The sequence below is a fragment of the Chryseobacterium sp. 'Rf worker isolate 10' genome (assembly GCF_050753305.1).
Lineage (GTDB): Bacteria > Bacteroidota > Bacteroidia > Flavobacteriales > Weeksellaceae > Chryseobacterium.
Window position 1 is genome coordinate 288,357 of the sequence record NZ_JBOZOF010000003.1, and the last position, 230,686, is coordinate 519,042.

At 36.7% G+C, this 230,686-nt stretch carries 199 protein-coding genes (2 of these 199 only partly in view); 82 read left to right on the forward strand and 117 right to left on the reverse strand.

The genetic code is table 11. The features are described 5' to 3' along the window. The 3 genes from LKL37_RS15720 to LKL37_RS15730 form a co-directional block, all read left to right on the forward strand. On the forward strand, positions 1–700 hold the 3' portion of the coding sequence (locus LKL37_RS15720; RefSeq protein ID WP_431611457.1) for a hypothetical protein. 542 nt of this gene lie to the left of the window's left edge; 700 of the gene's 1,242 nt are visible here — the last part of the coding sequence; its start codon lies off the left edge, out of view; it ends in the stop codon at positions 698–700. A 29-nt stretch (positions 701–729) separates the two neighbouring features. Further along, a complete protein-coding gene (locus tag LKL37_RS15725) occupies positions 730–1,068 on the forward strand; it encodes a DUF6122 family protein (protein ID WP_047376129.1) in 339 nt (112 codons plus the stop codon). 65 nt (positions 1,069–1,133) lie between these two features. Then, positions 1,134–2,204, forward strand: coding sequence for a calcium:proton antiporter (locus tag LKL37_RS15730; protein ID WP_105700413.1), 1,071 nt, complete (start codon positions 1,134–1,136; stop codon positions 2,202–2,204). 74 nt (positions 2,205–2,278) lie between these two features. Here the strand turns inward: LKL37_RS15730 and LKL37_RS15735 are convergent, their stop codons facing one another. Continuing rightward, positions 2,279–2,659 carry a group III truncated hemoglobin gene (locus LKL37_RS15735; protein ID WP_431611458.1) on the reverse strand — a complete coding sequence of 127 codons (381 nt, stop codon included), beginning with the start codon at positions 2,657–2,659 and terminating at the stop codon, positions 2,279–2,281. A gap of 200 nt (positions 2,660–2,859) precedes the next feature. On the opposite strand from LKL37_RS15735, the gene LKL37_RS15740 reads away from it, so the two are divergent. The 4 genes from LKL37_RS15740 to LKL37_RS15755 all read left to right on the forward strand — a co-directional run bounded on the left by LKL37_RS15740 (position 2,860) and on the right by LKL37_RS15755 (position 6,108). After that, positions 2,860–3,849 (forward strand): hypothetical protein, encoded by a 990-nt coding sequence (locus tag LKL37_RS15740; RefSeq protein WP_431611459.1) that lies wholly within the window; start codon positions 2,860–2,862, stop codon positions 3,847–3,849. A 261-nt stretch (positions 3,850–4,110) separates the two neighbouring features. After that, complete coding sequence (locus tag LKL37_RS15745) at positions 4,111–5,082, forward strand: ion channel (protein ID WP_431611460.1); 972 nt, start codon at positions 4,111–4,113, stop codon at positions 5,080–5,082. After that, positions 5,083–5,571 (forward strand): YkgJ family cysteine cluster protein, encoded by a 489-nt coding sequence (locus LKL37_RS15750; RefSeq protein WP_431611461.1) that lies wholly within the window; start codon positions 5,083–5,085, stop codon positions 5,569–5,571. A gap of 237 nt (positions 5,572–5,808) precedes the next feature. Further along, a complete protein-coding gene (locus tag LKL37_RS15755; RefSeq protein ID WP_431611462.1) occupies positions 5,809–6,108 on the forward strand; it encodes a hypothetical protein in 300 nt (99 codons plus the stop codon). Positions 6,109–6,150: 42 nt separating this feature from the next. Here the strand turns inward: LKL37_RS15755 and LKL37_RS15760 are convergent, their stop codons facing one another. The 4 genes from LKL37_RS15760 to LKL37_RS15775 all read right to left on the reverse strand — a co-directional run bounded on the left by LKL37_RS15760 (position 6,151) and on the right by LKL37_RS15775 (position 10,110). After that, complete coding sequence (locus tag LKL37_RS15760) at positions 6,151–6,519, reverse strand: iron chaperone (protein ID WP_431611463.1); 369 nt, start codon at positions 6,517–6,519, stop codon at positions 6,151–6,153. A 131-nt stretch (positions 6,520–6,650) separates the two neighbouring features. Then, positions 6,651–8,009 (reverse strand): NADP-specific glutamate dehydrogenase, encoded by a 1,359-nt coding sequence (gdhA, locus tag LKL37_RS15765; RefSeq protein WP_431611464.1) that lies wholly within the window; start codon positions 8,007–8,009, stop codon positions 6,651–6,653. Positions 8,010–8,199: 190 nt separating this feature from the next. After that, on the reverse strand, positions 8,200–9,309 hold the full coding sequence (gene dprA, locus LKL37_RS15770) for a DNA-processing protein DprA (protein ID WP_431611465.1): 1,110 nt from the start codon (positions 9,307–9,309) through the stop codon (positions 8,200–8,202). A 33-nt stretch (positions 9,310–9,342) separates the two neighbouring features. Further along, positions 9,343–10,110, reverse strand: a complete 768-nt coding sequence (locus LKL37_RS15775; RefSeq protein ID WP_431611466.1) for a rhomboid family intramembrane serine protease — start codon at positions 10,108–10,110, stop codon at positions 9,343–9,345. A gap of 248 nt (positions 10,111–10,358) precedes the next feature. On the opposite strand from LKL37_RS15775, the gene LKL37_RS15780 reads away from it, so the two are divergent. Both LKL37_RS15780 and LKL37_RS15785 read left to right on the forward strand, forming a co-directional pair. After that, positions 10,359–11,285: a DUF3078 domain-containing protein gene (locus LKL37_RS15780; protein WP_431611467.1), complete on the forward strand. Its 927-nt coding sequence runs from the start codon at positions 10,359–10,361 to the stop codon at positions 11,283–11,285. Positions 11,286–11,513: 228 nt separating this feature from the next. Beyond that, positions 11,514–12,437, forward strand: coding sequence for a DUF3078 domain-containing protein (locus LKL37_RS15785; protein WP_431611468.1), 924 nt, complete (start codon positions 11,514–11,516; stop codon positions 12,435–12,437). A 75-nt stretch (positions 12,438–12,512) separates the two neighbouring features. On the opposite strand, the gene sufD is transcribed toward LKL37_RS15785, so the two are convergent. The 4 genes from sufD to LKL37_RS15805 all read right to left on the reverse strand — a co-directional run bounded on the left by sufD (position 12,513) and on the right by LKL37_RS15805 (position 16,831). Continuing rightward, positions 12,513–13,820, reverse strand: a complete 1,308-nt coding sequence (gene sufD, locus LKL37_RS15790) for a Fe-S cluster assembly protein SufD (RefSeq protein ID WP_431611817.1) — start codon at positions 13,818–13,820, stop codon at positions 12,513–12,515. Positions 13,821–13,981: 161 nt separating this feature from the next. Further along, positions 13,982–14,725 carry a Fe-S cluster assembly ATPase SufC gene (gene sufC, locus LKL37_RS15795; protein ID WP_431611469.1) on the reverse strand — a complete coding sequence of 248 codons (744 nt, stop codon included), beginning with the start codon at positions 14,723–14,725 and terminating at the stop codon, positions 13,982–13,984. A gap of 245 nt (positions 14,726–14,970) precedes the next feature. Beyond that, positions 14,971–16,419, reverse strand: coding sequence for a Fe-S cluster assembly protein SufB (gene sufB / locus LKL37_RS15800; protein WP_431611470.1), 1,449 nt, complete (start codon positions 16,417–16,419; stop codon positions 14,971–14,973). An 82-nt stretch (positions 16,420–16,501) separates the two neighbouring features. Next, positions 16,502–16,831 carry a HesB/IscA family protein gene (locus tag LKL37_RS15805; RefSeq protein WP_027372006.1) on the reverse strand — a complete coding sequence of 110 codons (330 nt, stop codon included), beginning with the start codon at positions 16,829–16,831 and terminating at the stop codon, positions 16,502–16,504. Positions 16,832–17,044: 213 nt separating this feature from the next. On the opposite strand from LKL37_RS15805, the gene LKL37_RS15810 reads away from it, so the two are divergent. Both LKL37_RS15810 and LKL37_RS15815 read left to right on the forward strand, forming a co-directional pair. After that, positions 17,045–18,013 carry a GLPGLI family protein gene (locus tag LKL37_RS15810; protein ID WP_431611471.1) on the forward strand — a complete coding sequence of 323 codons (969 nt, stop codon included), beginning with the start codon at positions 17,045–17,047 and terminating at the stop codon, positions 18,011–18,013. A gap of 12 nt (positions 18,014–18,025) precedes the next feature. Then, on the forward strand, positions 18,026–18,892 hold the full coding sequence (locus LKL37_RS15815; protein ID WP_431611472.1) for a GLPGLI family protein: 867 nt from the start codon (positions 18,026–18,028) through the stop codon (positions 18,890–18,892). 65 nt (positions 18,893–18,957) lie between these two features. Here LKL37_RS15815 and ypfJ read toward each other — a convergent pair whose 3' ends face one another. The 15 genes from ypfJ to LKL37_RS15890 all read right to left on the reverse strand — a co-directional run bounded on the left by ypfJ (position 18,958) and on the right by LKL37_RS15890 (position 36,801). Continuing rightward, complete coding sequence (gene ypfJ / locus LKL37_RS15820; protein WP_431611473.1) at positions 18,958–19,821, reverse strand: KPN_02809 family neutral zinc metallopeptidase; 864 nt, start codon at positions 19,819–19,821, stop codon at positions 18,958–18,960. Between the two features lie 66 nt (positions 19,822–19,887). Beyond that, positions 19,888–21,966, reverse strand: a complete 2,079-nt coding sequence (locus LKL37_RS15825; protein WP_431611818.1) for an LTA synthase family protein — start codon at positions 21,964–21,966, stop codon at positions 19,888–19,890. A 175-nt stretch (positions 21,967–22,141) separates the two neighbouring features. Next, positions 22,142–22,660: a 6,7-dimethyl-8-ribityllumazine synthase gene (gene ribH / locus LKL37_RS15830; protein ID WP_034734563.1), complete on the reverse strand. Its 519-nt coding sequence runs from the start codon at positions 22,658–22,660 to the stop codon at positions 22,142–22,144. A 3-nt stretch (positions 22,661–22,663) separates the two neighbouring features. Continuing rightward, the gene (locus tag LKL37_RS15835; protein WP_431611474.1) at positions 22,664–23,371 is read right to left on the reverse strand and encodes a tetratricopeptide repeat protein; all 708 of its coding nucleotides are present in this window, start codon (positions 23,369–23,371) and stop codon (positions 22,664–22,666) included. Between the two features lie 215 nt (positions 23,372–23,586). Then, the gene (locus LKL37_RS15840; RefSeq protein WP_431611475.1) at positions 23,587–24,123 is read right to left on the reverse strand and encodes an adenine phosphoribosyltransferase; all 537 of its coding nucleotides are present in this window, start codon (positions 24,121–24,123) and stop codon (positions 23,587–23,589) included. 3 nt (positions 24,124–24,126) lie between these two features. After that, complete coding sequence (locus LKL37_RS15845) at positions 24,127–25,326, reverse strand: hypothetical protein (RefSeq protein ID WP_431611476.1); 1,200 nt, start codon at positions 25,324–25,326, stop codon at positions 24,127–24,129. A gap of 240 nt (positions 25,327–25,566) precedes the next feature. After that, on the reverse strand, positions 25,567–26,376 hold the full coding sequence (locus LKL37_RS15850) for an N-acyl homoserine lactonase family protein (protein ID WP_431611477.1): 810 nt from the start codon (positions 26,374–26,376) through the stop codon (positions 25,567–25,569). 71 nt (positions 26,377–26,447) lie between these two features. Next, positions 26,448–27,008, reverse strand: a complete 561-nt coding sequence (locus LKL37_RS15855; protein WP_257201204.1) for a Crp/Fnr family transcriptional regulator — start codon at positions 27,006–27,008, stop codon at positions 26,448–26,450. 230 nt (positions 27,009–27,238) lie between these two features. Next, entirely contained in the window at positions 27,239–28,255 is a 1,017-nt protein-coding gene (locus LKL37_RS15860) for a hypothetical protein (RefSeq protein ID WP_431611478.1), read from the reverse strand. Positions 28,256–28,394: 139 nt separating this feature from the next. Further along, the gene (locus LKL37_RS15865) at positions 28,395–29,726 is read right to left on the reverse strand and encodes a quinol:cytochrome C oxidoreductase (RefSeq protein ID WP_431611479.1); all 1,332 of its coding nucleotides are present in this window, start codon (positions 29,724–29,726) and stop codon (positions 28,395–28,397) included. A gap of 8 nt (positions 29,727–29,734) precedes the next feature. Then, complete coding sequence (locus LKL37_RS15870) at positions 29,735–30,421, reverse strand: c-type cytochrome (protein ID WP_129038798.1); 687 nt, start codon at positions 30,419–30,421, stop codon at positions 29,735–29,737. A 1-nt stretch (position 30,422) separates the two neighbouring features. Continuing rightward, positions 30,423–30,944, reverse strand: a complete 522-nt coding sequence (locus LKL37_RS15875; RefSeq protein WP_047376185.1) for a DUF3341 domain-containing protein — start codon at positions 30,942–30,944, stop codon at positions 30,423–30,425. Then, positions 30,931–32,328, reverse strand: coding sequence for an NrfD/PsrC family molybdoenzyme membrane anchor subunit (gene nrfD / locus LKL37_RS15880; protein WP_431611480.1), 1,398 nt, complete (start codon positions 32,326–32,328; stop codon positions 30,931–30,933). The genes LKL37_RS15875 and nrfD overlap by 14 nt, the downstream gene beginning before the upstream one ends. Positions 32,329–32,353: 25 nt before the next feature. After that, positions 32,354–35,419, reverse strand: coding sequence for a TAT-variant-translocated molybdopterin oxidoreductase (locus LKL37_RS15885; protein WP_431611481.1), 3,066 nt, complete (start codon positions 35,417–35,419; stop codon positions 32,354–32,356). A 23-nt stretch (positions 35,420–35,442) separates the two neighbouring features. Beyond that, entirely contained in the window at positions 35,443–36,801 is a 1,359-nt protein-coding gene (locus LKL37_RS15890) for a c-type cytochrome (protein ID WP_431611482.1), read from the reverse strand. 184 nt (positions 36,802–36,985) lie between these two features. Between LKL37_RS15890 and LKL37_RS15895 the strand changes: the two genes are divergently transcribed. Further along, positions 36,986–37,543: an SPOR domain-containing protein gene (locus LKL37_RS15895; RefSeq protein ID WP_431611483.1), complete on the forward strand. Its 558-nt coding sequence runs from the start codon at positions 36,986–36,988 to the stop codon at positions 37,541–37,543. Positions 37,544–37,598: 55 nt separating this feature from the next. On the opposite strand, the gene LKL37_RS15900 is transcribed toward LKL37_RS15895, so the two are convergent. The 6 genes from LKL37_RS15900 to LKL37_RS15925 form a co-directional block, all read right to left on the reverse strand. Further along, positions 37,599–38,876, reverse strand: coding sequence for a DUF6080 domain-containing protein (locus LKL37_RS15900; RefSeq protein WP_431611484.1), 1,278 nt, complete (start codon positions 38,874–38,876; stop codon positions 37,599–37,601). A 77-nt stretch (positions 38,877–38,953) separates the two neighbouring features. Further along, the gene (locus tag LKL37_RS15905; RefSeq protein ID WP_431611485.1) at positions 38,954–39,817 is read right to left on the reverse strand and encodes a T9SS type A sorting domain-containing protein; all 864 of its coding nucleotides are present in this window, start codon (positions 39,815–39,817) and stop codon (positions 38,954–38,956) included. Between the two features lie 82 nt (positions 39,818–39,899). Further along, positions 39,900–41,441: a protein adenylyltransferase SelO gene (locus LKL37_RS15910; RefSeq protein WP_431611486.1), complete on the reverse strand. Its 1,542-nt coding sequence runs from the start codon at positions 41,439–41,441 to the stop codon at positions 39,900–39,902. Positions 41,442–41,516: 75 nt separating this feature from the next. Next, positions 41,517–43,895, reverse strand: a complete 2,379-nt coding sequence (locus LKL37_RS15915) for a transglycosylase domain-containing protein (RefSeq protein WP_431611487.1) — start codon at positions 43,893–43,895, stop codon at positions 41,517–41,519. A 6-nt stretch (positions 43,896–43,901) separates the two neighbouring features. Continuing rightward, positions 43,902–44,366: a gliding motility lipoprotein GldH gene (locus LKL37_RS15920; RefSeq protein ID WP_431611488.1), complete on the reverse strand. Its 465-nt coding sequence runs from the start codon at positions 44,364–44,366 to the stop codon at positions 43,902–43,904. Then, positions 44,359–45,765 carry a PSP1 domain-containing protein gene (locus LKL37_RS15925; RefSeq protein WP_431611819.1) on the reverse strand — a complete coding sequence of 469 codons (1,407 nt, stop codon included), beginning with the start codon at positions 45,763–45,765 and terminating at the stop codon, positions 44,359–44,361. Before LKL37_RS15925 ends, LKL37_RS15920 begins: the two co-directional genes overlap by 8 nt. 466 nt (positions 45,766–46,231) lie before the next feature. Here LKL37_RS15925 and LKL37_RS15930 point away from each other — a divergent pair, with 466 nt between their 5' ends. The 3 genes from LKL37_RS15930 (at position 46,232) to LKL37_RS15940 (ending at position 50,069) form a co-directional block, all read left to right on the forward strand. Continuing rightward, on the forward strand, positions 46,232–47,470 hold the full coding sequence (locus LKL37_RS15930; RefSeq protein WP_431611489.1) for an OmpP1/FadL family transporter: 1,239 nt from the start codon (positions 46,232–46,234) through the stop codon (positions 47,468–47,470). 12 nt (positions 47,471–47,482) lie between these two features. After that, positions 47,483–49,045: a G-D-S-L family lipolytic protein gene (locus LKL37_RS15935; RefSeq protein WP_431611490.1), complete on the forward strand. Its 1,563-nt coding sequence runs from the start codon at positions 47,483–47,485 to the stop codon at positions 49,043–49,045. Positions 49,046–49,130: 85 nt separating this feature from the next. Then, the gene (locus tag LKL37_RS15940; RefSeq protein WP_431611491.1) at positions 49,131–50,069 is read left to right on the forward strand and encodes a ribose-phosphate pyrophosphokinase; all 939 of its coding nucleotides are present in this window, start codon (positions 49,131–49,133) and stop codon (positions 50,067–50,069) included. Positions 50,070–50,096: 27 nt separating this feature from the next. On the opposite strand, the gene LKL37_RS15945 is transcribed toward LKL37_RS15940, so the two are convergent. Next, positions 50,097–51,041: an acyltransferase family protein gene (locus tag LKL37_RS15945; protein ID WP_431611492.1), complete on the reverse strand. Its 945-nt coding sequence runs from the start codon at positions 51,039–51,041 to the stop codon at positions 50,097–50,099. 139 nt (positions 51,042–51,180) lie between these two features. Between LKL37_RS15945 and LKL37_RS15950 the strand changes: the two genes are divergently transcribed. Next, positions 51,181–51,825, forward strand: coding sequence for a 50S ribosomal protein L25/general stress protein Ctc (locus tag LKL37_RS15950; RefSeq protein WP_431611493.1), 645 nt, complete (start codon positions 51,181–51,183; stop codon positions 51,823–51,825). Positions 51,826–52,032: 207 nt separating this feature from the next. Then, positions 52,033–53,253, forward strand: a complete 1,221-nt coding sequence (locus tag LKL37_RS15955; protein ID WP_431611494.1) for an aminotransferase class V-fold PLP-dependent enzyme — start codon at positions 52,033–52,035, stop codon at positions 53,251–53,253. A 52-nt stretch (positions 53,254–53,305) separates the two neighbouring features. Here LKL37_RS15955 and LKL37_RS15960 read toward each other — a convergent pair whose 3' ends face one another. From LKL37_RS15960 to hemA, 5 genes are all read right to left on the reverse strand, one after another. Then, positions 53,306–53,431 carry a GNAT family acetyltransferase gene (locus tag LKL37_RS15960; protein ID WP_089692987.1) on the reverse strand — a complete coding sequence of 42 codons (126 nt, stop codon included), beginning with the start codon at positions 53,429–53,431 and terminating at the stop codon, positions 53,306–53,308. A 130-nt stretch (positions 53,432–53,561) separates the two neighbouring features. Then, positions 53,562–54,593: a uroporphyrinogen decarboxylase gene (hemE, locus tag LKL37_RS15965; protein WP_431611495.1), complete on the reverse strand. Its 1,032-nt coding sequence runs from the start codon at positions 54,591–54,593 to the stop codon at positions 53,562–53,564. A 47-nt stretch (positions 54,594–54,640) separates the two neighbouring features. Continuing rightward, positions 54,641–55,324 carry a uroporphyrinogen-III synthase gene (locus LKL37_RS15970; RefSeq protein ID WP_431611496.1) on the reverse strand — a complete coding sequence of 228 codons (684 nt, stop codon included), beginning with the start codon at positions 55,322–55,324 and terminating at the stop codon, positions 54,641–54,643. A 41-nt stretch (positions 55,325–55,365) separates the two neighbouring features. Next, entirely contained in the window at positions 55,366–56,274 is a 909-nt protein-coding gene (hemC, locus tag LKL37_RS15975) for a hydroxymethylbilane synthase (protein ID WP_431611497.1), read from the reverse strand. Beyond that, positions 56,261–57,535 carry a glutamyl-tRNA reductase gene (gene hemA / locus LKL37_RS15980; RefSeq protein WP_431611498.1) on the reverse strand — a complete coding sequence of 425 codons (1,275 nt, stop codon included), beginning with the start codon at positions 57,533–57,535 and terminating at the stop codon, positions 56,261–56,263. Before hemA ends, hemC begins: the two co-directional genes overlap by 14 nt. Positions 57,536–57,920: 385 nt before the next feature. Here hemA and LKL37_RS15985 point away from each other — a divergent pair, with 385 nt between their 5' ends. From LKL37_RS15985 to LKL37_RS16010, 6 genes are all read left to right on the forward strand, one after another. Beyond that, positions 57,921–58,946: a rod shape-determining protein gene (locus tag LKL37_RS15985; protein WP_045491741.1), complete on the forward strand. Its 1,026-nt coding sequence runs from the start codon at positions 57,921–57,923 to the stop codon at positions 58,944–58,946. A gap of 28 nt (positions 58,947–58,974) precedes the next feature. Beyond that, positions 58,975–59,829 carry a rod shape-determining protein MreC gene (gene mreC, locus LKL37_RS15990; RefSeq protein ID WP_431611499.1) on the forward strand — a complete coding sequence of 285 codons (855 nt, stop codon included), beginning with the start codon at positions 58,975–58,977 and terminating at the stop codon, positions 59,827–59,829. After that, positions 59,822–60,328: a hypothetical protein gene (locus tag LKL37_RS15995; RefSeq protein ID WP_002982456.1), complete on the forward strand. Its 507-nt coding sequence runs from the start codon at positions 59,822–59,824 to the stop codon at positions 60,326–60,328. Before mreC ends, LKL37_RS15995 begins: the two co-directional genes overlap by 8 nt. Further along, positions 60,325–62,370 carry a peptidoglycan D,D-transpeptidase FtsI family protein gene (locus LKL37_RS16000; protein WP_431611500.1) on the forward strand — a complete coding sequence of 682 codons (2,046 nt, stop codon included), beginning with the start codon at positions 60,325–60,327 and terminating at the stop codon, positions 62,368–62,370. The genes LKL37_RS15995 and LKL37_RS16000 overlap by 4 nt, the downstream gene beginning before the upstream one ends. Continuing rightward, entirely contained in the window at positions 62,367–63,596 is a 1,230-nt protein-coding gene (gene rodA / locus LKL37_RS16005; RefSeq protein ID WP_431611501.1) for a rod shape-determining protein RodA, read from the forward strand. The genes LKL37_RS16000 and rodA overlap by 4 nt, the downstream gene beginning before the upstream one ends. Before the next feature lie 118 nt (positions 63,597–63,714). After that, on the forward strand, positions 63,715–64,296 hold the full coding sequence (locus tag LKL37_RS16010; protein WP_431611502.1) for a pentapeptide repeat-containing protein: 582 nt from the start codon (positions 63,715–63,717) through the stop codon (positions 64,294–64,296). Between the two features lie 181 nt (positions 64,297–64,477). On the opposite strand, the gene LKL37_RS16015 is transcribed toward LKL37_RS16010, so the two are convergent. The 7 genes from LKL37_RS16015 to LKL37_RS16045 all read right to left on the reverse strand — a co-directional run bounded on the left by LKL37_RS16015 (position 64,478) and on the right by LKL37_RS16045 (position 75,775). Next, positions 64,478–65,188: a C40 family peptidase gene (locus tag LKL37_RS16015; protein ID WP_431611503.1), complete on the reverse strand. Its 711-nt coding sequence runs from the start codon at positions 65,186–65,188 to the stop codon at positions 64,478–64,480. A gap of 306 nt (positions 65,189–65,494) precedes the next feature. Continuing rightward, positions 65,495–66,601 carry an efflux RND transporter periplasmic adaptor subunit gene (locus tag LKL37_RS16020; RefSeq protein WP_431611504.1) on the reverse strand — a complete coding sequence of 369 codons (1,107 nt, stop codon included), beginning with the start codon at positions 66,599–66,601 and terminating at the stop codon, positions 65,495–65,497. Between the two features lie 27 nt (positions 66,602–66,628). After that, the gene (locus LKL37_RS16025; RefSeq protein ID WP_431611505.1) at positions 66,629–69,898 is read right to left on the reverse strand and encodes an efflux RND transporter permease subunit; all 3,270 of its coding nucleotides are present in this window, start codon (positions 69,896–69,898) and stop codon (positions 66,629–66,631) included. Between the two features lie 33 nt (positions 69,899–69,931). Then, entirely contained in the window at positions 69,932–71,323 is a 1,392-nt protein-coding gene (locus tag LKL37_RS16030; protein ID WP_431611506.1) for a TolC family protein, read from the reverse strand. A gap of 80 nt (positions 71,324–71,403) precedes the next feature. Continuing rightward, a complete protein-coding gene (locus tag LKL37_RS16035) occupies positions 71,404–72,756 on the reverse strand; it encodes a sensor histidine kinase (protein ID WP_431611507.1) in 1,353 nt (450 codons plus the stop codon). Continuing rightward, positions 72,753–73,445, reverse strand: a complete 693-nt coding sequence (locus tag LKL37_RS16040; protein WP_431611508.1) for a response regulator transcription factor — start codon at positions 73,443–73,445, stop codon at positions 72,753–72,755. The genes LKL37_RS16035 and LKL37_RS16040 overlap by 4 nt, the downstream gene beginning before the upstream one ends. 134 nt (positions 73,446–73,579) lie before the next feature. Next, positions 73,580–75,775, reverse strand: a complete 2,196-nt coding sequence (locus tag LKL37_RS16045) for a glutamine synthetase III (protein ID WP_431611509.1) — start codon at positions 75,773–75,775, stop codon at positions 73,580–73,582. Positions 75,776–76,080: 305 nt separating this feature from the next. On the opposite strand from LKL37_RS16045, the gene LKL37_RS16050 reads away from it, so the two are divergent. Beyond that, positions 76,081–77,772 (forward strand): DUF6909 family protein, encoded by a 1,692-nt coding sequence (locus tag LKL37_RS16050; RefSeq protein WP_431611510.1) that lies wholly within the window; start codon positions 76,081–76,083, stop codon positions 77,770–77,772. A gap of 85 nt (positions 77,773–77,857) precedes the next feature. Here LKL37_RS16050 and LKL37_RS16055 read toward each other — a convergent pair whose 3' ends face one another. After that, on the reverse strand, positions 77,858–79,105 hold the full coding sequence (locus tag LKL37_RS16055) for a tyrosine-type recombinase/integrase (protein ID WP_431611511.1): 1,248 nt from the start codon (positions 79,103–79,105) through the stop codon (positions 77,858–77,860). Between the two features lie 282 nt (positions 79,106–79,387). On the opposite strand from LKL37_RS16055, the gene LKL37_RS16060 reads away from it, so the two are divergent. From LKL37_RS16060 to LKL37_RS16085, 6 genes are all read left to right on the forward strand, one after another. Further along, entirely contained in the window at positions 79,388–80,050 is a 663-nt protein-coding gene (locus tag LKL37_RS16060; RefSeq protein ID WP_431611512.1) for a hypothetical protein, read from the forward strand. A 116-nt stretch (positions 80,051–80,166) separates the two neighbouring features. Continuing rightward, positions 80,167–81,444, forward strand: a complete 1,278-nt coding sequence (locus tag LKL37_RS16065; protein WP_431611513.1) for a hypothetical protein — start codon at positions 80,167–80,169, stop codon at positions 81,442–81,444. A 110-nt stretch (positions 81,445–81,554) separates the two neighbouring features. Further along, positions 81,555–81,995: a transposase gene (locus LKL37_RS16070; RefSeq protein WP_431611514.1), complete on the forward strand. Its 441-nt coding sequence runs from the start codon at positions 81,555–81,557 to the stop codon at positions 81,993–81,995. A 46-nt stretch (positions 81,996–82,041) separates the two neighbouring features. Then, complete coding sequence (locus LKL37_RS16075; protein ID WP_431611515.1) at positions 82,042–82,374, forward strand: helix-turn-helix domain-containing protein; 333 nt, start codon at positions 82,042–82,044, stop codon at positions 82,372–82,374. 162 nt (positions 82,375–82,536) lie between these two features. After that, entirely contained in the window at positions 82,537–83,007 is a 471-nt protein-coding gene (locus LKL37_RS16080) for a DinB family protein (protein ID WP_431611516.1), read from the forward strand. Between the two features lie 149 nt (positions 83,008–83,156). Beyond that, a complete protein-coding gene (locus LKL37_RS16085) occupies positions 83,157–84,995 on the forward strand; it encodes a M1 family metallopeptidase (protein ID WP_431611517.1) in 1,839 nt (612 codons plus the stop codon). Positions 84,996–85,041: 46 nt separating this feature from the next. Here LKL37_RS16085 and LKL37_RS16090 read toward each other — a convergent pair whose 3' ends face one another. Further along, on the reverse strand, positions 85,042–85,644 hold the full coding sequence (locus LKL37_RS16090; protein ID WP_431611518.1) for a hypothetical protein: 603 nt from the start codon (positions 85,642–85,644) through the stop codon (positions 85,042–85,044). 188 nt (positions 85,645–85,832) lie between these two features. On the opposite strand from LKL37_RS16090, the gene LKL37_RS16095 reads away from it, so the two are divergent. Next, positions 85,833–86,591, forward strand: coding sequence for a type III pantothenate kinase (locus LKL37_RS16095; protein ID WP_105700646.1), 759 nt, complete (start codon positions 85,833–85,835; stop codon positions 86,589–86,591). 72 nt (positions 86,592–86,663) lie between these two features. Continuing rightward, positions 86,664–87,191, forward strand: coding sequence for a GNAT family N-acetyltransferase (locus LKL37_RS16100; RefSeq protein ID WP_431611519.1), 528 nt, complete (start codon positions 86,664–86,666; stop codon positions 87,189–87,191). Between the two features lie 113 nt (positions 87,192–87,304). Here LKL37_RS16100 and LKL37_RS16105 read toward each other — a convergent pair whose 3' ends face one another. From LKL37_RS16105 to LKL37_RS16170, 14 genes are all read right to left on the reverse strand, one after another. Further along, entirely contained in the window at positions 87,305–87,736 is a 432-nt protein-coding gene (locus LKL37_RS16105; RefSeq protein WP_431611520.1) for a nucleoside deaminase, read from the reverse strand. Beyond that, positions 87,737–88,354 carry an energy transducer TonB gene (locus LKL37_RS16110; protein WP_431611521.1) on the reverse strand — a complete coding sequence of 206 codons (618 nt, stop codon included), beginning with the start codon at positions 88,352–88,354 and terminating at the stop codon, positions 87,737–87,739. It lies immediately after the preceding gene. 53 nt (positions 88,355–88,407) lie between these two features. Further along, complete coding sequence (locus LKL37_RS16115) at positions 88,408–89,328, reverse strand: helix-turn-helix transcriptional regulator (RefSeq protein WP_431611522.1); 921 nt, start codon at positions 89,326–89,328, stop codon at positions 88,408–88,410. Between the two features lie 141 nt (positions 89,329–89,469). After that, positions 89,470–89,760: a hypothetical protein gene (locus tag LKL37_RS16120; RefSeq protein ID WP_353147466.1), complete on the reverse strand. Its 291-nt coding sequence runs from the start codon at positions 89,758–89,760 to the stop codon at positions 89,470–89,472. A 1-nt stretch (position 89,761) separates the two neighbouring features. Continuing rightward, entirely contained in the window at positions 89,762–91,936 is a 2,175-nt protein-coding gene (locus tag LKL37_RS16125) for a zincin-like metallopeptidase toxin domain-containing protein (protein ID WP_431611523.1), read from the reverse strand. Positions 91,937–92,008: 72 nt separating this feature from the next. Continuing rightward, positions 92,009–95,794: a hypothetical protein gene (locus tag LKL37_RS16130; protein WP_431611524.1), complete on the reverse strand. Its 3,786-nt coding sequence runs from the start codon at positions 95,792–95,794 to the stop codon at positions 92,009–92,011. A 57-nt stretch (positions 95,795–95,851) separates the two neighbouring features. Continuing rightward, positions 95,852–97,894: a hypothetical protein gene (locus LKL37_RS16135; protein ID WP_431611525.1), complete on the reverse strand. Its 2,043-nt coding sequence runs from the start codon at positions 97,892–97,894 to the stop codon at positions 95,852–95,854. A gap of 13 nt (positions 97,895–97,907) precedes the next feature. Next, the gene (locus tag LKL37_RS16140) at positions 97,908–98,666 is read right to left on the reverse strand and encodes a leucine-rich repeat protein (protein ID WP_431611526.1); all 759 of its coding nucleotides are present in this window, start codon (positions 98,664–98,666) and stop codon (positions 97,908–97,910) included. Between the two features lie 12 nt (positions 98,667–98,678). After that, positions 98,679–99,320 (reverse strand): leucine-rich repeat domain-containing protein, encoded by a 642-nt coding sequence (locus LKL37_RS16145; protein ID WP_431611527.1) that lies wholly within the window; start codon positions 99,318–99,320, stop codon positions 98,679–98,681. A 10-nt stretch (positions 99,321–99,330) separates the two neighbouring features. Then, complete coding sequence (locus tag LKL37_RS16150; protein WP_431611528.1) at positions 99,331–99,966, reverse strand: leucine-rich repeat domain-containing protein; 636 nt, start codon at positions 99,964–99,966, stop codon at positions 99,331–99,333. An 11-nt stretch (positions 99,967–99,977) separates the two neighbouring features. Further along, complete coding sequence (locus tag LKL37_RS16155; RefSeq protein WP_431611529.1) at positions 99,978–100,628, reverse strand: leucine-rich repeat domain-containing protein; 651 nt, start codon at positions 100,626–100,628, stop codon at positions 99,978–99,980. 227 nt (positions 100,629–100,855) lie between these two features. Continuing rightward, the gene (locus tag LKL37_RS16160; RefSeq protein WP_431611530.1) at positions 100,856–101,026 is read right to left on the reverse strand and encodes a hypothetical protein; all 171 of its coding nucleotides are present in this window, start codon (positions 101,024–101,026) and stop codon (positions 100,856–100,858) included. 232 nt (positions 101,027–101,258) lie between these two features. Further along, positions 101,259–102,296, reverse strand: coding sequence for a patatin-like phospholipase family protein (locus LKL37_RS16165; protein WP_431611531.1), 1,038 nt, complete (start codon positions 102,294–102,296; stop codon positions 101,259–101,261). A 190-nt stretch (positions 102,297–102,486) separates the two neighbouring features. Then, positions 102,487–102,987, reverse strand: coding sequence for a M15 family metallopeptidase (locus tag LKL37_RS16170; RefSeq protein WP_431611532.1), 501 nt, complete (start codon positions 102,985–102,987; stop codon positions 102,487–102,489). Positions 102,988–103,212: 225 nt separating this feature from the next. Between LKL37_RS16170 and LKL37_RS16175 the strand changes: the two genes are divergently transcribed. From LKL37_RS16175 to LKL37_RS16195, 5 genes are all read left to right on the forward strand, one after another. Further along, the gene (locus LKL37_RS16175) at positions 103,213–104,796 is read left to right on the forward strand and encodes a Na+/H+ antiporter (protein ID WP_431611533.1); all 1,584 of its coding nucleotides are present in this window, start codon (positions 103,213–103,215) and stop codon (positions 104,794–104,796) included. Positions 104,797–104,978: 182 nt separating this feature from the next. Continuing rightward, positions 104,979–106,250, forward strand: a complete 1,272-nt coding sequence (locus LKL37_RS16180) for a DUF4113 domain-containing protein (protein WP_431611534.1) — start codon at positions 104,979–104,981, stop codon at positions 106,248–106,250. Positions 106,251–106,483: 233 nt separating this feature from the next. Further along, positions 106,484–107,344, forward strand: coding sequence for a hypothetical protein (locus LKL37_RS16185; protein WP_431611535.1), 861 nt, complete (start codon positions 106,484–106,486; stop codon positions 107,342–107,344). A gap of 11 nt (positions 107,345–107,355) precedes the next feature. Then, positions 107,356–108,168: a hypothetical protein gene (locus LKL37_RS16190; RefSeq protein ID WP_431611536.1), complete on the forward strand. Its 813-nt coding sequence runs from the start codon at positions 107,356–107,358 to the stop codon at positions 108,166–108,168. Between the two features lie 11 nt (positions 108,169–108,179). Beyond that, entirely contained in the window at positions 108,180–109,091 is a 912-nt protein-coding gene (locus tag LKL37_RS16195; RefSeq protein ID WP_431611537.1) for a hypothetical protein, read from the forward strand. Here LKL37_RS16195 and LKL37_RS16200 read toward each other — a convergent pair whose 3' ends face one another. Genes LKL37_RS16200 through LKL37_RS16210 form a run of 3 tightly spaced genes read right to left on the reverse strand, consistent with a single transcriptional unit; the run spans position 109,092 to position 112,415 of the window. Continuing rightward, on the reverse strand, positions 109,092–110,651 hold the full coding sequence (locus LKL37_RS16200) for a helix-turn-helix domain-containing protein (protein WP_431611538.1): 1,560 nt from the start codon (positions 110,649–110,651) through the stop codon (positions 109,092–109,094). 13 nt (positions 110,652–110,664) lie between these two features. Further along, positions 110,665–111,276, reverse strand: a complete 612-nt coding sequence (locus LKL37_RS16205; RefSeq protein WP_431611539.1) for a YdeI/OmpD-associated family protein — start codon at positions 111,274–111,276, stop codon at positions 110,665–110,667. A 5-nt stretch (positions 111,277–111,281) separates the two neighbouring features. Beyond that, positions 111,282–112,415, reverse strand: a complete 1,134-nt coding sequence (locus tag LKL37_RS16210) for a serine hydrolase domain-containing protein (protein WP_431611540.1) — start codon at positions 112,413–112,415, stop codon at positions 111,282–111,284. Positions 112,416–112,516: 101 nt separating this feature from the next. Between LKL37_RS16210 and LKL37_RS16215 the strand changes: the two genes are divergently transcribed. Next, a complete protein-coding gene (locus tag LKL37_RS16215) occupies positions 112,517–113,845 on the forward strand; it encodes a M48 family metalloprotease (RefSeq protein WP_431611541.1) in 1,329 nt (442 codons plus the stop codon). Between the two features lie 150 nt (positions 113,846–113,995). Here LKL37_RS16215 and LKL37_RS16220 read toward each other — a convergent pair whose 3' ends face one another. From LKL37_RS16220 to LKL37_RS16235, 4 genes are all read right to left on the reverse strand, one after another. Then, complete coding sequence (locus LKL37_RS16220) at positions 113,996–115,525, reverse strand: hypothetical protein (RefSeq protein WP_431611542.1); 1,530 nt, start codon at positions 115,523–115,525, stop codon at positions 113,996–113,998. 46 nt (positions 115,526–115,571) lie between these two features. Then, complete coding sequence (locus LKL37_RS16225; protein WP_431611543.1) at positions 115,572–117,059, reverse strand: hypothetical protein; 1,488 nt, start codon at positions 117,057–117,059, stop codon at positions 115,572–115,574. 82 nt (positions 117,060–117,141) lie between these two features. Next, positions 117,142–118,683, reverse strand: a complete 1,542-nt coding sequence (locus LKL37_RS16230) for a glycine--tRNA ligase (RefSeq protein ID WP_431611544.1) — start codon at positions 118,681–118,683, stop codon at positions 117,142–117,144. A 49-nt stretch (positions 118,684–118,732) separates the two neighbouring features. Then, entirely contained in the window at positions 118,733–118,933 is a 201-nt protein-coding gene (locus tag LKL37_RS16235; protein ID WP_431611545.1) for a hypothetical protein, read from the reverse strand. A gap of 199 nt (positions 118,934–119,132) precedes the next feature. Between LKL37_RS16235 and LKL37_RS16240 the strand changes: the two genes are divergently transcribed. Together LKL37_RS16240 and LKL37_RS16245 are read left to right on the forward strand one after the other, a co-directional pair. Then, positions 119,133–119,828: a pseudouridine synthase gene (locus tag LKL37_RS16240; RefSeq protein ID WP_431611546.1), complete on the forward strand. Its 696-nt coding sequence runs from the start codon at positions 119,133–119,135 to the stop codon at positions 119,826–119,828. Positions 119,829–119,970: 142 nt separating this feature from the next. Then, entirely contained in the window at positions 119,971–121,008 is a 1,038-nt protein-coding gene (locus LKL37_RS16245) for a quinone-dependent dihydroorotate dehydrogenase (RefSeq protein WP_431611547.1), read from the forward strand. Between the two features lie 32 nt (positions 121,009–121,040). Here the strand turns inward: LKL37_RS16245 and LKL37_RS16250 are convergent, their stop codons facing one another. Both LKL37_RS16250 and LKL37_RS16255 read right to left on the reverse strand, forming a co-directional pair. Beyond that, the gene (locus tag LKL37_RS16250; RefSeq protein ID WP_431611548.1) at positions 121,041–121,931 is read right to left on the reverse strand and encodes a hypothetical protein; all 891 of its coding nucleotides are present in this window, start codon (positions 121,929–121,931) and stop codon (positions 121,041–121,043) included. A gap of 27 nt (positions 121,932–121,958) precedes the next feature. Beyond that, positions 121,959–123,203 (reverse strand): DUF445 domain-containing protein, encoded by a 1,245-nt coding sequence (locus LKL37_RS16255; protein ID WP_431611549.1) that lies wholly within the window; start codon positions 123,201–123,203, stop codon positions 121,959–121,961. Between the two features lie 176 nt (positions 123,204–123,379). On the opposite strand from LKL37_RS16255, the gene msrB reads away from it, so the two are divergent. From msrB to LKL37_RS16270, 3 genes are all read left to right on the forward strand, one after another. After that, positions 123,380–123,826, forward strand: a complete 447-nt coding sequence (gene msrB, locus LKL37_RS16260; protein ID WP_431611550.1) for a peptide-methionine (R)-S-oxide reductase MsrB — start codon at positions 123,380–123,382, stop codon at positions 123,824–123,826. Positions 123,827–123,953: 127 nt separating this feature from the next. Then, a complete protein-coding gene (locus LKL37_RS16265) occupies positions 123,954–124,709 on the forward strand; it encodes a murein L,D-transpeptidase catalytic domain family protein (RefSeq protein ID WP_431611551.1) in 756 nt (251 codons plus the stop codon). Positions 124,710–124,820: 111 nt separating this feature from the next. Next, positions 124,821–125,252, forward strand: a complete 432-nt coding sequence (locus LKL37_RS16270) for a hypothetical protein (protein ID WP_431611552.1) — start codon at positions 124,821–124,823, stop codon at positions 125,250–125,252. Positions 125,253–125,324: 72 nt separating this feature from the next. Here LKL37_RS16270 and fabF read toward each other — a convergent pair whose 3' ends face one another. The 6 genes from fabF to LKL37_RS16300 form a co-directional block, all read right to left on the reverse strand. After that, positions 125,325–126,566 (reverse strand): beta-ketoacyl-ACP synthase II, encoded by a 1,242-nt coding sequence (gene fabF, locus LKL37_RS16275; RefSeq protein WP_121486484.1) that lies wholly within the window; start codon positions 126,564–126,566, stop codon positions 125,325–125,327. Between the two features lie 2 nt (positions 126,567–126,568). After that, positions 126,569–126,994, reverse strand: coding sequence for a PaaI family thioesterase (locus LKL37_RS16280; RefSeq protein ID WP_431611553.1), 426 nt, complete (start codon positions 126,992–126,994; stop codon positions 126,569–126,571). A gap of 11 nt (positions 126,995–127,005) precedes the next feature. Next, positions 127,006–128,274: an acetyl-CoA C-acetyltransferase gene (locus tag LKL37_RS16285; RefSeq protein WP_431611554.1), complete on the reverse strand. Its 1,269-nt coding sequence runs from the start codon at positions 128,272–128,274 to the stop codon at positions 127,006–127,008. Between the two features lie 10 nt (positions 128,275–128,284). Continuing rightward, complete coding sequence (locus tag LKL37_RS16290; RefSeq protein ID WP_431611555.1) at positions 128,285–128,890, reverse strand: TetR/AcrR family transcriptional regulator; 606 nt, start codon at positions 128,888–128,890, stop codon at positions 128,285–128,287. Between the two features lie 176 nt (positions 128,891–129,066). Further along, on the reverse strand, positions 129,067–129,486 hold the full coding sequence (locus tag LKL37_RS16295; RefSeq protein ID WP_002982623.1) for an OsmC family protein: 420 nt from the start codon (positions 129,484–129,486) through the stop codon (positions 129,067–129,069). An 86-nt stretch (positions 129,487–129,572) separates the two neighbouring features. Then, positions 129,573–130,439 carry a helix-turn-helix domain-containing protein gene (locus LKL37_RS16300; RefSeq protein WP_431611556.1) on the reverse strand — a complete coding sequence of 289 codons (867 nt, stop codon included), beginning with the start codon at positions 130,437–130,439 and terminating at the stop codon, positions 129,573–129,575. Positions 130,440–130,639: 200 nt separating this feature from the next. Here LKL37_RS16300 and LKL37_RS16305 point away from each other — a divergent pair, with 200 nt between their 5' ends. From LKL37_RS16305 to LKL37_RS16360, 12 genes are all read left to right on the forward strand, one after another. Next, on the forward strand, positions 130,640–131,518 hold the full coding sequence (locus LKL37_RS16305) for an AraC family transcriptional regulator (protein ID WP_105700508.1): 879 nt from the start codon (positions 130,640–130,642) through the stop codon (positions 131,516–131,518). A gap of 375 nt (positions 131,519–131,893) precedes the next feature. Then, the gene (locus LKL37_RS16310) at positions 131,894–134,851 is read left to right on the forward strand and encodes a SusC/RagA family TonB-linked outer membrane protein (RefSeq protein WP_431611557.1); all 2,958 of its coding nucleotides are present in this window, start codon (positions 131,894–131,896) and stop codon (positions 134,849–134,851) included. Between the two features lie 10 nt (positions 134,852–134,861). After that, complete coding sequence (locus LKL37_RS16315) at positions 134,862–136,484, forward strand: SusD/RagB family nutrient-binding outer membrane lipoprotein (protein ID WP_431611558.1); 1,623 nt, start codon at positions 134,862–134,864, stop codon at positions 136,482–136,484. Between the two features lie 174 nt (positions 136,485–136,658). Continuing rightward, a complete protein-coding gene (locus tag LKL37_RS16320) occupies positions 136,659–137,960 on the forward strand; it encodes an MFS transporter (protein WP_431611559.1) in 1,302 nt (433 codons plus the stop codon). A 29-nt stretch (positions 137,961–137,989) separates the two neighbouring features. Then, the gene (locus LKL37_RS16325; RefSeq protein ID WP_034691616.1) at positions 137,990–138,961 is read left to right on the forward strand and encodes a glycoside hydrolase family 130 protein; all 972 of its coding nucleotides are present in this window, start codon (positions 137,990–137,992) and stop codon (positions 138,959–138,961) included. A gap of 128 nt (positions 138,962–139,089) precedes the next feature. Then, positions 139,090–141,321 carry a GH92 family glycosyl hydrolase gene (locus LKL37_RS16330; protein WP_431611560.1) on the forward strand — a complete coding sequence of 744 codons (2,232 nt, stop codon included), beginning with the start codon at positions 139,090–139,092 and terminating at the stop codon, positions 141,319–141,321. Positions 141,322–141,353: 32 nt separating this feature from the next. Continuing rightward, on the forward strand, positions 141,354–142,781 hold the full coding sequence (locus LKL37_RS16335) for a glycoside hydrolase family 125 protein (RefSeq protein ID WP_431611561.1): 1,428 nt from the start codon (positions 141,354–141,356) through the stop codon (positions 142,779–142,781). Positions 142,782–142,891: 110 nt separating this feature from the next. Beyond that, on the forward strand, positions 142,892–145,042 hold the full coding sequence (locus LKL37_RS16340; protein WP_431611562.1) for an endo-beta-N-acetylglucosaminidase H: 2,151 nt from the start codon (positions 142,892–142,894) through the stop codon (positions 145,040–145,042). 57 nt (positions 145,043–145,099) lie between these two features. Continuing rightward, on the forward strand, positions 145,100–147,508 hold the full coding sequence (locus LKL37_RS16345; protein ID WP_431611563.1) for an endo-beta-N-acetylglucosaminidase H: 2,409 nt from the start codon (positions 145,100–145,102) through the stop codon (positions 147,506–147,508). A gap of 131 nt (positions 147,509–147,639) precedes the next feature. Next, on the forward strand, positions 147,640–148,506 hold the full coding sequence (locus tag LKL37_RS16350) for an ROK family protein (RefSeq protein ID WP_431611564.1): 867 nt from the start codon (positions 147,640–147,642) through the stop codon (positions 148,504–148,506). A gap of 16 nt (positions 148,507–148,522) precedes the next feature. Next, the gene (locus LKL37_RS16355) at positions 148,523–150,805 is read left to right on the forward strand and encodes a GH92 family glycosyl hydrolase (RefSeq protein WP_431611565.1); all 2,283 of its coding nucleotides are present in this window, start codon (positions 148,523–148,525) and stop codon (positions 150,803–150,805) included. A 24-nt stretch (positions 150,806–150,829) separates the two neighbouring features. After that, positions 150,830–151,327, forward strand: coding sequence for a phosphoheptose isomerase (locus LKL37_RS16360; RefSeq protein WP_431611566.1), 498 nt, complete (start codon positions 150,830–150,832; stop codon positions 151,325–151,327). Positions 151,328–151,443: 116 nt separating this feature from the next. Here the strand turns inward: LKL37_RS16360 and LKL37_RS16365 are convergent, their stop codons facing one another. The 5 genes from LKL37_RS16365 to LKL37_RS16385 form a co-directional block, all read right to left on the reverse strand. Further along, complete coding sequence (locus LKL37_RS16365) at positions 151,444–154,146, reverse strand: TonB-dependent receptor domain-containing protein (protein WP_431611567.1); 2,703 nt, start codon at positions 154,144–154,146, stop codon at positions 151,444–151,446. Between the two features lie 69 nt (positions 154,147–154,215). Continuing rightward, a complete protein-coding gene (locus LKL37_RS16370; RefSeq protein WP_431611568.1) occupies positions 154,216–154,578 on the reverse strand; it encodes a hypothetical protein in 363 nt (120 codons plus the stop codon). A 19-nt stretch (positions 154,579–154,597) separates the two neighbouring features. Further along, positions 154,598–155,236: a hypothetical protein gene (locus tag LKL37_RS16375; RefSeq protein WP_431611569.1), complete on the reverse strand. Its 639-nt coding sequence runs from the start codon at positions 155,234–155,236 to the stop codon at positions 154,598–154,600. A gap of 72 nt (positions 155,237–155,308) precedes the next feature. Beyond that, a complete protein-coding gene (locus tag LKL37_RS16380; RefSeq protein WP_002982671.1) occupies positions 155,309–155,995 on the reverse strand; it encodes a response regulator transcription factor in 687 nt (228 codons plus the stop codon). Positions 155,996–156,157: 162 nt separating this feature from the next. Then, entirely contained in the window at positions 156,158–157,702 is a 1,545-nt protein-coding gene (locus tag LKL37_RS16385) for a sensor histidine kinase (RefSeq protein WP_431611570.1), read from the reverse strand. Positions 157,703–157,904: 202 nt separating this feature from the next. Between LKL37_RS16385 and LKL37_RS16390 the strand changes: the two genes are divergently transcribed. Continuing rightward, a complete protein-coding gene (locus tag LKL37_RS16390; protein WP_431611571.1) occupies positions 157,905–158,390 on the forward strand; it encodes an SRPBCC family protein in 486 nt (161 codons plus the stop codon). Positions 158,391–158,522: 132 nt separating this feature from the next. Here LKL37_RS16390 and LKL37_RS16395 read toward each other — a convergent pair whose 3' ends face one another. From LKL37_RS16395 to LKL37_RS16410, 4 genes are all read right to left on the reverse strand, one after another. Beyond that, positions 158,523–158,864, reverse strand: coding sequence for a hypothetical protein (locus LKL37_RS16395; RefSeq protein WP_105700523.1), 342 nt, complete (start codon positions 158,862–158,864; stop codon positions 158,523–158,525). Beyond that, positions 158,861–160,909: a S9 family peptidase gene (locus LKL37_RS16400; protein ID WP_431611572.1), complete on the reverse strand. Its 2,049-nt coding sequence runs from the start codon at positions 160,907–160,909 to the stop codon at positions 158,861–158,863. Before LKL37_RS16400 ends, LKL37_RS16395 begins: the two co-directional genes overlap by 4 nt. Before the next feature lie 170 nt (positions 160,910–161,079). After that, entirely contained in the window at positions 161,080–161,820 is a 741-nt protein-coding gene (locus LKL37_RS16405; RefSeq protein ID WP_431611820.1) for a uroporphyrinogen-III synthase, read from the reverse strand. Positions 161,821–161,832: 12 nt separating this feature from the next. Beyond that, positions 161,833–162,501 (reverse strand): DUF4271 domain-containing protein, encoded by a 669-nt coding sequence (locus LKL37_RS16410; RefSeq protein ID WP_431611573.1) that lies wholly within the window; start codon positions 162,499–162,501, stop codon positions 161,833–161,835. A gap of 242 nt (positions 162,502–162,743) precedes the next feature. Between LKL37_RS16410 and LKL37_RS16415 the strand changes: the two genes are divergently transcribed. From LKL37_RS16415 to LKL37_RS16430, 4 genes are all read left to right on the forward strand, one after another. Further along, positions 162,744–163,460: a polyprenol monophosphomannose synthase gene (locus LKL37_RS16415; RefSeq protein WP_431611574.1), complete on the forward strand. Its 717-nt coding sequence runs from the start codon at positions 162,744–162,746 to the stop codon at positions 163,458–163,460. 5 nt (positions 163,461–163,465) lie between these two features. Continuing rightward, on the forward strand, positions 163,466–163,834 hold the full coding sequence (locus LKL37_RS16420) for a DUF4296 domain-containing protein (protein WP_431611575.1): 369 nt from the start codon (positions 163,466–163,468) through the stop codon (positions 163,832–163,834). A gap of 66 nt (positions 163,835–163,900) precedes the next feature. Next, positions 163,901–165,031: a tRNA guanosine(34) transglycosylase Tgt gene (gene tgt, locus LKL37_RS16425; RefSeq protein WP_047376354.1), complete on the forward strand. Its 1,131-nt coding sequence runs from the start codon at positions 163,901–163,903 to the stop codon at positions 165,029–165,031. 6 nt (positions 165,032–165,037) lie between these two features. Then, the gene (locus tag LKL37_RS16430; protein WP_089692849.1) at positions 165,038–166,150 is read left to right on the forward strand and encodes an LptF/LptG family permease; all 1,113 of its coding nucleotides are present in this window, start codon (positions 165,038–165,040) and stop codon (positions 166,148–166,150) included. On the opposite strand, the gene LKL37_RS16435 is transcribed toward LKL37_RS16430, so the two are convergent. Further along, positions 166,144–166,857, reverse strand: a complete 714-nt coding sequence (locus LKL37_RS16435; protein ID WP_431611576.1) for a biotin--[acetyl-CoA-carboxylase] ligase — start codon at positions 166,855–166,857, stop codon at positions 166,144–166,146. The two genes, LKL37_RS16430 and LKL37_RS16435, sit on opposite strands and share 7 nt — an antisense overlap. Positions 166,858–166,944: 87 nt before the next feature. Here LKL37_RS16435 and rsfS point away from each other — a divergent pair, with 87 nt between their 5' ends. From rsfS to LKL37_RS16480, 9 genes are all read left to right on the forward strand, one after another. Further along, positions 166,945–167,310, forward strand: coding sequence for a ribosome silencing factor (rsfS, locus tag LKL37_RS16440; protein WP_047376360.1), 366 nt, complete (start codon positions 166,945–166,947; stop codon positions 167,308–167,310). Positions 167,311–167,330: 20 nt separating this feature from the next. Beyond that, positions 167,331–169,352 carry an ATP-dependent zinc metalloprotease FtsH gene (gene ftsH, locus LKL37_RS16445; RefSeq protein ID WP_431611577.1) on the forward strand — a complete coding sequence of 674 codons (2,022 nt, stop codon included), beginning with the start codon at positions 167,331–167,333 and terminating at the stop codon, positions 169,350–169,352. Positions 169,353–169,488: 136 nt separating this feature from the next. After that, a complete protein-coding gene (locus tag LKL37_RS16450; RefSeq protein WP_431611578.1) occupies positions 169,489–170,070 on the forward strand; it encodes an LUD domain-containing protein in 582 nt (193 codons plus the stop codon). A 24-nt stretch (positions 170,071–170,094) separates the two neighbouring features. After that, positions 170,095–170,967 carry a phosphatidate cytidylyltransferase gene (locus LKL37_RS16455; RefSeq protein WP_431611579.1) on the forward strand — a complete coding sequence of 291 codons (873 nt, stop codon included), beginning with the start codon at positions 170,095–170,097 and terminating at the stop codon, positions 170,965–170,967. Between the two features lie 4 nt (positions 170,968–170,971). Beyond that, the gene (locus LKL37_RS16460) at positions 170,972–171,628 is read left to right on the forward strand and encodes a phosphatidylserine decarboxylase family protein (protein WP_431611580.1); all 657 of its coding nucleotides are present in this window, start codon (positions 170,972–170,974) and stop codon (positions 171,626–171,628) included. Positions 171,629–172,063: 435 nt separating this feature from the next. Next, positions 172,064–173,056 carry a helix-turn-helix transcriptional regulator gene (locus LKL37_RS16465; protein WP_431611581.1) on the forward strand — a complete coding sequence of 331 codons (993 nt, stop codon included), beginning with the start codon at positions 172,064–172,066 and terminating at the stop codon, positions 173,054–173,056. A gap of 97 nt (positions 173,057–173,153) precedes the next feature. After that, the gene (locus LKL37_RS16470; protein ID WP_431611582.1) at positions 173,154–173,567 is read left to right on the forward strand and encodes a transposase; all 414 of its coding nucleotides are present in this window, start codon (positions 173,154–173,156) and stop codon (positions 173,565–173,567) included. Between the two features lies 1 nt (position 173,568). Beyond that, positions 173,569–173,889: a helix-turn-helix domain-containing protein gene (locus LKL37_RS16475; protein ID WP_431611583.1), complete on the forward strand. Its 321-nt coding sequence runs from the start codon at positions 173,569–173,571 to the stop codon at positions 173,887–173,889. A gap of 330 nt (positions 173,890–174,219) precedes the next feature. After that, the gene (locus tag LKL37_RS16480; protein ID WP_431611584.1) at positions 174,220–176,001 is read left to right on the forward strand and encodes a hypothetical protein; all 1,782 of its coding nucleotides are present in this window, start codon (positions 174,220–174,222) and stop codon (positions 175,999–176,001) included. A 50-nt stretch (positions 176,002–176,051) separates the two neighbouring features. Here the strand turns inward: LKL37_RS16480 and LKL37_RS16485 are convergent, their stop codons facing one another. The 4 genes from LKL37_RS16485 to LKL37_RS16500 form a co-directional block, all read right to left on the reverse strand. Continuing rightward, positions 176,052–176,399, reverse strand: coding sequence for a DUF1801 domain-containing protein (locus LKL37_RS16485; RefSeq protein WP_431611585.1), 348 nt, complete (start codon positions 176,397–176,399; stop codon positions 176,052–176,054). Positions 176,400–176,417: 18 nt separating this feature from the next. Beyond that, positions 176,418–178,256, reverse strand: a complete 1,839-nt coding sequence (locus LKL37_RS16490) for an ABC transporter ATP-binding protein (protein ID WP_431611586.1) — start codon at positions 178,254–178,256, stop codon at positions 176,418–176,420. A 223-nt stretch (positions 178,257–178,479) separates the two neighbouring features. Further along, positions 178,480–179,400, reverse strand: a complete 921-nt coding sequence (locus LKL37_RS16495) for a M28 family peptidase (RefSeq protein WP_431611587.1) — start codon at positions 179,398–179,400, stop codon at positions 178,480–178,482. Between the two features lie 168 nt (positions 179,401–179,568). After that, on the reverse strand, positions 179,569–179,958 hold the full coding sequence (locus tag LKL37_RS16500) for a DUF4293 family protein (RefSeq protein WP_431611588.1): 390 nt from the start codon (positions 179,956–179,958) through the stop codon (positions 179,569–179,571). 143 nt (positions 179,959–180,101) lie between these two features. Here LKL37_RS16500 and rho point away from each other — a divergent pair, with 143 nt between their 5' ends. Together rho and LKL37_RS16510 are read left to right on the forward strand one after the other, a co-directional pair. Continuing rightward, entirely contained in the window at positions 180,102–181,931 is a 1,830-nt protein-coding gene (gene rho, locus LKL37_RS16505) for a transcription termination factor Rho (protein ID WP_431611589.1), read from the forward strand. A gap of 269 nt (positions 181,932–182,200) precedes the next feature. Continuing rightward, positions 182,201–182,797 carry a superoxide dismutase gene (locus LKL37_RS16510; RefSeq protein ID WP_149387627.1) on the forward strand — a complete coding sequence of 199 codons (597 nt, stop codon included), beginning with the start codon at positions 182,201–182,203 and terminating at the stop codon, positions 182,795–182,797. A 72-nt stretch (positions 182,798–182,869) separates the two neighbouring features. Here the strand turns inward: LKL37_RS16510 and LKL37_RS16515 are convergent, their stop codons facing one another. Both LKL37_RS16515 and LKL37_RS16520 read right to left on the reverse strand, forming a co-directional pair. Then, complete coding sequence (locus LKL37_RS16515; RefSeq protein ID WP_431611590.1) at positions 182,870–183,289, reverse strand: DUF6146 family protein; 420 nt, start codon at positions 183,287–183,289, stop codon at positions 182,870–182,872. A 51-nt stretch (positions 183,290–183,340) separates the two neighbouring features. Then, positions 183,341–184,528: an endonuclease gene (locus LKL37_RS16520; RefSeq protein WP_431611591.1), complete on the reverse strand. Its 1,188-nt coding sequence runs from the start codon at positions 184,526–184,528 to the stop codon at positions 183,341–183,343. 250 nt (positions 184,529–184,778) lie between these two features. On the opposite strand from LKL37_RS16520, the gene LKL37_RS16525 reads away from it, so the two are divergent. Both LKL37_RS16525 and LKL37_RS16530 read left to right on the forward strand, forming a co-directional pair. Further along, positions 184,779–187,655: a carboxypeptidase regulatory-like domain-containing protein gene (locus LKL37_RS16525; protein ID WP_431611592.1), complete on the forward strand. Its 2,877-nt coding sequence runs from the start codon at positions 184,779–184,781 to the stop codon at positions 187,653–187,655. Positions 187,656–187,681: 26 nt separating this feature from the next. Next, entirely contained in the window at positions 187,682–189,088 is a 1,407-nt protein-coding gene (locus tag LKL37_RS16530) for a DUF5689 domain-containing protein (RefSeq protein WP_431611593.1), read from the forward strand. 112 nt (positions 189,089–189,200) lie between these two features. On the opposite strand, the gene LKL37_RS16535 is transcribed toward LKL37_RS16530, so the two are convergent. The 7 genes from LKL37_RS16535 to LKL37_RS16565 all read right to left on the reverse strand — a co-directional run bounded on the left by LKL37_RS16535 (position 189,201) and on the right by LKL37_RS16565 (position 194,547). Beyond that, positions 189,201–189,659 carry a hypothetical protein gene (locus LKL37_RS16535; RefSeq protein WP_431611594.1) on the reverse strand — a complete coding sequence of 153 codons (459 nt, stop codon included), beginning with the start codon at positions 189,657–189,659 and terminating at the stop codon, positions 189,201–189,203. Positions 189,660–190,092: 433 nt separating this feature from the next. Next, positions 190,093–190,644, reverse strand: coding sequence for an inclusion body family protein (locus LKL37_RS16540; RefSeq protein ID WP_431611595.1), 552 nt, complete (start codon positions 190,642–190,644; stop codon positions 190,093–190,095). Positions 190,645–190,921: 277 nt separating this feature from the next. After that, positions 190,922–191,392 carry a DUF6702 family protein gene (locus LKL37_RS16545; RefSeq protein WP_027371877.1) on the reverse strand — a complete coding sequence of 157 codons (471 nt, stop codon included), beginning with the start codon at positions 191,390–191,392 and terminating at the stop codon, positions 190,922–190,924. A 58-nt stretch (positions 191,393–191,450) separates the two neighbouring features. Then, a complete protein-coding gene (locus LKL37_RS16550; protein WP_105700551.1) occupies positions 191,451–192,203 on the reverse strand; it encodes a TIGR00730 family Rossman fold protein in 753 nt (250 codons plus the stop codon). An 8-nt stretch (positions 192,204–192,211) separates the two neighbouring features. Beyond that, complete coding sequence (locus LKL37_RS16555) at positions 192,212–192,925, reverse strand: nucleotidyltransferase family protein (protein ID WP_431611597.1); 714 nt, start codon at positions 192,923–192,925, stop codon at positions 192,212–192,214. 93 nt (positions 192,926–193,018) lie between these two features. Further along, on the reverse strand, positions 193,019–193,426 hold the full coding sequence (locus tag LKL37_RS16560) for a RapZ C-terminal domain-containing protein (protein ID WP_431611598.1): 408 nt from the start codon (positions 193,424–193,426) through the stop codon (positions 193,019–193,021). Positions 193,427–193,527: 101 nt separating this feature from the next. Further along, entirely contained in the window at positions 193,528–194,547 is a 1,020-nt protein-coding gene (locus LKL37_RS16565; RefSeq protein ID WP_431611599.1) for an aminoglycoside phosphotransferase family protein, read from the reverse strand. 227 nt (positions 194,548–194,774) lie between these two features. Between LKL37_RS16565 and xrtF the strand changes: the two genes are divergently transcribed. Both xrtF and LKL37_RS16575 read left to right on the forward strand, forming a co-directional pair. Then, positions 194,775–195,305 carry an exosortase family protein XrtF gene (xrtF, locus tag LKL37_RS16570; RefSeq protein WP_431611600.1) on the forward strand — a complete coding sequence of 177 codons (531 nt, stop codon included), beginning with the start codon at positions 194,775–194,777 and terminating at the stop codon, positions 195,303–195,305. Next, positions 195,292–195,738: an exosortase F system-associated membrane protein gene (locus LKL37_RS16575; RefSeq protein WP_431611601.1), complete on the forward strand. Its 447-nt coding sequence runs from the start codon at positions 195,292–195,294 to the stop codon at positions 195,736–195,738. Before xrtF ends, LKL37_RS16575 begins: the two co-directional genes overlap by 14 nt. A 21-nt stretch (positions 195,739–195,759) precedes the next feature. Here the strand turns inward: LKL37_RS16575 and LKL37_RS16580 are convergent, their stop codons facing one another. The 19 genes from LKL37_RS16580 to LKL37_RS16670 form a co-directional block, all read right to left on the reverse strand. Then, positions 195,760–196,758 (reverse strand): cation diffusion facilitator family transporter, encoded by a 999-nt coding sequence (locus tag LKL37_RS16580; protein WP_431611602.1) that lies wholly within the window; start codon positions 196,756–196,758, stop codon positions 195,760–195,762. A gap of 59 nt (positions 196,759–196,817) precedes the next feature. After that, complete coding sequence (locus tag LKL37_RS16585; RefSeq protein WP_047427247.1) at positions 196,818–197,810, reverse strand: aspartate-semialdehyde dehydrogenase; 993 nt, start codon at positions 197,808–197,810, stop codon at positions 196,818–196,820. A 68-nt stretch (positions 197,811–197,878) separates the two neighbouring features. After that, positions 197,879–198,319, reverse strand: coding sequence for a hypothetical protein (locus LKL37_RS16590; RefSeq protein ID WP_431611603.1), 441 nt, complete (start codon positions 198,317–198,319; stop codon positions 197,879–197,881). A gap of 86 nt (positions 198,320–198,405) precedes the next feature. Further along, complete coding sequence (locus LKL37_RS16595; protein WP_431611604.1) at positions 198,406–201,000, reverse strand: TonB-dependent receptor; 2,595 nt, start codon at positions 200,998–201,000, stop codon at positions 198,406–198,408. Positions 201,001–201,208: 208 nt separating this feature from the next. Beyond that, positions 201,209–202,069 carry a carboxylating nicotinate-nucleotide diphosphorylase gene (gene nadC, locus LKL37_RS16600; protein ID WP_431611605.1) on the reverse strand — a complete coding sequence of 287 codons (861 nt, stop codon included), beginning with the start codon at positions 202,067–202,069 and terminating at the stop codon, positions 201,209–201,211. Between the two features lie 12 nt (positions 202,070–202,081). Beyond that, positions 202,082–203,653, reverse strand: a complete 1,572-nt coding sequence (nadB, locus tag LKL37_RS16605) for an L-aspartate oxidase (protein ID WP_431611606.1) — start codon at positions 203,651–203,653, stop codon at positions 202,082–202,084. 31 nt (positions 203,654–203,684) lie between these two features. Next, complete coding sequence (locus tag LKL37_RS16610; RefSeq protein WP_431611607.1) at positions 203,685–204,311, reverse strand: NAD(P)H-dependent oxidoreductase; 627 nt, start codon at positions 204,309–204,311, stop codon at positions 203,685–203,687. 121 nt (positions 204,312–204,432) lie between these two features. Next, on the reverse strand, positions 204,433–206,691 hold the full coding sequence (locus LKL37_RS16615; protein WP_431611608.1) for a T9SS type B sorting domain-containing protein: 2,259 nt from the start codon (positions 206,689–206,691) through the stop codon (positions 204,433–204,435). A 159-nt stretch (positions 206,692–206,850) separates the two neighbouring features. Further along, positions 206,851–209,109: a lectin-like domain-containing protein gene (locus tag LKL37_RS16620; protein WP_431611609.1), complete on the reverse strand. Its 2,259-nt coding sequence runs from the start codon at positions 209,107–209,109 to the stop codon at positions 206,851–206,853. A gap of 164 nt (positions 209,110–209,273) precedes the next feature. Then, complete coding sequence (rnhA, locus tag LKL37_RS16625; RefSeq protein WP_407294812.1) at positions 209,274–209,750, reverse strand: ribonuclease HI; 477 nt, start codon at positions 209,748–209,750, stop codon at positions 209,274–209,276. 71 nt (positions 209,751–209,821) lie between these two features. Continuing rightward, entirely contained in the window at positions 209,822–211,408 is a 1,587-nt protein-coding gene (dnaB, locus tag LKL37_RS16630; RefSeq protein ID WP_431611610.1) for a replicative DNA helicase, read from the reverse strand. 156 nt (positions 211,409–211,564) lie between these two features. Further along, entirely contained in the window at positions 211,565–213,712 is a 2,148-nt protein-coding gene (locus LKL37_RS16635) for a T9SS type B sorting domain-containing protein (protein ID WP_431611611.1), read from the reverse strand. Positions 213,713–213,807: 95 nt separating this feature from the next. Further along, positions 213,808–215,904, reverse strand: a complete 2,097-nt coding sequence (locus LKL37_RS16640; RefSeq protein WP_431611612.1) for a T9SS type B sorting domain-containing protein — start codon at positions 215,902–215,904, stop codon at positions 213,808–213,810. Between the two features lie 29 nt (positions 215,905–215,933). Further along, on the reverse strand, positions 215,934–216,545 hold the full coding sequence (locus tag LKL37_RS16645) for a hypothetical protein (RefSeq protein WP_431611613.1): 612 nt from the start codon (positions 216,543–216,545) through the stop codon (positions 215,934–215,936). 302 nt (positions 216,546–216,847) lie between these two features. Then, positions 216,848–218,083 (reverse strand): MFS transporter, encoded by a 1,236-nt coding sequence (locus LKL37_RS16650; protein WP_431611614.1) that lies wholly within the window; start codon positions 218,081–218,083, stop codon positions 216,848–216,850. A 92-nt stretch (positions 218,084–218,175) separates the two neighbouring features. Further along, positions 218,176–218,538, reverse strand: a complete 363-nt coding sequence (locus tag LKL37_RS16655; RefSeq protein WP_047380343.1) for a hypothetical protein — start codon at positions 218,536–218,538, stop codon at positions 218,176–218,178. Positions 218,539–218,607: 69 nt separating this feature from the next. Further along, a complete protein-coding gene (locus LKL37_RS16660) occupies positions 218,608–220,107 on the reverse strand; it encodes a GH3 auxin-responsive promoter family protein (RefSeq protein WP_431611616.1) in 1,500 nt (499 codons plus the stop codon). Between the two features lie 136 nt (positions 220,108–220,243). Beyond that, positions 220,244–220,537 carry a hypothetical protein gene (locus LKL37_RS16665; protein WP_431611617.1) on the reverse strand — a complete coding sequence of 98 codons (294 nt, stop codon included), beginning with the start codon at positions 220,535–220,537 and terminating at the stop codon, positions 220,244–220,246. 181 nt (positions 220,538–220,718) lie between these two features. Continuing rightward, positions 220,719–221,114, reverse strand: a complete 396-nt coding sequence (locus tag LKL37_RS16670) for a hypothetical protein (protein ID WP_431611618.1) — start codon at positions 221,112–221,114, stop codon at positions 220,719–220,721. A gap of 250 nt (positions 221,115–221,364) precedes the next feature. On the opposite strand from LKL37_RS16670, the gene mfd reads away from it, so the two are divergent. From mfd to pth, 7 genes are all read left to right on the forward strand, one after another. Beyond that, positions 221,365–224,733 (forward strand): transcription-repair coupling factor, encoded by a 3,369-nt coding sequence (mfd, locus tag LKL37_RS16675; protein WP_431611619.1) that lies wholly within the window; start codon positions 221,365–221,367, stop codon positions 224,731–224,733. Positions 224,734–225,105: 372 nt separating this feature from the next. Further along, positions 225,106–225,927, forward strand: a complete 822-nt coding sequence (locus tag LKL37_RS16680) for a hypothetical protein (protein WP_431611620.1) — start codon at positions 225,106–225,108, stop codon at positions 225,925–225,927. Between the two features lie 2 nt (positions 225,928–225,929). Continuing rightward, positions 225,930–226,751, forward strand: coding sequence for a hypothetical protein (locus LKL37_RS16685; RefSeq protein ID WP_431611621.1), 822 nt, complete (start codon positions 225,930–225,932; stop codon positions 226,749–226,751). A 7-nt stretch (positions 226,752–226,758) separates the two neighbouring features. Further along, positions 226,759–227,496: a hypothetical protein gene (locus LKL37_RS16690; RefSeq protein WP_431611622.1), complete on the forward strand. Its 738-nt coding sequence runs from the start codon at positions 226,759–226,761 to the stop codon at positions 227,494–227,496. 152 nt (positions 227,497–227,648) lie between these two features. After that, entirely contained in the window at positions 227,649–228,524 is an 876-nt protein-coding gene (locus LKL37_RS16695; RefSeq protein ID WP_431611624.1) for a hypothetical protein, read from the forward strand. Between the two features lie 99 nt (positions 228,525–228,623). Next, the gene (locus LKL37_RS16700; RefSeq protein WP_431611625.1) at positions 228,624–229,562 is read left to right on the forward strand and encodes a hypothetical protein; all 939 of its coding nucleotides are present in this window, start codon (positions 228,624–228,626) and stop codon (positions 229,560–229,562) included. A gap of 86 nt (positions 229,563–229,648) precedes the next feature. After that, positions 229,649–230,212, forward strand: coding sequence for an aminoacyl-tRNA hydrolase (pth, locus tag LKL37_RS16705; RefSeq protein ID WP_431611626.1), 564 nt, complete (start codon positions 229,649–229,651; stop codon positions 230,210–230,212). 146 nt (positions 230,213–230,358) lie between these two features. On the opposite strand, the gene LKL37_RS16710 is transcribed toward pth, so the two are convergent. Then, on the reverse strand, positions 230,359–230,686 hold the 3' portion of the coding sequence (locus tag LKL37_RS16710) for a carbonic anhydrase (RefSeq protein ID WP_431611627.1). Its footprint extends 308 nt past the window's final position; the window shows 328 of its 636 coding nt (coding positions 309–636); its start codon lies off the right edge, out of view; its stop codon occupies positions 230,359–230,361.

Sequence of the window (230,686 nt, forward strand, 5' to 3'; positions counted from 1 at the left end):
CCTTATTTCAGGAAAGAAGATTCAAAACTTTTCTATTGAACTAAATGATGATGAAATTGAAATCAAAAACAATTCAAATCCCAAAAATTTTAATTCCATCGCCTCCAAACTTCAGACAGGAAAGCACTTTCTGGATCTCGAATTAGACAAAGAAAATATCCAAAATTTCAGCCGTTTTTTCAGTAAAAGTATAGCTGATTCTTCACAAATAAATTATTTTAAGGTAACAGCAGATCTTGAACAGGTTAACGATACCATCATCAGCTATGAATATGATGATAATTTCAATGAAGTGGAAAAAAAGACCTTTCAAAAAATTATCCAACCTAATTATTTCATCGATATTAAAAGTAGTGATCCCGAAAAAACCTGGGCATATTTCCAGTCTAAAAAGTGGATCAACAACGAAAATCAATTTACGGCAATTCCTTTTCAGCCGAATCAAATCAGCCGGAATAATGAAGGTATTGCCATCAAATCAACCCAAAAATCAACAGCATTATTATCTCCTCAACTAAAAGAAAATTATATTCTGATCAGAAACAATGCTTTGCTCTATTCTTCCTTAAAAACGCTGGGTATCAATGAAAAAAGAATCATTTCCGACATAGATTATGTGCTTTACGGGAACAAATCACAGGATTATTGGATAAAAATAAAAGCAAAAAACGGAGAATTACCCTTAATTTTACGCTGGTAAGCATAGAAACCGAATAAAATTATCTATTAATGGCTCCATCAGACATTGCATTGCTCAAAACCTTTACCCATTATTTTTTGCATCTCGTTTTTCCGGTCTTTATTGCATTGATTTTTTACCGTAAAAACTGGAAGAAAGCGTATTTCATTCTCCTGGCTACTATGCTCGTAGATCTGGACCACCTTTTTGCCAATCCGATTTTTGATCCGTCACGAGGAAGTATAGGATTTCATTTTTTACATTCCTATTATGCCATTGCGGTGTATTTTTTGCTGCTGTTTTTTAAAGGAAATATCAGAATTATTGGAATTGGGCTTCTGTTTCATATGTTCACAGATTATCAGGACTTTAACTTTTGGCCTCATTAAAATATTATTAATATTTTCTTTTGATATTTAAAATTTCATAGATTTTTTGTATTTTGTAGTCACTTATGAAACCTAAAGAATTCTTACATTATACTTATATTTTTCCTCTCCTTGCGGTAGGGTACTACTTTTCCGGACTGATGGGATCGGGAGTTCTTTATGATATTCTTGCCGGGATCTTACTGATCGGGAGTGTTTTATCAGCAGTGCACCATGCCGAAGTAGTCGCTCATAAAGTAGGAGAGCCTTTCGGAACTATTATCCTGGCCCTTTGTATCACTATTATTGAAGTCGCGCTGATCATCTCGCTGATGGTTGCCGGCGGAGATCAGGCGATCACGCTGGCCAGAGATACAGTTTTTGCCGCTGTCATGCTTATTCTTAACGGAATTCTGGGAATATGTATTCTTGTAGGCGGTGTTAAATATCATGAGCAGTTCTTCGCAAGAACCTCAGCAACTACTTATCTGGTAAGTATTGTTTCCATTCTCGTACTTACCCTTGTTCTTCCTAATTTTACTTCAAGTGTCAACGGACCTTTCTATAACGAAGCACAGCTTATTTTTATATCCATTGCATGTCTTGTCATTTACGGAATTTTCCTGATGGTACAGACTGTGCGCCACAGAAGCTATTTTATTGTTCCTGATGAACATCCGGAAGAACATTACATTCCTTCACTCACAAAAACGCTTATCAGTTTTGCTTTTTTGGTAGTGTGTCTTGTTATTGTTGTGCTTATGGCAAAAGGATTATCTGATACTATAGAAGGGATGGTACAAAGTGTTGGAGCTCCTAAGTCCCTTGTTGGGGTTATTATTGCCGCAGTGGTTCTTCTCCCTGAAGGAGTGGCTGCCATCCGTGCAGCGAGAGCCAATCAGATACAATCCAGCTTAAATCTAGCATTGGGTTCGGCACTGGCAAGTATCGGGCTGACGATTCCGGCAGTTTCAGCGGTATGTATCATGTACGATATTCCATTAGTGTTGGGGTTGGATAAAAAGGACATTATCCTGCTTTCTTTATCCGTCTTTATCGTTATGCTTTCCTTAAGCCGTGGAAAAACAAATATCCTGTATGGAACTGTTCTACTGGTGAATCTGGCAGCGTATATCTTTACGGTAATTGTTCCTTAAAAGAGAAAATTTACTGTTTGAAATAAATCCCGGGTTTTATACGCTACATTATGGAACACGCATTCCGAACCTCATCATAATCTCCTTGCTAAATCCATCTTGAAAGCCATTAGCTTTGCTATGTTTTCGGATTTGTAGATGGCCATATCTGCGTTTTCTCCTACGAAGTTTTCTTCAATAGTGGTACGCCAAAGCAAAAGCCATCTGTCAAAATGCATCTGCTCCATTGCCTGTCTCTCATTGATCGGGAAGTGTACACCCATTGGATTTCCTTTATAGGTCATTTGCCCAAAAAGGATAGATTCCCAGAAAGAATACATCTTGGGAAGATGTTTGTCCCAATCTACTTTAGCGATATCATTAAAGAAGAAACCTATGGTTTCATCTTTAACGACTTTGTTGTAAAATGCATTGACTAGGTCTTCAATATCTTCTCGTGATTCAAGCTTTTTCATAGTTCAAAGTTAGTGTAAATCATATAAAAAATTCCAGTCTCTAAATTGATAAATTTCATATAAACAGCATTTTATAACAAAATACGGGATAATCAGATAGGAAATTGGGAAAAATTAAAATTTGATTAATTCGCAAAAAAACAGCTTAAAATAGTTCGTTTTTTGTAAATTTAATTATTAAACACTAAAAAATTATTAAAATGATTAAAAAAATCAATTCTTTTTGGTTTCTCTTATTGATGTTTTCAGTGTCATGTTCAAGAGATGAAGTGAGTACAATGAATGATGATTCAGCAAAGGTAAATACTGCTGATGTAAAGAAAGTACAGCTGACAGAGGCTGAGATGCTGCAGAAAGGCTGGAAAATTGTAGATGAGTTTAAATTGTCAGATAATAATAATCTGAGTGTAAAAAGTTCTACCAATGAAGAGCATGAAATCCCTTTCAAGCCCAACCATTTGAAAGATATGGGATATGATATCAGTTATTCCGGAGAAAGAACAAGGTTGAAAAATGTTTTTGCATACAATGGCCAGATCCCGGATGGAATTATCTTTAATCCTGATCTTTCTGTAGATGGAGATGCCCGAAATACAGCTCCTAATCCCAATGTTTCCATTGTTTTAGGAACGCCTCAGGTAACGATAAAAACCGACGGAATAGATTTGCCGGATAATGCTTATACTACGGAAGCTATTAATAATGGAGATAGGGAAAGCGAAATTACTGTATCCTATTCTTACAAAAAAGGATATTCTACCTCGTGGAAACGTACTGTTTCAGGATCATTTGAAGTAGCAGCATCAGTATCCGTTGATATTCCGCTGGTTGCAAAAGCATCGGCAAGCACTAAGGTTGTTGTTGGAGGAGATACAACGGAGGGGACAGAAAATTCCGAGGAAATTACAGAAACCAGTACTTATAAAACTATTGTTCCGGCGCACTCTAAAAAGACCATTTCTATTCTGACGAAATTAAAAGGATCTTCTGTGGAATACTTTGTTCCTATGAAATTGAATGGAAGGTTGCAGGCCAACTTTCCTTCTCCGGTCAATGGCCATTATTATTGGGCTTTTCCTATTGAAGACTTCCCTAATTTTCTTTCTGATATACATGGAGAATCAGGGACTGTGAAATCTGTCAGCAATGTAAGTGTTACTGTGATGGAATCACCTGCGCAAAGTATATAAATTACTTTGACAAATAAGATATAAACAGCAGGAAACTTTGAATTTCTGCTGTTTTTTGTATGTATTGTTTTAAATAAAATCTTAATAAAGATCTACGAGGAAACAATCTTTTATCGGAATGACGAATGTGTAAGAAATGATGACTAAAAAACATAACTTTGCTTTTTTAAATATTTATAAAACAGAAGGGAAGAGCTGATGATCAATTGGCTTATTGGCAGAGAGGAAATCATTATATAACACAATCAAAATGATTAAAAAATGACAGGAGGATTCAGAAAAAAGATCCGTCAGAAAAATGCGGAGAACAGTGGTTTTGGAACCAATGCATCCGGAAGATTTATCAACAAAGACGGCCTCCCGAATGTTCAAAGGAGAGGTGTGAATGTCTTCAACAGGCTAAGCTGGTATCATACCATGCTGAATCTTTCATCATTCCGCTTTATTTCTTATTTGGTGATTGCTTATATTCTTATCAATCTTCTTTTTGCAATGATCTATTACCTGATTGGGGTGGAACATCTCACAGGAATTGATAAAAGTGATCCGCTCAATGAATTTATCGACGTTTTTTTCTTCAGCTCTCAAACATTTACAACCGTGGGATATGGAAGAATAGCTCCGGTGGGTTTTTTGGCGAGTCTTGTAGCTACTTTTGAAGCTTTTCTGGGATTGCTTACCTTTGCCATTGCAACGGGACTTTTTTATGGGAGATTTTCAAGGCCACGAGCATATCTTAGATTCTCGGATATATCTGTTATTGCTCCCTTTCAGGAATCTTCGGCACTGATGTTCAGGCTTGCACCTTATAAAAATAATGCACTGACAGATGCTGATGTGATTCTTTCGGCAGCTATTGAAGTCATAGAAAATGGTGTTGCTAAAAGTAATTTTTACAGACTTGATACCCATCTAAATAAGATCAATACTTTAGCTCTCAACTGGACTGTTGTACATAAAATTGATGAAAATTCTCCGTTTTACGGCTTTTCTGAAGAAGATTTTAAAAATACTGATATTGAGCTCATCGTACAGGTGCGTGCATTTGATGAAGTATTTTCAAACACTGTAGTACAAAGATCTTCATATACTACCGGAGAAATTGTTTATGGGGCTAAATTTGTCCCGATGTATTATCCAAGCAAAGAAAATATTACTACTATTCTGGATCTGGATAAAATCAATGAATACAAGAAAGAAGAACTTCCGGAGTTTGTGAGAAATAATGAATAAATGAATTTAGATTTTTATAAAAAACAAGCGATACAAAAGCAGAAAGAGCATAAGAAATTTCTGGACGGATTAAAGAAAAAACCGCCCAAGAATCTTGATTATATTGTTCAGGAAACCCACGAGGAAGTTTTTGATGAAATAGACTGTTTACAGTGCGCCAATTGCTGCAAAACAACCGGTCCTTTGTACACCGAAAAGGATATAGAACGTATTTCCAAGCATCTTCGTATGAAGTCTGCCGATTTTGAAGCTAAATTCTTAAGAGTAGATGAAGATAATGATAAGGTATTGCAGAATCTTCCATGCTTTTTTCTGAATAATGATAATACTTGTTCTATTTATGAAGTAAGACCTAAAGCATGTCGTGAATATCCACATACAGACCGTAAGAAGATCTACCAGATTAATAACTTAATGCTGAAAAATACAGTAATCTGCCCGGCTGCTTTTGAATTCGTGGAAAAAATGATGAAGAATATTGCGAAGTAAGTCTAAGGCGGGAAGCGGGATGATGGAGGCGGGAAGTTCTTATAGTATAACAGTTGAATTAAGGTTTTTTACTGAAATAAACTTCCAGCTTCCAGCCTCAATCTTCCAGCCCAATTAACCTAACTTATTTTTGCAAAATCCTCTTAAATAATTATAAAGTACGTTAAATAAGCTATTTACATATAATTTTATAAATGATGTCTCGTTTAAGTTAAACAATCATTTAAATATTACATTATGAAAAAGTTATTTTTAACGGCAGCGTTTACATTAGTTGGAGTAATCGCAGTATCGGCACAATCAACAACACAAAAGCCAGCTGATACCTCCACTCATAAACCAGCAACAACTCAAACTCAAACGAATACACAGACTACAAGTCCTTCGGATTCAAAAACTCAACAGGAAAAAACACCTGCTACTACAATGGAGAATTCACCTGCAACAGACCCAGCAGTAAGTACAACACCTACTGATGCCACTAAGCCTGCAGATACTCCTAAAGAAGAGAAGAAAGACAAAAAGAAGAAAAAGTAAGTACTTTAGCAAACACTAGTCGGAATCCTGGAATCTTGTATTTCAGGATTTTTTTTGCTCAATCTCTTCAATTTTAAACCTGACCATTTTATGAATTAAATCCAATGGAAGATCTTTGTTGATCGGAAATTGTACGGCTCCTTTAGAAAACTTATATTTTCTTTCTTTAAAATCTGTCTCAAAATTTCGGATACCTTCAGCTCCCGGATACAACCCAATATGTTTTTTGTACCCGGCAAAATAGATCAGAGGCTTTTTTTTATATCTGAAAGCCGGCATTTGGTACCCAATATATTCTTCTAGTTCAGATGTCTGAGAATGAATTGCTTTTCTCAGTGCAAGCAGTTTTTCCTGCACTTCTGCCGGAAACAGAAGAATGTATTCATCAATGTTTTTAAAGGTGCTTTCCATGACATAAAAATAAAAAAAGCGCTGCATATAGCAGCGCTTTCTCCTTTCACTTTTTACTTTTTTCCCATTATCCCGGGAACAGGCTATATCAAAAAAGGTCGGGAACTTCTCCCAACCTTTGTTTTTTTATGTTACACAACTCCTTGAGCCAACATTGCTTCTGCTACTTTTACGAAGCCGGCAATATTTGCACCTTTTACGTAGTTTACATAACCGTCTTCGTCTTTTCCGTAGTCTCTACAAGCTTTATGGATACCGATCATGATTTCCTTTAATCTTGCGTCTACTTCTTCAGAAGTCCAGTTAAGACGGATAGAGTTCTGAGTCATTTCTAATCCTGATGTAGCAACACCTCCAGCGTTGGAAGCCTTCCCAGGAGAGAATAATACTTTATTATCTAAGAAATAGTTGATAGCATCTAATGTTGAAGGCATGTTAGCCGCTTCAGTTACACAGATACATCCGTTTTCAACTAGTTTTCTTGCATCATCTAAATCTAATTCGTTTTGAGTTGCAGATGGGAATGCTACGTCACACTTCACATCCCAAGGACGTTTTCCAGCGTGGAACTCAGCAGATGGATATTTCTTAGCATAATCTTCAGCTCTGTTGTTTCCTGAAGATCTCAATTCTAATAAATAATCAATCTTATCTCCGCTGATACCATCTTTATCGTAGATATATCCGTCTGGACCAGAGATTGTCACTACTTTAGCACCAAGCTCAGTAGCCTTTTTGATAACTCCCCAAGCTACGTTTCCGAAACCTGATACTGTTACAATTTTACCCTGGAAATTCTGTCCGATACTCTTAAGCATTTGCTCTGCAAAGTATACAACACCATATCCTGTAGCTTCAGGACGGATCAATGATCCACCGTAAGCAAGACCTTTTCCTGTAAGAACTCCGGTAAACTCGTTTCTGATTTTCTTGTACTGCCCGAATAAATATCCGATTTCTCTTGCTCCAACACCAATGTCTCCTGCAGGTACGTCTGTTTCAGGACCAATGTGCTTGCACAATTCTGTCATGAAAGCCTGGCAGAAACGCATTACTTCCATATCAGATTTTCCTTGTGGATCAAAATCTGAACCTCCTTTACCACCTCCCATTGGAAGAGTTGTTAAAGAGTTTTTGAATACTTGTTCAAAAGCTAAAAACTTAAGAACTGATAAGTTTACAGTAGGGTGGAAACGGATTCCTCCTTTGTATGGCCCAATAGCAGAGTTCATCTGAATTCTGAAACCTCTGTTAACCTGAATTTCTCCTTTGTCATCAACCCATGGAACTCTGAAAATAATAATTCTTTCAGCTTCAGCCATTCTTTCAAGCAGCTTCATTCCGGTGTATTCTTTTTTAGTAGCAATGAATGGAATTACAGTTACGGCAACTTCTTTTACAGCCTGTAAGAACTCCGGTTCGTTAGGATTTTTTGCTTCAATTTTTGCAATAAACTCTTGGATTTTCTGGTCAATATTATATTGTTCCATATATTAAGGTTGAATATTATTGTCAACAAATTTAATTTTTTTTTCAAGATTCACAACACTATATTTTAACATTGTTAAAAATTAAATAATAATGTTCCGTAATATTATTAAATTGATAATTTATGTTCAAATTTTATTAAAAATGAAATGTTATGTGTGAAATAATGCAATATTAAGAAATCGTTAAATATTAAATTGCGATAAATTGCCTCCCGGAAAATGATTTTACTTTCCCTAAAAGTTCCAATTCCAAAATTATTGGTAAAATTTTGTGTGTAGAAACCTCAATTTTCTGTGACAGATCATCCAAAGAAATCTGTGGCTGGTCTTTGATAGACTGATATATTAAATATTGATTTTCAGATAATTGTATCTGTGTCTCACTGTAAGGAAATAACTCTTCCATTTTTTCTTTTGGATCATTAAATCCAAGTATATTGACAAGATCTTTTATCGTAGAAATAGCAGTTGCTTTATTATGGAAAATCAGCTGATTACATCCCTGGCTGCTCGTATCTGTAATTTTTCCGGGTAGGGCAAAGACTTCACGGTTGTAGTCATTGGCAAATGCTGCCGTATTTACAGATCCTCCTCCAAAACCGGTTTCCACTACGATGGTTGCAGGAGACATTCCCGCTACAATTCTGTTTCTCTGAATAAAATTTTCTCTGTCTGGTTTTCTCGAAGAACTGAACTCTGTGATTAATGCTCCTTTTTCCTCAAGAATTTTCTCAGAAAGGCGTCTGTTTTTTGCGGGATATAAAAATTGAAAACCATGGGCCAGAACTCCTATAGTAGGTTTTCCGGTACGGATAGACTGCTCGTGGACCTCTTTGTCAACTCCTAAAGCAAGTCCGCTTACTGATGTATATTGTGAAGATTGTGAAGCTTCAAAGAACTCTACAATAAATTGCTGACCGTAGGATGTCATATTCCTGGTTCCTACAATACTTACTTTGGGAAATGAATCATTAATTTCTCCTTTCTGATAAAGAATCGCAGGAGCATCATTACATTCACGAAGGAGGAATGGGGTTTCGTTAAGGTGCCTCAGCCTAATTTGGATATTATTTTTTTCGCAAAAATTTAATTCTTCTTCTGCGAATTTCAAATGTTCCTCATTACCTATATCCGAAACTGTTTTCTGTCCTATTCCTTCCAGCCTTTTGTACTCTTTCTTGGCTCTTTTCCATGCTTCCTGAGCACTTCCAAAAGTACGGACAAGTTTATGAAAATGAATGTCACCAATCTGGCTGCATTCGCGGAGAGCGATGGCGTAAAAGTATTCTTCAGAGATCATGTGTGTTTTTTTCCAAATGTAATGAAATAAGTTTTATCTCTTTCTTAATTCCTCCAAATGATCCCAGATATCGTCTCTTTTTTTATAAGGAAGTTCCATAAAGTCTTCAGGGTGGTTTTCTTTGTATTCCTGCCAGAGTTTGTCATCCTTTTCACTATAATAATTTGGAAATTCCCAAATGAATTTTTTCTTTTTTTCACCCACATTTCTAAAAGAAAATGCAATAATACTTCCTACTACGGCTCCGGAAAGATGGGCCTGCCAGGAGATTTTACTCGGCTCCTGCATATTATAAAACAGCTCTTCAGGAAGCATTCCCCAGACTAAACTTCCATAATACAGTACTACAAGCATGGAGATGGTCAGAAGTTTTGTATTCCACTTGAATACCCCGCTGAAAAAAAGGAAGAAGGCCAGAACATAAACTACACCACTGGCGCCGATGGTACAGGTATACATATAGTCGCCCGTGAGAATGTCAATAGGCGGAAGAAGCCATACCAAAAGCCCGGTTGCCAGCCAGCCAATAATAAAAACTTTGTTCGCAACGACAGGATAAAACTGATACAGCAAAAACATCAATGCTCCTATGGGGATAGAATTTCCTATAATATGATCAATATTTCCGTGTAAAAGGGGAGATGTAACCACACCCAGCAATCCTTCAGGTAAAAGAGGAATGATGGCTCCAAAACAACTTTGAAAAAAGCCCTGCGTTTGTAAAAAATACCCGAACCACATCGCAGAAAGCATCAGCAATGGGTATATAACCGCTCTTTTGGAAATTACATTTTTAAACATGAGTGTTTTACGTCAAATCAAAAGCCAATGATAAATTTCGGAAAATTTGTCGATGAATCTATTCCTACCGAGCTGATTTTAAGACAAAAAGTTTCAAATTTTTGTTCCAAACTTATTATTTTGGCACTGATTTTATATAAATATTTTGTTGTGATGATTAAAATTTGATAAAATTAGGTGCTTTAAAGCCGAATTTACCTTTAAAAAAAAATATATTAATATTTTTGCAATGAAAATTATTTAGAGTAATGAAGAAGTTTTTACTAATTCTTTCCTTTTTTGTAGGAATATATGCAAGTGCACAAGAAGAATTGAAAAAAGATTCTGTAGTGGTAGACACAGTAAAATACTGGTCAGTTTTAGGAAAAAATACATTAATGATTAATCAGGCTGCCTTTTCAAATTGGGTAGGAGGTGGAGCCAATAACGTGGGATGGCTTGCCGGTATCAATTATAACATAACTTATGAAAAAGACAAGGATCTTTGGGAGAATATCATTATCCTGGGTTATGGACAAAATGATACGAAGGGGCTTGGAATAAGAAAGACTCAGGATGTTATCAACGTTTCTACGAATTACGGGAGAAAATTTTCAAAAAGCTGGTATTTCTCTTTAGGTGCTGGATTGCAATCACAGTTTGCCGCAGGGTATGAAGACGGGAACAATCCTGAAGCAAAGAAAATTTCAAACTTTATGGCTCCAGGTTACCTGAACGTCGGGATGGGTATCACGTACAGACCGAATGATGATCTTACGGTAACTTTACGCCCTACCAACGCGAGATGGACTTTTGTGAGGGATAAAGATCTTCAGACGGCAGGAAGTTATGGTTTGAAAAGCGATGGAGACTCTTCTTTATTACAGTTTGGTTTCCTGGGAACGGCAATATATAAGCTGAAAATAATGGAAGATATTTACTTAACGAATACAGCTTCAGTCTTTTCAAATTATCTTGATCACCCGGAAAGGCTTGCTCTTGCATATGGAGCACTATTGAACCTGAAAGTAAATAAGTATATTTCATCCAATGTCACGGTAGATTTACTATATGATCATAACCAGATAGAAAAAACACAGCTGAAACAAACTTTAGGAATCGGCTTCGCGTATACCCTGAATAACGGGGTAAAACGGTCTGATCGTAAAGACAGCCAGTGGTGGATAAAGAAATAAGATAAAATACCTATATTTTAATATAAAAACACTTCAGAAATGAGGTGTTTTTTGTTTTTAAAATTCTGTAATTTTAAGTTGACTTAAGTTTGATTGACTTGAAGATGTTGGTTAAATGATTTGTTTTCATAGGGTTATAAGCATTAATTTAGTTGTGTTAAATTCCTTTTAAGGTGAATTTTATTCCAACAAAGATTATTATTTATACATTTGTAATAAATCGATATTATGAAAAAACTTTTATTGATCAGTTCGATCTCTTTAGGGGCTGCAGCAATGGCTCAGGAGGTTAAAACGGAGGCTCCGGCAACTGATACTGTTAAAGCCTGGTCTATTCAGGGTCAAAATACACTAATGCTTAATCAGGCTGCCTTTTCAAACTGGGTAGGAGGTGGAGCCAACAACGTTGGATGGCTTGCCGGTGTCAATTACAACCTTACCTATGAAAAAGGGAAAGATCTTTGGGAAAACATTATTATCCTTGGGTATGGGCAAAATAATACACAGGGAACTGGCGTAAGAAAAACTCAGGACGTTATCAATCTTTCTACGAACTATGGTAGAGAATTTGCCAAGCATTGGTATTTCTCGGCAGGTGCAGGTCTTCAGACTCAGTTTGCTCCGGGATATGAAGACGGGAACAATCCTGATGCTAAAAAGATTTCCAATTTCATGGCACCAGGATACCTGAATGTAGGTGCAGGTGTTACATACCGTCCCAATGATAATCTTTCGGTCACTTTGCGTCCCGCGAATGCAAGATGGACTTTTGTTTTAGACAAAGATCTTCAGAAAGCAGGCACATATGGTCTTAAAAATGAAGGAGATTCTTCTCTTTTCCAATTCGGTTTCCTTGGTACAGCAATGTATAAGCTGAAAATTATGGAGAATATTAGCTTGCTGAATACCGCTTCCGTATTCTCAAATTATCTTGATCATCCTGAAAGACTGGTTCTTGGGTATAGCGGAGTTTTAAGCATGAAAATCAACAAATATATCTCTACCAATGTAACCCTTGATCTGTTGTATGACCATAATCAGATATGGAAAACGCAGTTGAAGCAGACATTAGGCGTAGGTTTAGCCTATAATTTTGATAATGGGAAGAAGCGTTCAGATAATAAAGATAACCAAGGCTGGTTAAAGAAATAAAACAGACATACCATCTGTTACAAAAATAAAAGCACTTCAAAAAGAAGTGCTTTTGTTTATCAATATATATAAGTCTTAGAATTCTATATCAACTCCTAATTTCTCTGCCAACAGCTTTGAAACTTTTTCTTTTAGAGGCTCTATATCAATGTTTTGCATTGCATCATTAGCAAAAGCATATAAAAGTAATGCCTGTGCTTCTTTTTTAGAAATTCCTCTCGCTCTCAGGTAGAATAAAGCATCTTCATTCAGCTGGCCTACAGTACAACCGTGAGAACATTTTACATCATCAGCAAAGATCTCTAACTGAGGTTTTGTATCAATACTTGCACCTTCACTTAGCAATACGTTATTATTCTGCTGATAAGCATTTGTTTTTTGAGCAATTTTGTCAACAAAAACTTTTCCATTGAAAACTCCGTGTGCATTACCGTCAAAGATTCCTTTGTAGTTTTGGTAGCTTTCACAGTTCGGGAAGTTATGGTGAACTGCCGTATGGTGGTCTACCAATTGGTCTTTCCCAATAATGGTGATTCCATTCATGAATGAATTGATATTAGATCCATTATGAATAAAATCCAGGTTGTTTCTTACCAGTTTACCTCCGAACGAGAATGTATTTACAGTCGTTAAGCTGTCTTTCTCCTGTCTTGCGAAGGTGCTGTCGATAAGATATGTTGTGTTATTGTCATTCTGAAGTTTATGCCAGTCTGCCTTTGCATTAGGATGTGTAAAGATCTCTGTTACAGAGTTTGTCAATACATAAGTGCTGTCAAAATTATGATGGCTTTCAATCACTTCTACTTTTGCTCCTTCTTCTACGATCAAAAGATTTCTTGTATTGTAGAATGTATTTTCCTCCTGATTCTGAGAAATATAAAAAACGTGGATCGGCTTTTCAATCACTACATTTTTAGGAACCTTCAAAAAGAAACCATACTTGCAATAAGCAAGGTTTAAGTTCGTAAATGCTTGTTCTTTAGAAGCAATAGTATTGAAATATTGTTCAAAAACCTCTTTGTGCTTCTCATCATTCAATGCATAATTGAATGAAAGGAACTCTACATTTTCAATAGAAACCTTAGAAAGTTCTTTGTGAAGTTTACCGTTTACAAAAACAATCCAATCAAAATTTTCTTCTCCAAGGTGCAGTTCATCAAACTGTTCTTTAGTGATATTGTGGCTCTCTTTCGGGAAGAAGTTGTAGCTTTTTTCCGTGATTTCCTTTAGATTGGTATATTTATATTCTTCGTCTTTTTTTGTTGGAAAACCAAGGTTTGCAAATCTTTGAAGAGCTGCTTTTCTACTGTCATCCAGAAATCTGTGACGAAGACTCTCCAAAAATTCATTATGGTTCTCTATAATTTGTTCTTTTAATGCCATTACTGGTATATCTGTGGTTTGCACCATTTTTTCTTTTTTTATTAACTAAAATATTGTTATTCCGAGGAATAGGGAACCCAATTTTAATACTAGAGATTCTGCATTTTGCTGCATTTTATGAACGCGAAAAATGGTAATCTCTGAAATAATATATTTTCTTCTTAGTTAAGAAGCCAGTCGTAACCTTTTTCTTCAAGTTCTAATGCTAAAGATTTATCACCTGTTTTGATGATTTTTCCATCTGCTAAAACGTGAACGAAGTCAGGCTGAATATAATTAAGCAATCTCTGATAGTGTGTAATCAAAAGAACTGCATTTCCTTCATTTTTAAAATGATTTACTCCATCTGCCACGATTCTTAAAGCATCGATATCTAAACCTGAATCAGTTTCATCCAGAATAGCCAGTTTAGGGTTAAGCATCATCATCTGGAAGATCTCATTTCTTTTCTTCTCACCTCCGGAGAATCCCTCGTTCAATGATCTGGAAAGGAAATCTTTTTTGATCCCTAGTTTTTCAGATTTTTCACGGATTAATGCAAGCATTTCTTTTGCCGGCATTTCTTCCAGTCCGTTTGCTTTTCTTGTTTCGTTCAAAGCTGCTTTGATAAAGTTCGTTACAGAAACTCCCGGAATTTCCACTGGATACTGGAAAGAAAGGAAAATTCCTTTGTGAGCTCTATCTTCAGGAGCATCTTCATTGATATTTTCTCCCTGGAAAAGAATCTCTCCACCAGTTACTTCATAATCTTCTTTTCCGGCGATTACAGAAGAAAGGGTAGATTTCCCAGCTCCATTCGGTCCCATAATAGCGTGAACTTCGCCCGGCTTTATTTCAAGATTAATACCTTTTAATATTTCTGCGCCATCTTCAATTTTGGCGTGAAGGTCTTTAATTTGTAACATTCTTGCTAACTTTTGCTTTTTATAATTGTATGAGCTTCTTGTCTGTAGATACACATCATCTTTATCTGAAATATTTCGTCAGAAGACAGAAAGAAACTTTTTATATTTTGTTTTTGTAATCATCTTCACAATGAAGATGATCACTTATATTTCCGTATATACCGGATTTTTGATCTGATAAAAACACTGAAAACCTTGCCATTAAATCAGTTAATTTTTATCTGATAGATCTTTTTTGGAATAAATTATCCTACTGAACCTTCTAATGAAATCTCAAGTAATTTCTGAGCTTCAATAGCAAATTCCATTGGAAGCTTATTCAAAACTTCTTTACTGAATCCATTCACAATCAGAGCAATTGCTCTTTCAGTATCAATACCTCTCTGGTTACAGTAGAAAATCTGATCTTCCCCGATTTTTGAAGTCGTTGCCTCGTGCTCTAACTGTGCCGTAGGATCTTTGATTTCAATATAAGGGAAAGTATGAGCTCCACATTCATTACCCATCAATAAAGAGTCACATTGGGAGAAGTTTCTAGCTCCTTTTGCAGAAGGCATTACTTTTACCAATCCTCTGTATGAGTTTTGAGATTTTCCGGCAGAAATACCTTTAGAGATAATCGTTGATTTGGTATTCTTTCCGATGTGAATCATTTTTGTTCCTGTATCTGCATACTGGTGGTTGTTTGTTACCGCTATAGAGTAGAACTCTCCGATAGAATTGTCTCCTTTAAGGATACAAGACGGATATTTCCATGTCACTGCTGAACCTGTTTCCACCTGTGTCCAGGAGATTTTTGCATTTCTTTCGCAAAGTCCTCTTTTCGTTACAAAGTTGAATACCCCTCCTTTTCCTTCTTCATTACCAGGATACCAGTTCTGAACTGTTGAATATTTGATTTCAGCATTATCCAAAGCGATCAATTCTACAACAGCCGCGTGAAGCTGGTTTTCATCTCTTGATGGTGCTGTACAGCCTTCAAGATAAGAAACATAACTTCCTTCATCAGCTACAAGAAGCGTTCTTTCAAACTGTCCTGTTCCTGCCTGGTTGATACGGAAATAAGTGGAAAGCTCCATAGGACATTTTACACCCTTAGGAATATAACAGAAACTTCCGTCAGAGAATACTGCGGAGTTCAGTGCTGCGTAGAAATTATCCCCTCTCGGAACTACTTTTCCAAGATATTTTCTTACTAAATCCGGGTGGTTTTTAATAGCCTCAGAAATTGAACAGAAAATAATTCCTTTTTCTGCCAATGTATCCTGGAAAGTGGTTTTCACAGAAATTGAGTCCATTACGATATCTACGGCAACTCCAGAAAGTCTTTTTTGCTCTTCGATATTAATCCCTAGCTTTGCGAATGTCTTCAACAATTCAGGATCTACTTCGTCAAGACTTGCCAGTTCAGGCTTTACTTTAGGAGCAGCATAGTAACGGATTGCCTGGAAATCTGGTTTTTCATACTTGATATTGGCCCAGTCAGGCTCTACCATTTTCAACCAGATTTTAAAAGACTCCAAACGCCATTCAGTCATCCATTCCGGCTCTTCTTTTTTAGCAGAGATGGCACGGATGATGTCCTCATTTAAACCGATCGGGAAATCTTCATAATCAATCTTCGTTTCCCAACCGAATTCATATTTTTTATTTTCTAGATCGACTCTTAAATCGTCTTCTGTATATTTACTCATTATTTTTTTTTAGATTTCAGATTTTAGATTTCAGAATTCAGAATGGCTCTGAGGTCTGAAATCTAGGATCTAAGGTCTTTTTCTAAAGACTAAATGATTCTCCACATCCACATGTTCTGGATGCATTCGGGTTGTTAAAAACAAACCCTTTTCCGTTTAATCCTCCTGAATACTCAAGAGTTGTTCCTGCTAAATAAAGGATGGATTTTTTATCTATAATAATTTTGATATTATTATCTTCAAATATCTGATCTGTGTCTGTTTTTTGGTTATCAAACTTTAAAACATACTCTAAACCAGAGCATCCGCCGCTTTTCACCCCTACTCTTATATAATCTTCAGCAGGGTTAAAACCATCTTCCGTCATCAACTGGATGGCTTTCTCCTTTGCATAGTCTGATACTTTTATCATTGTATTTATTTAGAATGATTTAATGATGCAAAAATACGAACTAATTTCCGCAATCTCAAATCGAAGATATCTATTTTAATGATTCTGATATTAATAGCGAGATTGAAAGGGGTTATTTATGTTAAAATTAGATAAATTTGTTATGCTTATGTGAAGATTTCATTTCTCATTTTAACCTTGAAACGTATTTCATATCTATAAATAAAATTGGTAATGAAACAAAAAATAACTGCTTTTTTTGTGTTGCTTTTCACCGCAGTGTCTTACGGACAGACAACAAGATTTGTGTACGAAACACTGGTAAACCCGGATTCCATCAATCTGGTAAGTATGAAAAGTGAAAGAACATTTCTGGATATTAAAGGAGACCGCTCCTTATTTATCAGCGAAAATAAATTGAAAAGAGACTCTCTTTTTACTTCTCTAAGATCAGAAGCAAAAGAAAATGATAAAAAAGAAGAAAAAGATTTTTCAAAGCTGGAAGGAAAGAAACATTTTGAACCCACTTTCTTTGAATATTTTATTTCTAAAAGCATTCCGGATCAGAAAGTATATTATTATGAAAGAGCAGCCGGGAAACAAATTTATTACCAGGAAGACAGACCCATAAAATGGGAAGTGACCAATGTTGTTGAGAAACAAAATGGTTATTCTGCCCAGAAAGCAGTAACGGAATTTGGGGGAAGAGTCTGGACAGCATGGTTTACAAAAGAAATTCCAGTTTCTGACGGCCCATACAAATTCTCAGGATTGCCGGGATTGATTGTAAAGCTGGAAGATGATAAAGGAGATTATAAATTTGATCTTGTTAAGAAAATGTCCATTAAAAATGCTTTTGAAGGACAGATCAACTCTGATGCTAAACAAAGTACAAGAGTTAACTTCCATGGTGATAAAGCTGCTCTGGAACTGGAGTTTGGTAAAAACAGAAAGGCAATGGCCGGAAATGGCGGCGGAGAAAATATGAATATGGGAGGAGGAAGACATAGTGGCAGCATGGGCGGCGGAATGAATGGAGGAGGTATGAACGGCGGTGGAATGAGAGGCGGTGGCCATGGCGGTGGCGGAATGCACAGAGGTGGAATGGGTGGTGACAATCAAGGAGTGCCGATGTCACAAGGTTCATCTGTAGAAACCCCTTCTTTTACCAATACAGCGCAAAATCCAATTGAATTAAAATAAACAAAAATATAAATGAAAAAATTAGGTATTATCGCATTGGCACTCTTTATACAGAATGTTTCTGCACAGACAAACAGGTTTGTGTATCAGGTGACTATGAAACCTGATGCTGAAAATAAAACAGATATCAAGACGGAAAACGCTTACCTGGATATTTCTCCCGAAAAATCTGTATTCTATTCTGAAAACCGAATCAAAAGAGATTCTATCATGCAGAAAGCTTTTCAAGGCGGCGGTGGAAGAGGAAGCATCAACAGAGATCAGATGGAAGGGCTGAGAACGAATATCAATTATTCCGTAGAAAAAGATAAAACAAACCAAAAGACCTATTTCAAAGACAGAATTGGAAGAGATCTATATTCTTATGAAGAAGACAGACCTCTGAACTGGAAAATCGGATCAGAAACAAGAAAAATAGGCGAATACAAAGTTCAGAAAGCTGAAACTGATTTTGGAGGAAGAAAGTGGACAGCATGGTTTACAACAGATCTTCCTTATCAGGATGGGCCATATAAGTTCGGAGGACTTCCGGGACTTATCGTAAAAGTGGAAGATGATAAAGGAGAGTATTCTTTTGATTTGATGAAGAACTATAAGATTGCTGAGTTCCCGACTTTGAATCAGTTTGGAAATACTTTAAAAGTGAAAAGAACTGATTATTTAAAGCAGCAACAAAAGTTTAAAACGGATCCAATGTCATTTATGAACCAAAGTGGTGGCGGGCAAGGTGGATTTTCAACGACTGTGAGAGCGGGCGGAGGAGGAAGGGGTTCTGGAGGCGGTGGTGGAAACCAAAATCCTGCCGATATGAGAAAGAGAATGGAAGAAAGGGTAAAAGAAGAAGCTAAGAAAAATTCTAATCCAATCGAATTGCAATAAATAAAAAAGCGGTCTCAATTTGAGACCGCTTTTTATTTTGCATGCTATTTAAAACATTAATAAAATTATTTCAAAAGCTGGTTGAAGGTATCACCTTGTCTGATGTCTCCAGTATTGTAACCTTTCATAAACCATTCTTTACGCTGTGCAGAAGATCCGTGGGTAAAGCTTTCCTGGTTTACATATCCCTGTGCTCTTTTCTGAATGTTGTCATCACCAACGGCCTCGGCAGCATCTATGGCAGATTCAATATCTCCGGGTTCCAGGATATGTTTGCTGTCATTGGTTCTTTTTGCCCAGACTCCGGCATAGAAATCTGCCTGTAATTCTGTAGCAACAGATACTCTGTTCAATTGTTCTTCAGAATATCTTCCGCTTCTTCTTAATGCATCTACTTTTTGAGTGGTTCCCAAAAGTGTCTGAACATGGTGTCCTACTTCATGGGCAAGAACATAAGCTACCGTAAATTCTGTTACTTTAGCCCCGAATTGCTGCTGAAGTTCATTGAAGAAACTCATATCCATATAAACTTTCTGATCGGCCGGACAATAGAATGGTCCCATGGCAGATTGTGCAGTTCCGCAGCCAGATTGTGTAGTGTTTTCAAAAAGAACAATCCCCGGATCGCTATATTTCATGCCGTTTTCTGTGAAAATCTGATTCCAGGTCTGGCTATTCCATGCATCCATCATTTTGACCATTTCCCCGATCTGTTTTTCACCGGAAGTAAGATCTCTTTGCTCGGTAGAATTTCCTGAAGACTGTATGCTGCCGGAATTCAGAATACCGGACGGATCTCCTCCCAAAAAGAATACGATTGCTGCTATAATTAAAGTTCCGAGTCCGCCTCCTACAATCATTCCTCCACTGCCACCTCCGGAACCACGGCGGTCATCAACGTTTCCGCCTCTGTCGTCTGTCCATTTCATGATAATAAATTTATGTGTTAATTTAAATATTTTACACCAAAGTATAAGCGAAAAATATCTAGATCTTTATCTGTTAAGTTGTTTTGTTTTTAGCCAGTAAGAAGTAGACTGATATACTGATACGGCATCATCTACCAGTTTCTGATCTGTATTTTTTAATAATTTCTCATCATAATACAGCTTAAATTCGGGTTTCAAATCACTTTTTTCCAGTTCCAAAGAATACTGTTTCACTTTTTTTACCGGAGAAATAATGGTCAGACGCCCATCTTTCACAAAGCCTAAATCCTGATATGTCGCAATATAAGCCTTAGGCTGGAATTCTTTTTTGAAAACATCTTGTCCCAGGAATTTAGATTGATAATTGAAATTCAATAGTCCAAAAACGGTAGGCATCACATCTATCTGAGACATTAGGCCATCAAATTTTTGAGGCTGAACGAATCCTTCTGAAAAGACCAGCGCAGGAATTCTGTATTTATCCATCGGAAGTTCTGTTTTTCCGGCACTTGATGCACAGTGATCTGCAATGATAACAAAAACCGTGTTTTTATACCAGTCCTGTTTTTTAGCCATTTCAAAGAACAGTTTAAGAGAATAATCTGTATATTTCACACCTCCTTCACGTGATTTTGCTGTTCCCGGAATATCTATTCTTCCATCAGGATAAGTAAATGGTCTGTGGTTGGAAACGGTCATCCAGTGATTGAAAAACGGTTTCCCTGATTTTGCTTCCGCATTCATTACTTTAATGGCTTTTCTGGCCATATCTTCATCAGCAACACCCCAAACATTAGCAAAAGTAATTTCTTCAGGTTTAAAGTTGTTTCTGTCTACAATACCATAGCCGTTTCCAGCGAAGAAGTCCTGCATATTGTCAAAATAGCTGTATCCGCCGTATAGAAACTTGACATCATATCCTTTGGATTTGAAAACACTTCCGGTTGTAAATTTATTTTTATTATCATCTCTTTTGATGATACTTTCTCCAGCTGTAGGAGGAATACACAATGTTAAAGCTTCCAGACCGCGTACCGTTCTGTTTCCGGTTGCATACAAATTGGTAAACATCAATGATTTTTCTGCAAGGCTGTCAAGGAAAGGAGTAATTTTCTGTGTATTACCATAATGTTCCATGAAATCTGCGGAAAGGCTTTCAATAGAAATCAAGACAACATTTTTCTTTGCTTCCGGCTGTTCTGAAACTACGGTTCTTGACAGCGTTTGTTGTGGATACTGGCTTAGGAAGTTCTTTTCGGCCTGTTGCTGGTTAATTTGTGAATAAAACTGGAAATAGTCCAATTCATTATGAGTAAATGCCCAGTAGAATTTAGGAAGCCCGTTGGCTTCAATTTCATCCGCAAAAACATTATCTGACCTGATTTGCATTAAAGAGGGTATCGCAAGAGCACTAAGGGCACAAAGCACCATAAAACTCCCCAGAAGCACCATTTTTTGTTTAAAATCAGGAAGTTCCAGCAGCTCATCTTTTGTTTTTTTATAAATGAACCATGTGATAGTGAGCGTAACGATCATTATTCCGGAAAATAATGGAACTACAGGATAACTTTCCATAATATTCCCGATCACTTCATTCGTATAGATAAGATAATCTACTGCAATGAAATTATAACGAACCCCAAATTCATTGTAAAAGAAGTATTCACTTACTCCATTGAAAATAATCAGTAGAACGTATAATAATAATGTGATGAAATATAAGATGTTACGAACCTTAGTTCTTTGAGTAGGAAGGAAAAGCATCAGCCCGAAGAAAAGAGTCTTTATTCCTACGAAAACAAGCGCAATCTCCATGATAGAACCTCCATATTGCTTGAAAATATTATTCGGAACAAGCCAGATATAAAGGAAGAATAGAACCAGTGCGCTCAAAATAATATATCCGTAAGGTTTTTTATATTTTGAATTGGAGAGGAAGAGGAAGTAAAGCGCAAGAATAGAACTGGCCAGTATGAAAACAAAAATGTCATTCACCAGACCTATCAACAGAACTTTTACAACTTCGAAAAATCCAAAACTAGCTGTAGTAATAGGATGAAAAAAGAATACTGTTCTTATTATCAACGAAATAATAAGATAAAAAACTCCTAAATATAGGAACGGTTTTATTTTGCTTAAAAACATGTATGTACTGTTTTTATTAGTTTTCACAAAGATAGTTTTTGTATATAACTTTTGACGGAAAAAAACAAAAACATCCCGTTTATTAATAAGATTTATGATTTAGTAATGACCCCAATAAAAAGGGACTATTAAAAAATAGTCCCGATATATTATGAAGGAGAAGGTTGATCTGTGGTTAAGAATGTCCGAAACCGATATTTCCCTTTTTATCAGATAATTTCTTTTTGAAATCAATCATTCTTAAAGCGGTAACGGCTGCTTCTACACCTTTGTTTCCAAGATCACCACCGCTTCTTGCAATAGACTGCTCTTTGGTATCATCTGTTAATACACAGAAAATAGTAGGAGTGTCTGTCATGATATTACAATCTTTGATTCCCTGTGCTACTGCAGAGCAAACGTAGTCAAAATGAGGCGTTTCTCCACGGATTACACATCCGATAGAAATTACTGCGTCATATTTTCTTTCTTTGCAAAGCTGCATGCTTGCATAGTTGAGTTCAAAAGCTCCGGGAACAGGGAAAAGTTTGATGTTTTCAGGTTTTACCCCTTCTTTTTCAAGTATTTCCAAAGCTGCATCACGAAGATTGTACGTTACAAAATCATTCCACTCAGAAAAAACAATGCCGATAGAAAAATCTTCGGCATTCGTTATATGAAGTGGCTTGTAATCGGAAAGATTAACTGTTGCCATTTTTTAGTAATATTTAGTCATTTCAATATAAGAATCAGACATTCCGTTGTCGTAGTCCTGATATTTCTCGTCAATTGTAGCGAAGTATTTTTTAGCTTCAGCATTTTTCTTTAATCCCAGAGCAACGATACCTGCTTTTCTTGTGAAGTAATATGTTGTATAAGGATCATCAGAAGCCGTAGCTGCTTTATCTAATAAAGCCAAAGCCTCATCATTTTTGTTAAGACCTGATTTTGCATCTGCCATAGCTCCGTATTTCATTGCTACTAACGTTTTGTTATCAGATGAAAACTGGTCTAAAAGATCGTAAGCTTCCTGGAATTTTCCTTCTTTGAACTTCAGTAAACCTGCATTGTAAGAAGACAGTTTACCGATTTTAGTGGAAGAATATTCGTTATATGTACCTACAAAACCTGGGTTAGCTGCAGATTTTCCACCCAAAGCATCTTTATCTTTACCTTCAGTAAGACTTTTTTGAGCAGAAAGGAAACTTTTTACAGCTTCAACGTTCTTTGGAGCCACTACAAATTGCTTGTAAGCAAAGAATCCTAAAACCCCTAAAATTAATGCTCCAAATACAAAACCTAGAGGCTTTGAATATTTTTCAACAAATCTTTCAGTGTTTAAAGCTTCTCTGTCAAGGTCTTTAAAGAACTCAACCGTTTCTTTACCTTCTTGCTCGTTCTGAGCACTCTTTCCCAATTTTGCCATAAGTTTTTAAAAATTGAAATGCAAATTTAATTGTTTCTGAATGATTTACAAAATACTTTGTGAGTATTATTGATGAAATTTTGTGAATTGTTAATCGTGAATGACGAATTTATTTAAAAAAAGATGCTTCGACAAGCTCGGCATGACACTTCTAATCTTACAGTAAATTATTAGTGTTGTCATGCAGAGGCTGTCGAAGCCTATATGTTTTGAATTTAATATCCTAAAATATGGTAGACTTCTGCCCCAAATTTTTTCAGTTTTTCATCACCATTCAAGTCTTTTAAACCAATAAGGAAACTGAATTGTGAAACTGTTGCTCCCTGTTTTTCAACCAATTTTGCAGCAGCTTCTGTGGTTCCTCCTGTTGCTAAAAGATCATCATGAATTAAAACTCTTTGTCCGGGTTTTATCTGTCCTTCGCGGGTTTCGATAACAGCACTTCCATATTCCAGGTCATATTTTTCTGAAATGACAGGTGGTGGAAGTTTTCCGGCTTTTCTGATTAAAATGAATGGAACTTCCAATGCTACTGCAATAGCGATTCCAAATAAATAACCACGGCTTTCTATTCCGCAGACTGCATCTACTTTTCCTTTACTGAAGGCTGCAAGGTCTGCAATAACGTCTTCATAAAGTTTAGGATTTAAAAAGATGGGTGAAATATCCTTAAACTGTATTCCCGGAATCGGAAAATCAGGAATATTTTCAATTGTTTCTTCTAATTTTTTGATCAGTTCTGCTGAAGCCATTTATTAATTGATTTTATAGCTGGAAATTTTCCAGTCTCCATTTACATTTTTAAGCCCGAAAGTTACTTTTAAAGAAGTAGTTTTACCGCTTTTATCCGTTACGTCATAGGTGGCATTTACGCTTGCACTGTTGGCTGTAGCACCACTCGTAGTAATATTCTTTACGCTTACATTTTTCACAGCACCAAAACCTGAATTAGGATTAGAGAAAGACTCATAGCTTCCCCAGCTTGGATTGCTTGCTGTTTCGTAAGCTGCTTTTAAATTCTGAGAACTTACACTGTTCAAAAACTTGCTTACTGTATTTTTAGGATCTGTAGTTGGCTGTTTTGGAGCAGCTGGTGCTGCAGGAGCAGCAGTTGCAGGATCTGTAGTAGTTCCTGTAGTTGCTGATGGATTGTTTGGATCAATTACTGCGCTTGGCTGTTCCGGTACAACAGTTGTATCGGTTTTAGGAATAGCAGGCACTTTCAGGGCTGCTGCATTTACATCAAGTCCGATTTTTGACATTTTGAAAGTCTTGGCAGTTGTTTTTACAGAAACTGTGATATCAATTTTGTTATCTACCACTTTTGCAGCGGGAATAGAGGAGAACTTCAGGTTGAACCCTTTGAAGTTATTATCCTGCATCAGGTTTTTAGCAGTCGCCAATTTTACTCCATTGCTGAATACTTCAAGAGTCGCTTCCAAACCAGCTCCTGTGAATGATACCGGGTTTCCTGCTGTATCTACAAGTCTTGGAACAATCTGAATAGCAGTAGGTGCTCCAGAACCATCATCTCCTGTAGGTCTTGTAACAATGCTTAATGATCCGGCTTTTACATCATTAGGATCACTTTCTTTAGCTTTATCATCCCCGAAGATATTCATTTCTCCAAGTGATGGAGGGGCAGTACTTGCCCATTCTATTCCGTTTTTCTGTGCAACTTCATCTGCAAGAGACATGATTTCGGGAACTTTTTTCCCATTAATCAGTTTTCCAAGGGCTTTTAGTTCGTTAATATCACCATCTGCTTCTACACCAAATGTTTTAAGGATATAAAGAGCCTCATTAAACTTAATCTGCTTAATGGTTGGTAAACTGGAAGTCATATCATTGATACTTGACTGCAGTGTTTTAGTATTCGTAGCATCTACATGATCTTTCTTACATGCTGTAAAAAGCAACAGACTGAAAACAAGTAGAAAAGAAAACTTTTTCATTTTATTTTGTTTGTTGCAAATTTAGTAAAACCTGTTAATAATAGCTTGTTTTTATTTTGTGGATTCTGAAAATAATTTGAGTGAGAAAAATAGGGAAATCATCTGCAGCTGACTTTACGTAGTTGTAGATGGTTTCCAAGACTAAGTCTACGGCCAAGTTAATTAACCTGAATGATATTTAGAACATTTCAGTAGTCCACTGACTCTTTCGCTTTGATACAGTGTTGTTGGCGGAAATATCTAAAGTTCTATAACATGAGGTTTCATTTCGGAATCATGATTGGCAATTGCTTCTATGCAATTTGGTTTTTCGCTTTCGCTTTTAACCCATTCCAGTGAGGTTACCACTTTATGTTTATCTACCTGAACACCAGGTAAAATCATTTGTTCCCATGATTTTTTTGCATACCCTACATCGCTGGCTAAAAGCACAAAATTCTCGTTGTTTTTTATTATGGTTGCAGCAAGTCCCATTGTATGACCTGGTGTAGAGACAAATACTACTGTTCCGTCATTAAACAAATCGTAAGACAAGCCTTCCGGGCCTATTCCTGTTTTGCTGAAACTAAATAACTCAAAATCAATATTCTCCCACATGCTTGTTACATATCGTGTTGCTCTATCCTTGGTTTCTTTCCATTCTAAATCACTTACCAGGATCTTTTTAGCATCTTTTACCAGCTTTATACCGCTTACATGGTCGGCATGCAAATGGCTCAGTACTAAATAATCAATATCGGAAGTTTTATATCCTAACTTTGCTAATTGCTCGTCTATAGCATCGCCATCTGGTAATAAAGCTCTGCTTACAGAGTATTGTAGAAGTCCTAGATGCTTTTTTTGTTGTGTTCGAACATCAGAATGCCATCCTGTATCTATCAGAACAAGACCCTTAGGGTGTTCGATTAAATAAGCAGAAACAGGAAGCCAAATCTGGTGATTTTTGTTTCTAAATAATCCGGTATAAGCTAGCGGGTTAATGGTGTTTTCGTGAAAGGGGAGAGAACTGTCTACTCTTACCGTTCCGCAATGTAATATATGTACTTTCATCATTATGAATTTAATTGTGGCAAATTTATAATGATTTTTAGATAATATTTTTGATTTCAATCAAAAATAGGTTATTTTTTGTTTTTTAATCTACTTAATGTTTCTTGTGTTATTCCCAAATAAGAGGCAATATTTCCCGATGGTACATTTGAAACAATATCAGGGATTTCGATAAGCAAAGTTTCATATCTTTCTTTTGGAGTTTGAAATTTAAGGTTGTAAACCCTATCATTTGATTTTTTTATATAGTCAATCATTCCGCTAAAAATAAATTCCTGCATCAGAGCGTTATTGTTGATGATGTTTGTCCACTGTTCAAAGTCAACCATGACAACGCTTGTTTCTGATAACGCCTCAATTCCGAATTTACAGGTCTTATGATAAAAAATGCTCTCGATAGGAATGCCTATCATATTTTCCTGCAAGAAATACAAAGTTACATCCTTCTCCTTTTTATTATAAAACACCCGTGCTATTCCTTTTTCAATGAAATAGATTTGCTTAGAAGTATTTTCAATCGTTAAAATTAATTCTTTCTTGGAAAATTTTTTTCTACGAATACATTTTGCCAGTTCTTCTGCTGCTATGTCATTCAATAATTTCTTTGTTTTAAAAAAATCTAAAATGTTCATTATTGTTAAAATCTAATTTGTGAAATTTTTGCTAACCTCCCGGCGGCTTGCGAAGTAGCGCAATAGAAGTCGAAGCTTTCAATTATTTGCTACCGTAAGTAAAACAGCGAAGGTTTACTAAATTACAAAAACAAAAGCATAAACTAAGTTATTTTCGAAAGACTTAACCAGCACTTTTACTGAACTGTTTGATGATAGCTATGTTTTTGTGTATCATGCTTTTTTATTACCTATTTCTTATTCTGCTGTTCTTTCAAATCATCTTTGAAAAAAGTGTTGAAAATGGTCTGCATATTTGGGAATGAAGAATCTTGCCAGTAAGATGTTTTGTAGTTACTGTTGTCTTCATTAAATTTTACCTTTTCAATATCATTGTCATTATTGAAACTCAATTCTGTAGGGTAGAAATTAGTGTAAACCGCTATCTGATTATAATTGGGTTCGCTTTTATGTTTAAGCTTTACAAAAACAAGTTCATTGTATTCCAGGAAATCTTTCAGAGTCTTTTCTGACCCTTTTTCAAAAGACATATTCAGAATGGTTCTTATATCATAAAATCGATATCCAAAGAATGAAAACTCTTTTTCCTGAAGGATACCCTCCGTCACTTCGATCTGATCTTTTCGGTCTCCTTTTAATTCTTTGATCGTATTTCTTTTGTTTTTATATTCTTCCGGATTCCCTACATTTTTAAGCTTTGGAAGCTGGAGAGATTTGCCATAATCCCATGATGAAGTTTCTTTTTTTTCGTTTTTAGCTTCTGTCAATCTGAAAACCCTGTATTGCTCAACATTGGTACTTTTCAGTTTTTTGGTTTTATTATCAAAAATGTAGGTGACAATTCCGTCGGCATAACTATTTAGTTTGTTATTTACCGTTACATAGGCATTGAAGTTTCCTTTAATAAAAATATACTTTGCTGGTTTATTATTTTTAATAACAACTGTTTCAATTTCCTTCACCTGATCATTAAGCTTAATAACTGGCTGGTCAAAGTCAGAATAAGATAGTGTGGCAACCGGAAAATTATTATAAACCAGCTGAAACTTTTCCTGTGCCGGAGATAAAGCTTGCTTATCAATTTTCCCATCAATATCAGAGAAGGCGAGAATGTTTCCATCTTTTCCAAACACTGAAACCCTTGGAAGCGGCTGATTGTTTTTTTCAGATACAAACGTGATGGTCTGAGCCTGAATAAAATTAAACAGAAATATAAATAATGAGTAAAGGACAAATTTTGTTTTCATAATAAGAATTTGTTTTAGTTGGTGGTCTCATTATAGAGACGCATAAAGTTCAGAATGGTTGCCTGCTGACTCATATGCATAAAAAAAGACTGATCGTTTTAACAATCAGTCTTTTATAATTTTATTTTGTTACAAGTCCTTAGAAAGGATACTCATAAATTTCAGATTCGTGTAAGAATGGGTTTCCTGTAGGAATCAACTTCAGTTTAGATAAAGCTGAAAGTACAGTAAACATAAATAATCCGATTACGAATAACAATGCTCCCAAGATTAGGATGAATACTTCCGGAGTGTTCCAGTAAGGTCCTACCGTTCCCGGCATTACCATATTGAAATAATCCAAAATGTGTCCTAAGATAACTACTACTGCCATTGTTGTAACAACTTTGTAGTTTCTCTTGATGCTGCTGCTTACTAATACCAATAAAGGTAATAAGAAGTTTACGATCAGCATTGGTAAGAATGTTGTACCATAGTGCTGGAATCTTCCAAAGAAGTAGTTAACTTCTTCCGGAACGTTCGCATACCAATAAAGCATGAACTGAGCGAACCATGTATATGTCCAAAGCATACTTGTAGCGAAAAGGAAAACTCCTAAATCGTGTAAGTGATTGTCATTGAACTGAGGAAGGAATCCGTTTTTCTTAAGATATACACTTAGTAAAATGATTACAGCAATACCACTTGAAAGGCAGCTAACCATAGAATACCAGATATACATTGTAGAGTACCAGTGAGGGTCAATAGACATCAACCAGTCCCACGCCCAAGCTGCAGAAGCAAATCCGAAGAATGCGATATATCCTACTGCCCATCTGTAAAGGAATTGATATTCTACTTTTGATTTTGTCTCGTCTACTTTTTTAGACTGAGCTTTCAGTTTCCAAGCGAAGAAAGAAGCACCTAATACATAGATGAACGTTCTGATTGCATAGAAAGGAATATTCAGGAATCTTTTCTTTTCGAATAAGATCACATCGAAATGAGCAGAGTTAGGATCTGTCAAATCCGGATCCATCCAGTGGAAAAGGTGTCCTTGGTGGAAGATATTTAAAAGCATTAAAATGATCAAAATAGCTCCTCCGTATGGAATATAAGAAGCAATAGCTTCCATTACTCTTGTAATAATAATTGGCCAACCTGCATGTGCAGCGTGTTGAATACAATAGAAGAATAATACAGCACAACTTACTCCGAAGAAAAATACAGCTACAAAATGTATTGCCGCTAAAGGCTGGTTGTGGATCTGTAGAGTAGCGTGCTCCAGGTGAGCAGCATGGTCTTGAGGTCCTACCATTTCACTTGAGTGAGTAGGTGCATTATGACCGGAAGCATGAACAGCCTCCATCATTTGTTCAATCTTCTCAGTAGAAATTCCTTTGTTCATAAAGAAACCAATACCAAATAGCACTAAACCTGCAACAAGAAGTATTAAAGAAGTTGATTTTAATTTTGGTGAAAAACTATACATTTCTTTTCTTATTTTTTAGTTTCAGTAGTAGTTTCAGGTTTTGCTTCAGTTGTAGCTGCCGCCGCTGGTGCTGCTGCTCCTTTTTTGAAAGCACTCATCACATACATTGCAACTCTCCATCTGTCTCCAGCGTTTAGTTGTCCTGCATAAGATCCCATCGCGTTTCTACCGTTTGTTAATACATAATGAACAGATCCTACAGTAATTTCTCTATCAGCATAGTTGGGCACTCCGGAGAATGCTCCACTTTGTACGATAGGTCCTTGTCCATCTCCTCCTGTTCCGTGACATGCAGCACAAGTGTGATCAAACAATACTTTACCTCTTTCAAGATCCTTAGCTGCATTAGCTGGGTTCAGAGGAGATACTGTAAGTTTTTTAGAAGCATCATACCCTGCGTTGTACTCGTCAACATTTTTAGGTAATAAGCTTTCTTCAAAAACACCGTCTTTATTCTGAGGAACTGATCCTTCTACTGGAGAAAGACCTGTTGCACCATTATTTTTAACAAAAGCAGGAATTTCATTTTCATGATCTGAATAAGCGTCTTGAGCTTTCATCAATGGATCATAAGCTACCGGAAAATACATATCCGGGAAATATACCAGCGGAGTGTTCTCCTTTGGTCCGCAAGAGTTAAGTAAAACTGTTGTTAAACCTAAAACTGCTGTAATTTTTAATACATTCTTTTTCATTTTAAGCGTCTTTAACAGTTATTTCTTCAACTCCAGTTTCAATAAGCAACTGTTTTACAGATTCTACATCTTCAGTTACAAATTCCATCATGAATTTATCGTCAGTAGTTCTTGGATCTGGGTTCTGAGCTGGAGCTCCCGGATACATTTTGTTTCTAACCAAGAAAGTTAAAGACATCATGTGAGCTGCACAGAATACCATTAATTCGAACATTGGAACTACGAATGCAGGCATGTTGTGTGCCCAGTCAAAAGCTGGTTTACCACCAATATTCTGCGGCCAGTCATGATTCATTACATACCAAGTTACAGTAGCACCAATAGTAACACCATAAAGAGCATATAAGAATGCAGCATCAGAAATTCTGGTTTTCTTTAACCCTAAAGCTTTGTCTAGTCCGTGAACCGGAAACGGAGTGTAAACCTCGTTTATTGCGATTCCTTTATCGTTGAATGCTTTAACGCCGTTCATTAAATCGTCGTCGTCAGCATAAAGTCCGTATACAATTTTAGTGGTGCTCATCTCCTTCTTTTGCTTTATAAGTTTCACCTGAGATTTTCAAAATCGATTTTAATTCAGCCTGTGCAATTACAGGGAATGTTCTTGCGTATAATAAGAATAATACAGAGAAGAATCCGATTGTTCCTAAATATACACCCACATCAATGATCGTTGGCTTAAACATTGTCCATGATCCTGGTAAGTAGTCTCTTGAAAGGTTGATAACGATGATATCGAAACGCTCAAACCACATACCGATGTTGATGATTAATGCAACAATGAATGTCCAGATAATGTTCGTTCTAAGTCTTTTGAACCAGAATGAAGCAGGAACAACAAGGTTACAGATGATCAATGACCAGAATGCCCACCAGTAAGGTCCTACAGCGGCACCTGGAGAAAGATATGTGAAATCTTCAAATCTAGATCCTGAGTACCATCCGATGAAATATTCAGTTGCATAAGCTACAGTTACCATACCACCTGTAAGAACGATTACGATGTTCATAATTTCGATATGATACATTGTGATGTATTCTTCTAAGTGACACACTTTTCTAGCGATCAACAATAGTGTTTGTACCATTGCAAATCCTGAGAAGATTGCTCCTGCAACGAAGTAAGGAGGATAGATCGTAGAGTGCCATCCTTTAATTACTGAAGTCGCGAAGTCAAAAGATACGGTAGTGTGTACTGAGAATACAAGTGGAGTAGCCAAACCTGCAAGAACCAAAGAAAGTTCTTCGAATCTTTGCCAGTGTTTTGCTTTACCACCCCAACCGAATGCAAGGAATGTATAAATTTTTCTAGTCCAAGGCGTTTTCGCTCTATCTCTGATCATTGCAAAGTCAGGGATTAGTCCCATGAACCAGAATACAGTTGATACTGAGAAATACGTAGAGATTGCAAATACGTCCCAAAGTAGAGGAGAGTTGAAGTTCCCCCAAAGAGAACCGAATTGGTTTGGTAAAGGGAATACCCAGTATCCAACCCAAACTCTACCCATGTGAATTACAGGGAAGATTGCTGCCTGTACAACCGCAAAGATCGTCATCGCCTCTGCAGATCTGTTTACAGACATTCTCCATCTCTGTCTAAATAATAATAATACTGCTGAGATTAGGGTTCCGGCGTGACCGATACCTACCCACCATACGAAGTTGGTAATATCCCAACCCCAGTTAATAGTTCTGTTAAGCCCCCATGCTCCAATACCTGTCCCGATAGTGTAAGCGATACAGCCGAATCCATAGAGGAATAGAATTAGTGCAGCATATAATGAGATCCACCATAATTTACCTGCTCTTTCTTCGATAGGTCGTGCAATATCTTCTGTGATATCGTGATAAGTTTTGTGACCAATAATTAGAGGTTCCCTTATCGGAGCTTCGTAATGTCCTGACATTTTTTACCTATTTATTATTTAAACTTTATTTTTCTACTCTGTTTCTTACTTTAGTATGATAGAACACATTTGGTTTTGTTCCGATCTCCTCTAGTAAATAATATCTTCTGTTGCTAGAATACAATTCTCTAACTTCAGACTCTTTATCATTCATGTCTCCGAAAGTCATTGCTCCAGTAGAACAAGCAGCAGCACAAGCACAAGAGTTCTTGAACTCATTATCTGTTACTTTTCTGTTCTCTCTCTTAGCTGCTAAAATAGTAGCCTGAGTTTCCTGAATACACATTGAACATTTCTCCATTACCCCTCTAGTTCTTACAACTACGTCTGGGTTAAGTACCATTCTTCCTAAATCGTTGTTCATGTTGAAATCGAACTTGTCATTTAGGTTATACGTAAACCAGTTGAAACGTCTTACTTTGTACGGACAGTTGTTTGCACAATATCTTGTACCGATACATCTGTTGTAAGCCATATGGTTTTGACCTTGCTTACCGTGTGAAGTAGCCGCTACCGGACATACAGTTTCACAAGGAGCGTGGTTACAGTGCTGACACATTACTGGTTGGAAGATTACATCCGGATTGTCTGCAGGGTGGTTTAATGCACCTCCGTCTCCGAAAGCAGTACCATACAATTCAGGTACAGCCATTCCTTCTTTCAATCCTTCGTATACTTCTACTTTCTGTCTTGAAGAATAGTAACGGTCAATTCTTAACCAATACATATCTCTGGACATTCTTACTTCTTCTTTACCTACTACAGGAACGTTGTTTTCTGCCTGACAAGCAATTACACAAGCTCCACAACCTGTACATGAGTTCAAGTCGATAGATAAGTTGAAATGAGGTCCATCTGTATCATCGAAAGCATCCCAAAGGTCAATTTTTCTTGCCGGAAGAGCTCCACTGATAGTGTGGTATTCCAAAGGCTTGTTCCATCCTTTGTGCTCATCATCGAAAGGAACATTGATGAACTCAGCTAAAGGAACTTCTTTAGCGATTTCATAACGACCCATTAATGTATTTTGAAGCTGGATACCTGCAAATTCGTGGTCTTCTCCTGTTTTTTCAATTTTAACTCCTGAAACAGCAAGGTTAGAACCGTCAAATAAAGGATAAGCGTTTACCCCAGTATCTGCAGTTGCTCCTGAGTTTTTCTTACCATAACCAAGTGCAAGACCTACAGATCCTTCTGCCTGACCAGGTTGAATAAATACAGGAACATCTTTTATTGTTACTCCGTTTACAGTAAGGTTTACAATAGAACCATCTAACTGCATTCTTGCGTTAAGATCGTTATCAATGGCAAACTTCTCTGCATCTTTAGGAGAAATTGTCAAGTAGTTATCCCAAGACATTCTTGTCAATGGATCTGGTAATTCCTGCAACCAAGGGTTGTTTGCCTGAGTACCGTCCCCCATAGAAGTCTTAGTGTATAATACCAATTCTAATTCAGAAGCTTTGAAGTTTCCTAGTTCTGCAACAGCCTGAGCAGCGTTTCCGCCTGCGTAAGCCAATGTTGTTGCATTATTAGAAGTAGTAATACCGTTATACAATGCTTTGTTGAAAGATGTAGCACCTAAGATTGAAGCTGAGCTGGCTTTTAAATAATCGTAGTAGTTATTCGCAGCATTGTTTTTACCGTTTTTCCAAACCAATAGAGATTCTTCAATCTGTCTTGATTTGTAGATCTTCTGAATTGTAGGCTGCATTAATGAATATACGCCAGTCTGTGGTTCGATATCTCCCCAAGACTCTAGCCAGTTTGCAACCGGAATTACAGCTTTCGCTGCTTTGTACATTTCATTTTTCTTATCAGCGACAGCAATTACATAAGAAACTTTAGATAAAGATTTTTTGAAATCTTCTCCTTTTGGATGAGAGTAGATAGGGTCTACGTTGTTGGTAATTAATACTCCAACCTGACCTGCATTTACCCATCCTAAGAATTCCTGGTATCTTGCTTTATCAAATTCTTTAAGGAAGTTTGCTTTACCTGTGAAAGCTACTGATCCTAATTTTTGGTTGATTAAGTGTGCTAAAACCTGTGCTCCTTTAGAACCGTCAGCAAAAACAACAGCTTTGCTTCCTTTTGCTTTCAATTCGTTAGCAATTTCAGTAGCAGTCTTATCAGTAGTACCACCACCTACAATTGCGTTGTAAACTTCAACTAAAGTTTTGTTTACAGCACTTGGCTTTAATCTGTATCTTGAGTCAGCGTTCGCTCCAGTTAATGACATGTTAGATTCCACCTGAATGTGTCTCAACATGGTTTGACCTGGCTTTCTTGCTGCGGCATAAGAAGTTTCTAAGCTTGAAGCGTTATAATCTCCTAAGAAATCAGCCTGGAAAGAAACTACCAATTCTGAACCTTTAAGGTCATAAACAGGTAATGCTCTCTGTCCGAATACTTCCTGAGCTGCATCTAATGCTGCAGAGTAAGGGAAAGCATCATAAGTTACTAATTCTGCTGTAGGGTATTTCGCTTTGAATTCACCGAATAACTTTTTGAAAGTTGGCGAAGCAAAAGAGTGTGACAAAAGCACAATCTTTTTACCTGACGCTTTAGCTTCTTCCAAACCTTTAAGAACGAAACTGTCTACTTTATCGAAAGTTTCGTCTTTACCGTCTAGTTTAGGTTGTTTTACTTTATCATTATCATAAAGAGAAAGTACACTTGCCTGAGCTCTTGCGTTAGTTTTACCTAAATCACCGGCAGCTGGGTTTGGATCAATTTTGATGGGTCTACCTTCACGGGTTTTTACTAAAACACTAGCGAAATCGAAACCGTCAAAATATGTTGATGCATAATAATTAGGAACCCCTGGAATAATATCGTGTGGTTTTACCACGTAAGGGATTGTTTTGATTACCGGAGCTTCGCAGGCAGCTAAAGTAACTGCTGCTGTGGAGAATCCTAATAATTTAAGGAAATCTCTTCTTGAAGTACTTGATCCGTTTTGTTCAGCATCTCCAAGGAAATCTTCTACCGGAATTTCTTCCTGAAACTCTTTAAGAGCCAGCTTACCATTTAAAGCTGGGTCTTTAAGTTCATGAATACTTCTGAATTGTATTTTGTTTGAAGCCATTTATACTTCTAATTTTTTAGTTATTAATAATGACATTTACCACACTCAAGACCTCCAATTGCATCTACAGTGATCTTACCTCCATCTTGTGGATACTGTTTTTTCAACTTGTCATGTAGATTTTTGAAGTACTCTTTATTATAACCGTTGTTCATATCAACTTCAGTCGTTCTGTGGCACTCGATACACCATCCCATAGTAAAGTCGTTAGCCATCTGAACAACATTCATTGTATCAATTTTACCGTGACAAGCCTTACATACAACATCAATTTTGTTGTTAGGATTCTTTTTGTTGAAAGAATTGATGATCGCCTGCTCACCTGCTACTACGTGCTGAGAGTGGTTGAAGTAAACGAAGTCTGGCATGTTGTGGATTCTTGTCCATTCAACCGGCTGTGTTTTCCCTGTGTACTGTTGTTTTGCAGGATCCCAACCTGTTGCAGCATAGATCTTCTGGATTTCTCCGTCATAGAATGCCTTGTCTTTTCCTGGCTCCATGTAGTGATCTGCGTTGTATTCAGAAATTGTTCTGTGACAGTTCATACAAACGTTCATAGAAGGAATTTCAGATACTTTTCCGTATTTAGCACTAGAGTGACACAATTGACAGTCAATTTTTTGTTCTCCAGCGTGGATTTTGTGAGAGAAGTAGATAGGCTGCTCAGGTTTGTACCCTTTGTAAACCCCGATCCACATCAGCCAGTTCCATACTCCGTAAGCTGCCAAAATAGCCAGAATAGCTAATAGCCCCTTACCGATAAAGTGGAACTTCTCATACATTTCACTGAACGAACGAACTCTTGTTTCATTCAATCCTGCTAATTCTTCAGACTGACCTAATGTTACCAGTTGTCTTAGTTTAACCAAGATCCAAACCAGTAAACCTGCGATCGCTAAAAGTGAAATGATGACAACGTTTGTAGTCGTTTTGTCTGCTGGTGCTGCCGCAGTGGCGTCAGCTGCAGGAGTTGCTGCCGGCTTTTTCTCTTCCGGAGCAGGAGGATTAGTCGTGAAAGCTAAAATGTCGTCAATATCCTTATCTGTAAGATTTGGAAAGACCTGCATTTCAGTCTTATTAAACTTTTCAAAAATCTCATTGGCGTATTTATCCCCAGAAGCTCTAAGAGCTTTATTGTCTTTGATCCACTTGTGAAGCCAATCTTTGTCTACACCACCTTCTGTCTTTACTCGTTCTACAACCCCCTTTAATGGTGGTCCAACAACTTGTTTGTCCAGCGCGTGACATGCAGTACAATTCGCTTTGAAAAGTTTCTCTCCGTTTTTAGGATCGCCGTCTTGCCCGTAAAATGAAGCACTGGTTGATAGCAATAAGCCTATTGCGATCAACGTTTTTTTATAATGCTTTCTCCAACTAATCATTTAAATTATCTTATGTTAGTAAATTATTGAACATTCAATCAATTCCGCAAAAATAATATTTTTAACAGGAATTTAACGGTATATCGAAAAGGGAAAATATCATTTACGTTTAATTTGTATTGATTCTAAATAACTAGTTTGGTATAGTTTTTTAATTTGTATAAATTTGCGCAAACAAGTTTAAATGAGAAATTTGATTAAAATATTTTCGATATTATCACTATTTGGTTTTTATAGTGTTGGAGCCCAGCAAGTTGTTAAAAAGGACACCCTTTCCGGGACAGAGCTTGTTATGACTATGGATTCCAAAATAAATGCAGCTTTGGAAGGAATTGAAGGGAAATGTGCTAAAACTGTTCCTACAAATTCCACTAAAGATTTTAATTCTGGTGATAATGGAATTTCTACAGGGATAAGTACAAAACCTCCCAAAATCTATGTTCCGAACAGAGAACTTACGAATGCTGAAATTTGTAAAAAAAATCCTAGAATTTTAGGGTTCAAAATTCAAATTACTACCGTGAAAAGTAATGAGGAAGCTAATGAGGTAAAGTCTTATTTCAGAAAAAGATTCCCTAATCTGAAAGTGGAAACGGATGCTTCTTTAAGACCTAATTATAAGATTTTAGCAGGAAGTTATTTTACCAAGCAAAGTGCGGCGAGTGATCTTTCGAAAATCAGGGAATATTTTAAATCTGCAGTTGCTGTACAGTATAGAATTTTCTGTGCTGAAGCCAAATAGAAGTGATTCATTTCAATATAAAATAAAAAGCTGAGAAATTTTTTCTCAGCTTTTTTTATTGGTAATACGTTTCCATAAACGAGAAAAATTCTGCCATTCGGAACAAATTATTGATCAGTAGATAAACAAATAGCATAGCCAGAGTCAACGTTAAAAATGACATTATCTTCGATGAAGATCTGTAGGCAAAAAAGAGCCATCCCAAAAGAAGTGGATATACAAAAACAAAGTGTCCTCCGTAAATATAAGAGGTATGAAGTCCGAACCTCATCACACAATGGATGACAATATCGACGAAAAATGAAATAGCAATAATCTGAACCCACTTGTTTTTGAAATTTTTAAAATAACTCCAAATTATCAGTATCAATACTATAGCTATAAAAAAGTATGGAAAAGATGATGAATAAAGGTCCATATACAGTCCTTTAAAATGAAATCCCTTCATATTATGCTTATCCGATATGATGAATCCCGGGAAAAGAATATTGCCTCCGAAAAAGAATGAGAGAATCATATCCCAAGTGGGCATGGATTCTACATTAGAGAATTTTTCGTACTGTTGATTGGTTTTGGAAAAGATATTCTGATATTTAAAATCAATTCTGTTCAAATAGAGAAGTACAAAACAAATCGTGGCAATTGCTACTCTTAATACAGCATTCCCAAACTTTTTCCAGTCTCTGAAAAGATTTTTTTCAAAAAGAAGGGGGATAAAAACTTTTATAAAATTAGTAATGGTAAGACCACCGATTGTGATTCCGGCCAGTGAAAGTACTGCTGCAGGTGTTTTTTCTTCCTTCCTTAATTTTATTGCTGCATAATAATTGTACAAGGAGAGTAGAAACAGGGTGTATGTAAAGTTTTCAGGAGTAAATGATAATATAATATTAGTTGAAAAAGCCCCAAAAAACAAGATAATTAAAATACTTAGCCACAAGGGAAGGCAAATGATGTTCTTTAGATATTTGAAAACCTGAACAATATTTAAGGTGATAATGATATTGCTGAGCCAGGCTAGTGTAAGTCTGAAGTTGGCATCCATTTTTCCGCCTGAAATAAATAATGAAAATTCTCTTACCCAGTTGAAAAAATAATAGGATAGGGGATGTCTTTCAAAACTACCTCCTGTCATCAGAATAGATTTATTATCAAAACTGAAATAGGCATCCCATGGGATTCTGCTGTCGAAAATAATTCTGTAATGAATCGCAATATATGAACCTAAAATTCCATAGCAGATAATAAAAAACAGAAAAACTGCCATTTCAGTATAAGTGGAAGGGAAAATCAGTTTGAAAAAATTGATAATTTTTGTTTTGATAAAAGACACGTGCCGGATTTTTTTGCAAAAGTAAAATAAAAAAACCACCAAAAGTTGGTGGCTGTGTAAAGATTGTATAAACGTGATTATTGTTTGATTACTTTTTCTGTGGTAGACGTTCCGTCTGCGAAGTCTACTTTTAACAGGTAAGTTCCCTTTGAAAGTGAAGAAATATCTGCATTTCCGGAGTCGTTTGTCTTAAGGGTTTTTCCTGACATGTCGATAACGGATGTTGATTTGATCTTTTTATCGGTTTTAATACTAATTTCTCCTTTTGAAGGATTAGGATAAACGGAAAGAGTATTGGTCTTTGTTTTTGAAATTTCATTGGTGGCAAGGGTTCCGTTGGCAACAACCAGCACATCATCAATTGAAATAGCATCAGCATCATTGGCAACGTACTGGAATCTTACTTTTACGTTGGCCTGTCCAATATATGTGGTAAGGCTTTTTTGTACGTTAACAGTATTATAAAGATCGGTATCTATATTGCCGTCACCATCATCGGTAAAGGCAGGTTCGCTGTCCTCATTCCAGAGAGTGGTCCAGTTGGTTCCTCCGTCTGTTGAGATTTGTGCCAGGAGATTACCTTTGTTCAGGCTTATCATATAACCCCAGCCCACCTTTACTTTGAAGCTGAAGACTGGACTTGTGGCTCCCACTAAGCTAAAAGCTGGACTCATAAGATTTGCGGTATTTGCTCCCGAGATCCAGTCAATTGTAGCGGAATTAGTTCCGGCAATAGTAAACCTTGTTTTTAGTTCAATATTAGATGCTGCAGTTCCGGAAAAAACGGTCCCGGTTAAATCCCATGCTTTTGAAGCATTTGTATTAGATTTTGTCCATCCTGTTGGAGGAAATGTTGTCCCTTCGAAGCTTTCCGAAAGTAGCGTTTGGGCATGGCTGTAGAAGCATGATGCCAATGCTAAAGAAAATACAATTTTTTTCATATTAAAGATTTTTCTAAATGTAGTGAAAATATTTAATATGCTAAAAATATGCTAGTTAATGAGCGTTTTTGTTGTTAATTTACTAAGAACTGCATGAAAGTGTAGAACATCCTGCAGTGTCGTCATAGCCGGATGGTCTTTTGACAGAAAACTCAGCGTATACTTCCTGATAAGGAGATTCTATTGCTTTGGTTAGTTTTTCCAGCATTTCTTTTTTACCATTATTGATCTCTTCAATACATTCGTAAAGGAGATAGTTTCTGAGGATAAATTTTGGATTTGTTTTTTTCATTATCGCTAGCGAATCTTCTTTTGAAATAGCATTTAATTCTAATCTTGCTTCATAGGTTATGATGAAATGGCTAAGCTTTTCCAGCATTTCTTCATTTAAAGTGATATACGAAACTTCTTTAAAGTGCTCTTTAAGATCAGTGTCTGGATTTGTTTTTTCCAGTTGGCTGAAAAACAAGGTGTAGTCTAGCTGAAGTTCCTGCATTAAGCCCTGCCAATTTGTGAAGAAATCTTCATCTTCTTTTCGAAGCTGATCAAACCCGAATTTCTTACAAAGCATTTGATCATGAGCTTCCCAGAAATATGTTCCGAAATGATTTAAAGTATCTTCTAAAAATTTTTCATCTTTAATTAATGGATGAAGAGCATTAGCTAGCTGCCAAAGATTCCATTGGGCAATTTGTCCCTGCTTTCCGAATGCATATCTTCTTCCGGGAAGGTCTGTTGTATTGGGAGTGAAATTCAAATCATATTCATCCATCATAGAATAAGGTCCGTAATCAATAGTTAATCCCAGAACAGACATGTTGTCGGTATTCATTACTCCATGCACAAAACCGACTCTGAACCATTCAACCATTAAGTTTGCAGTACGGGTACAAATATTTTCAAAGAAGTCTTTGTATTTCTGAATGTCTGATGATGTGATTTCCGGATAATAATTTTCAATAGTAAAATCGGCTAATTCCTGTAGTGTGTTGTATTCTCTTTGGGCTGACATCAGTTCAAAATGTCCGAAACGTAGAAAACTTTCGGCAGTTCTGATGACCACTGCTCCTTTTTCAAGCTGTGGATTTCCGCTGTACATAATATCACGCATTACGTCTTCACCGGTAAAAGCGAGGCTAAGCGCTCTTGTTGTAGGCACTCCTAAATGATACATTGCTTCGCTCATCAGATATTCCCTTACGGAAGATCTTAAAACGGCTCTTCCATCAGCATGTCTGGAATATGGAGTAGCTCCGGCTCCTTTCCATTGAATTTCTGTTTTTTTACCAGAATCATCTGTGATCTCGCCTGCAAGAATCGCTCTTCCGTCTCCCAGCTGTCCTGCCCAGTTTCCGAACTGATGTCCTGCATATGCCGTAGCATATGTTTGAACGTTTTCCGGAAGGTTGTTTCCCACCAGAAAGTCCAGATCCTTATCTTCAAACTTTCCTAATCCTATTTCCTCTGATAATGCTTCATTAAAGGAAATCAGTTGGAGCTTATCAAAGCCGGCAGGTTGGGTGGTAGCAAATAAAACCTTCGGAGTATTTCTCTGCATAAGGTTATTGGAAAAATCACCGGGAAAGGTCTCGATAAAAGGCTGTCTGATACGTTCGATATTCATCCTTCAAAGGTATTAATTATAAAAGAAAAGACCTTCCAAATTATTGAAAGGTCTTATGTATTTCTAAAAGAGAATTTATTTATTGAAATCTACTTCATCATTGGAATGAAGGTTCTCATTGATGTTGTCCTCTTTCTTTTCTGTTGGTTTTTTAGGAGTTGGATCTGCCGGTCTAGGATTTTTGATCTCATCAATAGTCTGAAGGCTTCCATCGTCTCCATATCCTCCGCTTAAACCTTTAAGGTTTGAGCAGCCGTCTTTCCAGTCTGAAGGTTTGATAAATTTATCATCAGGCGTAATACCTAAACTTTTATCAGCCCATACTTTCTTCATGAAGATCGCCCAGATTGGCAATGCCATTTTCGCACCCTGACCTTCACCTGTTCCATAGAAGTGGGTTGCTCTGTCTTCCCATCCAACCCATGCTCCGGTAGCTAGTTTTGGTGTAATTCCCATAAACCATCCGTCGGAGTTATTCTGAGTTGTTCCCGTTTTAGCTGCAATTTCTACTGCTTTTGAGATTCCTCTTCTTCCTAGTTCTCCGGAAGCGGTTCCGTATTGTGCAACACCTTTCATCAGTTCGATCATAGTGTATGCATACATTGGGTTCATTACTTCCTTCGGTTCTACGTTTACTTCTTTAATTACTCTACCGTTGGCGTCTTCAATTCTCCAGATCATTTCCGGTTTGTTGTGGTTACCATAGTTAGCAAAAGTACTGTAAGCACCTAACATTTCATAAATTGTAATGTCTGATGAACCTAAAGCAATTGTATTGTTTCTTGGAATATCTTCTGTTACTCCCAGATCTCTTGCTGTCTGGATTACAGCGTCTACTCCTGTCATTTCAATAAGTCTTGCAGCAACAGGGTTTTGAGAGTGTGCCAATGCATCTTTTAAAGTTAGCATTCCTCCTCTTCCCGGTACATGCCATCCGTTATGATCATAAGTTCCGTTAGAAACAGCCGAACAAGGAGTCATTCCCAGCTTCATAATAGCAGTTGCATATACGAAAGGTTTGAATGTAGATCCTACCTGTCTCTTACCTTGTTTGATGTGGTCATATTGGAAATGTTGCCAGTCGATACCTCCTACCCAGGCTTTGATTTCTCCGGTTCCCGGAACCATAGACATCAAGCCTGCCTGTGCAATTTGTTTGTGATATCTGATAGAGTCCCAGGGAGACATTTCTACCTCTTCTTCTCCGTTCCATGTGAATCGTGAAGTTTTGATAGGTTTCTTGAATTCCATCATGATAGAATCGTCAGGCATTCCGTCAGCTTTCAACAGTTTGTATCGGCCGGTTCTTTTCATTGCCTGAACCATTACACTGTTGATTTGTTTGTCGTTCAGATAATAGAACGGTCTGTTCTTTCTTCCTCTCTGCTCTGCGTCAAATCTTTTCTGAAGATCTGTTAAGTGTTCCTTGATTGACTCTTCTGCATATTTCTGCATTTTAGAATCAAGGGTAACATATATTTTTAAACCGTCTTTGTAAAGGTTTAGCTTTTTACCGGTTTCTTTTTCGTGAGTTTCAAGATATTTATCAATTTCTTTTCTCAGATAAAACTTGTAATAGGCCGAATAATCATCGTTAATATTTTTGATTGGATGATAATCTAATGTAATAGGTGTAGCAGTAGCTTTATCAAACGTAGCCTGATCTATATAGCCTGTTTTTAGCATTTGATCCAAAACAACATCTCTTCTTGCTTTTGCTCTTTCCGGATTTCTCATCGGGTTGTTTTTTACCGGATTTTCAAGCATGGCAACAAACATTGTTGCTTCGGGTAAAGTAAGTTCGGATGTCTTCTTGTTAAAGTATATTTTGGAAGCCATTTCAATACCGTTTGCATTGTATAAAAAGTCAAACTTATTGAAATATAATGTTACAATTTCTTCTTTGGTGTATCTTTTTTCAAGACTTACAGCCACTACCCATTCTTTAAGCTTTTGAAAAACAGCTTTAATTTTATTATCTGCTCTTTTTCCTGTAAAAAGTAATTTTGCCAACTGCTGGGTTATCGTAGATCCTCCACCTCGGCCACCACCAAAAACTACGGCTCTGGCAACAGACTGAAGGTCAATCCCGGAGTGTTCCTTAAAACGTTCATCTTCTTTAGCCTGAAGGGCATAAATAAGGAAAGGAGGAAGATCCTTATAAACGATAGGTTGTGTTTTCTCTTTTTCGAATTTACCCAAAGTGACTCCGTCTGAAGAAATAATCTCTGAAGCAACAAAGATGTCCGGATTTTCAAGTTCTTTTACATCAGGCATTTCCCCAAGGAATCCTTGAGAAACCGCAAAGAAAAGTCCTGAAATCCCCAGAACTACTGCAACAAGTCCGATCCAAATGAACGAGACCCATTTTCTCCAGGAGGTATCTTTCTTTTTTTTGGGAGGCAGAGGAAATGTTTTCCCCTTATTTCCTGCATTTTTTTTGTTTTCTTCCATTTATGGTTACGGTTTAGCCGTTTCTATTTTTACCCCGATATCCTCAATTCCCGAAAGGTTGTCATTTCTCATCGCCTGTAACAGACTGATTTCATATTTTCCTTTTGCCGGAAATCTATAATTTAATTTATACTGAAACAAAGTTTCCTTCGTATCACCAAACCCTGTACCAAGCCATTCTCCATTTGGTTTTGCCAACACATAATTCAAGGTGTCTGTTTCCTTTTTTTTGCTCTGGAGATTAGTGAAATTCACTATAAACCTTATATTACTGTAAGGATAACTGTTGTTGTTTCTTACAACAAATATAATATTTTTAGGATTCTGCGGATCTGAAATTTCAAGATTAAATTTTTGCTCACTTTTCTTATTCCATTTGTTATCAACAGAATTCATGATGACATCTCCTCCTGAGGAAGAGTTGCAGCTAAAGAAAAGGATAAGTGACAGTAATCCTAAAATTTTATGCATTGTTATCTTTTTTTGGAGGATATTTCTTTTTGAATTTCTTCTTGTTTGGATTGTTTTGAGGCTTTTTGTCAGCATCAGCACTTCCTTCTACTTTTTCCACCGCTGGTTTTTGCTGTGGATGTTGTCTTTGAGGTCTTGGCTGATTTCCGGATTGAGCATTAGCATTCGGGTTTTCGGGTTTTTCAGATCTTTCTGGTCTTTCCTGCCTTTCTGGTCTGTTTCTTTTTTGCCCCTGTGGCTGTCCCTGTTGTCCCTGCTGATTGTTATTTTGCTTATTCTGGCTATTGTTTCTGTTCTTGTTTCCTCTGTTTTTCTTTTCAAAACGATCCATATTGTTTTCCTGGATCAGATCAATAGTGTGGGTAGAGGTTTCCGGCTGTTTCAAGTCTTCAAGAGGAAGTGTTTTTTCTCCTCTTTTGTTTTTTGAAATCAGTTTTTTAACAAGATCAATATCGAAATCATACCATGCCATAGAACTATCTACGTAAGCAAACCACATTTTCTTTTTGAAAACATCAATTTTGATACAGAAAGCTCTTCCTTTTTCTGTGTCTAAAATAGTTGACGAAGAAGGGAAATTGCTTAATGCATCCAGATAGCTGTCAAGTTCATAGTTAAGGCAGCATTTAAGTTTACCACATTGTCCGGCCAGTTTCTGAGGGTTAATACTCAGCTGCTGATATCTTGCCACATTGGTGTTTACAGATCTGAAATCCGTAAGCCATGTAGAACAGCAAAGCTCGCGTCCACAAGATCCGATTCCTCCTACTTTTGCCGCTTCCTGTCTGAAACCGATTTGCTTCATGTCGATCTTTGTGCGGAATGCTCCAGCATAATCCTTGATCAACTGTCTGAAATCTACTCTGTTTTCAGCGGTGTAGTAAAATGTGATTTTTGAAGAGTCACCCTGGTATTCCACATCGGTAACTTTCATTTCAAGACCTATTTTTTGAGCAATTTTTCTTGCTTCAAGTTTTACGCCGTCTTCTTTTTTTCTTGCTTCCTGCCATACCTCAAGGTCTTTTTGGTTGGCCTGTCTGTATATTTTGAGTGCCGATTCTTCAGAAAACTTTTTCTTTTTCATCTGAATCTTTACTAATTCTCCCGTAAGGCTTACAACGCCTACATCGTGTCCCGGACTTGATTCTACTGTAATTACGCTACCTATATGTAAAGGAATATTATTTACATTCTTATAAAACGATTTTCTGTCATTTTTAAACCTAACTTCTACAAAATCACACCTGTTTGGTGCCGGATTGTTGATGTTAGAAAGCCAGTCAAAAACACTTAATTTATAACTATTCCCGCAGGTATTTACATTTTCACAGCCATTTGCGGTTTTCTTAGGGCCGCAAGAATGTGCAGAATCGCCGGATGTTTTACATCCACAACTCATATTTCTATTATTTATAATCTGCAAATTTATGTATTTTTATCTTTATGCAATTCTAAAATACTTAAATTACCTGAATTCGGGACAAAACATTTATTTATTTTAAGCAAGAATGAATGCCAGAGACTGGGATAATGATGTTTTAAAGAAAATAAAAGAGGGCGCTTTTTTTTAATTTAACATTTTTAATCACCACTTATTTAATTTAACATTCATTATTATTTTACTTCCTTGTTCTGGTTTTTACCTTAAGATAACTTTTAAGTTAAACATTTGTTTAAAATTAAACAGCTTGATTTTTATTTATTTTAAATCCTCTTAAGTAGTTATGAATGTTCGTTTTATCTTTTATTTATACAAAGGTGTTATTTTAAACATAGTTTTCTTTTAATATATTGTTTAAAATATTGGCAAATATTAACAGACGTATTCAAAATAATTTTATATTTGGCTTATATAATAACAGTCTATGAAAAAAATATTAGTATCAACTGCTTTATTGGCGGGAGTTCTATCTTACGCAGGAGGCTTCAGAGTTTCCCTGCAGGGGGTAAAACAATTGGCAATGGCGCATACTAGTGCTCATGCCGAAGACGCGAGTGTGACATTCTTTAACCCGGCGGGTATGTCATTTATCCCTTCCAAACTGAGCGTAGTGGCAGGAGGGTTTGCTGCAAGTAACAAAGTTACTTTTCAAAACTTCAATACTTTACAAAGTACAGAAACAGATAACCCTGTAGGAACTCCTTTCTACGCTGCGATTACTTATAGACCAATAGAAAAACTAACAGTAGGTCTTAGTGTTACAACACCTTTTGGAAGCACAATTAAGTGGCCAAATGACTGGGAGGGTAAAGAAATGGTTCAAAAACTTGAACTGAAAAGTTTCTACTTCCAGCCAATGATTTCTGTGAAACTTGCTCCATGGGTATCATTTGGTGCGAGCTATATCTATGCAAAAGGAGTTGTAGATTGGGATAAAGCTGTAACACAGTTTGGAGGACAGGTAAATATCAACGATAAAAAAGCAAGCGGACATGGATATGGTTTCGGTTTCTATTTCAGACCTGATCCGAAATTAGATGTGAGTATTGCCTACCGTTCAGCAATAGATATGAAAGCTAAAAACGGTACAGCTACATTCCAGTTCCCGTCTCAGTCTATTTATACACAGCTAAAGCTGAATGCAGCAGGGCAGGATGGCTTCTCGGCAGTTCTACCGCTAGTGGAAGAATATACAATCGGTTTAACGTACAAAGTGACACCGAAATGGCAGGTTTCTGCAGACTTTAACTATCATGGATGGGAGAGATACAGCAAGCTTACTTTAGATTTCGAGAATGCTCCTATTGGGAATAACCCAACAGATCCGACTATTCTTACAAGTCCTAAGAACTTCAAAAATTCCAAAACATTCAGATTGGGAACTCAATATGCGTTCACCAACATGATTTACGGACGTTTGGGAGCTTATTATGATGAAGCACCTTATACTACAGATAACTTTATTCCGGAAACACCTTCATATGACACCTATGTGGTAACAGGAGGGATCGGTATTAAGCTGAAACAATTCGGAGTTGATATTGCAGGAGGATATGCAATGCCTCAATACAGAAATGTAAATAACGCTACTCTAGGTTTCTACGGACAATCGAAAGCAACAGCGTTTTACTTAGGTCTAGGTTTATCGTATAATCCTTTTTAATTTTAGAAGACTATGAAAAAAATTATAATATCGACAATTGCAGTTTCTGCACTTCTTTTTACGGTAACAAGCTGTAATACAGATTTCGATACGGATGTAAAAGATATCCAGGTAACAAAAGGTGATGCAGATTTTACAAAATATATTTCACTGGGAAATTCACTTACTTCCGGATACCGTGATGGAGCATTGTACAGTAGTGGCCAAAATGAATCTTACCCAAGTATGATTGCAGGACAAATGAGACTTGCAGGAGGAGGAGATTTTAAACAGCCATTAATGCCTAATGATGTAGGAGGTTTCAATAATCTTCCGGGATTTCCTGGAAAATTAAATCTTCAGGTGGTTAATGGATCTTTAACTCCGGTGGCTAGTGCTCCGGCAGGGGCATTAGATGTTTTATCTGGTGGAGGAACTTATAATAATATGGGTGTGCCTGGTGCAAAATCTTTCCACTTGGTGGCTCCTGGATATGGCAGTCAGGCAGGTCTTGCTACAGGAACGGCTAATCCTTATTTTGTGAGGTTTGCTTCTTCTGCTACAACAAGTGTATTGGCTGATGCCATGGCTCAGAAGGCAACATTCTTTTCTCTTTGGATAGGAAATAATGATGTATTATCATATGCTACCAATGGAGGAACAAACTCTCAGACGGTAGGAGGGGTTACAACATACACAGCCGCTACAGTTCAGACTGGAAATACGAATCCTACTACTTATAAATCAAATGATATTTCTGATCCTGCACTTTTGGCCGGATCTATTAAAGCTGTTTTAGATGGCCTTAAAAGTGTAGGAACAACAAAAGGTGTTATTGCTAATATTCCTTCTGTTACTTCAGTTCCTTTCTTTACTACGGTACCTTATAACCCTTTGACACCAGCTCTTTTAGGTTCGAATCTGACAACTCTTAATACAAGTTTATATGGTCCTTTGAAGCAGGCACTTACCGCTTTTGGAGCTGGAGATAGAATTAATTTACTTTCTGCATCCGGACCAAATCCGGTTTTAATTAAAGATGTTGCTCTTACGGATTTGTCAGCTCAGCTTACTGCTGCCCTTACACCTTCTTTAGGATTGCCTACAGCAACGGCTTTTGGACAAATCTTTGGACAGGCCAGACAGGCTACTGCAGATGATTATATCTTGCTTACTACGAGTTCTGTGATTGGAAGTACTGCAGCAGGGGTTCCGGCTCCGGTAAATATTTATGGTATTTCTTATCCATTGCAAAACCAACATGTTTTAACAAAAACAGAAGCAGGCTATGTGAAAACGGCTACTACTGCATATAATACATCTATAAAATCACTTGCTGACTCTTATGGATTGGCTTTTGTAGATGCAGGTGCTAAAATGCTGGAGCTGAACGCACAATCTGGTATCTCATATGACGGTGTGAAATATACTGCGAAATTTGTAACAGGTGGAGCTTTCTCTTTAGATGGAGTTCACCTTACAGGACGTGGATATGGTATTGTTGCTAATGAATTTATTAAGTCTATCAATGCTAAATATAAATCTACACTTCCACAGGTAGATCCGAACAAATATTCAGGAGTTAAGTTCCCTTAATAATTGATAAAATAAAAACTTAGAAACCACAAGAGTAAATCTTGTGGTTTTTTTTTAAATTTGCAAAATCTTTTAAAAAGTAAAAATGGCCGATCAGTTAAGTTATCTATTTTGTACAAGAACCAGCAAGGTCTTGGCGGAAAAAATTGCCCAGAATTATGGGAAAGAATTAGGAAAAATCAACTTTCAGGAGTTCAGCGACGGGGAATTTGAGCCTGTTTTGGATGAATCCGTAAGAGGAGGAAGAGTTTTTCTAATTGGATCTACATTCCCTCCTGCAGACAATCTTTTGGAACTTCTTCTAATGATTGATGCTGCGAAAAGAGCTTCTGCAAAGAGCATTACCGTAGTAATCCCTTACTTCGGACTTGCCAGACAGGACAGAAAAGACAAACCGAGAGCGCCGATCGGTGCAAAATTAGTTGCTAATCTTCTTACTGCAGCGGGAGCAACAAGAATCATGACAATGGATCTTCACGCAGATCAAATTCAGGGATTCTTCGAAATTCCGGTAGATCATCTGTATGCTTCTACTATTTTCGTTGATTATATCAAATCTTTGAATCTTGATAATCTTACTATTGCTTCTCCAGACATGGGAGGCGCAAAAAGAGCGAAGAACTATGCTGGCCACCTGGGTGCAGAAGTGGTAATTGCCTATAAAGAAAGAAAGAAGGCAAACGTGGTGGAAGAAATGTTCCTTATTGGTGATGTTACAGGTAAAAACGTTATCCTTATTGATGACATGATTGACACTGCGGGTACACTTTGCAAGGCTGCTGATATCTTAATTGAAAAAGGAGCAAGAACGGTAAGAGCTATGGCAACGCATGGTGTGCTTTCAGGAAAAGCTTATGATAATATTGAGAATTCAAAAATCCTGGAAGTTATTGTAACTGATTCAATTCCTGTTAAAGATAATATGTCATCTAAAATTAAAGTGCTATCGTGTGCTCCATTATTTGCAGATGTGATGAAGAGCGTTCATGAACATCAGTCAATCAGCGATAAGTTTATTATTTAGATAAAAAAATACTGATCGTTAAGGTTTTTATAAAATATATTTGAATTTTTTCTTCACTTGAATTAAAAACCAAGATAGGATTAAAGATAGGATAAACACAAAAATAATACGTGGTGTGCCTTGTAACTTAAAAATGTTTACAATAGGTAATTTAAGAATATACCAATGAACTAAATAAACACCTGTAGAATATAATGCTAAAGTTTTCTTATTCGAGTAAATATTTATGTTTAAAGCTATTAAGAATAATAGCGGACAAATAAAATAAAGACTCACGAGTATATCAAAACTTCCTTTCCCAAATATATAATTCGAGGAAACCTCAACGATTAGTATAATAATACTTAATAAAAGCAGCATATTCCATTTCATTTTTTTTTCTTGAACTGAAAATTTATTAAGGCTATAGCCTATAAAAATAAAAGGAAAGCAAAAGAAAAGAAAATTTCGATAGGTTATCATTGTTATTTTTTGTAAGCTATAAATATCCATATATTGAAGACAGATGCCTGTTATAGAGCATATAACGAATATTGAAAATAATATTTTATAATTCAATCTTCTTATAACCCAAAACATGATAAATGCAAATAAGGATTCTATGAGATACCATAAATGAAGAGGGCCGATTAATAATTGTTTTACAGTTTTCAAGATATTGGATCCAGGTGAATGCCATAAGGAATAATATAGAAAAACCCAAATTAAGTATAGGATAAAGAGTCTTTTTATCAAATTGAAAAATTGTTTTTTTGATTTGATGTCAAAAAAATAAAAACCATTAATCAATAAAAACATTGGAACGGCAATGCGGCCTATTCCTTCCCGGAAAAAATAAAACAAAAGTGGACTAATATCTGCTAAAAAGTTATTGCCGTGCAGCCCAACAACTAAAAAAGCCATAACTATTTTCAATATATCTATTGAAACTTTTCTTTGTCCAGATGGTTTTTCCTTTATTTCTTCTTGCATAAATTTTATTCATTAATTGTGTATAAAGCACTGAAGGCTAAAGGTAACAAAAAAACAGAATTCCATTTCTGATTTTTTAAAAAATATTGCTTTATTTAAAATAATAATACATACCTTTGCACTCTTAAATTTTTTATAAATGAAATCTATTACAATTCAAGGTACAAAAAGAGAAAGCGTGGGCAAAAAGTCTACAAAAGCTTTACGTGATGCTGAATTAGTTCCTTGTGTTGTTTATGGAGGTGAAGCACCTTTGAACTTCTCTGCTGAAGAGAGAGCTTTCAAAGGATTAGTATACACTCCTGAAGCACACACGGTATCTATTGAAGTTGAAGGAAAAACAATTCCAGCTGTTCTTCAGGATATTCAGTTTCACCCGATCACGGACAAAATTCTTCACATCGACTTCTATCAATTATCTGACGACAAGCCAGTGGTTATGGAGGTTCCTGTAAGAATTACTGGACGTTCTAAAGGTGTTGTTGCTGGTGGTGTTTTACGTCAGTCTTTCAGAAAACTAAAAGTAAAAGCTATTCCTGCTAACCTACCTGACGAAATCGTTGTAGATGTTACTCCATTAAGAATTGGTAACAAACTTTACATCGGTAGCATCAAAACAGAAGGTTACTCTTTCGTACACCCAGACAATGCAGTAGTAGTTGCTGTTAAGATGTCTAGAAATGCAATGAAAGGTGGTGCAGCTGCAATGGATGATGAAGATGAAGAAGAAGTTGCAACTGAAGAAGGTGCAGCTCCTGAAGCAGCAGAAACTGCAGCAGAATAAGAATTGCTTATTTAAACAATATAAGACCCGTCAATTTTTGACGGGTTTTTTGTTTTCCTTTATTTTCATATATATTCTTTGTTTATGCTATCGAATATTTCTATCAACTGACAACTATCAGCTTGTAATGCTATGCTCCCTTTCGGAAAAAAAGACGTAAATTTGAAGTGTTCTAAATAAGAACGTTTTAATTTAAAAAATAAATAAATGTTTGACATTCAGGAAATAAGAAGCCAGTTTTCTATATTGGACAGAGAAGTGAACGGTAAGCCATTGGTTTACCTGGATAATGCAGCTACATCTCAAAAGCCAAATTCGGTTTTGGAAGTCTGTCACGCATATTATACAGAACTTAATGCGAATGTTCACAGAGGAATTCATACCCTGAGCCAGCTTGCAACAGAAGAAATGGAGCTTTCAAGAAGAAAAATCCAAAAGTTCATTAATGCTGAGCACGATTTTGAAGTGATCTTTACAAAAGGAACTACAGAAGGACTGAATCTCATCGCTTATATTTTAACACAGAAACTGCAGAAGGATGATGAAATCATTATTTCATATCTGGAGCACCATTCTAACATTGTTCCATGGCAGATGCTTTGCGAAAGAACAGGAGCAAAACTTCGTGTGATCCCGATTGATGAAAACGGGATTCTTCAGATGGATCATTTTGACAAGTTTTTAAGTGAAAAAACAAAGGTTGTTTCTGTAAACCAGGTTTCTAATGCGTTAGGAATTGTGAATCCTATTGAAGAGATTATAGCCAAAACAAGAAAGAATACTGATGCTTACATTGTAATAGACGGTGCTCAGTCTGCTCCGCATTTCAATATTGATGTTCAGAAACTGGATTGCGATTTCTTTGTTTTTTCAGGTCATAAAATGTATGCTCCGATGGGAACGGGTATTTTATACGGAAAACGTGAAATATTAGAAGCTTTACCACCATTTCATGGAGGAGGGGAGATGATTGCAACATGTTCTTTCGAAGGAACTACTTATGCAGGTCTTCCATTTAAATATGAAGCAGGAACACCCAATGTAGGGGGAAATATTGCTTTAGGGGCAGCTGTTGATTTCATGAATAAAGTAGGTCATGCCAATATTCAGAATCATGAAAATGCGTTGCTGGAGTATGCTCAAAGACAACTTCTGGAAATTGAAGGGATTAAAATTTATGGTGAAAAAGCAAAGAGAACCGGTGTTGTTTCCTTTAATTTAGAGGGAGTGGGAATTGCTTCTGACGTAGGGATGATTCTTGATAAAATGGGAATTGCTGTAAGAACAGGACATCACTGTACACAGCCTATTATGAACTTCTTTAATATTGCAGGAACTGTAAGAGCAAGTTTTGCAGTGTATAATACTTTTGAAGAAATTGATATTCTTGTAGAAGGAGTGAAGAAAGCACAAAGAATGTTGAGTTAATCAATATCTTTATTATATGAATTAAAAAGCAGCTTAATAGCTGCTTTTTTTATTAGTCCATTGGAACGCAGTAGCATCGGCCATCAATAATGACCTGATAATATCCGATGGCACACTCAAGGCAGATTTCTCCTCCTGCTATAATGCTTTTCATTTTTTCTTTGTTTAGTTTTTTCATAATTATGATTTAAAGTGTTAGTAATCAAATATAAACATAAATAGTTAATAGTTTACAGGAAAAAATAATTATACTAAAAAAGCCCTGTTAATTGATAACAAGGCTTTTGTATTTTCTTAAGAGGATAATCTTATAAATTCGGTTTCCAGTCAACCACTGCTCTGATGAATGCCTCAGCATTTTCAACAGGAACATTCGGTAGAATTCCGTGACCTAAATTAGCAATATATCTGTCCTTTCCAAAACGGTTGATCATTTCATTCACCATCTTCTTAATAGTTTCAGGTGTTGAATGAAGTCTTGCAGGATCAAAGTTCCCCTGTAGGGTCATTGTATGATTCGTTAAAGTTCTTGCAAATTCCGGCTTAATAGTCCAGTCTACACCAAGAGCAGAAGCTTTAGACATGGTCATATCTTCCAATGCAAACCAACATCCTTTTCCGAATACCACCACATGGGTAAGCGGGCTTAACGCTTCAACAATCTGATTGATATACTGCCATGAGAATTCCTGATAATCTGTAAGAGAAAGCATTCCTCCCCAGGAATCAAAAACCTGTACTGCAGAAACTCCTTTTTCTACTTTTCTCTTTAAATAAGCAATCGTAGTATCTGTGATTTTCTGTAGTAATAAATGAGCTGCCTCAGGCTGTTGGAAACAGAAAGACTTTGCAATATCAAATGCTTTACTTCCTTTCCCTTCTACACAATAGCAAAGAATAGTCCATGGAGAACCTGCGAAACCGATCAATGGAATCTCATTGTCCAGTTTCTGAAGAGTAAGTTCAATAGCGTCAAAAACGTAGCCTAAAGTATCATTCACGTCCGGAGTTTCAATATTCTGAACCTGTTCCATTGTTCTGATGGGAGTATCTAACCATGGACCAACAGATTCTTTCATTTTGAAATCAATTCCCATTGCCTGTGGAACTACCAGGATATCAGAAAACAGAATCGCTGCATCCAAAGGAAATCTTCGGATAGGCTGTAAAGTGATTTCAGCCGCAAGCTCAGGGGTCTGACATCTTGTAAAGAAATCATATTGGTCTCTTAAAGCAATGAATTCCGGCAGATATCTTCCAGCCTGCCTCATCATCCAGACAGGAGGTCTTTCAACGGTTTCTCCGCGAAGTGCTTTTAAATATAGGTCGTTTTTAATCATAATCTATTTAAACTAATATTATCGGTTATATCCCGATAACGGATATTCTAAATTCTACTTCTGATTTCTTTTCTGATCAGTTCAAAGATAGAAGTCAGCGTATTTTCTTCAGAAGTAAAAATGTCTTCCTTTGTATAATTTCTCAACTCACCGGAAGTGGTTTCGCCAATCGAAAAAAGCTTCATACCTTCCAGAGAATTTCGCTTTGCAAAACTACGAACTCCGCTCGGACTAAAAAATACTGCGGCATGATATTTTTCATTTATTACAGGGTGAGTTTCCTCAGTATTGTATATCGTAACTTTTTTGTACTTAATGTTTTGTAAAGGAAGTTCCTTGTCTAGAACGTTGATGGCAAGATTACCGCAGAAATGAAGAAACTGCTCATGCTGGCATTTTCCGATAATGAATCTGGAAAGAGTCTCCGCATTTTTCAGCACTTTAAAAGTTCCGAAACCATGCTTTCTTAACTCCCTTTTTGTTTTTTCACCTACACAATATATCTTGTTATAATTTTTGGCTGTAAAATTTTCATTGGGTTTAAACCTGTTTTTAAAAAATGAAATAACTCCATTCGAGCTGGTGAAGATCAGAGAATAGTTTTTCAGATCAAAAGGACTGATCATAATAGGCTTGGTCTTAATCACCTCCACACAGTCAACCAGAATATCCTCTCCTAATTCTTTGGATATAATGGTTTGGTCTATATTTTTGGTAAATAAGATTTTCATGTTTTGAGGCTTAAAGCTAGAAGCTGGATGATGGAAATTTTTTAAATCTGACTTTTAATTTCTGCCATTAGTTCTTTACCGCCATTTTCAAGAACAACTTTTGCAAACTTTTCCCCGAAATTCTCAGTTGGAGTATACACAAAGCTTTCATCCACAGCGATGCAGTTTTTCCCATCCAAAGAACAAAGTGCTGCCTTGAAGCGGATCTGATCTGCAATAATCTCTGCATAAGCTCCAATCGGTGCAGTACAGCCTCCTTCTAAAGTGCTCAGGAAGTTTCTTTCAATCTCTACACAGATCTGAGTCTGCTGATGGTTGATTTGTCTTACAATCTCATTGATCTCCGGCTTGTCGGTATGCCCGGCTACGGAAATTACCCCTTGAGATGGAGCACAAATCATTAATGGAAGCATTTCGTAATCAATTTCCATTTTCATTCTTTTGATTCCGGCCAGAGATAAAATGGTTGCATCAAAATCTCCGTCTTCCAGTTTTTGAAGTCTCGTTTGAATATTTCCACGAATATCCGAAAAGTCAGTAGTCGGATAATTTCTCAGCCAGAAGGCTCTTCTTCTCAAGCTGCTGGTGGCAAGTTTAAGCTCATGGAATTCTTTGTTCCTTGCAGATTCTTTTCTGATCAGGATATCCTGTGGATAATCTCTTTCCAGATAAGCAATCATCTCAATATTTTGAGGCAATTGAGTAGGAACGTCTTTTAAAGAATGTACGGCAATATCAATTTCGTCATTCAATAAGGCAACATCAAGGTCTCTTGTGAAAACCCCGGTAATCCCTAAAGAATAAAGTGGCTGATTAAGGTTCTTATCGCCAGAAGAAACGATAGGAACAATTTCCGTTAAATAATTGTTGTTCTGAAGGTGCCTCGCAACCTCTCTAGCCTGCCAAAGTGCAAGTGCGGAATTTCTCGTTCCGATTCTAATGCTTTTCATTGAATTCGTTGTTTGGTTGTTCAACTAATATTTCGTGCATTAATTTACTAATTTCTTCGGCTTTTAAAGGATTGTCAATGATATATTTTGCAAAACGGTTGGTGATTTTCTGGATCATTTTATCAGAAAGTTCCATGTCCGTGATGTTTATGTATTTATTCTTTCTGTAAAAATTATGCATTTCATTGCGTTCCATATTCTTTAAAACCGCTTTGAAATGATGAATATTAGGTGCCAGCTTTCTCTTTTTCTCCCATTCAATAAAGTCTTTCATCAGTTCCTTGATGATTTTTTCAGCCTTTGGAATTTCTCTTTCACGCTGTTGAATCGTTTCCTGGATCTGTTTTGAAAGTTCATCTACATCAATTAACGTTACGTTTTCATTTTCGGTAACATTTTTTTCAACATTGTGGGGGATGGAAAGGTCAATAATCAGAGTTTCTTTTCCGTTCGGGAAATGAGACTGGTTGACAATAGGATGTTTGGCTCCTGTTGCTACAATAAGAATATCAGTATTTTTTAATTCCTGGTCAAAATCAGAATAATCAACGTGAGGAATATTATATTTCTGGGAAATCTTTTCAGCTTTCTCCTGAGTTCTGTTCGCAATTTTAATTTTCGGCTGATAGACATGTTTTACCAGATTTTCAACGGTATTCTGTCCAATCTCACCTACACCCAGAAGAAGAATGTTTTTTTCTGCAATCCTTTTCTGACTGTTCAAAATATAATGAACCGCTGCATAAGAAACAGAAGCCGCACCATTGGAAATGCCAGTTTCATTTTTTATTCTTTTCGAAATCTGAATAGCTGCATTGATCGCTCTTTCCAGATAAGGGTTAGAGTTTTGTCTCTCTTTTTTGAAACGGTTGTATGCTTTTTTGATCTGTCCGATAATTTCAAAATCTCCGATAATCTGACTTTCAAGTCCGGCAGCCACTCTGAAAAGATGGATCAGAGCTTCCTCTTTGGTAAGAATATTAGCAAACTGAAGAAAATCCGTAAGGTGTACTCCAATAGTTTTGCAATACTCTTCAGCCACTAAAAGATAATTGGGAGAAGTAGTATAAATTTCGGTTCTGTTACAGGTGGAAACTACAAATGCATCGCCCAGATCTTCCTGATGGACTCTGGAAACAAAATTTTTGATGTTTTCATCAAAGAATGCAAACTTTCCTCTCGTTTCTACATCGGCTTTCTCGTAGCTTATGGAAAGCACGGCAAAATTCGACGTCTGATGGATGTTGGAATACTGTAACATAAGCAGTCGCAAATTTACGCTTTTTTTAATTAATTACTCTCAGATAGTGTGTATGATAATTATCGTAAAAAACTATAGGAAGCAGGATCGGGTTTATGGTATAAAGGCAAAATTATGAAATAGCAAAATCGCAAAACTGCTTATGTAGGCAAACGTACTTGTGTTTTTGAGTTTTATTTCAGCCATTTTTGCTTGGTTTTTTAGTCTTTTCCACCTTTTTAACACTCCATTAATTTTAGTTGAAATCAAACTCTGTAAATGTCTAGACTAAAAGTTAATAAAGAATTATAAATTTTAATAAAATTTTAACCAAATTAAGTTGGTGGGAAATTTCTTTAGTAGTCTTAAATTTATATCTTTGTAATCTTAAAATCAGAAGAAAAATATGAGTTTATTTGATATGTTTACGCAAGAAATTGCGATAGACCTGGGAACGGCTAATACCCTTATTATCCATAATAATAAGATTGTTATAGATCAACCGTCAATTGTTGCAATTGAACGTTCTACGGGTAAACCCATTGCTGTAGGTGAACAGGCTAAGCATATGCAAGGTAAAACTCACGAGGATATCAAGACTATCCGTCCTTTGAAAGACGGGGTTATTGCTGATTTCCACGCTTCTGAACACATGATCAAGGAATTCATCAAGAAGATTCCTGGAATCAAAGGTAAATTTATTCAACCGGCATTACGAATTGTAATCTGTATCCCTTCTGGTATCACTGAAGTTGAAAAAAGAGCGGTAAGAGACTCTGCTCAGAAAGTAAACGCAAAAGAAGTAAGATTGATCTACGAACCAATGGCAGCTGCAATTGGAGTTGGGATAGATGTACAGAAGCCTGAAGGAAATATGATCATCGATATAGGTGGTGGTACTACGGAAATTGCTGTAGTAGCTTTAGGAGGTATTGTATGTGATAAATCTGTGAAGATTGCCGGAGACGTATTTACCAATGATATTGCGTATTACTTAAGAACTCACCATAACCTTTATATCGGAGAAAGAACTGCTGAAAGAATCAAAATTGAAGTAGGTTCTGCAGTGGAAGATCTTGATGTAGATATCGAGGACATCCCGGTACAGGGTAGAGACCTTATTACAGGTAAGCCTAAAGAAATTATGGTTGGATACAAAGAGATTGCACGTGCATTAGACAAATCCATTATCAGAATCGAAGATGCCGTGATGGAAACATTATCTCTTACACCACCGGAATTGGCTGCTGATATTTACAAAACAGGTATTTATCTTGCCGGAGGAGGAGCATTATTAAGAGGTCTTGCGGACAGAATTCACAAAAAGACAGGCCTTCCTGTATTTGTGGCTGAAGATCCGTTGAGAGCTGTAGTTCGTGGAACAGGTATTGCTCTTAAGAATATGGATAAGTTCAATTTCTTAATTAAATAATTTTAACTTTTTACGACTTTATATCTGAATGGGATTTTTGCTGAGATTATTTTCGAAGAATACTCTTTTCGTCTTCTTTATATTCCTGCAAATTATTGCTCTGGTTTTGATATTCTCCAGAAATGCCATGCAGAAATCCTGGATAGCGGGGCAAACCGCTGCTTTCAATTCCTGGGTTTCAGGATATATTGATGAAGGAGTTTCTTATCTGAAGCTAAAACAGATCAACGAAGATCTTGTAGTTCAAAATAAAGCCCTTATGACTCAACTCTATGGAAAAGACGGAGCAAAAATGCCTGTTTTCAAAAGAGTTCATGATACCATTGGCGGTGGGCAGATCTATACTTTTGTTGATGGAGAAATCGTTTTCAACAGTATCAACAGAAGAAACAATTATTTTACAATCAACCGTGGCCGCAGAGATGGTGTTTTTCCTCAGATGGGAGTAATGGCGCCAAGAGGTATTGCGGGGATTGTAATTAATTCTACAGACAGTTATGCATTGGTTCAGTCGGTCTTAAGTGTAAACAAGATCAGAATTAATGCAGCACTCAAAAACTCAGGATATTTTGGTACTTTAACATGGAATGGAGATAACTCCAGGGTGATGCACCTTGCAGACATTCCAAAATATGTTGCCCTGAAAGTTGGCGATACCGTTGTTACAGACGGTAAATCTGCAATCTTTCCTAAAGGGGTTGCCATTGGTACTATTGCCGGATATTCTGTAGATAATAAAACCGGCTTCTGGGATATATCCGTGGAGCTGAGTGAAAAAATGGGAGCGTTGAATAAAGTGTATGTAGTGAAGAATCTTAAGAAAGCAGAAGTGCAGAAGATTCAGGACACTATGCAGGCTGTAATAAAAAAAGAAAATGATTAGCAGGACTTTATTTACCGATATATTGATCATGATTTTTCTTGTTGCATTACAGATATTTGTATTGAACAGGATTACGCTTTTCGGGAAATATACTCCGGTATTATATCCTGTATTTGTCATGTTCTATCCATTTTTCAGAAATAAATTTCAGTTCCTGGCATTGAGCTTTTTAATAGGACTGTCTATTGACGGTTTCCTCTATTCGTGGGGGATCAATGCATTTGCAACAACGTTGATTGCTTATTTCAGAACGTTGATCTTCAGGACTTCCACAGATACGTCTACGGACTTTTTCTCTTTTCAGTCCCTTCAATGGGCGCAGTTTTTGCTGTTTTTATTTTCAAGTATCTTCCTGCATCAGCTTTTAGTACAGTATATCGAGTTCTTTAAGTTTAGTAGGTTTTTTGAAATATTATTTAATGTGTTGGTGACGAGTGTAATTTCGTTTATCTTTATAGTCATCTACGCATTAATATTTAAAATCAAACAAAAAGTTTGAACACACGTTATTTAAAAATTTTTTCCATCCTTGTTACTATCGCCCTCATTTTTGTGGCGAGGCTTGCTTATTTACAGTTATTTACAGACCGTTATGCATTAAATGCAGCCAATACCTCTATCAAAACTGAATATGTCATTCCTCAGCGTGGAGTTATTTTCGACAGAAACGGTAAAATCATGGTAGGAAATCAGCCTGCTTATGAAGTCTCTTTTACACAGGCTTTAATGCGTCCTGATTTTGATACGCTGGGATTCTGTAATTTGATGAAGATTTCCAAAGGTGATTTTATCAAAAGAATTGATGTTATTAAAAAGGAGAAGTATTATTCTAAACTTACTCCAATGACTTTCCTGAAGGATCTGAGCAGGGAAGACATCGCAAGAGTACAGGAAATTATTTTTAAATACCCAGCTTTTAATATTGTACAAAGACCTCAGCGACAATATGAAGTTTCCACTTCGGGTAACCTTTTGGGATATACCAGTGAAGTAAATGAGCGTGAGATAAAGAAAGATTCTGCATACTACTTACCCGGTGACTTTATCGGGAAAACGGGCGTTGAAAAGTCCTACGAAAAAGAACTTCGCGGCGTAAAAGGAGTGAAGTACATCCAGAAAGATATCAGGCTCCGAAATATTGGTTCTTACAAAAACGGATCTTTGGACAAAGATGTGATTACTGGTAAAGATATCACGTTAACTATAGATTATGATCTTCAGAGGACAGCTGAAGAAATGATGGTCAACAAACACGGTGCAATTGTAGCTTTAGACCCCAATAATGGGGAAGTATTAGTGGCAGCAACCGGACCGGATATTGATCCGAACCTTTTCACAGGACCTTATAAGTCAAAAAATTTATACGCCCTTTCAAAAGACACACTTTACGAAAATAAACCTACTTTCGACCGTTCTTTACAGGCGGGATATCCTCCGGGATCGACTTTCAAATTGTTGACTGCCCTGGCTGCAATGCAGATGGGAGTAATGGATGAAAAAACTATTTTTCCTTGTGGAGGCGGATTTTTCTATAAAGGGAAAAGGATTAAAGGGCATGGTGGAGCAGATCCGCTTATTCCTTCCATTCAGGTTTCCAGTAACTGTTTTTTCACATATGCATTTATTGCCATTATCAAAAAATATCCGGGAAATCCTTCAAAAGGTGTTGATGAATGGAAAAAGATCATGAGTAGTTTTGGAGTAGGAGAGTTTTTGAATAATGATTTTGCTGTGGGTGCAAGGGGAAGAATACCTTCAGGGGATTTTTACGAAAAAAGATTTAAAGCCATCATGAAAGCCAGTGGTTCCCAAAAAACTGATTTTAAAAACTGGGATGAAATGTCAACCGGTGCTATTTATAATGGAATGGGACAGGGAGATGTTTTGGTAACGCCTATTCAACTTGCTAATTATGTGGCTGCTATTGCTAACAGAGGCTGGTATTATACCCCTCATATTGTAAAAGCAATTGATGGAAAACCAAATCCTGATCAAAGATTTAAAGTTAAACATCAGACTTTAGTTGATCCAAAACATTTTGAACCGGTTCTAAAAGGTATGGAAGCGGTAGTTTTGAGAGGAACTGCAAGAGGCTTGAAATCCAATGATTTTACACAATTGGCTAAAACAGGTACTGCGCAGGTTCCGCAAGGGAAGGATAATTCTATCTTTGTGTTGATTGCTCCTGCTGATAAGCCTAAAATTGTAGTAGTAGCAGTAATGGAGCATGCCGGATTCGGAGCTACATGGGCAGGGCCGGCTTGTACGGTAATTGCTGAAAAATATATTACAGGTGATTTGAAAAGAGAAAATCTTTATAAAAAAATGATCACCTCGAGTTTCATGCCGGAATATAAAAGGCAATGGATTGCGGACTTGAAACGCAAAGGGTTATATGTTGATCCTAAACCTGATTCAATTAAACAAAAAAGAATAAAAGATAGTCTGGAGCTGGTGAAACAGCAAAAAGCCAAACTACAAAAGAAAATAGAAGAGGACGCTAAAAAGAATAACACTGCAAAAAAACCTGTGAAGCAATGAAATGGACGGAAGGAATAGATAAACTGGGCCTTGGGCTGTATTTCCTGCTTTGCATTTTCGCGATTGCAAATATCTACAGTGTTGACCAGAAACTGGGCGAGAAACAATTAGTGTTTTTCTGTATCTCTTTATTCGTGGGATTGATCATCTTCTTTAGCAGAAGTAAGTTCTTTGAGAATATGGCCGGGATCATTTATATTGGCGGTGTTTTGCTGCTGATAGGTCTTTTCCCGTTTGGTAAAGAAATCCTTGGACAGAAGAACTGGTACAAATTTGGAAGTTTTACCATGCAGCCTGTGGAATTTGCAAAGATAGGTACGGCACTGATGTTGGCGAACTATGTTTCCGGGCCAGATTTTAATCTTAAAAATAAAAAGTCTTTATGGACGACTTTAGCCATTATTGGTATTCCGGCAGCAGTGGTTCTTGCCATTCCGGATGTAGGATCCATGCTTGTATTTATTGCATTCTTCATTGCATTATATAGAGAGGGGTTAAGTGGCCTTTTATTCACTGTCGGATTTATTTTTGCCGGTGTTTTTCTGATTTCATTGGCGATTCCTCCTGTTTATGTAGCAGTGGCTGTTTTAGTCATTGCGGGTGTTATGATTGCCATGAACTATCATAGGATGTCCTGGGATGTGATTTCTATTTCGGGAATTTCAGGATCTATTCTTTTGCTGTGCGGACTGGCTTTCGGGTCTCCTTATATTTTAGAAAAACTGCCTAAGCACCAGAGAGAAAGAATTGAGGTTCTTTATAAAGGGGAAAAGGCATTCAGAGATACTTCCGGTTACAACTTATTGTATTCCAAAACAGCTATCGGATCCGGGGGAATCTGGGGTAAAGGTTACCGTGAGGGATCTGTTACCCAAGGGAAATTCGTTCCTGAGCAGGAAACCGATTATATTTTTTGTACCGTAGGAGAAGAATGGGGCTTTATAGGAAGTGCAGTTCTTATCCTTTGTTATATGATCTATATCGGAAGGATTTACTATTTGGCAGAGCAGCAGAAATCCACTTTTAATCGTGTATTTGGGTATTGTTTTGCATCCATTCTGCTGATGCACTTTTCGATCAATTTAGGGATGGTTATGGGGCTCTTCCCGACTGTTGGAATTCCGCTTCCCTATTTCAGTTATGGAGGAAGTTCTTTATTGGCCTTCTCGATGATGACTTTTATCTTTTTTAAACTTAATTATTCGGATAAGAATAGTTTGGTGTAGAAGAGGGAAGCTGGATGATGGATGACGGGAGTTTACCATTGTTTTGCTTACGATTCATTTTCAAAATCAATCTGTAAAATCGGAGGGCGAAAAATCAATTTTATCAACATAATTTTTTATGAAACAATCCTATTTCTCGGACGAAAATTTCGAGAACACAGATTTCACGCAACATCCTTCAGAAAAAAGCGAATATGAAAACTGTATATTCAGAAACTGTAATTTTGAGTATGGGGATCTATCCGGATTCAGCTTTTCAGACTGTGGGTTTATCGAGTGTAACCTCAGCATGGTAAAGCTTGTGAAGACTGCTTTTCATGATGTAGTTTTCAAAGAATGCAAAATGTTCGGTCTGCAGTTTACAGATTGTAACCCGTTCGGATTATCTTTCAAATTTGAAGGAAGTGCTTTGAATAATTCAGTTTTTTATCAGACATCTATTAAGAAAACGGTTTTCAAAAATTCTAAGCTCATTGAGGTAGATTTCACCGAGTCTGATTTGTCAAATGCAGTCTTTAGTAATTGCGATCTGTCAGGCGCTGTTTTTGATGCCACAAATCTTGAAAAGGCAGATTTTCGAACCTCGGTTAATTATTCAATAGATCCGGCTTTAAACAGGCTTAAAAAAGCCAGATTTTCACTATCTGAAATCTATGGACTTCTCTATAAGCTGGATATTGAAATTGACAAGAACAGCTGATCTCTCCGGCTATGTAATGATCACGTATAAAAATACAGATATTGAATTAATAAGAGCGGGTTTTAACCTGCTTTTTCTTTAAATATATATTCCACTTCAGCCGAAACTTAATTCAAATAACACATATAAAAAAGCCATCAGAATCTGATGGCTTCATTATTTAAATCAATTATTTATAAAATTAAAAATTTGCGGGTGTAGGAATAGCAGTAGCTGCTAAGTTATTGTAAGCTTCTCCTTCTTCGTTGATCACTCTCTTAGCGAATCTGAACTTAGGTCCCCAATAAGAATCATTCAGTGAAGAAATCATTACTCCTTTTGATGTTGCTGCGTGGATAAACTTAATCTCACCCTCTTCAGAAACACTTTCTACAATACCTACGTGAGAAATTCTTCTTCCATGAGAAAAGAAAATCAAATCTCCTTTCTGTAGGTCTCCTTTTTCAATTCTTTCACCCTCCTGAGACTGAGATGCTGCTACTCTAGGTAGGCTAAGCCCTGCTGCTGCTCCAAATACAGAAAGAACAAAAGCTGAACAATCTATACCGTTTCTGGTTGTCCCTCCGTATCTGTAAGGAGTCCCAAGGTATGTTTCAGCTTCTTCAAGGATACCGTCAATGGTTTTATTATGTTTGATTACTTTCGCAATCTCAGAATTCTTAACTGCTTTTTTAGCACTAGCGATAGATGCAGCCTTTTCAGCCAGGAAAGAGTCGATAAGTTTCTGCCTATCCTGCTCCATTTTTTTGTTATCTATAGAAGCTAGTTTGGCATCTGTTTTGTATTCTTTTGTGTAAGTTGCTGGTTTTGAAACCACATAATTTGTAGCACACGATTGCAATGAAACTGTAGTAACTAAAGCAACTAAATAAAACAAAACTCTTTTCTTCATATATATTTGATTATCCGTGTTAAAAAGGAATATTTATTTTCAAAAGCATTACAAAAGTAGAGATTCCGAGCAAAAGACACCTGTTATGATAATTATCAGGCTCTTACTTTAACACATTTTAACATATTATTTACATATGTTAAAGAAAAATAAACCGCAACAGCCTATTTTTGGTAAGTGTGCGGTTTTTTTTATTAAGATTCTTTAACAAACTCATTTCGGTTTATCCTGAATCAGTATGTTCTTTCTATTTTTAAGTCTAAAAAACGGATTATAATTTTTGTTAATAAAAACGTTATTATAAGCCTATTTCGGGGCTTTAATTCTAATATTCTGCCCGTCACGGATTTCCTCTGATGCGCTCTTAACTATCACATCGCTAGGTGATACCTGCCCGATAATCGTTGTAGTCTCACCATTGGCAATTCCTGATGTCACAGGAACCCAATGTGCAGTATTTTTTTCTACTCTAATGACGAATACTCCCAGAGTAGAATTTAGCACGGCAGAAGTAGGAACAGACAATGATTTACTGTTTTCACTCAAAGGAAGAATAACATTGGCGACCATTCCCGGTAAAAGCCTTTTGTCTTTATTATAGACATCCATTTCCACCCATTGGGAACGTAATTTGTTGTCTAAAGCTCCTGCAAATCTCGATACTTTTGCCATGAAAGTTTCTCCGGGAATAGACTGGATAGAGAATTTAATATCTCCGTTTTTATTCAATAATCCGGTGTAAGATTCCGGAACATTCACAACCAGACGAAGTCTATCCTGCTGTACAAGACTGAACATCGGAAGATCAGAGCCTTTTCCTGACGGCCCTACATAAGCACCCGCACTTACATTTCTCGTTGCAATATTTCCACTGAACGGTGCTCTGATCTGCAGATAATTTTTAACATCTGCAACTTCACGATAGGATGCTTTTGCTGCTTCCAACTGTGCCATATCAGATTTCTGTGCAGCTAAAGCCTGCTCCAGATCAAGAGCGGATATGGTTCCGGGAGTTTTGCTCGTTTCTTTTAAACGGTCATATTTCGCTTTGCTGGCAATATAAAGGGCTTCTTTTGATTTTAAAGCTGATGAAGCAGCACTTTGCTGAGAATTGATCTCAGGAGCTTCTAAAGTGGCCAGTAACTGACCCGCTTTTACTTCGTTTCCGACATCCACATACAGTTTTTTAACAAAGCTGCTTACCTTGGCATAAACATCCACTTTCTGATAAGGCTGCAATTCTCCCGGAATAGCAGTGGAGGAAGAAAAGTCTTCCTGTCTGGGATTTACCGTTTCTATTTCCGGTGCTGAAGGTTCTGTAGATTTTTTTGCTTCCTTCTTTTCCTCATGACCACAACTTTGAAGGCTGAAAATCAGTACTGCCGGAATTAAATATTTATATAATTTGTTCATCTTTTATTTTTAATAGCTTAAGGTTACTTATTTTACAATTTCAGGCATAAAGTGAATACTTTCCTCATCTTCAGGATCAAGGGAAACACTTTGAGTAGTCGCTTTTCCTTGTCCCCATGCAAATGCAAGCGGAAGGATGAAAAGGGCAGCAAATGTAGAAGCAACCAGACCTCCGATTACAGCTCTTCCCAATGGTGAAACCTGATCTCCGGCTTCTCCCAGTCCTAATGCCATAGGAACCATTCCCACAACCATTGCTAATGCTGTCATTACGATAGGTCTTAACCTCAACGCGGCGGCTTCTCTGGCTGAAAGTAAGGCATTTCCGTTATGTTTTCTTAATTGTTCCGCATTGGTAATCAACAATACAGCATTTGAAATGGAAACTCCGACAGACATGATGATTCCCATGTAGGATTGGAGGTTAAGCGTTGATCCACTGATAATTAATAATGCTAAAGATCCTACCAAAACCGCTGGTGCAGTTACCAATACAACTCCTGACACTTTGAAAGACTGGAAGTTAGCGGCAAGCATGAGGAATATCACAACAATAGCAATAATCAAACTGTATTGTAAGCTGCTTAATGTTTCATTTAAAGTCTGGCTTAAGCCAATTAGTTGAACATTAAGACCTCTCGGAAGTTCTCCGATATGATCAATTACTTTTTGAACATCTCTGGAAGCTGTTCCTAAATCGGTGTGATTTAGATTGGCTGTAACAGTGAGTGTTGGCATTGCTCCAAGGTTATCGGTTTCTCCATAAGTGAAGCTGTTTTTAATCGTAGCTACATCACCAAGATTTGGTCTGTTAGAATTTTTCAGTAACGGAATTCCTGCAATTTCCTCTTTGCTGTTCATTTTATTTTCAGGAATCTGAACCTGAACGTTGTAGCTGTAACCCGCTTTTTCATCTGTCCAGATATTTTTTTCCGTAAACCTTGACGATGAAGTGGAAGCTACCAATGAGCGTGAAACATCAGACATGTCAATACCCAGCTGAGCCGCGCGAACACGGTCAACATTGATGTCGAGTGCAGGATATTTTATAGACTGACCTATCTGAACATCTCTTAAGTACGGAATTTTCTTAAGTTCGGCTTCTATTTTTTTAGCATAATCCTCGTTCACACTTTTATCTCTTCCTGATAGTCTTACTTCAATCGGGGTAGGAGATCCCTGGCTAAGTATTTTTTCTGTTAATTCAATAGGCTCAAAAGATAATTTCATATCAGGATTAATGCTTTTTGCTTTTTCTCTGATCTTGTCTTTCAGATCATCCATATTGGTATGGTAGTCTTCATTTAATCCTACCTGTAAAACGGTTTCATGAGAACCTGCCATCCAAAGGTATATCGGACTTACCGAGAAAAGAGTAGGGTGTGTTCCTACATAGGCAGAGGTGATTGAAACATTGTCTTTACCAACAATTTCTTTGATTCCATCTAATAATTTTAAGGTTTGAAGTTCATTTTTTTCTATCCTTGTTCCATCCGGAATACGCGTTCTTACCTGAAACTGAGTTCCATTTACCTGTGGCAGAACGTCTCGTCCAATGCTGTTCAAGAATAGAGCCACCATTGCCATCATCAATAGAATATAGGCAGAGACCACGATTTTTCTGTAAGGCATGATTCTATCTAAAAACTTCAGATATCGGAAACGGATTTTTTCAAACATACTTACTTTTCCGTCACGGTTGCTGTCTTCGTTTTGCAGAAGAATCTCTTTCTGGCTCCATGTATCACTTTCATCACTTAATCCGGCTCTTTGTAGTTCTTCGGAATCTGTCAGAACATGACCGTCTTTTGCTTTGTGGTGCTTTACTTTCATGATCCAGTTTGCCATCACAGGAACGAAAGTCTGTGCAAGGAAATAGGAAACAATCATACTGAACCCAATGGCCAATGCAAGAGGTAGGAATAAAGATCCCGGAATTCCTCCCATCGTAAATGCAGGTGCAAAAACAGCAAGAATACAAAATAGAATTAATAGTTTTGGAAAGGCAATTTCCTTGCAGGCATCCCAAACGGCAAGGGATTTTGGTTTGCCCATGTCCAGATGCTGGTGAATGTTTTCTATGGTAACGGTACTTTCATCCACGAGAATTCCAATGGCGAGTGCAAGTCCGCTTAAGGTCATGATATTAATAGTTTGACCGAAAAGATTTAGAAATAAAACCGCCGAAATAATAGAGGTAGGAATGGTAAGAATTACAATCAATGCTCCCCTGATGTCTCCGAGGAATAAAATAACCATCAATCCGGTGAGTATGGCTCCGATAGTTCCTTCACTCAGTAAACTCTTCACAGAATTAATTACATAGGTTGACTGGTCAAATTCAAAACTGACTTTCACATCATCCGGAAGATTGGATTGAATCTGTGGCAATTGCTTCTTTAAATTCTGCACAACATCCCAAGTCGAGGCATCGGCACTCTTAGCAATACTCAGATACACCGAACGGCGGCCGTTTACCAAAGCATAACCGGAGGTCATATCTGCTCCGTCGGTTACTGTGGCAACATCCCTTAAATAAAGATTCTGGACACTGCCTTTGTACAAAGGAATGTTCTCGAAATCTTTTACGTTTTTAATCATCGTATTGGTGGGAGTGATATAATATTTGTCTCCGATCCTTACATTTCCGGAAGGTGCGGTCTGGTTGTTCAAACGAAGGGCTTCCACAAGCTGGTCGGGGGTCATGTTATGCTGCCGGAGCAAGTCAGGATTAGCATTAATGACAACTGTGCGGATATTTCCCCCAAAAGGAGGTGATGAAACAATTCCCGGAATGGAAGTAAATGTGGAACGTACATAAACATTGGCTAGATCCAGCAGTTCATTGTTTGATCTCTTATCACTGCTTAACACGAGCTGCCCCACCGGAAGGGTGGAAGCATCAAAGCGAATGATAAAAGGAGGGTTGGATCCTGGTGGAAATGCCGCCTGGATTCTGGTGGAAAATGAGTTTAATTCTGCTGCGGCCTGAGCCATATCGGTTCCGGGGTAGAAATTAATTTTCATTAACGTAAGTCCCTGAATATTTTTGGTTTCAATACTTTTAATCCCATTCACAAAAAGGAAAATATTGATGTATTGTTTGGCAAAAAATGCCTCCATCTGCTGTGGGGTATACCCGCTGAAAGGGTGGGAAACATAAATTACCGGTAAATCCAGTTTTGGAAAGATATCGACTTTAATAGAGTTCATCGACCGGATTCCGAAGAAAAAAAGTCCGGCAACAATCACTAAAATCGTAATGGGTTTTCTTAATGCAAATCTTATTAAGTTCATTGAGATACTATTGATTTATAATTGATATTCATCTTACAGTTCGTTTTCAAATACAGAGAAATCGCCCATTGCGGCTGCTTTTAATAATAAAGCATTCCAGACGTTGCTTACGGCAATATCTCTGTCGGTTTCGGCTCTTACGAGTGCATAAATAGCTTGGGATAAATCCACAAGATCAGTTAATCCATTTTTGTATAAAACAGAACGTTGGATATAAGCATCATTGGCAGATTTGAGCTGAATTGGGACCTGATCATAAATCAGGACTGCATTTTTCCATTTATTATCAGATAAATCCAGCTGGGCTTTTAGTTGCTGTTCTGCAAGATCATATTCATGTTTTAAACCCTGGCTTACGTAATCCTGAGCACTTATTTCCTTTGAGAGTCTGTACGTTTGTGTGAAATTCCAGGAAACACCAATCCCGAGCAGATAATTGCTTCTTGTAGGATGAACACCATCCCAATAAGAAGATGAAAAATCATTCTGATTTTGTGCATAATTATTCCCGAATCCTGAACCTCTCGTCTGAATAATACCAACCATTGAAAATGATGGATAATACTGGGTTTTAAGGAATTGTTTTTCCTGTTCGCTGACATCAATTCTGCTTTTGTATAAAGCCAATAAAGGATGGCTTTCCAGGGAAGTACTCTTTTCTGTTGGGAAATCTGCCGGAATTCTTTTCAGTAAAGTGCTGTCCAGTACAAATTCCTGAGCGGGAATTCCCAATAGCTGGGCCAATTTGTTTTCCTGTTCCTGTTCGTTGTCCTTTGCTTTGGTGTAAGTGATCATTGCATTGGCATAATCCGCTTTTGCAAGAGATAAATCAACTCCGGGAACGATGCCGTTTTTTTCTTTCACCTCAACAATTCTTCTGATGGTATCGGTTCTTCCCAGATTTCTGGCGTAGGAAAGTTTTAATTTCTGAGCTGCTAAAACATTCAGGTAAGCGGCTGTTACTTTTACTTTATGCTGGAAGATTTCATCCGATACATCTTTGGTGTCTCTCTGATTTTTAGATTCCGCCACTTTCACTCTTTGTTTGGCCTTTCCAAAAGAGAAAAACTCCCAGTTGACGTTGGCCAGATATAAAGCTCCGAAAGAAGCATTCCAGTTTTGATCGGGAAGAGGAAGTCCGGATGAGGCTGCTCCATATCCTCCGAAACCATACAAAGGACCGTTTTGTCCATTGACAGTTCCGTAATCCTGCTGGATACTAATGTTAAGATTAGGCAGATATTGCCGTTTTGCCAATTCTATTGATTCCTTCGATGATAGCCGATAAGATTCTTTGGCTTTGATGGATCCGTAATTTTGAACAGCTGTTTCCAGCGCAGACTGGAGGGTAAGAACCTGCTGTGCTTTTGTTGTGTTCGTAAAAAAAACGGATAATAATGCGAGAATAAAAACTCTTGAAAGCATCTAACGTATTTTTCTTTTTTCAAAGTAAAAGATACATTTTGAAGCAAATTTGAAGTTGGGGAAAGTGATGAAGAGAATCGTTATTTAGCAAAATTTATCATCTGTTCTACGGGTTCAAAAGCGATTGGGTTTTCTGTTAATATTCTTTCAGAAATGGAAGATTCGTGCATGTTGGTATTGTCAAAATAAACGGTAATGCTGTGCCAGCCATCAGCAAAATCATAATGAACAGAAAAGTCATTGACTTCACAAATTTGTTTCACAATAGAAAGGCCAAGACCGATACTTTCCTGGGACTGATTGCTTTTTTTGAATCGTTTGAACAGCTCCTGTGTCGGAACATGAGGAGGAAGTCCGGTGTTGTTAATTTGAAAATAATTGTGTGTTAAGTTAATTTCAATTTTTCCTCCTTCAAGATTATGGCGGATGGCATTTGAAAGAAGATTACTCAAAAGAATTTCGGCTAATGTAGGATGGATTTTGATGAAAACACTTTTTTCACAATTCCTGTTTAACGTAATGTTCTTCAATGCGAGGTGGTCAGCATACATGCATAATGCCTCCTTTTCAACAGTACAGAATTTCAGCTCCTTGTTCGTTAAAAATTCATTGTTGTTCAGTTTGGTTAAGAGAATTAATGAGCGGTTTATTCTGCTTAATTTATCAATGGAATTTTGAATGTCTGTCAACAGAATAGCCTGGCTTTCATTGATCTCTGTTTCTGCCAGCAATTCTATCTTACTTTGAATAATGGCTAAAGGAGTTTGAACTTCATGGGAAGCGTTTTCTGAAAATTCCTTCACAGAAGCATAGTCTTCCAATGCTTTGTCTGTCATTGTTTTCAAGAATTCATTAAGTTTTTTAAACTCTTTGGTGCTTGTCTCTGAAAGCTGCAGACGTTCTTTTTTCTGAATACTGAACTGCTGAAGTGCATTGATAGCATGATGAAAAGGCTTTAATATGAATTTAGATAAAATTCTTGCCGTGATAAAAACGATGAGTGTGATTAATAATAATTTCCAGAAAAGAGCAACCAGCATTCCGCTCATGATCTGCTGCGTAGCGGAAACGTAGCCGTATGAAGAAATTTTATAAATTTTGTCATCAACTTTTGTATAAGAATTGACCTGGATTTTACATTCATTATTGGAAACCCCTTTGTTTTCCAGGCAGGTATGAATAACTTCCGGTTCGGAAGAAATATTTTTTTTACTTTGTAAGCTAATGGAGATTGGAAGTCCCTGAGATGTTTTTGCGGGATCTTCTCCCTTTTTTATTTGATTAATCACGAAGATGTTAACGTGCTTAAGTCTTTCTATTTCAATGTTATCGAGACGTTTTTTTATACTGGTATACGAAATGTACATGCTTACAGGAGTAACGAGTAGTATAATGGCAATAAACCAGACTGATATTTTATTCAATAAATTCATGTAACACTATATTTTAAAGCATTGAACTTGTATCCCAATCCGTAGATGGTTTCAATATAATCGTTGCCGTGCGCAGCTCCTATTTTTTTTCTTAGATTTTTAACGTGCTGATAAACAAAGTCGAAATTAGCTAAATTATCGGTATAATCACCCCAAAGATGATTGGCGATAGACTGCTTGGATAACACGCGGTTTTTATTCACCAGAAAATACAACAGCAATTCAAATTCTTTTTGGGTGACTTCCAGTCTTGCCGTGTGAATGATTACTTCGTAAGTGTCTGTATTTAATATGATTTCATTGAATTTTACTTCGCTGTAACCATCCATTTTTTTTCTGCGGTATACGGCTCTTAATCTGGCGTGTAATTCCGGTAGATGAAACGGTTTTGTGATGTAATCGTCGGCACCCTTTTCAAGCCCGTTGATCTTATCGTCCAACGCATTTTTAGCAGAAATAATAAGGATTCCGCTGTTGATTTTTTCAGTTTTAATGTAATTCAAAATATTTAATCCGTTTCCGTCAGGCAGCATAATGTCAAGTAGAATACAGTCATATGAGTTGAAGCTGAGTCTTTCTAAAGCTTCATGGTAATGATACGCACATTCGCAGATGTAGCTTTCACCTTCAAGGTAATATTTCATACTTTGGGCAAGCTCATGGTTGTCTTCTATGATCAGGATTTTCATAATGAGAGCAAAAGTAGAATTAAATTCTGTATCAAATTTGAAGTTATAGAAGTCTTTGTCTATTAGTATTTTAGGTTAAATAAAAATTCCCCGGAAAACGGGGAATTTAAACTAATATGGAACTTTACAGGACGTTATTTTGTAAACAACATTTCTCTGTATTTTGTCATCGGCCAAAGCTCGTCGTCTACCATCATTTCCAATGCATCAGAAGCTTCTCTGATAGGATCGAATAATGGTTTTACTTTGTTACAATAGCTTTCTGCCTGTTTTTGGCTGTCTGAAATACCTTTTGCTGCTTCTCTTGCTTTAAGAAGATCTTCAACACCAAGTTTAATTTTAGAAACATTTTCAGAAATGCTTGTAATTAAACTCATTTGTTCTTTTGCTAAAGACTTGAATTCTTTATCACCAAAGATTTCTTTAAGACCTTTCACGTTTTCAATTAATCTGTTCTGATAATTTAAGGCAGAAGGAATGATGTGGTTTCTTGCGATATCACCTAACACTCTTGCTTCAATATCAATAACAGTAGAGTACTTCTCTAATTTAATTTCGTTTCTCGCCTCAACTTCTCTGTGGTTGAAAATTCCCATTTCTTCATATAGGTCTAAGAATTTCTTATCCATTTCCTGCTTTAAAGCTTCAGGAGTTGTTTTAAGGTTGTTTAATCCTCTTTTCTTAGCTTCTTTAGCCCAGTCATCAGAATATCCGTCTCCTTCAAACATGATGTTTTTGCACTGCTTGATGTATTCTCTCAATACATTAAAGATGGCTTCGTCTTTCTTAAGACCTGTTTCAATTAAAGCATCCACTTCTTTCTTGAAATCATTAAGTTGTTTTGCAGCAATAGTGTTCATTACGGTCATAGACTCTGCACAGTTTGCAGAAGAACCTACCGCTCTGATTTCAAATTTATTTCCTGTAAATGCAAATGGGGAAGTTCTGTTTCTATCAGTATTATCTAATAAAATTTCAGGAATCTTTCCAACTACATTTAATTTTAATTCTGTTTTCTCTTCCGGAGATAATTTTCCGTTCGTTACTTTTTCAAGTTCTTCCAATACGCTGAACAACTGAGTTCCGATGAATACGGAAATAATTGCCGGTGGAGCTTCGTTGGCACCAAGTCTGTGGTCGTTGCTTGCAGAAGCGATACTTGCTCTTAAAAGGTCTGCATACTCGTGAACTGCTTTAATGGTGTTCACAAAGAATGTTAAGAACTGTAAGTTTTTCTTTGGATTTCTTCCAGGGCTTAGTAGGTTTTCACCAGTATCTGTTGCTAAAGACCAGTTGTTGTGTTTTCCGCTTCCGTTTACTCCAGCGAATGGTTTTTCGTGGAAAAGAATGTGGAAGTGGTGCTTGTGAGCTACTCTTGCCATGATGTCCATCAACAAAGAGTTGTGGTCTACAGCAACGTTCACTTCTTCGAACATTGGTGCAAGCTCAAACTGGTTTGGTGCAACCTCGTTATGTCTTGTTGTTGCAGGGATACCCAATTTCATACATTCGATTTCCAACTCTTTCATGAAGTTCATTACTCTTGTAGGAATAGAACCGAAATAGTGGTCATCCAATTGTTGTCCTTTTGCAGGAGAGTGTCCTAATAATGTTTTGCCTGTTAATACAAGGTCCGGACGGGATTGATATAATGCTGAATCAACTAGGAAATATTCCTGCTCCCAACCCAAAGTAGGAGTTACCTTCGTTACGTTTTTGTCAAAATACTGCATTACATTCGTTGCAGCTTCATCTACAGCGTTCAAAGCTCTCAAAAGTGGTGCTTTGTAATCCAGTGTTTCTCCTGTATAAGAGATGAAGATGGAAGGAATACACAGCGTAGTTCCCATAATGAATGCCGGAGATGTAGGATCCCAAGCCGTATAACCTCTTGCCTCAAAAGTATTTCTGATACCACCATTTGGGAAAGACGATGCATCAGGCTCCTGCTGAATAAGCATATTTCCGCTGAATCTTTCGATAGCTCTACCTCCTTCAATTGGAGTAAAGAAAGAATCGTGCTTTTCTGCAGTAGTACCTGTTAAAGGCTGGAACCAGTGCGTATAGTGTGTTACACCTTTGCTCATTGCCCAGTCTTTCATTGCTACAGCTACCTGATCTGCAATATGTCTCTGGATTTTAGTTCCTTTTTTAATCGCATCCATGATAGAACCGAATGCTTCTTTCGTTAAATATTCTCTCATGGTTTCTTCTGAGAAAACATTTTTGCAGAATAGCTCTGATAATTTCGCAGGGATCTCAACAGAGTTGTCTTTTCTGAAATCCTTAAATGGAAGGGTTTCTAATGCTTTGAATCTTAAGGTTGACATAATTGGGTTGAATTTTTACAGGGCAAATTTACAAAAAAAATGAATTGAAAACATTTTAACCCTAAAAATTTTAGGGGTGTTGTGAAAATTTATATAAATTAAACAGTTGTTTGGTCTTTTTTGAATGGGGTGTTTTGTGATTTACTACTTAAAATATGAGATTCTAAGGTTGTTTGTAAAGGTATAGATGTAAATAGATAATATGGTGTACAATTTACAATAATTCCGCGGGATTAAGCTACTTATTAAAAGACAGTTAAAATAAAATGGGTAAAGATTTTGTATATTTGTGTGAAATTTATTTTATGACAAATTCTAGAGCAAGAGAAACCACAGAGGCTATTGAAAGACTATACATCTCTATGAGACACTTATTTTATAGAGGATTTTTCAAGCCGGGAGGAGTTTCAGGAGAGAGTATCAGAAGTTTGTTGAAGACGATCAATCCGGAAATTTATGGAACCATGAATATTCCAAGCAAATTGGAACTTGACGGTTTGATGTATGTTTTAGACAGGCTTCCGGAAGGGATTGAAGAATGTGCTTTTATTCATCTTACATCTGATGAAGGGTTTGATAAAGGAAGTTTCGAACCTATTGTTCCAAAGAAAAGAAGAAGAAACTGTTATAGAATAGACGAACACCAGATGAATATTGAGGTTCTTTTGGGCCGTTCCGAAATTTATGACATTCTTACCCACCTTACATTCCTATTTATAGAAGCTGATAAAATCCGTAATCTGGCATTTATCCAGGATGAAAACTGGAAACCTACACGTGCTTTCAAAATTATTGAAGAAGTAGTGAAGGGTGAGAAGAAATTCAGCAGAAAAGAAAAAGAGGTGGCGCTTATTCATCTTTCTTCTTTAATAGGAAGATCTTTTGATGAGGCCTTAAGAGCTTACAATACTTTCGGTGATGATCATAATCCTGACCGCTTATTCAAAATCATCTACAACTTAGCAAAAGTAAGTCTTGAGGATGCAAAAGGAAGCAGAGAAAGAGAAATTCATTTCAGTGCTATATTAAAGGAAAGAGTAGGTCACCATTATTTTGGTGAAAAATGGGCCAACAAAGTGAAAGAGGTTTTATTTGAAAACAATCTTCACATGCGTCCATTACATATTATTTCTGCCAATATGCACTCAGTGAAAAATATGCTGTATGCTAATAATGCCCTTAAAAAGAAACAGCATCATGAAGTGGATTATAAACTGTACGAAGAGATCTCAAACAAAAAAGAACTTCGTGATAAAGTTTCAAAATACGCTTTAGATGAAGGGATGATCCATATTGCAGACAAAAGCGGAAGTAATATCGATGTACAGATTATAGACCTCAGCAAAACAGACCTGAAGAATACACCATTTGCAGACTGCAAGTTCGGAGGAGATGATGTGGTGATGGTTTTTGATTATGCATTCGGAGAGCAGGCTTTTGAAGTAATGGATGAATTGCTTAGACCTTTTGAACATAAAGGAGAAGTATACATGATGCATGTGAAATCTGTTTCCATTATGGGGAAAGCGGGTATTCTTACCGGAGCGAAAGGGGATATTATGATTCCTACTTCTCACATCTTTGAAGGTACTGCAGATAATTATCCTTTTGAAAATGCTTTAAAACTGGAAGATTTCAATGATGACGAATTAAAAGCTTTTGAAGGACCAATGATTACGGTTTTAGGAACTTCTCTTCAGAATAAAGATATTCTATCATACTTTATGAATACTTCATGGAAGGCAATTGGTCTTGAAATGGAAGGAGCACATTATCAGAAAGCCATTCAGGTAGCATCTAAGATAAGACATCATATTTCACCGGATCTGTTTGTGATGTATGCTTACTATGCATCGGATAATCCACTGGAAACAGGAAGTACATTATCTTCAGGAGGTTTAGGTCTTACAGGAGTAAAGCCAACATATCTGATCACTTTAAGAATCCTTGAAAAGATTTTAAGAAGTGGAAAGAAAGAAGCTTCTGCTAAAAAATAATTGTAATTTAAAATTATAAGATCAGCCTCAGATGTATTTTGCATCTGAGGTTTTTTTATATGATCGATACAAGTATTATTCGTATTTAGTATTGATACACCATTCTTCCCTTATCAATGGTGTCAAAATAATTGCTCAGCGATAAAATGCGGTCTTTATTTACGGGATTAATATACCGTAGAAACATTTGTTCGGTACTGTGTCCTGTAGCTTCCATAAGCAGTGGTGTTGGGATTTTCCCATAGAAGTTGGTGGCGAAACTCCTTCTCCCTATGTGGCTTGACAAGGTTTCCCATTTTTCTGTTTGTACTTCCTTGCTTCTGTACCCAATTCTTTTCCGGGATTTTAAAGATTCATTCAGGTGGGCTAATTTTGCAATTTCTTTAATGGATCTGTTGTAGTGCTGGATGTTCATTGTTTTTGGAAAACAGTTTTCATTCCGTTCGATGATGTGCAGTATTTTAGGATGTAGAGGAAGGAAAATTTCTTTTTTAGTTTTTTGTTGTGCAAAGGAAAGGCAGGTTTTCCCTTCTATAATATGTACCTGTTGTATATTAAACCGTATAAAATCTGAAAATCGCTGGCCTGTATAACAGCTGATGAGAAGCCAGTCTTTTGCGGCTTGCAGCTCTTCCGGAACGGATGTTTTCTGTATTTTGGTGATTTCCTTTTCTGTAAGGGTTATCACCTCTTTCTTTTGTTTTTCCCTGCGCAGTTCGAGTTCCCTTACACAGGTTCTGATGCCTTTTCTTTCTACAAAATTTAAAATGGTTTTGATAAAATGAATGGTACGGTAAGTTGTATTTTCACTGTATTCTTCCTTCTTTCCAAAAATCATAAAATCCCTTATAAAATCGGAATTAACATCATCAATATCAAATGATTTACATAAAAAACCTTCAAAACGTTCCAGGAGATGGAAAAAAACTTTATATCTTTTATAAGTGGAGTGGCAGATGAGATCCTTTTTGCTGTCAATGTACCATTGCATGTAATATAAGAGTGTGTTTTCCTGTAGCGGATCCTCTATTCCTTTACATATTTTTTGTATTTCACATGATATTTCCCGTCTGAGGATTTTTTTATGATCAGCTTCTTTATGATGAATATATCCTGTTATTTTCTTTTTTATACAATCCAGTTTTACATTAAGCATTTTGTACTTTTTCCTATAAATATTGCAGGGACGCTGTTTTTCTTTGTCCCAGCTTTCTTCAGAAATACTAAGATCTGTGCAAAAATTATACGTTTTGTTTTGTTGATTGTCAGTAATTCTAAGATGGATATTTTTCTGTAAACCAGAATTGTTAGAAAGGAAAAATTGGAATGTCATTCTGCTGGGTTTAGCGATTATTACCAGCTAAATTAAAACAAAAAAAGTAGTCCTCTTTAGACTACTTTTATAATGCAAATATAAACTTTTTTTTGAGAAACAAGCTAATTTAAAGTACTGCTTTCTAGTTTGTTGTAAATATGCTGTTTTATTAGTTTGTTATTTATGTATAGAAAAAACGCAACAATAAACCCATATTGATGTAAAATTTTCATTTTAAAATTATTGATTTGTAAATCAATGGATTAAATAATAGTCTAAAGAGGACTATTGTTTAATTATATGATGAAAAACATCCTGGTGAAAAAAAGTTTGTTTCCAATAGCATACCGTAGATGCGGTATGTCTATTGGTCTTCTTTTGCAGTTCATCTCTGTGTTTTTATTCTCTCAAACTTTTAATAAAAATAATCCGGCAGTAAGCGTACAGGATGGTGTTATTCTTTATACAACAGATGATTTTTCCGGTGATATTAAAGATTCAAGTAGTAAGGAAACGAAAATCAGTACCAGAAAAGCTGAAATTTATATTGCAAAAAATGTCAATATATATGGTGTAGAACATTTTGGAAATTCAACATTTAATAAAGAAAAGACAATTGCCCGCAGGTCGGAAAAGAAACGAACAGATGTAAGTTCGAAAAGTCAAAAAGCTGAACGTTATCATCCTGAAAAAAAGATTCTTGCCGTTTCTTTTCTAAAGCCCCTTGAAGGCGGCCATACATTTTTTACGTTGTCTGAAGGTTATTTGGGATTTGCGGTTTTAAGCAATAATCCTGTAGTCAAGAAAGTTCAGATGGTATACGGAGATTTATATCTATCCAAATACTCATTTACAAAAAAATCAGTTATCATCTTTTCAGCCCGTTCATCATCTCCTGTAAAAGAAGAAGTGCTGGCTCATTATTCACGACCGCCACCTTTCATCATGTTTTTTACTGCTTAAGCTTTTACAATTCCTATCAAATTTCAAAATCTTGAAAAGGATGTGAGGCATTTCTAAAATAACAATATTCAAGTTTAAAAAAACGCAAAAAATATAATTAGTTTAAAATCTATATTATGAAAAACAAGTATTTATTAATTTTATTAGTGATGCTGTTTCAAATAGCAAACAGCCAGGTCGGAATCGGAACAACAGCACCCAGAGGTGCATTAGATATTAATAAGCCTACCACCTATAATATGGGCTTAGTGCTGCCTACCAATGCTTCTACCGGAAACATTATAAACCCCCAGGGAGGAAATGTAGCGGAAGGAACGATTATTTATGACAGCAGCATGAAATGTGTGAAAGTATTTAATGGTACAGCATGGTCAAACTGTTTATGTGACGCTTGTTCCACAACGCCTACTATTGCGGCGGACTGTACTCAAAGCGGATTTCAGGGAACATATACTGCAGGAGCAGCATTGTCCGGAGCCACATTTTCTGTGACGCTTACCAATAATTCCTTCTCTACGGCTACAATTGGTTTTCAGGCCAGCGACCTTACTTTAAGTGGCGTAACCGGAGTGACTGTAGCTTCTGTAACACCTGCATCAGCTACTCTTAACGCAGGACAATCACAAGTAATTACTTACAACTTAAGTGGAACACCATCAGCATCCGGAACTTTAACAGGATCGTGGGCTAAGCTCAACTTAAGCTGTTCAAACTCTGTACCTGTTAGAAAAACTGTTCGTTTTGCGTATTGGTCTACCTATGCAATAGGAAGTGCTGAACAGGCAGCGTACAACTCGCAACTCAGCAATGCTGCTAATTATGGAACTGCCGGAACATATACAGGTAATTTCAATGGGTTTACTTTTACGAATATCACATCCACTTTATCTGGGCTTACAGTGGCCAACTTATTAAGTAACTATGATGTTATAAGTACAGGATTCGCCAATATGACGGCTGCTGATGCTGCTAAAATCAAAGGGTTTGTAGATGGAGGAGGAGTTGCAATCATCCTTTTTGATTCTGGTACAGGAACCAGTCTGTTTAATGCATTTGGAGGCACAGGTGCTGTAGGTGCTGGTGTGGGCACTGCAACAACCAATACAAATGCAATCAACAATGGAATATTTGGTAATACAACAAATACTCTGATAACTGGTCAGGGATCATTTGGTGCTGTTACGACTGCTCAGTTGCCTGCAGGATATACACTTTTGGCAGCTAATGGAGCTGCTCCTCAAATATTTGTTGCCGGAAACCAAGGGAAAGCTATTTTCTTCTGGGATGAAGGGGCTTTTAGAGATACCTCAGTGGCAGGTACTGTGATTGACACTCAACAAGAGAGATTCTTGCACAATATCATGGCTTATGCTTTAGGTAAAGCGGGGTTTTAACATATAAAATCAGGTTCTGAATAATGATGCAGTGCTTCTTTCTTTAATATGATGAAAAAATATTGAGAACTGAAGGCTGCATCTTTTTAATAATCTAAAAAAGCTGAAGAATGACAAATTTTAAAGATATACATATAGGAAAGATGATTGAAAAAAGAGTTACAGAATGCGGCGTAGACCTATTTCGCATCTGCAGCTTTATGAAATGTTCACAGGAGGAAATAAACAAAATGTATAAAGCAGAAAGCTTAGATGCTGAGGTTCTACTCCGTTGGAGCAAACTTTTGGAATACGATTTTTTTAGAATTTATACACAGCATCTGATATTGTATGCACCAGCTTCTTCTGAAAAGAGCACCCATAAAAACACTGTTCTTCCACAATTCAGAAAAAATATTTACACTAGAGAGATTATAGATTTTATACTGGAACTCATTGAAAGCGGAAAGAAAACAAAATTTCAGGTAATAGAAGATTACAGAATACCAAAAACGACTCTTTACAAATGGATCGAAAAATACAGAAAGTTAGAAAATAGGCAGAATCATTAAGTCTTTATTTTATTGGATAACCTTATAAGATCAAACATCAAAAAATATGAAAAAATCTAATATTAATTATCAGCAGATCTTCATGGATATTCTTGATGCGAAATATCCTGAGAAAAAAGCAGACTGTCTGCCTTTACTGGAAAAAGAAAATCTTTCAGCAATAGATATTATAACACTGAACCGGGCAATATTTGGGAAAACGGATAAAGAAACAGAAGATTTTAATCAGAAACACAGATCCTATAGCAAGTCTGCCATCCTGAAAATATTAGACTTTCAGAAAAAGAATAATCTGAATAACCTTCAGCTGGCAAATTATTTTCAACTGAGCAGAAATACGATAACAAAATGGAAGAAAATTTTCTATATAGTGAACTAGTTGTTAATCAGTATTATAATTTTCAAATTTGTAGCGAATATCAACACAATAATAACCAAAAAGGATGTCAGTTTTTCTAAAAAGCTGACATCTTTTTTTTGTATTATCTTCAAAATCAAAGGGAGTTAAATTACTTATCTTTAGAAAACAAAAATAACATTTATGAGTTCAGTGTCAGAATTATCAAAAAGATTCAGAGAAGTTATGCTGGATGGTCTCTGGATCGCCAATACCAATTTTAAAGATCAGCTTTCAGATGTGAGCTGGGAACAGGCGGTGGCAAAAGTAGATTCCCTGAACACCATTGCTATGCTCACCTTTCACATTGATTATTATATCGCTGGAATTATCAATGTTTTTGAAGGAGGTAATCTTGAAATCAAAGACCAATTCAGTTTTGATCTTCCTCCTGTAGAATCTCAGCAACAATGGGAAGACCTGTTGAATAAACTCCGGACTGATTCTGAAAAGTTTGCAGCATTACTGGAACAAATGTCTGATTCTAAGCTTGATGAGGTTTTTGTCGATGAAAAGTACGGAACCTACCGAAGAAATATTGACGGAATGATTGAACACTGTTACTATCATCTGGGGCAGATTACTCTAATCAAAAAACTGTTGAAAGGCAGATAAGAATTGTTACGAATAAAGTTCAAAAAAGAATTTAACAATCCAGATTAAAATCCATCTAAAACCATAATAAACAGAATAAAATCTTCAAATAACTCCTATTTGAGGTTCTTATCTAAATTACCTACCTTTAGAAAAAAATAAAATTTTAAATGAGAAAATCGGCTGCAATCATTTTTGCGTTTATCATTTCACAATTTCAGGCTCAGCAAGGGGCTTATTATCAGCAGGCTGCGAAGTACAAGATGGATATTGATGTTAATGCTGAAAAATTTACCTATCAGGGAAAACAAACTTTAGAATATACCAACAATTCGCCCGATGAGTTGAATGTGGTTTATTTTCATTTATACTGGAATGCTTTCAAGCCCAATTCTATGATGGATCAGAGAGTGGCTTCCCAGGGCAAAAATGGTGACGGAAGACTGCAAAAAGACGGGATCTCAAGATTAGCTTCCATTCCTAAAGATCAGGAAGGCGCTCAGAATATTCACTGGATTAAGCAAAATGGAAAAGACCTGAAATTTGAAGTTCAGGAAACCATTATGAAAGTATATCTGGCAGAACCTATAAAACCGAATTCTACCACTATTTTTACAATGGATTGGGATTCTGTGATCCCTCAGCAGATCAGAAGAAGCGGAAGAAACAACAGAGAAGGTGTAGATATGACAATGACTCAGTGGTATCCGAAAATTGCAGAGTACGATTATGACGGCTGGGCAACATTCGATTATCTGGGAAGAGAATTTCATGCTCCGTTCTCAGATTTTGATGTAACCATTAAAATCAACAAAGATTATGTAGTAGGAGCAGGAGGAATCCTGGAAAACCCTACTGAAGTAAAAGGCTACGATGCCAATGCTAAAGTAAAGGCAGAAAAAGATAAGAAAGCAACCTGGAGATGGACTGCAAAAAACATTCTTGATTTTGCATGGAGTGCAGACAGAGATTATTCTGTAGAAAGTTTCAATGTTCCGGAAGGACCTAAAGTATATTTGGTTTATCAGAAAAATGATAAAACGAAAGCGTGGAGCGAAGCACAACCTTATATCACCAAATATTTCCAGATTATGAATTCTCACTTTGGAAAATATGTATATCCTACCTATGCATTCATTCAGGGAGGAGATGGCGGAATGGAGTACGGGATGTGTACGATGATTTTAGGTGAAGCTAAAAACGTTAAAGATTTATTGGGCTTAATGGCTCACGAAGGATCTCACTCATGGTATCAGCAAATGCTTGCTACGAATGAATCTGTTCGTCCATGGATGGATGAAGGTTTTACAAGCTATGCTGAAGGATATACGATGTATCAGCTATTTCCGGAAGATTTACCAAATCCTTTTATGGAAAGATTAGATGCCTACAGAAAATTTGTTAAAAAAGGAATCGAAGAACCTGCTGTTTGGTTGGGAGATCACCATGATAATGGAAATTCTTATACTTATGCTTCTTATGTAAAAGGGGAGTTATATCTGGTACAGCTTGGATACATTATGGGAGAGCAGAATCTTGCGGAAACCTTAAAACAATATTATGACCAGTGGAGTATGAAGCACCCTTCAGACAGAGATTTCCTTCACATTGCACAGAAAGTTTCCGGGATGGATCTGAAGTGGTTCCATAACTATTGGATCAATACCACAAAGACTATTGACTACGGAATTAAGGATGTAAAATATGAGGCAAAATCTACCACGATTACTTTAGTCAATAATGGTCAGGTTCCGATGCCGATAGATTTCAGTGTGATGACAACAGACAAAAAAATAGTGACTTATCAGATTCCATTGAATATGACGCATACATGGAAAGAAAAGGATATTTATGGTGATTTTAAAACGATGCCTTATTGGCCTTGGACACAGAAAGAATATACGCTTACTATTCCTTACACAAAATCTCAATTGTCTGCTCTTGGAATTGATTTCAGCCAGAGAATTGCCGATGTAAACATGGAGAATAATTTTGTTGAAGTAAAATAATTATTATAACCTATAAAAAAATCCACAGATGAGTCTGTGGATTTTTTTATTTTATTCCGAATTGCTGTACCATCCAGTGATTCGGATGATTTTTAATAAGATCCTGCCTCAAGCCTTCATCTTTCGTATTTAAATAACTATAAACCTTTAAAGGAATAGAATCAGGATATTCTTTTAATCCGTTTGCAACGGTAATTTTTGCTTCTTCCTTTTTTGAGCCGCTATCTAAGGCTTCTGTTTTAAAAATGTAAATGATCGCCGGGAGCTTTCCATACACTTCTTTTGTTTCACTTTCCAGAAGATTCATGGTTTCTATCTGAAATTCAGGATTGGGACTTTTTCCTTCTGCTACTGCCCGGCTGATATGCTGTTGATACATCAGAAGAAGATAAAGCAGGTGTATGTTTTTGGTATTAGGATCAGAAACTGCTTTTTGAATTCTGTGCGTAAACTCGGGAGTCATTTCGTCACTGTCAGCCTGAAGATTTTTTTGATAAAACTCATCCATCAGATCATAAACTACTTTATCCTGAGTATCAATTTTTGACTGACTCTTTATTTTTTGTAAAATGCTTGCCATCGAATTGCCGGATTGTGCAAAAACAGAGATGCTAAGGCATAATAAAGTACCAATGATAAGTTTTCTCATGAGAGGTTTCGAATAATGTTATGTTATTAAATATACTGATTTGTTTTAAAGAAAGAAAAAATAAATGAATCAATGTAATTTAGTTTGATAATGACAGATTCTTTTTTTTAAAATTATTAAATTTATTGCCTCAAAATTAAGCAGAAATTTCAATTATAAATAATGCATTTCTTCTGAAAAATATGTCAATGAATTCAATTGTAATAAACGTAGGAAACAGCAATATCAGATTTGGTCTTTTCAATGGTGATAATTGTGATATTTCGTGGGTAATCAATACAAAACCTTACAGAACGGCAGATGAGCTTTATGTACAGATGCTGATGCTTTATCAAACCTATAAAATTGATCCACAAGAAATTGATAAGGTAATTATCGGATCCGTTGTGCCTCAGCTCACCAAAGTAATGAGCTCCGGGATCAAAAAGATTCACGGGACTACTCCTGTAATTGTTGATAGATCAACTCCTTCAGGTGTTCAGGCAAAATCTAAGCAGATGGGAACAGATATCTATGCCAATCTTGTGGCAGCACACAATTTGTACCCAAACAGAAAGAAAATTGTTATTGATTTCGGAACCGCACTTACAGCAAGTTGTGTAACAGAAACGGGCGAGACATTAGGTGTGATTATTGCTCCGGGAATTGTTACCTCACTGAACTCTTTGATCAATCAGACAGCACAGCTTCCGGATATAGAACTGAAAAAGCCAAAATCTGTTTTAGGACTGGATACGGTAACCTGTATGCAAAGCGGGATGGTATATGGTTTTTTGGGAATGGTAGAAGGTTTTGTAGACCGTATCAATGAAGAAGTGAATGATGATTGTTTTGTAGTGGCAACAGGTGGTGTTTCCCATATTTACAAACCTCTTACAGATAAGATTCATGTGATGGACAGGCTTCATACCTTGAAAGGACTTTATTTTCTTGGAAAAGATTTATAAATTATAATGATTAAAGTTGAGGTTTAGTCCAGCTAATACTTTAGTCTTAACCTCAACCTTAATTTTACGATCATGTATAAATTTCCGATCATACAAACCGAAAGATTGATACTTTCAGAACTGGAAGAAAAAGATATTCCTTTTATCGTTGAATACCTTCAGCATAGAATTTTTTCTGATCTTACCTCTAATATTCCTTATCCATACGTGGAAGATGATGCCAGATCATGGCTTAAAATGTCAAAAGAAGCTTTTGATAACCATACAGGATATACTTTTGCTATCAGGAATAAAGAAGGTCAGATCTTAGGAGCTATCGGGCTGCATGACAGAGACGATGATAAAGCAGAACTGGGATACTGGCTGGGAATTCCTTACTGGAATAAAGGATTTGTGACCGAAGCGGCAAAAGCGATTGTAGATTTTGGATTTAAAAAAATGGAGTTCAATAAAATTTTTGCGACGCACTTTCTTCACAACCCGGCTTCCGGAAGAATTATGGAGAAAATAGGAATGGAGCAGGAGGCAGTTCTGAAACAGGAAATGAAGAAAGACGGAGAATATTTTGACATCGTGAGATATTCTATTTTTAAAGACTGATTAGAAGGAATATAAACTTTCCGGATTCTATAAAAAACAAAAGCCAGAGAATATTATCCTCTGGCTTTTTATATGGTATTATTTCAGCCCCAATATACTTGATTTTATCAGGGTTATCTTTTACTTTTAAAAAACTCTTTTACAATAGAAGAACACTCGGCTTCCATGATTCCCGTGATAATTTCTGTTTTCGGGTGCAGAGAAAGATGTTTATTGATAAATCCTCTTTGCTCATCCCGTGCTCCAATCACCACTTTTGAGATCTGTGACCAGGAAAGGGCACCTGAACACATCACGCAGGGCTCCATCGTTACATAAAGAGTACAGTCTTTTAAGTATTTTCCTCCAAGGAAATTAGCAGCTGAGGTGATGGCCTGCATTTCCGCGTGGGCGGTAACATCGTTCAGGGTTTCTGTGAGGTTGTGAGCTCTTGCGATAATACGGTTGTTGGAAACCACAACACATCCGATAGGAACCTCATCTTTTTCTAAGGCGGCTTCTGCTTCCTGCAGAGCCATTTTCATGTAATATTCGTCAGTAAACATTTAATCCGTCATCGTTAAAGTTAAAGGAAGTTTAAAACAGTAAGTAATAGGATCTCCTTTTATCATTGCCGGAGAAAATTTTTCCGCCAGGGAATACAATGCAATTTCAGCCTGTCTGTTGAAGGTGAAATTATCACCCTGTGCATGAACATTGCTTACTGTTCCATCTTTTTCTACAATAAAAGCAACATCTGTTTTTACCATTTTTTCTTCAGAATATACCCCGTCAATATACAGCAGATTGGCAACCTCTTGCCTCAAAGAATTAAGCCCTCCGGGATAATCTGCAATCTTTTCTGCATCCTGAAATTTCTTAGATGAGGTTAGCCTTGGATTTTTGATGGTTTGGAGATCTTCCAGGTTTCTGACCTTTAATAGGGCTCCAATCATTGCATTGTTTTCAATGCTGTCCATTTTTTTCATGAAAAAGAGAAAATCTCCCTTTATTTCAATCTTTTTTACGCTATTGGATTCTGCATCAAATTTTTTCTTGAATTCTTTATTCAGCATATTTCTGTGCTGGTTGTAATAATTCTTTACAAGCCTGAATTCTTCTTTCTGCTGTGACAGTAAAAAGGAAGAAATAAAACAGCTGATGCCAATGGATAGAGTTTTCAATAAGGGTATATTTATGTAAATATAACAAAAAATATGAAATTTACTGCTTATAATCAGCTTTCAAGATATCGGTTCAAAGATTCCTGTAAATGATTGCGGATGTCATCAACTAAGCCTTTCGGTTCCAGAACTGTAACCTCCTTTCCGAAAGAAAGAATCTCCTGCATAAAGTCATAAGTAGGGTGGAGGAAGAACTCAAAATGGATTTCTTCCGGAGTTTCTTTGGTCTCTTTTTGTGATTGGTGAAGCGGAAAACTTCTGATATATTCTCCCTGATGGCGGCTGCATTTTAATACAATATTCTGTGGTTTCTGTTCTGCCAGATTCATCACTCCGAATGCATTTTTGAAATGCTCTCTGAAGTTGTATTTGTATTTCTCTCTGAACTGATTTTTAGATACATCCAGATAATTGATTCTATCCAGCCCGAATGATTTTAAAACTTTATCCTTTGTATCAATGGCGATGAGATACCATCGGTCTTTGGATTCTTTTAAAGCTAAAGGATGAACTTTTCTGGAGGTCATCAGTTTGTTTTTGTAATTGTAATGTTCAAAACTTACAACTCTTTTATTTCTGATGGCGAAGAACAGGTCATAGAAGTGCTCCACACCAGTAGGTTTACGGCTTTCGAAAAATATAAAATCTGAAAAATCGGGGTGGGTATTCATGGCGTTACTCACCTGAAAAGATTCCAGTAACTTTTGGTTGTATTCATCCACTTCCATGATCGGGCGGCTCTCGATATAATATCGGTTGTCCCCTTTTTTCTTGTTGTGGATGGAAAGATTGAAGAGATCAGAAATCTCCCGGATATCCCTCTGCAGGGTACGGATAGAGTAACTTTTGATTCCAGCATCCTGGAATTCGAAAGAGTTTAAAAGATAGTGCTCCAGCTGGGAATAAGTAGCTGGAGAACTTTCTAATTTTTTTATAATTAAGGCATATCTTGTCAGATAAAAATCTTTCTTCATTTCTCTTTTTTTATGGTGCAGCAGAACTGCGATTCATGGTAAAGTTTTATAAGACAAATATATGCGGTTAATGCGACAAAACGTGTCGTGTTTTATTTTTTTGTTTGAAAAATCTATTCCGGATAATATGCTGAGGATTATTTAATAATAGTTCCCGTTGCTGTCTTTTTTTATTTCATGGATTGAATGTTTGGACTGTATGTACAAGGGTTCTCCAGAGATATCTGAGAATACAAGGAAGTCAAGAGAATCAAAAACAGGTTCGTTTACCACCACTACCCAAGTGTTGATAACTTCACCAGCAGGTCTCGCTACTTCATCTTTTTCATTGTATTCTATTTTGCTGATATTTTCTTCATTAAAGTAAGCCGGGTTTAAATCTTTTAAAACCTTTTTTGCCTTTACTAATATTTTTTCTTCAGTATAATTCATTTTATTTTATTTTTAATGGTTTTAATCCATACTCATTGACTCTCACTCTGTTAATGTAATTAAATGCATCGTTTAGCTCTGCTTCTGTCCATCTGCTTCTTTGGGCTATAATCTGTTTCCAGACATACATTTCTTTTGTTAATCTATTGTACCCTCTATATACTTCAGCACCTACTTCTTCAAAGTGCTTTAAATGACACATTTCGTGGAATGCAACGATTTCCGTACATTCTTTAGTCAAGATTAGCTGACCGGTTTGTGCGCTGAACATCCCTACCTTAGGGGGAATACTAGACTTCATAAAAAGCATTAGGTCTTCAAAAGTTTTGAATCCTCCAACAGGTTTATATAACTTAGTAATAGAATTAATGTCCCCATCTACAATTAAAGTCAATCCTTTATTTTTTAAGGTTCCTCTAAGTTTTCTAATTTGAGTTTCCTTTAATATGTTTCCTCCTAAATTGCCAATATTTCGGGATGCCATCCAATCTAACTCCTTAGAAGTAAGGTCTGCAATCTCTTCATAACGAGGTTTTATAACATCCTTGTTTTTCAGAAACCAATCTGCAATCTTTTTCCAAATATTATTGATAAAGTCGCGAAGTTTTTGTCCCCCTGTTTTAAAAAGAAGTAGTAAATCTTCTAATGCCTTACCAGCCTTTTTATAGGCATCCGCAGTTTGAATTTTCACAAATTTACTGGTTTGGCTAATAGTTTTTCCTATTTCTGAATTTATTTTTGTTAAAACCTCTCCAAGTTTCCCAACCTCAGCAACTTTTGCTATATCGGCAATGGGAATGAAGAATGTTCCTATGAAGGAGATCGTAAATCCGGCGATATAATAAATTCTGACCCAATTCATATCATCGGAATTTTTACTTCTTAGATAGTCTGTCATCTGTTTAATTCCTTCATAGACTGCATTTTTAATATTGGTGAATAATGTTCCTGATTTTAACATATTCCAAAAATTATCCATCATTTCCAGAATGTGCTGAAAATCCAAAGAGATATCAAAAGGCGCTTCAAGTAAACTCCCCAAGAATTTGAAAATTGATGATACAAAATCAATCACGCCGTTCCATATCCCACAAATCAAAGCTATTCTTTCAGAGAGGATAGTGGTTTTTTCCTGCATCTGAGGATTTTCCAAGGTTTTAAAAATATCTTCAATTTCGTTTTTTACATAGTTGTTATAATTCTCTATAAATTTTTCTATTACAGAGACTTGATTAACAACGATATCATTAATTATTTCCGGAGAAATATCAGTGAAATCAAATCCATCTTTATTGGTAAATAGTTCTTTGACAATTTTTAGTTTTCCATCAGGAATGGATAAAACCTTGATTAAACTATCTTTTTTAAAAAAATAATCCTGATTTTCCGTATCCCAAATACTATCCGGAATTTTAAGAAAATCAATGCCATGTCCTAATTTATTAGAAACCCATCCTAAAGCTTTTGCAGGAGCTGAAATGCTCATAATAACATATCTGATAAAAGTAAAAAAACCTTCTTTAATACCTTTTTTTTCAATATATCCTTTTAAAAAAAGTTCTTCAATGATTTCTTTACTGACATTATTGGCATGTTTATTAATTCTATCCATAATGTCTCCGTCAAAAAAAGTTTTATATATTTTACCTGAAGACTGATCTGTATATGTTTTCTTTATTTTATCAGAAACTCTTCCATACAAAACATCGTCACTTAAAGTATCATCATCAGTTTCCAGAAAAAAGATAACTTCATCTTCAGCAGGTTTTACTACTTCGTAGCATTCTTTTACCTTATTGCCGTCAGTTGAAACAAATAGGAGTAATTTAAAAGCCAATTTTTCACTGCTATTAACCATATCATTTCTATTTGTATCTGAAAAAAATTCATATTTATAAAAAGAAAAACCGTTTTTATCAATTTTAGGATCTATTACTAAACTGGAGTTTCCTTGTTGAAAGCTTTTAGCAGAGGGATAATATTTGTTGTTGATTACAGAAGTGTTTTGGTTATAGAATTTATACGTGGCTAGAGGACTTACGTTGTTCATTCCCCGAATAGATTCTCCTGGATTGGTATTTGTAAATAAAGGATTAGAAAATGTGGAAAACTTGCTTTTCATCGACAAAGCCTCTTCACCAATATCAAAAACATCTTTATAATCTGTGTTTTTCATTTTAATAATTTTAAAGATTAATAAAAAAGGCAGAGTAAAATACTCTGCCTCATGAAGTATGATTCAACAGAATTATTGCAATGCCTGCTTTAATTCAGATAATGGTAATGAAGCGATAACTTCTTTAGGATTATCATCCGTTGTCAGCTCAAGGAATCCGTTGTTAAGTTCAATTTTGTCTACAAACTTATCGTCTCCTGAGTTTAATTTAGAGTCAACAATAGAAAATTCAGTTTCTGTAACTACATCTGAAGGAACTTCGAAATCTTCTGGGTTTTCCTTTGAGAATGGTAATGCAGTCGCTGTTTTTAATCCGGCTGAGTCTTCCTGTAAAATATTCAGAGAAGTAGGAAGTACTGTGATCCATGCTTTTCCTTGTTTTATTCCTACAGGTTCACGCATTTCGTCTACAATACTTAGGTACATCGGATCTCCGATTACCGGTACTTCACCTCCGTTCCAGATTCTTCCGGTAGACATGAAGAATTGTACGGCATCTTCGAATCCTGGTTTTACCGTTACAATTACTCTGGCCATACCTGCCTGCAGGAAGTTTCTGAATAAAGGATCTGTACTTTGAGACAGATACATATCCTGCCATTTAGCTTTATCTCCCCAATAGTAAGGATAGAAAGTATAATCCATAATACTCCATTCAAAGGCTTGTTCCATGAATTTTGCCAATGCAGTATACTGCTCAAGATCTTCACCTAACACAATACTGAAGTCCTGCATTCTTTCTGCTCCGTTGGTAAAGTTTTTCCCCAGTGAAGCATAATCCTGTAATAGATAAGCAATACAGTTATGTTTCAGAATGACAGATTCCATGTTACGGTAGAAGTTGCTTGCGTTAAGCTTTTCTTTATTCTGCTCTTCTTCTTCCTTCGCTTTTTTCTCTATTTCTGCTTTCTTCTCCAAGAAGATTGCATAAGCTTCATCATAAGCCTTGATAATTGCTGTGAAGTTTTCTAAGAACCATGATGTCATGTATGCTGCAGAAAGTTTGCACGTGATCTCGAATGCAATATTAACAGAATCAATATTTTCACATCTGTATACAAAGTCATAAGAACCGGTTACATTCTGAGGTGTAAAATAAGCTGTACTGTCAATAGAAGTATTCCAGTTTTCCAAAGCTACTGTACCTCCTGCAAAATTACTTGTATATAAAACACTTTTACCTCTTGAGTCTCTCTCGAAACCATAGAACATTTTTACAGCACTTGCTTCATAATTATCAGGAATATCAATTTGTCTATGTCTGAATTCTCCGTTTCCATCTACTTTTTCCCATTGTTTTCCTAAAATAAGGTTAATAGGAGATTTCGGCTGTTCTGTAAGTTTTACATTATAATAATTCGCCCAGTATTCAATCTGTTGCTGAGTCGCTTTTTGAGCGCTTGGCATATTCCATTGTCCGGTAACGGTTCTTGGGTCTAAAGGCGGCGTTAATGTATCAGATTTTGAAGCGGCTGTTGCCAGAGTATGAAGTCTTGCAGGTTCAGGAACCATAAATTCAAACATGGTACGTTTACCGTAGTTGAAAATCTGGTTTTTCATTTTCTTATCTACCCATCTGTAAACGCCGACAACATGTTTACTTCCGTTTCTGTTATCAAAACCATGAGCATTGTTTTCTTCAAATTCTTCAATGATTTTTTCAATTCTTTCTTCTGCTACTTTGGTAAGGATTCTTTCTGTCGCTTTTTCTGTAATTTCCTGAGATTTTGAAATAGCTTGTCTTGTACTGTTTTCTTTAGAGTTTCTGGCAGCAAAGCTTCCTCCCACTTCAAAAGATTTACCCATACCTCCATATCTGAAATGTGCTTCTGTATTAATATCCTGTTGGATAACATTTGCCACTTCAGACTGCATGTCATTTCTGGTTGTAGTAGTTGTGTCACTTAGAGTTTCTCTCTCTGTAGACTTAGAAGTAGTGGTCTGAATTTCACTTCTTCTCAGCCTACGTGTTGATTTTTGTTTAAACTCTTTTGCCATAATGTTTTCGATATGAGTTACCTCACCCGGAACATAAGCATGAGTTGTCTGAACAACTTTCAGGTAATCTGCAATACCTAATCTTTTTACGCCGAAATGTTTAGGAATAAAAGTTCCTGGCTTATATCCTCCGTTACCTTCAGATGGATTTTCCGTTTCGTCTTTAGTCTCTTCAGTATAAAGAACTCCTGTGAAGGTTCTGTTGATTTCAATTTCAGAAAGGCTTAATGAAGCTTCTTTTCCATTATTGAAATAAATTTTGATGTCCATAGATCTGATGAACTTACCAAATTTATCAACCAGGAACAGAGGTAATGCTACTTTTCCATCTGCCACTTCAATATTGGAGAAGCTTTCTTCAAACAAACCAAAATCTGTGCTGGCATTAATTCTTACAGAAGCTGCTCCCCATGCATTGCTTTCAGCCTGATAATAGAATGTAGCTGTTGCAGGCATTCTTGAGTAGATGGGTTCATATGATGTTTTCAGATAATATGATCTTGGTACCACTCGGGATGATGCACTGTAATTAGAAACAACAGGAACCAAGACTCCTCCTACGCTGGCATAAGTCTGTTCAGGAGCTGGTGATTTCTGGAATAAAGTCTGAACTTTTGAAGTAGTTTCTTCATCCAACTTTTCAAAGATTTCCGGATAGGTATCAAATTCGTCAGTAATGGAAACTTCAATTCTTCCTAACTGCAGTTTTCTTTCACTTAAAACAGTAATTGTTGAGAAATCCAATCCGCCTTCAGGTTTTTCTTCACTGGTTACTTTTGTGAAAATATTGACAAATAATTTGAAAGAGTCTAATGAAAGTTTTTCTTTCAGATCTTCAAAATTAATTTCATTTTTATATTCAAACTTGAATGGCGGAACTTTTAAGGCTTCCAATGAAGCGTACAAAGCATCAATTTGTTCCTTGGTTAAACCACCTTTTGCAATCTGGGCTTTAACGCTTTCCTGCAAAGCATTGTATCTTTCAATATCAGCCTGATGGGTATCCATATATTGTTTATAAGCGGCATCATATGCTTTTGCTCTTAACGTATAGAATAACTTCTGAGTGGCCTCCAGTTCAGATCTCAATTGTAACAACCCATCTTTCTCAAAAGTAAGATAAGACAGTTCTGAGATTCTTTCTCCTTCTGCTTTTAATTGCTGCTGTACTGAAAATGAAAGTGGAGTGGTACCGTTGATAATTCCTTCTCCAATTTTAGAGATATTTACCTGAAAAGCATTCCCGGAAGGGTTTGATGTAGTACCTTCTCCTTCGTATCCGTCTCCAAACAATTTCATGGGTAAAACAACTCTTGCTTCCAATGCTTTTGCTTTCAGATCCTCACCATTGATTTTTATTAATTCCGGTGTGGAAGGTAAGTCTGCAACATATCCAAAGTGAAGAGCTCTTAAAATATGAACCAAAGCTTCCTTAACATAGAAATTTTCCTGGGTAACTGTTTGATAAATAAGGTTGTCCCAGATTTCTCCCATTTTAGTTTGGATAGCATTGCTATTATACAGATTCTTAGCTGTAATTTCATCTGCTACAGAAATTGCTTCTTTCTTTGCAATTTTTCTACCAATTTTAAGAGCTTCCAAAAGAGGTCCGCCTTCAATTTCAATTTCGCTTTGGTATCCAACTGTGTTGAATGATTTAGCAGCGCGTTCCAATGCCTGGAATTTTTCTAAAGCTGTACTTGCCGGATTAATTGCCGTATCAAAAGAAGTCGTAAGCTGCGATGGTCTGTGAATGAATCCAAGATTTACTTTTTTAGTTTCTGTTAATTCAGGATTTCTTAAGCTTACAAATCTGAATAAGGTTTGTGGTGCGCTGTTATTTGTTTCGTTTGTTGCCATTTTTTAATATTTTGTTTTTATTGTGTGTATTGTTTTTGTGTACTTAATGAATTGTGCTTATACCGGGCTGTCATTTTTTTTGGTGTATTCAAGGGTCAGAGCAAATGAATTGATCAGAGAGTAATCATAATCAGAAACACCAGCAAGTTCAAATCTTACCTTTTTGTTTTCCAGTGTGATGAAAGCTTTCGTCATCCATTGATTTCCGGCAAATGCTACATCCAGTGCATACCATTCTGTGAACATTTGGTTGGAGACAATCACTTCCATATCTTCAAAAATTTTGTCAATTGGAAATTCTCCGGTTCTTGGGATCTGATCAAGGAATAATGTCTTTTTATAGACCGGTTTATTATTGATCCATAAACCACCGGTTTTTTCTTCTTTCGTGGTATAAGAATGCTGTTTATCAGAATATTTCTTTTGGATAAAAGAATTTTCCTGATATGAATCTCCATAATAATAAGATCCAATCATTCCCGAAGAGCCGTAGGCTGTTCCCGTAAAATCAATTCCTGAGATTCTTACATTACTTCCTGCATTGTAGTTATTGTTGATTTCAATTACCCCGTCATCAAGGAAGGAAATATATGATCCATAAACGGCTCCTTTTAATTCTCTGTTTCCGTTTGTATTGTCAAAGACAAGATTTCCTGTAATAGGTTTAACGGGTGCTGTACCAGAAAGTGGAACAAAATCAGTAAGGTCTGATAGATTTTTATATCCAAATACATTACCATCATTCAGCACTGCTACTTTGGTATAAGAACTGTCTGCTAAAGGAGTTCTTTTTGCAGAAATAACAGCGTCAAAGTCTACTGTTCTTGCGGCAAAGTCTCCACCAATCAAAGGAGTAACAAAATCATGACGTCTTGCTACCGGATTAGACTCAATAACCAACTTATTGAATGTGGAACCTCCCAATGGGGCATTACAGCCAATAACGACGTTATTATCTCCCCAAACACCCATCGCATGAGTAGTTGAAGCCGCATTATATCCTATAAAGGTATTGGAACCCCAAGCTCCTGAAGTAGTCACTTTTCCGTAATTCTGACCGGCAAATGCTCCAAGGAATGTATTCTGAACACCGTGTGTCAGCCAGTAACCGGATCCTATTCCTAATGTGGTATTATACTTTCCATCAATGTTTTTGACACCTGCCTCATCTCCCACGTAAGTACATCCAAGAGCTGTTGTTGAATTCTTACCAGCTTCTGTTCCTACCATTACGTTATAGCTTCCGGATGTTAAAAGTGAACCACTATTTACACCTACAAAAGTGTTCCAGTCTCCGGTTGTTAAGTTTGCACCTGCAAACCCTCCAATTGCAATGTCACTTTGCCCGGTTGTTAGTTTGGGTAGAGCATTATATCCGATCCCGACTCCATAAGTTCCTGTATGATCTGTGTTCATATTTCCAAACCATAAAGAATACGTTTTGGAACTGAAATTGATTTCACCTGCTCTGCCTTCACTGGGCTGGAAAATAATAGGATTGTTTGTTCCGTTACCTCTGTTAATAACATCTTGTAATTTATCATTACCGGTATAAGAAGGTTTATCCGAAAGATCATTATAGCTGCCTGTGAGCGCTACTTTTTTCAAAATTACTTTATCCTGGCCTTCCTGAGCTAATGTGACACTTCCATCTGCATTGGCAGTAGGAATAATGCTGAATTCTGAAAGGTTAATATGAAAGGCAGATCCGTCGCTTTGGGTAATGGTGATGATGTTTTGAGCAGCATCATATTCAGCTCTTTCAATATGAATATTATTGGTGACTAAAGTACCTAAATCCACAGATTTGCTTTGTTGGATACCATTCTCTCCTGTATAAAATACAGTTAAAATATTTCCGTTCAGTTGTGGAGCCTGAATAGAGGTAGGGGTTTCGATTTTGTTTTTCCAGAGCTGAGCATCCTGTGGGCTTAGATTGGATGCGTTTGTATCTGCTTTTTTAGAAAAGTCATAGTCTACTTTATCTAAAGGAAGTTTTTCATCCTTATGCCAATATGACTCCTGCCATTCCCAAAATTCTTCCTGTTTTGGGATGTCTCCATTTTCGAAATATTTTTTTAATTCTTCTTTTGTTTTCATTTTGTTAAAAAATTTAATTAATAAGTTGTCCTCCTGTTACCTGAACCTCAGGATCAAAAGAATACATGTGATATTTGGTGTTTTCTCCTAATACAACCTCTGTCAGCTTGTTGCCTGAAAATGCTCCCGACTCAATATTGAGAACACTATTAGGAATATGCACAGACGTGATAAGGTTATTTCCGAATGCATAATTTTTGATTTCCGTAATGCCGTCAGGTATGGTTACAGAAGTAAGTTTATTAGAGCTGAATAAAGCTTCTTCGATGACTTTAAGTTTCTTTGGGAGGGACAAATCTGAAATTTCATTACCTGAAAATGCGCCGTAACCAATTGCGGATAGATTTTCAGGAAGCCTGAGCGAGGTGATCTTATTACTTGTAAATGCAAGTCTCTGAATTTCAATAACTGTATCAGGGATCGTAATGGAAGTAAGGTGTGAACTTGAAAAAGCATTCTCTCCAATACTTATGATACCGTCAGGTATTTGTATGTCTGTTATTATTATGCCCATTGTAAAATAGTTGGGAATTCTTAAAGTTCCTGTTGGTACAATTACTTTTCTTTTTAGAAAAAAGTCCATTGAGGCATTTTTATCTTTATCCATTTCAGCGTAAATGACATTATATGTACCATTCTCCAGTCCTGAAACTTTTTGTGTGGAGATTTTCTCATCCTTATGCCAGTACGAGTTCTGCCATTCCCAAAAGTCTTCCTGCCTTGGGATATCTCCGTTCTCGAAATAGAGTTTGAGTTCTTCTTTTGTTTTCATAGTGTTATTTATTTACATGTCACTGATTAAAGTTCCACCAACAACTGTAGTTTGGGTTCCAAAAGCATCAGCATAATATTGGGTAGATCTTTCCAGTCTTACATATTGTAAATCGGGATTGTTGCTGAATGCTTTGGATCCAATCATAACAACTGTAGATGGGATGTACAGTGAACTGATTTTGTTATAGCTGAAAGCTGAATCTTTAATTTCTTTCAGACCTTCAGATAAGGATAAAGTTGTGATTTGATTATTTGAAAATGCACTTTCACTGATGGTTTTAATTTGTGCCGGGAGACTTATTGATTTAATAAGATTATTACTGAAAGCTTCTTTTCCAATCTTAGTTACACTATTGGGAACTGATACTTCCGATATGCCGGTATTGGAGAGAAACATGTCAGGAATGGACAATGTTCCTGCTTTAATAAATACTCTTTTGACACTTAAATGAGCCAGAGAAGCATTTCCGGTTTCATCTATTTCAGCATAAAAGTCATTAAAACGAGGTAAGCCGTTTTCCAGACCTGCGATTTTAGTCATGTCAATTTTCTCGTCTTTATGCCAGTAAGAGTTCTGCCATTCCCAAAAGTCTTCCTGCCTTGGGATATCTCCATTTTCAAAATAGAGCTTTAATTCTTCTTTTGTTTTCATGTTGTTGAGTTTATCTATAGGTGATTGTAGCTGTTGACGGAATACCTGCCTTACTTAGATCTAATCCTGCAGGTGCTGAAACACTCTTAAGAGAAGGAAGAGAAAATGAACTTTGCCCCACCGTTTTTACTGAATCTGGAATAAATAAAGTTTCTATAACAGTTGCTCTGGGGCAGTTAAAAGCATAATCTCCAATGCTAATTAAACCTTCATTTAAAACAATTTCTTCTATTGAATCAGATCCATTAATCATATTAGCTTGTTGGCCAAAAGCATTGTTTTCAATAACCTGAAGGGTTGAGGGCGTTCGAACGCTTTTAATATTTTGCTGATTGAAAGCAGAAGGTCCAATCACTTTAAGTCCTTCATTGAAATTTACTTTCACAATTTGGTATGACATTCCTGAAAAGATATAAGCACCATTAATAATTTTTTTTGTGTTGGATGGGATGGTAATTACTAGTGCAGAACCAAGAAGTTCATTGTCATTTGTGAAAAAGGGTATTATCTTTTCAATGCTTTCAATGGAGTTTTGGGTAATTTTTTCGTCTTTATGCCAGTAAGAGTTCTGCCATTCCCAAAAATCTTCCTGTTTGGGGATATCTCCATTTTCAAAATAGAGTCTTAATTCTTCTTTTGTTTTCATGTTGTTAATTGTTAGATGTCTGCGTAGTATAAGATGGTTGCTGTTGCTGGGATACCTGCATTACTGATATCTAAACCCTGTTTCACAGAAACTTTCTTTAAGGAAGGGATATTGAATGCGCCTTGCCCTACCGATTTTACGGACTTTGGAATGTATAATTCTGTAATTGTTGTAGCTCCAGAAAGTTGAAAAGCATAATTATCAATCGTTTCTATGCCATCTTCTAAGATGAGTTCAGATATTCTGGAACTTCCACTAGAAAATGCCGATGCTTCAATTATTTTGCACGAGCCAGGTATTTTTAAAGTTCCGGTTATAAATTGGCCGCTAAACGCAACCGATTTTATTTTTTCCAATGTTTTTGGAAAAGTTACCCTGGTAATAATGTTTTTTGCCGCTGGCTGATACTGGAAACTAGGACCCCCTGGTACTGTGCCAATAACTTTAATTCCCTCGGGAAATACAATTCTTTTCCCGATTCCCACAATTTCTGTATTGTCTGTAAGAGAAAATACAAATTCTTCATAAGTGGGCAGTTCGAGAGAACTGTTGGGTAATTTTTCATTCTTATGCCAATAAGAGTTCTGCCATTCCCAAAAGTCTTCCTGCTTTGGGATATCTCCATTTTCGAAATAGAGTTTTAATTCTTCTTTTGTTTTCATAAAACTTTGTGTGATTTGTTGGTTAATAAATTGATTGTTCTATCCTTTTTTAGTGGAGGATGCCACTTTTACTATATTTTCAGACATAGTTCTGGCTGTCCAGCATTTTGTGAATGGTGAATTCAAAGGTGTTGAGATTGTTTAATGAGATTGCTGTGCGTGTATTATAGAGATTTCAAAGGTAATGGCGGACAGCGTCAGAACTTGTCGTGTTTTTATTATTTTAATTAAAAAGTATCTTCTTCAAGCACTCCTTCTTCAAAATCTTCTCTGAAGAAGTTTTCAATGTCATTGAGATAGTTTTCATAATCCATCTCTGCATTTTCGATGTCGCTCCATTCTATGGTGTAGAGATCTTCATCGAAGAGTATATGGGTATTGTGATTAGGTGTTTCCATGTTTTGTGTTGTAAGGTGTTGGTTATATTTTGAACATATTTTTGGCTGTTCAGCATGTGTGAATGTTGAATTCAAAGGCTTTTAAAAGTTTTTATGGATTGTTGTTTTGTGTCTTTTTGATACTCCAAAGGTAGTAGGGGAGAACGACAAAACTTGACGTGTTTAAAAAATATTTTCCAATTTTAAAATATAATTTCTAAAGCTTATATTGGGTGTTTATAAGGTAAAAAGCTTATATTTTATTTTTGATGAGTTTTTGAACAATTTGGTTCAACATTTCTCTATTGTCATCAATATAGCTCAATCCGGCCTGGATCAGGTTTTCAATATTCGATCTTCTTACGTTATCCATTGCTGGAGAGGCGTTTTTCAGAGAAGGATTCAGGCGGTAATAGTTCTTCTGGTTTCTAAGTCCCAGGGTTTGAAACATCTGTTCCAGCTGATAATCTACTGTTTCTGCATTGGCAGACATTAAAATGTCTATAATCGGGCTTACCCAGCCAATTTTTCCAGCTTTTTCCAGTCTTTTGAAAGGATAAGGTCTTGCTTCAATTCCTGTTCCAATAGACACGATGATCATGTCGTTTACAGTCGGATGATTAGCTTTCTGATGGTTTTTCAACACTTCTGCAAAAGGAATTTTCCTTGCTTCTGCATAAGCACAAAGTGCAGGATTATTAGCGAACATTCCTCCGTCAATCAGGCTGAAGATCTGTCCATACATGGATTTGATCTGCACAGGGCTAAAATAAGTAGGAGCCGCTGAAGTTGCTCTGCAGATATCCTTTACAAAAAAGTTATCTGTGCTGAGGTGGGCTTTCCATGAGTTGAAAAGCTTAGCTCTTCTGTTCTCGATATCATAACTCGTTATTAAACATGGTTTTATTAATTCTTTTAATTCTAAATTTCCAAAAAAGTCATTTAAGTTTTTTTCAAGAGCTTCCTGGGAAATTCTTTCATTCAATAATCCGAATGGATTAACCAGTTTTTCCCAAAAAGAAACCTGGAAAATGTCGCCGCCCTTTTCAGCATATAATTCTAAGCCTTTCTGAATAGAATATTTTGCTTTTCGGGCTTCATCAGGAGATAAAATAATAGAAGCAATCAGACCTCCGGTGCTGCTGCCCGCTACCAGATCAAAATAATCTCCGAGCTTGGCAGTCGGCTTATCATAATACTGGAGCTGTTCTTCTATGTAACGCAGAATAATGCAGGTGATGATTCCCCTTATTCCACCTCCGTCCAAAGAAAGAATGGTTGTCTTTTTCATGTGATATTTTTAATGGTTTGTTAAAAGGACACATGCAATCTTAAATCTACAGAACCCACTGGTTTTTCAAAAAATGATGAGATTCCATACTTAGATTTCATTGCTTTTTTCGTTGTTTTCTTATAAAGCAAAGGTAGGCTGGGGAAGCGACAGAACGTGTCGTATTATATTTAATTTCAAATAAATGATACTAAAAAATAACGTAATTCTGTTGGTCTCTTGGCAGCTTCAAAAGAGTTCTCCAACTGGTTTTTACAGGACCTTTTTTAGACGGAATACTCTTTTTTTCGAAGTGGGGAAGATCCTTAAATGTTTTCCAGTTTCCACCCCAGTCCCAGCCATGGCGGGCAAAAATTTTTACACATTCGTACCAGTCGGCCACTTTATCATTGTCCCAGTCTTTTACGGTATCCCAGCTTGCTGTTTTTCCGTCAATCATAAGGCACATATCTACGGCAAGACCATAGTTGTGAATACTCTGTCCTGCCTTAGCGTTGGTTACCTTTTTTCCTGACGTAATTCTTCCGATCGCATAAAGCTTTTCCTGTTCTTCAAAAGATCTTAACCCCTGGGTGATTCTTATTTTGGCTCTTCCGGTGAGTGCTTCATCGCATTCCTGTATAATTTGTTTTACTTCATCTCTTACCAACGGGTGAAGTTTTTGAATTCGTTCTAAGGTTACTTTGTCCATATTTCTTATTTTCTTATAGGACAAAAGTATAGCGCGGATGCGACGAAACTTGACGTGTTTTATTTGAATTTTGTTTAAAATTTCAGAATACTCATTCTGAGTAGTAAACATATCTACAAACAGATGTGTAGCCTTTAAATTAATCTGCAAATATAAAAAGTGATAAAAAAAATTGCTTTTAAAAAATAGAAGTGGTAAATATGATGCAGAAAAACACAATATCAAATGCATACCATCTTACCCTTTTTACTTGCTATGGTCGCAGCCATTGTGCTGCTTAATATGTGGGCGACCAAATTAAAAATTGCCTACCCGATTCTGCTTGTTGTATTTGGGCTTCTAGTCAGTTTTGTACCGGGCTTACCCGTTGTAAAAATCAATCCGGATCTTATCTTTTTTATATTTTTACCTCCTCTTTTATTTGAAGCTGCCTGGTCTATTTCCTTCAAAGAAATGAAAAGATGGTGGCGTATTATCGGGAGTTTTGCCTTTTTAGTAGTCTTTTTCACGGCATTGGCAGTAGCAGTAACGGCTAATTACTTTATTCCCGGATTTACGCTTGCACTTGGGTTTTTGCTGGGAGGAATTGTATCTCCACCTGATGCTGTAAGTACGGGAGCGATCATGAAGTTTGTGAAAATACCATCTACCACATCCGCTATTCTGGAAGGAGAAAGTTTGTTGAATGATGCCTCTTCACTGATTATATTTCGTTTTGCTTTAATTGCCGTAGGAACCGGACAGTTTGTATGGCAGGAAGCTTCATTAGATTTTTTATGGATGATTATTGGAGGTGCCGGAATTGGTTTAGTACTGGCATGGATCTTTGTACAGGTTCATAAAAGACTCCCTACAGAAGCCGCTTCAGATATTGCCTTGACTATTATTGAACCTTATCTCATGTATTGGATTGCAGAACAGTTTCATGCTTCCGGGGTTTTAGCTGTTGTTTGCGGAGGTTTGTATATGTCAGGTAAACGATTGATATTTTTAAACAGTACCAGCCGTATTATGGGCTATAGTGTGTGGCAGAGCTTTGTATTTATTCTGAATGGTATTGTATTTTTAATTATCGGTCTCGAACTTCCTGAAATTGTTGGCGGTTTGAGATGGGAAGGAATTCCTTTGAAAGTAGCCATTCAATATGGAGTATTGGTGACCGGAATTTTAATTGCCGCCAGAATTATAAGCTCTTACGCCGCAATGCTGGCCACATTGATTTTTAGACCAAGTGTTGCTCCCCGCGCTTCGTCCAACAGAAGGCGTCTGATGATGCCTCTGGTGCTTGGATGGACAGGGATGAGAGGTGTAGTTTCATTGGCCGCAGCATTGGCGATTCCTATTACCCTTGAAAATGGGCTTCCTTTTCCGAATAGAAACCTTATCCTGTTTATTACTTTCGTTGTGATTCTGTTGACATTGCTTGTGCAAGGGCTTACATTACCATACCTGATAAAATATGGACATGTATTTGATGATTTTGCAGATGATGAGAAAGATAAAAAAGTAAGAGAAGAAATAAAACATAAACTGAAACAGCACGTTTATCATTTTCTCAAAGATAAGCATGAAAATGAACTGAATGGCCACGCCGGATTAGAAAGAATGCTGAAACACTGGGAGGAAAAAATACAGGCCAATGATACAGAATGGATGAATGAAAAGACAAAAGATATCTTTTTTGAAATGCTGGAAAGTCAGAGACAATTTCTTTCAGAACTCAATAAAGATATTTCCGTCAATGAAGAAATTATCCGTCATCAGCTCTATCAGATTGACCTTGAGGAAGAACGTCTGAAAATGATTTAATTTACTACAATAAAATTTTTTTGAAAACAAAATTAAAGCACTAATGCGACAAAATATGTCGTATTTGAAAATTTTATTTATTTGTTTTTCAGACTGTTAAATATGATGTTAATTATGGTCTAAAAGATAATTTTATTCTTTAAAAGCCATAATTTTGTATAGATATTTACTATACAATTGTCATGTACGCTCTGGTAGATTGTAACAATTTTTTTGTTTCCTGTGAAAGGACTTTAGATCCTGATCTTGAAGGCAAACCCGTTGTGGTACTTTCCAACAACGACGGATGTGTTGTGTCCAGAAGTAAAGAAGCAAAAGATTTGGGAATTCCTATGGCAGCTCCTGCATTCAAGTACAAAGAGCTTTTTCAGAAACATGATGTGAAAAGTTTTTCTGCAAAATTTGAACTGTATAATTATAAAAGCCAGCAGGTTATTAATATTGCTAAATCCTATGTTCTTGATCATGAAGTATACAGTATTGATGAGCTTTTCCTCGATTTGACGGGATTCAAATACATTGATATTTACGCATATTGTCTTAAAATCAGAAATGAGATCCATGAGAAAGAAAATATTCCGGTAAGCATCGGAATTGCTCCCACCAAGACTTTATGTAAGGTGGCAAACAGGATCGTAAAAGAATTTCCGGATAATTTTAAAGGAGTATATATCATGGATACTCCTGAAAAAATTGGAAAAGCCCTGAAATGGCTCAACATAGGTGATGTATGGGGAATAGGAAGAAGGCTTGCTGTAAAAATGAATGACAGTGGTGTATATAAAGCTTGGGACCTTCTTCAGAAGCCTGAAATATGGGTTCGAAAAGTGATGGGAATTCATGGAGTAAGAATGATCAATGAATTGAAGGGAATTCGTCAGCTGGAACTGGATGCTCCTTCTCCAAAAAAATCAATAGCCGTTACCCGAAGTTTTATGCAGATGCTTACCAAGAAAGAAGAAGTACGGGAAAGAGTAGAAACTTTTGGAATGTATTGTTCGGAAAGATTGAGAAAGCAGAATACCTGCTGTAAAATGATAACCGTTTTTGTACAGACGAACCGATTCAGAAAAGACCTGCCTGAATATAAAAATGCAATGACCCGCATTCTTTCCAATCCTACCAATTCATCCATCTTGATCGGAAGAGTAGTGAATGAACTTTTTGAAGCCATTTACAGAGAGGGATTTCACTATAAAAGAGCTGGAGTTATGGTGAATGATTTTGTTCCCGAAGATCAGAGACAGATTGGCCTTTTTGAGGAAGATATACAAAACCAGCACCTTCCCGTGATGAAAGCCATGGATGCCATGAACCGAAAATATGGAAAGGATAAAGTACGTCTTGGAAGCATGAGTGGAGAAAATACTTTTGGACGGACAAAACTATCCCCGGAATATGAAGCCTTCCTGAAAAAGAATACCTTGCCGGAAGCGAACTTTAGATTTCATTAAGGATGAAAATTTTCTTCAAAAAACAAAAAATATTTAAAAATTTCCAATAAAATAGAATAAGGGTTTTATTTTAAGTAGTAAAATTCCGTATTTTGATAATGCAAAACAGAGTGTTACTTTGTTTGTTTTCAATGCTTTATGTGTTTGTGGACTAAATAGAACTATTGTATGAGATGTGCTTTTACATTTATCTTTGTCCAAGAATTCTACACGATTTAAAAACCACAAATTACATGAAAAATCTAAGTATTTTGATGAAGGGAATCCTGATTCCCTTATGCTTTACCATAAGCTACTCAAAAGCTCAAGTAGGTATTAATACTTCAAATCCTCAAACCACTTTCCATGTGGATGGGGCAAAAGATAATCCCTCATCCGGAGTTTCATCCTCTGCTCAGATAGCTAATGATGTTGCCATCACTTCTGCCGGAGAAATAGGAATTGGAACCTTAACGCCAGCTGTTAAGATAGACACGCGTTCAGTAACAAATACAGACAACTCAATCGGAATAGGAGAGACCAGCCAGGCCGCCTCAGCGGCAGGTGGAGGAGCTGTAAGATATAACCCATTGAATGGAGGTAAGATGCAGTATTCAGACGGTGTGGTATGGCAGGATCTTATTTCTTCCCCTACCAAAGCCGTAGTAGTAGCCAATCTTCAGGCAGCGAACTTTGCCGTTAAAATTCCCTATCAGATTTCTACAGGTATTGCGGGATGGACAGAAGTTTCTGATCCCACAGGAAACTTTACTCCCGGAACAGGTATTTTTACAGCTCCAAGAACCGGAGTGTATCTTGTTTCTTTTACATATGATTTTGTAAGAATTCCTATCGTTTCAGGCTATTTTTCAGAAGCGAGATATGTTGTAAACGGAAACAGTACCGTAAAAAAATGCGTAAAATCTTATTCAAATATTTCAAAACAGGCACAGGTTGCAGGTTCTTGCGTAGCCGGGGTTCAGCTGAATAAAGGAGATACCCTTCAGCCTTATATCTATCAGTCAGTTTATAATGGCAGCCTGAGTTTGAGAACAGATACATCTTCTGCAAGCAATGAATACGGCTTTGTAAATCTTTCTATTTTAGAACAATAACACATTTTGATATGAGAAAAAAATTAGGACTGGCTTTACTCATTTGCTGTGGCTTATGGATGAATGCTCAGATGGGAATCAATATGTCTTCTCCTGAAGGAGCAGTACACATTGACGGACAGAAGAATACAAGTGCTTCAATACCTTCTACTTATTATGATGATGTAATTATTACCTCCTCTGGAAATGTAGGGATAGGAACAAAATCTCCGAAAACACGACTGGATCTCAGATCAGGAGAACGTTTAAATGCAATTGGAGTTGGCGGAACTTCACAATCTGCTTCTGCAGCCAAGGCAGGAGCGATGAGGTATAATTCCGGAACTCAGGATCTGAGCTATTCTAACGGAAGTTCTTGGGTAGCATTGGCTCATAAAGCTCCCAATGATTTTGTGGATGCGGAAAATGCTTCTACACAAAGTTTCAGCGATGGAGTACAGGCTGCTGTTATCGGCTGGACTAAGAAAACGGACGTGAATAGCAGTTTTAATGCAGGTACAGGAACTTTTATAGCCTCAAAAACCGGCGTATATATCGTATCCTTTACCTTTTCACTGGCTTCGGGAAGCATTGCAGATGATTCAAGGTATGAAACATTGATTCAGACCAATTCTACATCTTCTGCAACCGGTAAAGTTTTCAAATGTGTAGGAAGTTATCCCGGAAACAATACGATCGGAAACCGCGTTGCGGGGAACTGCTCCGGAATTTTTAACCTGAATCAGGGAGATAATATTACGGTAAGCCTGAATCAAAAACTGGGAAGTTCAAAAACATTGGATACCGATTCTACACTGACTTCTCTAAGTATTTTCGGATTATAAAAAGAAAAATGATGAAAAAAAATTGTTTATTGATTGTAATGACTTTAAGCTTCCAGTGTGCATTTTCACAAATTGGAATCAATACCCCAAACCCACAGGGTATTCTGCATATTGACGGGCAGAAAGATAATCCTGTTTCAGGATCAACATTTACTCCCGCTCAGCAGGCTAATGATATTCTTGTGAACAGCGCGGGAAAAATAGGAGTGGGAACTTTGAACCCCGCGGTAAAAGTAGACGCCAGAAATTCCGGAAACGGAGCCATTGGTTTTGGAACTTCCACACTCACGGCGGTTTCTGCAGATGAAGGAGCAGTACGGTATAACAGCGGTGTGGAATATTCCAACGGAAATGAATGGCTTCCTTTACTCACTGCACAGCCTGCCAGTAATAAAGTAATTGTTATTGCAGCTAAAACAACTAATAATGTGAAGCTTGCAACGCCTGCCACACCAACGATAACTGCTGGTTTGCAGAACAGAGCAAGTAATTATCTGGTAGACTGGAGTAAAACTTTTGAAAGTAATTCCGGGACGACTTTCAATGCCGGAACAGGTATTTTTACAGCGCCCAGAAACGGAATTTATGTAGCTACTTTTACCACAGATCTGGCTCCAATGGCTATTAATTATACAACAGATCCTTTAAATCCTATTCAGATAGAAGCGATCTGGCAGCTTTATGATAATACTGCAGGATTGACTGCCGCCAATATTGTCAATACCGTGAAATGTGCCAATACCATGTCCTCGAACAGCGTAGGAAATATTGATGCAGGAAGTAACTGCACAGCTTCATTCTACATGACAGCAGGACAGAGGCTGATGCCTTATATCTGGTTTAATTTAAATAATTCAAATGTTGCGAATTTTTCGCTCAACAATACGGGAGGTTATAACAATCTGACCATAGCAGAACAGTAATCAGGAGATCTCATCAAGGGTTTTAATAAAAGCAGACGGATGCAGTCCTGTAATCTTCTTGAACTCAAGAGAAAAGGCACTGTGAGATGAATATCCTGTGATTTCAGCAAGGTGATTGATCTTGTACTTTCTGTATTGAGGCTCATTTTTCAACTGATTGACAATGTAATTGATCCTCAAATGATTAATGTATTGGTTGAAATTGAATTTTTTATGTTTTTTAATAACCGTTGAAAGGTATTTTGTGTTGATATTCAACGTGTTTGCAAGATTATAACGAGAAATATTTTTGTTGTTAAACTCAAGGTTTTCTTCAAAAATTTTTAATCCATCTAGTATGTTTTCCTCTACTTCAGGCGAAATTTTTATTTCAATCGGAGTAGGGGTGTTTTTTGTCTGAATATCCTCAGACGCTTCTTGTGGATCTTCCTCATAAACAACAGGTGAAATTCCATCTTTGTAAATTTTAGCAACCGCTTCTTTATGTTTTTTTCGCAGACGAATGCTATTGAAAATCATCGCTCCTAAAACAATTAGCAGAGCAATACAGGCGATAATAAGCCATTTTGAAATACTGTGGCTTTCGTTGAGCTGTTGATGGAAACTTTTCTCTTTTTTAGATAATGTTTTGTTGACAGCCATGGATCTGTTGTAAGCAACGCTGTCTTTTAATTTAAGATTTTCAATTTTATATTTCTCGGTATTGGAATCATCGTGAAGCAAGCCGTACGCTTCTTCAAGATTTTTGGTCACCTCAATCTTTTTTTCGTTGAAACCATACTGGTCTACAATCGCCAGGGATTTCTGAAAGTAAAGCACAGCACTGTCTGGCTTATTCTGTTTTGAAAACGAAAATCCGATATCATTAAGAATGTTGGCCCGAAGGTAATAATTGCTTTCTCCCACCAATGAAAGCGCGTTTGCAAAATAATATTTGGCTTCCTTAAATTTTTTCACCTCGGATAAATTATACCCCATATTGGTATAAGCGGAAATCAGCAGTTCATTTCGTCTGGCTGCATTTTTAAGCTTCTTAAATTCCTGAATTGCACTTTTGGAATAGTATTCTTTCTCTTTATACTGATTCTTATTGAGAAGGATCAGAAAAGAATTAAAGATCATTCCTTTCAGCTCATGTCCCTCTTCCGTATTATTGTTTTTTACTTCTGTTAAAGCATTTCGGAGACTTGTGGAAGACTCTCTAAGCAATCCAAGCTTTGCATACTGGGTTCCCTGCATTCTGTACGCCAGTGCTTTTCCAATGCTGTAATTGTTTTGAGTGGATATTTTCAGTGCTTTATCAGCAAAATCAAGACTTTTCTCAGCATCAGATTTCAAATAGCTGTTGAAAGACTTTAAATAATATGCCTTTGCAAGAAATTCCGGTACATTTCTTTTCTGTGCAGAATCAATGATCTGATTCAGAACAATTTCCGAGCTGTCCGGATTTTTGGATGAGAGCATTCGGGCATACTTATATTGCCCCTCAAAATCAAATTTTTGAGCAAGTGTAAAAATTGAAATAATAAGGAAGAAAAAGAGAATAATTTTTTTCTTCATTGGATGTGTTTTTTTATTTTTTTTGGTATTTCCAGTTGCGGCCTTTACCTTCGGCTATCCATTCCAAAGACTGTTCCAATCTTTTGTTTCTGGTAGCTTCTGTTTTGGCTTCTGTAACCCATGCAATATACTCTTTTCTGAAAGATGGTGATGCTTTTTCAAAAATTTCTTTTGCTTTGAGGTGGGCATTTAAAGCAGACTGAAAATAATCAGGGACTTCCATTTCTATTTTGGATGGTGGGGCTTTTTTCATAGTCACCCCCATGTCTGTAAGCTCCATGGCTTCTTGAATAGCCCTTTTCAGCTGAGGTTTAGAAGGAAGATCTTCAAGACGGGTTACTTTTCCTAAACTGAACATTGAACTTTTTTCTGCTGTTGTTTCTATTTCCTGTAAAGTTTTCATTTCCTGATGAAGCCAGAATCCCAGGCTGCAATACTGCTTAAAAGCAGTGATAGAACACAGTATCTTTCCTTTATACATGAAAGTGGGAAATTTCCATTTGATAGCTTCTTCTGCATCGGGGCATGCTTCATGAATGGTTTCACGAAGATATTCTAAGATAGGTTTTGCAAAATCCGGAGATTTTTCAATGTATTCATCAACGGTTACGTTGTGCTTTTCCATAGTGTTTATTGGAATAGTTGTACAATTTCATTCACAAAGAATCTGACCTGATCAGGTCTTCCTCTGTCATTTTTAGGGTTATTGGAATAGCTTCCGGTTTTTACAATAACGATATTGTGCTCCGGAACCATGATAATATATTGTCCCTGTAGTCCCAGGAAATAATAATGTTTGATTGGGTTGTCATGATTAATCCAAAGCCCCATTCCATAAATGTTTTCAGACTTTTCTGTAGGAGTTCTCATTTGTTCAATGAAGGCTGCATTGAGGATTTGCTGATCTCCTGCTTTTCCGTCATCCAGAAATAACTGCCCCAGTTTGGCAAAATCCCTTGCATTGGAATGAATGCAGCAATAGGTTTTTTCCATACCATAATCGTCTGTACTCCATTTAGCATTTTGCTCCATTCCCAGAGGAACCCAGAATTTTTCTGATAAATAGCTTGCCAATGGCTTATTCAGAGCTTTTCGAAGAGCAAAACCCAGAAGTTGTGTAGAACCGCTTTGGTATTCGAATCTGACTCCCGGTTCTTCTTTAAATTTTCTTGAGAATACTGCTTTTACAAGGCTTTTTCCATAATAAGCTTTGGCATTGGGAAGAAACGGATTGTTGTAATTTTCATCCCAGTTCAGCCCGGATTCCATTTGAGCCAGATTTTTAAGAGTTACTTCATTTCCGAATGGTTTATCTTTAAATTCAGCATAAAAATTAGATAGCTTTTCATCAATAGTTGGAATAATCCCTTCTTCCAGCGCTTTCCCCAAAAGCATCACAGTAACTGCTTTTGCCATCGAAAATGAATTGGTCTGTGATAGCTGGTTATAGCCGTCCCAATACTGCTCATGAAGAATTTTTCCATTCCTGATCACTACAAAAGCTGCTGTTTTGGAGTGTTGTAAGTTTTCAACTAAATGTTTAGGTAGTTCCTTTTTATTGTAATCAGGATCTTCTTCCCAGAGTTTGGGTTCTTCCGTAGCAATAGGATTGCTTGGAAAAAGATTTCCGTCATCAATATGTGCGCTTGATTTTCCTTTAAGATAGGTTTTGGAAATACCATTAAATAAATAATCATATCCCAGAAAATAAGCTGCTGCAGCACCTGCTACAGCTCCGCCTATCATATACTTTAGTATTCTCATTTTTTCATGAATGGGGTCTTTAACAAATTTAAAATAATTTGGCTATTAAAATTAAAATGAATCATCAAATACATTATTTTTGTTCTTATTTGATGAAAACTATGACCAGAAAATTGATTGTATTGGGATACTTTTTATGTTCTATAATGGGGATGGCCCAGATTTATAAACCCATAGATACTGCAGATTATATACAAAGAAAAACGTTTTTAAAGAATTTTGAAGGAAATAATGAAGCGACTGTAAAGAGGTTAAAGTCTCAGTATTCCGGGAAAACAGGTACAGAATTATCCAAAATTTATAAAGAATTCGGAACTGATTTCGGAAAACAGGTGAAGAATAAGGATTTTATCTTTAAATCTGAATTTGAAACCAGCATACAGTCGATGATTCAACGTCTTAAAAAGAATAATCCTAAAATCCCTCAGGATCTGAAAATTCTGATCGCAAAAGACAATACTCCCAATGCCTATTGCCTTGCTGACGGCACTTTTGTAATCAATATGGGACTTTACAGCTGGCTGAACAATGAAGAGCAGATTGCTGCTGTGATTTCGCATGAGCTGGGGCACAAAATAGAAGAACATTCCCTGAAAACTTTTTTAAAAATTATCGAACAGGATAAGCTTGATAAAGTAGTGGTTGAGAATATAAAATCTACAACGACAAACAGAAGCCAGAGCCAGAATCAGAAAGCTTTTGATATTTTAAAAAATACAGTATACAAAAAAGGAGTGGAAAGAAGACAAAGCGAAATGCAGGCAGATTCTCTGGGCTATGTCATTTTTAAAAACAGTGATTTCAAAAAAGCAGAATTTGTGAATGCTCTTCAAAGACTGCAGGATTTTGATACGATCTCACCAAGAACACTGAAAGTTGATACTTATAAAAAACTATATAATCTTCCCAAGCAGGCATTTAATGAAAAATGGATGAAAAAGGAAGACTTCTCTCTTTACAACTATAATTTTTACAAAGAAAAACTGAACAAAGATTCTCTGGCATCACATCCCGAAGTCTCCAGAAGAATTGATATGCTTAAAAAGACTTTTGCAGAGCTTAAAACACCTGTTAGTCCGGAAAAACCCTCAGATCTATTTTTAACATTAAGGAAAACGGCCAGAATGGAAATTCTTCCCAATTATTTTCATTCGGAAGATTACGGATTGGGAATTTATACTGCCATGCAGTTTTTACAGGATGAAGAGGAAGAAAAATATTATAAAGGCTGGCTGGGAAGATGTTTTTCCAAAATATATGAAGCTAGAAAAAATTATAACCTGAACCGATATCTGGATCGGATAGAGCCCAAAAATCAGAGTGAAAGCTACCAGCAGTTTCTGAATTTTATGTGGAACCTAAGTCTTGATGAAATAAAGAACATTGCAGATTTTTATCAGACGAATGAGACTATAGCGAAGGTAAACTGATCTTGATATAAATAGTTTACATATCAATAGGAACGGTATAATCCTAAGCTTTGACGAAGGGAGCCCATTTTAAAAATAATAAAAAATTCCACTGGCTTTAGCCAAAACATACAAAAAGAACCCTGACGAAACATCAGGGTTCTTTTTGTATTAGTAATTTAATTTCTCCAAACGGATCTTATTAAATTTTTCTTTCTCATTATACTCCCGAAGCAGGATATAACCTTCTTTTCCTACATACGGCGTTACGGCATAATTGTCTTTTTCCGAAATTGGAATAATCTCCTGTTTGAATTTTCCATCAATAATAGTATTGATGAACAGGTTCCATCTTTTTTGTTTGGTTACTTCATCTTTTTGATAGTCGCGGTAAAAGAATACCACGTCTTTTCCACCGTTGAGGTATTGTGAGAAAAGATAATCACTGTTTACCCATTTTGATTTTTCTTTTTCAAAAACCTGTACATTTTTCACTTTGAAATCTTTATCGGTGTAGATATAGACAAGATCTGTTGTTTTTGGAGCAGAGTATTGACCTTCGGGTTTGTATTTTTCTGATAAAATACCAACACTTCCATCATTCATGAAGTACATGTCTTTGGTTTGAAGCATATAGCCGCTTTCTACCATACCATTTTTATTAAGTTTGGGAAGAAAAGCTGAAATATTGGGCTCATAATTAATGGCTTTCATGTCTACTGAAAAGTCAGATTTGTTGAGGATCATTCTTGCAAATCCTACGGATTGGGAATCATCATAATTTCTTCCCAATAAAACTACTTTATCATCAAAAGTTTTATCATTATCAATTTTTCGGTAATTAGAGTAGAAGGTTTCAATATTGTCTATCGTATCATCAGATAATCCGGTAACAGGCTTGTTAGACTTTTCTTTTCCGGTTTTCATATCAAGAACCAGAAGACTGAATGTTTTCTGCTTGTCATTCACTTTTTTCATGATGCAGTACATATAATTCTCGTCTCTTTCCAGAACAGACAAAGTAGTGTACAGCTTTTTAGTTCCGTCTGTATTGTATTTATATCTCCAGACTTCTTTTTTGTTTTCATCAAACCTCATAAGGCTGTTACTGTTTTCATACTTTCCGTAATCTTTGTATTCAACAGCAAAATAACCTCCTTCTTTCAGTTCTCCTACCGCAGAAACGTAGTTATAGCCTTTCTCTTTTTTCTCATCACGGTTATCTTTACGCTGTTCTTTCCAGCTTTTCGGTTCGTTGATCTCCTTGAAAGTACCGTTTTCCAAATAGTCGTAATAGAGTTTTTTGGTAATGGAGTTGGTTTTAGGATCTATTACCATTGAAACCGGGGTGAATATCTCTTTGCTTTTTACAAGGGAATAATCCATCATAGAAGGCTTTAGGATAATCTGTCCTTTAAAATCAACATATCCTAAATAAGAGGCAGCAGTGATATCTCCTTCAAATTCTTTATTGGCAACAGGGTTGAGGTTTTTATCCAGTATAACGTATTCAAACTTTTTGGTTTTATCACCGGATTTTCCGTAAGAATATAGAGAAACGTAACCGTAAAGATTGTCTTTATCATCAAATAGGGCATTCATGCCTACATGGTCTCCGGAAGCCAGTGTCGTAAGGTCCTGAGTTTGGGAAAATGCAAATGTCTGGATGAGCCCAAACATAATCAGAGTTATTTTTTTCATGGTCAAAATTTGAGGGATAAAAATACAGAATTAGTAAAAAGAAAATTTAATAATTTAACCTTTCCAGACGAATTTTATTGTATTTCTCTTTTTCATTGAGTTCCTGAAGAAGAATATATCCCTCTTTAGCATTGTAAGGAATGACAAAATTGTTTTCTGAAGACATGGGCAGGATTTCCTGTTTGAATTGTCCGTTTATAAATGTATTTATGTAAAGATTCCACTTTTTTTCTCTGTTTTTCTTCTCTGTATTAGCATAAAAGAAGGCAAGATCTTTTTTGTCGTTCAAATATTGTGAAAAAAGATAAGTGCTGTTTTTCTGAGAAGGATAAGTTTTGATGTTCCTTAGATTCATATCAGGATCATAATCCATCACAACAAGATCTGAAACATCATTCTTTCTCCTGTTGATCTTTTGTAAAATCACAAAGACGTCATTATTTTGTAAGAAATTGACAGATTGTATATCCAGATCTTTTGAATCAAATGGATCTTTTAATTCTTCAATATCTTTATGATCTTTATAAATGTCCTGCAGATTGATCTCATTAAAAGATAGCTGATTCAAGCTTTTGTCATAAGTGAGTTTTACAAAACCTTCAATATTTGTAGAGCTTCCGGAATATTTTAATAATGATGTTAGTTTTTTGTCAGTATTATATTTGCTGTTGATAGGCCCATCAACAGAATCTAAAGTAATATAAAGATGAGTTTCATAGGGAAATGGAAGTTTATTTAAAGGCTTGCCTGTCTTCATGTCAAAAACCATAAAATAGTATTCAGGATCCCCTTCCTGGTATTTAAATATTTTTGCGATTAAAACATCATCGTCATAATTGGCAACTTTAAACTTGACAGAATTATTTTTATGATCCTTATCAAAAAATCTATATTCCCAGAGTTTCTGGTGATCCTTATTGAAAAGACTTACCATGATATCTTTAGAACCGGATTTTTCATCTTTAAATTCTGAAATAATAGTTTGCCCGTTGTCTAATTCTACAATTTCAGAATATAATTTGTATCCTTTTTCTTTTTTTAGGTCTTTATTGTCATCTTTTATTTCTTTATTCGTTTTTGAAGATGAAATAAATGTCAGGTTGGTTCCGTCATACTCCAGCTTATCCTTCTTTTTGATTTGATAATCGCTAAGATTAATAACAAAATCTGAAGGAATATAAAATGATTTATCAAAAGCGAAGTCATAGATTTTGAAAGAAGGAGTGATTACAACCTGTTTCGTGGAGTTGAGGTAAGGATAATATTCAACGGCAGTCTCATCACTTTCAAAATTTCCTGTTGAAAGAGTGTTGAGATTTTTATCAAACAGAATATATTCTAATTTGTTTTTCTTCTTATCACTTTCTGTCTTACCAAGATCGTAAAGAGCCAGGTATCCAAAAAGATTTTTTTCGCGGTCTGAAATGGATTGTAATCCTAAATATTTTCCCTGTGCAATTTTTGCAAGATCTTGAGATTGAGAATGAAAAAGCCCATAGGATAGGCCTAGCATAAGGCAGATGATTTTTTTCATGGTTTGTATTTTTTACAAAAATAATCATTTCTGCTATATGTTTTTCAGGAAATAAAAAAAGCCCTGAAACCAGGGCTTTTAATTATATTTTAGAAAGTAAATTTCTGAAGTTTGTTTTCTCATCAATGATCCTTCTCAACTCTGAAACAGGAACTCTTTCCTGCTGCATTGTGTCTCTGTCTCTGATGGTTACCGTATGATCCGTTAAAGAGTCATGGTCAATAGTGATACAGTATGGAGTACCGATGGCATCCTGTCTTCTGTAACGTTTTCCGATGGCATCTTTCTCCTCGTAGAATAAGTTGAAATCATATTTCAGATCATTGAAGATTTTTTCTGCATATTCTGCTAAACCGTCTTTCTTCATCAATGGAAGAATAGCGGCTTTAATTGGCGCTAATGCCGGAGGTAAAGATAAAACCGTCCTTTCTGAACCGTCTTCCAATACTTCGTCTCTTAAACAGTGTGAGAATATAGAAAGGAATAATCTGTCTAAACCTACTGAAGTTTCCACTACATAAGGAACATAGTTTTCGTTTCTTTCAGGATCAAAGAACTGAAGTTTTCTTCCTGAGAATTCTTCATGCGCTTTTAAGTCGAAATCCGTTCTTGAGTGAATACCTTCCAATTCTTTAAATCCGAATGGGAAATTAAATTCAATATCAGCCGCAGCATTCGCATAGTGAGCCAATTTCTCGTGATCGTGGAATCTGTAGTTTTCATCTCCTAAACCTAAAGCTCTGTGCCAGTTCAGACGTTTTTGTTTCCATTGCTCGTAGAATTCAAGTTCTGTTCCCGGAGCAACGAAGAACTGCATTTCCATCTGTTCGAATTCACGCATTCTGAAGATAAACTGTCTTGCAACAATCTCGTTTCTGAAAGCCTTACCAATCTGTGCAATACCGAAAGGAAGTCTGTGGCGCGAAGTTTTCTGTACATTCAGGAAGTTCACAAAGATACCCTGAGCGGTTTCAGGTCTCAGATAAAGATCCATTGCGCTGTCAGCAGAAGCTCCCAGCTTTGTTCCGAACATCAGGTTGAACTGTCTTACTTCCGTCCAGTTTTTAGAACCTGTATCAGGATCTGCAATCTCAAGCTCTTCAATCAAAGCTTTTACATCAGCAAGGTCTTCATTTTCCAGAGATTTTGCCAGTCTTGAAAGAATAGTCTCTCTTTTTGCTCTGTATTCCAAAATTTTTGGATTCGTTGCAACAAACTGATCTTTATCGAAAGCATCACCGAATCTTTTCGCTGCCTTTTCGATTTCTTTGTTCTCTTTATCTTCAATTTTAGCACAATAGTCTTCCACCAAAACGTCTGCTCTGAAACGCTTCTTAGAATCTTTATTATCAATCAATGGATCGTTGAAAGCGTCTACGTGGCCTGATGCCTTCCATGTCGTTGGGTGCATTAGGATCGCCGAATCAATGCCGACAATATTTTCGTTAAGCTGTACCATAGCTTTCCACCAATATTGTTTGATATTATTTTTTAGTTCGGCACCATTCTGTCCATAATCATAAACAGCGGATAAACCATCATAGATCTCACTCGATGGGAAAATAAAACCATATTCTTTAGCGTGAGAAATCACTTTCTTGAAAACATCTTCTTGCTTTGCCATAATTTTTTATGTCTGATGTGCAAAAATAATGTTTTTTATTGGGAAAATATTAATACCTGTAAGATCCTACATTAGAGATGGTCATCAAGATGCATCCTCCGGCACCAATGATAAATAAAATACCGGCAATAATAAACAGTAATATCTTTGCTATTCTGTATTTTTTTAATGGGACAAAAAGAATTGTAGCGATCGTTATAATAACAGAGATCACAATCAATTTTACAAAAAAACCAAAATAGTCTGTCATTTTTTTAAAAATTACGGTAAAAACCTTTTACTAATATAAACAATTTATTTAAAGCTTAGCCATAAGGAGCCGGGAACCTGCTTTCGCTACTCGCTTTTTCTGTATTTGGCGGCGGCCTTGCCGCCGCCAAATACAGAAAAGAGCTCAAACATACCGCTCAATCAGGGCTATATCGATCGAAAATTTCTACTTTTGCACCATGTTAGAAATTCTTTATCGCGACGAGCATCTTATTGCCATCAATAAACCCAGCGGATTATTGGTTCATAAATCTTTCTATGCGGGAGAAGCCGATACCTACGCTATTCAGGAGCTGAAGAAACAGATTGGGCAAAAAGTGTATCCCGTACACCGGTTAGACCGAAAAACTTCGGGTGTTCTGCTGTTTACCTTAGATAAAGATACCCTTAGAATCATGAGCGAACAGTTTGCATCACGAGAAGTAGAGAAGAAATATCTGGCTATCCTTCGTGGCTGGACAAAAGAAGAAGAAACAATTGATTATGATTTAGTCAATGAAAATGAAGTTAAGCAAAATGCAGTTACGTACTACCGCCGTTTGCAGACTTCAGAAATAGATTTACCCTTTTTAAAACATCAGACCTCGCGATATTGTTTGGTAGAAGCAATTCCTGAAACGGGAAGATTTCATCAGCTGAGAAAACATTTTAAACATATTCTGCATCCTATTTTAGGCTGTCGCAAGCATGGCTGCAATAAACAGAATAAATTGTGGCTTCAAACATTTGAGATCAGTAAAATGACGCTTCATGCCCATCAATTGATTTTTAACCATCCTATTTCTAATGAACGAATTACAGTAAATGCAACTATAGATGATGAATTCAGAAGAGTAGGGGATATTCTGAAACTAGATCTGAGTGCTTACTCTTAATTTAAACCAAACGATTAAATCTACCTAGCTTCATTCACCCTATTCTCTCTTTTAGATTTTATAAATAAAACATTTTGATAAAATATCACAGGTTAATCAAAGATTAATTTTAAAATGAGTAATTTTGTAAAACTTTTTTTCAATGTACAAATCGCTCATTCGTCCGATTCTTTTCAAATTTGACCCTGAAGATGTTCATCACTTTACATTTTCAATGCTTAAGAATTTTGGATTTCTTACCAAACTATTTTTCTCAAAACCTATTGAAGACAAACGTCTGGAAAGAGAATTTTTTGGATTAAAATTTAAAAATCCTGTAGGACTGGCAGCCGGTTTCGATAAAAATGCAGTATTATTTAACGAATTGGGAGACTTAGGTTTTGGTTTTGTAGAAATTGGAACCGTAACCCCAAGAGCTCAGGCCGGAAATCCTAAGAAAAGATTGTTCCGTCTCATTGAAGATGGCGGAATTATCAACAGAATGGGATTCAACAATGAAGGTCTTGAAGCGGCTATTGAAAAACTGAAATCCAACAAAGGAAAAATAATCATGGGTGGAAACATCGGAAAAAATACAGATACAAGCCCGGAAAATTATACCCAGGATTATCTGGACTGTTTCGAAGGTCTTCATCCTCATGTTGATTATTTTGTACTGAATGTGAGCTGTCCGAATGTAGGAAGCCACGCCAAACTTGAAGATGTAGAATATCTGAGAGAGCTGATTACAGAAGTAAAGAAAATAAACCAGTCAAAATCTGTACAGAAACCTATATTACTTAAAATTGCTCCGGATCTTAACAATAATCAGTTAGACGAAATCATTGACCTGATTGCTGAAACAAAGATTGATGGTATCGTGGTTTCCAATACTTCCGTAAACAGAGAAGGGCTGAAAACCTCTCCGGAAGTCTTAGAACAAATCGGAAATGGTGGATTAAGCGGAAAACCTATCCGTGAGAGAAGTACAAAAATGATTAAGTACCTTTCTGAAAAAAGTAACAGAGCATTTCCAATTATTGGGGTAGGAGGAATTCATTCTGCAAAAGATGCTATGGAAAAACTAGATGCAGGAGCCAGCCTGATCCAGCTGTACACCGGATTTATTTATGAAGGTCCGGAACTGATCAACGAAATCAACAAGGAAATTCTGAAAAGAGCAAGCAGATTACCAAGATAATAACAAAAAGAGAGTTGATATGACTCTCTTTTTTATTTTGACTTTACGACGGTTGCATTTTTAATATCAACGGTAAATGTATGAGCTGGTGTGCTATCGGATTTACCTATTTTATATTTGATCGTTTGCCTGTCTTTGGATTTTGTTTTGGTAGCATCATAGATGTTTTCCAGACAACTTTCTATCAGGAATTCTTGATAGTGTTTATAATTCCAGTCTTTGGTAAAATAAAGAACCCTATAGCCTTTTTCTCCTTCACTTGCTCCACATCTTCCACAAGCATTAAAATTTGATGTCTGCTCAAAATAGAGCAGAACTCTGTTTCCGTTTTCTCCGGCTGCATAGGAAATTAATTCGTTTCCACCCGCTTTATTAATGAAATCATAAGTATTGATCTTTTTATTGTTAGGCAGGAACAGGTAATTGTTGAGACGATAAATCATAGCATTACCTGTAAATAATTTAGCCGGCTGAACTTTTTTGCCCAGATAAAAATGCCCGGGAATCGGGTTGTTATTCATACTAATATTTTCGAATATAATAGATTCCTGAGGAGCTAATTTTTGGGCTGTTTCATCTGTTTTTTCTACTTTCTGAGGAGAGGTGATCTGCTCTTTCAGAAGCTTAGAATTTTGTTTTTGTTTGCTTCCAAAATTATACAATGACAGGTTTCCATAATAATTATATATTCCGGTGAGGGGGATTTTCTTTTTGTATTTGTCGTAATAATACCATCCGACAACGTAATGCTGATACTGGTCACAATCTACCACACCTGTATAGTTGAGCTCTATAGTAATAGGTACTCCGCCGATCTCTCCGGTAAAAGTCTGTGAAGAATCCGTTACTTTCTTGAATTCAACCTTCTGGCAGAGAAAAAATGAGAGGGAAAAGAAAAAGAATACGGTGAAAATTTTTTTCATGGTTGAGTGATCGTGGATTTTAGTTTTTTAAATGAAAAAGTGTGTGATGGTGTAGATAATCAGTCCTACCAGACCTCCAACCAGTGTTCCGTTGACTCGGATAAACTGCAGATCTTTTCCTACTTCCAGCTCCAGCTTTTCACTCAATTCTTTTCCTTGCCAGTTCCCAACAGTTGTACTGATGAGGTTCCCGAATTGATGGGTGTTTTTCAGAATATATTTATAAGCTGTCACACGCACCCAATGATCAATTTTGTTCTGAAGGTTTTCATCAGTCTTTAAATTTTGGGCGAACTCATTCAGATTTTTAGTAAGATAATTTTTCAAAGCAGAATTCTCCTCCTGAAGTTCTTTCATCAGTGTTTTTTTAATGGAAACCCAGATGTCATTGGAATATTCATCCAGTTTATCATTTTTCAGAAGCCCGTTTTTAATGGTTTTAAATTCCTCATCCCATTTCGGATCTTCTTTTAGATCAACAGAAAATTCATGAATTTTCTGGGTAATTAATCCTCTTACTTCATGTTCAGGATTTTCTTCTATTTCTTTGAAAAAATCAGAAAGTCCGTCTGCAATTTTATCCGCAATTTTAGTATCTACAAATGATGGAATGAAAGAATAGCTGCCTTTTTTTACCCGCTCCTGAATCATTGCATCGTTCTCAATGATGTATTCTTTGATTTGTTTCGAAAGATTGGTAATGATTCTCTGATGATCATTTTTTTCCAGAATATAGCCAATTCCGTTTCCAACCACTTTATTAAGCTTAATATCATCCGTCATTTCAGAAACCTTTTTACTGATAAACTGGCTTACCGTAGAATCATCAAGCTTATTAAGAATATCAAGAACAATATCAGAAAGATTTTTAATCAAAATCTCCTGGCTTTTTTCCTTGCCCAGCCATTCCCCTACAAAATTAGAAACTTTAAGTTTTTGGATATAAGGACGGATATTCTGAGGAGAAAGGAAATTGCCCACCACAAAGCTCCCAAGATTGTCTCCCAGTCTCTGTTTACTGTTCTCAATCAGATTGGTATGAGGAATAGGAAGTCCCAGAGGATGACGGAATAATGCGGTTACTGCAAACCAGTCAGCAAGTGCCCCTACCATAGCAGCCTCAGCAAATGCCCGTACATAGCCGATCCAATGAGAGTTATTAGACTTCTGTAAGATAGTGGTAACAATGAAAATAATAGCCATCAGGACAAATAATCCTGTGGCAAATGCTTTATATTTTCTGAGTTGTTTTCTTTTTGCTTCGTCATTCATATTCTCAAATTTACTAAATTTGGTTATGAAACCGTTTAATCTTAATAAAAGCTTTTAAACCTCACAACTTTTGCGGTTAAAGAATGAAATTTACGATGAAATTTTTAGTTTCAGTCACTTTATTATTTTTTCTGCAGGCATGTACGCAGAAATACGAACCCCTTAAAACCCCTCCTATGGAAAATACAGAAGCAAAAAACAATCCATATTATTCCAGAACAGATACTACAAAACTTAATGTTTCCAATGATGAATGGAAAAAAATCCTTGCACCGGATTTATATTCAATTGCCAGAGAAGCAGCAACAGAAAGAGCTTTTACAGGAAAATATAACGAATTTGATGAGATAGGAGAGTATTATTGTGCGGTGTGCGGAAATCATCTGTTCCGTTCTACATCAAAATTTTCCAGCAGCTGTGGCTGGCCAAGTTTCTTTGAAGCGGATAAAGAAGGAGTCTATTATGTAAGAGATCAGTCTTATGGGATGGACCGTGTAGAGGTGCTCTGCAAAAGATGTGATTCCCATCTGGGACATGTTTTCGATGACGGGCCGAAACCTACAGGGCTGAGATATTGTATGAATTCTGTGAGCCTGGAATTTGTTTCGGATTCGCAAAAATAACTGCTTTATTTCACAGAATCAGGACGTTAAAGTTTCTTAAATAGCGTTAAACTTTTTAGAGTTATAACCCCTTGGTAATTATGTTTTTATAATTTTGCCCCACTAATTTGGATTTATATAGTATTGGATGAAAGGATTTTATAGCGTATTAGGCCTTGTTTACATGGTGACGACTTCATTCTACATTTCCCCAAGAGTAGCGGCGAAAAGTGAGAATGTAAAAACAACGAAAACTGAAAAAGTAGCTGAAACGAAATCTGAGAAGAGCACAACAGCTGTGTCTTCATCAGAAGCACTGTACCAATCTATTGCCTTTGACCCTGAACATGAACTGAACTATGAAGTGTTCTCAAAAGCATTGACTGGCTATGAAAATTTAAAAAAAGCAGGATTGCTTACCCAAGACTCGCATTTATTGACTATCTGCGATTTTTCTATGTCTTCTAACACAAAAAGACTTTGGATCATTGACCTGGAAGACAAAAAAGTTCTGTTCAACTCTTTAGTGGCACACGGAAAAAATACTGGCGAAGAATTTGCGACGAATTTTTCTAACAAGGAAAGTTCGCTGCAGAGCAGTCTGGGATTTTATATCACGGATGCAACATATCAGGGTGATAATGGATACTCTCTTAAGTTATTGGGAATGGATAAGGGCTTTAATGATGCTGCATACAGAAGAGCAATTGTAATGCATGGTGCGGATTATGTGAGTGATGCATTTGCTTCGATGCACAAAAGAATTGGAAGAAGCTGGGGATGCCCTGCCGTCCCAAGAGAACTGACACAGTCTATAATCAATACGATTAAAGGAAAAAACTGTCTGTTCATCTATTATCCTGATCAGAATTATCTTTCTTCCTCAGAATGGTTGAAAGCATAAAGAAAAAAAGAGCAGTCAGATTTGGCTGCTCTTTTTCTTTTAAAATAGTCCTGCAATTCGAAAAATAACAATTACATTTATATAAACCTTTTAGCCTTAAAGTATAATAGAATGATGAATGGACAAGATGAAAATCACAAAAATATAAGTGTAGCTCTGGAAACATCTACAGGATTCATTCCAGCCATAAGACTGATTAATAATCCTGATGGCTCATGTACTTTTGAGAAAGGTAAAATGCCCACTCTTAAACATATCAATGCAAAGGGTTTCTGGATAAGTAATGAAACGGAAGAATGGGAAAAAAATGACCATCCGGCACCCAGAAGGCAATATGTTGTTACCATCAAAGGGAATGTAAGGTTTAAAGTAACAGATGGATCTACATTTATTATTGAACCAGGAATCATCCTTTTAGCTGAAGATCTTAAAGGAGCCGGACACAGCTGGGATATGGTGAAAGGTAAAAAATGGGAGCGACTTTATATTCCGATTGTAGAGAATGAGGATGACTTTTTCATTCCTGATGCGGATTTTATGTAACAGTTAAAGATAAGATAGAATAAAAAAATCCCTGCATGAAATCATACAGGGATTTTTTTATTTTAATTCAAATTATATGAATTTCTTGAAAATTAGAGTAGCATTGTGCCCGCCAAAGCCAAAAGCATTACTTAAAGCATAGGTAATATCTTTTTCTTTCGCTTCTCCAAATACAATATTGATGTCCTTCGGGATATTCTCATCAATAGAATGAAGGTTTATGGTTGGAGGAATAATTCCGTTTTGAATGGCTTTAATAGAAAGAATGGCCTCCACAGCTCCCGCAGCTCCCAACAGGTGGCCTGTCATGGATTTTGTAGCACTGATGTCAAGATTCTTACTTCCTTTAAATAATTTATTAATTCCATTCAGCTCAACCAGATCTCCAAGTGGAGTAGAAGTGGCATGAGGATTAATATAATCAATATCATCTACATTGATTTCAGCTTCATTAAGAGCAAGCTGCATGGCTTTGATTGCTCCAACACCGTCAGGATGAGGTGCCGTCATGTGATAGGCATCCGCTGTCATTGCTGCACCTACCAATTCTGCATAGATTTTTGCTCCTCTTGCTTTGGCGTGCTCATATTCTTCCAGAATCAAAGTCCCGGAACCTTCACCCATCACAAAACCATCTCTTTCTGCATCGTAAGGACGGCTGGCGGTTGCAAAGTCGTCATTTCGTGTAGACATGGCTTTCATAATGGAAAATCCTCCGATTGAAGCAGGAGAAATAGCTGCTTCAGAACCACCGCTCACAATTACTTTTGCTTTTCCAAGACGGATATAGTTGAAGGCATCCATTAATGCCGTATTTCCTGTTGCACACGCTGAAACCGTTGTATAATTGATTCCCTGAAGACCATATTTCATGGAAATCATTCCCGAAGCCATATTGGCAATAAATTTCGGTACAAAGAAAGGATTGAATCTTGGTGTTCCGTCGCCTGCTGCAAAATTCATGACCTCGCTTTCGAAAGTCCACATTCCTCCTTGTCCTGTTCCCCAGATAACACCTACATCAAATGGGTCCATGTTTTCCAGTTCAAGCCCGGAATCTTTTAATGCCTCCGCTGTAGAGTACATGGCATATTGTGAAAATAAATCACTTCTTTTGATTTCGTTGTGTGTTAAATGAGCTTTTGGATCAAAGTTTTTAACCTCACAAGCAAAATGTACTTTAAATTTTTCTGTGTCAAAATGGGTGATTTTGTTTGCTCCACTCACTCCATTGATACTGTTTTGCCAAAATTCTTCGACATTATTTCCCAAAGGCGTCACTGCGCCAAGACCTGTAATGACAACTCTTTTCATACTTAGTTATTGATTTTGAATAAATTCGAGGTTCCCCTCGCTATTAAGCGGGTCTTATCTGCGTTCCATATTTCGCACTGAGCGTTTACAAACTGCCTCCCTCTTTTAATGATTTTAGTTTCGGCTACAATATTATCATTTTCTTTTGCAGTTGAAAAATAATCAATGACATTATTTATAGTGGTAATGAAAGAATTTTCATTTAAAGAAAACATCGTGGCACCGATGACATCATCTATAATGGCTGCGGTAACTCCACCATGAAGATTTCCGATCGGGTTCAGCCATTCTGGTCTTACGGTATATTGAAATTCCAGCTGCCCTTCTTCTACAGAAAGGACAATAGGATTGAGCCATTTCATAAAAGGAGATGGTGACTGATCAAATTCTTTGCCGATGAATTGTTTTAATTGTGCTAATCTATCCATACCTGAGTTTTTTACTTTTCTAAAATCATGGTTACTCCCTGTCCACGGGCTGCACAAATGGATATAAACCCTTTTCCGCTGCCTTTTTCATGAAGTAATTTGGCCAATGTTGCAATAATTCTTCCTCCTGTAGCCGCAAATGGATGGGCTGCTGCAAGGCTTCCTCCTTTTACATTCAGTTTGCTTCTGTCTATTTTGCCCAGGGCTTTTTCCAATCCGAATTTTCGCGCAAGTTCATCATTTTCCCAGATTTTTATGGTGGCTAAAACCTGTGCGGCAAATGCTTCGTGAATTTCATAATAATCGAAATCAGACAGATTCATACTTGCTTTTTTAAGCATTCTTTCTGCTGCGAAAACCGGAGCAAGAAGCAGATCCTGTTTATGTTCTACATATTCTATTCCTGCCAGTTCTGAAAAGGTGATGTAGGCTAAAATGGGTAAGTTATTGGCTTTTGCCCATTCTTCACTGGCCAGCAATACCGCTGAAGCTCCATCGGTAAATGGGGTTGAATTTCCTGCCGTTAAAGTTCCGTTCTGTTTATCAAATGCAGGTTTTAGTTGTGAAAGCTTTTCAAAACTACTGTCGCGTCTTAAATTATTATCTTTATCTAAGCCAAAAGCCGGAGTGATCATATCATCAAAGAATCCTTCATCATAGGCTTTTGCCATATTCTGATGACTTTTTAAAGCCAATTCGTCCTGTTCTTTTCTGGGAATATTATAATATTTTGCTGTAATTTCTGTGTGCTCTCCCATTACCAGCCCTGTTTTAGGTTCCTGTCCTTTGTAAGGAATTGGCATCCAGTCTTTCAATTTTGGGCTTAGCAGTTGTTTTAATTTTCCAAATGCTGATTTTTCTTTATTGGCTTTTAACAGGGCTTTTCTTAATCTTGATGAAGACTCAAACGGAATGTTGCTCATGGCTTCCACTCCGCATGCAATACCGGATTCTATCTGTCCTAATGCAATTTTATTTCCAATATAAATAGCGGCTTCAATACCTGTATCACATGCCTGCTGAAGGTCACATGCAGGAGTTGCAGGGTCAAGAGTTGTATTCATTACAGTTTCTCTGATGAGGTTACTTTCTGAAATATGCTTAATCACAGCACCGCCCGCAACTTCTCCGAGCCGTTTTCCTTTTAGATGATAACGGTCTATCAACCCGTTTAGAGAAGCAAGCAGGAGATCCTGGTTCCCCTGTTCCGAATAAGCGGTATTCATTCTGGCAAAAGGAATTCTGTTGTATCCTACAATAGCCACTTTTTTTGTTTCCATATTGTATAATTTATGATGGAAGAATATTGAGTTCATGATCAATCATGTAGGTGATTTTATCTAACGCATGGTTTAGAAAGCTTTGATCACCCATGGTTTTTGAAAGCAGGATTCCGCCTTCAATAAGCATAATGAATAGGGAAGCGTATTGCTCAGCATCGATGTTTGTACCAATTTCGCCTTTTTTTTGTCCCTCCAGAATTGCTGCTGATATTTTGGTCATCCATTGTTCGAATGATCTTCTAACCTGAGTTTTTAAGGCAGGAAAAGAATCATCAGCTTCTGTTGCTGCATTCATTAAAGGGCATCCGCCGTTGGCAAAAACAAACTTCCAGTTTTTCCGGTAAAAATCTACAAGCGCATGAAGTTTATCCAATGAAGTGTGAAACTCTTCTCCAAAAGAGCGACTGAGCGTTTTACCCAGCAATCCGGCATTGTATTTATAAACTTCAATAGCTACTTCATCTTTATTTTCAAAATTTCCATAGATACTGCCTTTCGTCAGTCCGGTTATCTGGGTAATGTCAGACAGCGATGTGGAAATATAACCCTTCGTATTAAAAAGAGTTGCTGTTTTCTCGATGATATGCTGTTTTGTTTTTTCTGCCTTCGACATTATAAATGTTTAAATACAATGCAAATATACAAAAATATACCACTCGGTATATTTTATTAATAAGATTAATTGATGTAAATATTGATGGCTTAAGTTTGGGCTAAAGCCAATAGGTTTGTTTTTAAAATAGAAAAACGGGCTAAAGCCCGTTCCTATTGATATAAATTCTTTGAATCTTAATTCTCTAGAGTAGCATTCAATGTAATTTCAAAGTTGAATGCTGCACTTACAGGGCATCCTTCTTCAGCAATCTTAGCGAATTTCTGGAATTCTTCTTCCGAAATTCCCGGAACTTTTGCAGTAAGAGTCAGTTCAGATTTTGTAATCTTTCCGATGTTGGGGTCAAGAGTTATTACAGAAGTTGTTTTTAATTCTTCAGGATTGTAACCTGCCTGAGATAATTCTGCATCCAGTTTCATTGTGAAACATCCGGCGTGAGCTGCTGCCAGTAATTCTTCAGGGTTTGTCCCAACACCATCTGCAAAACGGCTGTTGAAAGAATATTGAGTCTGATTTAAAGTGGTACTTTGAGTAGTTAAGTGTCCTTTTCCTTCTTTGATGGTACCGTTCCAAACGGCTGTTGCGTTACGTCTCATAATGTTTGTTTTTGTATTTAGTATTGTTTCTTTTTGATGTTACAAAGGTATATCGTTGATAGGGAGTATTCAATAGATAAAAGGTGTTAAATCTTGTACTTTTTTCCCGAGGAGTAATTTTTTTTGAAATTAGCAGGTGTACTTCCTGTTTTATTGGTGAAAAGACGGTTAAAATAAGCAGGATCTTCATAGCCGAGATCGTAGGCGATTTCTTTGATTGGCTTATCTGTATAGAAAAGTAATCTTTTAGCCTCTAACAAAATCCTGTTGATGATCAACTGATTGGGAGATTCCAGATGTAAGTTTTTAAATTTATGAGTTAAAGTTTTTGGGGCTATGTGAAGCATTTCTGCATATTCTGCTACATTGTGCTTTTCTCTGAAATGAATTTCCAGATATCTGCTGAAATCCCGGAAAATATCAAGCTCACTGCCTGGAATTCTGACAGAGCTATTGTCTAAATTCTGTTTCTTCCATTTGCGGGTAGCCCGGATGATGATCTGTTTTACATAGGTTCTGATCATTTCCTCTGCGGAAGAATCTTTCCACTCAAGCTCATCCTGAATATTCTGAAACAGATCTTTTATAAGAGTGGTTTCTGAATCATCAAGCTCTACGAAAGGAATTTCAAATACATTATGAAAGAGAAGCCCGTCGCAGGCCACTTCTTTATCATGAATCTGAATGCAGTAGAAATCACGGTTGTAGAAAAGAAGGATAGATTCATCTTTTCCTTTTTGGATATTCAGATGCTGGTTTGTCAAAAAAAATAATGAAGGAGTCTTTATTTTATAATGATTAAAGTCTACCGTAAGTTCATATCCGGAAGGAATAAAAAATACTTTAATATCTGTATTGAACCGATTTCCGTCGAAATTCTCCAGATTTTCTTCCGAAAATACCTCCAGTCCGAGTCTTTTATATTGATCTTCAAAAATAAGCGGTTGCGGCATACTTTAACTTTAGTTTAAAGATACAAAAAAGCATGATTTTGACTCTATTAAATTATTGAAACGTAAATTTCTGATGTCTGACATACTGAATTGGAATAAAATAAATAGGAAATATATTTTTACATTGATATTATTTTATCATTTTTACAAAGATTTGTATCGCGACCTATATTATTTAATCTTTTTTCATAACTACCTGTATGAGCGAATTAGAAAATATTCTGAGAGAAATAACTCCACTGTCTCCTGAGGATAGTTTTCTCGTGTTTGACAGGATTAAAGCGTCTTTCGACTTTCCGTACCACTATCATCCGGAAATTGAAATCAACTTTATCTACAAAGGAAAAGGGTATCGCCGAATGGTTGGAGATCATACCGGAGAGATTGGAAATATAGAGCTGGTATTGGTAGGTCCCAATCTGCCACACTGCTGGGCCAATTACAGATGCAAAAACAGAAAAACCCACGAAATTACTATACAATTCAATCAGGATTTCTTTCAACAGTCGCTCATGGAGAAAAATATCCTGAAGCCCATCAATAATCTGATGAAAGATTCCATCAGAGGAATTCTTTTTTCTTCCGAAACTGCTGAGAAACTAAAAGATTCGTTTCTCAACCTGTCCAAGATGAACAGCTTTGAGTCTTTTATAGAAATAATGAAGATTCTGAACGAATTGGCTGTAGCAGAAAATAAAATACTTTTATCATCCTATAGTATTGAACTCGAGACTTTTGCTGATAATGATAAAATGAAGGTTGTTCATGATTTTGTGCATAAGAATTTTGAGAATAAAATAACGTTGGATAAAGCAGCCTCATTGGTGAATATGAGCAATGTGACGTTCAACAGATTTATCAAAAAAAGAACTGGGAAAACCTTTATTAATTATCTGAATGAGATAAGGATCAGCTATGCTGCACGCTGGCTGATGGAAAAGAATCTTACTGTTTTTGAGATCGCTTTTGAAGCCGGATTTAATAATATTGCCAACTTCAATAAGGTATTTAAATCCATCAAAAAGACAACACCAACGGAATTTAAAGAACAATTTAAAGGCGTTAAAAAAATTGAATAATACTCTTTTAAGTTTCACTTTTTCTACAAATAAAAGACATAACCGGACATAAGCATCCGGTTTTATTTTTGATAAAAATGAAGATAAATCCTCTTTTTTTGATAGAATTTAATCAGGTGTATTTTGTTGGTATTTAGAGGTTTAATCGGGTTTGAATAAAATTGCTGAAAAAATAATATCGTTTTATGATAAAATAGTATTATATCAGACTGGTTACAAAATTTAGATTTGTGAATGTGAATTAAATCTTAACAAAACTTTAAATAATTTAATACATAAACAGCAAAATTTTGCTGAAAAAACAATAATTGTTTTTGTATTGAAAAATAAAGCAATGTAATTGATTCTCAATTAAATCTAACGAATCTATACCTTATGAGAAAAGCAGTTATACCCGTTCTGTTCGTTTTTTCAATTTCTGCGAATGCACAGGAGAAAAAATCAGCCGATACTACGAAGACAAACAGTATTGAGGAGGTCGTAGTCACCTCTTTGGGGATAAAAAGGCAGGCCCGCTCTTTGACGTATTCCAGTCAGCAGATTGGCGGGGATGAGCTTACTGAAGTGAAAACTCCCAATCTATTAAATTCGATCAATGGAAAAGTTTCCAATGTACAGATCAACAGAACCAATGGTGTAGGTAGCTCCGTAAGGGTGATTATGAGAGGGAATAAGTCTGTATCAAACAGCCAGCCCTTGTATGTAGTGGATGGAATTCCTATTATCAACGGAACAGGAAAATCTGCGGATATAAGTCAGTATTCCAATATGCCGGATCCGGGAGATGTACTGAGTTCTATTAATCCTGATGATATTGAGAGCATCAACTTCCTGAAAGGAGCATCAGCATCAGCATTATACGGTTCCGCAGGTGGAAACGGAGCTATTTTGATTACCACAAGAAAAGGAAAAATAGGGAAGAGCTCGATCTCTTATAGCTCGAGTTTAACGGTTGAAAGAGCTTATAGCTTACCCAAACTGCAACATAGCTATTTATCTTATGATCCATCCGATCCTACTCAATCTCCGGGAAATAATATTGAGAGCTGGGGAGCAAAAGGAAGTTCGAAGGACTACGTTAAAGATTTTCTGCAAACCGGAACAACTTGGGTAAACAGCCTTTCTTTCCAATCCGGAAACGAAAAATCAACCAACTACTTTTCCATTGGAAATACGACCAATAAAGGGGTGATCCCAATGTCTTATTTTGATCAGTATAATGTGTCATTCAGAAACTCAAGTAAATTTCTTGATGATAAACTGACATTGGATGCTAATTTCATTGGTTCCTTACAGGACAGTAAAAACAGACAGACTCCGGGAGCATCTTTCTCTCCTTTAGCAAGTTTATACTGGCTGCCGAGAGGGGTAGATTTCGATCAATATGGACCGGATAACTACTCTTTCATAGATAAAAAAAGACTTTTACCTGCACAAAACTGGTGGGAAGTAAAGCCTGACGGAAGTTTCAAAGGAAACCCGGAAACCCAAAATCCATATTGGATTTTAAACAGAAACGCGGTTACGGTTAAAAATAAAAATGCATACAGCGCAGTTTCATTGTCTTATGAGATCAATCCATGGTTGACTGCGCGAGTAAGAGGTAATTATAGCTGGAACAGTTCAGACAGCCAGCGTGATATTTCGGCTTATTCAGCGCCAAGTTTATTGGCAGGAGGACAAAACGGAAGAATCCTTAAAAACGTATACGAAAATTCGTCTACTTATGGTGACGTTTTATTGATTGGTAGTCCAAAATTAAGCGAATCAATTTCTTTAGACTTTACCGTTGGAGGAAGTGTGAATACTACAAGTAATAAAGTAACACAGATTGATAATGCTTATCTGTCCAATCCTAATTTGTTTGCAATAAACAACCTGCAATGGAATGTAGACCGAAGCCCGGGAGATGGATATCATAATATCTACTGGAACCTGAAAAAACAGGTGCGATCAGTTTTTGCAAGTGCTTCAGTAGGATATAAGAATATGTTTTATGTAGATATGACCTTTAGAAATGACTGGGATTCTACTTTGGCATTAACAGGAAGAAGCGGATTTGATTATGAGTCTGTAGGAGCGAATGCGATCTTATCTTCTATCTTTAAACTTCCGGAAGTGATTAATTTCTGGAAAGTAAGAGGTTCTTATGCAACTGTAGGGTTAGGATTACCAGCCAATATTTCTAATGCAATGGTTGCCTATTATAATGCCTATTCTTATGGAGTAGATGCAGGAACTATTGTATATCCGAAAAGCTCATTCGTTACCAGCCGCCCAGACCTTATTCCTCGCCCGGAACTTAATAAAACGTTTGAGGCAGGAACTGAGTTGAGAATGTTCAGCAACAGATTAAATTTTGATCTTACCTATTATAACTCTAATGCCAGCAATCAGTTGTTGGAGACAACTATTGGATCTAACTTTGGAGGAATTCCATCAGGTTCATACTACATTAATGCAGGGAAAATACGCAATACAGGTTTTGAAGCCTCTTTATCATACAAAGTCTTTGGGACAGAGAAATTTGGCTGGACAACGACAGTAAATGCTTCTGCAAACAAAAATACAATTGTTGAATTATTTCCATCAAGCTTGCCAATATCAGAAAACCAGCTTTTCTCATTAACGGGTGGTGGAGATTTCACAAAATTGAGACTGGGAGGATCTTTTGGAGATCTTTACGGAGTTAAATTCAAAAGAGATGATCAGGGACGTGTTTTAGTAGATGAAAATGGAGTTCCATTAGGTACCACAGGTGATCCTCAATATTTGGGTAATCCAAACCCTAAGTTTATTATAGGTTTTAATAACTCTTTTAATATTGGTAAACTGGGAATATCTTTCCTTATTGATGGTAAATTCGGAGGTAAAGTGTTGTCTCTTACTGAGAAAGCAAATGATTTGTACGGAGTAAGCCAGACGACTGCTGATGCAAGAGATGCTGGTGGAGTATCCATTCCAAACGCAGTATATGCTCCGGGAACACCGTTGGCAGGACAAGCTTATAACGGAGTTACCGATGCTAAAGCATATTATAAAAGAACAGGTGGTGCCGGTGGTATTGGGACTGGAATTGATGAGGCTTATCTGTACAGTGCAACAACGGTACGTTTACGTCAGGCGTCCATTTCATACAGCTTTGATATTCAATCAAAATATATGAGAAATGCAACGGTAAGCTTAGTGGGAACCAATTTATTCTTCTTCTATAAAAAAGCACCATTTGATCCGGAACAAGTATCAGGAAATACACCTGGCGGGGTTGGGGTAGATTCATTCGGACTGCCGGTTACCCGTTCAATCGGACTATCATTAAAGGCTAACTTCTAATTTAACGAAAATGAAATTCAATAATATTAAAACACTGGTATTGGGTGCAGCAGTCTTGATGACTGCTTCCGGATGCGGTGATCTAGATCAGTATAATCAGGAAAAGCTAGGGAATCCTGAAAACATGTATGCGGATTACAACGCGGTTGTTAATCCTTTAAAATCCCTTCAGAGAGGTCTTCAGTCAGATTATCAGCTGTATCCCAACCTGAGTGCGGATATGTTCAGTGGTATGTTCAGTACCGCAAGCCAGTTTAATGGTGGTAAGAACAATATGACCTATTTTATGATGGATGGGTGGAATAACAGGATTATTGCCAGACAGCAGGATATTTTCAATTATTCTATCATCATCGATAACGCCGCTAAAAACTTCTATCCGGGAATTGATTTTACAGGAACATTTGCCGTTAAAAAGATCCTAAAGGTAATCACGGCGGCAAGAGTATCAGACAATCATGGTCCGGTAGTATACAGCAAATATGAAACACCCAATGCAAACGGGGTAACGGATTTTGATTCTCAGCAGGATGCATATCAAAACTTTATCAATGACCTTACTGTGGCTATTACAGATTTGCAAAAAATACAGAATATGCCTGCTACCGGAAATGAAGGTGATAAAGCTGCATTAAAAAGAGCGGACTTGGTGTACGGTGGAAATATGGCACAATGGGCAAAACTGGCCAATTCATTAAAGCTGAGATTAGCCATGAGAATGAGCTATGCCGATCCTGTGAAATCAAAACAATATGCAGAAGAGGCATTGGCTTCATCTGCAGGATTGATCACTGATAATGCAGATAATGCTTTGATCAGCGTGGGACAGTCAGAATTAAGCTTTATCATCTACTCATGGGGAGACTGTTTGATCGGAGCACCTTTGATAGCTTATATGAATGGATATAATGACCCAAGACTTCCTGCATATGCTATTCCTGCAACTGATCCTGGTCTTCAGGGGAAATATATAGGAATACGCCAGGGAATTGATTTATTAAATGGTAAATCAACATACGGTGGATTCTCTCAGCCACAGGCAAAATCTGCCAGCGGAGATTATTTCTCAGGAACTGATGGTAAAATGAAATTATTCACCGCTGCAGAAACATGGTTCCTAAAAGCAGAAGCTGCTTTAAGAGGATATGCAGGAGCTGGTGATATTCAAACCAACTATACTACCGGAGTTCAGCAGTCTTTCGGAGAATGGGGGAAAAGTGCAAGCGTTGCTACTTATCTTGCTGATACAACTTCTACAGAAGCACCTTATGTTGACCCGAAAAATGCAGACAATAACATCGCTTTAGGACATCCTCAGCTAAGTACCATCACGATTGCATGGAACAACGGCGATACCAACGAAAGAAAATTAGAAAGAATTATTACCCAGAAATGGCTTTCTCTTTATCCAAACGGACCGGAAGCTTGGGCTGAGCAGAGAAGAACAGGATATCCAATACTTTTCAAGGTAAGAAAAAATGATAGTGGCGGAGCCATCAGTACAGAAGGGATGATCAGAAGAATTCCTTTCACTGTTGATACCAAAACTTCACTTTATAATTACCAGCAGGCTGCACAGATGCTTAACGGCCCTGATACCGGAGGCACAAAGCTATGGTGGGATAAGAAATAAAAAATATTCAGAATCACTCATTAATAAAGAGACATCTCAACATCAGATTTTTATTTGATACATTCATTGAGGCAGGAGAATAGAGTAGAATCTCCAAAAAATTTATAGTTTCGTTTTTTTAGCCTGAATGAATTGTTGAGATGTTCTCTTTTTATTAGAATCTTATTTTTAAATATGGGAAAAAACAACTCCGAAACCCGCCGGATTCAGCCAATTCTTTGGATTTCCACATTATATTTTGCAATGGGTGTTCCCTTTGTAACCATTAATGCGGTTTCAGGAATCATGTATAAAGATATGGGTATTTCGGATTCACAGATTACATTCTGGACAGCCCTTATCATGTTCTCCTGGACATTAAAGCCTCTTTGGAGCCCGTTCCTGGAGATCTATAAAACCAAAAAATTCTTTGTTGTTTTTACTCAGTTTGCGATAGGAATTCTTTTCGCATTAGTAGCCTTAAGTCTGCCAATGCATGATTTTTTTAAATACAGTATTGCTCTTTTTGCAGTAGTGGCATTTTGTGGAGCTACCCACGATGTGGTAGCAGACGGAACGTATATTGGCTTTTTAACCAATAAAGAGCAGGCAAAATACATTGGCTGGCAGGGTGCATTTTACAATCTGGCTAAGATCATCAGCAGTGGAGCATTGGTTTATTTCGCTGGTGTTTTAGAAAAAACAAAAGGTGTTACGCATGCATGGATGATCATTATGGTGATCTATGCATTACTGTTTTTTGTGTTGGCTATTTACCATTATTTTATTCTGCCAAAAGAAGACAAAGAAGAACAGAAAGATGAAAAAACTGCAGGAAATGTTCGTCAGGAACTATTGGAAGTAATTACCTCTTTCTTTACCAAAAAGAAAATTTTATGGTGTATACTCTTCATTATTCTGTACCGTTTTGCGGAAGGGTTTGCCATCAAAATTGCTCCTTTATTTTTTAAAGCTCCAAGAACGTCAGGAGGATTAGGGTTATCAACTTCAGATATCGGGCTTATTTACGGAACATACGGTTCTGCAGCATTTATCTTAGGATCTGTTCTGGCAGGATATTTTATCTCAGCCCGCGGATTGAAAAGATCTCTAATATGGCTGTGCTGTGCATTCAATATTCCATTTGTGGTGTATGCTTTATTAGCGCATTATCAGCCAGATACTCTTTTACCGGTAGGAATTGCCGTGGTAGTGGAATATTTCGGTTACGGATTTGGTTTTGTAGGGTTAATGCTCTACATGATGCAGCAGATTGCACCCGGAAAACACAAAACAGCTCATTACGCATTTGCAACAGGAATCATGAATCTTGGTGTAATGATTCCCGGAATGTTCAGCGGAATGATCAGTGACTGGATCGGATACAAAATGTTCTTTATCTGGGTATTGATCGCTACTATTCCTGCATTTTTAGTCACTTTATTTGTCCCTTTCCCTCATCCGGAAAATCAGAAAGAACAACAAATCAATTCATAATAAATAAAAATAAAAAGTAAAAATACTTTATGACAGCTCAATCAGTAATGATCCCTTGGCAGGATCGCCCGGAAGGTTGCAATGATATCATGTGGAGGTTTTCCGAAAACCCGATCATTAACAGATACGCGATACCAACATCCAACAGTATATTCAACAGTGCCGTGATTCCTTTTGAGGACGGATTTGCCGGAGTCTTCCGTTGTGATAACAAGGCAGTACAGATGAATATTTTTGCTGGTTTCAGTAAAGATGGAATCAATTGGGATATCAATCATGATCCTATTGAAATGCAGGCAGGAAATACAGATATGATTGAATCCGACTACAAATATGATCCCCGTGTAACCTTCATAGAAGACCGTTACTGGATCACTTGGTGCAACGGATACAATGGTCCCACCATCGGAATCGGGTATACTTTTGATTTTAAAGAATTTTTTCAGTGCGAAAATGCATTTCTTCCCTTCAACAGAAACGGAGTTTTGTTCCCTGAAAAAATCAATGGTAAATATGCCATGTTGAGCCGTCCGAGTGATAACGGACATACGCCTTTTGGTGATATTTATATTAGCTACAGCCCTGATATGAAATACTGGGGAGAACACCGTTGCGTGATGAAAGTAACGCCTTTCGAAGACAGTGCATGGCAGTGTACAAAAATCGGAGGAGGGCCGGTTCCTATCAAAACAGAAGAAGGATGGCTGCTTTTCTATCATGGAGTGATCAATACCTGCAGAGGATTCAGATATTCAATGGGAGCAGCTTTGCTTGATCTTGAAGATCCTACAAAAGTATTGTACAGAACGAAGCCTTATCTGCTGGCTCCGGCTGAATTGTATGAAATGACAGGAGATGTACCGAATGTGGTTTTCCCTTGTGCCGCATTGACTGAAGGAGACAAAGTAACAGTATATTACGGTGCTGCTGATACCGTAGTTGCGATTGCCTTTGGATATATCTCAGAAATCATTGATTTTATGAAAAAGAATTCAATTTAATACAGTAATATAAAGTTTAGGAAAATAGGTTAATCATCTTAATTTTCCCTTTTACTGGGAATTTTATAATGGTTTTCCTATTTTTAAACCAACTTTTAAACAAAAAAATCTCCGATACCTCTCTTATCATGAAAAAAGAACTGTTAATCTGCTTTTTTACCACCCTGATTTCTGTAGCCAATGCCCAGCAAAATAAAAACGATGTTTTATCTTGGGTAGATCCTTTCATAGGTACAGGAGGACATGGGCATACGTTTCCGGGGGCAACTACGCCATTCGGGATGATACAGCTGAGTCCGGATCAGAATACAAAAAGCGGCGATTGGGACTGGTGTTCCGGATACCACTACAGCAGTAAAACCATCATGGGATTCAGTCATAACCATTTAAGCGGGACAGGATGGGCAGATCTTGGAGATATTCTGGTAATGCCTACCGTGGGACAGGTAAAAATGGTTCCCGGATCTGAAGAAAAGCCAGAGACAGGTTACCGTTCAAAATTCACCCATGATAAAGAAATAGCTTCTCCGGGATATTATTCCGTAATGCTGGACAGCTATGGAATTAAAGCAGAGCTTACTGCTTCCCCAAGAGTCGGATTTCATAAATATACTTTCCCGAAAAGTAGCGAAGCCAATATCATCATTGATCCTACGAATAAAATCTTCGGAAACATCTACCATACTTTAGTAAGTGTGGAAGGCAATAATAAAATCAAAGGGTACTGCTACAGCAACGGCTGGGGAGGTAAACGATTTGCTTACTTCGTAATGGAGTTTTCCAAACCGTTTAAGTCTTACGGCGTGTATGCTGACGGAAAAATCAAGAATGATGAAAAAATTGCCCTTGCCAAGGATGCTAAGGCCTTTGTAAGATTCTCAACAGAAGATCAGGAAAGCATAGAAGTAAAAGTATCTTTATCTCCCGTGAGTACAGAAAATGCACAGGAAAACTTCGATACAGAAGCAACAAATGTTGACTTTGCCAAAGCAAAAGAAACCGCTCAAAAGACCTGGAGAGATCTGATCGGAAGATTCCAGGTGACAGGAGGAACCGACAGCCAGAGAAAAATTTTCTATACCGGAGTTTACCATACATTCATTGCACCCAACCTATATATGGATGTAAATGGAGACTATGTTGCCGCTCAGGAAAACATGAATACCAAATGGTTCACCAACTACAGTACTTATTCTTACTGGGACGGATTCAGAGCAACACATCCATTATTAACCATTATGGATCAGAAACATACAAAAGAATTTGCCAATTCTCTGATCAGCAGATATACAGATCGTAAAGACCACATGCCGATCTGGGAGCTTTGTGGATATGACAATTTCTGTATGTTAGGCTATCACAGTGCTTCGGTAATCTGGGATGCTATTTCAAAAGGAGTTCCGGGTATTGATGCTGAAAAAGCATTTGCAGCGATGAAAGATGCTTCTTTAACAGATAAAATGAGCAGCAGTGATGGGGGCGGAGGTCTTAATGATTATATCAAATTAGGCTACACTCCATCAGAAAATGGAGCTTCTGTTTCGGCAACACTGGAATACTCCTATGATGACTGGTGTATTCAACAGCTTGCTGAAAAATTAGGTAAAAAAGAAGAATCAGAAGTGTATAAAAAACGTTCTATGAACTTCCTGAATACCTTCAATAAAGAAAACAACCACTTCTGGCCAAGACAGAAAGACGGGAAATTCTTAGCAGATTTTACCCTTAATGACTGGAAAAAACTTCAGCCACACTGGGTTTCCGGAAACATCTGGGCGTACGACTTCTTTGTTCCTCATCAGATTGATGAAATGATGAATCTGTACGGAGGGAAAAAAGGATTTGAAGAAAAACTGGATAAAACCTTTACAGAAGCACTTCATATGGAAGGAGAGCAGCATGTAGATATCTCAGGATTCATCGGATCTTTAGGATTCGGGGATGAGCCGGGACATCATGTTCCATACCTGTATAATTATGCAGGAAGTCCGTATAAGACTCAGAAAATGGTAAAATATATCCGCGACAATATGTATGCCGCTAAACCTGATGGAATCGTCAATAACGAAGACTGCGGGCAAATGTCAGCATGGTATATCTTCTCATCATTAGGGTTCTATCCTGTGACACCCGGGAAACCTGTTTATGCTATCGGAGCACCACAATTCCCGAAAGCTTCTTTAAAGCTTGAAAATGGTAAGACTTTCACCGTGATTGCAGACAAAATCTCCGACAAAAATCTCTATGTACAGAAAATGTTCCTGAACGGAAAAGAATACAAAAGCTGGGAGTTAAATCACAGCGATATCATGAACGGTGGTGAATTGAGATTCGTAATGGGTAGCAAACCGGTAAAATAAGACTAATAAAAATAAACGAAACAAAAGTATCAATGGAAAGGAGAAATTTTATTAAAACAAGTGCACTGGCAGGAGCCGGATTGCTGTTTACTCAGAATGTTTTTGCTAAAAATTTAGTACTGGACGATTTTCCTGTTGTCCGTGTTCCTAAAGATAAAAGACATTTTACCAGCGAATCTGTAGAAAGTGCTATTGCAGCCTTTAAAAAGAAAGTAAAAAACAAAGAGCTGAGCTGGCTTTTTGAAAACTGCTTCCCGAATACATTAGATACTACTGTTTACTATACAGAAACCAGCGGAACACCGGATACCTATGTGATCACTGGGGATATTGATGCCATGTGGCTTCGTGACAGTTCCGCACAGGTTTTTCCTTATCTGCAGTTCTCGAAAAAAGATGAAAAACTACATAAGCTGATCTCAGGAGTAATCCATAAACAGACGACATTCATTCTTAAAGATCCTTATGCGAATGCTTTCTATAACGACGACCAGAAGATCAGTAAATGGAAAGAATATGATCATACCGATATGAAGCCGGGAACCCATGAAAGAAAATGGGAAATTGACTCGCTTTGTTATCCTATCCGTCTGGCCTACCACTTCTGGAAAACAACAGGAGATACAAAACCTTTTGATGCTAACTGGCTGAAAGGAATTAAACTTACCCTGCAGACTTTTACAGAACAGCAGAGAAAACATGATCTTGGACCTTATAAATTCGAGCGTACCACAGCTTGGGCTACAGACGGAGTTCCTATGGGAGGATATGGTTATCCAACGAAACCTGTGGGATTGATCAGCTCTATGTTCCGTCCAAGTGATGATGCTACCATCTACGGATTCCTGATCCCTTCCAACTTATTTGCGGTGGTAAGTTTACGTCAGGCAGCGGAAATGGTTGCTCAGATTAAAAATGAAAAAACATTGGCTCAACAACTGAACAGCCTTGCTGATGAGGTAGAAGCAGCCATCAAAAAATACGGAATTTACAATCATCCTGAATTTGGGAAAATATATGCTTTTGAAGTGAATGGCTTCGGAAGTTATAACCTGATGGATGATGCGAACTGTCCAAGTTTGTTAGGATTACCTTATCTGGATGCGGTGAAAGCTGATGACCCTGTGTATTTGAATACAAGAAAATTTGTTTGGTCAGAAAACAACCCATTCTTCTTCAAAGGTAAGCTGGCAGAAGGAATAGGAGGTCCACATATTGGGCTTGACATGATCTGGCCAATGAGTATCATAATGAAGGCACTCACTACCAACGATAAAAGTGAGATCAGATGGTGTATAGATACCTTACAAAAAACGCACGGAGGAACAGGCTTTATGCATGAATCCTTCCATAAAGACAATGCCAAAAAATTCACCAGAGAATGGTTTGCATGGGCCAATACCCTGTTTGGCGAATTGTTATGGAAAACCTTTAATGAAAACCCTGAGCTACTGACATAGCCCACCCTTTTATATCGCTTATTCATCTGAGATTCCTTCCCCAAAAAGAAGGTATCAGGGGAATGCTATATAAAATTCACACACCAAAAACACCTTAAAAAAATTATACAATGAAAAAAAAATCCATCTTTACCGCACTGATTGCCATGATGCTTCAGTCTGGTTCTCTGATTAACGCACAACAGCTTAATCCTACAGGAATTTGCTATGTGGAAGTGAATAACAACAACCTCCTGAATGCAGGAGCGTACAAACTGCAGACATCGAACAGCTATCTGTTTAATGTTGTGAATATTTTTGCGGCCAATATTAATTATGATACCAGCCGTGGAAGAGCTTATCTGTATTCCAATAACAACGTTACCAAGGTTCTTACGAATGCGGATACTTACATAAAGCCGCTTCAGCAAAAAGGAATGAAAGTGGTACTGACTATTTTGGGAAATCATCAGGGTGCAGGAATCTGTAATTTTCCTACCCGTGAAGCTGCAAAAGACTTTGCATTACAGCTTGCCAATACAGTAAATACCTATGGTCTTGATGGAATTGATTTTGATGATGAATACTCAGAATATGGAAATAACGGAACCGGGCAGCCTAATGACAGCTCTTTCGTAATGCTTGTTCAGGAGCTCAGAGCATTATTGCCGAATAAAATTATTTCGTTCTATTACTATGGTCCTGCCGCTTCAAAGCTTTCTTGGAATGGAGCCAGAGTAGGAGATAATGTCAACTACAGCTGGAATGCAATGTACGGAACATTCTCCGCTCCCAATGTACCTCCTCTTACCAAAGCACAAATCTCTCCGGCAGCTGTTTGGATGGGAAATACTTCCAATTCTACCACAACAAGCCTGGCTACCCAAACCAAAAATGGCGGATACGGAGTATTCATGTGGTATGATTTACATGGAACAAATGAAACATCGCAACTTTCTGCAGGAACTCAGACCTTATACGGAGAACCGACTGTTTTAAGCGGTACTTTACAATCCTGGACACAAGGAACCAATTGTGATGCCCCTATCGGACTGTACACAAGCAACCTTACAGGAACAAGCGCAAAACTAAACTGGTCAGCAGTAGGAACCAATACTTATGATGTTGATTATAAACCAGCTTCTTCAACAATTTGGACAAACGCAGTATCAGCAACCAGCTCTACTTCAGTAACTATTTCCGGATTAACAGCTAATACCGAATACGACTGGAGAATCAGAACCAACTGCAGTGTAAAAAGCGCCTATATGTTTGCGCCAAGATTTACAAGCACTTCAGGAACAACACCTACAGGTTCTTACGCTCTGTCTTTGGATGGAAGTACTGAATCAGGAGCTGCCGGAAGTCTGAATCTAAGCGGTTCTGCACTATCTTTTGAAGGATGGATCAAACCTTCGTCATTCAAATCGACGTCTCCATATATTTCCTCTATCATGGGAACGGAAGTAAGCGACAGCAATTCTGCATTCTTAAGATTGGGAGATGCTGGTCTGGCAAATAATAAACTTCAGTTTGTGGTAAGCATCAATAACGTACAGCAAAAATTGGCGTCTGCAACAGCATTGAATGCCAATACCTGGTATCATGTAGCAGCTACTTATGATGGATCCAATATGAAAATTTATATCAATGGTACTCTGGATGCCACCAAAGCACAAACCGGAAGTGTAAATTCAACAGGTGCATTCAACGTAGGATATCTATACAACACGTCAAGAAATTTCAATGGTAAAGTGGATGAGGTAAGAGTTTGGAAACGTGCATTAAGCCAAACGGAAATCAGTCAGAATATGTGTAATGTATCCGTTCCGGCCACTTCACTGGCTGCTTATTGGAAGTTTAATGAAGGCAGCGGCTCTACAGTTCAGGATACTTCAGGAAACGGGGTGACTTTAACGTTAACAGGTGTTGATTCTTCTAATTGGGGAACAGATGTACCATGTACAACAGGAAGTTCAGCATTAGCAAGAACTGCAGGGCAAAAGGCGCTCAATGCAGGAGATACAAGCATTAAAACTCAAATAAAATTATATCCTAATCCGGTAAGCAAATCTTCATCATTGACAGTTTCTGTTCCGGATGAATACAGCAAAGGAAAATTAACGGTTTATGATTTTAACGGAAGAATTGTAGACACAAAATCACTGAACTCAGGAGATAATCAATATGAATTGAGCAGAATTTCAGCAGGAAACTATATCGTTCAGTTTGAATCTCATGATGGAAGCTTAAAACAATCTGAAAAACTAATTGTAAAATAACAAACCCAGTCATTGGGCTTCGGCCCAATGATTTTTCTACTACAAAATTGATATACTATGAGAAAAAAATCCTTTTTTATTCCCTTAATGGCCCTGATGCTTCAGTCTGCCCCGTTGCTCAAAGCGCAGCAGCTTAATCCTTTGGGAGTCTGCTATGTGGAAGTGAATAACAATAATCCGTTGAATGCGGGTTCATATACTTTGCAGAATACCAACAGACAGCTTTTTGATGTAGCCATTATTTTTGCAGCGAATATCAACTACGATGTTTCTAAGAACCGTGCTTATATTTCAAATAATAATAACGTTACTAAAGTTCTGAATGATGTTAATACCTACGTAAAACCTCTACAGCAAAAAGGAATTAAAGTATTACTCGATCTTTTAGGAAATCATCAGGGAGCCGGAATTTCTAATTTTCCAAATCGTGAAGCAGCTAAAGATTTCGCTTTACAGGTTGCTCATACCGTCTACACTTACGGCTTGGATGGAGTAGATCTTGATGACGAATATGCAGGATACGGAAACAACGGAACAGGACAGCCTAATAACAGCTCTTTTGTCATGCTTTTGCAGGAACTGAAAGCGGCAATGCCAGATAAACTGATTACATTCTACTACTATGGTCCGGCTACAACCAGACAAACATATAATGGAGATTTAGCAGGAAATTATATCAATTACACCTGGAATGCAATGTATAGTACTTACAATGCACCGGTTGTTCCACCTCTTGATAAATCTAAAATTTCTGCCGCTGCAACCTGGATACAGAACTCGAATCCAAGCTCAACGTCTGCCACTACATTGGCAAACTTAGCTACCAGCACAAAAAATGATCAATATGGGGTATTTATGTGGTATGATTTGGGTGGAACGGATGTAGCCAGCTATCTGAGCACAGGCTCCAATATCCTTTATAATGAAAATACCCTTTTAAGTGGTCAGTTGTATTCTTGGTCTCAGGGACAGGCCTGTGATCCGCCATTGGGACTTGATGTTTCCAATGTGACAGGAACGTCAGCAAAACTGAACTGGACTTCCAATGCTTCACAGTCTTATAATATTGATTACAAACCAGCCAATTCAACAGTTTGGACGAATGTGGCCAACAATTATTCGGGAAATAATATTGTCATCAATAACCTTACCCTGAATACAGATTATGACTGGAGAATACAGTCTAACTGTTCTCCAACATTAACAAGTACTTATATTTTCGCACCAAGGTTTAACTCCGGAAGTGGCTGTACTACGCCATCAGGATTAACTTCCGGAAGTTTCCTTGGCAATACCACTCAGTTGTCATGGGATGCAGGAAATGCCACCTCATATACACTGCAATACAAAACTGCAGCTGCCACAACCTGGTCTGAAATTCCAAATATTACAACCAACACCTATTCATTGCAAAATCTGACCGCTAATACAAGCTATGTATGGAAAGTACAGGCTTCGTGTGCGGGTGGAACTACAAGTACCTATTCAGCAGAAGGAGCCTTCAACAGCGGTTTTGCACCTGTTACAAGCCCTGGAGCAAGATCCCTTGCTTTCAACGGAAGTACCAATTATCTTAATGCAGGACAATTTAATTTAAGTGGAAATGCAGTGAGCTTTGAAGGATGGGTAAAAGTAAACTCATTTAAAACTGCTTTCCCTTACATCTCATCAGTGATGGGAGTTGAAGTAGGAGATAACAACTCTGCAATGCTTAGATTCGGAGACGGAAATCTGGCGAACAACAAACTTCAGTTTATATTGAGTTTCGGTTCATCACAGGTGAAATTGAATACCAATACAGCATTCAATACCAATACATGGTATCATATAGCGGCCACTTATGATGGAGCAGCCATGAAAATTTATGTCAATGGTAACCTTGATGCTACTTTTGCAGTAACGGGTAACTTTACAGCCAACGGAATTCTTTATCTTGGAAGAAATTATGACAATTCCCGTACTATCAACGGTTTCCTTGATGAATTCAGAGTTTGGAAAAAAGCGTTAACACCACAGGAAATACTGAGCAACAGCTGTAATGTTCCTGCTAACTCCGCAGGTCTTGAAGCGAATTGGAAAATGGATGAAGGAAGTGGTTTAGGTGCTTTGGATGCTACGGCAAATACGCATTTTGCAACGCTGGTAAGTATGACAGATGCGAACTGGAGAACAGATGTTGCATGTGCGTCATCTTTAGCTGTGAAAGATGTTGAATCCGTAAAAGAAAACAGCGCAGTTTATCCGAACCCTGTGAAAAGAGGAAATGATATTCATTTTGCTATCAGCGACAGCTCAGCCAGTGAAGTGGCATTGTATGATGCTTCAGGAAAATTGTTCAAAAAACAGAATATTAATCAAAATAATAACGCAGTGAATACACAGGATTTAATCAGTGGTACTTATATTTACAAGATTACATCCGCCAACAGTAAAGTATTATCAACCGGTAAAATCATTGTGAAGTAAAATTCAGATAATGAGGTAATTACTGGATTCGATAAAATAAAGTCTGAAATACAAAGCAGACAGACAGGAGCTTACTTCTGTTTGTCTGTTTTTTCAGTCACAGGGATGTCTTGAATTTAAAATAAAAAATAATGCAGAATATAGTAGGAATCGATATTGGAGGGTCACACATCACTTTGGCTCAGGTAGATCCGGAAAAACGTGAAATCATTTCATCAACCTATGTAAGAGAACATGTAGATGCTTTCGAAAAGAAAGAGGTTATTTTCAGTGCTTGGGTTTCCGCCATTGAAAAAGTGGCTCATGATCTTGTGAAAGAAGACCTTTTAATTGGTATCGCAATGCCGGGTCCTTTCGATTATGAAAACGGCATATCCCTTATGCAGCAGGGAAAATTTATTGATATCTATCAGGTGAATATCAAAGAGGAACTGGCAAAAAGATTGGAAATTTCCCAGAATCAGATTCATTTTGTAAATGATGCTGCCGCCTTCATGGAAGGAGAAGTATTCGGAGGATGTGCCCAAGGATTCAAAAGTGCTTTTGGAGTGACTCTTGGAACAGGATTGGGAACTACTTTCTTCAACGGAGAGTTTGCTACTGATGAAGATTTATGGGATTCTCCTTTTAGAGATTCTATCAGTGAAGATTATCTGGCAACACGATGGTTCGTGAATCGTTATAAAGAATTGACAGGAGAAGAAATATCAGGAACCAAAGATTTGTTAGATAAACCTACAGAAATACAGACCAGAATATTTGATGAATATGCAGATTCTTTCTCAGAATTTATCGTGAAATATGTAGATCATTACAAACCGGAAGTTTTAGTTATAGGAGGAAATATTGCCAAAGCATATCCTTATTTTGAACAACATTTTATTCAGAATTTAACGAAGAATAATATTAACTTGCAGGTTAAGATTTCTGCGATATTTGAAGATGCGGCCATTCTTGGAGCTGCCAGCTATGCATTAAAAAAAGCGTATATAAATTAACAAACGAAAAGATACAATGAAGTTTATATTTTCTACTTGCTTACTGTTATTACAGGCCTGGGCTTTAGGTCAGAATGTATCTCCTGTAGACTATGTGAATCCTTTGATGGGAACCCAATCCAAACCTTCATTATCAAATGGAAATACCTATCCGGCAGTCGGACTTCCTTGGGGAATGAATATCTGGACACCACAGACCGGTAAGATGGGTGATGGATGGGCATATACCTACGATGCAGATAAGATTAAAGGATTTAAACAGACCCACCAGCCATCTCCCTGGATGAATGATTATGGTGCTTTTGCCATCATGCCGGGAGTAGGAAAAGTGAAATTTAAAGAAGACGAAAGAGCAAGCTGGTTCAGTCATAAAGCTGAGGTTACTACGCCCTATTTCTACAGTGTTTATCTTGCTGACATCAATGTTACGACAGAACTTACCCCTACAGAAAGAGCTTCTTATTTTAAATTTGATTTTCCAAAAACAGATAGTGCTTATGTAGTGGTTGATGCACTAAACAAAGGGTCTTATATCAAGATTTTACCAAAAGAAAGAAAAATTCTGGGATATACAACGAAATATTCTACCGGGAAATATGAGAATTTTAAAAATTACTTTGTCATTCAGTTTGATAAAGATTTTGAACTGACAAAAACCTGGAAAGACGATAAACTGGTAAATGATCAATTAGAAATCACCAGCGATCATACAGGTGCTGTAGTAGGGTTTAAACTTAAAAATAAAGAAACGGTTTATGCAAAAGTAGCCTCTTCATTCATCAGCTTTGAACAGGCAGAACTGAATCTTAAAAGAGAAATCGGAAACAGAAACTTTGAACAGGTAAAAACCGATGCTAAAAATATCTGGAACAAAACATTAGGAAAAATAGACGTAAAAGGAGGAACAGATCAGCAAATGAGAACCTTTTATTCCTCTTTGTACAGAACGTTATTCTTCCCGCAGAAATTATATGAAATTGATGCTCAGAACAAAATAAAACACTGGAGTCCTTACAATGGTAAAATTGTTGACGGAAGAATGTTTGCCGGAACTGGCTTTTGGGATACTTTCCGTGCTCTATATCCTTTCCTTAATCTTGTGTATCCAAGTATCAATGTAGAAATGCAGGAAGGATTGGTTAATGCTTACAAAGAAGGAGGCTTCTTACCAGAGTGGAGCAGCCCGGGATATTCTGATATTATGATTGGAAACAATTCCGCATCTGTAGTGGCAGACGCTTACATCAAAGGACTTCGAGGATATGATACGGAAGCGCTGTGGCAGGCTGTAAAACATGGAGCAAATAATGAAGGTCCTATAGAAGCGGTAGGCCGTTCAGGTGTAGAATATTACAATAGATTAGGCTATGTTCCTTACGATGTGAAAATCAATGAAAATGCAGCCAGAACATTGGAGTACGCTTATGATGACTTTTCGATTTATCAGCTAGGAAAAGCATTGGGAAAACCCGCTTCTGAAATTGATATCTATAAGAAAAGAGCTTATAATTACAAAAATGTCTTTGATAAGGAAACTGGTTTAATGCGTGGTAAAAATAAAGACGGTAACTTCCAGAAACCGTTCAATCCTTTCAAGTGGGGAGATGCTTTCACGGAAGGAAACAGCTGGCATTACACATGGTCTGTTTTCCAGGACATTGACGGTCTGGCAGAATTAATGGGTGGAAAAAAGAAATTTGAAGCCAAATTAGATGAGGTATTCTCATTACCTCCGGTTTTTGATGACAGTTATTATGGAGGGGCGATCCACGAAATCAGAGAAATGCAGATCATGAACATGGGCCAGTATGCCCACGGAAACCAACCGATCCAGCACATGATTTATCTGTACAACTATGCAGGAGCACCTTACAAAACACAATATTGGGCAAGACAGGTGCTGAATAAATTGTATCATGCAACCCCGGACGGATATTGCGGTGATGAAGATAACGGGCAGACTTCTGCGTGGTATATTTTCTCAGCTCTTGGATTTTATCCGGTGACGCCAGCAACAGATCAGTATGTGTTGGGAGCACCATTATTTAAAGAAGCTATTATTCATCTTGAAAATGGTAAAAAAATTGAAATAAAAGCTCCGGAAAATACTGCTGAAAATCTATATGTAAAATCATTAAATGTAAACCAGCAGCCCTATTCCAAAAACTGGCTGAGCCATCAAGAACTGATGAAAGGAGCTGTTTTAGATTTTAAGATGGATAACAAGCCCAATAAAGAAAGAGGTTCACAGGAAAAAGATTTTCCTTACTCAATGTCAAAAGAAGAATCAAATAAATAAATTTTAAATTAAAAATATAGCTGTATGAGTACAGAAAAAAAAGAAATATTCGAGAGAGTAGAGAGCATGCTGCAGACGCAAGGTTTTAATATCGCAGCAAAAGATGATACAAGACCGTGGGGGGGATTTTTTGTGATTGATGAAACCCAGGCACAGGATTTTGCTAATCAATATTTCGACGGGATTGATGTAGACAACCTTAGAATAGGAGGAAAACTAAGCCCGAAAATTCTTATCGTTGCTCCGGAAGCAAGATTAAGCTGGCAATACCACCACAGAAGAGCTGAAATCTGGCAGGTAGTAGAAGGAACGGTAGGAATCAAAAGAAGCAATACCGATGAAGAAGGGGAATTGGGAGAATATGGACCAAAAGATCAGGTGAAGCTTCAGCAGGGAGAAAGACACAGATTAATTGGTCTTACAGGCTGGGGAATCGTAGCTGAAATCTGGCAGCATACCGATGCATCCAATCCTTCAGACGAAGATGATATCGTAAGAGTACAGGATGACTTTGGAAGATAAATAAAAAAATCCGCTTCATTGAAGCGGATTTTTTTATTTGTAAGGAAGCTTGAGGCTGGAAGAAGGATGTTTCTGGAGGTTACTGGAACTTCTGAATATTCTTCCAGCTTCCCGCCTTAAAACGTCACATCCAATCCCACATAGAAGTTAGCCTTCATAATAGGAGCATATACCATTCCTCCGTCAAAATAATTTCCGAAAGGATTTTTAAAATCTACAATCGCATTTTTCTGATAGTAAGAAGTAAGGTTTTCACCTCCTACATAAGCTCTGATCTTTTTATTGAAATTTCTTGAGACTTGAGCATTAAGAACAGCATACGATTCCGAATACGTTGGCAGTTGAAACTCTGCCGGATTCGTTGACGTATCAGGAAGTCTCTGTTTTCCAACCCAGTTTAAAGTCGTATCAAAACTCCAGAATCCGCCTTTATCTGTTTTATTGGTTGAATAAGCCATGTTCACAAACCCTCTGTGTTTAGCCATAAAAGGGACTTCTCTTCTTCCACCGATATAATCCGCCTGTACATCATAATACTTATAAGCAAGTCTTACTTCAAGGTTTTTTACAGGCATAAAATCCCATTGGGTCTGGAATGAATTCGCAAACGATTTTCCATCAAGATTATAAAATGTCAGCTGTTGAGGAGATTGATCCAAATCTACCAATACCTGATCCTGGAAATCTGTTCTGAAAAAGTCTGCAACAATACTCGATTTTCTTCCGAATAGCTTAAATTCCTGTTGTAAACTTGCTCCATAATTCCATGCAATTTCAGGTCTTAATCCATAAATATTTCCTCCGTTTGGTAAGATACTAATAGCTCTGTTGGAAGCAAAATACTGCTGGTTTTCCGCAAAAACATTCGCGGTTCTGAATCCTCTTCCAGCAGAAAGTCTCAAAATAGTCTGAGGCGTGAAATCATACTTGAAATTAAGTCTAGGTGTAAACTGAGTTCCTGCCAGATTGTGGAAATCTACTCTGGAACCCGCTACTAAAGTATATTTTAAACCTGTTAAAGTATATTCAGCAAAAATTCCCGGTACAATTTCATTCCTTCTTATATCATCCAGCAAATACGTTTCTTTATATCCGTCATACAGGAAGCTTGCACCAACCTTATACTTGTGATTGGTATTTCCGATGATGCTTTCAAAGATTAAATTGGAATAATACGTGTGCTGCTGACCTGCGTAATTTCTCAATCCAAAGAAACTGTCCTGTTGGTGGTAAACATATTGGTTCATCCATCCGATACTCTGATAAGGTTTTCCTTTAAAAACATATCCTGTCTTATTCCAAACCTGAAATCTTGAAATGTCTATTCCTACCCCATAAAAAGGTTGTTTATCCTGACCCAGTTTTTTATCAAAACCAATCTGTCCTGCAGTTCTTTCATCTCGGATAAAGTTAATTCCAAAGTGAGAACCGAATCCTGATTTTTCAAGATCGTTATAATTCAATAAGTACGCTGCGTTGATCTGCGTTCCTTTCGGTCTGTCCAGAAAACCGTCATGGTTCATATCTGTGTTTCCAAACGTTCCGTTTCCGTGAAGAAGGAAAGTCTGTGACCATTTATCGTTGATAGGAGAAACATTGGTAATATTGATTTCTGCTCTTCCATTAAAGTCAGAAAAAAGGTTCAGTGATGTTTCAGGAGTCTTTGCATTCTTCAGAAGCTCAGTATTAATCTGCCCTGTGATGCTTTCGTAGCCGTTGGTTACCGTACTACCTCCTTTCGTAAGCTGAATACTTTCAATCCACCTTCCCGGGATAAAATTTAAACCATAAGCAGAAGCCAATCCTCTGATTTCTGGTAACTGTTCTTTCGTCAGGCTGGTATATTTCTGATCCAGACCAAGCATTTTCAGCTGTTTTGTTCCCGTAACCGCATTGCTGAAAGAAACATCTACCGTTGCATTGGTTTCGAAGCTCTCAGAAAGATTACAACAAGCGGCCTTTAAAAGCTCTTTTTTATCAATATTGAAAACAAGTCCGGCTTCTTTCTTGCTTAAAGCGGTTGAAGCTTTAGAACCCGTTACCACAACTCCATCTATGCTTTTTTCATGCTGAGAGTGATCTTCTTTAGTTGCAGAGTCATTGTCTTTCTGACCTTCATGTTTTGTCTCTTCTTCATAATGTACTTTTGGATTGGGTTCACCAAAAGTAAAGTCTCTGTCATACAGGCAGCATCCAGGAAGTCCATTGTAAACTGCATCTGAAGCCTTATATTTTTCATTATCATGACCAGCATCAGCAATTGCTTTTAAAATTTTGTCTGATGAGGTTTTTGAAAGGTCAAAATTTAAAGTAACCGTTTGTTTCTCTGCATTCCATTCCGCAGTATTGGCTCCGGCATCTTTTGATGCTTTTTCAATTCTGGCTTTACATGAAGCACAGTTTCCTCTTACATAGAATTCATTTTCTTTCTTAGCAGAAGTAGAAGCGCTTACATGATGTTCATGGTTGGTTTCGGCTTGCGAAGGCTTTGCACCTCTGTCGTAATGACAGCATCCCGGCAGACCTTCATAGGTTGTATCAGACGCCTTGAATTTCTCATTATCATGACCTGCATCAGCTACCTTTTTCAGGATGTCATCGGGAGAAACCTTATCTGTTTCTAGAGTTAATGTCTGAAGATCAACAGAATAAACTGCTGTTTTCGCGCCTGCTTTTTTAGCAGCACTTTCAATTCTTGTTTTGCACATTTCACAGTTCCCTTTTACCTTGAACTGATTTTTTGAAAGTGTCTGAGCAGATATAAATTGTGTAAATAGGAATAATGCACCAAGTATCAACCTGGAAATATGTAATTTCATTTGTTTAAAAGTTTAAATTAATTAAAAAAACAGTTCACTATAGGACATAATGAACCCTTGATATTTTAATTAACCTATCTTGGGCGGTTGCCAGATTTCTTTTAAACGGTCTGAAAGATAAGGATCTGAATATTGAAACTGAGGATTCTTATTGGCTTTGTAATAAGACAGTTCCAGGCGTAGATTTTTTGAGAAAGGGGTTTCAATAAAAGTGTAGCAGGCAACACATGATGAGCAGCAGTCATCATTACATGACTTTGTTTTATCATGGTTGCTGTCTTTTTTTGAAGAATGATTTTTACAGCAGTCCATTTTCTTGGAAGACTCTGCTTTACAGCATGTTTCCTGCGCCCCTTGCGCATAGAAGTTATCCTTGGGAATCAGAAAGACTCCCAGGCAAAACACTATTGCAAGTATGTGAAACAGCTTCATCTCTGCAAAAATACAAAATTTATGGCAAAGGATCACCAACTTTTAGTGAACAGCTGTGCCAAGGTTCACCATGTGCCGGGTTCAGTTTAGGTTTTTCACCCATGGCAAGATTCTGCGTAGCAGGTGCAGGAGCTGGAGTTGTCTGTACTGCATTTTGTGCTGGCTGTGGTGCCGGAGCAGGCTTACTGTTTAATGGCTGTCCTACCTGTATATCGCATCGGTGCCCTGGCTGTCCGTGTGGAGGGTTCATTCCCGGAGCCGTTTTTACCTGTTTTCCGTTGTTATCCAGTGTGATTTTTCCAGGTGATACTGCATTCGGGTCAATCTGGATGGTATTGTTTCCGTTCACATTTACATTTTGTACACCAGGAGTAGCTGCTGCAGGTTGGCTATTCAAAGGTTGTCCTACCGGTATATCGCATCGGTGTCCTGGCTGTCCGTGTGGAGGATTCATTCCCGGAGCTGCAGCCATAGGAGCAGGGCTGGATTGGATGCCTGCCTGATCCATCAGTGCTGTTTTTGAGGTGGTATTAAGTGCTACGTTGGGTTGTCCAGCGTTGGCTTCTTCTTTTAAATAAGTGGCTCTTTCATCCTTTTTGCAGGATGCAGCCAATAGTGATACGGCGATCAAACCTATAAATGTATTCTTCATATCCATGGGTATGAAACAAAATTAGCAAAACATTTTCAATTGTTTTGCTAATTTTATACTTATAATTTGATTTTTGAATTAATTTTTCACCAAAAGTCTAAATCCTTCTCCGTGAACGTTGATAATTTCCAATCCTTCGTCATCTTTTAATAATTTACGAAGCTTCGCAATATAAACGTCCATACTTCTTGCTGTAAAGTAATTTTCTTTTTTCCAGATCTTTCTTAAAGCAAGATCTCTCGGCATGAAATCATTTCTGTGGATGCAAAGAAGTTTTAATAATTCATTTTCTTTAGGAGAAAGTTTGTATTCTTTATCACCTACTTTCAGCTGTCTCAGCATAGAATCGAAGAAAATATTGCTGATCTTGAACTGCTCCTGCTCTTCATTTTCCAAGGTAGAACTTCTCTGAAGAATTGCTTTTATTTTGTATAAAAGAAGTTCAGTATCAAAAGGTTTTGTGATATAATCGTCTGCACCCAGCTGATATCCTTTTAAGATATCTTCTCTCATGTTTCTTGCGGTAAGGAAAATGATAGGTGTATTTTTATCAATCTTTTTTACATCTTCTGCCAAAGAAAATCCATCTTTTTTAGGCATCATTACGTCAAATATGCAGATGTCGAATTCATTTTCTGTAAATTCTTTAAGTCCCTGCTCTCCGTCAGTGGCAAGAGTTACTTCAAAATTATTGATTGTCAAATAATCTTTAAGCACTGCCCCGAAACTCTGATCGTCCTCTACTAATAATATTCTGTTGCTCATAACTTTTAATAATTAATAATTAACATTAAGAATGAACTTCCTCACTCTATCTTCTATATTTTGATATTTGGTTAAACTTTTTATAATTGATAAATGATCATTGATAATTGATGTGAAGGAGAAGTTTTATCATTTATCGCTTATCATCTATCATTTATTTCTCTAGCTCATCGGTAATTTTATCGTGAACGTACTTCCTGTTCCTTTATGGGAGTCTACGATAATCTGTCCTTTGTGCAGTTCTACAATTTTCTTAACGTAGGAAAGGCCTAGTCCCTGTCCTTTTACATTATGTATATTTCCGGTTTCTTCTCTGAAGAATTTTTCGAAAATTTTGGTTTTATTCTGAGTATCCATTCCCATTCCTTTATCGGAAATTTCAATGATATACCAATTTCCTTCATTCCTTGTTTCCACATGTATTTCCGGTGCTTCAGGAGAATATTTATTTGCATTATCCAGTAAGTTGACCAGCATATTCGAGATGTGGAATTCATCGATTTTAAAATTATAATGAGTGGCATTAAATTTCTGGGTAAGAGAACCATTTCTTTGCTGTACAATCAGGTTGAAAGATTCTGTTGTTCTTTTGATCAATTCCCTTACATTGGTTTCTCTTAAAAACAGTTCTACTTCATTTCTTTCAAGTTTAGACATATTAAGAACATTTTCCACCTGCTTTTTCATCCTTAAGTTTTCCTGCTTAATCAGTTCCGAATAGTATTTTACCTTATCCGGATTAGTAGCAATTTTATCATTTGCTAATGAATCTGTTGCTACAGAAATGGTTGCCAGTGGTGTTTTAAACTCATGAGACATATTGTTGATGAAGTCTGTTTTTACTTCAGCAAGTTTCTTCTGCCTCATCATATAATTGATGGAAATAATATAAATCCCAAGAATCGTAAGCAGAGAAAGAAATGTTCCTAACAGCATCGGCCAGTTGTTCATTGCCAGTGAGTACTCTTTTTTAGGGAAAACCAGGGCAAGACTGTATAATGTATTTTTCTTATCTGCAAAAAGAGGAAAGCTGTAGGTATTGCTGTCTTTCTTTTCTTTGTAAGCTTTATTGGCAATGCTTGTAAGCTTGTTATTTCTGTCCAGAACTCCATATCCGAACTTGGCAGTTATTCCTCTTATTTTAAGTTCTTTGGCGATAACAGAATCAAGCGTTTTCGGATCCACCCTTTTGGTGATAGGAAGGTTGTTTCCATATACTTTCACAAACTCTTTCATGGAGTAATCTCCTGTTTCAATCTCCTGATTGATGTCTGTGGTAAGAAGTTCACGGTTGGTGGTATCTCTTTTTATTTTATAAGCAGCCTCGTCTGTATACAAAGTGGTCAGCTTAATAGAATCTCCTTTTTGGGAAATCGGAAGCTGAGTGTTTTCAATAATATTTTTGGAATAAATAATCTGTCTCTGGGTACCAGAGTCTGCTACTTGCTGAATCGTAGTTAAAGACGGCTGTTTGCTGTTGGCAAGAATATTTTTCCTGAAATCTTTATAATCCTGATTCAGGTATTTGTCTGCTTCAATCTCTTCAATACTTTTTGAAGTACTTTCCAAAACTGCATATACTTTATTCGAAAAATCCTGTTCCAGTACGCCGTAATAGCCTTTCAACCAATAAAATTGGAGCGTCACAAAGACAATCAGTGAGATCGTCATAAACACTGAAATTATTGGGATGAATTTGTTATTCATTATTTAATTATATATGTTTTGGAAAAATGAATGTTAAAATTAATTGTTTTAAGACTACATAAACAAAAAACGAGCCAAATAATTGTTTTTTTTCTCTTAAAAGAGTGTTTTTTAACAATTATTTATGAATTATCCTCTCCTTGTCATATGAAAAGTGCCTTTGAATAAAATAAAGTGCTAACTTTATTAAAAATAATTATTTATGGAATCGAACTTCATTTTTAACAAAGATTTTGACGCAGCCAGCACTTATGTCATGAAGATTTTTAAGGCTGATGTTTCTACAGTGTGGAATTATTTTGCCAAGTCCGAATTATTGGATCAATGGTGGGGACCCAAACCCTGGAAAAGTGAAACGATAAGTCAGGATTTCGAAGAAGGGGGATTTTGGTTCTATGCAATGGTAGGTCCCAATGGTGAAAAAGGATATTCGAAGTTTGAATACGGAGAGATTATGGAACACAGAAGTCTGGACTGGCTGAGTGCCTTTTCCGATGAAAAAGGAGACATCAACGAAGATTTTCCAAGATCAAAATGGCTGATCGGTTTTACAGGAGTGGAAGAAGGGACCAAACTGACTATTAATATTCATTATCACTCTCAGGAAATGATGAAGAAAATTATGGAGATGGGATTTGAAGGTGGTTTTACAATGGGACTTAACCAATTGGAGGAACTCATTGAATAAATCTGAAATTATAAAATAAACGATTAATAAAAGAATCCGGATCTTTCCTTGGAAAGATCCGGATTCTTTATTCTATATTGAAGATTAGCTCGTCGGTGATTAACTTCCAGCCTCAATCTCCCTGCTTCCAGCCTATATAAGCTCTTCCTCCTGAAAGTACTGAATGATTGCTTTCTTCATAAGCAAAGACTGTTCATTTGGTCTTAATTCAGGCAGGTCTTCTATTTTTTCAAAATGGGGCCAGCCATCTTCGTAATGCGTAAATTTATAATATCCAAAAGGTTCCATCAATCTGCATACTGCGATATGAAGAATATTTAATTTATCGTCTTTCGTATATTTTTGTTGGCCGCTTCCTAATTCCTGAAGCCCAATTAAAAACAATATCGTTTCAATGGGTGGATTTTTTTCAGTCTGGAAATTGTCTTCAAAGAATTGTTCTATTTTTTTCCAGTATTCAGCTTCGTTAATCATTCTTTTTGATTTTCTAATTTTAATAAAAATGCGAATTCCAGCGCATCTTCCTTCAGGGATTCAAACCTTCCGCTTGCTCCTCCGTGTCCGGAGCTCATGTCAGTTTTAAATACTAACATATTATTGTCTGTTTTTAATTCTCTTAGTTTTGCTGTCCATTTGGCAGGCTCCCAATATTGTACCTGAGAATCATGGAAACCAGTAGTGATCAGCATATGTGGGTAATCTTTAGCTTCTACATTATCATAAGGTGAGTAATCTTTCATATAATGATAGTATTCCTCATCATTTGGATTTCCCCATTCATCATATTCTCCGGTAGTCAAAGGAATTGTATCGTCCAACATAGTGGAAACAACATCTACGAAAGGTACTTGTGCCACAATTCCATTGAATAACTGAGGCTCATAATTCACCACAGCACCAACTAACAATCCGCCGGCACTGCCTCCCATCGCATACATGTGTTTCGATGAAGTGTAATTTTCTTTGATTAAATATTTTCCTGCATCAATAAAATCGAAGAAGGTATTTTTCTTGAATAACATTTTGCCGTCTTCATACCATTCTCTTCCCAAATATTCTCCACCACGAATGTGAGCGATAGCATAAATAAAACCTCTGTCCAGAAGTGATAGTCTTACATTTGAGAAACTGGCATCAACAGTATGGCCATAACTTCCATATCCATATAGAAGAAGTGGTGTATCTGCTGATTTTTTGGTGTCTTTATGATAGACCAGAGAAATAGGAACTTTAGCTTTTCCATCTCTTGAATCTGCCCAGATTCTTTCTGAAACATAATTTTCAGGGACAAATTTTCCACCCAAAACTTCTTGTTGCTTCAATAGCTTTGTAGTCTTCTCCGTCATATTATACTCATAAGTAGAGCTTGGCTGTGTAAGAGACGTATAACCGTAACGTAAAATATCTGTATCAAACTCAAGGTTGATTCCTATATAAGCTGTATAAGTGGGATCTGAGAAAGGTAAATAATAAGATTCCTGTGTCTTCTCATCAATAATTTTGATCTGAAGCAATCCTCTTTCTCTTTCTTCGAGTACCAGATAATCTTTGAAAATTTCAAAACCTTCCAGTAAAACTTCTGCACGGTGTGGAATAACATCCACCCAGTTTTCCATACTGCAGTTGTCAATCTTCGCTTTTACAATTTTGAAATTGATCGCATCGTCGGCATTGGTAATGATGTAAAATTCATCCTCATAATGTTCTACCGAATATTCAAGATCATCTATTCTTGGCTGAATGACTATCCATTCTGCAAATACATCATCAGAAGGGATAAAGCGGTGTTCATCAGAAATAGTACTCGAGCTGGCAATGAAAATATATTGTAAAGATTTTGTTTTAAATACATTGACATCAAAAGTTTCATCCTCTTCGTGGAAAATAAGAACATCTTCTGCAGAATCAGTTCCCAGCCTGTGCCTGTACACCTGGAATGCACGAAGACTTTTATCTTTTCTGATGTAAAAAACATGCAGATTGTCATTCGCCCAAACTGCTTTTCCTGTTGTATTAGGAATCGTGTCAGGAAGAATTTCTCCGGTTTTTAGGTTCTTAAAATTAAGCGTATAAATTCTTCTCCCTACATCATCTGAAGAAAAAGAAGCCAGTTCGTTGCCTGGGCTTACCGCTACACTTCCTACTTCAAAAAATTCTTTGCCTTCTGCATGAATATTAACGTCAAGTACAATTTCCTCTTCGTTGTCAAGGCTATGATACTTTCTGCAGAAAATAGGATATTCCTTACCTTCTTCGTAGCGTACAATATACCAGTATTCATTAAAGAAATAAGGCAGAGATTCGTCATCTTTTTTATAACGGGCTTTCATCTCTTCGAAAAGCTCTTCCTGAAGGGCTTCCGTGTCTTTCATGATGAATTCTTCGTAGGCATTTTCTTCCTCAATATATTTGATGACTTCAGGGTTTTCCCTTTCGTTCAGCCAAAAGTAATTATCGGTTCTTTTATCGCCGTGGGTTTCTAGTATTTTTTCTATTTTTTTTGCCTGTGGAGCTTTCATCCGGGGTATTTTATTTTTTTTGAATAGAATAGGTCTCTATACTTTTTCTTCTGAAAGTAAGTAATTTACGCAGAAATCCATTCAATATTAATTTTTGTTCAAATTTAGGTAAAAAAAAACCATCTTTCCTTTATTGAAAAGATGGTTGATGGTATTTTTATAATTAAAGACTATTTATGAAGTGCTTTAATATACTTTTCAAGAGCCATTGTCATGGAAGGTGTTTCCTTCGTAGGCGCCATTAAATCTACTGTTAATCCTGCTTCTTCTGCAGCAGCTAAAGTCGTGTTTCCGAAAACTCCGATCTTTGTTTCATCCTGCTTGAATTCAGGAAAGTTTTGTTGTAGCGATTTGATTCCCTGAGGACTGAAGAAGATCAACATTTCATAATCTTTAATATTGATATCTGTAAGATCGCTGCATACGGTACGGTACATAATTGCTCTTGTCCAGTCTACATTAGATGCATCCATGGTTTTTACAATATCCGGACTTAAAACATCTGAAGAAGGCAGCAGATATTTTTCAGTTGGGAATTTTTTGAAAAGAGGAAGCAGGTCTGAGAAGTTTTTCTCCCCAAAGCTGATTTTTCTTTTTCTGTACACAATATGCTTTTGAAGATAGTTGGCAATTGCTTCCGACTGGCAGATATATCTCATTGTATCCGGAACGGCAAAACGAAGTTCTTCCGCAAGTCTGAAGTAATGGTCAATCGCATTTTTACTGGTAAAAATAATACCGGTATACTGCGTCAGATCTATTTTCTGTGTTCTGAGCTCTTTATTGTCAACCCCTTCGACGTGGATAAATGGACGGAAATCAATCTTTATTTTTTCCTTCTTCGCTATATCCAAATATGGAGAAGACTCACTAGGCGCTGGTTGAGAAACCAATATAGACTTTATTCTCATCATTGACTTTTATTAAAAAAATAACAACTTCCAAAGCAATAATAATGGTGCGATTTGGAGGGTGCAAATATACAAAAATTTATAATACCATTTCTCGGGAAGAATCTTGTTCTTGTGAAATAAATAGAAAAAGACTTTGAAAATGAATACAAAAGAAAAGAAGCAGACATAATATAAAAACATTTTATTTCTGTCTATCGGGAAGTAATAATGGGCTACACATAAAATTATTAACAAAAATGAAAGAATGAAATAAAATTTTGTGGAGGTAAAATAGAAAATTGTCCATTTTTTTCCGTCTCCTATACTTTGGTAAAATAAAAAACTTAATGTTGATTTTATTAAATAAAAAAACAGCACAGCCAGCAAAGTATACCCAAATTTGTTGAGCTGATACCCCAAAAGCTGAAGATCGGCAATATATTTCGGTACAATAGGAATGTACTGTGAAATTAAAACGGAGAGTGTAAGAGTTGTTACACATGACGTGATGATCCAGCTGGGAAGATTGTTGCTCGCATCAAAATACTTTTGAAGCAGAAAATCCTTGAGACTGGCATCTCTTTCTATGATGTTCATCATAAAAACATATAGAAATATACAGCCCACGAGGATAAAGATTACCCAATCATTATTCTCAGGTATTCTTACGTGATTGACGAAGTGTTGTGATGATGGCAAAATTTAAGTTTTTATTATTTATTATTTAACTTCAGATAACATAACCCGGCACAGATTTTCCTGTCACCTGATTCGTGAATTTGAAGTTAAAATATTTGCTCTCACCGATTTTACGTATTGTCCAGATCTGTTGAATAAAAGTTTCTGTTTCATCCGCTCAATCCCGGAGAAATATTTTTGCAAAATTATAGATTATTTTGTATAAAATAAAAAGGTTAAATAAACTATCTTTGCAAACTGAAATGAAAAAACTCGTCATCATCCCAACTTATAACGAAAAGGAAAATATTGAAAATATTATTTCCGCGGTTTTTGCATTGGAGGACGACTTTCATATCTTAGTAGTAGATGATACTTCTCCAGATGGTACAGCAGAGGTTGTGAAGGAGTTGCAGAAGAAACATCCGCATTATCTGCACCTGTCAATCAGACATGTGAAAGACGGGCTGGGAAAGGCATATATTCATGGATTTAAATGGGCCATCGAAAATAAATACGATTATATTTTTGAAATGGATGCCGATTTTTCACACAACCCTAACGATTTGCCAAAACTTTTTGAAGCTTGTAAAAATGCAGATATGGTCATTGGTTCCCGTTATTCAAAAGGTGTGAATGTGGTCAACTGGCCTATGGGAAGAGTATTACTTTCTTACTTTGCATCCAAATATGTAAGGTTTGTATTGGGGCTTCCGATTCATGATACAACAGCAGGATTTGTCTGTTTTTCAAGAAAAGTATTGGAAGAAATAGGATTGGATAATGTAAGGCTGAAAGGCTACGGATTTCAGATAGAAATGAAATTCAGAGCATTCAAAAAAAGTTTCAGAATTGTAGAAGTTCCTATTATATTTACCAACAGAATTTTAGGAGAAAGCAAAATGAACGGTGGAATTATCCATGAAGCTGTTTTCGGAGTGTTGAACTTAAAATGGAAATCAATCATCAACAGATTATGAAACTGATGAAAAAGTTAATCTTTTTTTTCGTTTTGCTGAGCCTATTTTCGTGCAGCGATTATATTGATAAGCCTAAAAATCTGATCGATAAAGATGTGATGGCAGAAATCATTGCAGACCTTGCGATCAACGATCAGGCGATCTATGTGTATCCTGAAAAAAATATGGAAGCCGGTACAAGAGCTGTCCTGAAATCACATAAAGTAAAATCTGAAGACTTTGTCGAAAGTTTCAAATATTACGTTATCAAAGAAGAAATGGATGGGATTGCTAATGATGCACAGGAAATACTGCTGAAAAAAGATCCCAAAGCAGATAAATATGTAAAGGATAAACTGAAACAAAACGGAGCTGTGTTACCTTTGGTAAGATAAATGGCACTGGAGAGTTTAATCCTACAGGAAATCACTGATAAAACAGTGAATTAAAAAAGTATAGAGATGAAATTTTTTAATATAGAAAAAACCTCTGAAGGAAAAGCTAGAGCAGGGGAAATTACCACAGATCACGGGAAGATTCAAACTCCTATTTTTATGCCTGTGGGAACTGTAGCAAGTGTGAAAACAGTTCATCAGAGAGAATTAAAAGAAGACATTAAAGCCCAGATTATTCTGGGAAATACTTACCACCTATACCTTCGTCCGGGTATGGAAACGATGCAGGATGCCGGTGGTTTACACAAATTCATGAACTGGGATCTTCCTATCCTTACCGATTCAGGAGGTTTTCAGGTATTTTCACTGGCGAGTAACAGAAAAATGACTGAAGAAGGAGCGAGATTCAAATCTCACATTGACGGAAGTTACCACATGTTCTCCCCAGAGAGATCAATGGAGATTCAAAGACAGATCGGAGCCGATATTTTCATGGCTTTTGACGAATGTACTCCTTATCCTTGTGACTACAACCAAGCAAAATCATCGATGGAGCTTACTCACCGTTGGCTGAAAAGATGTATTGAATGGACTAACGATAATCCTGAATTATACGGATACAAACAAAGACTTTTTCCTATTGTTCAGGGATCTACCTATTCCGACCTTAGAAAAATTTCGGCAGAAGTGATTTCTGAAGCAGGAGCAGAAGGAAACGCCATCGGAGGACTTTCTGTAGGAGAGCCTGAAGAAGAAATGTACAGAATCACTGATGAAGTGACAGACATTCTTCCAAAAGAAAAACCAAGATATCTGATGGGTGTTGGAACTCCATGGAATATCCTTGAGTCTATCGGACTGGGAATTGATATGATGGATTGTGTAATGCCAACAAGAAATGCAAGAAATGCAATGCTTTTCACGTGGCAAGGGGTTATGAACCTTAAAAATGAAAAATGGAAGCGCGATTTTTCGCCTTTGGACGAATTTGGAACCAGTTTTGTAGATCGTGAATATTCAAAAGCGTATCTTCGCCACCTGTTTGTATCTAAAGAATATCTGGCAAAACAGATTGCTTCGATTCATAATCTTGCATTCTATCTGGATTTAGTAAAAGTAGCCAGAGAACATATTATGGCAGGTGATTTCTACGAATGGAAAAACTCTGTAGTACCGGTTCTTAGACAAAGACTGTAGGAGAATATGCTTAAAATTGTAGACAGATATATTATTAAAAAATACCTTGGAACTTTCAGTTTCATGTTGGTATTATTGTCTATAGTCGTATTGGTAATCGATGTTCAGCAAAAGATTCCAAGGATAGAAAATGCCAAGGCCATTGATCCGAAATTGGATCTGACTTATTTCCTGATTCATTTTTATCCCTTCTGGATCATCAATCTTGTGGTGACTTTCCTTTCCATTCTGGTATTTATTTCAGTAATTTATTTTACCTCCAGAATGGCAAACAATACTGAAATTGTTGCGATTATCAGTAGTGGAGCCAGTTTTCACAGGTTTTCAAAACCTTATCTGTTTACCTCTATTTTTATCGGATTGATTGCCCTTGTGGTATACCATATGGTGTTGCCATGGGCCAATATCAAGAAAAATGAGCTGGAAGCGTATACCTATAACGCAGCCAATAAAGAAAAGATTTTAGGAACAGCTCCGGCTTCTTCACAGCTGAGCAAAACAGAATATATCTTTGTTGACTCCTGGAATAAAAGAGAAAAAAGAGGTTCCAGTTTTGTCTATCAGAAATATGATAAAGACAGAAAAATGACCTACGAACTTAAAGCAAGTGAAGTATATTGGGATAAAACCAAAAAACAGTTTGTTTTAAATAACTATCTGGAAAAAACAATCAATAAAGACAATACCGAAAAACTCGGCAACGGGATAGAATTAAGGAAAAATTACGGGCACTCACCGGAAGAACTTTTCCCTAACGAGCTTTTGGGACAAAATAAAACAACACCTGAACTTCTGAAATTTATTGAAAGAGAAAAGGCAAGAGGAAACAGCAACCTGAACTCTTACCTGAATGAACTTCACCAAAGAACCTCAATGCCCGTTTCGATCATTATTCTGACGTTTCTGGCGCTTTCCCTGTCATCTCAAAAGAAAAGGGGAGGATTGGGTGTCAATTTGGCGATAGGGATCTCATTAGCCTTTATCTTCGTGTTTTCATTTGAAGCCTTAAAAGTGGTTTCAGAAAATAAAAGTTTATCTCCGGCTGTAGCCATGTGGCTGCCTAATATGGTGTTTTTGCCGCTTACCCTTTATCTGTATATCAAAAGAGCCAATCAATAAAGCAATTTTATTTCTTTGTGATAAAAGGAGCGCATTCCGTTTTCCAGTTCGATCCAGAGTTCACCTTTTTCGTCTGCATTTCGGATAATGCCATTTTGTCGCTCTTTTTCAATTTCAAAGACAGATATCTGATCCTTTCTGAAAAGATTTTTATTAAATCCATCCAGAATTTCCTGATCGGAAGGGATACTTTTCAATTTTTCAGACAAAAATTCATGGAGATTTAATGAAAGTTCTTCCAGGTCAAATCGTATTCCTGTCTGCGTCAGGAGTGAACCTGCATTGGATATTGCATCAAAATCTTCCTGAAGAATATTAATTCCGGCTCCGATGATGAAAAAATTATTTTGATTAATTTTTTTCTTTTCTATTAAAATTCCAACGATTTTTTTACCTTTAAGGATGATATCATTGGGCCATTTGATTTTTACCTCAGAGTCAGACAATTTGGCAAGGAAATCCCGGATAATCATTGCGGTATAATAATTGAACATAAAATCGGAACACAGGATGTTCTGAGTATTCACTGCCAGCGTATAAGCAAGATTTTTTCCGGCAGTCTGAGTCCAAACATTTCCATACTGACCACGGCCTTTAGTTTGATTAAAAGTATGAAGTCCTATAAAATTTGAATCTCCGTAAAGTAAAAACTTTGATATTTCGTCATTAGTAGAAGAACATTCTTTCAGGTAGAAGAGTTGGCTCATTTAAGAAAACTTTAAGACATTAAGAGGGTAAAAGTAAGGTTAAAGTAAAGAAAAAACAATAAATTTGCAGATTATAGTAATTTTTTAATGAATAAAACAGCAGAAAAACAAGCGTTAATAGATAAAATCGTTGAAGCGATCCAGGATGTAAAAGGGGAAGACATTATGATCTTCGATCTTTCCAACATCGAAAACTCCGTAGCAGAAACGTTCGTGATATGTAGTGGAAACTCAAATACACAGGTAGCTGCATTGGCAGGAAGTGTAGAGAAGAAAGTAAGAAACGAACTGCAGGACAGACCTTGGCACGTAGAAGGTACTGAAAATGCTATGTGGGTATTGGTAGATTACGTTTCAGTGGTCGTTCATATATTCCAAAAACAGGTACGTGAGTACTACGATATAGAAGAGCTTTGGGGTGACGCAGTCATTACCAAAATTGAAAATGAATAATAAAAATTTAAAAAGTCTAAATGAATAATAAAGGATTCAACTGGTTCTTTCCAATTGCAATCATAGCTCTTTTGCTATTTTTTGGCTCCAATTTCCTTGGAGGTGATGCAGCAAAATCTATTGATGAAGATGGTTTCTTTAGAGAAATGCAGGCGGGGAAAGTCCAGAATATAATTATATACAAAGACATAGAGAAAGCTGATGTTTTCCTAACAAAAGAAGCAAAATCAGCAATGGTTTCCAAAGCTGGTAAAGAAAACAACCCTCTTTCTGCCTTCGAAATGGCTCCTAAAGCAGATTTTTCTGTGAAATACGGAGACCTTCAACTTTTCCTTCAGAAATTTGAACAGGTCAAAGCCAGCAATCCGGTTATTAAAACAACAAAAGATTACGGAACAGGCAAAAGCGCATTAATGGACATCTTGGTTCCTGCGCTGGTTTGGATTTCCATTCTTGGATTATTCTACTTCCTTCTTTTCAGAAAAATGGGTGGAGGCGGAGGTCCTGGCGGACAAATCTTCTCTATCGGAAAATCTAAAGCGAAGCTTTTCGACGAAAAAGAAAGAATTCAGGTAACATTTAAAGATGTTGCAGGATTGGAAGGAGCTAAGGAAGAAGTTCAGGAAGTGGTAGATTTCTTGAAGAACTCTGAAAAATATACAAAACTGGGAGGTAAAATTCCTAAAGGAGTCCTTTTAGTAGGTCCTCCGGGAACCGGTAAAACGTTATTGGCAAAAGCCGTTGCAGGTGAAGCTAAAGTTCCGTTCTTCTCACTTTCAGGTTCTGATTTTGTTGAAATGTTTGTGGGAGTAGGTGCTTCAAGAGTAAGAGACCTTTTTGCTCAGGCTAAAGCCAAATCTCCGGCGATTATCTTCATTGATGAGATTGACGCTATCGGACGTGCAAGAGGAAAAAATAATTTCTCAGGCGGAAACGATGAAAGAGAAAATACATTGAACCAGCTTCTTACCGAAATGGATGGTTTCGGAACAGATGTAAATGTAATTGTAATGGCAGCAACCAACAGAGCAGATATTCTTGATAAAGCATTGATGAGAGCAGGTCGTTTTGACCGTTCTATCTATGTGGACCTTCCGGAACTTCACGAAAGAAGACAGATCTTTGATGTTCACTTGAAAAAGATCAAGCTTGATGATAATGTAGATAGAGATTTCTTAGCAAAACAAACTCCTGGATTCAGTGGGGCAGATATTGCTAATGTTTGTAACGAAGCTGCTTTAATTGCGGCTAGATATAACCATACCTCTGTTACAAAACAGGATTTCCTGGATGCGGTTGACAGAATTATCGGTGGACTTGAAAAGAAAAACATGGCAATCAAACCATCTGAAAAGAGAAGGGTTGCTTATCATGAAGCAGGTCACGCTACAATCTCTTGGTTAGTAGAACATGCATCACCACTTTTAAAGGTAACAATTGTTCCAAGAGGACGTTCTTTAGGGGCAGCATGGTATCTTCCGGAAGAAAGACAGCTTACTACTACTGAGCAGATGTTGGACGAAATGTGTGCAACATTAGGAGGTAGAGCAGCAGAGCAGGTGATCTTCAATAATATTTCTACAGGAGCACTTTCTGATCTGGAAACAGTAACGAAGAGAGCTCAGGCAATGGTAACAATCTATGGTTTAAGCCCGAATATCGGTAACATTTCTTACTATGACAGTTCTGGCCAGTCTGAATACAATTTCGGAAAACCTTATTCTGAAGAAACGGCTACCAAAATTGATGCAGAGATCAAGTTGATTATCGAAAATCAGTATGAAAGAGCGGTAAGAATTCTTGAAGAAAATAAAGATAAACTTGATGCTCTTGCAAATAAGCTGTTAGAAAAAGAAGTGATCTTCCGTGAAGACTTAGAAGAAATATTCGGAAAAAGAGCATGGGATCCTGAATTGACAGAGAAGCCTGTTACCAATACTATTCCTGAAAAAGATCAGCCGGTAGTAGTGGAAGCGCCTCAAATCAAAGAAAAAGAAGAAGAAAGCGAAATACAGGCTCCAGAAAGCCCGACACAGCTTTAAGACTCTTAAAAATAAATATTACAAAGACCTGACAACCTCAAAAATTGTCAGGTTTTTTCATATTTAAGGAGATATTTAGGACACTATTGTAATTTATTTTCTATTTTTGTATAAAGTTGACTAAAAATAGATTAAGTTGAATTTATTCAAGAGGATTGTAAGCAAACTTACCAACCAGCCTGAAGAAGAGGACAAACAGAGCCTGGAGAAACTTGGGGATTCGCTGAAAAATGCGGATCTTGACTATAAGTTTGCGCAATTATTTACGCATTCGGGGGGATTTTTTAATTATTGTGCAGATGAAGCGGAAGCTCTACAAACTTTAAATCAAATTATCAAAATAGAAGGTATTCACAACCCCTTCTGTTGGGATAAAGAACTTCATAACTTTTTGAATGTTGTGAAGACATCATATACATCAGAACTGCAGTCGTCTAATGATGCTGCATTTATCACCTGTGAATATCTGATTGCCTATGACGGCAGAATCATGCTTTCGCATAATAATATTCTTCATTATCATTCTTCAAGACTTCCCGATAAAATTATCATCATTGCCAATGTTTCTCAGATTGTAAACAACCTGAATGATGCTATGGGAAAAATAAAAAGAAACGGAAATATCAAGAACCTTACTTCCATCAGCGGAAGCCAGTCTAAAATGGACAGTTCTTCCAATTCCAATACAAAACTGTTTTTATTGCTGCTTGAAGATTAAGCAATCACTTCTAAATTTTAAATTTTGGACAAAAATCTCATTCAAAGAACCGTATCAGGTATCGTTTATGTAGCCATCATTATTCTTTGTTCTACTCCGTTGGGAGCACAGCTGCTGAACAATATTGCACCTGGTCTTATCAAACAGCAGTATCTTTATCATGGATTAATGAGTTTGCTGCTGATTGTTGGAACGTGGGAGTGTGTCAAAATCATGAAGTTTGGAAATGGGTATGAAAAATGGGTAGTATATCCATTGGTTATTTTTATATTCTACATGTTTTCCAAAAGATATTTTAACCACGATTTCTTTTTTGATTTCAGGCTCAGTGAAATACTGGCTCTGGCACTTATTGGAATTGCTGTGGTTACTTTATTCAAATATCCCAACGAATTATACTTCGACAGCGGGAAACTTATTTTTACCGTTATCTATGTAGCACTGCCGTTCAGTTTTGCACTGGGGCTGCCAAAGTTCTCAAGCTATAACAACAGTTTCTCTTTGGAGGTTCTTTTCCTGTTTATCTTGATCTGGAGTAGTGATACCTTTGCATATTTGGTAGGGAAGTTCTTTGGTAAACATAAAATGGCACCTAAAATTTCCCCTAAAAAGACTTGGGAAGGATATGCAGGTGGTGTTGTTTTAACACTGGTTTTATCCTATTTTATTGAACACTATCAACCTGAGTTGAGAGGGAACTGGATGATCGTAGGATTTTTGATCGCTGCCTTTGCTCCATTAGGGGATTTGGTAGAAAGCCAACTGAAAAGAAATTTCGGTGTAAAGGACAGTGGAAACATCATTCCTGGGCATGGCGGAGTTTTAGACAGGCTGGATAGTTTTATTATCTGCGTTCCTGTCGTATATTTGTACTTTATTTTAGAAAAATTTATTTAGTCTCATGAAATTACATAGAGAATCAAAAGGAACGATTACCGTTGCGACCCTGCTTTTTATTATTCTGGGCGCTCTAGCAATTTATTTCCTTAAAATATGGTCACTGGTGATCATCATGCCTTTGTTGGTTATTTACGGTTTAGTTTTCTGGTTCTTCAGGGTTCCGGATCGTAATATTCTGGATCACAAAGAAAACGTAATAGCTCCGGTGGACGGAAAAGTGGTAATGATCAAAGAAGTGGATGAAGATGAATTTATTAAAGGAAAAGCCATTCAGGTTTCTATTTTCATGTCTCCACTGAATGTCCACATCTGTAGATATCCGGTTTCAGGAGAAGTGATTTATAAAAAATACCACCCTGGAAAATATCTGGTAGCATGGCATGAAAAGTCTTCTACGGAGAACGAGAGAACTACGGTAGCAGTGCAAACGATGACCAATCATAAAGTAGTCTTCAGACAGATTGCAGGATATGTGGCCAGAAGAATCGTTTTCTATTGTAATGAAGGCGATAAAGCAAAAGCAGGACATGAGTTCGGATTTATTAAATTCGGTTCAAGAATGGATGTGTTTCTGCCTTTGGATACGGAGATTATCTGTAAGATCGGAGATATTACAAAAGGAGGGGAGGATATTATTGCCAAACTGAAAGACAGTTAATATTCTTATCATATATAAAAATCAAAAGAGAGCTTCTATAGCTCTCTTTTTTATTGAGTAGCGGAGCCTCGTTTGAGTGTTTTAAGTTTAATTACGCATGAGTAATATTGCGTATTGGAAGATTGATGCTTTTCCGTTTAGATCAATAATTTTGCATGCTTAAAAACACAGGCTCATGCTTTTTAAGTGATGCGAGGTAAATATGTATTAATTTTTTATCAAAATGGTATTTCATTTGATAATTTTAATATCGAATTTTAGTAAATTGTAGCTAGAAAAACACCTTAATCATTTCCTTTTAATGCTGAAAAAAAGACTGATACATTTCGTTTTGTAGGTTTTATTTGTATAAAAGGCTTTTAATATTGGGAAATTTATTCTTTCAGGGGGTACAAATACCTACTTAAGCTTGTGAAAGTGTAAAAAAACAACAAGATGATTTATAAGTTTTTCTTTAAGGTGATCAACGACGAGGCTGAGAATATGGATGATGATTTTGAAAGTAGTTATCTTCATCTTATTAACCGTTATCTGCTTTTATTGTTTTTCATATTCCTGTTTTATTCCGTTTTTATTATTACTTTTTTTGGGGATATGTTTATCTCAATTTTTCTTACTGTTATTACGTTTTTCTGGTTGTTTTTAATGGCAATAAAAGGGAAGATGAAACGGTTTAGAAATACGTTGAAAAGAGCTGTCATTTTTATATTTGTCCTGCTGACTTTTATAGTTAGCTTTTTTAATATTTATACCTACAAAAACGGAGGAGTAGAATATTTTTATTTTTGTCTTTTGTTTGCCGTCCCATTCTTTCTGAACTATAAAAAAAATGCTTTTGCTATTTTTTTAATTACTTTCATGATCAGTATTAACTTTATTGCCTGTCTCTACTTTGATTTTGATTTCCTGCCTAAAAGCAGGTTTATAGAAAAAGAGGATTTTAAAACAATAAAGTTGCTCAATATTTTATTTTCTGTTGCTTCCTTCCTGATGGATATCGTTTTTATTACTCAGAAGGATGCATTGATTCATGGTTTAATGTCTGATACAAAAGAGAAAGATTCTACTATCAAGGATCTGGTGAAAACAAATACGGAACTGATGAAACATCAGATGCTTATTCATCACCTTTCAGAAGAAAACGTTCAGGAGATTTTCAATTTAGCAGAAAGTAATTCTCCTATGTTTTTTGAAAAGTTTCAGGTGTTTTTCCCTCATTTTATTCCTGATATTTTAAAAATAAATCCTAACCTCATTCACTCTGAATTGTATTTCTGTGCTTTAATGAAGCTTGATTTTGATACCAAGAAGATTGCACAGTGTACGAACAACAGTATTCGGGCTGTAGAAAGTAAGAAATACAGGATACGGAAAAAACTGAACATATCCTCTGAGATCAATATCAATAGCTTTTTGATTAAAATTTAAATGAAATTCCGATTTTTATTACTCATACGTAGTGTTGAGTAGTCTTTAATAGTACTTTTTCTTTTTCTTGTCGATATTTTTACTTAAAAATATTGTGATGAATATTAAGAACATTCATATTGGGAGCCTGATCAGATCCAAAGTGGAAGAACATCAGATTTCAATAGAAAGAATCTCCAGATTTTTAGAGCTTGCAGAAGAAGATGTGGAAAAGTTGTATCATGCTAAAAGTATAGATACAGATATCCTGCTGAAATGGTGTAAACTTTTAAAGTTTGATTTTTTTAGATTTTATACCGGTCATCTGATTCTGTATTCTCCGCAGTCCAGAATTGATAATGCATTCAGGCAAAAGGAAAATACGCTGGTTTTCAGAAAAAGCATCTATACGCAGGAGGTGAAGGATTTTATACTTGATAAAATAAAAGTTGGAACAATGACGGCCAATGATGTGGTTGAAAGATATAAAATACCCAAAACAACTTTATATAAATGGATGAAAAAAATATAATATGGTCCCTGATTATAAGCAGATTTATACCGATATTCTAGAAGAGAAATTCCCTGAAAAATTAATAAATGCAGCCATCAGGCTTAAGCTGGAAACATTGGATTCAGCTTTTGATATTCTGAAATTTAATCAATTGATTTTTGGAGAGCCTGAATATGCTGTTGGATTTAATAATCAAAGACTCCGTTCCTATGATCAGGAATCTATTCTGAGAATTCTAAGATATCAGAAACAGAATGAGCTTACCAATCTTCAGGTTGGTAAACAGTTTAAAATAAGCAGAAATACAATTGCAAAGTGGAAAAACATTTTTAAATTATAAATAGTTTTGGGTTTTGTTTATTATAATGATATTATTTTTTTTAAATAAATATATAATAATTGTTTTATGTATTGTTTTGATTTTATTTTTTTAGTTTATGGTTGAGTTTTTTGAAATAACTCAACTTTTTATTTGTGCGTTTTCAAAATTGTAAGTAATTGGCGTTTTGTGAGTTTTACTACGCGTGAGTAGTATTGCGTAGGAAAAATTAATTTGTAATTGTCTGTGGGTGATAATTTTGCAGAAGTTAAATGTAAATGAATTAAAAATTTTAATTATTAAACAATTATAACTTATACAATGATGGAAACAAAATTTACAATGCCCTCAATGAAAGTCTTGTTAATAGCAATACTCTTTGTTTTTGGGAAATCTTATTCACAAGTTAATAATGGTGCTGTAGGGATTAATACTACTACGCCTAATTCCAATTCTGTTTTGGATGTTGTTTCAGGAAATAATAACAAAGGAATCCTTATTCCCAGATTAACTGAAGCACAGCGAAATGCCATTACAATTAACCAGTCCAAAGATGATGGTTTGACAATCTACAATACCACAGAAGATTGTTTCAATTACTGGAGTCTTGCAGATAACGAATGGAAAAGTGTCTGCGGACAGATGGGGAAGGCTGTTTTTACAATAGACTGCTCCACTTCCAAAGCAATGGGAAGCTATGTAAAAGGAAAAGAACTTACCAATTCAAATTACCTGAACATTGCTGTCAACGTAACAAAACCGGGTAATTATACCATTTCCGGAACTACTACAAACGGATACAATTTTTACGGAACCGGAGTGTTCCTAAATACCGGAACACAAACAATACAGATTCCAGGACAGGGAGCACCTCAGAATATTCAGATAGATAATGTATCACTAGAAGCAAATGGAACAGCTGTTACCTGTACTCCGGCAATTTCTATTACGGTATTAAGCCCTGCAGGAACATATACTATGAGTTGTGGTAGTGCTACGGTAAACGGTATTTATAAAGTGGGAACAGCTCTTGCAGCTTCCAATACGATTACTTTGCCTGTGAATGTTGCGGCATTGGGTAGTTATACTATTACAACCAATACGGTTGATGGAATTTCTTTCAGTGGATCAGGAACATTTACGGCTACAGGAAATCAGAACGTTACACTGCAAGGTACGGGTATGCCTTCTTCTACGATGGTAAAAACAATAACAATTACTTCCGACAGTCAGGGAGGAGTATCTACAACATGTTCTGTAAATGTGATTGTAGTTGTTCCGAAGAAAAAACTTTTAACAATCGGGACTGCGCCAAACGGTTGTGGATATAATGTATCCGGAACCTCTCCATCAGGTATGGTAACTAAAGCCGCTGCTAATTTTGGAACATTGGCCAACAGTATCGTGAAATACGAAGGATGGGATCAGGTCATAGACGGTACAGACAGCCCGAGTGCTGCACAGCTGACAACCTGGACAACCGGAGCTAATCCTGTAGATATTATTGTCATTGGATATGCATGGGGAATGAATGCTGCTGAAGCACAGGTGTTAAAAAATTATCTGGCAAAAGGAGGCGTAATCGTTGCTTATTCTGAAAGTAACAGCGGAATGCAGAACCTGTTCAGAAATGTTTTTGATGGATCAGTAAATACCGGAAGTGTAAACAGTGCCGGAGCTATTTATAAACTGCCAATGACAAATGATGAAATCCTGAATGGCCCTTTCGGTGATATCAGAGGATTGCAATGGGGAGAAGATGCTTCTGCTACTACGTATGCAACTGGATTGCCTTCAAGTGAAATTACAGTATATTCAGGAGATACAAACATTTCTACAGCTTCACCATCAGGAACTGTAGGTCGTGTAACAGCGTTTAAACATAATACTTTAAACTTCATCTGGGTAGGAGATGGTGGATTCAACTCTCAGTGTGGAACAGTTACTTCTCCAAATACCTCAGATACGATATGCCCGTTCTACGCAGATACCAATTATAAGCCAATTCCTAAACCAAATTACGGAAATGGAGTTGCCGCTTATGAAATGAATGTATATAATTCAATATTCTATGCCAATGCTCTTGCCTGGGCGATTAAAAAGGCAGAATTCAACGGAATAAACACACAATGATAAAGGGTTTTTAAAGAAGGCTCCGGTACGATTATTCGTACCGGAGTTTTTTATTTTATGTATCTTTTAATCTCTTCTGTCAGGTTTAATATAAATTCCAAAGGAAGGTCTTCTTCCACATCAATGAGCAGGATTTTGAACTTCTTCCGTCCATCCTGAGTCAGTTCCGGATAATCCAGTTTGTCACCATGATAAAAGCTGATATAATGTTTCTTGTATTTTTTGCTGTAATAGAAATAGCACAGCATTTTCTTTTTGTACTTGATGAATGGAAGTCCAAAACTGAATGTCTCTGTAATATTTTGCGGATCTGAAGCTAAAATGGCATCCCGCAAAAATAAAAGAGTACTTCTTTCAGGTTCTTCAATTCTGTAGAAATACTCTTGTATAGGGTTCATTTTAATTCAATTAAAAGATTAGTCGAAGTTTTGAAGTTCAACAAGCTTGTGATACATTCCTCTTTTTGCAATCAGGTCGTGGTGTGTTCCTTGTTCCACAATATCACCTTTTTCCATTACTACAATCCAGTCTGCTTTCTGAATGGTTGAAAGACGGTGAGCGATTATTAAAGAAGTTCTGTTTTCCATCATTTTCTCCAGTGCATCCTGTACAAATCTTTCAGATTCCGTATCCAGTGCAGAAGTTGCTTCATCGAGAATCATAATTGGTGGGTTTTTCAATACCGCTCTGGCAATAGAAACCCTTTGTTTCTGACCTCCGGAAAGCTTACCTCCATCATCTCCGATATTGGAATCATATCCTTCAGGAAGTCTTGTGATAAATGTATCTGCATTCGCAATTTTAGCGGCAGCAATCACTTCTTCTCTGGTCGCATCAGGTTTACCCATCAGAATATTATTGTACACGGAATCATTGAATAATACAGATTCCTGTGTTACCATTCCTAATAGCTTGCGGTATTCCTGTAATTTTAAATGTTTGATATCTGTTCCGTCAATCAGAATTTCCCCTTCCGAAACATCATAGAATCTCGCTAAAAGATTGGCAATGGTTGTTTTACCACTTCCACTTTGCCCAACAAGAGCAACTGTTTTCCCTTTAGGGATAGAAAGTGAGAAGTTTTTAAGAATCGTATGATCTTTATCGTAGTAAAAGCCAATATTATTAAATTCGATAGAATGATTTAATGTTGAGATAGAAACAGGATTAGGTATTTCGTCAATTTTCACATCAGCATCCAGAATGGCTAAAACTCTTTCAAGAGAAGCTTCTCCTTTCTGTACATTCGAAATAGACTGAGATAAAGTTTTCACAGGAGGTAAAATCTGGAAGAAAATACCCAGGAAAACAAGAAAGTCTGCAGGTGAAATACTTTGTTCTACAATGATTTGTTTTCCACCGTACCAAGCGATAATTAAGAAAGTAACCGAACCTAAAAATTCGCTCATCGGAGAGGCTAATTCTTTTTTTCTGCCTAAGCTTATTGAACTGTTGATCCATTTCTGCATAGACTGCATAAAACGGTTGTCCATTATTTTTTCTGCACTGAAAATCTTAATCACTTTGGTTGATTTCAGTGTTTCATCAACAATCGAGAAAATATTTCCCATTTCATTTTGAGCTTCGTGAGAATCTTTTTTCAGGCTTTTTCCTATTAAAGCAATCATGGTTCCCATTACAGGCAATACCAAAAGTGAGAAAAGAGTCATCTCTGTACTTAAAAAGAAAAGAGTCACCAAGGTGCTGATTAACATGAAAGGAGCGTTAATCAATTCAACTAAGCTTCCCAAAATATTACCTTCCACTTCACCCACGTCATTTGACATACGGGACATCAAATCTCCTTTTCTGCTTTCTGTAAAAAAGGAAACAGGTAAAGAAAGAATTTTTCTGTACATCGCTCCACGAAGGTCTTTGGTAACACCTACACGGTAATTGATCAATAAAAACGAACCTAAATATCTGAAAAGATTTCTCAGTAAAAACATAAAAGCCGTTATCACGCAAAGCCAGGCCAAAACGTTAAGTGCTCCATGCTCGGTTACTAAACTCTGAACATAATAATTGGCATATTCTTTTGCATAAGAGAAGAAATCTAAAATTTCCCCCGAATACACAGGTGGATGGCTGTATTTTTTAGCCTCTATGGTTCCAAAAAGCATTCCCAAAACAGGTAGAATAGTCCCTAAGGAAGCAATCTGAAATACAGAATACAAAAGGTTGAAAAACAAACTTCCGTAGATGTATTTTTGGTGAGGTCTTGCGAACTTTAGTATTTTAATATATTGGTTCATTCAATAAAAAAATTGGATAGCAAAATTACGTAAAATTAAAAGATAAGACGTTCTTAATCCTATTTTACTTTAATGGATAAGTTTCAAAAAATGTCTTTTTGTTACAACTCAGCGCTATTAAGCTTTATTTTTTGAATAAATAGACTTAAGGGTAGGAGATAAGATTGGTATTGTTATTTAATAAAAAAAACCGCTGAAGCAGCAGTTTTATATGATTATTGAATTAAAATTTTACCTGGTCATTATACTTCGGAGCAAAATTTTTAGGATTCAGTTTGTCGAGTGTTTTTCCAAAATTATTGATAATCTGTGTCATATTATCAAAATCAACAATATTAACATCATCATTTTCGTGGTGATAATGAGATGCTTTCGTCATATCTACTGTAGAAAATGAATGAGCAATGATTTTCTTTTTTACAAAGCTAACATTATCTGAACGGTAGAACAGCTGCTGTCTTGCATATGGATCTGCATTGATTTTTAATCCGTTCACTGCATTTTGATTGAAGAGTTCATCAAGATCTGAGAATCCGTCTCCTGTCATATATAATGCATTTTTTCCCCATTGAGATTCTGTAGCTACCATTTCAAAATTAAAAAGTGCGGTCATCTTATTATAAATAGGATCTAAGTTTTGATCTGTTGAAATAGCTCTTGAGCCCAGCATCCCTTTTTCTTCTCCATTGAATGCCATGAAAACCATCGAGAATTCCGGCTTTTTGTTTTTAAAATAATCAGCAATACCTACTAAAGTGGTAATTCCGCTGGCGTCATCATCTGCTCCGTTATAAATATTGTCTCCGGTTTTATCACTGGTTCCGATATGATCAAAATGTCCCGAGAATCCCAAATACTGATCTGTTTTCCCTTTTTTGACACCACAAACGTTGTATACTGTTTTCCCATTGTAATCAAATGGTACGAGATAAGATTTTCCGGTACAGTATTCCAGATTATTTTCTTTGAAAAGCTTTGCGATATAATTGGCGGCATTTTCATTTTCCTGAGTTCCAATTTCACGACCCTTCATTTCATCTGAGGCCAGTGTGGAAAGGACTGTTTTTACTCTTTCTTTGGAAACTTCCTGTGCAAAAGTAAATAGGGAGAAAAGTGATAAAGTAAGATAAGTTAGCTTTTTCATTGTCTTTAATTGAGAGTTATATGATCTGTCGCGTTTTTAGCTAAAAAGTTGCATGAATGTACATAAATTAATTGATCTGAGAGAATAAGCGATATCAAGAAGAATATAGTATAAATAAAAAACAGCTCCTAAAAAGAAGCTGTTCTCACTCAAAAAATCGTTGTAAGGTTATCGAAGTCTGTCTACAGATTTTACGAGCCTCTCATCTTTACGGGTGTAAACGTTTGCTATAAGCAGACATATCACCGCAACAAATGGGAAAACTGGCTCAATACCCTTCTCAGGAAAATGAATTCCTCCGGATAAGTTGAGTAACCAGTACGCCAATACACCAATCAACAAAACGTTTATAATGATGCTGATCATATTCAGCAAAATTTGTCTTTTTCTGTTTTTGAAACTAAAAATACTTAATGCGCCAATGATTACAAGCACTATACAGCCTATATTCAGTAAAGGAATACTGTCGGAAATGACAACATCCTGCCCCGTTATAAAAAGGAAAACAGCAGCTAAAACTGCTAATAAAGTCCATATGGTTTGTATTCTCTGTAGCATTGAATATTAAATTCTTGGCAAAAATAACATAAATTTTGCACAATTCAAAAATAAGTGTAGATTTGCATTATACAATGTACTTGAAAACCAAAGTCGCCGGACTTACTTTTCTTACTCACAATTAATTACATTTTTACATAAATATGTTTAACATAGAAACGTTAAGGTCAAAATCCGTAACGGAACTGACTAAAATCTTAAAAGATTTGGGCGTTAAAGTTGCAAGAACCAGCAATGAAAATGACAAGATCTTTGCTATTCTTGACTTTCAGGCTTCTAACCCTAAAGTTGCAAAAGATTATTTCAACGCCACAGAACCTGCCAGTGTAACTACTGAAGAGGCTCCAGCAGATAAACCTGCTAAAGCCCCGGCAAGAAAAGCTGCTCCTAAAAAACCAGCAGCCAAGCCAAAAACAAATATAAAAGCTCCGGCAGAAGAACCTAAAGCAGAAGAGAAAGTAGAAGAAATACTACCTGCTTCTGAAGAGATAAAACCGGAAGAACCCAAAGCTGAAGTAGCTGCAGTAACTGAAGAGTCAGCAGCAAGCGCCCAAGCTAAGAAGAAAAGGAAAAGAGTTTCTACCAATACAGGTAACGCAGAAGTATCTCAGGAAAAAACAGAAGCTCCAAAAAACACAGAATCTCAAGAGCCGGTTCAGGCTGATGAAAAGCCTAACAATCCTCAACAACAACAGGCTAACAGACCTCAAAAAGGACACAACCATCCACAGAACAGTGGAAACCAACATAAAAATCAAAACCAAAACCAGCACCAGCAGCATCAAAACCAAAATCAGAATCAAAACAGACATTCTGAAAAGGCAGAGGAGCAGCATGACCATAAAAAAGAATTCAATTTCGATGGATTGGTAAGTATAGAAGGTGTTTTGGAAATATTACCGGATAACTACGGATTTTTACGTTCTTCAGATTTCAGCTATATCTCCTCTCCGGATGATGTGTATGTATCTACAGCGCAGATCAGAAATTATGGGTTGAAAACCGGAGATACCGTAAAAGGAATTGTAAGGCTTCCAAAAGAAGGTGAAAAATACTTTTCATTATTAAAACCTACAGAAGTTAACGGACGTGACCTTGCTTTCATCAAGGACCGTGTTGCTTTTGAATATCTTACTCCGCTTTTCCCGGAAGAAAAATTCAATTTAACTGGAAGCGGATCTACCATTTCTACCAGAATTGTAGATTTATTTGCACCTATTGGAAAAGGTCAGAGAGCAATGATCGTTGCACAGCCTAAAACAGGTAAGACGATGTTGCTAAAAGATATTGCAAACTCTATTGCAGCTAACCACCCGGAAGTATATATGATGGTTCTTTTGATCGATGAACGTCCGGAAGAGGTTACTGATATGGAAAGAAGCGTAAATGCAGAAGTAATTGCTTCCACATTTGATGAAGCAGCAGAAAAACACGTGAAAGTAGCGAACCTTGTTCTTGCAAAAGCACAAAGAATGGTAGAATGCGGACATGATGTAGTAATCTTACTGGATTCTATTACAAGATTAGCAAGAGCGTACAACACGGTAACTCCTGCGTCAGGTAAAGTGCTTTCCGGTGGGGTAGATGCAAATGCGCTTCACAAACCGAAAAGATTCTTCGGAGCTGCAAGAAAAATCGAAGGTGGAGGATCTCTAACAATTATTGCAACTGCATTGATTGATACAGGATCTAAAATGGATGAAGTAATCTTTGAAGAATTCAAAGGGACGGGTAACATGGAGCTTCAGCTAGACAGAAAAATTGCTAACAGAAGAATTTATCCTGCTATTGATTTAATTTCTTCCAGCACCCGTAGAGATGATCTGCTTCTGGATGAAGTTACTTCTCAGAGAATGTGGATCTTCAGAAAATATCTTTCCGAAATGAATCCTGTAGAAGCTATGGAATTTGTCAATAAGAACATCAAAGGAACTCTCAATAATGAAGAATTCCTGATGTCTATGAATAAATAAATTTAATATTGTTAAATGAAAAGCACGGATCATTTTGATTCGTGCTTTTTTAGGCCTTAACCCGAAGATTAGAAGCTGCAAGTCTAATATTTAAATTAAAAAAAAGCCTTTTAAAACTCCATCTTTCCTCTTCAAACTTCCTTACTCCAAAAATTTAATTCATTCTAAATCAATGTATCAATGTTAAAGATTTATTAAAGTAATCTACAATCCTTGATAATACCTTAAATATTGGCTATTTTTGGGTTATAACATTAAAAATAAAGATTATGTCATTTGAATTACCAAAACTAGGATATGCATATGATGCATTAGAGCCGACTATTGATGCAAAAACTATGGAAATCCACCATACAAAACACCACCAGGCATATATTGACAATTTAAATAAAGCAATTGAAGGAACTGAGCTAGCAGGAAAAACGATCGAAGAAATCTGCCAGACAGGTACTGACAAGCCAGCAGTAAGAAACAATGGAGGAGGACACTTCAACCACTCTTTATTCTGGGAAATTCTAACGCCAGGAGGAAGCAAAGAGCCTGTAGGAAATGTAAAAGCTGCTATCGAAAATTACGGAGGTCTTGAGAAATTCAAAACTGATTTTTCTGATGCTGCTAAAACAAGATTCGGTTCAGGATGGGCTTGGTTAGTAAAAAATGCTGACGGTTCTGTTTCTGTTTCTTCTACACCAAACCAGGACAACCCGTTAATGCCTGTTGCAGACGTTAAAGGAACTCCTGTTTTAGGATTAGACGTTTGGGAGCATGCTTACTATTTAAACTACCAAAACAGAAGACCTGACTATGTTTCTGCATTCTTCGATGTAGTAAACTGGGATAAAGTAGAAGAATTATTCAATAAATAATTTTCAACTATTATAAAAATGAAAAGGTTCAGAGTAATTCTGAACCTTTTTTTATTGAATGTTGTTGTAAAACTATCTTATCGCATCGCTTCCTGATAATCCGTTCATTTTTAATTTATACTTCCAGTTTACATATACAAAAACCTGGTATAATTTATATTCAAACCTGATCCCGTAATTTTCCTGAGGATCATAATCTATTCCGGATTCTATAACATTTCTGTATCTGCCGGAATTATAATAGCTGTTCCATTCGTTCACCAGAAATGTGTTTTTCGTCTTCAGATAAGATTCTGTATACTGGCTGATAGGTTTGGCGACAGCGCTCAGAAAATAATCAAACTGGGTATCAATCACTGTGAGATCCCATTCTCCGTCTTCATTTTTAGAAGGCTTCATTTCATTTTGCTCTTTATCTTTCTTTGTGTTTTCCTGAGAAAAACAGTTGAAAGGTACCAATGCAATCATTACTAATAAAATAATATTTTTCATGATATAGGTATTTACATAAAAAAAGCACTCCAATAAGAGTGCCTAACTTTTTTATGGTTCTTTCTGAAGAACTACAAATGCCGGGAAGTGGTCACTATAGCCTCCTGTAAACTGGTCTCCATTCCAGGATCTGAAAGGATATCCTTTGTAATTTCCTTCTTTATTGACTAAATAAGCCGGAGCAAAGATTTCTGCTTTGTACACAGAATATTCTTTAGTTACCTGATCTGAAATAACGTTTTTAGAAACGATAATCTGGTCAAACAGGTTAGGTGCATCCTGATAAGCAAGAGATGCAACTCCTTTCTTATATAAAGGATACATCAGGTTAAGGTAAGGTGTTTCTTCACTTAAATCTTTAGGATTAGCCTGAGCTTTCAGATGGTTTTTTAAACTTGGGCTTACAGGATCATCATTAAAGTCTCCCATTGCAAAAAGCTTTGTCGTAGGATCTGCAGCTCTTACACTGTCCATCTGTTGTTTTAATAAAGCAGCAGCAGCATTTCTTTTAGGTAAAGAAATCGCTTCGCCACCTCTTCTTGAAGGCCAGTGGTTCATAAAAAATGCTACTTTCTCATTATCTAAAAAACCTGTTACCACAAGGATATCTCTGGTATATTCTCTTCTTCCGTTGTCACCGTAGATTACCAATTCTTTTTTTAATGAATTGGTAGGGGTGAATCTTCTTTTCTGATAGATTAATGCAACATCAATTCCTCTGTAGTCATAAGAATTGTAATGAATGATTCCGTAATCATATTTTTTTAAAGCAGGTTCATTCACAAGATCCTGGATTACCTGTCTGTTTTCAACCTCAATTAATCCAACTACTGCAGGAGCTGTTTTGGTATACTGTGCTCCCATTTCAGAAATTACCTTCGCTTCGTTAGCCAGTTTTGCTTTATAAATTTTTGACCCATAGTTCTTTGCACTTTTAGGCGTAAATTCATCAGAGCCACTTTGTTCTCTTACTACTTTTTTCCCTTTTAAAGCACTGTCACTCCACGGCCCATCATATTTTTCAGATTCCAGAATTTTGATAGAATCTATAGGAATACTTCTGTGGAAAGCAGGATTCTTAATGTCTTTGGTTCCGTCGATATAATCTGCTGATCGAATAGTGTCCCAAAGGTTTTCAACGTTTAAAAAACCTACGGTAGCTACTTTTCTCAGTTTTCCTTGTTGTGAGAATGCCATGATTGAAATAAGGATGGCAAACAGACTTAAAAATCTCTTCATTTATTTAGAGTTATTATTAATACTATTTAATTTGCAAATTTACTTTTTTTTAATTCACTGTATTTTAAATATTTGTAAATTTAAAAGCAACAATATTATCATCATTTATATAATGATTCTTAAAAGTTTGCAATGTTAAGAAAAATTTACGTTAAAAAAGTTGTGAATTATAAAATTTAACTAAATTTGTGCCCCCAACTTTTAAACTGTTGAGAATTAATAAGAAAAGTATTAAAAAATTAATATACTCATGATTAAAAAACTATCATTGATCTCTTTATTTACTTTGCTGCCTGCGTCGTATTATTATGCGCAGACAACAGTGTATGCGTATCTTAAGGATGCGGATGGCAAGCCTGTGGAGCAAGCAAGTGTAGATTTAAAAGGAGCAGGAAATGATGCAAAGGCAGACAAGATCGGTTATTTCCAATTTACTGACTTGATGCCCGGACATTATCAGATTATGGTTACAAAACCAAATTTCGAAACGAAAATTTTTGAATTTGATGTAACTAGTGATGAGAAAAGAAAAGATCTTGGAGTAATTACTCTTTATTCTGCATTGAATGGTGCAGATCAGGGTTTGGCTATTGTAGAGGATTCAGGAGAAAGTGACAGCGGTGGCGCACAGCAAACTGCAACAGTAGGATTGCTGCAGTCTTCTCAGGATGTATTCAACAGAATTGCAAGTTTCGATTTAGGACCATACTGGTTCCGACCGAGAGGAATTGATAGCAGAACAGGTGAGAATATGATCAATGGGGTTTCTATGGCTGCTGCAGATAATGGAGACGTAGACTTCAGTACATGGGGTGGATTGAATGAAATTACCCGTTACCCGGAAATTTCTGCTAACCATGCGCCTTCCGAATATGCTTTCGGAGGAACTACCGGAGTATTTTATAAGAATACTAAAGCCAGTGAATACAGAAAAGGAAGTCAGTTGACCTACTCTCTGACAAACAGAAACTATACAAACAGATTATCTTACAGATTCTCTTCCGGAATGAGTAAGAACGGATGGGCATTTACAGGAATGATCGCAAGAAGATGGGCACAGGAAGGGATCCAGGATGGTACTGCCTACGATGCATACAGCGGATATCTTGGTATTGAGAAGAAATTCAGCGACAGCCATACCATGACTTTAAATGCCATTGGTTCCAAATATTCAAGAAGCTCTTCAAGTCCAAGTACTCAGGAAGTATATGACTTCAGAGGGGTTCATTACAACTCTTACTGGGGATGGCAAAACGGAGATAAAAGAAATGAAAGAGTGAAAAGAGGTTTCCAGCCGATGATCCAATTACAGGATTTCTGGAAAATCAATAAAAACTCTCAATTGTGGACATCTGTTTCTTACCAGTTCGGTAAAGAATACAGTTCAAGGTTAGATTGGTACAGAGCCAATAACCCATCTCCAACCTATTACCGTAATTTACCAAGCTATTGGTTAAACTATACAAACCCAGCACCAGAACAGGCTGCGAACATCGGAATTACCAGAGACTGGTGGACGAATGATGATCAGTCTCATACACAGATCAACTGGGATAATCTTTATAATGCCAACAGAAACGTAGAATATAATGCTACGCTTGGTGGTAGAAGAGCAGCTTATTATCTTGTGGATGACGTAAAAGATGATAAAGTATGGAATCTAGCTACTCACTATACTTATAACTTTAATGATACATCCCGTTTCATTTTAAACGTATCTTACCAGAACTACAGATCTGAGCAATATAGAGAAGTAAACGATCTTTTAGGTGCTGATTTTGCCCTGAATATGGACCCGTTTGCATCCAATACCACTGCAGGAAGTGTTTGGGGTAAATTTAATACGAGAGAAGGAGATAAGGATGTTGCCAAAAGAGAAGGTGACAAAATCGGATACAGTTATATTTTCAGAAGACAGGAATTTAAAATAAACCCTGCTTTCAAATTCGCAACAGGGAAATTTGATGTCTTTATTTCCGGATTATTCGGTTATACGACAAACAGCAGAGAGGGATTGTTCCAACATTATCTTTATGAGTCTTCATACGGAAAAGGAGCAGACCAAAACTTTTGGAACGCAGGGGTGAAAGGTCAGGTGACGTATAAAATCAATGGTAGAAACTTCTTGGTGTATAACGGTGCTTACTTTTCACAGTCTCCTTTCTTAAATGATATTTATTTTAATACAAGAGTAAGTGGTGTTACGACTCCGGGTATCAAGAACGTTGTTGTTGATGCAAACGACTTGAGTTATGTAATCTCTACTCCGATCGTTAAACTTAGATTGACAGGTTACCTTGTTAATACTCAGAACGAAACAAGTGTACAAAGGTATTTCGCACAGGGTGTTAAGTTGACAACGCTTACTGAAAGTGGTGATCAGGCTCCTATTCAGGATGGTGCTTTCATTACGCAGGTATTAGCAGGTGCTAATAAGAGAAATATGGGTATTGAACTTGGTGCACAGGTGAAATTGACTCCTACTTTAACGGCTAGTGGATTATTAAGCTTAGGACAGTATACCTATACAAACAATCCTACGGTTTATTTTGCATCTGATGCTGTGGGAACATTCAGAGAGCTTGACGGAAGCGGAAATATCGTATCAAGATCTTATACGAACATGGGTGAAGCTACTCTTAAAAACTACAGACAAGGGGGAACTCCTCAGGAGGCATATACTTTAGGTCTTCGTTACAGCAGCCCTAAATACTGGTGGGTAGGAGCAACATGGAACTATTTCGGACATTCGTTCCTGGATCCGTCTCCGGTAACCAGAACAGCAAGATTCTATACAAACCCTAATACACCGGGAGTACCTTATGACAACGTAAATGAGGAAGAGCTTGCAAGAGTTCTTACTCCAACAAAACTACCTTCAGCATTCTTCTTTAATGTAAATGCAGGTAAGTCTTGGATGATTGGCAAGTATTATGTATTGGTGTCTGCATCTGTAAATAACATCCTTAATAACAGAAACTTTATTACAGGTGGATTTGAGCAGACAAGAAACGTTAACTATACTGACTATGCTAATGATTATGACAGCGGAAACATGGTGTTCGCTCCTAAATATTGGTATAACCAGGGTAGATCTTATTTTGTGAACCTTCAATTCAGATTCTAAAAAAATTAAATTAAAAATCGAAAACAATGAAAAATATATATTTTAAAGCGGCGATCTTTAGTGCCATTTCAATGCTGGCGTTCTCGTCTTGTGTAAAAACTGATGATTATGATGTGCCGGAAATCAAATGTACCAACAAATTTGCAGCAGCTAATCACCAGTTATCAGAGCTTGCAACGATTGCAAAAGTAAAACCTGCTGAAGCTGATATCATTAAAGAAGATTATATTGTTGAAGCGTATGTTTCTTCAAGCGATGAGTCTGGAAATATTTATAAAATGATGTTCCTTCAGGATAAGCCTGAGAATCCGACACAAGGTATCGAAATTGATATCGATGGTGGAAACCAGTATCTTGATTTCCCAACAGGAGCTTTAGTAAGAATCAACCTGAAAGGATTGATCGTTCAAGGTGTTAATGGAAACATTAAAGTAGGTTCTTATGATCCTAACTATCCAATCGGTAGAATCAATCCAAACAAAGTTTCAAACTACGTTGCAAGAGTTTGTGACGGACAAAAGCCAGTTGTAGCTGCAATGAAGCCATTGGAGTTTGCTTCTATCTCGGATGCATTGAAAAACGGTGCTCACATCAACCAGCTTGTAAAAATTAAAAACGTTCAGTTTGAAGACCCTGAATTAACAAAAACTTTTGCTGATGAGTCAGCTACAGGTGACCGTTATATTACAGATAAAAAAGCAGGAAGATTAGACCTTCGTTTCAGCAACTACGCTACTTTTGCGAAGTCTCCGATCTCTCCTAAATATGCAAAAAGCGGTGATATTGTTCTTCTTTTAAGCCGTTATACAGGGACAAGCAACACTACAACTTACACAGAGCAGGCTTATATCAGAACACTTGATGATATCAACTTCCCGAATGACAGATTCAACCCAGGTGAGCCGGAAGCTCCTTCTGCTTCTGCTGTAAACCTTTTTGCAGGATCTGATTTCGAAAACTGGGCAACTTTCTTATCAAGTGTAAACAGCTTCGGACTTAAGCCTTATGCTACACAAGGGGTTGGATTAGGATACAATGGTACCAATTCACTTCAGATTAAAGGAACACCTACAGCTAACGATTATGTATTTACATCTATCGCTACTACAGGAATCCCGGCTGTACCGAAAAGAATCACAATGTATATCAAAGGTACTGCAACAGGAAAAACACTTTCTTTCAACGTATATAAAGCAGGTGGAGGTTTCTATGTATTTAACCTAGGAACATTCTCTACAGGTGCTACTTTAGGAGTAGAAAGTGCTAACTCTTACACAGGATCCATCAACACAAACGGACAGTGGAGATTAGTTGAGCTTACTCTTACAGGTATTGCTGACATTAACACAACAGCTGGAAAAGATATGTTCGCTATCAAAACCGGAACTGGTGGAGTTTACGATGTTCAGATTGATAACATCAAAATTGAGTAATACATTAGGCGTTTTTTTTATTAAAAACGACTGATTAGTCATAAATAAAAAGGCTGTTTTCACAATTGAAGACAGCCTTTTTTAAGGTTTTGAGCTTTATCAAACTATAGACTTATTCACTTCTGAGATTCATCTTTACTTCTTGCTCAATGTCACTTTTATCATATTTAAATGGTATTCCAGATAATGACCATCCAACATCATAATAATCATAATTTTTATAGATATGATATTTATTTAAAGAATCAGTAATATCGAATTTATCTAATATCAAATATCCATTTCTAATATTCACAGAATCATAAATAACGAGATATTTTCGCCCATAAATGAATTCTCCGTCTTGATGAGCATTTCTAATAACTCCTTCCTTATAACTAAATGTAAAATCATTCCCCTTTTTACGTGCTCTGTCTCCATAATAAACAGAAGTAATTTCTCCTACAGTATATTTGGCATTTTTAAGTATTATTGCTGCTGGCGGGTTTATAGACTTATATTTTAAAAAATATATGATCCAGCCTATACCACAGATTATGATTATTAATAAAACCTTATTCTCTCTCTTCATTGAATTAAAATTATTTTATTTCTTGATTAACAACATTCAATGCATCGTTAACAACAGCTTGTACACTAATGTACTTCCTCCAATTGACTAGTCCTGAAATATCAATATAAATTAAATGATAAAAATAAATAATAAAACCAGAGCAAATTTATTTTTGCTTTGGTTTTTTGTTTTATACGTTTTTATTTTTAATATGAATTTGATTTGGCGTTAAATAGTGATTTGAAAAATGAGATCTGAACTCATTCGAACCCCCCTGTAAGAGTGATGAATCAGAGATTCTCAGCCAATATCATTGTCCTTTAATGCCTTTTTCAAAGCCATCATGAGGTATCAGCAACATAATGTACGACGATTTAGTTAGAATAAGCATCGGACGACACCGCTAAAAAACAAAAACCACCGCATCAGCAGTGGTTTTATTTATTTTCGTTTATTTAACTGTAATTGTTGGATCCCAGTAAAAGTAACCGTACAGAATCTGTTTGTTACTGTCCTTAGGATCTAAAATATAAAGCCCAAACTGTACATAAAAGTTCTCTGTCCCAGTAGATCTTACTTTTGAATCAATACTGGCAAAGCTGATATCTGCAGAGGTTGCAGGAAGGCCGTTTAAAGAATTTACATCCGGTACAGCAGCTTGCTTTCTTCTGACAGAATTGTATACGAAATTATTAAAAACCTGATCTCCGGACCAGTATTTAATATTGTAAATAATAACTGCGTCATCCGAATTCTGATAAATTGAAGTGCCTCTGAAAGAAACAACATCTCCGGCTCTTGCACTGAAGTTGAGGTCAGCAGAACCTTGTCCTGATATGGCATTGGCATTTGAAACAATCATGTGCTGGCTGTTGTGGTCAATTCCTACAGGTTTATTGGGATCTGTACTGGGACTTTTATATTTTTCCCGTACATAATCCGTGTCAATTACGATCAGGACATCTATTGCCTGACTGGACGATTTAAGTTCTATATCTTCCATGATATTTTAGTTTTGTTTGGTGTTTTCTTACTCATTGGGCTTTTCAGATTCCGCCCCGTGATTAAAGTGATACGGCTTCACCTGTTTGGTTGTAATTACTATACAAATGTACATTGCTGAAAATGAAAATATTAGAGTGGAAATGCTGAAATTTAAGATTACGTATTTGTACTTAATTAATCTCTCTTAAGTGATTTTTTTTGTTATTCTAAAAAAATACCCTGAAAAGTTTAACTTTTCAGGGTACCCATTTATAATGGTTAAATCTAATTCACGTTTAAAAAGAAACCTCGTTTACTTCTTTTCCTCTTTGGAAGTTCATTGTTTTCTGGCTGCCTTTGTAGGCAATATTCACCAGATTGATCTGCTTAGGAAAAGCGCTTAAAAGGATCGTATTTTTAATCTTTAAGGTGCTGATATCCGAAACGCCTCCGGTTTCAAAATACACCCATACAGTTTCTCCGCTGACCTGACTTCCTGTGAAGGTAATCGTTTTAGGAGCGCCATTGACAAATACATCAAAATTATTGTTCACATATTTCTTTACCTCTGCTTCAAATCCTGCCGTATTAGGGTTGATTTTAATAGCGTCAGAGATATGGCTTGTATTCATTTTTGTGGTAAACTTCAATGTCTTGCTTCCATCAATATAGTCCACTTTGGTCATTGAAGAGAAAAAGTCTACATACATAAAACTCATTAACACAAAAAATGTTAAAATTCCTGATATATATAAAAGTTTTTTCATCTTAATTAATAGATTTACAATCATGCTTGCTAGTTTTAAGTCACAAATAATATGCCAATTAGAAATTTACATTCACAGAATATTTATCATAAAAAGCCTTAATGTGTGCTACAGCCTCATCAGCAGTATCTACCACACGATAAAGATCGAGATCATCTTCAGCAATCATGCCTTCTTTTAACAGAGTTGCCTTGAACCAATCCAGCAATCCTCCCCAAAATTCACTTCCTACCAAAACAATTGGGAATTTTCCAATTTTGTTGGTTTGAATCAGGGTCATCGCCTCAGTAAGCTCATCCAAAGTACCAAAACCTCCCGGCATTACTACAAATCCCTGAGAATATTTTACAAACATTACTTTTCTTACGAAAAAGTAATCAAAATTCATGGAATAAGATTTATTGATATAAGGGTTAAAATGCTGTTCAAAAGGAAGATCAATATTAAGTCCGATAGATTTTCCTTTCGCATTGAAAGCTCCTTTATTTCCAGCTTCCATAACCCCAGGACCGCCTCCGGTGATAATTCCGAAACCTAATTTGGTGATTTTTTCAGCGATATCTACAGCCATTTCATAATATTTATTCTCCGGCTTCAGTCGGGCAGAACCAAATATAGAAACACACGGGCCTATTTTGGCCAGTTTTTCGTAGCCATCTACAAATTCAGCCATGACCTTGAAGACCATCCAGCTGTCTTTAGCAATTGTCTCGTCCCAGGTTTTTTGTCTGAAACTGTTGTGTAGTTTTGTTTCGTTAATGTCAAGTTCCGGATTTACTAAACTTTCATCCCTCGTTCCATCAATTTCCATTGCAAAATTTATTTAAAATGTTTTTCGGCTTCTATTATGGACGAAGGTCTTCCAACGTCAATAAGAATACTGTCATGTACAAAACCGTGTATATGCTCGGTCTGCATAAGATCCAGATATTCTTCCATAACAGAAAATTTGCCTGTTCTTTTTATTTTTTCGAAAATGACAGGATTGATGCAGTGAATTCCGCTGAAAGCAAGTGCTTTAAAGCCTTTATTGAATTCAGCCAGTCTTTGTTCACCAGTTTGAACATTCAGCCAGCCCCTCAAAACCATATCATCATTGAAAAGGAGTTTTCTCGAACTTTCTCTGTCCGAAACCGCTAAAGTAGCAAAATCTTTTATCTTTTTGTGGTATTCTACCAACGCATTGATGTTCAGGTCAGTTAGAATATCTGCATTCAGGATTAAAAAATCTTCTCCATGATCAAGAAATTTTCTTGCAAAAATCAAGCCGCCACCTGTTTCCAGAAGCTCATTGGTTTCATCAGAGATTTCAATTTTGCAGCCGAAATTATTGTTTTTATTTAAAAAATCAACAATCTGATCTCCAAAATGATGGATGTTGATCACAAAATCATTTATTCCGAAACTTTTCAGGTATTTGATATTTCTCTCCAGAAGCGGAACTTCGTTTACTTTGGCCAAAGCTTTCGGATGGTGATCTGTAAACGGTTTAAGTCTTGTTCCTTTTCCTGCTGCGAAAATTAAAGCTTTCATTTTTTATAATTGATAAATGGTAATTGATGAATGATAACACTTTGTATCATCAATAAATGATAATTAAATCATTTATCAATGATCACTTATCATTTATTTATTCAGTTGTGGTTGTTCATCGTGATGAAGAGTAACCTCAGTTCCTTCAGGATATTTTTCTTTGATAAATTCTGCAATTTTTATAGCAGAATATACGGATCTGTGCTGTCCGCCAGTACATCCGAAATTGATCTGCAAATGTTCAAAACCTCTTGCAAGATAGTCGTCAATATTAATAGAAACAAGTGATTTTACCAATTCTAAAAACTTAGGCATTTCCGTTTTTGTTTCCAGGTATTCCTGAACTCCGATGTCATTTCCGGTCTGGATTTTATATTCTTCAATTCTTCCGGGATTTAAAATTCCACGGCAGTCAAAAGCGAAACCTCCGCCGTTTCCTGAATGGTCTTTAGGGATTCCTCCTTTTTTGTAAGAAAAACTGTGTATCTCGATGTTTAGCATATTCTTTTATTTTTAAACCATTAAGGCTTATTTAGTTATCTTAAAACTGCTTTGGATTTGCTCAAATATTTCAATCTGTCAGTTTGAGCGGAGCCGAAGACTTACTTATTTATAATTTCCTCAATTTTTTGTTTTGCCTTTTCTGATGTCAGCTGATGAATAACCTTTTTGAGTTCCGGATAATTGTTCATCTGTTCCCAAGAGTCTGCAAACTGGGTTATATTTTGAATTCCTTTTTCAAGGCTGGCCATGAAATGTTGTTTTCTCTGAATCAATCCTCGGAATCCGTATGCTCCTAAAACCTGTAAAAATCTCATCATCTGAATGGGCATCACTGCATTTTTCAGTTGAATTCTTGTTTCATAATTTTCGAACTGCTGGATATAAAATTCCAGCATTTCCTGTTTGAAATCTTCCGGAAAATTGGCTTTTGCCTGAAAAAGAAAAGAGATAACATCGTATAGTAATGGTCCCTTCATTGCAGATTGATAATCAATGAAAGAAACTTCATTTTTCTCATTCACCATAATATTTCTTGCCTGGAAATCACGAATCATAATTCCTTTTGGTTCAAGGTTTTCAACCAGTGCTGCAATTTTTTTGAATTCTTTAAGGAGCGTTGATTTGTTGTATTCAAGTTCCAAAACATCAGCCACAAAGTTTTTAAAATAATAGAGATCATGAATTATGGGAAGTTCATCATAACTTTCATATTCAAAAGTTCTTGAAAAATCAATTTTACCCTGGGTCTGTATTTGTAGTAGAAAAAGTCTTTCTAAGGTCTGCTGTACCAAATCTCTTACAGTGGGTGATAGTTTTTCATCTGTAATTACCTCCGAAAGAGTGTGTTGTCCCAAAAATTCCTGGATGTACATTTTCCTGTCATCAGAAATTGCAAGAATGGAAGGGGTATTAAGGTTCAGACTTGAAAATACTTCAGAGTAGTAAAGGAAACTTTCATTTTCCGGAATGTTTTCATTGTAGGTAATGATGTATTTTTCGGTGCCGGCAGTGGCCAGAAAATTGACCCTAGCAGAGCCGCTTTGAGCTAATGTGACGAATTCGGAAGATTTTTTACCCAAATGGTTTTCAAAAAATCGTTTTGCGTTTTCAGAAGTCATAATATGGAAACAAATATACTAAATTAACGTGAGTTGGAAATAATCGTTTAAAGAAGTAAGAAAAGTGTTAAGATATTGATAGTAAAGATCAGTTGAATATTTGTTTTATCATGGTTTTTTGAGAAAACTATTACGTTTTATCTAGATAATTGTCGGTTTTATGTTTTGATTTTTAACTTTCTTTATTCAAATTCAGGATATTACGGGCTAATTTTTATCTTTGCAGTATGTTGAAAGACTTTAAGCCTGTTTTAGGTATTTTATTGCGTTTTATCATTATTTATCTGGTGTTGCTTTTTGCTTACCAGCTCTATCTTAATAGTGGCAAGGATGCCGGTTTGGATTCTTTTTCCAGGATCATTGCCAATCAGGTAATGTCTATACAGAATGTGATAGGATATCCTACGCAGCTTTATGATGATGTAAAGAATGAACAGGTGTGGTTTTATGTAAAACAAAGATATGAAACAAGAATGGTGGAGGGCTGTAATGCTGTTTCTGTTATCATTCTATTTGTTTCTTTTGTTTTTGCATTTTATAAAGGAGCCAAGACCTTTGTTTTTGTAGGAGTGGGATTGGTTTTATTGTATATCATGAATCTCCTGAGAATTGTAGGTTTAAATATCGTAATGGTTGATCATAAGGAATATGGAAAAATGTTTCATGACTCCATTTTCCCTGCTGTTATTTATGGAACGGTTGTTTTGCTTTGGCTGGTCTGGATTAAATTTTTTGCTTTACAACATGAAAATTCTTAATTGGCTTTTGGTTATAACAGGAATTTGCGGATTGATAGGAGTGAGGACTCTGGAGGATACCCTTTTTTATGATCCTTTCCTTAATTACTTTCATGAAGCAAATAAAAATATCGAATTCCCCGCATTTGAATGGGGGAAACTGATTGGTGGACATCTATTTAGATTTGTCTTAAATCTTCTGTTTTCCTGCATGATTATTCATGGGTTATTTCGAAATAAACAATGGACATTGCAGGGAGCTGTGATGATTACGATTGTATTTATAATCTCTCTGCCAATTTATCTATATTGCATTTCAGACAAATTCGAGATAGGATATCTTTTTTCTTTTTATATGCGAAGGTTTGTAATTCAACCTTTGACTATCCTCTTGATTGTTCCGATGTTCTATTATAGAAAGCAGATGATTGGTAAAGAAAGTGTAGGAAATTAGGAAGATTATTGTTTCTATAAGCTATTCTACAGTGTGTTTATCTACACTGGTTACATTTTCCGGAGTCCATTCTACACGCTTCACAAAGTCTTTTTCACGGACAGGACATTCTTTGATCTGACATACCGGGCATGAGATCGGTTTACAGTCATCCATATGGAAATTAAACTCAATAGTTCGTTTAATGTTTTTGGCAAGAAGAATTATTACTTTTTCCATTTCGCCATGGGCATCCCGAAGGTCGTAATACCATGGTAATGTTATATGAGCATCAATATGCAGAGAAGAACCAAACTGCTGGATTTTCATATTATGTACATCTATCCATTCTGCATGTCTGTTTTCTTCAAGGATTCTAATGACCTGATTTAATATTTCAGGATCCTGTTCATCCATAATGCCACTCAACGATTTTCGGACGATTTTATAGCCTACAAATATGATATAAAGCCCAAAAGTAAGTGCCACTACAGAATCCAGCCAATATATTTTAGTAAAATAAACAATAATTAAACTTCCTACTACTCCAAGGGTCGTAATGGTATCGGATTGAAGATGTTTTCCGGATGAAATCAGAACCAGAGAATTTTCTCTTTCTCCTTTTTTTATAGAAATATATCCCAGAAGATAATTGATAATAGCGGTGGCTGCGATAATCCATATCCCCAGATCTATTTTACTAAGTGTTTTTCCTACAATAAGACTGTGGATTCCTTCGTAGATAATCATAACACCGGCTATGGCAATCAAAGCTCCTTCGATACCGGAAGTTACGAATTCTACTTTCCCATGGCCGTAAGGATGGTCTTCATCCTTAGGTTTGGCTGCAAGATGGAGAGAATACAATCCCATGAATGCACTAATGACATTGACAATACTTTCCATGGCATCGGAAAATACAGCGTCGGAATTGGTAAGTTTCCAGGCAATAATCTTTCCGATAAAAAGAATCACTCCAAACACTGCAATAAGTTTTTGAAATCCTATTTTCTCTTTGTGGGTATTTTTCTGGGTAGTCATATGAAGAGTTTGATAAAAAAAAGAATCTCAATTTTGAGACTCTTTTTTATTTTGTTAGTTTATACTAAGTTGTTTGCTACAAGGTATTCTGCAATTTGTACAGCGTTTGTTGCTGCTCCTTTCCTCAGATTGTCTGCTACGATCCAGAGGTTGAGCGTTTTGGGCTGTGACAGATCCCTTCTGATTCTTCCTACGAAAACTTCGTCTTTTCCTTCAGAATATAACGGCATCGGGTAGTGGTTGTTTTTTACATCATCCATTACGATTACCCCTGGAGTTTCGGATAAGATTTTTCTTACTTCATCCAGTTCAAATTCATTTTCGAACTCGATGTTTACACTTTCAGAATGTCCTCCCTGAACCGGAACTCTTACAGCTGTTGCTGTTAAGTTGAAGGTATCATCTCCTAAAATTTTCTTAGGCTCCTTCATCAGTTTGATTTCTTCTTTTGTATAATCGTCATCTGCAAATACATCACAGTGCGGCAATGCATTTTTGAAGATCTGATAAGGATATACTTTTTCAGTAGAATCATCTCCGCTGATTTCACCATTTAATTGGTCTACAGCAGCTTTACCCGTTCCTGTTACAGACTGATACGTAGAAACGATTACTCTTTTTAAATCATATTTCTTGTTCAAAGGTCCAAGAACCATTACCAACTGAATGGTAGAACAATTCGGATTTGCAATGATTTTATCTTCTTTTGTTAAAACGTCAGCATTGATTTCAGGAACGACTAATTTTTTGTCAGGATCCATTCTCCATGCAGAAGAATTATCAATTACTGTTGTTCCTGCTTCTGCAAATAAAGGAGCGAATTCAAGAGAGGTAGAACCACCCGCAGAGAAGATTGCAATATCCGGTTTGGCAGCTATAGCGTCCTTCATGCTTACGATGGTAAATTCCTTCTGTTTATACTTCACCTTCTTGCCTACAGATCTTTCGGATGCTACCGGGATTAATTCTGTTACAGGGAAGTTTCTCTCCTCCAAAACTTTAAGCATAACTTGTCCAACCATTCCTGTTGAACCTACTACAGCTACTTTCATTGATTTAATTAAAAATTTAAGATTAAACTATTTATAAATTATAACGCATATAATTTTTCTTTATTTTTTTAAGCCCCAAAGACTCTTACCCAAGGGAATGCGAAAGCAAATAAACCTGCCGCAATCAGTCCCATAAACACTACTCCTAAAGAGATAGTATCATTGGATTTTACTTTTTTGTTAACAATAGTCATCAAAACTGCTGCCACTAACATAGAGAATGGATGCTCAACAAATGTTTGTCTGCTGTAGGTGTCTTTCATTAATGTTCCTGCATCTAAAGCAGCTTTGAAACCTGGAGAAAATATGAATAACAAGCATATTCCTAATAAAAACTGAACGTGGAAGAAAATCATCGTGAAGAGCGTTGTCTTCTTCAAAAACTTGTTCACTTTTCCACTGAAGCCAAACATAGTAGCTAAAAGTGCAATGATAAATAGTGCCACTAAAAGAAGTTCCAAATACCCGAATCCTTTGTGTGCACTAAGAAAAATCTTGTAAAAATCCATAATCCTATTTTTTTGTACACAAAGATAACAAAAATCCCGGCTCAAAGCCGGGATTGATATTTATAAAATCTAATATTGTGATATTATTAGAAGTTGAATGATAAGGTTGCTGCCCAAGTAGTTCCGAATCCGAAATAAGCACGGTTACCCGTTGCAATACCATTGTACATCATACCAAGTTGCTCATATGTCTTCTTAGCTGTGTTATTTGATCCGTCAGCAAGTTTAGTCGGTACATCATTAGCAAAAACACTTGTAGCTGAATCAGAGATATAAATCTTATCAAATAGGTTGTAAACGTTAGCTCCGATTGTGAAATACTGAGCTTCGTTTTTCAATCTGATTTTGTAAGAGAAACCTACATCGAATAAGTTGAAATCAGGTAATTTCAATACTCCTCTGTCCTGAGCTGAAATATTTGTGAATGTTCCTGCGTCAATAGTAGAATAAAGTTTTCCTACATATCTCCATGTTCCGAAGATATTAAGATCTTTTACTGGTTTTACAGTAAGACCTAATGATGCTGTCATTTGAGGAATGCTGTTGTTGCTTGATCCTCCTACTTTTACTTTATCCAGGTATAGTTCGCTTCCTGATGAGCCAGCTAAAGTAACAGGATTGTTATTATCATCGAAAGAAGCTACACTAGCATTTCCTTTGTAATAGTAATCTCCCCAAGAGAACATACCCTGAACTTCTAAGAAACGGTTAGGTTTGTATACTCCATCAAATTCTACTCCTTGGTGAACTTCTGTAATACCATTGATTTCAGAATAACCTGTAGTAGTTGAACCGTCTGCTAAAGTGAAAGTTTGACCTGTTTTTCTTAACCACCTGTCTTTCCACTGTGTTCTGTAAACGTTAACATTTGCAGTGAATTTTGCAGATCTGAATCCATAACCAATTTCAGCAGAAGAAATTTTCTCGTTAGTTAGAGTTGGGTTTACCAGCTGTTGGTTACTTGGATAAACTGTGTTAAGGAATGGCTGTTTGCTATAAAAACCTAAGTTAGCAAAAACATTGTGGTGCTCGTTGATGTTATAGTTAGCACCCCCTTTAACATTATATCCGAAAATATTTTTGAATCCAGTTTTTGTGTTTACTGTTTGTCCTTTTAATGTACTTCCATCTACTACATAGTTATCAATTCTTTGGTAACCTTGGTTAGATACGGAACCTTGTAAGAATGCAGATAAATTATCTTTGGTATATTCTACCTGTGCAAATCCACTGTACCAAAGTACTTCTCCATCGTTGCTGTATCCTACCTGATCTTCAGCTGGAGCTAATTTCCCTCCGAAAGGATTCCAGGTAAGTTTTTTATAATCGTAAAGAGCATTTACGATTCTTGGTGCTGCTATATTTTTGTTAGCATTATCTTTGTACCCTTTTGCTCCGTAAAGATCTGTAAGAACCTGATAGTGGTAACCATAATAGTATCTGTCATCTGTACCTATTGAGAAGTTCCAGTTGTCATTAATTTTGTGTTGGAAGTTAGCCAAGATACCATACCAGTTGTGAGAGTTGATATTTGATCTACGAACCAAAGTACTTCCTGCACCTGCGGTATTTAAATTAACTGCTGCGTTAGCTGCAAAAATAGCGTCATAGTTGAAGTGACCTGCTGCATCATAGAAATCAGTCATTCCTTTTCCTCCTACTTTACCTAATTCACCAGTTCCACCACCTCTACCATTAGACATGTATAAAACTGTACTTAACTTAGACTTTTCGCTCATTGTCCAGTCCCAGTTTAGCATCATTACCGGCTTAGCGTAGTAGTTTGATCTGTTTGCTAAAGCAACTTTGTTCCCGTTAGCATCAGTGTAGTATCCAAAGTCTGAATTATATCTTCTATATGGAGATCCATCATGATCTGGGTTATAGTTGATATAGTTTTGGATTGTTGGAGCAAAAGTTCTTTGATCGTGCCACTGAGGAGCAGATGTTATTGTAAACTGTAAGTTATGTTTTTTGTTGATTTCATAACCTAATGCAAAGAAATATGCATAAGATTCATAATCTGTATTTTCAATGTAAGTACCTCCTGCTTGTCTGCTCATTAAGAATGATGCAGAAATACCGTCTTTAGATTTTCCGGTATTGTAAGAAAAGGAAGTTTTTAAGTAATCGTTGTTACCAACTCCTAATCTGATTACCCCTCCTTTTTTCATATCAGCAGAACGGGTAAGGAAGTTTACTGTACCTCCTACAGAAGCAATAGCTAATTTCGAAGAACCTAAACCTCTCTGAACTTGTAATGTACTTGTTACATCAGATAATCCAGTCCAGTTTGAGAAATAAACAGCGCCACCTTCCATATCGTTAACTGGCATACCGTTTACCATTACAGCGATGTTTCTTGATTCGAAACCTCTGATTGTAAGACCTCCATCACCAAAACCACCTCCGGATTTTGTAGCGTAAACTGATGGAGTAGTATTCAAAATCTCAGGTAGCTCCTGGTTACCTAATCTTTCTGCAAGTTGTGCTGCTTTAATTGTAGATGCAGCAACAGGTGTTTTTCTATCTTTAGCGATATCCGTTACACCTCTTAAGATTACCTCATCAATATCTTTAGACTTAGCTTGCGCTGTATCCTGAACTTGTTGAGAGTAATAAACACTAGCTGTAGATAAAGTAATAACCGCAGTTAGTATCGATTTGTTGATTAATTTCATAATCGTTAGTAATAATTAGATTTAATTTTCTGCAAAATTCGCAAAATAAAATTTAACTATTATTAACTCAATGTTAATTTTTAATCAGTCTTAATAATGTTAAAGTATTGAAATTCAATATTATGGCTAAAAATTGAATTTTTGTATGAAAAAAGTCATGTTATTGAATTTTTAACAAAGGGGGTGTGTTTTTGTTAAAAATTCAAAGCTATTTCACTGCTTTGAGACTCAAATCAATATTCTCAGCAGAGTGTGTAAGGGCTCCTACAGAGATAAATGTAACTCCTGTTGAAGCAATTTCTTTAAGCATATCACGGGTAATTCCACCTGAAGCTTCAGACTCACATGAACCATTGATCATTTGTACAGCCTGCTTCATAGTTTCTACATCCATATTATCAAGCATAATTCTGTCAACTTTTGCTTTGATTGCTTCCTGAACTTCTTCCAGGTTTCTTGTTTCAACTTCTATTTTTAACTTTTTCTTATTCTTTTTAACATAGTCTTTCGCCATTGCTACTGCATTGGTAATGCTGCCGTTGTAATCAATGTGATTGTCTTTCAGCATAATCATATCATAAAGACCATATCTGTGATTGGTTCCTCCTCCAATGGCAACAGCCCATTTTTCACACATTCTGAAATTTGGAGTTGTTTTTCTGGTATCTAAAAGTTTAGTTTTTGTACCTACTAATCTTGAATCCCAATCGTGAGTAAGGGTTGCAATACCGCTCATTCTTTGCATACAGTTGAGAACAAATCGTTCTGTAGAAAGGATAGATCTTGCGCTTCCAGTTACAATAAGTGCTATATCTCCGAATTTACAAGGAGTTCCATCTTTAATGAAAACCTCAATTTTTAAATTTTTATCAAAAGTGTTGAAAATGATTTCAGCCAACTCAACGCCTGCAAGAATACAGTCTTGTTTTACCAGAAGCTTTGCACTTTGTACAAGATCCTGTGGAATGGTAGAAAGGGTAGAGTGATCACCATCCTGAATGTCTTCTTCAAGGGCGTTTTTTATAAATGCTTTTAATGCTTTATCTGTTACGTATGCTGGTCTTTTCATTGTGTGATGCTTTTAAGCTAAATCTTTATTATAAAATGCTCCTTTGTTCTCTGTCATTTCCATAGACTGGCTAATGATAAGGTGTGCAACGGTAGTTAAGTTTCTTAATTCTGAAAGTTGTGGCGAAAGAATGGAGTAGTGATATATTTCGTCCACGGCAGCCGCAATCTCCTGGTGTTTCTGTAATGCCATATTCAGACGTCTGTTGCTTCTTACAATACCTACCAGATCACTCATCATTTCCTGAAGCTGTTTTCTGAGATAGCTGACGATGACCATTTCGTCCATGATTTTCATTCCTTCTTCATTCCATTCCGGAACGGCTTTCAGATCGTCAAAGTTGAAATTGTTTTCATTCAGAAGATTTACAGTTTTCATAGCAGCATTATGTCCGAAAACTAAACCTTCCAACAATGAATTGGAAGCTAATCTGTTGGCTCCGTGCAGTCCTGAGTTGGTGCATTCTCCTACAGCAAAAAGATTTCTGATGGAAGACTGTCCGTCTCTGTCTACTTCAATTCCTCCCATTAAGTAATGGCAGGCAGGTACGACAGGTATTAATTGGGTGAAAGGATCAATTCCTTCGTCTTTACATTTTTTATAGATGTTCGGGAAGTGTTCCAGAAATTTTTCATGGTTCATTTCCTTACAATCTAAACCGACAAATTCGTCTCCGGTAATTTTCATTTCGGCGTCGATAGCTCTTGCTACAATATCTCTTGATGCAAGTTCTTCACGTTCATCATATTTATGCATGAATTTTTCGCCTCTTTTGGTTCTTAATTTTGCTCCGTCTCCACGAACGGCCTCTGAAATTAAGAACAGCATTCCATCCATTTTGCTGTATAAAGCTGTTGGGTGAAACTGATAATATTGCATATTGGAAACCATTCCTTTGGCACGGGCTACAAAAGCAATTCCGTCTCCTGTTGCAATCGTGGGATTGGTGGTATTTTTATAAACATGTCCGGCACCTCCTGTGGCAACCAGTGTTATTTTAGAAGTGATTTTTTTGATTGTCTTGGACTTTTCATCCAGAATATAAGCGCCATAGCAATGGATGTCTCCTTCGTTAAGTTCTTTTCCCGGAACATGGTGCTGTGTAATGATGTCAATTACATAATGATGGTCAAGGATTTCAATATTCGGGCTGCTGTTGGCCGTTTGCAGTAGAGCACGTTCAATTTCAAAACCTGTGATATCTTTATGGTGGACGATTCTGTTTTCAGTATGGCCACCTTCTCTTCCTAAGGCAAATTTGCCGTTCTTCATATCGAACTGAGCACCCCATTCTACAATTTCGTTGAATCTTGCAGGGGCTTCTCTTACCACCATCTCTACAACATCGCGCTTGTTTTCTCCGTCTCCGGCACGCATGGTATCATCAATATGCTTTTGGAAATTGTCATTCTGAAAATCTGTGACCACAGCCAGACCGCCTTGAGCGTATTTGGTGTTGCTTTCGTCTTCGTCAGATTTTGTTACTATAATGATTTTGGCATCAGGGAGCTGTTCAGAAACTTTAATGGCATAGGAAAGTCCGGAAATGCCGGAACCGATTACTAATACATCCGCTTTTATCATATGCTTGCTTTAGGTACAATCGTTTAAAATATTAAATAAATTTAAACAATTTTTCGTTTGGTTTTCTTACTTTTTTCATGTGCTGGAAAAGGTCTTCTTCAGAACGGTAGCCTAAAGCTAGGGTAACAGTTACTTTTTCTGTTTCGGGATCTATATTTAGAATTTCTTCTATAAGATCCTGACGGAAGCCTTCCATAGGGCAAGAGTCTATATTTTCGATAGCAGCAGCGTACATAAGATTAGCTAATACGATATAAGATTGTTTTTCTGCCCAATTGAAAATTTCATCCTGCGTTTTTTGGGTAATATGCTGATTAATACTGTTTCTAAAAGGATCCAGTTTTTCAATTGGAGTATCTCTTACTTCAGAAATATGATTAAAATAACCTCGGATATAGTTCTCTTCAATGATTTTCTTCGAAATAATAACGATAAGATGAGAACAGGTGGAAATTTGAGAAGGATTATAAAAAGCCGGAATCAGTTTCTGTTTCATTTCCTCACTCTCAACAATCACAATTTTATAAGGCTGAAGTCCCAGCGAACTGGCAGACAGCTTTCCTGACTCAAGAATGTTGTGAAGAGTTTCCTGAGGAATAATCTGATGATTGAATTTTTTTACAGAATATCTTCTGCTTAAAGCTTCCAAATAATTCATAGGACAAATTTAAGAATTGAATATGAATAAAGAGTCTTTAAAATGAAATATCTCCTCCCTGCTAATACAAAAAATCACCCCGGCTGGCGGGGTGATTCTTTTGATGTGATGGAAAGTGTAATTATTCTCTGTTTTTTACAACAATCCAGCCTGAGAATTTTATCGGAGTGCTGTTTTTATTATTTTCATTCCATGAAACAGAATACCAGTAATTTCCTGTAGGAACTTTTTTGCTTCCATTGGTAGTACCTGCCCATTTGTAGCCATTTGTTTTATCTGCCTGGAACATTTTATAGCCATATCTGTCGAAGATGGCAATTTCCAGATTTTGTTTGTTGGCTAATGCAGAGTAATCTACAAAATCATTAATACCGTCATCGTTAGGTGTAATCACATTGATAAGATTAGGTACTGTGATATTGATTTCAACAGGAATACATTTGTAACCGTCTCTTACATATACTTTAGCTTCTCCTCTGGCAATATTGGTAAAGACATTGGAATCCTGCCAGTTAATGTTATCCATAGAATATTGATAAGGAGGAGTTCCGCCATTGGCATATATAGTCACGGTGCTTCCTGAAATGTCAACAGTGGTAATGACTGGATTATCAGAAGGGTATACTGTTACTTTCTGTGTAGCGATACAGTCTCCTGTTTTAAGTTTTACCCAATAAGTACCTACGCCTACATTCTTGATAGACTGTGTGGTAGCTCCTGTGCTCCATTCGTAGCTTTTGAAGCCTGCTCCTGCGTCTAAGGTTGTCGTGTTTTCAATACAGATTGTTTGGTCATGTAAGGTTCTTGAATAAACAGCAGGTATTACTGTTAAGGTTACTTTAGCAATAGAATAACATCCGTCTGCACTGAATACTTTAATATAAACTACCCCATTAGGAGCAATGTATGCCGTCGGAGTTGAAATTGTATTAGTTCCACTGATGGCATCAGTTAATGATGGGTAATACTCTTTTGTAAGTCCGCCTTGAGAAACTACAGCTGCAACAAGATTAAAAGAAGCCATAGATGGGTTGCTTTCAATAAAGCATGATTTTATTTCGATATCATTGACAACAACAACGGGATAAATGTTCAGTGTGATTTTGGATGTACTTACACAGCCTTGAGGAGTGGTTACCTTTACATATATTGTAGCTGCTGCAGAAGCATACGCTGAAGGATTTGTAATCTGGTTCGTGCCATTATTCAAGTCATATAATGTAGGGTAGAATTGCTTGGTTACACCAGTAACGGTTGTTACAGCAGCTGTGTTAAGATCAAATGTTGCTGTTCCGGCATTGTTGTTATTACATCCGGTAAGGCTGGCGTCTGTTGCTGCAAATGGAGTAGGATTAAGCTGAATGACTCCGTCACCATTATCACAAAGAGTAGAAGTAGGATCTTTTACAACCACCTTAATAGTTGTATTTCCTGAATACTGGAAACTCGTAGGATTGGCAATAGGAGTAGAACTTCCCAATACATAATAAGTGAAAATATAATTTCCTGGATTATTTACAAATTGAGAATTATAAGAAGTAAGATCTACTGTACCATTTCCGGTAGCAGGATTTGTACATACGAACGGCGTGATCGTATTGCTTAAAATAGGAACTTTATCTACGAAAACTTTTACGTCTTTAATAGAATGTCTCGCGCTGGCACCTCCGGTTGCTGCGGAGAAACCAAAATACCCCTGTGACATTCCTACCGCACCCCCAGAAGGAGCAAAAGACTGATCCACGATAAGCACACCATTTATTCTTACTTTGATAATCCAGTTGGTTGGATTGGTAAGATCTGTTTCTCCATTTACTTCAACGTGTCTGTAGGTATCTCCTACAAATGGCTGAGTGGCAATAAGGTCAGGAGAGTGGAATGTACTTCCTGGCGTAGTATTGTATTCGATATTGTTACCTGCTGTATTATTCGTTCCGTAAAGAATATGAACTTTACTCATCTGTCCTTCTGTGGTATTGTTGAAGATATCAAAACCAACCATCAGTCCGGAAGCATTGGCAGGAATACCTAATCCTCCTCCTGATACAAATCCTGTCGGTGGGTTTGCAAGATACCAGAAAGTAAAGCCGTCCCCTTTTCCAAATTGTGTAGTTCCGTTTCCGTCAATTCTGAAGTCGAATTCCACTTTCCATTTGTCACAATAGCTAAGGGTGATTGGGGTGGATAATTTTACAGCTCCGTATTTGCTGGTCTGATCAGTTGTAAGTCGTACAAAGTCTCCGCTTACGATAGCGTCAGAGACAAGATCCCAGCCCGTTGTATTTACGGGGTTTCCGGTAAGCTGATAGGTTTGTGAAAATAATTTTCCCGGCAAGCATAATAAGATAGTCAGTACAAAAATGAGTATATCTTTTTTCATAGTGGATGGATTGTGATGTTATACTTTTTCTTAGAAATAAAATTGTTTTTTAATGTTTGGATTGGCTATAAAAAGCAATACTTTGTCCCAATCTCTGATTGAGCAGATCTTGTTTTTAATACCGAAACTACCCCAAAGGAGGTAGTTTCTGATAGTAATTTATTCTCTGTTTTTAACCAATACCCAGCCTGAGTATTTAGTTTCAGTATTGTCTTTATTGTTTTCGTTCCATGAGATGGTGTACCAGTAAGTTCCTGTAAGAACTTTTTTCCCGGAAGCAGTTCCGTCCCAGGTGAAGTTTCTCATCTTTCCGGCTTCATACAATTTATTGCCATATCGGTCGTAGACGATGAAGATCAGGTTTTTCTTGTAAGCAAGCGCAGAGTAGTCAATGAAGTCGTTTACGTTGTCGCTGTTTGGAGTAATAGCATTTATAAGATTCGGTACGGTGATCTGAACTTCAACAGGAGTACAGTTGTAGAAATCTTTTACATATACTCTTACTTCTCCCCTTGCCAGCCCGGTAAATACATTACTGGTCTGCCAGTTGACACCATCCAAAGAATACTGATAAGCAGGTTTTCCTCCTGCTGCATTTACAGTGATTGTGTTGTTGTCAATATCTATGCTGGAGATTACAGGGTTTGCAGATGCTTTTACATTGACAATTTGGGTAGTGATACAGTTGCCGGTTTTAAGTTTTACCCAGTAAGTGCCTACTCCTACGTCCTTAATAGATGAGGTTGTTGCTCCTGTGCTCCATTCATAGCCATCAAATCCAGGGCCTGCATCAAGATCTGTTTTTTCTCCGATACAAATGGTTTTGTCTTTCAGAACGGAAGATGGTGTAGGTGGCAATACAATAAGATTGATTTTAGCGATATTAAAACATCCGTTGGCATCGGTTACTTTTGCATACACAGCAGTACTCGTTGATAAATATTGAAGCGGATTCATAATTTCATTGACTCCGTCTAAAGCATTGGCTATTGATGTGTAATATTTTTTGGCAGCACCGGTTCCTAAAGTAGTAACATCTGCTGAAGTCAAATTAAAAATTGCACTGGTGATATTATTTTCAATAAAGCACGATCTGAGAGTAGCTTCTTTCACAGGAGTATCTGCATAGAATGCCAGAGTGATTTTTGCTGACCCCGTACATCCCTGAGGAGTTGTTACTTTTACATAAACTACTCCGGGAGCGGATATATAGTTGTCAGGGTTTTGAATTTCATTCGTATCTGCATTGAGGTCTGCTAATGTTTTGTAATATTTTTTAGTAACTCCCGGAACACTTGTAACAGGTGCTGTATTCAGATTGAAAGCGGCAGTTCCTGCCTTGTTATTATTACATACCGTAATGGTTTTATCTTCTGCTTTAAAAGGTGCAAGAACCAATAAAATTTTACCATCCGGGTTGTCACAAAGAAGTCCTGCATTGTCCTTAATAACCACTGTAACAGTTGTATTGGCATTGAACTGATAATTGGCAGGATTAGGAATAGGAGTTGAACTTCCAAATGGATAATAAGTAAATGTATAATTTGAAGGGTTGCTTACAAATTGTGAATTGAAAGTCGTCAGGTTTACAGATCCATATCCTGTAGTAGGATTAGGACAGAAAGACTGGGTTGCTGAATTCTGTAAAATTGGAACTTTATCAGTATAAATTTTTACATTTTTAATAGAATGTCTTGATCTGGCACCTCCTGTAGAAGCGGAGAATCCAAAATATCCTACGGTCATTGAGGCAGCGGTGCCGGAAGGAGCAAAAGACTGATTACAGATTACGTTACCATCTATTGTTATTTTGATGATCCAGCTGGTAGGAGCTGCAGGATCTACCTGTGCAGTAACTTCTACGTGCTTAAAGGTTGTCCCCTGAAAAGGTTGGGTAGTATTCAGATCTGGTGAATGAAAGGAGCTTCCGGGAACATTAAAGAACTCAACATTATTAGTATCTGTTGTATTTTGAACCTGTCCGTAAGCAACATGCACTTTACTCATTGTTGCTGTAGTGGTATTGTTATAAGTATCCAGTCCTACGACAAGACCTACTGCGTTTTGAGATACTCCAAGACCGGATCCTAATACGCTGGCAACAGGTGGATTGGCCAGATACCAGAACGCGATTCCATCTCCGTTAGAAGTTTGGTTGGAGTCCATTCTGAAATCGAATTCCACTCTCCATTTGTCACAATATTTTAAGTTGATAGGGTCATTCAGTCTGATAGAGCCAGATTGGTTGTTGGTATCCGGAGTAAGCTGAATAAAATCTGTGTTTACCTGAGTAGGGGAGACCATCGTCCATCCAGTCGTCGTCACTGGGTTTCCGATGAGCTGATAAGTCTGGGCAAAGGACTTCCCGGCTATACAGAGTAAAAAAACAGATAAATACAATAATAGATTTTTATTCATGTAGATGGGACTTTTATTAAGATGTAAAGATATTAAATCCCAGTCAATTAATGTATATTTAATGTTAATTTCGTTAAATATTTTAATTATTTTTTAATAAATAACGTTTCTTATGATGGAATAAAGAAAGTTATAGTGGTAATAATGTGTTTGTGTTAATCGAATTAAAATAATGAATTGTTGTCCAGATTCTCAAAATAGGTGTCAATTTCAAGATCAGGAGAGCTGGCTGCCGCAACGGCTAATTTGTCGCAAAGCTCGTTTTCAAAGTGTCCCGCATGCCCTTTTACCCAATGCATTTTCGGTGTGTGTTTGTTGTATAGCTCAACAAATTTTTTCCAGAGATCAGGATTTTTTACATTTTTCCAGCCTCTTTTGATCCATCCGGCAATCCAGTTTTGGTTAATTGCATCAGATACATACTTGCTGTCGGTATACACATGGATGTCATTTTCTGTGGATTTCAGTTTTTCCAATGCAGTGATGACAGCCAGAAGTTCCATTCTGTTGTTGGTCGTTTTTCGAAAACCTTTGGAAAATGTTTTCTGATAATTTTTTTCAGGAACGCGCATGAGAATTCCATATCCGCCTTTCCCCGGATTTCCGCTGCAAGCCCCGTCGGTATAAATTTCGATTCTCAAATCTGCTTTTTAAAAAAATGAATTATGACAGTAAAATTAAACTGAATTTGGTGTAACCCTGAGTTTTTATGTTAAAACGGAAAATCGTCATCATCATCAAAGTCATTCATTGATGAGCCGGAAAGTTTTGAGCTGTCCGGAAGGTCAAATGCTGCCCCTGGCTGAATGGTTGTTTTGATTTTATCAAAGCCGCTCGGTTCACCAAAGTTGGATGGATATCCACCACCGGCTCCTTCGAATGCTGCTTCAATATCAGCGAATTTTGCAAAATGTTTTAAGAAAGATAATCTTACATCTGCTGTAGCACCATTTCTGTGTTTTGCAATAATCAGTTCGGCCTGGTTTTCAGTAGAAGTTTCCTGTCCTTCCTCATCATTATCCCAAACAGTAATTTTATAATATTCCGGTCTGAAGATGAAAGATACGATATCCGCATCCTGCTCAATCGCTCCGGATTCCCTTAGGTCAGAAAGCTGAGGTCTTTTTCCCGGACGTGCTTCCACACTTCTTGAAAGCTGAGAAAGGGCAATTACAGGAACGTTAAGTTCTTTTGCAATTGCTTTTAATGAACGTGAAATCATAGAGATCTCCTGTTCACGGTTTCCAACTCCTTTTCCACCGCTGCTTCCTGCGGTCATCAGCTGAAGGTAGTCGACCATGATAATTCTTACTCCATGCTGCATTACCAATCTTCGGCATTTTGCTCGGAAATCGAATATGGAAAGGGAAGGAGTTTCGTCTATATATAAAGGAGCATTTTCCAACTCAGATACATTGGAGAATAGTCTTTGCCATTCTTCATCATCCAAAGTTCCTTTTCTTAATTTCTCAGAAGAAATCCTTGTTTCGGAAGCGATCATTCTGGTGATTAGCTGTACAGATGCCATCTCGAGAGAGAAAAGAGCCATAGGAACTTTATGTCCCACTGCAATATTTCTTGCCATGGAAAGAAGGAATGCCGTTTTACCCATCGCGGGACGTGCGGCAATAATGATAAGGTCAGAATTCTGCCATCCACCGGTTTCTTTATCTACATCCCGGAATCCTGAAGGAACCCCTGAAAGGCCTTCTTTATCTTTTAAAGATTTAATTGTATCAATAGCCTGTTTTACTAATGAATTGGCAGTATCGAATCCTTTTTTAATCGTTCCGTTCGTGATTTCAAAGAAAGACTGTTCGGCTTTATCCAAAAGTTCGAAAACGTCGGTTGACTCTTTGTATGAAGAATCAATAACGTTGGCAGAAACATTAATAAGGCTTCTTAAAATATATTTTTCAAGAATAACACGTACGTGATATTCAATATGGGCAGATGAGCTTACACCCATCGTCAGATCGATGATGTAGTGGTCACCGCCTGCCTGGCTTAGTTTATCTTCTTTTTTTAAATTCTGAATAATGGTCATTAAGTCTACCGGTTGGTTTCCCTCATAAAGCTTAAGGATGGTAGAAAAGATGACCTGATGTCTCGGATCATAAAATACTTCTGGGGTAAGAAGGTCAATGGAATGGTCAAGACCTTTTTTGTCAATCAAAAAAGTTCCGATAACAAGTCTTTCAAAATCCACTGCATTGGGAGGCATTTTTCCATCCGCAATAGACAATTCTTTTGCAAAGTTTCCGTGTGTCAGGGATGATAATGTTTCTTTCTGCGCCATGATGCAAAGATAGTTTATTTAAAAAATAATAAAAAAATAGTATTCAACAAATTATTAGCAGTCTTTCGGAAAATGCTGCAAACAGGAGGTTAGACCTGTTGATAAAAAAATCACCTCAGTCTGAGGTGATTTTTTCAAAAAGATTTAGTGAAAAATCTATTCTTTATTTTTTACCAGTACCCATCCTGAATATTTGGTTTCTGTATTGTTTTTGTTGTTTTCGTTCCATGAAATTGTGTACCAGTAAGTTCCTGTTGGAATTTTCTTACCGAATGCAGTTCCATCCCATGTGAAATTTCTCATTTTGTCGGCTTCATGAAGTTTGTTTCCGTATCTGTCATACACAATGAAGATCAGGTTTTTCTTATAGGCCAATGCAGAATAGTCGATAACATCATTAACGTTGTCTCCGTTCGGAGTGATGGCATTAATAAGGTTAGGAACCGTAATGGTAACCTGAACAGGCGTACAGTTATAAGTATCTTTTACATACACTGTATTCTCGCCCCTCGGAAGTCCTGTGAAGATATTGGAATCCTGCCATTTGATACCATCTACAGAATATTTGTAAGGAGGAACTCCACCTGTAGCCGTAATCGTGATGTTGTTATTTGATATTTCTATCCCTGAAACTACAGGTTGAAGACTTGCATGCACACGTACTTCCTGAAGAGTGAAGCATTTTCCGGTCTGAAGTTTTACCCAATATACCCCTACAGGTACATTATTGATGGATTGTGAAGTTTCTCCAGTACTCCATTCGTAGCTTACAAATCCAGGTCCTGCATCCAAAGTTGTTTTGCTTTCAGCACAAATTGTTTTATCTTTTAATACAGCTGATTTTACTGGAGGCAATACTTTCAGATCAATCTTAGCGATAGAATAACACTGCTTATCATTATCTACTCTTACAAATACTGTTTTGCTTTCTGAAAGATAATTGAATGGGGTTGCAATCGGATTAGTTTGTGCTTTAGCATCAGCTACTGATGTGTAATATTTAATAATAGTTCCTGTAGGAGTTGGAACTGCTACTCCAATATCTGCTTTAGAAAGATCGAATGTTGAACGTGTAACATCGTTATCTATATAACAGTTTTGGATTACAGCATCTTTCAATACCACTGCCGGGTAGAATAATAATCTGATCGTTGTGGTTGCGATACATCCGAAAGAGGAAATTACTTTTGCATATACAGTTGTTTCCGGAGAAATATAGTTGACAGGATCGGTAATTTCGTTGATCCCAGCGTTCATATCAGCTGCAGTCACATAATACTTAATAGTTGCTCCGGTTCCGCCAAAAATATTGGCAGTTGTTAAATCATATTTTGCAGTACCTGCTCCATTATTGTTACAGGAATATAAAGTAGCGGTATTGGCTGAGATACCTACATTGACAAACTTAAATTTCCCTGTTATGAAACATCCGTTGATAGGATTGGTAGGGTTAGTTGGGTCTTGGTATACAATTCTGTAATAATATGTTGTTGTTCCGTCTACTGTTGTTACTGTAAGAGGATTTTGTCCTGTAAGGGCGTCATTGGTTGTTTTGTGATAGGTAACCTTGAAGTTGGTGCTGTTGCCATTAATAATAGCCGCAGAAAGTGTTGAAAAATCAAACTGCGTAGGTAACGCACAAACCATCACCTGGTTAGGGTCAGTAGGAGTTGCTCCTGGAATTCCTGGTGCAATAAATGGATTAGGAGAAAGAACAGGATCATTAAATGCTGAACTTAAGCTTGCTGTACCAGACCATTCTAAAGAAAATCCATTGGTGGATCTGCTGAAGTTGTCAATAACCAAATAATACGTTTGCCCTACCAGTACATTCATATAAGGGCTCCATTTACCATTGTTCATACTGGCTGTAGTACCAGGAGGGTTGGTAGGGAATACTGCAGGCGGAGCAAGAGCAAGGTCCAGGCCTGTGTCTCCCGGAGTTCCGCTATAATTACATCTTATTGGCTGTATGAAAACGTGATCCGCATTCTGTAAAGATGCACATCCGTTTGCTGTTGGGCCATAGACTGCGAAATCATAATCATCACCCTGATCGTTAGGTTTTATTTTAAATGCCAGTGTTCCTGGTGTGGATACAGTGAAGGTATACCAAACAGTATATCTCTCATTGGTACTAAGACATCCTCCGTTTTGGTTAAGGATTTCTATAATATTCCCCGGTCCTGAAGGAGTGTAAGAAATGTCAGAGTTACCACAGATAGGGATTGCCGTGACACAGTCTGACTGTGAATAGGCCATTTGTGTTATCAATAAAATAAAAAAGAATAGTATTTTTTTCATTGTTAAAAGTTTTTGTTAAACAAAACTGAAATCAATAATTTTTTCATGATTTGCAAAAATAAAAAGCCGCCGAAGCGGCTTTTATTATATGATGATTATTCTCTGTTTTTTACAACAATCCATCCTGAAAACTTGAAAGGAGTGTTTTTCTTGTCATTTTCATTCCATGTTACAGAATACCAATAGGTACCAGTTGGGATTTTCTTCCCAGCAATAGTTCCGTCCCATTTGTATCCGTTGGATTTGTCTCCCTGATGAATTTTTGTTCCGTATCTGTCAAAGATACTTAATACAAGGTTCTGCTTGTCTGCTATTGCAGAATAATCTACAACATCGTTCACACCGTCTCCGTTTGGAGTAATCATATTGATAAGGTTCGGAACCACTATTGTTACTTCAATAGGATCACAATCATAAGCATCTTTTACATATACTTTGTAAGTTCCTCTTGCGATATTAGAGAATGTGTTAGAGGTCTGCCACAGAATTTTATCCATAGAATACTGGTAATCCGGTGTTCCTCCTATTACATTAATTGTTAGTGTAGTGTTGGAAATATCAACGCCTGTTACCACTGGCTGCTCAGAAGGATACACTGTTACTTTTTGAGTAGCAATACATTCTCCTGTTTTTAATTTTACCCAGTAATTTCCTACTCCAACATTTTTGATGGACTGTGTAGTTGCTCCTGTGCTCCACTCATAGCTGCTGAATCCAGGACCTGCATCCAGAGTTGTAGTATCTTCCATACAGATGATCTTATCTTTCAGAACACTTGATGTCACAGGAGGAATTACTGCTAAAGTAATTTTTGCAACAGTATAACATCCGCGGGTGTCTGATACTCTAACGTATACAAATCCATTTGGAGCAATATAATTACTAAATCCTAAAATTTCGTTTGTGGCATCTATTGCATCAGTTAGCGATGGGAAGTATCTTTTGGTAGTAGTTCCTGTAGGGCTTGTAACAGGAGCATTTGCAAGATTGAATAAAGCTGTAGATGGGTTTGATTCTATAAAACAAGATCTCATTGAAGCATCTGTTGCTGTAACCAAAGGATAGAATTTCAGAGTAATTTCAGCAGATGCTGTACATCCAAATTCGTTGATTGCTTTTACAAAAACAGAACCTTCTGCAGAAACAAACACATAAGGATTGGTAATCTCATTAGTGCCATTCGTAAGATCATACATAGAAGGGTAATACTTTAATATATGATTAGGAGCGGCTCCTACAGTTGCTGTAGACAGATCATACGTTGCTGTTCCTGAACCGTTATTACTACAAGAAGTAAGGGTGGCAGGGTTTAACGTAAAAGACTTATCAATAAATTTAATCTGTCCAAATTCTCTACATTGATTTAAAAAGCTGGTTGGGCTGTTCGGATCAACATAGCTGATGGCATACGTATAATTGTTAGCCACATTAATATTCGTAGGTGCAGTAATAGGATTGTTATCATCTAATGCGTCTGTTGGTGAAGCATAATACTTTACAATAAAATTAGGGTTACCATTTATGATCTGTGTAGATAATGTAGAAAAATCATAGTTTACAATTTTACCACATACAGGGATTTCTCCGTTTTGGGTAGGGCCAGGCTCTAAAAACGGATGGGGCTGATATACATGCGCAGAGTTATTGTCAAAAGGAGTAAGAAGTTTAGCTGTTCCTCCAAAAGTTAAGGTAAATGGAGCTACCAGCGGGGAATAGTTATTTAAAAGAAGATGATAGACCTGTCCAGGCAGTACATCAATATATTTTACATAACCATCACCACCACCTCCTTCAGTTGTATCCGTAGAGGTCATATCAAGCCCGGTAGGGTTGATGATAGTAGAATTCACACCGGCATAAGAACATCTCAGTGGAGTAGCTGTTGTATTGGCACAGTTAAAGTTAGGGCCATATAGAGCAAAATCATAGTCAATCCCTACTGCAGTGGGACCTGTAGGAGTTACTACAAAAGTCAGTGTTCCTGCAGTCTCTATACTGAAAGTAAGCCATATAGAGTTACTTTCTCCATTAGGACCCAGACAGCCTACCTGACCTTCTTTCACATTCCCCCAGCCATTAGGCGTAAGAGAAATAGCGGCGTCGCTGCATATTGGGATGGCGGAAATACAGTCTTGCTGTCCAAACGCCACTTGAGCTAAGAAAAGTAGAAAAACGAGTAGATATTTTTTCATGTTGATCATTTTAATTTTTTATTTCCAGATTATTGGACAGTGGGTACCAATTGTTTTCCCCATGAAGGAGATTTGCTGTCTGAGGAATTTTGGTTGGAAAATTCGCCTAAAGCTTTTTGGTATAAAATGTCGGCATTGGATTTATCTCCTGATTTTTCTTTTATTTTTGCTTGAAGAACAGCCAGTCTCGGATTATTACTAGAGTTTGCCTCAGCTTTTGCTATACTTTGAGAGATGACGTTCAGATCCAGCTGATTGCTTTGAGATCCGTCAATCTGCATTTTCTGAAAATACAGTAAGCCTAATAGTGTGTTCACCTCTGGATTATCTCTTTGTATCGTCCATATTCCTGTTGCTATTTTTCTGGCTAAAGCGTTGTCGTCCATAAGGCTGGCTCCAGACGCTTTTTTTAACAGGGTTTCGTTTTTAAGATATAAAGCAACAACAGCATAGTAGTTGGCCTGCCATTTTTCGGTAGTTTTTGCTGTTGAAAATTTATTGAAAAGACTGTCGTAATCATTGGCTGTCTTGGAGCTGTTGAGCTGCAAAACGCTCTGTGTTAGTGCTTTATCAGTGAAAGTCTGGGCTTCAGCCCAAAAGCTTACAATGAAAAAGCTTAAAGTTAGTAAAAGTTTAGTCATAGGGAATATTTTATGAAGCAAATATAAAAAATTATTAACGTTAAATTAAAGATTTTGAGATATATTTAATGAAAGTAATATATTGGTTTCTAATGTTGTATTTTGTTTTTATGGTGTAATTATGTGGAGATCGTAAAGATATTGGTTGTTTGGCTAAAAAAATGTGGTATAAATCTCTCATTGACTTTATAAAAACAGCTATAAAAGAAAAAACAGAATAGAAAACGTTCTATTCTGTTTTTAAATATTTCGAATTACGGTTTGCTCCATTTAAAATCTGAAAAGGACTGAGAAAGAATAAGTTAATATTGCATCTTTCTTAGTTTAGGATTGGTGCTTCCTACAATTAAAGCTACCAAAACAGTCATACAGCCTCCAAATACAACAGAGCGTACAACACCTAATAATTTGGCCATAACACCACTCTCGAACTGCCCCATTTCATTGCTGGACATGATGAAAATTGAATTCACACTAAGAACACGTCCTCTGATATGATCGGGTGTTTTTAACTGGACAATGGTACCTCGGATAACCACTGAAATTCCATCAAGCATTCCACTCATCACAAGGAACATAAAAGACAGCCAATACAATTTGGATAAACCAAATCCAACGATACAAAGTCCAAATCCGGTAACAACGGCAAGAAGTATTTTTCCCTGATTTTTTCTAAGAGGAACAATAGATAAAATAGTAATGATACACATGGAACCGATATCCGAAGCTGCATTCAGCAAACCAAAGCCTTCTGCTCCTGAATTGAGAATATCTGTGGCAAATACCGGGATCATAGCTACTGCGCCGCCAAAAAGTACAGCAAACATATCGAGGCATAATGCTCCTAAAATTTCTTTGGTTTTAAAAATATAAGAGATTCCTTCACGCATACTTTCCACCACATTTACAGTTTCTTTTTTGTACTCCGAATGTTGTTTTTTAAGCTGCCAGAAAAATAAGGAAGCAACAAATATTAATGCTAAAATAGCGACCAATGTCCACTTTACCCCAATAAATCCGATAAGAATACCACCTACCGCATGTCCGCACACGGAAGAGATCAGGAAGGTTGCCTGATTTAAAGTGACTGCGTTGGGAAGGTTTTCTTTCTTTACAATTTTAGGAATCATGGAAGGAACAATAGGACCGATAAAAGCCCTTGCTATTCCTGTAAAAAAGATAACTCCATAAATATAATAGGTGATCTGATGCCCTGTGAAATGCATTTCTACATCCAGAAATGCAGGAACCAGAAGAAGTCCGATCAGAAAAATATAAGCGTAATTGCAGATAAGCAGCAACCTCTTTTTCTCATTCATATCAATAACATGGCCTGCATACAACGCGCAGCTTACAGCAGGAATAACCTCAGAAAGTCCGATAAGACCTATTGAAAAAGGATCTTTTGTTAATTGATATACCCACCATCCTAATAACGTGGCAAGCATTCTGAAAGCTAAAACAATAAAAAATCTCCCGGTGAGAAGATTTCTGAACTCGACATTTTGTAATGTCTGTAACGGGGTAAAGGAAATCATGAACAAAAATAGCCCTAAAAATTTATTTAGGACTATTCATATGTTGATTTTTAAAAGATATATTAAATATATCTTGAAAGATAAAATCTATTTTAGTCAGCTCTTGAAGAACTGATTACAATGGCAGCAACACCGGCAGCTCCAATAATAGTAGCGCCTGCAGCAATTCTTGCTTTTCTTCTGTCTTTTACAGCGGCTACATTCGACTTTGGAATCACTACCTCTGTACTGTCTTTCTTACCTGCTGTACCTACAAGATTGTCACCAACAACGTTTCTGAATAAGATGGTCTGCTTTGGAGAGCCGTCTCTCATAGTTACTTTGTATACCTTTCCGGCTTCAAGATTAGAGTAATTGTTTTTTGAAATATCTTCGCTGTATTTTGTAGTAGCACAAGATGTAATAACAAATAAAGATGTTAGTAAAGACGATTTCAACAGTACAGATGCTTTCATTATTTTCTTTTAGTTTTTCAAATTTATAATTTTTTTCCAATATATGTTTTCGGAATTGAAAAAATATGATTAATTTTTATATATTTCTAAGAGATTTGCAATGTTTCTGTCATTAGCCAATCTCGGAGTCTTATTTTGTCCTCCCAGTTTTCCCTGGGATTTGGCATATTCATGAAAGGCATTCTTTTTAAGTCTGGTAATCTGCAGTTTCTGTAGAATATTTCCCGAAATCAAATCATCATAATATGTATTTCTTGCCCTCAGCTGCTGATCCAGCTCGTCTCTGAATAATTCCAGATTCTCAGGTTCTTTTTCAAATTCTATCAGCCATTCATGATAAGGAAGTCCTTCCACCGGGTTCACTTGTGGAGCAAGATGGAATTCTGTAATCTGTGCCGGGTATTTTTCAAGAGCAGCTTTCATCGCTTCTTCCACCTCAAAGGCAATCACATGTTCCCCAAAAGCTGAAGTAAAGTGTTTTGTTCTGCCACTCACCAATACTCTGTACGGAGCTTTGCTGATAAATCTCACCACATCTCCTATAGAATAAGCCCACAATCCGGAATTGGTAGTAAGGATGAGAGCGTAATCTTTGTTAAGTTCAATTTCTTTTAATGTTAACCTTCTGGCATTGGGTTTACCATATTCTTCCAAAGGAATGAATTCATAGAAAATCCCATGATTGGTTAATAACAGTAAGCCTTCCTTTGTATAATCATCCTGAAACGCAAAAAAGCCTTCAGAAGCCGGAAATGTCTGAATAATATCTACCGTTCCGCCCAATAAGTCTTCCATTTTATCACGATAAGGCTCGTAATTAACCCCTCCGGTAACAATAAGCTGGAGATTAGGGAAAAGCTGTTTGATCTTTTTGCCATGTCTTTCCGTTAGTTTCTCAAAATACATGATCAACCATGGTGGAATTCCTGAGATCAGAGTCATGTTTTCGTGTTCTGTTTCCTCAATAATTTTGTCTACTTTGGCTTCCCAGTCTTCCATGATATTGGTTTCCCAGCTTGGCAGACGGTTTTTCTGAAGATAACCCGGAATGTGATGGGCTACAATACCGGATAATCTTCCCGTTTTTATTCCGAAAACTTCTTCCAGTTCCGGGCTTCCCTGCAGAAAAATCATTTTTCCATTCACAAAATCAGCGTTATTCTTTTTGCTGATATAATGAAACAGAGCACTTTGAGCTCCTGCAATCTGGAATGGCATGCCTTCTTTAGAAATAGGGATGTATTTAGATCCGGAAGTTGTTCCCGAGGTTTTGGCGAAATATTCCGGAGTGTCTGTCCATAGAATATTGGCCTGTCCTTTTTTTACCCTTTCAATATAAGGTTTAAGATCTTCATAATCGGCTACAGAAACTTTGTCCTGGAATTCTTTTACAGAATGGATGTTTTCAAAATCATGCTCCCGCCCAAAAAGTGTTTTTTGAGCCGTATTCACTAGAGAAAGTAATAAGTCCTCCTGATTTTTCTCTGCATTTTTTTTGAAATCTTCTGCTTTTTGAACATGTTTTTTTGCCCAGATAAGCGCCGCATTTTTCTTGAAGAAGTTTAACATGGGTCAAATTTATAAATAAGTAGAGAATCTGGAATCATTTTTTGCAAAGCTTCACATAAAAAAACCGATGGAACAAGTTCCACCGGCTTTTTCGAAATTTGATTATGAAAATAACAACTATATGTTAATGTTGTACTTATTTGTTTGCTTTGTATCTTTTATCCGGAGTACCGTCTTTTTTAAGATGTTTGTTTTCTTTGTATCTCTTATCTGGAGTACCGTCTTTTTTCATTTTGGCAGCTGGTGGTGCAGGCTTTGCTGCTTTTGCGTCTACTGCTGGTTTTGCTGCTTTTACTTCTGCAGGTTTAGCGGCAGTCACTGTGCTTTTTGCGGGATGATGAGGCTGAGCGCTTGTAGCTGGAGCAGTTTGCTGAGCAGTTGCAAGTCCTAATCCAAGGATCAATGACATTGCTGATAAGAATTTTTTCATAAGAATTATTGTTTGTTTTTTGTTGAATAAAGATATACAAAAAGCAGGCTAGAAAAATGAGATTTTCAAACTTAACTAAAGTTTATTACAGCTTAAAAAAAAATTAAAGCACTTCATTTACAATAAAAAAGCCTGTCTTCAAAGGTGAAAACAGGCTTGCATAATATATAAATAGACATGGCTAGCGCGTACAATTGGCTGTCCACGTTTTGCCATCCTTGATGTACAGAATTTTTAAAACATTGTTATCAATTCTGATATAAGAGGTTGCTGTAGAACCTATCATCACCAGAGTATGGTCTCCTTCCTGATTAAATTCTATTCCGTTAAGATCCGGAATACTGTTTGAGAAAGAGAAATTATACTTGGTTCCACTGGCGATCTTTGTTACAAATACACTTCCGTTGTCTGTACTGATATTGGTAGAACTTCCGTCTTTATAAGAAACACTTCCTTTATACGTCCCTGCAAAAAACTCATTGTTTACAGGATCGTCATCCTTACTGCACGACGAAAAAGATAAGGCTGTAAATACCAACAGCATCATCACTCCTAAGATTTTAATTGCTTTTTTCATAATACTATTCTTAATGTTTGGTTAAGCTGGAAATCCCAAACACTATGCCATGGGTAAATAATTGAATTTTTTTAACGGGTTATTAAATAAAATTGTAAAAAATTAAGATTTATAGGCTAATTGATTCATTTTGAATCGAAAAGTCAATGTCGTTTTTAAAGAAAGAAAAAAATATCCGTACCTTTGTATACCCAAAAACGGTTTCGGAAAACTCCCGAAATCGCTTTTGTCGTTTATACCATTACTATTTATGCAATTAAAATCCATCAACGAAAAGTTTCTTCCAGACCTGCTGCAGAAAGAGTTCGGGAAAGAAATTTTTACCCAGTTAGAAAACAGCCAGCATATTGCCGTAAAAGGAAGTGCCGGATCTTCAGTTTCTATTTTTGTGGCTGAGCTTTTTTTGGTTCAAAAGAAAAATATTCTTTATATAGTAGATGATAAAGAGGATGCATTATATGCCAATACAGAAATGGAAGACCTTATTGGTAAGGATAAAGTGCTGTATTTTCCAGCGACTCATCTTGAGCCTTATCAGGTGGAAAAAACACAAAATGCCAATCTGGTTCTAAGAACTGAGGTTCTCAATAAAATCAATTCCGGAAGAGCTCCGAAAGTTATTGTAGCTTATGCCGGAGCTTTGTCTGAAAAGGTTTTGAAAAAAGAAGATTTTAAAGCAATTTCACATCATATAAAAGTAGGTGATCAGCTGGATTTCGATTTTATAGACGAACTTCTTAATCATTATCATTTCCAACAGGCAGATTTTGTTTCAGAACCGGGAGAATTTTCAGTAAGAGGAGGAATTGTAGACGTGTTTTCCTATTCTTACGAAAAGCCTTACAGAATAACGTTTTTTGGTAATGAAGTGGAAAGCATTAAAACCTTTGATATAGAAACTCAGCTTTCTGTAGATAAAGTGAAAGATTTTCAGCTGGTTTCCAATATGAACTTCTCTGTCACCGGCAGCAGAGTGTCATTACTGCAGTTGCTGCCAAATGAAAGTTTTGTAGTTTCTAAGAATGGAATGATTGGTATGCAGAAAATCAGGACATTCTATGAAAAGTCTCTGGAGAAATATGATACTTTAAATAAAGATATTGCCCATAGAACACCGCAGGAGCTTTTTATTTCAGATCAGGAGTTTTTATTTGATTATAAAAAATTTAAGACGATTGATTTTGGTGGAGCGGTTATTGAAGGATTAAAAGAAGTCACAGAAGTCAAAATGGAGCAGGTTCCACAACCTTCTTTCCATAAAAACTTTGAGCTGCTTATTGAAGATATTGAAGAAAAACAAAATAATGGATTTGATACCTGGATTTCCTTTTCAACTGAAAAACAGAAAGAAAGACTGGAATCTATTTTTGAGGAACTGGAACATGAACTTCTTTTTAAAAGTTTTAAATCTGAACTGCATGAAGGTTTCGTAGATAATGGGCATAAATTACTTGTGTACACAGATCACCAGATTTTCGACCGCTATCAGAGATATAAAGCAAAAAATACTTTTGCAAAATCTGAACAGCTTACCCTGAAAGATCTGATGTCTTTGAAGATCGGAGATTATATTGCCCATATTGATCATGGGATCGGGAAGTTTATGGGGCTTGTAAAAGTAAATAATGATGGTAAGATTCAGGAATGTTTTAAACTAACTTATAAAAATGGAGATTTATTATATGTAAGTATTCACTCTTTGCATAAGATCTCGAAATATAATGGGCCGGATGGAAGAGAGGTTGTATTGAGCAAACTCGGTTCCCCAACCTGGAAATCATTAAAACAGAAAACAAAAGCTAAGGTAAAGCAGATTGCTTTTGATCTTATTCAATTATATGCACAGAGAAAAACGGCAAAAGGTTTTGCTTATACACCGGATTCTTATCTGCAAAACGAATTGGAGGCCAGCTTTATCTATGAAGATACACCAGATCAGGAAAAAGCTACCATAGATGTGAAAAATGATATGGAAGCTGATACTGTTATGGACAGGCTTGTTTGTGGTGATGTAGGATTCGGTAAAACGGAAGTTGCGATTCGTGCGGCATTTAAAGCGGCAACAGACGGTAAGCAGGTCGCTGTTTTGGTTCCTACTACTATTCTTGCTTTTCAACATTACAGAAGTTTTAAAGAAAGGTTGAAAGATTTTCCTGTTAATGTTGCTTATGTCAACAGGTTCAGAACTGCTAAGCAAAAATCTGAGACTTTAGATGCTTTAAAGAATGGAAAAGTAGATATTATTATTGGAACGCATCAATTGGCAAGCACTTCAGTGAAGTTCAAGGATCTGGGCTTGCTGATTATTGATGAAGAGCATAAGTTTGGAGTTTCAGTAAAAGATAAGCTGAAAACACTTAAAAATAATGTGGATACCCTTACCCTTACAGCGACTCCTATTCCAAGGACTTTGCAGTTTTCTTTAATGGCAGCAAGGGATTTATCCGTAATTAAAACACCTCCACCCAACAGGCAGCCTGTAGACACCCAATTGATCGGGTTCAATGAAGAAATTCTTCGTGATGCAGTTTCTTACGAACTTCAGAGAGATGGTCAGGTTTATTTTATTAATAACAGAATTGAAAACCTAAAGGATATTGCCGGACTCATTCAGAGATTGGTTCCGGATGCAAGAGTGATCACAGGACATGGGCAGATGGAAGGAAAACAGCTGGAAAAGAATGTACTGGATTTTATGGAAGGGAAATATGATGTTCTTGTTTCCACTACTATTGTAGAAAGTGGAGTAGATGTTCCCAATGCCAATACTATTTTCATCAATGATGCACAAAGATTTGGTATGGCAGACCTTCACCAGATGAGAGGAAGGGTAGGACGTAGTAACAGAAAGGCATTCTGTTACCTGATCACTCCTCCTTATGATATGATGACTTCTGATGCAAGAAAGCGTTTGGAGGCTATTGAGCAGTTTTCTGATTTGGGAAGTGGTTTCCAGATTGCAATGAAAGATCTTGAGATTCGTGGAGCGGGTGACCTTCTGGGCGCTGAACAAAGTGGATTCATCAATGAAATGGGATTTGAAACGTATCAGAAATTAATGCAGGAAGCATTAGAAGAGCTTAAAGATGATGCTGATTTTGAAAACCTTTTCGAAAACGAGGAAGACAGACAGAAGCTTTTCAAATCTGTGAAAGATGTCAATATTGATACTGATCTGGAACTGATGCTTCCGGACTTCTATATTTCAAATACAGAGGAAAGACTGCTGTTGTATCAGAAAATTGCTGAAATCACCAACGAAGCAGATCTTCATCAGTTTGAACTTGAATTGATTGACCGTTTTGGGGCGTTGCCAAAAGAAGCAGTAAACCTGTTGAAGAGTGTTTCACTGAAATGGCTGGCTGCAGATATTGGTTTTGAAAAGATTGTTATGAAAAATGGGGTGTTCCTGGGGTATTTCCCTGGAAACCCTCAGGATAAGTTCTATCAGACTGATAGATTCAGGCATATCATTAATTATTTAACCCGAAACCCTGCTGAAGCTCAGCTTAAAGAGAAGTCCGGAAAAGAAGGTAATCAGCTGATGATGAGGAAGGAAAGGGTGAAGAATGTAGATGAGGTTAATATGCTTCTAAAAGCTATTATTGAGCATAATTAAATTATAAATTTTATTTATTGTAAATAAAATCGTAATAAATATAAAAAGCGCATAGAAATCTTAATTTTTATGCGCTTTTTTTGTGATTGTTATCATGTTTTTATCTGCTAATATTCAAGCTTAAGAGAATTAAGGCCCTTTTGAGGGGTCTGAAGTCACTTTTCAATGATTAAAAATATCCTGTAAATCCCCGAACAGTAAGGGTTTGGGGCATTAATTTGTTTTTATACTATAGGAAAAGTGGAGTTATGTAGTAATAATTCTACTTTTACGTGTGATTAATTCTATTGTGTAATGTGTTTATTTCTATAGGTTTATGAATGTATAACTGGAATTTTTAGGGCTTCATTACGTACCTTTGCAGTCCTTATTATGAAAAAAATTATATATTGCTGCGCGGCTGGATTTCTTTCTTTCTACGCCAACGCACAGGTGGGCATCGGTACTGCAAAACCGAAATCTATTCTAGATGTGAATGGAAAAGCCACCTTAAGAAAAGAACTTAGAGTGGGCGGTACTTCAACTCAGGCTGGAGAAGCTGGGTTAAACGGCCAGGTTTTGGTTTCTCAGGGTGAGGGTTTACCTCCTGTGTGGAAATCTTTGAACGTTTCCTTTATGGAAGAGGGGCAGTATAAGCTGATCAATTCTTATCTGTCGTCGGATCAAGCAGGGGTTACATCTCTTTCTAACGGTATTGCCGGGGATAATATCTACACAAACAAAGTGGGAGACAATGTCTCTGATGCAGCTAAAGGAAACTGGAAGAAGATTAATGGTCTTCAAAATACCTTTACCATCAAAAACGGGAAAAACAGAATCACTTATCAGTTCCAGACAGGGATTGAAATGAAAGCGCAGTCATCTACTGCTATAGAAAGTGTGAGGTTTGCCTGTGGTGTTTTCAGAAATGGATTGTTGGTAGCTGTGCGCCCGGATAGAATTGCTTCTAATAATAACACAGGGAAAAATGGTCTTCAGGATTATATTTTCACCCTTAATTATACCGAACAAAATGTTCCCATAGGAGTTCACAATATTGAAATTGCATGCCGAAAGATTGATACATCAAATTCTACTTCAGAATTTGCAATAGGACGTAATGTACAGACTTCAAGTGGAGTATCCAGTGCATTTACGCTGGAATCTACCATGAAAATGGACGTTATCGAATACGTGAGCTATAAAAACAACTAATGATGAAAAAACTATTATCAACTCTGCTTTTTACTACGGGACTTTTGGCAACCGCTCAAGTAGGTATAAAAACAGATACTCCAAAAGCAAAACTTGACGTAAACGGAGATATCAACTTCAGAAATAAAATTGGTGTTTATAATACTGCTGATAATACGATATTCCAGGGAAATAATGACCAGCTTCTGGTTTCCAGAGGAGAAGGTTTTCCACCCATCTGGAAATCACTTCGTATTCCTGAATATGAACCTAATAAGTTTTATTTGATTTACAACAACTCTTTTTCAGATAAAGTTGGGACTTCATTTACATCCTCTGATGATTCTACTGTGGCTTTCTCTTCAAGAGGAGCAACTTTTACGAAAGGAAAAGAATTGAGTACGCTTTCGAATTTTAAAAAAATAGATGGTCTCTCAAAGACGATCAGCGTATTCAGTTCTCAAAGTAAAGCTTACTTTCAATTTGAAACAGTGGTTCAGGCAGACTTTGGAGCAGTAGGTACAGCGGCAGATACTTCAATAGATTATGCTTGTGGTATTTTTGTAGACGGTAAACTAGTGAATCTGAGACAAAGAAATTTAAAGGCGATTACCACTTCATATCCTTTTCTTACTCATACCCAGATCGGGATTGTAGATAATCTTGCTACAGGAAATCATTCCGTAGATGTTGCCTGTACAAGATTAGGATCTTATGGAGCTTCTAGCAACACCCTTACGATAGGAACTAATGTATATACTAATATTAATGGATTTATCTCACAGTCTTCTCTTAAGGTAGATGTATATGAAGTTCCTCAAGTGTTTAACAACATTATAAACTAAGCAGATCATGAAAAAAATACTATTTGTAACATCACTTCTGTTAACTGTTTTCGCAACCGCACAAGTGGGTATTAATACTCCAAATCCAACTAATATGCTGGATGTGAATGGAGATCTGAATGTCAGAAAAGAATTAAGAACAGGAGGTACAGATGTACTGAAAGGATCTGCAGGAACAGCAGGTGATATTTTGCATAATAATACAGACTTAAATATCAATGACTGGAAAACGATAAAAATTGCTGACGGGCAGGGAAGTATGTCTGTGTTTTCCATTAATACGGTTTCAGATAAGACCGGAGTGAGCTTTTCCGGGAATAATGGTTCAACAAACCCTTATAATGAAGGAGCAGCTCTGACAACAGACTGGTCTGTACTGACAGGAACGATGGATAGTTTTTCCGTTACTAATCAAACGAATAAAGCTACTTTTTCGTTTCAAACAACTGTACAAAAAACGGGAGCCAGTTCTGCCAGCTTTGCTTGTGGGGTATTTGTAGATGATCAGTTGAAAGCGGTAAGAACAGACGTTTTGCTTGGGGATCCCGGAGCCTATAAAATCTTTAATCTGAATGCAACGCTTACTAATCTTACCCCTAAAAATGATTATAAAGTGAAAGTAGCCTGTACAAAAAGAGCAATTTCAGGGTCAACACTTGGAGTAGGAACGGCAGTGAATACTACTTTCCTCAATAGTGACATGTCACAATCTGTTTTGACAACATCTATATTGCAGCCTTATTAATTTTCATCATAAGACAATAATTATAAATCTAAAAACGTTATGTTTTTAGGTTTTTTTTGTTGATTAACTCTATTTCTTGTGAATTTGTTCATATAAATTAAAGTGTATTATCGAAAATTGAATTATATTTGGACAAGCTAAAAAAATTCTATATGGTAAAAAACTATTTTCTTAAAATGTTTGCCGGTATTGCTTTTCTTGGGCTGCTGACAGCATGTAATACTACTTCAGATCCTACAGAATCCATTCCGAATCCGGATGATGGGCCACCTCCTAAAAGAGTTTTAGCAAAGGTTAGTTCCAATAATGTTTCTCAGGAAGAATATACTACAATGGCAGTAACCGGAGATTTACAGACTTCGTTATCAAAAGATGAATTTGCTGCCGGGAGTGCTTATTTTACAGGAACCATAACATATACCAACAAGAATATTACTAAAGTTAAATATGTAAGTTCTGCGGCATCCAGCCTTGTTTATGAATTTAATATTGTTCCGGATGCTACAGGTAAAAAGATTTACAATGCAACTTCTACTGCAACAGGAGCTACTCCATCTGTATCTGTAGTAAGTGACTATGCATTTACCTATGATTCTGTAACAAGTAAGCTTACCAAAATTCTTGAGAAAAGAAAAGAAGGAGGAATCAGTGCTTATAACAGATTTATAGACTATAGTTTTGTATATAACGGAAACAATGTTATTCAGGTTGTTTGCTCTAAAGGATTATTGGATATCAACGGAAACCCGAATATGACAACAGCAGTAGTAAGCAAGTATAGCTTTCAAAACTATGATGCTCAGAAAAGCCCTTATTCTACGCTTCCATCAGTCTATTTCATTACACGAAGTCTGATGAGTCCGGTGAATTTCTACAAAATATCTCCTAACAATCCTACTTCAATGTTCATAGAATTGCCTTCGCCGGCCACTCCTGTTAATACAGCTCAGAGTTATTCTTATGATAATCAGGGGTATGTGGTAGTTGAGAAAAACCAGAATATGACTTTTACCTATAAAAATTTATAGGAGAAATATTGTCATTAATCTTACCAGAATATAAATAATAATACAATTTTTAGGCAAAAAAAAATTATATTTGTCAAAAAAATAATCAATTACAAGGAAATGAAACAAATTTTCTATTTTATTTTACTAATCGCAGGTTTTTCCTCAATACATTCCTGCAAGAGTTTACTGGATGAGGATGGGAATCCATTGTTGGATCTTAACAATACAAACGGATTAAGCGGTCCGAGAGCATTATACAGAGAAATTACGGATGAAGATACTATCGCAGAATATCAGTACAGCGGACTTCTTGTGACTAAAGTAATCACAGACAGTGCTTCAATAACTAATATTATGTACAGTGGTGATAAAATCAGCCAGATTAATTTTAATGGTTTCCTAGATTTAGATGATGATGGAGAGCTTGATAAAGATAGTATCTCTTATACTCAGCTATTTACTTATGGAAATGGAGGCAGATTGGATAAAATTTCTGAAAATCGTTCTATTTTTAGAAGACCGCCACCCGTTCCACCAGCAACAACCCCAGGCCCGCAGACTCTTTTAGGAAAAGAAAAAAAACAGTATGAATTTAAATATGTTGCTGCTTCAGCAAAGCTTGATTCTATAATAGGAAAGAGTGGTATTGATGTTGCCGGAACTCAATTTAAATTTACTGAATATTCGAGAACAGGTTTTACCTATATTGGAGATAATATTTCTAGAGCTGTAAACTTTATTGGGCAGCTGACTGGTGCTAATGGTGATGTTTTTCAACCACCTGTTGAAAAGTACGGTTTTGATTTTTATGCTTATGATAATCAGATCAGTCCTTTCACACTATTGCCAACAGCGTATAAAATTTCAAGAATTATATCTACAAATAATTATGGTGAAAGCCATCTTTTTTCACCTAATAACCCGAAGAGAGTATCATTAACAGATCTTACGACTCCTATCCCAACTCCAATTGTATTGAGTACCAATTACGTTTATGATCCTCAGACTTATATGACAAAAGGATATGGCGTTAATTACATCTATAAACCACAATAGAAGAATTTTTTAACAATATTCAAACTCAATCTTTCCTAAGATTGAGTTTTTTATTTTTTATCCCTTAATTTTGCAAAAAATTTCTGATGAAATATTTAATTGTCGGGCTTGGTAACAAAGGCTCAGAATATGAAAATACACGACATAATATAGGCTTTAAAGTAGCCGAGAAAATAGCAGAAACCCTTGAAGTATCATTCAATACCTCCAACTTTGGGTGGCTGGCAGAAGGAAAACATAAAGGAAGAAAGGTTTTTATCCTTAAGCCGGATACCTACATGAATCTTTCCGGAAATGCAGTGAAATACTGGATGCAGAAAGAAAATATTCCTTTGGAGAATGTCCTGATCGTTACAGATGATCTTGCTCTCCCTTTCGGAACATTAAGATTGAAAGGAAAAGGGTCTGATGCAGGGCATAATGGTCTTAAAAATATCAATGAAGTATTGCAGACTCAAAATTATGCAAGACTGCGTTTTGGGATCTCTGCAGATTTTTCTGCCGGAAGACAGGTAGATTATGTATTGGGAACATGGAATGAAGAAGAATCAGAAAAGCTTACGGAAAGAATTGAAACCTTTGCTAAGGCGAGCCTTTCTTTTGTATTTGCAGGATTGAATAATACAATGTCTGCTTTTAACGGGAAATAGAAAAACAGATAATAGATTCCATATGGTAGGTAATCAGGGAGGCTGAACATTTTTATATGGATCTAAATCATGATAAAAAATAAATGCCACCGAATTTCGGTGGCATTTTCTGTAAATTATAATTGAAATTTAATGAGTTTTACTTCTTATAACCACGTTACAGCACCTGTTTCAACATCATAATTGGCTCCAACAATTTTAATTTTACCTTCTGCTTCAAGGTTGTTAAGCGTTGAGCTTTGTTTACGGATGTCTTCAATAGCACTTTTTACATTTTGCTGGTTAAGTCTTTCCAGAAGAGAACTGTTTTTTGATGAACGCTCTTCATTTTCTTCAATGATATCATTGATAATAGGGTTGAAATGATTGATCAGGTGGTTCAGGTTATCCATTCCCAATCCTTCAATTTGCGCCGCGTCAAGACCTCCTTTCAATGCTCCGCATTTCGTGTGTCCTAAAACTACAATAAGTTTG

Coding starts and splice junctions, on each gene's coding strand:
- LKL37_RS15725 (WP_047376129.1), top strand. CDS start 730: ATGGCTCCATCAGACATTGCATTGCTCAAAACCTTTACCCATTATTTT.
- LKL37_RS15730 (WP_105700413.1), top strand. CDS start 1,134: ATGAAACCTAAAGAATTCTTACATTATACTTATATTTTTCCTCTCCTT.
- LKL37_RS15735 (WP_431611458.1), bottom strand. CDS start 2,659: ATGAAAAAGCTTGAATCACGAGAAGATATTGAAGACCTAGTCAATGCA.
- LKL37_RS15740 (WP_431611459.1), top strand. CDS start 2,860: ATGATTAAAAAAATCAATTCTTTTTGGTTTCTCTTATTGATGTTTTCA.
- LKL37_RS15745 (WP_431611460.1), top strand. CDS start 4,111: ATGACAGGAGGATTCAGAAAAAAGATCCGTCAGAAAAATGCGGAGAAC.
- LKL37_RS15750 (WP_431611461.1), top strand. CDS start 5,083: ATGAATTTAGATTTTTATAAAAAACAAGCGATACAAAAGCAGAAAGAG.
- LKL37_RS15755 (WP_431611462.1), top strand. CDS start 5,809: ATGAAAAAGTTATTTTTAACGGCAGCGTTTACATTAGTTGGAGTAATC.
- LKL37_RS15760 (WP_431611463.1), bottom strand. CDS start 6,519: ATGGAAAGCACCTTTAAAAACATTGATGAATACATTCTTCTGTTTCCG.
- gdhA (WP_431611464.1), bottom strand. CDS start 8,009: ATGGAACAATATAATATTGACCAGAAAATCCAAGAGTTTATTGCAAAA.
- dprA (WP_431611465.1), bottom strand. CDS start 9,309: ATGATCTCTGAAGAATACTTTTACGCCATCGCTCTCCGCGAATGCAGC.
- LKL37_RS15775 (WP_431611466.1), bottom strand. CDS start 10,110: ATGTTTAAAAATGTAATTTCCAAAAGAGCGGTTATATACCCATTGCTG.
- LKL37_RS15780 (WP_431611467.1), top strand. CDS start 10,359: ATGAAGAAGTTTTTACTAATTCTTTCCTTTTTTGTAGGAATATATGCA.
- LKL37_RS15785 (WP_431611468.1), top strand. CDS start 11,514: ATGAAAAAACTTTTATTGATCAGTTCGATCTCTTTAGGGGCTGCAGCA.
- sufD (WP_431611817.1), bottom strand. CDS start 13,820: ATGGCATTAAAAGAACAAATTATAGAGAACCATAATGAATTTTTGGAG.
- sufC (WP_431611469.1), bottom strand. CDS start 14,725: ATGTTACAAATTAAAGACCTTCACGCCAAAATTGAAGATGGCGCAGAA.
- sufB (WP_431611470.1), bottom strand. CDS start 16,419: ATGAGTAAATATACAGAAGACGATTTAAGAGTCGATCTAGAAAATAAA.
- LKL37_RS15805 (WP_027372006.1), bottom strand. CDS start 16,831: ATGATAAAAGTATCAGACTATGCAAAGGAGAAAGCCATCCAGTTGATG.
- LKL37_RS15810 (WP_431611471.1), top strand. CDS start 17,045: ATGAAACAAAAAATAACTGCTTTTTTTGTGTTGCTTTTCACCGCAGTG.
- LKL37_RS15815 (WP_431611472.1), top strand. CDS start 18,026: ATGAAAAAATTAGGTATTATCGCATTGGCACTCTTTATACAGAATGTT.
- ypfJ (WP_431611473.1), bottom strand. CDS start 19,821: ATGAAATGGACAGACGACAGAGGCGGAAACGTTGATGACCGCCGTGGT.
- LKL37_RS15825 (WP_431611818.1), bottom strand. CDS start 21,966: ATGTTTTTAAGCAAAATAAAACCGTTCCTATATTTAGGAGTTTTTTAT.
- ribH (WP_034734563.1), bottom strand. CDS start 22,660: ATGGCAACAGTTAATCTTTCCGATTACAAGCCACTTCATATAACGAAT.
- LKL37_RS15835 (WP_431611474.1), bottom strand. CDS start 23,371: ATGGCAAAATTGGGAAAGAGTGCTCAGAACGAGCAAGAAGGTAAAGAA.
- LKL37_RS15840 (WP_431611475.1), bottom strand. CDS start 24,123: ATGGCTTCAGCAGAACTGATCAAAAAATTAGAAGAAACAATTGAAAAT.
- LKL37_RS15845 (WP_431611476.1), bottom strand. CDS start 25,326: ATGAAAAAGTTTTCTTTTCTACTTGTTTTCAGTCTGTTGCTTTTTACA.
- LKL37_RS15850 (WP_431611477.1), bottom strand. CDS start 26,376: ATGAAAGTACATATATTACATTGCGGAACGGTAAGAGTAGACAGTTCT.
- LKL37_RS15855 (WP_257201204.1), bottom strand. CDS start 27,008: ATGAACATTTTAGATTTTTTTAAAACAAAGAAATTATTGAATGACATA.
- LKL37_RS15860 (WP_431611478.1), bottom strand. CDS start 28,255: ATGAAAACAAAATTTGTCCTTTACTCATTATTTATATTTCTGTTTAAT.
- LKL37_RS15865 (WP_431611479.1), bottom strand. CDS start 29,726: ATGTATAGTTTTTCACCAAAATTAAAATCAACTTCTTTAATACTTCTT.
- LKL37_RS15870 (WP_129038798.1), bottom strand. CDS start 30,421: ATGAAAAAGAATGTATTAAAAATTACAGCAGTTTTAGGTTTAACAACA.
- LKL37_RS15875 (WP_047376185.1), bottom strand. CDS start 30,944: ATGAGCACCACTAAAATTGTATACGGACTTTATGCTGACGACGACGAT.
- nrfD (WP_431611480.1), bottom strand. CDS start 32,328: ATGTCAGGACATTACGAAGCTCCGATAAGGGAACCTCTAATTATTGGT.
- LKL37_RS15885 (WP_431611481.1), bottom strand. CDS start 35,419: ATGGCTTCAAACAAAATACAATTCAGAAGTATTCATGAACTTAAAGAC.
- LKL37_RS15890 (WP_431611482.1), bottom strand. CDS start 36,801: ATGATTAGTTGGAGAAAGCATTATAAAAAAACGTTGATCGCAATAGGC.
- LKL37_RS15895 (WP_431611483.1), top strand. CDS start 36,986: ATGAGAAATTTGATTAAAATATTTTCGATATTATCACTATTTGGTTTT.
- LKL37_RS15905 (WP_431611485.1), bottom strand. CDS start 39,817: ATGAAAAAAATTGTATTTTCTTTAGCATTGGCATCATGCTTCTACAGC.
- LKL37_RS15910 (WP_431611486.1), bottom strand. CDS start 41,441: ATGAATATCGAACGTATCAGACAGCCTTTTATCGAGACCTTTCCCGGT.
- LKL37_RS15915 (WP_431611487.1), bottom strand. CDS start 43,895: ATGGAAGAAAACAAAAAAAATGCAGGAAATAAGGGGAAAACATTTCCT.
- LKL37_RS15920 (WP_431611488.1), bottom strand. CDS start 44,366: ATGCATAAAATTTTAGGATTACTGTCACTTATCCTTTTCTTTAGCTGC.
- LKL37_RS15925 (WP_431611819.1), bottom strand. CDS start 45,765: ATGAGTTGTGGATGTAAAACATCCGGCGATTCTGCACATTCTTGCGGC.
- LKL37_RS15930 (WP_431611489.1), top strand. CDS start 46,232: ATGAAAAAAATATTAGTATCAACTGCTTTATTGGCGGGAGTTCTATCT.
- LKL37_RS15935 (WP_431611490.1), top strand. CDS start 47,483: ATGAAAAAAATTATAATATCGACAATTGCAGTTTCTGCACTTCTTTTT.
- LKL37_RS15940 (WP_431611491.1), top strand. CDS start 49,131: ATGGCCGATCAGTTAAGTTATCTATTTTGTACAAGAACCAGCAAGGTC.
- LKL37_RS15945 (WP_431611492.1), bottom strand. CDS start 51,041: ATGCAAGAAGAAATAAAGGAAAAACCATCTGGACAAAGAAAAGTTTCA.
- LKL37_RS15950 (WP_431611493.1), top strand. CDS start 51,181: ATGAAATCTATTACAATTCAAGGTACAAAAAGAGAAAGCGTGGGCAAA.
- LKL37_RS15955 (WP_431611494.1), top strand. CDS start 52,033: ATGTTTGACATTCAGGAAATAAGAAGCCAGTTTTCTATATTGGACAGA.
- LKL37_RS15960 (WP_089692987.1), bottom strand. CDS start 53,431: ATGAAAAAACTAAACAAAGAAAAAATGAAAAGCATTATAGCAGGAGGA.
- hemE (WP_431611495.1), bottom strand. CDS start 54,593: ATGATTAAAAACGACCTATATTTAAAAGCACTTCGCGGAGAAACCGTT.
- LKL37_RS15970 (WP_431611496.1), bottom strand. CDS start 55,324: ATGAAAATCTTATTTACCAAAAATATAGACCAAACCATTATATCCAAA.
- hemC (WP_431611497.1), bottom strand. CDS start 56,274: ATGAAAAGCATTAGAATCGGAACGAGAAATTCCGCACTTGCACTTTGG.
- hemA (WP_431611498.1), bottom strand. CDS start 57,535: ATGTTACAGTATTCCAACATCCATCAGACGTCGAATTTTGCCGTGCTT.
- LKL37_RS15985 (WP_045491741.1), top strand. CDS start 57,921: ATGAGTTTATTTGATATGTTTACGCAAGAAATTGCGATAGACCTGGGA.
- mreC (WP_431611499.1), top strand. CDS start 58,975: ATGGGATTTTTGCTGAGATTATTTTCGAAGAATACTCTTTTCGTCTTC.
- LKL37_RS15995 (WP_002982456.1), top strand. CDS start 59,822: ATGATTAGCAGGACTTTATTTACCGATATATTGATCATGATTTTTCTT.
- rodA (WP_431611501.1), top strand. CDS start 62,367: ATGAAATGGACGGAAGGAATAGATAAACTGGGCCTTGGGCTGTATTTC.
- LKL37_RS16010 (WP_431611502.1), top strand. CDS start 63,715: ATGAAACAATCCTATTTCTCGGACGAAAATTTCGAGAACACAGATTTC.
- LKL37_RS16015 (WP_431611503.1), bottom strand. CDS start 65,188: ATGAAGAAAAGAGTTTTGTTTTATTTAGTTGCTTTAGTTACTACAGTT.
- LKL37_RS16020 (WP_431611504.1), bottom strand. CDS start 66,601: ATGAACAAATTATATAAATATTTAATTCCGGCAGTACTGATTTTCAGC.
- LKL37_RS16025 (WP_431611505.1), bottom strand. CDS start 69,898: ATGAACTTAATAAGATTTGCATTAAGAAAACCCATTACGATTTTAGTG.
- LKL37_RS16030 (WP_431611506.1), bottom strand. CDS start 71,323: ATGCTTTCAAGAGTTTTTATTCTCGCATTATTATCCGTTTTTTTTACG.
- LKL37_RS16035 (WP_431611507.1), bottom strand. CDS start 72,756: ATGAATTTATTGAATAAAATATCAGTCTGGTTTATTGCCATTATACTA.
- LKL37_RS16040 (WP_431611508.1), bottom strand. CDS start 73,445: ATGAAAATCCTGATCATAGAAGACAACCATGAGCTTGCCCAAAGTATG.
- LKL37_RS16045 (WP_431611509.1), bottom strand. CDS start 75,775: ATGTCAACCTTAAGATTCAAAGCATTAGAAACCCTTCCATTTAAGGAT.
- LKL37_RS16050 (WP_431611510.1), top strand. CDS start 76,081: ATGACAAATTCTAGAGCAAGAGAAACCACAGAGGCTATTGAAAGACTA.
- LKL37_RS16055 (WP_431611511.1), bottom strand. CDS start 79,105: ATGACATTCCAATTTTTCCTTTCTAACAATTCTGGTTTACAGAAAAAT.
- LKL37_RS16060 (WP_431611512.1), top strand. CDS start 79,388: ATGATGAAAAACATCCTGGTGAAAAAAAGTTTGTTTCCAATAGCATAC.
- LKL37_RS16065 (WP_431611513.1), top strand. CDS start 80,167: ATGAAAAACAAGTATTTATTAATTTTATTAGTGATGCTGTTTCAAATA.
- LKL37_RS16070 (WP_431611514.1), top strand. CDS start 81,555: ATGACAAATTTTAAAGATATACATATAGGAAAGATGATTGAAAAAAGA.
- LKL37_RS16075 (WP_431611515.1), top strand. CDS start 82,042: ATGAAAAAATCTAATATTAATTATCAGCAGATCTTCATGGATATTCTT.
- LKL37_RS16080 (WP_431611516.1), top strand. CDS start 82,537: ATGAGTTCAGTGTCAGAATTATCAAAAAGATTCAGAGAAGTTATGCTG.
- LKL37_RS16085 (WP_431611517.1), top strand. CDS start 83,157: ATGAGAAAATCGGCTGCAATCATTTTTGCGTTTATCATTTCACAATTT.
- LKL37_RS16090 (WP_431611518.1), bottom strand. CDS start 85,644: ATGAGAAAACTTATCATTGGTACTTTATTATGCCTTAGCATCTCTGTT.
- LKL37_RS16095 (WP_105700646.1), top strand. CDS start 85,833: ATGAATTCAATTGTAATAAACGTAGGAAACAGCAATATCAGATTTGGT.
- LKL37_RS16100 (WP_431611519.1), top strand. CDS start 86,664: ATGTATAAATTTCCGATCATACAAACCGAAAGATTGATACTTTCAGAA.
- LKL37_RS16105 (WP_431611520.1), bottom strand. CDS start 87,736: ATGTTTACTGACGAATATTACATGAAAATGGCTCTGCAGGAAGCAGAA.
- LKL37_RS16115 (WP_431611522.1), bottom strand. CDS start 89,328: ATGAAGAAAGATTTTTATCTGACAAGATATGCCTTAATTATAAAAAAA.
- LKL37_RS16120 (WP_353147466.1), bottom strand. CDS start 89,760: ATGAATTATACTGAAGAAAAAATATTAGTAAAGGCAAAAAAGGTTTTA.
- LKL37_RS16125 (WP_431611523.1), bottom strand. CDS start 91,936: ATGAAAAACACAGATTATAAAGATGTTTTTGATATTGGTGAAGAGGCT.
- LKL37_RS16130 (WP_431611524.1), bottom strand. CDS start 95,794: ATGGCAACAAACGAAACAAATAACAGCGCACCACAAACCTTATTCAGA.
- LKL37_RS16135 (WP_431611525.1), bottom strand. CDS start 97,894: ATGAAAACAAAAGAAGAATTAAAAAAATATTTCGAAAATGGAGACATC.
- LKL37_RS16140 (WP_431611526.1), bottom strand. CDS start 98,666: ATGAAAACAAAAGAAGAACTCAAACTCTATTTCGAGAACGGAGATATC.
- LKL37_RS16145 (WP_431611527.1), bottom strand. CDS start 99,320: ATGAAAACAAAAGAAGAATTAAAGCTCTATTTTGAAAATGGAGATATC.
- LKL37_RS16150 (WP_431611528.1), bottom strand. CDS start 99,966: ATGAAAACAAAAGAAGAATTAAGACTCTATTTTGAAAATGGAGATATC.
- LKL37_RS16155 (WP_431611529.1), bottom strand. CDS start 100,628: ATGAAAACAAAAGAAGAATTAAAACTCTATTTCGAAAATGGAGATATC.
- LKL37_RS16160 (WP_431611530.1), bottom strand. CDS start 101,026: ATGGAAACACCTAATCACAATACCCATATACTCTTCGATGAAGATCTC.
- LKL37_RS16165 (WP_431611531.1), bottom strand. CDS start 102,296: ATGAAAAAGACAACCATTCTTTCTTTGGACGGAGGTGGAATAAGGGGA.
- LKL37_RS16170 (WP_431611532.1), bottom strand. CDS start 102,987: ATGGACAAAGTAACCTTAGAACGAATTCAAAAACTTCACCCGTTGGTA.
- LKL37_RS16175 (WP_431611533.1), top strand. CDS start 103,213: ATGCATACCATCTTACCCTTTTTACTTGCTATGGTCGCAGCCATTGTG.
- LKL37_RS16180 (WP_431611534.1), top strand. CDS start 104,979: ATGTACGCTCTGGTAGATTGTAACAATTTTTTTGTTTCCTGTGAAAGG.
- LKL37_RS16185 (WP_431611535.1), top strand. CDS start 106,484: ATGAAAAATCTAAGTATTTTGATGAAGGGAATCCTGATTCCCTTATGC.
- LKL37_RS16190 (WP_431611536.1), top strand. CDS start 107,356: ATGAGAAAAAAATTAGGACTGGCTTTACTCATTTGCTGTGGCTTATGG.
- LKL37_RS16195 (WP_431611537.1), top strand. CDS start 108,180: ATGAAAAAAAATTGTTTATTGATTGTAATGACTTTAAGCTTCCAGTGT.
- LKL37_RS16200 (WP_431611538.1), bottom strand. CDS start 110,651: ATGAAGAAAAAAATTATTCTCTTTTTCTTCCTTATTATTTCAATTTTT.
- LKL37_RS16205 (WP_431611539.1), bottom strand. CDS start 111,276: ATGGAAAAGCACAACGTAACCGTTGATGAATACATTGAAAAATCTCCG.
- LKL37_RS16210 (WP_431611540.1), bottom strand. CDS start 112,415: ATGAGAATACTAAAGTATATGATAGGCGGAGCTGTAGCAGGTGCTGCA.
- LKL37_RS16215 (WP_431611541.1), top strand. CDS start 112,517: ATGACCAGAAAATTGATTGTATTGGGATACTTTTTATGTTCTATAATG.
- LKL37_RS16220 (WP_431611542.1), bottom strand. CDS start 115,525: ATGAAAAAAATAACTCTGATTATGTTTGGGCTCATCCAGACATTTGCA.
- LKL37_RS16225 (WP_431611543.1), bottom strand. CDS start 117,059: ATGAAAAAAATCATCTGCCTTATGCTAGGCCTATCCTATGGGCTTTTT.
- LKL37_RS16230 (WP_431611544.1), bottom strand. CDS start 118,683: ATGGCAAAGCAAGAAGATGTTTTCAAGAAAGTGATTTCTCACGCTAAA.
- LKL37_RS16235 (WP_431611545.1), bottom strand. CDS start 118,933: ATGACAGACTATTTTGGTTTTTTTGTAAAATTGATTGTGATCTCTGTT.
- LKL37_RS16240 (WP_431611546.1), top strand. CDS start 119,133: ATGTTAGAAATTCTTTATCGCGACGAGCATCTTATTGCCATCAATAAA.
- LKL37_RS16245 (WP_431611547.1), top strand. CDS start 119,971: ATGTACAAATCGCTCATTCGTCCGATTCTTTTCAAATTTGACCCTGAA.
- LKL37_RS16250 (WP_431611548.1), bottom strand. CDS start 121,931: ATGAAAAAAATTTTCACCGTATTCTTTTTCTTTTCCCTCTCATTTTTT.
- LKL37_RS16255 (WP_431611549.1), bottom strand. CDS start 123,203: ATGAATGACGAAGCAAAAAGAAAACAACTCAGAAAATATAAAGCATTT.
- msrB (WP_431611550.1), top strand. CDS start 123,380: ATGGAAAATACAGAAGCAAAAAACAATCCATATTATTCCAGAACAGAT.
- LKL37_RS16265 (WP_431611551.1), top strand. CDS start 123,954: ATGAAAGGATTTTATAGCGTATTAGGCCTTGTTTACATGGTGACGACT.
- LKL37_RS16270 (WP_431611552.1), top strand. CDS start 124,821: ATGATGAATGGACAAGATGAAAATCACAAAAATATAAGTGTAGCTCTG.
- fabF (WP_121486484.1), bottom strand. CDS start 126,566: ATGAAAAGAGTTGTCATTACAGGTCTTGGCGCAGTGACGCCTTTGGGA.
- LKL37_RS16280 (WP_431611553.1), bottom strand. CDS start 126,994: ATGGATAGATTAGCACAATTAAAACAATTCATCGGCAAAGAATTTGAT.
- LKL37_RS16285 (WP_431611554.1), bottom strand. CDS start 128,274: ATGGAAACAAAAAAAGTGGCTATTGTAGGATACAACAGAATTCCTTTT.
- LKL37_RS16290 (WP_431611555.1), bottom strand. CDS start 128,890: ATGTCGAAGGCAGAAAAAACAAAACAGCATATCATCGAGAAAACAGCA.
- LKL37_RS16295 (WP_002982623.1), bottom strand. CDS start 129,486: ATGAGACGTAACGCAACAGCCGTTTGGAACGGTACCATCAAAGAAGGA.
- LKL37_RS16300 (WP_431611556.1), bottom strand. CDS start 130,439: ATGCCGCAACCGCTTATTTTTGAAGATCAATATAAAAGACTCGGACTG.
- LKL37_RS16305 (WP_105700508.1), top strand. CDS start 130,640: ATGAGCGAATTAGAAAATATTCTGAGAGAAATAACTCCACTGTCTCCT.
- LKL37_RS16310 (WP_431611557.1), top strand. CDS start 131,894: ATGAGAAAAGCAGTTATACCCGTTCTGTTCGTTTTTTCAATTTCTGCG.
- LKL37_RS16315 (WP_431611558.1), top strand. CDS start 134,862: ATGAAATTCAATAATATTAAAACACTGGTATTGGGTGCAGCAGTCTTG.
- LKL37_RS16320 (WP_431611559.1), top strand. CDS start 136,659: ATGGGAAAAAACAACTCCGAAACCCGCCGGATTCAGCCAATTCTTTGG.
- LKL37_RS16325 (WP_034691616.1), top strand. CDS start 137,990: ATGACAGCTCAATCAGTAATGATCCCTTGGCAGGATCGCCCGGAAGGT.
- LKL37_RS16330 (WP_431611560.1), top strand. CDS start 139,090: ATGAAAAAAGAACTGTTAATCTGCTTTTTTACCACCCTGATTTCTGTA.
- LKL37_RS16335 (WP_431611561.1), top strand. CDS start 141,354: ATGGAAAGGAGAAATTTTATTAAAACAAGTGCACTGGCAGGAGCCGGA.
- LKL37_RS16340 (WP_431611562.1), top strand. CDS start 142,892: ATGAAAAAAAAATCCATCTTTACCGCACTGATTGCCATGATGCTTCAG.
- LKL37_RS16345 (WP_431611563.1), top strand. CDS start 145,100: ATGAGAAAAAAATCCTTTTTTATTCCCTTAATGGCCCTGATGCTTCAG.
- LKL37_RS16350 (WP_431611564.1), top strand. CDS start 147,640: ATGCAGAATATAGTAGGAATCGATATTGGAGGGTCACACATCACTTTG.
- LKL37_RS16355 (WP_431611565.1), top strand. CDS start 148,523: ATGAAGTTTATATTTTCTACTTGCTTACTGTTATTACAGGCCTGGGCT.
- LKL37_RS16360 (WP_431611566.1), top strand. CDS start 150,830: ATGAGTACAGAAAAAAAAGAAATATTCGAGAGAGTAGAGAGCATGCTG.
- LKL37_RS16365 (WP_431611567.1), bottom strand. CDS start 154,146: ATGAAATTACATATTTCCAGGTTGATACTTGGTGCATTATTCCTATTT.
- LKL37_RS16370 (WP_431611568.1), bottom strand. CDS start 154,578: ATGAAGCTGTTTCACATACTTGCAATAGTGTTTTGCCTGGGAGTCTTT.
- LKL37_RS16375 (WP_431611569.1), bottom strand. CDS start 155,236: ATGGATATGAAGAATACATTTATAGGTTTGATCGCCGTATCACTATTG.
- LKL37_RS16380 (WP_002982671.1), bottom strand. CDS start 155,995: ATGAGCAACAGAATATTATTAGTAGAGGACGATCAGAGTTTCGGGGCA.
- LKL37_RS16385 (WP_431611570.1), bottom strand. CDS start 157,702: ATGAATAACAAATTCATCCCAATAATTTCAGTGTTTATGACGATCTCA.
- LKL37_RS16390 (WP_431611571.1), top strand. CDS start 157,905: ATGGAATCGAACTTCATTTTTAACAAAGATTTTGACGCAGCCAGCACT.
- LKL37_RS16395 (WP_105700523.1), bottom strand. CDS start 158,864: ATGATTAACGAAGCTGAATACTGGAAAAAAATAGAACAATTCTTTGAA.
- LKL37_RS16400 (WP_431611572.1), bottom strand. CDS start 160,909: ATGAAAGCTCCACAGGCAAAAAAAATAGAAAAAATACTAGAAACCCAC.
- LKL37_RS16405 (WP_431611820.1), bottom strand. CDS start 161,820: ATGAGAATAAAGTCTATATTGGTTTCTCAACCAGCGCCTAGTGAGTCT.
- LKL37_RS16415 (WP_431611574.1), top strand. CDS start 162,744: ATGAAAAAACTCGTCATCATCCCAACTTATAACGAAAAGGAAAATATT.
- LKL37_RS16420 (WP_431611575.1), top strand. CDS start 163,466: ATGAAAAAGTTAATCTTTTTTTTCGTTTTGCTGAGCCTATTTTCGTGC.
- tgt (WP_047376354.1), top strand. CDS start 163,901: ATGAAATTTTTTAATATAGAAAAAACCTCTGAAGGAAAAGCTAGAGCA.
- LKL37_RS16430 (WP_089692849.1), top strand. CDS start 165,038: ATGCTTAAAATTGTAGACAGATATATTATTAAAAAATACCTTGGAACT.
- LKL37_RS16435 (WP_431611576.1), bottom strand. CDS start 166,857: ATGAGCCAACTCTTCTACCTGAAAGAATGTTCTTCTACTAATGACGAA.
- rsfS (WP_047376360.1), top strand. CDS start 166,945: ATGAATAAAACAGCAGAAAAACAAGCGTTAATAGATAAAATCGTTGAA.
- ftsH (WP_431611577.1), top strand. CDS start 167,331: ATGAATAATAAAGGATTCAACTGGTTCTTTCCAATTGCAATCATAGCT.
- LKL37_RS16460 (WP_431611580.1), top strand. CDS start 170,972: ATGAAATTACATAGAGAATCAAAAGGAACGATTACCGTTGCGACCCTG.
- LKL37_RS16465 (WP_431611581.1), top strand. CDS start 172,064: ATGATTTATAAGTTTTTCTTTAAGGTGATCAACGACGAGGCTGAGAAT.
- LKL37_RS16470 (WP_431611582.1), top strand. CDS start 173,154: ATGAATATTAAGAACATTCATATTGGGAGCCTGATCAGATCCAAAGTG.
- LKL37_RS16475 (WP_431611583.1), top strand. CDS start 173,569: ATGGTCCCTGATTATAAGCAGATTTATACCGATATTCTAGAAGAGAAA.
- LKL37_RS16480 (WP_431611584.1), top strand. CDS start 174,220: ATGAAAGTCTTGTTAATAGCAATACTCTTTGTTTTTGGGAAATCTTAT.
- LKL37_RS16485 (WP_431611585.1), bottom strand. CDS start 176,399: ATGAACCCTATACAAGAGTATTTCTACAGAATTGAAGAACCTGAAAGA.
- LKL37_RS16490 (WP_431611586.1), bottom strand. CDS start 178,256: ATGAACCAATATATTAAAATACTAAAGTTCGCAAGACCTCACCAAAAA.
- LKL37_RS16495 (WP_431611587.1), bottom strand. CDS start 179,400: ATGAAAAAGCTAACTTATCTTACTTTATCACTTTTCTCCCTATTTACT.
- LKL37_RS16500 (WP_431611588.1), bottom strand. CDS start 179,958: ATGCTACAGAGAATACAAACCATATGGACTTTATTAGCAGTTTTAGCT.
- rho (WP_431611589.1), top strand. CDS start 180,102: ATGTTTAACATAGAAACGTTAAGGTCAAAATCCGTAACGGAACTGACT.
- LKL37_RS16510 (WP_149387627.1), top strand. CDS start 182,201: ATGTCATTTGAATTACCAAAACTAGGATATGCATATGATGCATTAGAG.
- LKL37_RS16515 (WP_431611590.1), bottom strand. CDS start 183,289: ATGAAAAATATTATTTTATTAGTAATGATTGCATTGGTACCTTTCAAC.
- LKL37_RS16520 (WP_431611591.1), bottom strand. CDS start 184,528: ATGAAGAGATTTTTAAGTCTGTTTGCCATCCTTATTTCAATCATGGCA.
- LKL37_RS16525 (WP_431611592.1), top strand. CDS start 184,779: ATGATTAAAAAACTATCATTGATCTCTTTATTTACTTTGCTGCCTGCG.
- LKL37_RS16530 (WP_431611593.1), top strand. CDS start 187,682: ATGAAAAATATATATTTTAAAGCGGCGATCTTTAGTGCCATTTCAATG.
- LKL37_RS16535 (WP_431611594.1), bottom strand. CDS start 189,659: ATGAAGAGAGAGAATAAGGTTTTATTAATAATCATAATCTGTGGTATA.
- LKL37_RS16540 (WP_431611595.1), bottom strand. CDS start 190,644: ATGGAAGATATAGAACTTAAATCGTCCAGTCAGGCAATAGATGTCCTG.
- LKL37_RS16545 (WP_027371877.1), bottom strand. CDS start 191,392: ATGAAAAAACTTTTATATATATCAGGAATTTTAACATTTTTTGTGTTA.
- LKL37_RS16550 (WP_105700551.1), bottom strand. CDS start 192,203: ATGGAAATTGATGGAACGAGGGATGAAAGTTTAGTAAATCCGGAACTT.
- LKL37_RS16555 (WP_431611597.1), bottom strand. CDS start 192,925: ATGAAAGCTTTAATTTTCGCAGCAGGAAAAGGAACAAGACTTAAACCG.
- LKL37_RS16560 (WP_431611598.1), bottom strand. CDS start 193,426: ATGCTAAACATCGAGATACACAGTTTTTCTTACAAAAAAGGAGGAATC.
- LKL37_RS16565 (WP_431611599.1), bottom strand. CDS start 194,547: ATGACTTCTGAAAACGCAAAACGATTTTTTGAAAACCATTTGGGTAAA.
- xrtF (WP_431611600.1), top strand. CDS start 194,775: ATGTTGAAAGACTTTAAGCCTGTTTTAGGTATTTTATTGCGTTTTATC.
- LKL37_RS16575 (WP_431611601.1), top strand. CDS start 195,292: ATGAAAATTCTTAATTGGCTTTTGGTTATAACAGGAATTTGCGGATTG.
- LKL37_RS16580 (WP_431611602.1), bottom strand. CDS start 196,758: ATGACTACCCAGAAAAATACCCACAAAGAGAAAATAGGATTTCAAAAA.
- LKL37_RS16585 (WP_047427247.1), bottom strand. CDS start 197,810: ATGAAAGTAGCTGTAGTAGGTTCAACAGGAATGGTTGGACAAGTTATG.
- LKL37_RS16590 (WP_431611603.1), bottom strand. CDS start 198,319: ATGGATTTTTACAAGATTTTTCTTAGTGCACACAAAGGATTCGGGTAT.
- LKL37_RS16595 (WP_431611604.1), bottom strand. CDS start 201,000: ATGAAATTAATCAACAAATCGATACTAACTGCGGTTATTACTTTATCT.
- nadC (WP_431611605.1), bottom strand. CDS start 202,069: ATGAAAAGACCAGCATACGTAACAGATAAAGCATTAAAAGCATTTATA.
- nadB (WP_431611606.1), bottom strand. CDS start 203,653: ATGATAAAAGCGGATGTATTAGTAATCGGTTCCGGCATTTCCGGACTT.
- LKL37_RS16610 (WP_431611607.1), bottom strand. CDS start 204,311: ATGAATTATTTGGAAGCTTTAAGCAGAAGATATTCTGTAAAAAAATTC.
- LKL37_RS16615 (WP_431611608.1), bottom strand. CDS start 206,691: ATGAAAAAAGATATACTCATTTTTGTACTGACTATCTTATTATGCTTG.
- LKL37_RS16620 (WP_431611609.1), bottom strand. CDS start 209,109: ATGAATAAAAATCTATTATTGTATTTATCTGTTTTTTTACTCTGTATA.
- dnaB (WP_431611610.1), bottom strand. CDS start 211,408: ATGGCGCAGAAAGAAACATTATCATCCCTGACACACGGAAACTTTGCA.
- LKL37_RS16635 (WP_431611611.1), bottom strand. CDS start 213,712: ATGAAAAAAATACTATTCTTTTTTATTTTATTGATAACACAAATGGCC.
- LKL37_RS16640 (WP_431611612.1), bottom strand. CDS start 215,904: ATGAAAAAATATCTACTCGTTTTTCTACTTTTCTTAGCTCAAGTGGCG.
- LKL37_RS16645 (WP_431611613.1), bottom strand. CDS start 216,545: ATGACTAAACTTTTACTAACTTTAAGCTTTTTCATTGTAAGCTTTTGG.
- LKL37_RS16650 (WP_431611614.1), bottom strand. CDS start 218,083: ATGATTTCCTTTACCCCGTTACAGACATTACAAAATGTCGAGTTCAGA.
- LKL37_RS16655 (WP_047380343.1), bottom strand. CDS start 218,538: ATGAAAGCATCTGTACTGTTGAAATCGTCTTTACTAACATCTTTATTT.
- LKL37_RS16660 (WP_431611616.1), bottom strand. CDS start 220,107: ATGTTAAACTTCTTCAAGAAAAATGCGGCGCTTATCTGGGCAAAAAAA.
- LKL37_RS16665 (WP_431611617.1), bottom strand. CDS start 220,537: ATGAAAAAATTCTTATCAGCAATGTCATTGATCCTTGGATTAGGACTT.
- LKL37_RS16670 (WP_431611618.1), bottom strand. CDS start 221,114: ATGAAAAAAGCAATTAAAATCTTAGGAGTGATGATGCTGTTGGTATTT.
- mfd (WP_431611619.1), top strand. CDS start 221,365: ATGCAATTAAAATCCATCAACGAAAAGTTTCTTCCAGACCTGCTGCAG.
- LKL37_RS16680 (WP_431611620.1), top strand. CDS start 225,106: ATGAAAAAAATTATATATTGCTGCGCGGCTGGATTTCTTTCTTTCTAC.
- LKL37_RS16685 (WP_431611621.1), top strand. CDS start 225,930: ATGAAAAAACTATTATCAACTCTGCTTTTTACTACGGGACTTTTGGCA.
- LKL37_RS16690 (WP_431611622.1), top strand. CDS start 226,759: ATGAAAAAAATACTATTTGTAACATCACTTCTGTTAACTGTTTTCGCA.
- LKL37_RS16695 (WP_431611624.1), top strand. CDS start 227,649: ATGGTAAAAAACTATTTTCTTAAAATGTTTGCCGGTATTGCTTTTCTT.
- LKL37_RS16700 (WP_431611625.1), top strand. CDS start 228,624: ATGAAACAAATTTTCTATTTTATTTTACTAATCGCAGGTTTTTCCTCA.
- pth (WP_431611626.1), top strand. CDS start 229,649: ATGAAATATTTAATTGTCGGGCTTGGTAACAAAGGCTCAGAATATGAA.